This window comes from Myxococcales bacterium (genome assembly GCA_016712525.1).
Classification (GTDB): Bacteria; Myxococcota_A; Polyangia; order Polyangiales; family Polyangiaceae; genus JAAFHV01.
On sequence record JADJQX010000001.1, the window covers coordinates 1 to 230,686 of the forward strand.

192 protein-coding genes and 1 pseudogene are annotated in these 230,686 nt (G+C 69.6%); 106 read left to right on the forward strand and 87 right to left on the reverse strand.

Features of this window, described 5'->3' with window-relative positions; genetic code table 11:
* The 9 genes from IPK71_00005 to IPK71_00045 form a co-directional block, all read right to left on the reverse strand.
* Positions 1 to 678, reverse strand: a 678-nt coding sequence (locus IPK71_00005) for a tetratricopeptide repeat protein (GenBank protein MBK8212101.1), incomplete at its 3' end; no start/stop codon positions are given.
* A gap of 153 nt (positions 679 to 831) precedes the next feature.
* On the reverse strand, positions 832 to 1,659 hold the full coding sequence (locus IPK71_00010) for a 3'-5' exonuclease (GenBank protein ID MBK8212102.1): 828 nt from the start codon (positions 1,657 to 1,659) through the stop codon (positions 832 to 834).
* A 13-nt stretch (positions 1,660 to 1,672) separates the two neighbouring features.
* Positions 1,673 to 2,884, reverse strand: coding sequence for a thiolase family protein (locus tag IPK71_00015; GenBank protein MBK8212103.1), 1,212 nt, complete (start codon positions 2,882 to 2,884; stop codon positions 1,673 to 1,675).
* A gap of 121 nt (positions 2,885 to 3,005) precedes the next feature.
* On the reverse strand, positions 3,006 to 3,566 hold the full coding sequence (locus tag IPK71_00020) for a hypothetical protein (protein ID MBK8212104.1): 561 nt from the start codon (positions 3,564 to 3,566) through the stop codon (positions 3,006 to 3,008).
* 97 nt (positions 3,567 to 3,663) lie between these two features.
* Positions 3,664 to 4,329, reverse strand: coding sequence for a DsbA family protein (locus IPK71_00025; protein ID MBK8212105.1), 666 nt, complete (start codon positions 4,327 to 4,329; stop codon positions 3,664 to 3,666).
* Positions 4,326 to 5,243 carry a tRNA 2-thiocytidine(32) synthetase TtcA gene (gene ttcA, locus IPK71_00030; protein MBK8212106.1) on the reverse strand — a complete coding sequence of 306 codons (918 nt, stop codon included), beginning with the start codon at positions 5,241 to 5,243 and terminating at the stop codon, positions 4,326 to 4,328. Before ttcA ends, IPK71_00025 begins: the two co-directional genes overlap by 4 nt.
* A gap of 3 nt (positions 5,244 to 5,246) precedes the next feature.
* The gene (locus tag IPK71_00035) at positions 5,247 to 6,239 is read right to left on the reverse strand and encodes a hypothetical protein (GenBank protein ID MBK8212107.1); all 993 of its coding nucleotides are present in this window, start codon (positions 6,237 to 6,239) and stop codon (positions 5,247 to 5,249) included.
* Positions 6,236 to 7,864, reverse strand: a complete 1,629-nt coding sequence (locus IPK71_00040; GenBank protein ID MBK8212108.1) for a serine/threonine protein kinase — start codon at positions 7,862 to 7,864, stop codon at positions 6,236 to 6,238. Before IPK71_00040 ends, IPK71_00035 begins: the two co-directional genes overlap by 4 nt.
* Positions 7,861 to 8,811: a hypothetical protein gene (locus IPK71_00045; GenBank protein ID MBK8212109.1), complete on the reverse strand. Its 951-nt coding sequence runs from the start codon at positions 8,809 to 8,811 to the stop codon at positions 7,861 to 7,863. The genes IPK71_00040 and IPK71_00045 overlap by 4 nt, the downstream gene beginning before the upstream one ends.
* Positions 8,812 to 9,007: 196 nt before the next feature.
* On the opposite strand from IPK71_00045, the gene IPK71_00050 reads away from it, so the two are divergent.
* From IPK71_00050 to IPK71_00075, 6 genes are all read left to right on the forward strand, one after another.
* On the forward strand, positions 9,008 to 10,237 hold the full coding sequence (locus IPK71_00050; GenBank protein ID MBK8212110.1) for a hypothetical protein: 1,230 nt from the start codon (positions 9,008 to 9,010) through the stop codon (positions 10,235 to 10,237).
* 116 nt (positions 10,238 to 10,353) lie between these two features.
* Positions 10,354 to 11,109, forward strand: coding sequence for a hypothetical protein (locus IPK71_00055; protein MBK8212111.1), 756 nt, complete (start codon positions 10,354 to 10,356; stop codon positions 11,107 to 11,109).
* Positions 11,110 to 11,575: 466 nt separating this feature from the next.
* Positions 11,576 to 11,776 (forward strand): hypothetical protein, encoded by a 201-nt coding sequence (locus IPK71_00060; protein MBK8212112.1) that lies wholly within the window; start codon positions 11,576 to 11,578, stop codon positions 11,774 to 11,776.
* A 698-nt stretch (positions 11,777 to 12,474) separates the two neighbouring features.
* A complete protein-coding gene (locus IPK71_00065; GenBank protein ID MBK8212113.1) occupies positions 12,475 to 13,686 on the forward strand; it encodes a hypothetical protein in 1,212 nt (403 codons plus the stop codon).
* Between the two features lie 78 nt (positions 13,687 to 13,764).
* Complete coding sequence (locus IPK71_00070) at positions 13,765 to 14,295, forward strand: hypothetical protein (GenBank protein ID MBK8212114.1); 531 nt, start codon at positions 13,765 to 13,767, stop codon at positions 14,293 to 14,295.
* Positions 14,296 to 14,398: 103 nt separating this feature from the next.
* On the forward strand, positions 14,399 to 14,893 hold the full coding sequence (locus IPK71_00075) for a hypothetical protein (protein MBK8212115.1): 495 nt from the start codon (positions 14,399 to 14,401) through the stop codon (positions 14,891 to 14,893).
* 11 nt (positions 14,894 to 14,904) lie between these two features.
* Here IPK71_00075 and IPK71_00080 read toward each other — a convergent pair whose 3' ends face one another.
* Entirely contained in the window at positions 14,905 to 17,109 is a 2,205-nt protein-coding gene (locus tag IPK71_00080) for an ATP-grasp domain-containing protein (GenBank protein MBK8212116.1), read from the reverse strand.
* Positions 17,110 to 17,199: 90 nt separating this feature from the next.
* On the opposite strand from IPK71_00080, the gene larB reads away from it, so the two are divergent.
* From larB to IPK71_00095, 3 genes are read left to right on the forward strand one after another with little or no spacing between them, the layout of a single operon-like run.
* Positions 17,200 to 17,985, forward strand: coding sequence for a nickel pincer cofactor biosynthesis protein LarB (larB, locus tag IPK71_00085; protein MBK8212117.1), 786 nt, complete (start codon positions 17,200 to 17,202; stop codon positions 17,983 to 17,985).
* Positions 17,982 to 18,653, forward strand: a complete 672-nt coding sequence (bioD, locus tag IPK71_00090) for a dethiobiotin synthase (protein ID MBK8212118.1) — start codon at positions 17,982 to 17,984, stop codon at positions 18,651 to 18,653. The genes larB and bioD overlap by 4 nt, the downstream gene beginning before the upstream one ends.
* On the forward strand, positions 18,650 to 19,462 hold the full coding sequence (locus tag IPK71_00095) for a hypothetical protein (GenBank protein ID MBK8212119.1): 813 nt from the start codon (positions 18,650 to 18,652) through the stop codon (positions 19,460 to 19,462). Before bioD ends, IPK71_00095 begins: the two co-directional genes overlap by 4 nt.
* Positions 19,463 to 19,861: 399 nt before the next feature.
* Here the strand turns inward: IPK71_00095 and IPK71_00100 are convergent, their stop codons facing one another.
* The gene (locus IPK71_00100; GenBank protein MBK8212120.1) at positions 19,862 to 20,737 is read right to left on the reverse strand and encodes a hypothetical protein; all 876 of its coding nucleotides are present in this window, start codon (positions 20,735 to 20,737) and stop codon (positions 19,862 to 19,864) included.
* On the reverse strand, positions 20,734 to 22,143 hold the full coding sequence (locus IPK71_00105; GenBank protein ID MBK8212121.1) for an AAA family ATPase: 1,410 nt from the start codon (positions 22,141 to 22,143) through the stop codon (positions 20,734 to 20,736). Before IPK71_00105 ends, IPK71_00100 begins: the two co-directional genes overlap by 4 nt.
* A 354-nt stretch (positions 22,144 to 22,497) precedes the next feature.
* Between IPK71_00105 and IPK71_00110 the strand changes: the two genes are divergently transcribed.
* Positions 22,498 to 22,974, forward strand: coding sequence for a hypothetical protein (locus tag IPK71_00110; GenBank protein ID MBK8212122.1), 477 nt, complete (start codon positions 22,498 to 22,500; stop codon positions 22,972 to 22,974).
* A 736-nt stretch (positions 22,975 to 23,710) separates the two neighbouring features.
* On the opposite strand, the gene IPK71_00115 is transcribed toward IPK71_00110, so the two are convergent.
* A complete protein-coding gene (locus tag IPK71_00115; protein ID MBK8212123.1) occupies positions 23,711 to 29,188 on the reverse strand; it encodes a DEAD/DEAH box helicase family protein in 5,478 nt (1,825 codons plus the stop codon).
* A 337-nt stretch (positions 29,189 to 29,525) separates the two neighbouring features.
* On the opposite strand from IPK71_00115, the gene IPK71_00120 reads away from it, so the two are divergent.
* From IPK71_00120 to IPK71_00140, 5 genes are all read left to right on the forward strand, one after another.
* Positions 29,526 to 35,384: a hypothetical protein gene (locus IPK71_00120; protein MBK8212124.1), complete on the forward strand. Its 5,859-nt coding sequence runs from the start codon at positions 29,526 to 29,528 to the stop codon at positions 35,382 to 35,384.
* Positions 35,385 to 35,473: 89 nt separating this feature from the next.
* The gene (locus IPK71_00125; protein ID MBK8212125.1) at positions 35,474 to 35,833 is read left to right on the forward strand and encodes a DUF4265 domain-containing protein; all 360 of its coding nucleotides are present in this window, start codon (positions 35,474 to 35,476) and stop codon (positions 35,831 to 35,833) included.
* Between the two features lie 269 nt (positions 35,834 to 36,102).
* Positions 36,103 to 36,402, forward strand: a complete 300-nt coding sequence (locus tag IPK71_00130) for a transposase (GenBank protein MBK8212126.1) — start codon at positions 36,103 to 36,105, stop codon at positions 36,400 to 36,402.
* Positions 36,396 to 36,758, forward strand: a complete 363-nt coding sequence (gene tnpB / locus IPK71_00135) for an IS66 family insertion sequence element accessory protein TnpB (GenBank protein MBK8212127.1) — start codon at positions 36,396 to 36,398, stop codon at positions 36,756 to 36,758. The genes IPK71_00130 and tnpB overlap by 7 nt, the downstream gene beginning before the upstream one ends.
* Positions 36,759 to 36,803: 45 nt before the next feature.
* Positions 36,804 to 38,198, forward strand: coding sequence for an IS66 family transposase (locus IPK71_00140; protein MBK8212128.1), 1,395 nt, complete (start codon positions 36,804 to 36,806; stop codon positions 38,196 to 38,198).
* On the opposite strand, the gene IPK71_00145 is transcribed toward IPK71_00140, so the two are convergent.
* A complete protein-coding gene (locus tag IPK71_00145; protein MBK8212129.1) occupies positions 38,119 to 38,727 on the reverse strand; it encodes a hypothetical protein in 609 nt (202 codons plus the stop codon). The two genes, IPK71_00140 and IPK71_00145, sit on opposite strands and share 80 nt — an antisense overlap.
* An 822-nt stretch (positions 38,728 to 39,549) precedes the next feature.
* Between IPK71_00145 and IPK71_00150 the strand changes: the two genes are divergently transcribed.
* On the forward strand, positions 39,550 to 39,711 hold the full coding sequence (locus IPK71_00150) for a hypothetical protein (protein MBK8212130.1): 162 nt from the start codon (positions 39,550 to 39,552) through the stop codon (positions 39,709 to 39,711).
* A 6-nt stretch (positions 39,712 to 39,717) separates the two neighbouring features.
* On the opposite strand, the gene IPK71_00155 is transcribed toward IPK71_00150, so the two are convergent.
* Complete coding sequence (locus IPK71_00155; GenBank protein MBK8212131.1) at positions 39,718 to 40,449, reverse strand: hypothetical protein; 732 nt, start codon at positions 40,447 to 40,449, stop codon at positions 39,718 to 39,720.
* A gap of 249 nt (positions 40,450 to 40,698) precedes the next feature.
* Here IPK71_00155 and IPK71_00160 point away from each other — a divergent pair, with 249 nt between their 5' ends.
* Positions 40,699 to 41,433 carry a hypothetical protein gene (locus tag IPK71_00160; protein MBK8212132.1) on the forward strand — a complete coding sequence of 245 codons (735 nt, stop codon included), beginning with the start codon at positions 40,699 to 40,701 and terminating at the stop codon, positions 41,431 to 41,433.
* Positions 41,434 to 41,455: 22 nt separating this feature from the next.
* Here IPK71_00160 and IPK71_00165 read toward each other — a convergent pair whose 3' ends face one another.
* The 3 genes from IPK71_00165 to IPK71_00175 form a co-directional block, all read right to left on the reverse strand.
* The gene (locus tag IPK71_00165; protein MBK8212133.1) at positions 41,456 to 42,379 is read right to left on the reverse strand and encodes a polysaccharide deacetylase family protein; all 924 of its coding nucleotides are present in this window, start codon (positions 42,377 to 42,379) and stop codon (positions 41,456 to 41,458) included.
* A 38-nt stretch (positions 42,380 to 42,417) separates the two neighbouring features.
* A complete protein-coding gene (locus IPK71_00170) occupies positions 42,418 to 43,239 on the reverse strand; it encodes a Uma2 family endonuclease (protein MBK8212134.1) in 822 nt (273 codons plus the stop codon).
* Positions 43,240 to 43,311: 72 nt separating this feature from the next.
* On the reverse strand, positions 43,312 to 43,761 hold the full coding sequence (locus tag IPK71_00175; protein MBK8212135.1) for a DoxX family protein: 450 nt from the start codon (positions 43,759 to 43,761) through the stop codon (positions 43,312 to 43,314).
* Between the two features lie 78 nt (positions 43,762 to 43,839).
* On the opposite strand from IPK71_00175, the gene IPK71_00180 reads away from it, so the two are divergent.
* From IPK71_00180 to IPK71_00195, 4 genes are all read left to right on the forward strand, one after another.
* Positions 43,840 to 44,751 carry a LysR family transcriptional regulator gene (locus tag IPK71_00180; GenBank protein MBK8212136.1) on the forward strand — a complete coding sequence of 304 codons (912 nt, stop codon included), beginning with the start codon at positions 43,840 to 43,842 and terminating at the stop codon, positions 44,749 to 44,751.
* 340 nt (positions 44,752 to 45,091) lie between these two features.
* Positions 45,092 to 45,301, forward strand: a complete 210-nt coding sequence (locus IPK71_00185) for a hypothetical protein (GenBank protein ID MBK8212137.1) — start codon at positions 45,092 to 45,094, stop codon at positions 45,299 to 45,301.
* A 24-nt stretch (positions 45,302 to 45,325) separates the two neighbouring features.
* Positions 45,326 to 45,958 (forward strand): class I SAM-dependent methyltransferase, encoded by a 633-nt coding sequence (locus IPK71_00190; protein MBK8212138.1) that lies wholly within the window; start codon positions 45,326 to 45,328, stop codon positions 45,956 to 45,958.
* Positions 45,959 to 46,190: 232 nt separating this feature from the next.
* Entirely contained in the window at positions 46,191 to 48,716 is a 2,526-nt protein-coding gene (locus IPK71_00195) for a tetratricopeptide repeat protein (GenBank protein ID MBK8212139.1), read from the forward strand.
* A gap of 52 nt (positions 48,717 to 48,768) precedes the next feature.
* On the opposite strand, the gene IPK71_00200 is transcribed toward IPK71_00195, so the two are convergent.
* The 6 genes from IPK71_00200 to trxA all read right to left on the reverse strand — a co-directional run bounded on the left by IPK71_00200 (position 48,769) and on the right by trxA (position 55,848).
* Complete coding sequence (locus IPK71_00200) at positions 48,769 to 49,290, reverse strand: hypothetical protein (GenBank protein MBK8212140.1); 522 nt, start codon at positions 49,288 to 49,290, stop codon at positions 48,769 to 48,771.
* A gap of 122 nt (positions 49,291 to 49,412) precedes the next feature.
* Positions 49,413 to 50,105, reverse strand: a complete 693-nt coding sequence (locus IPK71_00205; protein MBK8212141.1) for a hypothetical protein — start codon at positions 50,103 to 50,105, stop codon at positions 49,413 to 49,415.
* A 71-nt stretch (positions 50,106 to 50,176) separates the two neighbouring features.
* On the reverse strand, positions 50,177 to 50,938 hold the full coding sequence (locus IPK71_00210) for a hypothetical protein (protein MBK8212142.1): 762 nt from the start codon (positions 50,936 to 50,938) through the stop codon (positions 50,177 to 50,179).
* 1,136 nt (positions 50,939 to 52,074) lie between these two features.
* Positions 52,075 to 53,235 (reverse strand): metallophosphoesterase, encoded by a 1,161-nt coding sequence (locus tag IPK71_00215; protein MBK8212143.1) that lies wholly within the window; start codon positions 53,233 to 53,235, stop codon positions 52,075 to 52,077.
* Entirely contained in the window at positions 53,232 to 55,415 is a 2,184-nt protein-coding gene (locus tag IPK71_00220) for a protein kinase (protein ID MBK8212144.1), read from the reverse strand. Before IPK71_00220 ends, IPK71_00215 begins: the two co-directional genes overlap by 4 nt.
* Positions 55,416 to 55,524: 109 nt before the next feature.
* A complete protein-coding gene (gene trxA, locus IPK71_00225) occupies positions 55,525 to 55,848 on the reverse strand; it encodes a thioredoxin (GenBank protein MBK8212145.1) in 324 nt (107 codons plus the stop codon).
* 248 nt (positions 55,849 to 56,096) lie between these two features.
* Here trxA and IPK71_00230 point away from each other — a divergent pair, with 248 nt between their 5' ends.
* Positions 56,097 to 56,765: a TetR/AcrR family transcriptional regulator gene (locus IPK71_00230; GenBank protein ID MBK8212146.1), complete on the forward strand. Its 669-nt coding sequence runs from the start codon at positions 56,097 to 56,099 to the stop codon at positions 56,763 to 56,765.
* A 291-nt stretch (positions 56,766 to 57,056) separates the two neighbouring features.
* On the opposite strand, the gene IPK71_00235 is transcribed toward IPK71_00230, so the two are convergent.
* A complete protein-coding gene (locus IPK71_00235; protein MBK8212147.1) occupies positions 57,057 to 58,532 on the reverse strand; it encodes a hypothetical protein in 1,476 nt (491 codons plus the stop codon).
* A 245-nt stretch (positions 58,533 to 58,777) separates the two neighbouring features.
* Here IPK71_00235 and IPK71_00240 point away from each other — a divergent pair, with 245 nt between their 5' ends.
* Positions 58,778 to 59,806: an aspartyl protease family protein gene (locus tag IPK71_00240; GenBank protein ID MBK8212148.1), complete on the forward strand. Its 1,029-nt coding sequence runs from the start codon at positions 58,778 to 58,780 to the stop codon at positions 59,804 to 59,806.
* Between the two features lie 13 nt (positions 59,807 to 59,819).
* On the opposite strand, the gene IPK71_00245 is transcribed toward IPK71_00240, so the two are convergent.
* Complete coding sequence (locus IPK71_00245) at positions 59,820 to 60,695, reverse strand: hypothetical protein (protein MBK8212149.1); 876 nt, start codon at positions 60,693 to 60,695, stop codon at positions 59,820 to 59,822.
* 163 nt (positions 60,696 to 60,858) lie between these two features.
* On the opposite strand from IPK71_00245, the gene IPK71_00250 reads away from it, so the two are divergent.
* Complete coding sequence (locus tag IPK71_00250) at positions 60,859 to 62,118, forward strand: hypothetical protein (GenBank protein ID MBK8212150.1); 1,260 nt, start codon at positions 60,859 to 60,861, stop codon at positions 62,116 to 62,118.
* Positions 62,119 to 62,133: 15 nt separating this feature from the next.
* Here the strand turns inward: IPK71_00250 and IPK71_00255 are convergent, their stop codons facing one another.
* The 4 genes from IPK71_00255 to IPK71_00270 all read right to left on the reverse strand — a co-directional run bounded on the left by IPK71_00255 (position 62,134) and on the right by IPK71_00270 (position 66,181).
* Complete coding sequence (locus IPK71_00255) at positions 62,134 to 62,475, reverse strand: DUF2325 domain-containing protein (GenBank protein MBK8212151.1); 342 nt, start codon at positions 62,473 to 62,475, stop codon at positions 62,134 to 62,136.
* Positions 62,476 to 62,726: 251 nt separating this feature from the next.
* Complete coding sequence (locus tag IPK71_00260; GenBank protein ID MBK8212152.1) at positions 62,727 to 63,704, reverse strand: hypothetical protein; 978 nt, start codon at positions 63,702 to 63,704, stop codon at positions 62,727 to 62,729.
* Positions 63,705 to 64,082: 378 nt separating this feature from the next.
* Positions 64,083 to 64,718 (reverse strand): hypothetical protein, encoded by a 636-nt coding sequence (locus IPK71_00265; protein ID MBK8212153.1) that lies wholly within the window; start codon positions 64,716 to 64,718, stop codon positions 64,083 to 64,085.
* Between the two features lie 104 nt (positions 64,719 to 64,822).
* The gene (locus IPK71_00270) at positions 64,823 to 66,181 is read right to left on the reverse strand and encodes a hypothetical protein (protein MBK8212154.1); all 1,359 of its coding nucleotides are present in this window, start codon (positions 66,179 to 66,181) and stop codon (positions 64,823 to 64,825) included.
* A gap of 75 nt (positions 66,182 to 66,256) precedes the next feature.
* On the opposite strand from IPK71_00270, the gene IPK71_00275 reads away from it, so the two are divergent.
* Together IPK71_00275 and IPK71_00280 are read left to right on the forward strand one after the other, a co-directional pair.
* A complete protein-coding gene (locus IPK71_00275; GenBank protein ID MBK8212155.1) occupies positions 66,257 to 67,174 on the forward strand; it encodes a hypothetical protein in 918 nt (305 codons plus the stop codon).
* Positions 67,175 to 67,522: 348 nt separating this feature from the next.
* The gene (locus IPK71_00280; GenBank protein MBK8212156.1) at positions 67,523 to 67,981 is read left to right on the forward strand and encodes an acyl-CoA thioesterase; all 459 of its coding nucleotides are present in this window, start codon (positions 67,523 to 67,525) and stop codon (positions 67,979 to 67,981) included.
* An 85-nt stretch (positions 67,982 to 68,066) separates the two neighbouring features.
* Here IPK71_00280 and IPK71_00285 read toward each other — a convergent pair whose 3' ends face one another.
* The 7 genes from IPK71_00285 to IPK71_00315 form a co-directional block, all read right to left on the reverse strand.
* Positions 68,067 to 69,425: a hypothetical protein gene (locus IPK71_00285; GenBank protein MBK8212157.1), complete on the reverse strand. Its 1,359-nt coding sequence runs from the start codon at positions 69,423 to 69,425 to the stop codon at positions 68,067 to 68,069.
* A 163-nt stretch (positions 69,426 to 69,588) separates the two neighbouring features.
* Positions 69,589 to 70,605: a hypothetical protein gene (locus tag IPK71_00290; protein ID MBK8212158.1), complete on the reverse strand. Its 1,017-nt coding sequence runs from the start codon at positions 70,603 to 70,605 to the stop codon at positions 69,589 to 69,591.
* Positions 70,606 to 70,610: 5 nt separating this feature from the next.
* A complete protein-coding gene (locus tag IPK71_00295; GenBank protein MBK8212159.1) occupies positions 70,611 to 71,318 on the reverse strand; it encodes a GNAT family N-acetyltransferase in 708 nt (235 codons plus the stop codon).
* A 70-nt stretch (positions 71,319 to 71,388) separates the two neighbouring features.
* Positions 71,389 to 72,366 (reverse strand): hypothetical protein, encoded by a 978-nt coding sequence (locus IPK71_00300; protein ID MBK8212160.1) that lies wholly within the window; start codon positions 72,364 to 72,366, stop codon positions 71,389 to 71,391.
* Positions 72,367 to 72,380: 14 nt separating this feature from the next.
* A complete protein-coding gene (locus IPK71_00305) occupies positions 72,381 to 75,074 on the reverse strand; it encodes a protein kinase (protein MBK8212161.1) in 2,694 nt (897 codons plus the stop codon).
* A gap of 206 nt (positions 75,075 to 75,280) precedes the next feature.
* Positions 75,281 to 76,432 carry a BamA/TamA family outer membrane protein gene (locus IPK71_00310; GenBank protein ID MBK8212162.1) on the reverse strand — a complete coding sequence of 384 codons (1,152 nt, stop codon included), beginning with the start codon at positions 76,430 to 76,432 and terminating at the stop codon, positions 75,281 to 75,283.
* Entirely contained in the window at positions 76,429 to 77,178 is a 750-nt protein-coding gene (locus tag IPK71_00315) for a hypothetical protein (GenBank protein MBK8212163.1), read from the reverse strand. The genes IPK71_00310 and IPK71_00315 overlap by 4 nt, the downstream gene beginning before the upstream one ends.
* A gap of 102 nt (positions 77,179 to 77,280) precedes the next feature.
* Here IPK71_00315 and IPK71_00320 point away from each other — a divergent pair, with 102 nt between their 5' ends.
* Together IPK71_00320 and IPK71_00325 are read left to right on the forward strand one after the other, a co-directional pair.
* The gene (locus IPK71_00320) at positions 77,281 to 78,675 is read left to right on the forward strand and encodes a dicarboxylate/amino acid:cation symporter (GenBank protein MBK8212164.1); all 1,395 of its coding nucleotides are present in this window, start codon (positions 77,281 to 77,283) and stop codon (positions 78,673 to 78,675) included.
* A gap of 153 nt (positions 78,676 to 78,828) precedes the next feature.
* On the forward strand, positions 78,829 to 79,617 hold the full coding sequence (locus IPK71_00325; protein ID MBK8212165.1) for a hypothetical protein: 789 nt from the start codon (positions 78,829 to 78,831) through the stop codon (positions 79,615 to 79,617).
* Positions 79,618 to 79,648: 31 nt separating this feature from the next.
* Here the strand turns inward: IPK71_00325 and IPK71_00330 are convergent, their stop codons facing one another.
* Both IPK71_00330 and IPK71_00335 read right to left on the reverse strand, forming a co-directional pair.
* The gene (locus IPK71_00330; protein ID MBK8212166.1) at positions 79,649 to 80,788 is read right to left on the reverse strand and encodes an MFS transporter; all 1,140 of its coding nucleotides are present in this window, start codon (positions 80,786 to 80,788) and stop codon (positions 79,649 to 79,651) included.
* Between the two features lie 444 nt (positions 80,789 to 81,232).
* Positions 81,233 to 82,153, reverse strand: a complete 921-nt coding sequence (locus IPK71_00335) for a hypothetical protein (protein ID MBK8212167.1) — start codon at positions 82,151 to 82,153, stop codon at positions 81,233 to 81,235.
* 175 nt (positions 82,154 to 82,328) lie between these two features.
* Here IPK71_00335 and IPK71_00340 point away from each other — a divergent pair, with 175 nt between their 5' ends.
* The 13 genes from IPK71_00340 to IPK71_00400 all read left to right on the forward strand — a co-directional run bounded on the left by IPK71_00340 (position 82,329) and on the right by IPK71_00400 (position 93,800).
* Positions 82,329 to 82,658 (forward strand): hypothetical protein, encoded by a 330-nt coding sequence (locus IPK71_00340; GenBank protein MBK8212168.1) that lies wholly within the window; start codon positions 82,329 to 82,331, stop codon positions 82,656 to 82,658.
* Positions 82,659 to 82,800: 142 nt separating this feature from the next.
* A complete protein-coding gene (locus tag IPK71_00345; protein ID MBK8212169.1) occupies positions 82,801 to 83,307 on the forward strand; it encodes a hypothetical protein in 507 nt (168 codons plus the stop codon).
* Positions 83,308 to 83,358: 51 nt separating this feature from the next.
* Positions 83,359 to 83,988, forward strand: a complete 630-nt coding sequence (locus tag IPK71_00350; protein MBK8212170.1) for a hypothetical protein — start codon at positions 83,359 to 83,361, stop codon at positions 83,986 to 83,988.
* 93 nt (positions 83,989 to 84,081) lie between these two features.
* Complete coding sequence (locus IPK71_00355; GenBank protein ID MBK8212171.1) at positions 84,082 to 84,378, forward strand: hypothetical protein; 297 nt, start codon at positions 84,082 to 84,084, stop codon at positions 84,376 to 84,378.
* 895 nt (positions 84,379 to 85,273) lie between these two features.
* A complete protein-coding gene (locus IPK71_00360) occupies positions 85,274 to 85,747 on the forward strand; it encodes a hypothetical protein (GenBank protein MBK8212172.1) in 474 nt (157 codons plus the stop codon).
* A 119-nt stretch (positions 85,748 to 85,866) separates the two neighbouring features.
* Positions 85,867 to 86,097 carry a hypothetical protein gene (locus tag IPK71_00365; GenBank protein MBK8212173.1) on the forward strand — a complete coding sequence of 77 codons (231 nt, stop codon included), beginning with the start codon at positions 85,867 to 85,869 and terminating at the stop codon, positions 86,095 to 86,097.
* Positions 86,098 to 86,173: 76 nt separating this feature from the next.
* Positions 86,174 to 86,782: a hypothetical protein gene (locus tag IPK71_00370; GenBank protein ID MBK8212174.1), complete on the forward strand. Its 609-nt coding sequence runs from the start codon at positions 86,174 to 86,176 to the stop codon at positions 86,780 to 86,782.
* Between the two features lie 141 nt (positions 86,783 to 86,923).
* The gene (locus IPK71_00375; protein MBK8212175.1) at positions 86,924 to 87,379 is read left to right on the forward strand and encodes a hypothetical protein; all 456 of its coding nucleotides are present in this window, start codon (positions 86,924 to 86,926) and stop codon (positions 87,377 to 87,379) included.
* 408 nt (positions 87,380 to 87,787) lie between these two features.
* A complete protein-coding gene (locus tag IPK71_00380; GenBank protein MBK8212176.1) occupies positions 87,788 to 88,315 on the forward strand; it encodes a hypothetical protein in 528 nt (175 codons plus the stop codon).
* Positions 88,316 to 89,369: 1,054 nt separating this feature from the next.
* Positions 89,370 to 89,861 (forward strand): HEAT repeat domain-containing protein, encoded by a 492-nt coding sequence (locus IPK71_00385; protein ID MBK8212177.1) that lies wholly within the window; start codon positions 89,370 to 89,372, stop codon positions 89,859 to 89,861.
* Between the two features lie 233 nt (positions 89,862 to 90,094).
* Positions 90,095 to 90,631, forward strand: coding sequence for a hypothetical protein (locus tag IPK71_00390; protein MBK8212178.1), 537 nt, complete (start codon positions 90,095 to 90,097; stop codon positions 90,629 to 90,631).
* A 112-nt stretch (positions 90,632 to 90,743) separates the two neighbouring features.
* Complete coding sequence (locus IPK71_00395) at positions 90,744 to 91,715, forward strand: hypothetical protein (GenBank protein MBK8212179.1); 972 nt, start codon at positions 90,744 to 90,746, stop codon at positions 91,713 to 91,715.
* Positions 91,716 to 92,114: 399 nt separating this feature from the next.
* Positions 92,115 to 93,800: a hypothetical protein gene (locus IPK71_00400; GenBank protein MBK8212180.1), complete on the forward strand. Its 1,686-nt coding sequence runs from the start codon at positions 92,115 to 92,117 to the stop codon at positions 93,798 to 93,800.
* 50 nt (positions 93,801 to 93,850) lie between these two features.
* Here IPK71_00400 and IPK71_00405 read toward each other — a convergent pair whose 3' ends face one another.
* Complete coding sequence (locus IPK71_00405; GenBank protein MBK8212181.1) at positions 93,851 to 94,789, reverse strand: hypothetical protein; 939 nt, start codon at positions 94,787 to 94,789, stop codon at positions 93,851 to 93,853.
* Positions 94,790 to 94,965: 176 nt separating this feature from the next.
* Here IPK71_00405 and IPK71_00410 point away from each other — a divergent pair, with 176 nt between their 5' ends.
* Positions 94,966 to 97,767 (forward strand): protein kinase, encoded by a 2,802-nt coding sequence (locus tag IPK71_00410; protein MBK8212182.1) that lies wholly within the window; start codon positions 94,966 to 94,968, stop codon positions 97,765 to 97,767.
* Between the two features lie 435 nt (positions 97,768 to 98,202).
* Positions 98,203 to 98,892 (forward strand): hypothetical protein, encoded by a 690-nt coding sequence (locus tag IPK71_00415; protein MBK8212183.1) that lies wholly within the window; start codon positions 98,203 to 98,205, stop codon positions 98,890 to 98,892.
* 236 nt (positions 98,893 to 99,128) lie between these two features.
* Here IPK71_00415 and IPK71_00420 read toward each other — a convergent pair whose 3' ends face one another.
* A complete protein-coding gene (locus IPK71_00420; GenBank protein MBK8212184.1) occupies positions 99,129 to 100,706 on the reverse strand; it encodes a cryptochrome/photolyase family protein in 1,578 nt (525 codons plus the stop codon).
* Positions 100,707 to 100,766: 60 nt separating this feature from the next.
* Positions 100,767 to 101,552, reverse strand: a complete 786-nt coding sequence (locus IPK71_00425; protein MBK8212185.1) for an Fpg/Nei family DNA glycosylase — start codon at positions 101,550 to 101,552, stop codon at positions 100,767 to 100,769.
* Positions 101,553 to 101,671: 119 nt separating this feature from the next.
* On the opposite strand from IPK71_00425, the gene IPK71_00430 reads away from it, so the two are divergent.
* A complete protein-coding gene (locus IPK71_00430; protein MBK8212186.1) occupies positions 101,672 to 102,817 on the forward strand; it encodes a penicillin-binding protein in 1,146 nt (381 codons plus the stop codon).
* A gap of 119 nt (positions 102,818 to 102,936) precedes the next feature.
* On the opposite strand, the gene IPK71_00435 is transcribed toward IPK71_00430, so the two are convergent.
* Both IPK71_00435 and IPK71_00440 read right to left on the reverse strand, forming a co-directional pair.
* Positions 102,937 to 103,812, reverse strand: coding sequence for a hypothetical protein (locus tag IPK71_00435; GenBank protein MBK8212187.1), 876 nt, complete (start codon positions 103,810 to 103,812; stop codon positions 102,937 to 102,939).
* Positions 103,813 to 104,203: 391 nt separating this feature from the next.
* Positions 104,204 to 104,692: a PaaI family thioesterase gene (locus IPK71_00440; protein MBK8212188.1), complete on the reverse strand. Its 489-nt coding sequence runs from the start codon at positions 104,690 to 104,692 to the stop codon at positions 104,204 to 104,206.
* A gap of 71 nt (positions 104,693 to 104,763) precedes the next feature.
* Between IPK71_00440 and IPK71_00445 the strand changes: the two genes are divergently transcribed.
* Together IPK71_00445 and IPK71_00450 are read left to right on the forward strand one after the other, a co-directional pair.
* Positions 104,764 to 106,242: an SUMF1/EgtB/PvdO family nonheme iron enzyme gene (locus IPK71_00445; protein ID MBK8212189.1), complete on the forward strand. Its 1,479-nt coding sequence runs from the start codon at positions 104,764 to 104,766 to the stop codon at positions 106,240 to 106,242.
* Positions 106,243 to 106,245: 3 nt separating this feature from the next.
* The gene (locus IPK71_00450; GenBank protein ID MBK8212190.1) at positions 106,246 to 108,855 is read left to right on the forward strand and encodes a glycosyltransferase family 4 protein; all 2,610 of its coding nucleotides are present in this window, start codon (positions 106,246 to 106,248) and stop codon (positions 108,853 to 108,855) included.
* A 141-nt stretch (positions 108,856 to 108,996) separates the two neighbouring features.
* Here the strand turns inward: IPK71_00450 and IPK71_00455 are convergent, their stop codons facing one another.
* Both IPK71_00455 and IPK71_00460 read right to left on the reverse strand, forming a co-directional pair.
* The gene (locus IPK71_00455; GenBank protein ID MBK8212191.1) at positions 108,997 to 109,329 is read right to left on the reverse strand and encodes a ribonuclease E inhibitor RraB; all 333 of its coding nucleotides are present in this window, start codon (positions 109,327 to 109,329) and stop codon (positions 108,997 to 108,999) included.
* A 149-nt stretch (positions 109,330 to 109,478) separates the two neighbouring features.
* Positions 109,479 to 110,246, reverse strand: coding sequence for a hypothetical protein (locus IPK71_00460; GenBank protein MBK8212192.1), 768 nt, complete (start codon positions 110,244 to 110,246; stop codon positions 109,479 to 109,481).
* Between the two features lie 599 nt (positions 110,247 to 110,845).
* On the opposite strand from IPK71_00460, the gene IPK71_00465 reads away from it, so the two are divergent.
* The 3 genes from IPK71_00465 (at position 110,846) to IPK71_00475 (ending at position 116,919) form a co-directional block, all read left to right on the forward strand.
* Positions 110,846 to 112,462: a hypothetical protein gene (locus IPK71_00465; protein MBK8212193.1), complete on the forward strand. Its 1,617-nt coding sequence runs from the start codon at positions 110,846 to 110,848 to the stop codon at positions 112,460 to 112,462.
* Between the two features lie 454 nt (positions 112,463 to 112,916).
* Positions 112,917 to 115,118: a M4 family metallopeptidase gene (locus IPK71_00470; GenBank protein ID MBK8212194.1), complete on the forward strand. Its 2,202-nt coding sequence runs from the start codon at positions 112,917 to 112,919 to the stop codon at positions 115,116 to 115,118.
* 130 nt (positions 115,119 to 115,248) lie between these two features.
* Positions 115,249 to 116,919 (forward strand): hypothetical protein, encoded by a 1,671-nt coding sequence (locus IPK71_00475; GenBank protein ID MBK8212195.1) that lies wholly within the window; start codon positions 115,249 to 115,251, stop codon positions 116,917 to 116,919.
* Between the two features lie 43 nt (positions 116,920 to 116,962).
* Here IPK71_00475 and IPK71_00480 read toward each other — a convergent pair whose 3' ends face one another.
* Entirely contained in the window at positions 116,963 to 118,606 is a 1,644-nt protein-coding gene (locus tag IPK71_00480) for a hypothetical protein (GenBank protein ID MBK8212196.1), read from the reverse strand.
* 326 nt (positions 118,607 to 118,932) lie between these two features.
* Between IPK71_00480 and IPK71_00485 the strand changes: the two genes are divergently transcribed.
* Positions 118,933 to 119,268, forward strand: coding sequence for a hypothetical protein (locus IPK71_00485; GenBank protein ID MBK8212197.1), 336 nt, complete (start codon positions 118,933 to 118,935; stop codon positions 119,266 to 119,268).
* A gap of 191 nt (positions 119,269 to 119,459) precedes the next feature.
* On the opposite strand, the gene IPK71_00490 is transcribed toward IPK71_00485, so the two are convergent.
* Both IPK71_00490 and IPK71_00495 read right to left on the reverse strand, forming a co-directional pair.
* Positions 119,460 to 120,782, reverse strand: a complete 1,323-nt coding sequence (locus tag IPK71_00490) for a HAMP domain-containing histidine kinase (GenBank protein ID MBK8212198.1) — start codon at positions 120,780 to 120,782, stop codon at positions 119,460 to 119,462.
* Entirely contained in the window at positions 120,779 to 121,450 is a 672-nt protein-coding gene (locus tag IPK71_00495; GenBank protein ID MBK8212199.1) for a response regulator transcription factor, read from the reverse strand. The genes IPK71_00490 and IPK71_00495 overlap by 4 nt, the downstream gene beginning before the upstream one ends.
* A gap of 112 nt (positions 121,451 to 121,562) precedes the next feature.
* Between IPK71_00495 and IPK71_00500 the strand changes: the two genes are divergently transcribed.
* Positions 121,563 to 122,684, forward strand: coding sequence for an efflux RND transporter periplasmic adaptor subunit (locus IPK71_00500; GenBank protein MBK8212200.1), 1,122 nt, complete (start codon positions 121,563 to 121,565; stop codon positions 122,682 to 122,684).
* Between the two features lie 2 nt (positions 122,685 to 122,686).
* Positions 122,687 to 125,818, forward strand: a complete 3,132-nt coding sequence (locus IPK71_00505) for an efflux RND transporter permease subunit (GenBank protein ID MBK8212201.1) — start codon at positions 122,687 to 122,689, stop codon at positions 125,816 to 125,818.
* Between the two features lie 485 nt (positions 125,819 to 126,303).
* Here the strand turns inward: IPK71_00505 and IPK71_00510 are convergent, their stop codons facing one another.
* Positions 126,304 to 127,023 carry a polyprenol monophosphomannose synthase gene (locus IPK71_00510; GenBank protein MBK8212202.1) on the reverse strand — a complete coding sequence of 240 codons (720 nt, stop codon included), beginning with the start codon at positions 127,021 to 127,023 and terminating at the stop codon, positions 126,304 to 126,306.
* Between the two features lie 408 nt (positions 127,024 to 127,431).
* On the opposite strand from IPK71_00510, the gene IPK71_00515 reads away from it, so the two are divergent.
* The 4 genes from IPK71_00515 to IPK71_00530 all read left to right on the forward strand — a co-directional run bounded on the left by IPK71_00515 (position 127,432) and on the right by IPK71_00530 (position 132,998).
* Positions 127,432 to 129,309, forward strand: coding sequence for a GAF domain-containing protein (locus tag IPK71_00515; protein ID MBK8212203.1), 1,878 nt, complete (start codon positions 127,432 to 127,434; stop codon positions 129,307 to 129,309).
* A complete protein-coding gene (locus IPK71_00520) occupies positions 129,306 to 130,595 on the forward strand; it encodes a L,D-transpeptidase (protein ID MBK8212204.1) in 1,290 nt (429 codons plus the stop codon). The genes IPK71_00515 and IPK71_00520 overlap by 4 nt, the downstream gene beginning before the upstream one ends.
* Positions 130,596 to 130,734: 139 nt before the next feature.
* The gene (locus tag IPK71_00525) at positions 130,735 to 131,295 is read left to right on the forward strand and encodes a hypothetical protein (protein MBK8212205.1); all 561 of its coding nucleotides are present in this window, start codon (positions 130,735 to 130,737) and stop codon (positions 131,293 to 131,295) included.
* The gene (locus IPK71_00530; protein ID MBK8212206.1) at positions 131,292 to 132,998 is read left to right on the forward strand and encodes a hypothetical protein; all 1,707 of its coding nucleotides are present in this window, start codon (positions 131,292 to 131,294) and stop codon (positions 132,996 to 132,998) included. Before IPK71_00525 ends, IPK71_00530 begins: the two co-directional genes overlap by 4 nt.
* Before the next feature lie 95 nt (positions 132,999 to 133,093).
* On the opposite strand, the gene IPK71_00535 is transcribed toward IPK71_00530, so the two are convergent.
* The 5 genes from IPK71_00535 to IPK71_00555 form a co-directional block, all read right to left on the reverse strand.
* Positions 133,094 to 133,516, reverse strand: coding sequence for a hypothetical protein (locus IPK71_00535; protein ID MBK8212207.1), 423 nt, complete (start codon positions 133,514 to 133,516; stop codon positions 133,094 to 133,096).
* 8 nt (positions 133,517 to 133,524) lie between these two features.
* Entirely contained in the window at positions 133,525 to 133,845 is a 321-nt protein-coding gene (locus IPK71_00540; GenBank protein ID MBK8212208.1) for a hypothetical protein, read from the reverse strand.
* A gap of 190 nt (positions 133,846 to 134,035) precedes the next feature.
* Positions 134,036 to 134,305, reverse strand: coding sequence for a hypothetical protein (locus tag IPK71_00545; GenBank protein MBK8212209.1), 270 nt, complete (start codon positions 134,303 to 134,305; stop codon positions 134,036 to 134,038).
* Positions 134,306 to 134,466: 161 nt separating this feature from the next.
* Positions 134,467 to 134,952, reverse strand: a complete 486-nt coding sequence (locus IPK71_00550) for a hypothetical protein (protein MBK8212210.1) — start codon at positions 134,950 to 134,952, stop codon at positions 134,467 to 134,469.
* The gene (locus tag IPK71_00555) at positions 134,946 to 135,731 is read right to left on the reverse strand and encodes a hypothetical protein (GenBank protein ID MBK8212211.1); all 786 of its coding nucleotides are present in this window, start codon (positions 135,729 to 135,731) and stop codon (positions 134,946 to 134,948) included. Before IPK71_00555 ends, IPK71_00550 begins: the two co-directional genes overlap by 7 nt.
* 783 nt (positions 135,732 to 136,514) lie before the next feature.
* Here IPK71_00555 and IPK71_00560 point away from each other — a divergent pair.
* Together IPK71_00560 and IPK71_00565 are read left to right on the forward strand one after the other, a co-directional pair.
* Positions 136,515 to 137,450 (forward strand): DUF4349 domain-containing protein, encoded by a 936-nt coding sequence (locus IPK71_00560; GenBank protein MBK8212212.1) that lies wholly within the window; start codon positions 136,515 to 136,517, stop codon positions 137,448 to 137,450.
* 17 nt (positions 137,451 to 137,467) lie between these two features.
* Positions 137,468 to 137,938: a hypothetical protein gene (locus tag IPK71_00565; protein ID MBK8212213.1), complete on the forward strand. Its 471-nt coding sequence runs from the start codon at positions 137,468 to 137,470 to the stop codon at positions 137,936 to 137,938.
* 4 nt (positions 137,939 to 137,942) lie between these two features.
* Here IPK71_00565 and IPK71_00570 read toward each other — a convergent pair whose 3' ends face one another.
* The 3 genes from IPK71_00570 to IPK71_00580 form a co-directional block, all read right to left on the reverse strand.
* A complete protein-coding gene (locus IPK71_00570; GenBank protein MBK8212214.1) occupies positions 137,943 to 140,939 on the reverse strand; it encodes a hypothetical protein in 2,997 nt (998 codons plus the stop codon).
* A gap of 123 nt (positions 140,940 to 141,062) precedes the next feature.
* Positions 141,063 to 144,287, reverse strand: a complete 3,225-nt coding sequence (locus IPK71_00575) for a hypothetical protein (protein MBK8212215.1) — start codon at positions 144,285 to 144,287, stop codon at positions 141,063 to 141,065.
* 33 nt (positions 144,288 to 144,320) lie between these two features.
* Positions 144,321 to 145,100, reverse strand: coding sequence for a hypothetical protein (locus IPK71_00580; GenBank protein ID MBK8212216.1), 780 nt, complete (start codon positions 145,098 to 145,100; stop codon positions 144,321 to 144,323).
* A gap of 136 nt (positions 145,101 to 145,236) precedes the next feature.
* Between IPK71_00580 and IPK71_00585 the strand changes: the two genes are divergently transcribed.
* The 9 genes and pseudogenes from IPK71_00585 to IPK71_00625 all read left to right on the forward strand — a co-directional run bounded on the left by IPK71_00585 (position 145,237) and on the right by IPK71_00625 (position 155,133).
* Positions 145,237 to 145,983, forward strand: a complete 747-nt coding sequence (locus tag IPK71_00585) for a hypothetical protein (GenBank protein ID MBK8212217.1) — start codon at positions 145,237 to 145,239, stop codon at positions 145,981 to 145,983.
* A gap of 156 nt (positions 145,984 to 146,139) precedes the next feature.
* A complete protein-coding gene (locus IPK71_00590) occupies positions 146,140 to 148,335 on the forward strand; it encodes a hypothetical protein (GenBank protein MBK8212218.1) in 2,196 nt (731 codons plus the stop codon).
* Positions 148,336 to 148,354: 19 nt separating this feature from the next.
* Entirely contained in the window at positions 148,355 to 149,473 is a 1,119-nt protein-coding gene (locus IPK71_00595; GenBank protein ID MBK8212219.1) for a formylglycine-generating enzyme family protein, read from the forward strand.
* On the forward strand, positions 149,470 to 150,603 hold the full coding sequence (locus IPK71_00600) for a formylglycine-generating enzyme family protein (protein MBK8212220.1): 1,134 nt from the start codon (positions 149,470 to 149,472) through the stop codon (positions 150,601 to 150,603). Before IPK71_00595 ends, IPK71_00600 begins: the two co-directional genes overlap by 4 nt.
* A gap of 166 nt (positions 150,604 to 150,769) precedes the next feature.
* Positions 150,770 to 151,270 carry a hypothetical protein gene (locus tag IPK71_00605; protein ID MBK8212221.1) on the forward strand — a complete coding sequence of 167 codons (501 nt, stop codon included), beginning with the start codon at positions 150,770 to 150,772 and terminating at the stop codon, positions 151,268 to 151,270.
* Positions 151,271 to 151,870: a hypothetical protein gene (locus IPK71_00610; protein ID MBK8212222.1), complete on the forward strand. Its 600-nt coding sequence runs from the start codon at positions 151,271 to 151,273 to the stop codon at positions 151,868 to 151,870.
* Positions 151,871 to 152,227: 357 nt separating this feature from the next.
* On the forward strand, positions 152,228 to 153,772 hold the full coding sequence (locus IPK71_00615; protein MBK8212223.1) for an IS21 family transposase: 1,545 nt from the start codon (positions 152,228 to 152,230) through the stop codon (positions 153,770 to 153,772).
* 18 nt (positions 153,773 to 153,790) lie between these two features.
* Positions 153,791 to 154,541, forward strand: a pseudogene (locus IPK71_00620) (ATP-binding protein).
* 286 nt (positions 154,542 to 154,827) lie between these two features.
* A complete protein-coding gene (locus tag IPK71_00625; protein ID MBK8212224.1) occupies positions 154,828 to 155,133 on the forward strand; it encodes a hypothetical protein in 306 nt (101 codons plus the stop codon).
* A gap of 130 nt (positions 155,134 to 155,263) precedes the next feature.
* Here IPK71_00625 and ligA read toward each other — a convergent pair whose 3' ends face one another.
* From ligA to IPK71_00640, 3 genes are all read right to left on the reverse strand, one after another.
* Positions 155,264 to 157,294 (reverse strand): NAD-dependent DNA ligase LigA, encoded by a 2,031-nt coding sequence (gene ligA / locus IPK71_00630; GenBank protein ID MBK8212225.1) that lies wholly within the window; start codon positions 157,292 to 157,294, stop codon positions 155,264 to 155,266.
* A 75-nt stretch (positions 157,295 to 157,369) separates the two neighbouring features.
* A complete protein-coding gene (locus IPK71_00635; protein ID MBK8212226.1) occupies positions 157,370 to 157,777 on the reverse strand; it encodes a hypothetical protein in 408 nt (135 codons plus the stop codon).
* 72 nt (positions 157,778 to 157,849) lie between these two features.
* Positions 157,850 to 158,686, reverse strand: a complete 837-nt coding sequence (locus tag IPK71_00640; GenBank protein MBK8212227.1) for a hypothetical protein — start codon at positions 158,684 to 158,686, stop codon at positions 157,850 to 157,852.
* A 145-nt stretch (positions 158,687 to 158,831) separates the two neighbouring features.
* Between IPK71_00640 and IPK71_00645 the strand changes: the two genes are divergently transcribed.
* Entirely contained in the window at positions 158,832 to 159,656 is an 825-nt protein-coding gene (locus tag IPK71_00645; GenBank protein ID MBK8212228.1) for a hypothetical protein, read from the forward strand.
* A 41-nt stretch (positions 159,657 to 159,697) separates the two neighbouring features.
* On the opposite strand, the gene IPK71_00650 is transcribed toward IPK71_00645, so the two are convergent.
* Both IPK71_00650 and IPK71_00655 read right to left on the reverse strand, forming a co-directional pair.
* Positions 159,698 to 161,179, reverse strand: coding sequence for a glycosyltransferase family 39 protein (locus IPK71_00650; protein MBK8212229.1), 1,482 nt, complete (start codon positions 161,177 to 161,179; stop codon positions 159,698 to 159,700).
* Positions 161,176 to 162,780 carry a helix-turn-helix domain-containing protein gene (locus tag IPK71_00655; GenBank protein ID MBK8212230.1) on the reverse strand — a complete coding sequence of 535 codons (1,605 nt, stop codon included), beginning with the start codon at positions 162,778 to 162,780 and terminating at the stop codon, positions 161,176 to 161,178. Before IPK71_00655 ends, IPK71_00650 begins: the two co-directional genes overlap by 4 nt.
* A 218-nt stretch (positions 162,781 to 162,998) precedes the next feature.
* Here IPK71_00655 and IPK71_00660 point away from each other — a divergent pair, with 218 nt between their 5' ends.
* The 3 genes from IPK71_00660 to IPK71_00670 all read left to right on the forward strand — a co-directional run bounded on the left by IPK71_00660 (position 162,999) and on the right by IPK71_00670 (position 166,147).
* Positions 162,999 to 163,775, forward strand: coding sequence for a MerR family transcriptional regulator (locus tag IPK71_00660; protein ID MBK8212231.1), 777 nt, complete (start codon positions 162,999 to 163,001; stop codon positions 163,773 to 163,775).
* Between the two features lie 168 nt (positions 163,776 to 163,943).
* On the forward strand, positions 163,944 to 165,029 hold the full coding sequence (locus IPK71_00665) for a ferredoxin reductase (protein ID MBK8212232.1): 1,086 nt from the start codon (positions 163,944 to 163,946) through the stop codon (positions 165,027 to 165,029).
* Positions 165,030 to 165,049: 20 nt separating this feature from the next.
* Positions 165,050 to 166,147: an acyl-CoA desaturase gene (locus IPK71_00670; protein MBK8212233.1), complete on the forward strand. Its 1,098-nt coding sequence runs from the start codon at positions 165,050 to 165,052 to the stop codon at positions 166,145 to 166,147.
* A gap of 16 nt (positions 166,148 to 166,163) precedes the next feature.
* On the opposite strand, the gene IPK71_00675 is transcribed toward IPK71_00670, so the two are convergent.
* The 3 genes from IPK71_00675 to IPK71_00685 all read right to left on the reverse strand — a co-directional run bounded on the left by IPK71_00675 (position 166,164) and on the right by IPK71_00685 (position 168,613).
* Complete coding sequence (locus IPK71_00675) at positions 166,164 to 167,069, reverse strand: hypothetical protein (GenBank protein ID MBK8212234.1); 906 nt, start codon at positions 167,067 to 167,069, stop codon at positions 166,164 to 166,166.
* A 136-nt stretch (positions 167,070 to 167,205) separates the two neighbouring features.
* Positions 167,206 to 167,877 carry a DUF2071 domain-containing protein gene (locus IPK71_00680; protein MBK8212235.1) on the reverse strand — a complete coding sequence of 224 codons (672 nt, stop codon included), beginning with the start codon at positions 167,875 to 167,877 and terminating at the stop codon, positions 167,206 to 167,208.
* Between the two features lie 13 nt (positions 167,878 to 167,890).
* Positions 167,891 to 168,613 (reverse strand): response regulator transcription factor, encoded by a 723-nt coding sequence (locus tag IPK71_00685; protein MBK8212236.1) that lies wholly within the window; start codon positions 168,611 to 168,613, stop codon positions 167,891 to 167,893.
* A gap of 223 nt (positions 168,614 to 168,836) precedes the next feature.
* On the opposite strand from IPK71_00685, the gene IPK71_00690 reads away from it, so the two are divergent.
* From IPK71_00690 to IPK71_00700, 3 genes are all read left to right on the forward strand, one after another.
* Positions 168,837 to 169,850 (forward strand): thioredoxin domain-containing protein, encoded by a 1,014-nt coding sequence (locus tag IPK71_00690; protein ID MBK8212237.1) that lies wholly within the window; start codon positions 168,837 to 168,839, stop codon positions 169,848 to 169,850.
* Entirely contained in the window at positions 169,847 to 170,587 is a 741-nt protein-coding gene (locus IPK71_00695; GenBank protein ID MBK8212238.1) for a 3'-5' exonuclease, read from the forward strand. The genes IPK71_00690 and IPK71_00695 overlap by 4 nt, the downstream gene beginning before the upstream one ends.
* Before the next feature lie 84 nt (positions 170,588 to 170,671).
* Positions 170,672 to 171,622: a hypothetical protein gene (locus tag IPK71_00700; protein ID MBK8212239.1), complete on the forward strand. Its 951-nt coding sequence runs from the start codon at positions 170,672 to 170,674 to the stop codon at positions 171,620 to 171,622.
* A 3-nt stretch (positions 171,623 to 171,625) separates the two neighbouring features.
* Here IPK71_00700 and IPK71_00705 read toward each other — a convergent pair whose 3' ends face one another.
* Both IPK71_00705 and IPK71_00710 read right to left on the reverse strand, forming a co-directional pair.
* Positions 171,626 to 172,063, reverse strand: a complete 438-nt coding sequence (locus IPK71_00705) for a hypothetical protein (protein ID MBK8212240.1) — start codon at positions 172,061 to 172,063, stop codon at positions 171,626 to 171,628.
* A gap of 53 nt (positions 172,064 to 172,116) precedes the next feature.
* Positions 172,117 to 173,433, reverse strand: coding sequence for a hypothetical protein (locus IPK71_00710; protein MBK8212241.1), 1,317 nt, complete (start codon positions 173,431 to 173,433; stop codon positions 172,117 to 172,119).
* A gap of 275 nt (positions 173,434 to 173,708) precedes the next feature.
* Between IPK71_00710 and IPK71_00715 the strand changes: the two genes are divergently transcribed.
* The 7 genes from IPK71_00715 (at position 173,709) to IPK71_00745 (ending at position 183,945) form a co-directional block, all read left to right on the forward strand.
* A complete protein-coding gene (locus tag IPK71_00715) occupies positions 173,709 to 175,178 on the forward strand; it encodes an OmpA family protein (protein MBK8212242.1) in 1,470 nt (489 codons plus the stop codon).
* A 162-nt stretch (positions 175,179 to 175,340) separates the two neighbouring features.
* Positions 175,341 to 177,023, forward strand: coding sequence for a protein kinase (locus IPK71_00720; GenBank protein MBK8212243.1), 1,683 nt, complete (start codon positions 175,341 to 175,343; stop codon positions 177,021 to 177,023).
* Between the two features lie 7 nt (positions 177,024 to 177,030).
* Entirely contained in the window at positions 177,031 to 178,023 is a 993-nt protein-coding gene (locus IPK71_00725) for a PEGA domain-containing protein (protein MBK8212244.1), read from the forward strand.
* On the forward strand, positions 178,020 to 178,421 hold the full coding sequence (locus tag IPK71_00730; protein MBK8212245.1) for a hypothetical protein: 402 nt from the start codon (positions 178,020 to 178,022) through the stop codon (positions 178,419 to 178,421). The genes IPK71_00725 and IPK71_00730 overlap by 4 nt, the downstream gene beginning before the upstream one ends.
* Positions 178,418 to 180,064 (forward strand): hypothetical protein, encoded by a 1,647-nt coding sequence (locus tag IPK71_00735; GenBank protein ID MBK8212246.1) that lies wholly within the window; start codon positions 178,418 to 178,420, stop codon positions 180,062 to 180,064. Before IPK71_00730 ends, IPK71_00735 begins: the two co-directional genes overlap by 4 nt.
* A 17-nt stretch (positions 180,065 to 180,081) precedes the next feature.
* Positions 180,082 to 181,254 carry an ABC transporter substrate-binding protein gene (locus IPK71_00740; protein ID MBK8212247.1) on the forward strand — a complete coding sequence of 391 codons (1,173 nt, stop codon included), beginning with the start codon at positions 180,082 to 180,084 and terminating at the stop codon, positions 181,252 to 181,254.
* A 723-nt stretch (positions 181,255 to 181,977) separates the two neighbouring features.
* Entirely contained in the window at positions 181,978 to 183,945 is a 1,968-nt protein-coding gene (locus IPK71_00745; protein ID MBK8212248.1) for a methyl-accepting chemotaxis protein, read from the forward strand.
* Positions 183,946 to 183,969: 24 nt separating this feature from the next.
* Here the strand turns inward: IPK71_00745 and IPK71_00750 are convergent, their stop codons facing one another.
* From IPK71_00750 to IPK71_00760, 3 genes are all read right to left on the reverse strand, one after another.
* Positions 183,970 to 184,404 carry a DUF4442 domain-containing protein gene (locus IPK71_00750; GenBank protein ID MBK8212249.1) on the reverse strand — a complete coding sequence of 145 codons (435 nt, stop codon included), beginning with the start codon at positions 184,402 to 184,404 and terminating at the stop codon, positions 183,970 to 183,972.
* An 88-nt stretch (positions 184,405 to 184,492) separates the two neighbouring features.
* Positions 184,493 to 185,590: a hypothetical protein gene (locus IPK71_00755; GenBank protein ID MBK8212250.1), complete on the reverse strand. Its 1,098-nt coding sequence runs from the start codon at positions 185,588 to 185,590 to the stop codon at positions 184,493 to 184,495.
* A gap of 48 nt (positions 185,591 to 185,638) precedes the next feature.
* Positions 185,639 to 186,130, reverse strand: a complete 492-nt coding sequence (locus tag IPK71_00760) for a hypothetical protein (GenBank protein MBK8212251.1) — start codon at positions 186,128 to 186,130, stop codon at positions 185,639 to 185,641.
* Between the two features lie 145 nt (positions 186,131 to 186,275).
* Between IPK71_00760 and IPK71_00765 the strand changes: the two genes are divergently transcribed.
* On the forward strand, positions 186,276 to 188,276 hold the full coding sequence (locus IPK71_00765; GenBank protein MBK8212252.1) for a sel1 repeat family protein: 2,001 nt from the start codon (positions 186,276 to 186,278) through the stop codon (positions 188,274 to 188,276).
* A gap of 6 nt (positions 188,277 to 188,282) precedes the next feature.
* Here IPK71_00765 and IPK71_00770 read toward each other — a convergent pair whose 3' ends face one another.
* Positions 188,283 to 188,696 carry an ester cyclase gene (locus tag IPK71_00770; GenBank protein MBK8212253.1) on the reverse strand — a complete coding sequence of 138 codons (414 nt, stop codon included), beginning with the start codon at positions 188,694 to 188,696 and terminating at the stop codon, positions 188,283 to 188,285.
* Between the two features lie 93 nt (positions 188,697 to 188,789).
* Between IPK71_00770 and IPK71_00775 the strand changes: the two genes are divergently transcribed.
* On the forward strand, positions 188,790 to 189,704 hold the full coding sequence (locus IPK71_00775) for a LysR family transcriptional regulator (GenBank protein ID MBK8212254.1): 915 nt from the start codon (positions 188,790 to 188,792) through the stop codon (positions 189,702 to 189,704).
* A gap of 117 nt (positions 189,705 to 189,821) precedes the next feature.
* On the opposite strand, the gene IPK71_00780 is transcribed toward IPK71_00775, so the two are convergent.
* Positions 189,822 to 191,048, reverse strand: coding sequence for a hypothetical protein (locus tag IPK71_00780; GenBank protein MBK8212255.1), 1,227 nt, complete (start codon positions 191,046 to 191,048; stop codon positions 189,822 to 189,824).
* A gap of 305 nt (positions 191,049 to 191,353) precedes the next feature.
* On the opposite strand from IPK71_00780, the gene IPK71_00785 reads away from it, so the two are divergent.
* The 5 genes from IPK71_00785 (at position 191,354) to IPK71_00805 (ending at position 194,796) form a co-directional block, all read left to right on the forward strand.
* Positions 191,354 to 191,755, forward strand: coding sequence for an AtpZ/AtpI family protein (locus tag IPK71_00785; GenBank protein ID MBK8212256.1), 402 nt, complete (start codon positions 191,354 to 191,356; stop codon positions 191,753 to 191,755).
* Positions 191,752 to 192,213, forward strand: coding sequence for a hypothetical protein (locus tag IPK71_00790; protein ID MBK8212257.1), 462 nt, complete (start codon positions 191,752 to 191,754; stop codon positions 192,211 to 192,213). Before IPK71_00785 ends, IPK71_00790 begins: the two co-directional genes overlap by 4 nt.
* Before the next feature lie 119 nt (positions 192,214 to 192,332).
* Positions 192,333 to 193,175, forward strand: coding sequence for a F0F1 ATP synthase subunit A (atpB, locus tag IPK71_00795; protein ID MBK8212258.1), 843 nt, complete (start codon positions 192,333 to 192,335; stop codon positions 193,173 to 193,175).
* A 154-nt stretch (positions 193,176 to 193,329) separates the two neighbouring features.
* Positions 193,330 to 193,677, forward strand: a complete 348-nt coding sequence (locus IPK71_00800; GenBank protein ID MBK8212259.1) for an ATP synthase F0 subunit C — start codon at positions 193,330 to 193,332, stop codon at positions 193,675 to 193,677.
* A gap of 180 nt (positions 193,678 to 193,857) precedes the next feature.
* Positions 193,858 to 194,796, forward strand: a complete 939-nt coding sequence (locus IPK71_00805) for a hypothetical protein (protein ID MBK8212260.1) — start codon at positions 193,858 to 193,860, stop codon at positions 194,794 to 194,796.
* Here the strand turns inward: IPK71_00805 and IPK71_00810 are convergent.
* From IPK71_00810 to IPK71_00820, 3 genes are read right to left on the reverse strand one after another with little or no spacing between them, the layout of a single operon-like run.
* Complete coding sequence (locus IPK71_00810) at positions 194,790 to 195,488, reverse strand: hypothetical protein (GenBank protein MBK8212261.1); 699 nt, start codon at positions 195,486 to 195,488, stop codon at positions 194,790 to 194,792. The genes IPK71_00805 and IPK71_00810 overlap by 7 nt on opposite strands.
* Entirely contained in the window at positions 195,485 to 196,252 is a 768-nt protein-coding gene (locus tag IPK71_00815; protein ID MBK8212262.1) for an FHA domain-containing protein, read from the reverse strand. Before IPK71_00815 ends, IPK71_00810 begins: the two co-directional genes overlap by 4 nt.
* Positions 196,253 to 196,305: 53 nt before the next feature.
* Positions 196,306 to 196,911 carry a threonylcarbamoyl-AMP synthase gene (locus IPK71_00820; GenBank protein MBK8212263.1) on the reverse strand — a complete coding sequence of 202 codons (606 nt, stop codon included), beginning with the start codon at positions 196,909 to 196,911 and terminating at the stop codon, positions 196,306 to 196,308.
* Between the two features lie 218 nt (positions 196,912 to 197,129).
* Here IPK71_00820 and IPK71_00825 point away from each other — a divergent pair, with 218 nt between their 5' ends.
* From IPK71_00825 to IPK71_00850, 6 genes are all read left to right on the forward strand, one after another.
* Complete coding sequence (locus IPK71_00825) at positions 197,130 to 198,131, forward strand: YqhA family protein (GenBank protein MBK8212264.1); 1,002 nt, start codon at positions 197,130 to 197,132, stop codon at positions 198,129 to 198,131.
* A gap of 330 nt (positions 198,132 to 198,461) precedes the next feature.
* Positions 198,462 to 198,935, forward strand: a complete 474-nt coding sequence (locus IPK71_00830; GenBank protein ID MBK8212265.1) for a hypothetical protein — start codon at positions 198,462 to 198,464, stop codon at positions 198,933 to 198,935.
* Positions 198,833 to 199,345, forward strand: coding sequence for a PepSY domain-containing protein (locus IPK71_00835; protein MBK8212266.1), 513 nt, complete (start codon positions 198,833 to 198,835; stop codon positions 199,343 to 199,345). The genes IPK71_00830 and IPK71_00835 overlap by 103 nt, the downstream gene beginning before the upstream one ends.
* Positions 199,342 to 199,998 carry a hypothetical protein gene (locus IPK71_00840; GenBank protein MBK8212267.1) on the forward strand — a complete coding sequence of 219 codons (657 nt, stop codon included), beginning with the start codon at positions 199,342 to 199,344 and terminating at the stop codon, positions 199,996 to 199,998. Before IPK71_00835 ends, IPK71_00840 begins: the two co-directional genes overlap by 4 nt.
* A complete protein-coding gene (locus IPK71_00845) occupies positions 199,995 to 201,542 on the forward strand; it encodes a hypothetical protein (protein MBK8212268.1) in 1,548 nt (515 codons plus the stop codon). The genes IPK71_00840 and IPK71_00845 overlap by 4 nt, the downstream gene beginning before the upstream one ends.
* Positions 201,543 to 203,037: 1,495 nt before the next feature.
* A complete protein-coding gene (locus tag IPK71_00850; protein ID MBK8212269.1) occupies positions 203,038 to 204,576 on the forward strand; it encodes a hypothetical protein in 1,539 nt (512 codons plus the stop codon).
* A gap of 60 nt (positions 204,577 to 204,636) precedes the next feature.
* Here the strand turns inward: IPK71_00850 and IPK71_00855 are convergent, their stop codons facing one another.
* Both IPK71_00855 and IPK71_00860 read right to left on the reverse strand, forming a co-directional pair.
* Complete coding sequence (locus tag IPK71_00855; GenBank protein ID MBK8212270.1) at positions 204,637 to 205,983, reverse strand: sigma-54-dependent Fis family transcriptional regulator; 1,347 nt, start codon at positions 205,981 to 205,983, stop codon at positions 204,637 to 204,639.
* Positions 205,980 to 207,392 carry a HAMP domain-containing histidine kinase gene (locus IPK71_00860; GenBank protein ID MBK8212271.1) on the reverse strand — a complete coding sequence of 471 codons (1,413 nt, stop codon included), beginning with the start codon at positions 207,390 to 207,392 and terminating at the stop codon, positions 205,980 to 205,982. The genes IPK71_00855 and IPK71_00860 overlap by 4 nt, the downstream gene beginning before the upstream one ends.
* 294 nt (positions 207,393 to 207,686) lie before the next feature.
* Here IPK71_00860 and IPK71_00865 point away from each other — a divergent pair, with 294 nt between their 5' ends.
* Complete coding sequence (locus IPK71_00865) at positions 207,687 to 208,673, forward strand: Spy/CpxP family protein refolding chaperone (protein ID MBK8212272.1); 987 nt, start codon at positions 207,687 to 207,689, stop codon at positions 208,671 to 208,673.
* A 146-nt stretch (positions 208,674 to 208,819) separates the two neighbouring features.
* Here the strand turns inward: IPK71_00865 and IPK71_00870 are convergent, their stop codons facing one another.
* Positions 208,820 to 209,218 carry a hypothetical protein gene (locus tag IPK71_00870; GenBank protein ID MBK8212273.1) on the reverse strand — a complete coding sequence of 133 codons (399 nt, stop codon included), beginning with the start codon at positions 209,216 to 209,218 and terminating at the stop codon, positions 208,820 to 208,822.
* A 124-nt stretch (positions 209,219 to 209,342) separates the two neighbouring features.
* The gene (locus IPK71_00875; protein MBK8212274.1) at positions 209,343 to 210,053 is read right to left on the reverse strand and encodes a TetR/AcrR family transcriptional regulator; all 711 of its coding nucleotides are present in this window, start codon (positions 210,051 to 210,053) and stop codon (positions 209,343 to 209,345) included.
* Positions 210,054 to 210,182: 129 nt separating this feature from the next.
* Here IPK71_00875 and IPK71_00880 point away from each other — a divergent pair, with 129 nt between their 5' ends.
* Positions 210,183 to 211,178 carry a hypothetical protein gene (locus IPK71_00880; GenBank protein MBK8212275.1) on the forward strand — a complete coding sequence of 332 codons (996 nt, stop codon included), beginning with the start codon at positions 210,183 to 210,185 and terminating at the stop codon, positions 211,176 to 211,178.
* Positions 211,179 to 211,235: 57 nt separating this feature from the next.
* Here IPK71_00880 and IPK71_00885 read toward each other — a convergent pair whose 3' ends face one another.
* The 6 genes from IPK71_00885 to IPK71_00910 all read right to left on the reverse strand — a co-directional run bounded on the left by IPK71_00885 (position 211,236) and on the right by IPK71_00910 (position 216,489).
* Complete coding sequence (locus IPK71_00885) at positions 211,236 to 212,099, reverse strand: methyltransferase domain-containing protein (protein ID MBK8212276.1); 864 nt, start codon at positions 212,097 to 212,099, stop codon at positions 211,236 to 211,238.
* Positions 212,100 to 212,139: 40 nt separating this feature from the next.
* Complete coding sequence (locus IPK71_00890) at positions 212,140 to 212,571, reverse strand: hypothetical protein (GenBank protein MBK8212277.1); 432 nt, start codon at positions 212,569 to 212,571, stop codon at positions 212,140 to 212,142.
* Positions 212,572 to 212,667: 96 nt separating this feature from the next.
* Entirely contained in the window at positions 212,668 to 213,324 is a 657-nt protein-coding gene (locus IPK71_00895) for a radical SAM protein (GenBank protein ID MBK8212278.1), read from the reverse strand.
* 60 nt (positions 213,325 to 213,384) lie between these two features.
* Complete coding sequence (locus tag IPK71_00900) at positions 213,385 to 213,612, reverse strand: hypothetical protein (GenBank protein ID MBK8212279.1); 228 nt, start codon at positions 213,610 to 213,612, stop codon at positions 213,385 to 213,387.
* An 11-nt stretch (positions 213,613 to 213,623) separates the two neighbouring features.
* Positions 213,624 to 214,574 (reverse strand): sigma-70 family RNA polymerase sigma factor, encoded by a 951-nt coding sequence (locus tag IPK71_00905; protein MBK8212280.1) that lies wholly within the window; start codon positions 214,572 to 214,574, stop codon positions 213,624 to 213,626.
* 91 nt (positions 214,575 to 214,665) lie between these two features.
* The gene (locus IPK71_00910) at positions 214,666 to 216,489 is read right to left on the reverse strand and encodes a sel1 repeat family protein (GenBank protein ID MBK8212281.1); all 1,824 of its coding nucleotides are present in this window, start codon (positions 216,487 to 216,489) and stop codon (positions 214,666 to 214,668) included.
* Between the two features lie 265 nt (positions 216,490 to 216,754).
* Between IPK71_00910 and IPK71_00915 the strand changes: the two genes are divergently transcribed.
* The 6 genes from IPK71_00915 to IPK71_00940 all read left to right on the forward strand — a co-directional run bounded on the left by IPK71_00915 (position 216,755) and on the right by IPK71_00940 (position 225,965).
* Positions 216,755 to 219,022: a DUF3160 domain-containing protein gene (locus tag IPK71_00915; protein ID MBK8212282.1), complete on the forward strand. Its 2,268-nt coding sequence runs from the start codon at positions 216,755 to 216,757 to the stop codon at positions 219,020 to 219,022.
* A gap of 248 nt (positions 219,023 to 219,270) precedes the next feature.
* Positions 219,271 to 219,669, forward strand: a complete 399-nt coding sequence (locus IPK71_00920; protein ID MBK8212283.1) for a hypothetical protein — start codon at positions 219,271 to 219,273, stop codon at positions 219,667 to 219,669.
* Between the two features lie 119 nt (positions 219,670 to 219,788).
* Positions 219,789 to 222,656, forward strand: a complete 2,868-nt coding sequence (locus tag IPK71_00925) for a TIGR03960 family B12-binding radical SAM protein (GenBank protein MBK8212284.1) — start codon at positions 219,789 to 219,791, stop codon at positions 222,654 to 222,656.
* Positions 222,653 to 223,417 carry a TSUP family transporter gene (locus IPK71_00930; protein ID MBK8212285.1) on the forward strand — a complete coding sequence of 255 codons (765 nt, stop codon included), beginning with the start codon at positions 222,653 to 222,655 and terminating at the stop codon, positions 223,415 to 223,417. Before IPK71_00925 ends, IPK71_00930 begins: the two co-directional genes overlap by 4 nt.
* A 165-nt stretch (positions 223,418 to 223,582) precedes the next feature.
* On the forward strand, positions 223,583 to 224,125 hold the full coding sequence (locus IPK71_00935; GenBank protein ID MBK8212286.1) for a chalcone isomerase family protein: 543 nt from the start codon (positions 223,583 to 223,585) through the stop codon (positions 224,123 to 224,125).
* A gap of 172 nt (positions 224,126 to 224,297) precedes the next feature.
* Entirely contained in the window at positions 224,298 to 225,965 is a 1,668-nt protein-coding gene (locus tag IPK71_00940) for a hypothetical protein (protein ID MBK8212287.1), read from the forward strand.
* Between the two features lie 3 nt (positions 225,966 to 225,968).
* Here IPK71_00940 and IPK71_00945 read toward each other — a convergent pair whose 3' ends face one another.
* Positions 225,969 to 227,210: a thioredoxin family protein gene (locus IPK71_00945; protein MBK8212288.1), complete on the reverse strand. Its 1,242-nt coding sequence runs from the start codon at positions 227,208 to 227,210 to the stop codon at positions 225,969 to 225,971.
* 101 nt (positions 227,211 to 227,311) lie between these two features.
* Here IPK71_00945 and IPK71_00950 point away from each other — a divergent pair, with 101 nt between their 5' ends.
* From IPK71_00950 to arsA, 4 genes are read left to right on the forward strand one after another with little or no spacing between them, the layout of a single operon-like run.
* Positions 227,312 to 227,626, forward strand: a complete 315-nt coding sequence (locus IPK71_00950; protein MBK8212289.1) for a helix-turn-helix transcriptional regulator — start codon at positions 227,312 to 227,314, stop codon at positions 227,624 to 227,626.
* 47 nt (positions 227,627 to 227,673) lie between these two features.
* Entirely contained in the window at positions 227,674 to 228,159 is a 486-nt protein-coding gene (locus tag IPK71_00955; GenBank protein MBK8212290.1) for a VOC family protein, read from the forward strand.
* A 40-nt stretch (positions 228,160 to 228,199) separates the two neighbouring features.
* Entirely contained in the window at positions 228,200 to 228,835 is a 636-nt protein-coding gene (gene arsD, locus IPK71_00960; protein MBK8212291.1) for an arsenite efflux transporter metallochaperone ArsD, read from the forward strand.
* 4 nt (positions 228,836 to 228,839) lie between these two features.
* On the forward strand, positions 228,840 to 230,612 hold the full coding sequence (gene arsA / locus IPK71_00965) for an arsenical pump-driving ATPase (protein MBK8212292.1): 1,773 nt from the start codon (positions 228,840 to 228,842) through the stop codon (positions 230,610 to 230,612).
* Positions 230,613 to 230,686: the final 74 nt, after the last annotated feature.

Genomic DNA, 230,686 nt, shown 5'->3' on the forward strand with positions numbered 1-230,686 from the left:
CGTGAACGCGGGGACGTCTTTCACCTCGACGTTCTGCCCGAAGCGCAGGTTCACCCACGCGGGCTCCTTGCGCGAGGCCGAGTCGACCACGAGCTCCCCCACCGCCGTGGACACCATGCCGAGCACCTGCTCCCCCTCGATCTCGAAGGGCACGATGAGCGCGGGGCCGGCCTGCGGCATGTCGACCGCGGCGAGCAGGCCACCTTCCATCGCGAACGGGTGCCGCCCGTGCCCGCGGCGCGCGAGCTTGGCGACGTCACGCGCCCACGGATCTTTGACCTGCGGGTCGCGGAGCATGGCCTCGAGCTCGTCGGCCGCCTGCTCCATGTCGCCGAGGTACCAGAGGGCGCGGCCCCGAACGGCGTGCGCGTCGGTCGCGTCGAGGCCTTCTGTGAGCTTCGCGGCCTTGGTGAAGTCGAGCTTGGCGAGCGCCACACGTGCCGCAAGTACCCGAATTTCAACGTCTTTCGGGGCGACCTGGATGCCGCTGTCGCACGCCTGGGCGGCGTCGTCGAAGTCTCCCGAGCGGTAGCTGGCCTTGGCGCGGAGCTGCCATTTCTCCGCGACGGGAGAGCGCGCGCCGGGCCCCTCGACCGTGGGGCCGCACGCCGTGCCGGAGAGGGCCGCCCCGGCGAGGGCGAGGGCGAGCGAGAGGGAGCGAAGGGGCAAAAGGCGCATGATTTCCGTGGGTGGCCCGCGGAGTCGCGCGCCTGGCTGGGCCGTCGGGGACGGCGGTCAGGGCGAGTGGGTAGGCCGAACGGCCGAATCTCGCAATCTTGAAGGGAGCGCGAGGCGATTCGGCACGCGACGAGGACGGTGGGGTGCGCCCGTTCAGGGCTCTTCGGCCGGCTCGGCCCGCACCACGCGGTCGAGCCGCAGGGTGACCCGCGCGCGCCCCGGGAGCGTGTACCCGAGAGCGCGGGGAGGATCGGCCTCGAGCTCCAGCGCGGTGACACGCACCACCATCTCGCGGATGGGACGGCCCGCCCCACGCGACGCGACCTTCACCGGCGCGCCCGACTCGGCCGCCGCTTGGAGCTGCGCGACGATGGCCGCGCGCGCTCTCTCGGAGTGGATGCGTGTCTCCCAGAGGTCTTTCGCGGACGTGGGCTTCAGCACCTCGCAGCAGCGCGCGAAGATGTCGCGGAGCGCGCGCACGTCGCCCGAGGCCCGGTGCGCCGCGTCGCACGGCAGGCCGAAATGCGCGCGGAGCGCGACGAGCGAGTGGTTCGGCAGGAGGAAGCTCCGCCGCGAGAGCGCGAGGGTGTCGACCCAGTGCTCGAGCTCCATCGGGTGCCCGGCGCGCTCGAGCTCCTGCCGCAGAAAACGTGCGTCCCACGGGGCCGCATGCGCGACCGGGACGGCTCCCTCGAGGATGCGCCGCACGTCGCCCGCGATCGTCTCGAAAGGCGGCGCGCCCGCGAGCACCTCCGCCGAGAGCCCGTGCACCTCCGAGGCGCCCCCGGCGCGATCGTCCCCGGGCCACACGAGGGACTCGACGCGGTCGACGCACACACCTCCGACCACACGCTCGATGCACACCTCGACGACCCGATCCCGAGCGAGCTCGAGCCCGGTCATCTCGAGATCGAGGAACGCGAGCGGGACCTCGTCGAGCGGCCTCTCCCAGAGCTCTCCTTGCGGTTCGTCCTTCCCCACCGCGAAAGCCCCCTTATGCGCGCTCGATGGTCATGGCTATACCTTGACCGACGCCGACACAAAGCGCAGCCATACCGCGCTTTTTTCCGGTCCTCGCGAGGGCATGGGCCAACGTGACGAGGATTCGGCAGCCGCTCGAGCCGATCGGGTGGCCGAGGGCGATGGCGCCTCCCTGCACGTTCACCTTCGCCGGGTCGAGCTCGAGCCCACGGACACACGCGATCGACTGGGCCGCGAAGGCCTCGTTGAGCTCGACGAGGTCGAGGTCCCCGACGGACCACCCGGCGCGCGAGAGGGCCTTTTTTCCGGCCTCGATGGGCCCCTCTCCCATGAGGCTCGGGGAGAGGGCCGTGGTCGCGTACGAGACGATGCGGGCGAGCGGCACGAGCGACTCGCGCGCGAGCGTGGCCTCGTCGACCACGCAGACGAGGCTCGCGCCGTCGTTGAGGGGAGAGCTGTTGCCCGCCGTCACCGTGCCTTCCTTCTTGAAGACGGGGCGCAGCTTGGCGAGGCCTTCGATCGTCACGTCGCCGCGCACGGACTCGTCGGTGGCGAACGACTCTTCTTGGCCCTTCCCCTTAGCCGACGGGACGGGCACCGGGCAGAGCTCGGCGGCGAAATGCCCCTCGGCCCACGCCGCGGCTGCTTTTTTCTGCGACGCGAGCGCGAACTCGTCTTGCTCCTCGCGCGAGATCTTCCACTTCTCGGCGACGTTCTCGGCCGTCTCGCCCATGCTCTCGAGCGGGAAGCGCGCGGCCATCTTCGGGTTCTCGAAGCGCCACCCGAGGCTCGTGTCGAACACCTTGGGGGCCGAGCGCGCGAAGGGCTCGTCGGCCTTGCCGAAGACGTACGGGGCGCGGGTCATGCTCTCGACGCCACCCGCGAGCACGGTGTCCGCGTCTCCCGTGGCGATGCGGCGGGTCGCGTCGCACACGGCCTCGAGGCCCGAGCCGCAGAGGCGGTTCACGGTGACCGCGGGCACCTCGTACGGGAGCCCCGCGAGCAGGGCGGCCATGCGCGCGACGTTGCGGTTGTCCTCGCCGGCCTGGTTCGTGGCGCCGAAGACGACGTGGTCCGTGCGCGACGCGAGGAACGGGTGGCGCGCGACCGCCTCACGAACGAGGAGCGCGGCCAAGTCGTCGGCGCGCACCGGGGAGAGAGAGCCGCGGTGACGACCGATCGGCGTGCGAATGGCGAGGGCGAGATAGGCAGAACGAAGCGACATCGCGCGGGAGGCTTTCATCCCTTTTCGTCCGCGAGAAGCGAAAAACGCGCGAGCCTGCGCGGACGGCGCGCGACGCCGATCGTTCGGAGGTCAAAAGGCCCATGACCTCCGGAGGTTGGCGTCAGCGCACCCGATCGATCGTGAGCGTCCCGTTGATGGTCGCGTCGAGGCTCGCGCGCTCGTTGGCCGTGCAGATGTCGATGCGCGAGGTCCACTTGCCCTTGAAGGCGCCGCCGGTGTCGACCACACGAAACTCGATCGTGCGGCCGTACTTTCGTTCGAGCTCGTGGATGCGGAGCTTCGTGCCGTACGGGAAGGCCTTGGCGTCCATGGCGACCGAGACGTAGTCCGCCTTGCCGGCGAGGTACTGCTGGAGCGTGCGCAGCGGCTTTCCACGGCGATCGACGAAGCCCCCCTCGAGCGGGCTCGCGTCAGGGTAGTAGCCCGTCCCCCGCGCGGTGAAGCGGGTCGCCGTGCTGAAGGCCTCCGCGCTCTCGCCGACGGCGTCGTCGTCGACGTCGACGTCCGATGCTTCGGCAGCACACCCCCGGAGCCGAGCGCGACGAGCAACGAACCTACGAGAGCGAGACGGAGAGCGGCCATGGGAGACTCCTCGGTGGGGGGCGTCACGACGACGCCGACGAGTCTCCCCTATCCACGCGCCGTGCCACACTCGAAACATGAGCCGTTACGGCATGTTACGCGCTTCGATACGGGCCCGAAGAGGCGCCCGGGATCCACGCCACGAGGACCGAGAGCGTCCCGCGCGGGTGCGATCGTCAGCAGGCCGAGCCACCCGGGAAGAGCCCTCGCACGAGCTCCTCGCAGGTGGCGTGGAGCACACCGAACGAGAAGTTTCCGTAGAGCATCGTGCGCCCACCGTCGAAGACGAACGTCGGTGAGCCCTGGATCTTGAGGCGGTCCTTCTCGTTCGCGTCTTCCCACACCATCGCGATGGCCGAGCCGTCGTCGAGGCGCGCTTCGATCGGCGCGCGGGGGATGCCGAGGCCTTCGGCGACCTCGAGCTGCACGTCGCGCCGCGCGATGTTCTTTTCGCGGACGAAGAACGCCTCACGGAGCGCGAGCTGGTACGACGGGCCGACGCGCGATCCCTCCCCTTCGGGCAGCGCGAAGACGGCCTTGATGGCGGCCGACGGCGCCCACGACGACGCGGGCATCACGCGCCAACACTCGCCCGACACGTCGGTGCGACCGGCCTGCTCGGCGATGCGGCGCGTGGCGGAGATGCGCCCCTCGACGCCATCTTTTGCCCATGGGCCTTGCTCGAACCGCCAAGGCACGCTGCCGAACACGGGCACGATGCGGTAGTCGACCTCGACGTGCGCGCCCATCTCGGAGAGCAGCCGCTCGAGCTTCGCCTGCGCGACGAGAGCCCACACACACAACGGATCCGTGAAGTAGCTCACGGCGAGCTTCTTCGTCATGGCACGCTCCTCTCGTTCTCCACCCCACCTTCGGCGATGGCGCCACCCTCGTCGTGGACGAGCGGCAGGCGACGCTTCGCCACCACCGGCTTCGCCTCGAAGTGCTTCTCCCGAGCTACCGGCGCGAGCGGCCTCACGTGGGCGGGCCTCGCGTTCCAGGCGTCGCGGACCTCGGGGTCGAGCAGGTGCGAGGGGCGCACGTTGCCGAGCGCGGCGTGCATCGTGGCCCGGAGCGTCGGGTTCTCGCGCTCGAGCGTCGTGAGCAGCTCGGCCACGCGCTCGCGCCGAAGCCCCTCTTGGGAGCCGCACAGGTTGCACGGCAAGATGGGGAACCCCTTCTCCGCGGCGAACGCGGCGATGTCGGCCTCGGCGCAGTCGACGAGGGGGCGAATCACCTCGAAGCGCCCGTCGTCGGTGCGGAACTTCGCGGGCATCGCCTGGAGCTTGCCCCCATAAAAGAGGTTCAAGAGGAACGTCTCGATGCCGTCGTCGCGGTGATGCCCGAGCGCGATCTTGGTGCACCCGAGGCGCTCGGCGGCCTCGTACAAAATGCCGCGGCGGAGGCGCGAGCAGAGCGAGCAGGTGGTGGCGCCCGGCGCGAGCTTCTCTTTCACGACCGAGTAGGTGTCCTCCGAGAGGATCTCGAAGTCGACCCCGCTCGCCTCGAGGTACGCGACGAGCGCGCGCCCGTCGTAGCCGGGCTGACGTTGATCGAGGTGCACGGCGACGAGCGACACCGGAAACCCCATGGCGTGCGCGTGCTGCCGCAAAAAATAGAGGAGCGCGTGGCTGTCTTTGCCCCCCGAGACGGCCACGAGCACGCGGTCCCCGGGCTCGAGCAACGCGTGCGTCCTGCACGTACCGAGGATCGTGCGCGCGAGGTGTCGCTCGAGGCGCTTCGCGTCGCTCGCCATGGCTCAGAACGCCACGCGCCCCGTGAGCCACACGGGGGCGGTCGCGGCCCTCTTGGCCTCGGCCTTGGGCGACGTCGTGAAGTAGAGCACCGTGGTGACGACGCCCGCGACGATCGCCACGCCCGCGACGATGTCGGTGGCGAGCGTGAGCGTCTTCACGTCGGACCGCGCGGACTCCATTTCCTGGGGAGTTACGCCGAATTGGCCCGCCTTGTCGTCGAGGGAGCCCTTCGCCCCGAGCGAGAGGCCGCCGAGCACACCGGCCCCCGCGGCGAGGGCCACGGTGCTCACGACGCCGATGTAGAAGGGCGTACGCGAGGGCTGCTCGACACGATCGGGAGCGGGCGCGAGCGGCGCGGGGGCACGAGCAGGCTCCGGAGGCGGCGCGACGACGACCGGGGCAGGTGGCGGGGCCACGGTCGGCTCGGCGAGCTCGAGGGTCACGTCGAGGTTGTCGCCGCTCGCCACGTCGACCACCTTGGTGGCCGGGAGGAGCGGAGAGAGCGTCGCGCTGAATTTGTGACGGCCGGCGCCCACGACGAGCGGCTCTTTGAGCGGGCTCTTGCCCACGACGACGTCGTCGACCGCGATCTCGGCGCCCTCTTTGTTCACGCCGACGCGCACGTGCGCGATGAGCGAGGCGAGGCGCGTGACCTCTTTCTCGACCTCTTTGCGGCGCGCCGCGGGCACGTCTTTGGCGCCTTCGGAGAGGTATTTCTGAAAGGCCGAGAGCGCACAGGAGTAGTCCTGGAGCTCGAGGCAGGTCTGCCCGATGTTGTATTGGACCTTGAAGCTCGGCGCGATCTCGTAGGCCTTCTTGAACTCGATGAGCGCGGCGCGAAAGTCCGTGTCTTTGAAGAGGGCGACGCCCCGCGTGAAGTGCGTGCGCCCCTCTTCTTGGGCCTTGGCCGTCGGGGGCTCGGCGTGCGCGGGGCGCGCGAGGGTGACCGTCGCGGAGAGGCAAGCGAGCGTGAGCGCGGCGTAAATGGGCTTCATTTGTAGGGGTCCGTGTCGTCGATGTCGCGCTTCGGTTTCTTGGGTCGGCCCGTCGGGAGCGCCGGGGCCTCGGCCTGACCTTGAGGCAACGCCTCGAGCGTCACGAGGATCTCCGGGCCATCGGACGCGGCGATCGTGCGCTCGGCCGTGCGGAAGCCCGAGGCTTGCACACGCACCTTGTGGGCGCCCGCGTCGAGCTCGCCTTCGAACGGGTTCGTAGCGGGCACTCCGTCGACGAAGACGAGCGCGCCCTTCGGCACCGTCGTGATCTTGGCGCGAAAGCCCTTCTCGGCCACGGGCGCGGCCGACGACGGAGGCGCGGCCGGCTCCTTGGTGACGAGCGAAGGGGAGGCCGAAGGTTTGGGCTCTTCGGTGGCTGGCGCCTTCGTGCCCGTCGCGCGGCCCGCGAGGACGGCGAGCACCGCGACGACGGTGACCACACCGACCGCCCCGCCGACGAGGGCCCAGGGTTTCTTCTTTTCGGCCTCGGGCGGCACCGTCCCCGCGAGCGGAGCGGCGGCCGACGTGGGGCCCGTGGGCTCGACGGACGTGGGACCGGGGCGAGAGCCCGAGCCCGAGCCCGCTCCCGCGCCCGAGCCCACGCCCGACGTGGAGGCCTGGCTCACACGAAGCGACGGGATCGAGCCCGACGTCTCCAGCGCGCGCATGCCCTCTTCGACCACACGGCGCACCTTCGAGCGGTCGTCCTTGAAGGGCGACTCGAGGCACGCGGCGACGGCGCGCGCGTCTCCCCCACCGACCTTGGCGAGGTACCCCTCGATGGCCTCTTGCATCGCGGCCGCGGTGGGGTAGCGATCGTCCGGCGCGAGGGCCATCGCGCGCTCGCAGATGGCGAGGAGCTCTTCGGGAGCGTCCTTCGCAACCTCTCGGATCTTCGGGTCTTTTCCGTGCATGCGGCGCGCGAGCACGGCCACCTCGTCGTCCGTCCGGGCGACGAGGCGCTTTTGCGCGAGCAGCTCCCAGAGCATCACGCCGACCGCGAACACGTCGGCGCGGCGATCGATCGCGCCGCCCGTGACCTGCTCGGGCGCCATGTAGCCGGCCTTGCCCTTGATGACGCCGCTCTTCGTCTCGCCGACGGAGAGCGTGCCTTTGGCGATCCCGAAGTCGAGGATCTTGGAGAAGCCGCCGTAGAGCACGAACACGTTCTGCGGGCTCACGTCACGGTGCACGAGGCCGAGGGGGCGGCCGTCGAAGTCGCAGAGCTCGTGGGCGTAGTGGAGGCCGGCGAGGGAGTCGGCGAGCACGCGGAGCCCCACGGCGAGCGACAGGGCGTCTCGCCCCACACGCGTCAGCACCGAAGAGAACGCCTGCCCCTCGAGGTACTCCATGGCGATGAAGATGCGCCCGTCCGGATCCTCGCCGACCTCGTACGTGTGCACGACGTTCGGGTGGTTGAGGCGCGCGGCGACGCGGGCCTCGTCGAGGAACATGCGACGAAACTCGGGGTCTTCGGCGATCTCGGTGCGGAGCGTCTTGATGACGAGGAGCTTCTGAAAACCGCCGGTGCGCTGGGAGATCGCGAGGAACACGCGCGCCATCCCGCCCGAGCCCAAGCTCGCGACGAGGCGGTAATCGCCGATGGTGCGCGGATCTTCGGTCACGGCGTGGGCACCATGTTCAAGATGGTGACCGAGCCCCTCTTCACGAGCACCGAGTACGAGCCCGTGCGCTTGTTGCCTTGCGCGGGGATGGTCGTCTCGATCGAGATGATGCCCGACGGGAGGTTCAAGAACCCCGCGTTGCCGGACGGGTCCGTCTCTTTGCGGGTGACGGTCGGGGTGTCGTTGCCCTCGTAATAGTACTGCACGGTCTTCGGGTCGTTCTGGACGGCCTTCACCGAGACGCCGCCCACGGGAGCGAACTTGCAGTCGGTCACGAGGCCGAAGATGTGGCCGAGGTTCGGGTCGGTCGACGTCTTCACCTGCGCGAGCAAGAAGTCGAGCTCCGCGATGCTGACGGCGATGGGCACCTTGGCGAGCTCGGGCTCCGTGACGAGGTCCGAGTCCTTATCGGGCGGAGGGTAGACCGCGTAGATCGTGGGGGCCATGTCTCGGAACGAGTCGGGCCCGGTCGGCATGTGCAGGTAGCCGCGGAAGTGTTTGGGCAAGTCGAGCACGACGTCGCCCTTCGCGTCGGTCTCGGCCTGCGCCACCGGCGAGTTGCACTCCGGATCGAGGGACGCGCACGCCTTCACCTTGAGCCCGACGATCGGCGTCGCGCTCACGAGCCGGCGGAACCGCTCGCGGAATTTCACCTTCTCGGTGCCGCTCTGGGGTGGCCACTGCACGTTGCCGAGGCAGCCCCACTTCGGGTCGACCGGGGTCGCGTCGACGCTCGCATCGACGCCTCCGTCGGTCGTGACGACGGTCGGCGCGGTGCACAGGTTCTCTTGGCAGCGTGTGCCCGCGAACGCGCCGCCGCGGGAGGTGCAGTCGGCGTCGGACGAGCACTGGACCACGTCCGACGACACGAGGGCTTGGCACGCCGCGACGAGCGAGACGAGAGCGGCAGCCGACAGGGCCGAACGGAGCACACGGCGAAGGGACATCGCCTCCACGGTACCACCGTCACTTGCCCGCGAAAAGGAAACGGGGCGCAGGAAAGCATCCGAAACCCCTCGAGAAGCCGCACCTTTTGCGGCCCGGTTGGCTCTTGCGCCCTCCCCGTTTCTCCGCCCTCACGCCGCGTCCCCGCGCGATACGATCCCGCTGGTCGAGCTTCCCTCGAGAGGGCACCCTTGGAGAGTGACGTCGCATCCTCTCGCTCGTGTCGCGCGGCGTGGTCGGCTCGGCCTCGTCGCGTCGGTGATCGCGGTCGCGGTCGCGGGTGCGCTCGGGTGCGAGGGCGAGACCGCGGCGATCGCGGAGCGCCCCGAGCGCCTCACGAGCGACGTCGGCACGGACGACGTGTCGTTCCTCTATCCCCTCGCCGTTCCGCACGCGCAGCGCGTCGAGCTCCTCGGCACGACCACCGCAGGCCCACGCGGCGCGCTCCTCCCGAGGGACCTCTACGACGGCCTCCCCGGCCTCGACGTGCTCACGCCGAACGGCGATCTCTACACGCTCTTTCGTGTCGTATCTGTCCGGATCGACCCATGTTTTCCGGGCCTAGGTGTGCCGGACGAGGCCGCCTGCAAGAACCAGGTGCGGCTCGTCATGCAGCCCGTCCTCCCGAAGCCGGGCTCGGGGCTCACCACGCAGGATCTCGCGCTCCACCTCTTCTATACGGTGACACGCGCCGAGCTCTCGAAGCTGCTCGCCGAGGTCGTGGCGCTCCGTGAGTCGAGCGGCGTCGGGGCCTACGCTGGCAACCCGCGTGTCCACCCCGTGCTCGCCGCGGGGCTCGGGGGCACGGGCGCGAAGGCGCTTCGTGAGTCGCTGCTCGCCGTCGCCGGGCGGTCGACGCTCACGCGGGTCACGTTCATGGGGCTCGAGCACGTCGGGCTCGCGTGGCGCTTCGGTGGCTTCGAGGTCGAGGGGAAGGGCCTCGTGCCCATCACGATCCCGAGCGCGAAGACCACGGTGCAGTCGTTCGTGAACCGCGACATCGAGGGCCGCACGTTCGAGGCGGCCGAGGCGTTCCCTTCGACCGACAGCATGGCCAAGCTCGCCCTCTTCTTCGACAAGAAGCGGCTCGAGGCGGCCTCCCCCGAGGAGCTCACGAGCTCCCTCGCCATGCTCTATCGGCTGGAGAGCCCGAAGGCCCACTCCCCCGACACGGTCGACTGCGTGAGCTGCCACGTGGCCCACGCGGCCGAGTCGTACGCGGCTTCGGTGAGGCCGCTCGTAGGCGCCGAGTCGGAGCGGTACGTCTCCCCTCGAGGCGGAGAGGTCACGCGCGATCGCCCATTCGCCACGAACGAGCTCCGCGCCTTCGGCTATTTCGGAGATCGCGCCTCGGTGAGCCCACGTGTGAGCCAAGAGACCGCCGAGGTGGTGGCCCACGTGAATCGTGTGGTGAAGAGCGCGCGGTAGAACGAGCGTGCCGCTCACTTCCCCCCCACCCCGTCACAAAACCCTCGCCATCGAAGGCGCCTGGCCGTAGCCCTACGCCACTCGTGGAGCACGGGTCCACGGGGGGAGCAAATTCTATGGCCAAAGGGTATTCCAAGCAGGTCTCCGACCGCGCGAAGGCCTCGCGTGCGCTCGCGCAGACCATCGAAACGAACGCGACTGCCATCGTCCAGGGCGTGAAAGCCGCACTCGACGCGAAGGGCGCCAAAGCCCCCGACGTGGGGCCGCTCCTCGCGGCGTTGGGCTCACTCGTCACGGTGCGCTCCGATGCGCTCTCTGCCGCCGACCAGGCGCACGAGCTCGAGATGGCAGACGACCAAGCCCCTCGCGAGGCACGCGACGCCGCCACCGAGAAGAGCCGCGAGACGTTGATCGATCTGCGCGCCGCCCTCGCGGGCACGTACGGCAACGCGTCGCTGTCGAAGGTCGGTCTCTCCGGGCCCGCTCCGCAAGATCCTCAGGCGCTCCTCGCGTACGGTCGCAAGGTGCAGGAGAGCCTCGCGCAGGTGAAGCTCGGCGCGCCGAAACGAAAGGGCGTGCAGGTCGACCTCAAGGTGTTCGGCAAGGAGCTCGACACACAGCTCGACGCGCTCGAATCGGCATTGAAAGACGTCGCCCGGGAGACTCGCGAAGGCCAAGCCACGCAAGCCGCCAAGGCCAAGGCCCTCGACGAAAACGACAGGGCCTTCCAGCGCTCGGGCGCCCTCGTCGAAGCCCTCGCCCGCCTCGCCGGGCTCGACGAAGTGGCCGACCGCGCCCGCCCCTCGGCCCGCAGCCCCGGCCTCCGCGAAGACGACGAGCCCGAGCCCACACCAGACCCCGAGCCGGCCTGAGCGGAACAAAAAGGCGAGGTTTTTCGAGCCCTTGGTCGAAAGGCCTCGCCGCACGACCCGAACTAGGACGCGGCGCGTTACACGGACTAAGATCGCGTCAATTTTTCGAAAACACCCGTCCTTAAGGGTTAGGAACGCCTCTTTTTCGCGCGAAGGGGCGATCTTAAGGGTTAGGAACGCCTGTTTTTGCCCGGAAGGGGCGTTCCTAAGGCTTAGGAGCGCCCCTTTTTCGCCGGGAGGGGCGATCTTAGGGGTTGCGGGCGCCACTTTCTCGCTGCGAGGGGCGATCGGCGCAGGATCGCGAGCGTGCACGCGGACCGCAACCGGAGAGCCTCCACGAAGGCGCGCGCGACGAGCCTTCGCAGCCCGCGCTCGTCCGCGGTTCCGACGCTTGCCGCACCCAGCAGCCTGACGTAGACAATTCTTTACGCCGGCGAGCTCCGGCGACGTTCCCACCGAGAGCCGCATGAACGTCCCTACCCCCCGCCGAGATGAACGCACGCTCGCCGGGCCGTGGGAGGCGCGACGCGGGAGCTGCGAGCAGGCCGACGTCATGGGGCTCAACCTCGCAACGCCTCTCGAGGAGCGCGAGGCGACGCAGCTCGAGCCGCGCCTCTCGCGGCGGGACGGGGCTTCGGGCGATGGGATGGCGCGGTGGACACCGTGAACCCAAGCGGGCGGCGTCGTGTCGGGTGGCGGAGGGTGTTGGGCCCGCTGGTGGCCGTCGCGCTTTGCGGGGTGGTGACGTCGGGGTGTACGGTGACCGATCTACCTGAGTGTGGGGAGAGCCTGGTCATCTTGTTTCCGGCACTCGACCTTGGCGCCGCGCCGAGCGCGAGCCTCTGGAGCAACGGCGTTCGCATCTGCAAAGAAGCGATCCCACTGGACTACACCGAATATTCAAAGAATCCGCGAGGGTACCCGTGTCGCCTCCGCCGTTCTGGCGAGCTCTTCATTCCGTTGGCCGACGGAACCGAGCTAACTATTACGGCTCGCCTCAACCTCTACGGAAAGCCCGGCCCCGAACGAGCTTTCGAGGTAGACTTTGGTGACGTGGAGCCGGATGCGAACGGGTGTCGCGTTCAGTATGTATCGTTCCAAAACATCTGAGCGGGCGCGGCGCACCGCGCAGACTCTTGCGGTCGGCTTGGCTCAGTCGCCGCGTGTCCTCCTCTCCTTTGCGGGGCTCTTCCAATGATCAGGAAATACCTACTCGCCGCCTTCGGTGGCACCTTCTTGTGCACGGGCATTGGAATCGCGGCCTGCTCGGGAACGACACCGCCGGAGGCGCCCGACACCGGCACGTCCGTTGACGCCTCTGGGGAGAAGGACGCACCGACGAGGGACGCGCGAGAAAACGACGCCATGGCCGACGCATCCCCGGACTCGGGCGAGCTCTTTCCAGGTGAGTGGCTCAAGGTGCCAGGGGTGCCGAGCGATTGTGAGCTCTACTACGCCAAGGACCCGGCCGTGGCGGCGCCACCTTTTCCGTGGAAGGCATGTGCGTCGGGTCGGCCAGACTGCAAACACTTCATCGGACCATGGACCTTCCCAACGGACAGGTACTTCACCCCGCACCCCCACCTCGCGATGTTCGAAGATGAACGAGGAGTGCATCTCTCCTACTTGCGCCACACGGTTCGGATCGGGGCCACGCGAGAGGCGCGGTCGATCTCCGTCGGCCAATTGGTCGATGGCGCGGGAGAGTTCGCCCTTCGTGGCCGAGTTTCGGTCCCTTCGTGCACCCCGACGCAGTTCCACGCGGGACCGAGCGGATATTCAGCTTCGGTATTCCAAGCCTTCGACCTCGACGCCAGCTCACCGACGGTACGAATGCTCGTCACGGCGGATCGAGCGGCGCCGCAGACGTTCAAGGTCTTCATGCTGGACGGAATCGTCGGTCCGGGAATCGTCCAAGGCGTCGTCGCCGCGAACGGCTACTCCATTCTGAACCAGTTCGCCGGGGCGGGCCCCTCGTCTCCCGTGCTTCGCCACGCCGACGGCGCCTACCTACCCAACGGGAACCCACCCGTCGGCGCAGCGAACCCGGCGCCCGTGCCGGGCGGGTACGTGGCAGTGCTCACTGATCCTCCCGCGCGGCTCGGTTTCGTCCCGGACGGCGGTTTTGCCAAAACGCTCGTGCGTGCCCCTGCCGGCTTCCACGTGAACTACGTCAGCGTAGACCGCAAGAACGGGTTTGCCCTCACCTGGTACGAGACCAACGACGACACGAACGAAGTCACCCTCTACACCTCGCCGTTCGCGACCGACGAAAGCGGGATCGTGAAACGGCCCGTCGCAAAGATCGCCGAACCCTACTTCGGCATCGCCAACGCGGGGTACTTCGCCTACCAGGTGCGCGACAAGGCCGTACGGGTCCTTCGCCTCTCGGATGGGCTCGGATGGGATATCGACGCCGAGCCCGGCGTGCCTCTCATGGCTCCGCTGTTCGTCAACGAAGACTACGTCTGGAGCATGGTCTCCGTTGGGCGGGAGGAGGAAACGGCGCGCCTACCGGGCGGCCTCATCCGCATGCGACGTCCCACCACGCCCCCCACCATTCCAAGCGGACTCTAACGAGCCCGCCCTCTCCCCCTTCCCCGCGCAAGGCCCCGCCCCGCCCCGCCGCGCCACCCATCCCTTCTTGAGGACGACATGCGTACTCTCTTCTCCGCAACTCTCGCCGCAGCCTGTGCCCTCGTTGTTGCGTCCACCGCCCATGCCGAGCGCCCTGGCGCCGACGGTTTCTACCAAACGGGCGTGACCGTCCGCAAGCAGGGCGACAAGCCGCTCTACACGGTCACGCACGAGATCAAAGAGCTGCCTCGCTCCCGTAGCGCGCGCGGCCTCGTCGACGCCGAGACCGAAAAACGCTTCCTTCTCACGCCGACGGGCGAGATGCCGTGCGCCTCGCTCCGTGCCGTGCTCCGCCCCCGCCTCATCGAGAACGGGCTCTCCGCGGCCACGGCCGATGGGTTTCTCCGCGCGTGCTCGAAGGAGAAGACCCGCGCTCGCGCCATCATCGCCATCCACTACGCCCCGGCCACGAAGACGACGACCCTGTTCGTCGAGGGCATGGGCACGACCACGCTCACGGGCTCGGCCGCCATGAAGGCCGTCTGGGGAGTGTGGCTCGACCGCCCCGAGCGCACCACCGAGAAGACCGAGCTCTCGGGGAAGCTGTAGACGGCCGTCCGGGGGTTTTCGATGGAGCATTCCCCATGCGGGTAGAGATGGACCCAAGCAGGAAGGAAGCGCTTGAGCGTACCGAGTTCGTGACGGGCGGTTCATGGCCGAGCGGAAGCTTGGTTGGCGCGGCCGGAGGTGCTACAGCGTGAAACCAGAGGGTCGAAGGCGGATGGGATCGCGAAGGGGCCTCGCCTCCCTGCTGCTCGTCGCGCTTTGCGGCGTCGCGGGCGTCGCGTCGTGGGGGTGCACGGTCGAAAACAGGATTCCTTGCGATGACGCCGTCGTGATCACCTTCCCCGCGCTCGATCTCACCACGAAACCCAGCGCTTCGGTTTGGGTCGACGGGTTTCGGTATTGCAGGAACGCCGTGCTGCTCGACGAGGTCGAGTACAAAAAGCAATACTCTCCAGGAGGATTTTGCGGGCTCGGCCGCTCTGGCGAGCTGTTCGTGATCCTTCACGGAGGTGAGCCGCATACCGTCATGGTTCGTCTCAACTACGACCAAACCCCCGGCCCCACACGAACGTTCGAGGTCGACTTCGACGACGCAGATCGCGATGCCGACGGGTGTCGACGGTTGGACCGTTCGTTCTGACGCTCGCCCCCCTACACCGTCGCGCGGAGCCTATCCACGACCCAGTTGACGTGCCGGCCCACGGCCGTGCCTTGCGCGTGGGCCTTCATCATGGGGCTCTCGAGCACGGTGACGTGGGCGGCGATGTTGGTCTCGAAGGGGCGGTCCTCGAGCACGTGGCCGTTGGGCATGAGCTGGCGCCCCACGATGCGCGTCGCCTCGAGCACGGCGATCGAGGCCCTCCGGAGGAGCTCGTAGCGCTCGGCCTCGTGCCCGGGCGCGGGCCGCACGGCGACGATGAGCTTGCCGAAGGTCGGGTCTTTGTTCACGAGCTTGTCGCCCGCCTCGAAGCCCACGTCGAAGCGAACCACGAGCTCGGCGATCCCCGTGAGACCGGCCGCCTCGAGACCCGCGAGCACGCTCGGCCCGTCGGGCACGAAGATCTCGTCGAAGACGCCGGCGTTCGGCAAAAAGAGGCCGCGTTTGCCGTCGCGCGTGTCTTTGAGCCCGGGCTTCCACGACTCGGCGTTGATGCGCATCTCGCGCGCCACGTGCGTCTCGACGATGTCGCCCTGCGCGAACGGGATGGGCTCGCCCGCGGCGATGGCGAGCTGGAGCCGAACGAGATCGAGCGGCACGAGGCCGTCGGCCGTGCGGATGCGGTGGGCCTCCTCCGTGACGGGGTGCTCGACCTGGATGCGCGTGTTCATCTCGAGGAGGTACACGTGGCCGTCTTTGTACATAAGCTCGACGGTGCACGCGCCGACGTACTCGACCGCGTCGGCGATCCCGGTCGCGATCGTGCAGCAGCGCTCCATGAGCTCCCGGTTGTCACGCAGCAGGGCGGGCGGCGCCTCTTCTTGGATCTTCTGGCTCGCGCGCTGCTCGGTGCAGTCGCGCATGCCGAAGTGCCGCACGTTGCCGTAGCGATCGCGGAGCACCTGCACCTCGAGGTGCACGGTCTCGGGCACGTTCTGCTCGAACATGACGCCGTGGTCCCAGCCGTTCTGGGAGATCTGGCCGAGCACGCTCGTGATCGCCGCGGTGAGCGCGTCGAGCTCGCGCACCACGACCTGCCCGCGACCACCTCCGCCGTTCGCGGCCTTGAGGCGCCCCGGGAAGGTGAACTTGCCGTCGCGGTGAGCTTCGCGCACGACCTTCTCGATGACGGCCGGATCGTTCGAGTCGATCACGACGCCGGGCGTGACCTTGTTCGGGTCGATCGCCTCGGCGAGGGCGCGGAACTTTCGTTTGTCTCCGGCGCGCTCGACCGAGTCTTGCGAGGGGCCCACGAACACGATCCCGGATCGCCGGAAGTGTTGGATCGCCATGGTGTTTTCGGCGAGCGGCCCGTACCCGGGGTAGAGCGCCGAGCGGGCGAGCTCGGTGGCCGCGGCCTCGCCGAAGCGCGCCGCGTAGGTCTCCGTGACACGCTCGGCGATGCGCTGAGGGCTCGCGTACGACTCGCGGAAGGTGCCCGCGAGCGGGATCGAGAAGCCGCCCGCGGCCTCGGCGATGCGGACCTGGAGGGCGCCGGTGTCGTCGGTCGCGTTGTAGAGCACGACGGGGACGGCGCCGTGGGCGAGGGCCTCACGCACGGCGCGCACGCCCATCTCGCCCTTGTCGGCCACGATCACGTAGCGCAGGTCGCCCTCGCTCACGGTGGTCGCGGGCAGGCTCGCGAGGTCGTACGTGGCGAGGTAGAGGAGGTCACGCGCGCGTGGATCCCCGGCAAAATCGGCCACCTCGGCGCGGAGCCGCTCGCGCACACGGCGGGCCCAGTCGGGCCTCACGAGGAGGCCCACCACGACGACCAGCCCCTCGGCTTCGTGCCGCGCGGCGCTGTCGACCCGGCGCGCGATTTCGCGGAGCCCGAGCCCCTCGAGCTCGGCTGCGCGGTCGACGGCCGCGGCCCTCGCCGCCTCCACGTTCGCGGCGAGCGCACGGACACGGGCGGGGGCCTCTTTGTCGTGCCGGGAGAGGGGCTCTTCCCACGCGAAGTGACCGAGCCACGCGGGCCCGTTCACCGCGAAATACCGCAGCGCGACGAGCGCGTGCCCCACCTCGCCGAGCGGCAGCGACGCGAGCTCCCCGAGCGATGCGCCCGGGCAACACGAGACGACGCGGAGCACCTCGTTGCACCCGACGTACGCCCCACGCGGCGTGACACACGCCGAAACGCGCGCCGTGACCTCTTCCGTGCGTGACTCTCGAAGCTGGCCGATGCTCGACGTCATCCGAATCTCCCTTTTTGTCCGGCGTTGACCTAGGACACTCGGGTCACGTATTCAACGGCGCCCTGTCGTTGGGGCGAAAGGAGCTCTACCGTGGACATTCCCTCCCTCCGTGCCCTGTTCGACGACGTGCGCGCCGGAAAGACGGACGTCGACGCGGCCGTCGAGCGCGTCCGTGACCTCCCCTTCGCGGATCTCGGCTACGCGACGGTCGACCACCACAGGGCGCTCCGCCAAGGCGTGCCCGAGGTCGTCTTCGGAGAAGGAAAAGCCGCGGCCCACGTGGTCGGCATCGCGAAGGAGCTCGTCCGCCGCGGCGAGAACGTGCTCGTCACGCGCCTCTCGGCCGAGAAGGCCGCGGCCATCCACGAGGAGCTCCCCGAGCTCGTGTACGCGCCGCTCGCGCGCGTCGGCACCATCGAGGTCACCCCGCCACCTCCCCGCACGTGCCTCCCCGTCGCGCTCGTCTGCGCCGGCACGGCCGACTTGCCCGTGGCCGAAGAGTGCGCCGAGACGCTCCGCGCCTTCGGCATCCCGTTCGAGCGTGTGTTCGACGTCGGCGTCGCGGGCCTCCACAGGCTCCTGTCGAAGCGCTCGATCTTCGATCGCTCCTCGCTCACCATCGTCGTGGCCGGCATGGAGGGCGCGCTCCCGAGCGTCGTCGGTGGGCTCGTGTCGATCCCGGTCGTCGCGGTGCCGACGTCCGTCGGGTACGGCGCGGGCGCGAGCGGCTTCGCGGCCCTCGCGGGCATGCTCACGAGCTGCGCGTCCGGGGTCACGGTCTGCAACATCGACAACGGCTTCGGCGCGGCCTTCGCGGCCCACCGCATGATCGCCGCCGCCGCGAAGCTCGCGGGCGAGGCCAAGGTCGCGGGATGAGCCACGTCGTCGTCGTCGTCGGCACCGACACCGGCGTGGGCAAGACGTGGGTCACCGCCGGCCTCGCCAAGGCCGCGGCCTCACGGGGCATGCGCGTCGTCGCCGTGAAGCCGATCGAGACGGGCTGCACCACCGCGACCCCCGCCGACGAAGAAGACGGGCCCACGCTCGCACGCGCCTCCGCGCAGAGCGCACCACGCGCGGCCCTCGTGCGCCTCCCCGCGCCGGTCGCTCCCCCCGAGGCCGCCGACAGGGCCGGGCTCACGCTCGATTTTCCGAAGGTTATCGCGGAGATCCAGGCGGCCATCGCGGGGTCCGAGGTGGCCTTCGTCGAGGGCGCCGGGGGCCTGCTCTCGCCGTTCACCTGGGAGACCACCATCGCGGACGTCGCGCGGGAGCTCGGCGCGCTCGTGCTGCTCGTGGCCTCCGATCGGCTCGGCACGGTGAGCCAAGCCCGGCTCGTCGTCGAAGCCCTCACGGCGAGGCACCTCCCCGTGCTCGGGGTCGTGCTCACCGCGCCCGCCGAGGCCGACGCGTCGACCGGCTCGAACGGAAAGGCGATCGCGCGCCTCACGAGCGTGCGTGTCGTCGAGGTCCCGCGGACGACCGACGAGGACGAGCGCGTCGAGGCCCTCCGGGACGTCGCCGACTGGGCGCTCACCCCGTGACGCTCGTCGCCCCGGGGGTGCGCGAGGTCCTCGTGCTCGGCGCGGGGTTCACCGGGGCCGCGGTCGCGAGGCGCGCGAGGGCCGCGGGGCTCGGTGTACGTTGCACGGTTCGGAGCGAGGCCCGTCGCGTAGCCCTCGAGGGCGAGGGCTTCCGTGTGCTCGCGCAGCCCGACCTCGACGCCGGCGTCGCCGCGTACGTGACTCCCGAGACGCACGTGGTCGTCGCCTACCCGCCCGACGGAACGACGTGCGCCCGCGTCGCGCCCGCATGCGCTCGCGCCCACTCCATCGCCTACGTCTCGACGGTCGGCGTCTACGGCGACCACCGCGGCCTCGTCGACGACACGACGCCTCTCCCTGCGGCCCCGCCCGAGCGCGCGCGCCGTGTGCTCGACGCCGAGGCCACCTGGCGAAGCGTGGGCGCGACCGTCCTGCGCGCCCCCGGGATCTACGGCGAGGGCCGCGGCCTCCACGTGCGGGTCACCTCGGGGGCCCATAAAATTCCGGGCGACGGCACGCGCTTCCTGTCGCGCATCCACGTGGAGGACCTCGCGGCCCTCGCGCTCGCCGCGAGCCGCGTCCGAGGCGAGACGTACGTGGTCGGCGATCTCGAGCCCGCGCCCCACGGAGAGGTCGTCCGGTTCATCGCCGAGGAGTACGGCGTCCCGATGCCTCCGTACGTGCCGCTCGACGAGGTGCACGAGACCTTGCGCGCCGATCGCCGCGTCGACCCGAGCCGCGCCCTCCGCGAGCTCGGGGTGTCCCTCGCCTTCCCGTCGTACCGCGTGGGGATGAAGAGGACGACGTAGGAGACGAGAGAGCAGAGAGAGCAGAGAGCAGAGAGCGAGCAGGGGGTGCCCCCACCCGCCCAGCGGCAAAAAAAGGCAGGTGCCCCCACCCGCCCGGCAGGAAAAGCCCGGGGACGTCACAGTCGTCCCGTTTTCCCTCGGCCTTCATGGCGATCGCGGTTTTGCTTTTCCCGACCGGTCGGCCTCCCCCAATATCCGTTCGCGGCTTTGCTTCTCCTCGGCTCGGCGCGAGCCGTCGCTTGCGCAAAGCCTGCGAGCGGATAGGGGGAGGCGCAGAGCTCGTGGTGCTCGGGGCTCGCTCGAGCGCTGCGCGCGCGTCGCGGGCTCTGGGTCTCCCCCTAAGCGAAGGCTGTCTCACGTGACGTTGGCACAGCGGGTCGATGCGTGCAGGCGCGCTCCCTACGGGCGCGTCAGTTGGGCGAGGCCGTAGTGTGTCCGGCTCGAACTGGGCATCCAGCGGTCCAGCGCGCACCACGTCGCCGCGCGGTACTGGGCCTTCGGGTCGTCAACCAGATCGTTGACGAGCGTCGCCCACTCCTGCTGCGCCGACGCGAGCCGGCCGGATGCGACATGCCCCTCCACGGTGTCCACCCGCGAGAGCACGTGGCAGTTGAGGTACCCGTCAACCTCGTCCGCGAGGTCCAGTAGCTGGAGGACGTCGATCGTCCGTTCTCCAAACGGCGTGCGGAACGTCGGCGCCCACTTCCACTGCTTTCGGGCGAGGTGAGGGAAGGTCGGCTCCCATACGATGTGGTCGAGCGGATCCACGATGGGGCTCGCTGGGTCGAGCAGGAGGGGCTGCTCGGACGAAGTGCTCCAGAGGCTCGCTGGGAGCGGAGCCGGCTTCGGCGGCAGCGGAGTCTTCGGTGGGAGAGACAACGGCGAGGTGCCTGACACCAACGGAAAGAAGTTCGCCTTGTGCCCCCGATCGTTGCAGCTCGCACACGACAAGAGCAGGTTCTCCCAACTCCACGTCAGCCACCAGTACCGCTCGGAATCGACCACTTTCGGTGTGCCGCGCTTGTGACGCCACGCGCCGTCCTTCGGTCGGTGGTGCTCGACGTGGCTGCTAGACTGCCGAATGTGCACCTCGCAGTACGCACACTTCTCATGCTGCGCCTGCCAGAGCGTGCGTCTGGTGGTTGGCGTTCCGTAGCCGTGGAGGTGCGCGCTCACCGACCCGCCAGCGACGTAGTCCGCATGGGCTTTGGCAAACCTGCGCTTGCGTGCAACCCGAAGACCGCGCGGCTCGGGACCCCGGACGACGCGGATCACGACGCGCCCGCGCGGTTCTTGCCCTTCCTTGCGACCGGAGGCAGGTCGGTCACACCGGCGGCGGCAAGTGCTTTGCCAGCCTGCTCCAGCTCCGCCTGCTCCTCCTTGCTGCGCTCCGGATCGTTAGCGAGCACGGTGTAGCGGCGAAGGTCGCTGCCAAACGGGTTTGGAGTCGACCGATCGAGCCCGAACCAGGTTCGGTAGAGCTCGTTGCCGGTCATCACGCGGGGATCGGGCTGGGCGGGCTCGCGTGCGATGGTCCCGACGAGCTCGCCGGTCTCCGGATCCCACGCTCCGCGCTGCACGTCGCCGGTCTCCGGATCCACCACCAGCCGCACGACCTCGTGGGGCGCGCACGACGCGAGGACGACCGGTGAGTGCGTGGTGACGACGAACTGTACGCGCGGGAAGATTCGCCGGAGAGCGGTGATGATCGTCGCCTGCCACTGAGGATGTAGGTAGAGGTCGATCTCGTCCAACAGCACCAGCCCCTCGATGTCGGCGGGGGCAAGCTCGGTCTTCGACTCCAGGAGCACGTGGCCGACGAGGTCGGCGATCCACGCGAACGTCGACTGGAACCCGTGGGAGAGCGCGACCCCGGCGACGGCCATCCTCCCGGTGCCCATCGCTTGGTAAAACCGATCGCTCTCCACGAGGTCAGGGGCGTTCTTTGCCCCTCCCCGCCCGCGCAGCTCGAAGTCCATGATCCCAGGCAGCAGGTCCGCACCACCGGCCTTGAGGACGTCCTTCAAGATTCGGGCATACATGCGCGAGGTGCCGCCGGCTTCTCGGCTCTCCTCGAGATCCTTTTTCGCAAAGTGGTTCGAAAACGACGTGCTCGCCAGCGGCGCGCGCGCGTCGAAGAGGGGCGATAGCCGATCGATTGACGGGAAGTCGAGCGTGGGCGTCGAGGCGGCATCGGGGAGCGCGCGCGCGATGCCGTAGCCCGCGACAAACCAGAGGTGTCGGTTCTCTCCGCGCGCCTGATCGAGCGGATCGTCGGTGGTCTTCACGGGCTTGTCGTCTTGGAGGTACGTCGCCGCTCCGCCCAGCGACAACGAGCTCGACGCGAGCGACAGTTCTGATCGCAGGCGCTTCGCGCCGGGCCGGAGGGGGTGTACGTGCTTCCCATGGGCGCGCGGACCGAACTCGAATTCGGCCTTGATCGTGAGTTTCTGGTCGGGGTGACGCCGGTCGCGCAGATGACGCGCGACCGGCTTGGCGAGCGTGTTCACCTGCCTCGAGCCGGCGGCGGCGAGCGCGATCGCCTGGAGGATCGACGTCTTCGCTGTGCCGTTTTCGCCCATGAGAACGGTCCACATGCGCGGCTTACCTTCGTGCGTGAAGTCAAGCTTGAATTCGCGCAAGCGCTTCAGGTTGCTCGTGTGGAGCTGTCGGAGGTACACGGCCCGGAGCGTATATCGTCAGGCGTCCAGCGTGAAGTCGGAGCAGGCGAATCAAGCGCCCCTCTCCCCTCGGCGGCTCGATGCCGTCCTCGCTCGAGAGCCGCGGGTCCTTCGGGGCCATGCCGCGGGGTGTGGGCTCCGCCGGGCCCTCGAAGGTCGAGAGATTCATGGCGCCAGAAAGCCTACGCCACCGGTCGACGATGCGCACGAGAGCCTGCATCCGGAGACCTCCATCCGGCGATCCGCGCTTCGTGCGAGGACCCATTCAGTCCTCCGGGCCACCTTCGACGCGTCCGACGCGGGCCCGTGCATTCTCTGCTGGCGCTTCCAAGCCAGTTGCCTACCATCCGGGGCATGGAACTAACACGTCGCAACCACAAGACCCTGAAACAGGCCGTAGATAAGGCAACCGCCAAGCTCGACGAGGTGAACGCCGTGCTCGAGCCGCTGCTCCCGCTCCTGACGGACGCGCAGCGCGCCAGCGTCCCCCGCGTTCGGGCCGACTTCCCCGACGCGGCTCGTTCGCTCGCCCACGCGAGCGCCGACCACGGCGACATCGTCGCGGCCACCGAGTACGAGGCCGAGGCCGTCCTCGAGGACCTCGACAACGTGCGCGTCCTCGACGAGCTCGCGGCCCGCCTCGCCATCGCCCAGCAGCGCATCGACGACGCGCGCCTCCTCTGGAACGCCGAGGCCTTCGTGCCCACCATGGAGCTTTACGGCGTCGCCAAGGTTCGCGCGAAGAAGGACGGCAAGCTCGCCAAGGCGATCGAGCCGCTCGCCGACGTGCTCTCCACGCCCCGCAAGAAAGCGAAGGGCGACACCAAGTAAGAGACACCCGAGCACTCGGGGGGGCTCCGGAGAGAGGCTCGAGCGGTCGCCAAAGCGGCCCGGGCTCGCCCTCGAAGGAGCCCGACGTTTCGTCGGTGAGCACGCCCGACACGTCGCGATCGTGGGAGCCGCACCGTGGGTGCGCCGTTGCCTCCATTTCGGCAGCCGGTCCGACGCTCAAGGTCGAAAAATCGTGCTCGAAGCGCGAAGAATCGACCTTCGAGCACGAAAAAGGGCGCTTCGATCGCGATTCGGGGGAGTCGAAGGTCGAAAAAGGGCGAGCGAAGGTCGAAAAAGGGCGCTTCGACCGCGACGATGCCGCGCTCGAAGGGCGACGCGGGGGCGTTCGAGTGCACACGGGCGCCGTGACGCCCCCCGGACGCACCCTACAACCCCCGTAAATCCACCGCACGCTCTTCAAGGTCGGGCACGGCGCCCCACGTGGCGCGCCGACCGAAAGCGACGTACATTTACCCCATGCCTCAGGTAGGGGCCTGGTACCCCGATGACCTGATGGCGTGGGCGCCAGCTGTTCCAGGCGGTTCGCGCCGTCACCCTCCTCGCCTCCGATCTACGATGGCCGGCACGTGGGTGTGGCCCGCCGTGAGCGCCGCAGCCAGGCGATGGTTCCCGTCGGAGGCGACGAACCCGCACTTCTCGTCGCGGAGGAGCCGAACCGGCGGCACTGCCTTGCCGGACGCGGCCGCCGCGCCGATGGCGGCAGCCTTACCCCGCGCTACCCGCCCAGCACCGTGACGACCTCCCCGATGACCGTGACCTCCTCGGCCTCGGCAGGCGAGATCACGATCGGCTCGAAGTCCGGGTTCTCCGGCTGGAGCACGATGCGCTTCCGACCGCCTGGGCCCTTCTCCTCGCGGTAGCGCTTCACGGTGTAGTGGCCGCCGGTCTCGGGGTCGGTCGTCCCCGCGTGGCGAACGAGCACCGGGCGGTCGGCCGAGGAGGGGAGCGAGGCTCGGCGGAACAGGCAATACGCGCCGTCCGGGAGCGTTGGCTCCATCGAACGGCCGCGGACCTGGGCCACGAACATGCCCTTCGTAAACCGGGGCGCACCGTCCCACGAGACCCACGCAACGCTCGGATCGTCGAGCTCGGGGACGCCCTCCTGAGCGTCGCCAAAAGCTCCCGCGGCGGCCTGGAGGGGCACGAGCGGCACGCAGGTCTTGAAGCGCTCTTCGGCCTTCGGGGTCACGTGGCGGAAGGGAACGACCTTCGGCGCGGCCGAGCCCGGCTCTTCCGCGTCGAGGATGTCGAGCGCGGGCAGGCCACGAACGATCTTCATCGTCTCGAGGCTGACGGTGATCACGCGCAGCAAGAGCGAGAGCGGGTAGCGCGCGTCGCCGACGGTCTCGGTGGCCCAGGCGTTGGCGTCCTTCACGATGCCGCTCGCCTTGTCCGTGGTGACGCTCTGACGCTCCATCACCCACTCGATCGCGGGCTTCCCGTTCACGACGTAGTCGTAGGCCTCGGCGGGGATCTCACGCACCGTGATGAGCTCGTTGTAGTGGACGGTGCTCTTGTCCTTCCCCTTGCCGAACCGCATCTTCTCGACGCGGTACTGCGCGCTCGTGGGGCTCGCGGGGCCTTCGACCTTGGCGGCGTACTCGGGCACACGCTCGTACCCGACGTGAAGCTCTCCGAGGGCGCGGCCGGCCTTGCTGAACGCCCAGAAGTCGGCCGCTGTCTTCACACGCGGGATGCGCGGGAGCTCCTTGCCGAGGTTGTCGGCGTAGCGCTCGCGGTAGTCCGGCGAGTGGAGGATGCCGTACACGTAGTAGAAGAGGTCTTCTTTGGTGATCGTCTCGCCGGGGTAGGCGGACTGGAAGTGCGCGAGGCCGGCGTCGGTGATGCCGTCGCGTCGGGTCGGCACGGTGCCCTGCGCCTTCTTCGGCTCCGCGAAAAGTGACGAGGCCTCGTTCTCGTCGGCATCGGCTTCGGAAGCCTCGCCATCGTAGAGGTAGAGCGGGAAGTACTGCGAGCCGACCATGTCGACCGCGTGCAGGCTCGGAACGACGTTCGCCATGAGAACCGAGTAGCCAGACCGGGACTCTCCGGCCGAAACGCCGATGACGCGATTCTCCACCCCCGGGGTCGGGAAGAGTCGCGGCGTCTGCAGCACCATCTCGTTAAGCTTCCTGTCGAAGTACAGCCACTGCTTCGAGAAGGGCCGGTAGAGGCTGGGAACGATCTGCCCGGGATTGAAGGCCAGCCGCGTTCCCTTCGCGAGCTCGTTCTTCAGGCCACGCGTCCACGCGATCTTCGTTGGATCGGTGTTGATGAAGTCGTCGATGCGCGCATCTCTCGCCTTTTTATCGAGGCCGACGTACTTCCCATCAAAGCGAGCCAGCTCTGCGTCGTAGAACGCGATCATGGCCTGCATTTGCTCTGACACCATGCGCGTCGACGGCGCATAGGCCCACGCGTCGCGGTTCGTGACCAGCCCCAGCGAGAACGTGCCGAAGAGCCGCCGTGACGAGCCGTCCTTCTTGTCCTTCACCCCAAGAGGCACATGAATGGTGAACGTCTCATCACGCTGCTTCAGCCAATCGCCGTGCTCATCTGGCGACACAACCAACCAACTGCCCGCCTCCGAGATCCCGGCCACGCTGCCGAAGCTCGCCACCGCCTCGAGCTTCTCCTCGCGTGTGAGATAGTCCCCGATGTCGCGGAGGTAGATCCGCCCGTGCTCGGTCGCTCGAGGGTTCTTCACCAGAAGGGACACCGCGACCGGCGCTCGACTCCCGCTACCGAAGACCTTGCCGCCCTCCCTCTTGGAGCGCTCGCCCGCGGTGCGCTGGTTGCCCCTCAGGTGGAACACGTAGAGACTGCTGAACTCGTCGGCGAGGCACTTGCGGAGCCCGTCGAAGGTGGGAGCCTCGACGAAGCCGGCGTTGGTGACGAACCCGACGATGCCGCTCTTGCCAACACGGTCACTGGCCCACCGGATCGCCCGCACGTAGCTGTCGTAGAGCCCCTTGGAGAGCGCAGCAGACGACCTGGCGGCGTAGGTGTCAGCGATACGCTTGTCGAGCGCGGGGTACGCGACGTTCTGGTTGTTGTCGTTCTGCGAATCCTGCCCCACCGAGTACGGTGGGTTCCCGATGATCACCCGAATGTCGAGCTTCTTCTGCCTCGTCCTCCGGGCGCTGTTGTCGACCAGCACGCGCGAGACGAGGTCGTCCTTCTCGTAGAGCTGGAACGTATCGGTGAGGCAGATCCCCTCGAAGGGCGTGTACGTGCCTTTGATGACGCCGTGGTAGGCGGCCTCGATGTTTATCGCCGCGATGTAGTACGCGAGCAGCACGATCTCGTTGGCGTGGATCTCCTTCGTGTACTTGCGCGGCAGCTCCTCCTTCGAGATGAGCCCGCTCTGCAAGAGCCGCGTGATGAACGTTCCCGTCCCCGTGAACGGGTCGAGGATGTGCACCCCCTCGCTCCCGAGCGTCTGCCCGAACTCGGTACGGAGAAGGTGGTCGACGCTCTTCAAGATGAAGTCGACGATCTCGACCGGCGTGTAGACGATGCCGAGGCGCTCCGACATCTTGGGGAAAGCGTTCCGAAAGAACTTGTCGTAGAGCTCGACGACGATCTTCTGCTTCCCCTCGGCGCTCTCGATGCCCGAGGCCCGCATCTTCACCGACTCGTAGAACCTCGTGAGCGTGTCCGTCTCCTTCTCGAGGTGGTGCTCGTGAAGCGCGTCGAGCACCCCCTGCATCGCGCGAGACATCGAGTTCTCCCGCGCGAAGCTCTGGCCCGCGAAGAGCGCGTCGAACACGGGCTTCGTCACGAGGTGCTGCGCGAGCATCTCGATGATCTCGTCCTTCGTGATGCTGTCGTTCAGGTCGTCGCGCAGCTCTTCGGCGAAGTGGTCGAAGGCCTCGCGCTCTTTCACGTTGGCCGCATTTTCGAGGATGCCAGTGATCCGGTCGATGTGCGTTCGGGCGATCTTGGCGATGTCTTTCGCCCAGTCTTCCCAGTGGTGGCGGTTGCCGACCTTCTGCACGAGCTTCGCGTAGATGGCCCGCTCGATCTCCCCGATCTCGAACTCGAGCTCACGCTGCTCGGGTGGGTCGGACGGAGATCCCCGCTTGCCGCGCTCGGGCGAGCCGATCCCGCGGCCCAGCATCGCGTCCCTCTTCGCCTCTTCCTTCTTCTTGTCGGCCTTCGTGGCCTTCTTGGTGCGCTTTCCGATCTTGTCGGTTATCGCGATGACCTCCATCTTGGAAGGGTCCTTCGCGTCGAGGTCGAGCTTGTTCACCATCGCGTCGAAGCGGTCGTCGTGCGACCGGAGCGCCTGGAGGACCTGCCACACCACCTTGTAGGTCTGGTTGTCGTTCAGCGCCTCGTGCGGCTCGACGCCGGCGGGGACCACGACCGGCAGCACGATATACCCGCGCTTCTTGCCCGGGGCATTTCGCATCACGCGGCCCACCGACTGGACGACGTCGACCTGCGAGCTTCGCGGCGTGAGGAAGAGCACGGCATCCAACGCGGGCACGTCGACGCCCTCGGAGAGGCACCGCACGTTGCTCAAGATGCGGCAAGTGTCGTCGGGCGTTTCGGCCTTGAGCCAGACGATCTTCGCCTCCTTCTGGGACGCGTTCATGCTCCCGTCGACGTGCTCGGCCTCGCACCGCAGGCGCGCGCGCGCCTTCTCTTCTTCGGGCTCGGTCTTTTGGTAGGCCTCGACCACCGCCTCGAACATGTCGGCAATTTGTTTCGAGCTGACCTTGTGGACCTTCGCCCCCTTCTGCCGCTCGATCACTTGGCAGAACGCAACGGCACGCCGCATGGGTGCGTCGTCGCCCACGAGCTCCTCGGCGAGCCCACGCTTCGAGAGCGCCTTCCAGCACCCGACGATCTTCGCCGCGTCGTCGACCCGCAGCTCGTTGTTCTCGTCCTTCAGCAAGCTCTGGATGCGCCGGCTCACGTGGGACTCTTCGACGGAGAGGACGATCACCTTGTAGTCGACGAGCAACCCGCGTTTTACAGCCTCGGAGAACGTCAAGACCTCCAGCTCGGGCCCGTACATCGCCGGGTCGTCCATCGAGCAGAGCGCGACGTTGTCCCGCTCGGCCGTGGCCTTCGCCATGTCGCCGAAGATGCGCGGCGTGGCGGTCATGTAGAGGCGCTTTCGGCCGCGAAGGTAGTCGGCGTCGTGCACGCGCACGAAGTGGCTCTCGTCCTCCCCCTCGAACTTCGCGCCGGTGGTTCGGTGGGCCTCGTCGCAGATGATGAGGTCGAGCTCGGGCAGCCCGTGCTCCTTCTGCGCGCGGTGGAGCACGTCGATCGACTGGTACGTCGCGTAGATCACGCTCATGTGCTTCGTGTCGTGACGCTTCTTCAGCTCGGCCGCGAGGCGGGCGGCGTGCGTCGTCGCCGGGTACGAAAGCTCGTGGACGAAGGTCTGCACGGTGTCATCGTCCTTGCTTCGCTTTTTGCCCACGTCGCTGTCCGAGCACACCGCGAAGCACTGGATGGGGATCTCGGTCTCCTGTGTCCACTCGGTGAGCGTCTGCGAGAGCAGCGCGAGGCTCGGCACGAGGAAGAGCACGCGCTTCCCGCGCCCGGTCATGCGCTCGGCGATCTTCAGGCTCGTGAACGTCTTCCCCGTGCCGCACGCCATGATGAGCTTGCCGCGATCGTGCGCCACCATCCCGGCGAGCACCTTCTCGACGGCGTTCTGCTGATGAGGCCGGGGCGCCTTCTTCGTGCGGAGCACGAGCGGCTTTTTGGGCGCGAAACGCGACCAGTCGATCACGCTGGCTTCGAGCGCCGTGAGGTCGATCTTGGTGACGGGCGTGTGTTGATCACGGAGCGCCTCTTCGGCGTGGTCGCTCCACAGGTCGGTCGTGCTGACGATGACGCGGTGGGTGAACGGCTTCTTGCCAGACGCGGTGAAGAAGCTGTCGATGTCCGTCTTCTGAAGGCGGTAGTCTGGTGCGTAGAGCTTACACTGGATCGCGTGCACCTCGCCCGTGAACGTCTCGGCGACGAGGTCGATCCCCGCGTCCCGTTTGTCGATCCCCTGGCGTTCCGCCCACGAGGCGTAGGGCAGCACCTTCCGATAGAGCTCGCGATACGCCGGTTCGTTCTTGAGGTAGCAGACGGTCAGCTCCTCGAAGTAGGTCCCCGCCTCACGGTGGGTGGCGGCAGCGTTCCGGTATCCTTCGAGGAGGGTCTGGAGGGCGGTCACGCACCTTCTTCGCACGCCCCGGGCGCGCCCGGCAAGCGGACACGGAGGGGGGACGCTGCCGCGTTTCGGCGGGCAAACCGAGACCGTGGCTCTTCTTCTCGACACGAGGTCGGCCGACGAATGTCGGTACCGGTGAAATTGGCATGCGCTTCTCTCTCGGTCGGGGCGAGGCGCCTCGTGGAGGGCGTGTGTACCTCGACATGCCGAGGTCAAGTCGCTCGGCGTCCGTTTTTTTCCTTGTGCCGCGGCTCGTCGAGCGGGCCGCGCGTGCCGCTGCCGCCCTTCCCTTGCCCCGAAGTCGGTTGACCGAAGCCCACCCTCGTGGCTCTCTTGGCGCATGCCTCCCGCCCCTCGGTGGCCCTTCGCCCTCCTCGTCGTGCTCTCCGTTGCCCTCTCCGCGTGCGGCGGCTGCAGCGACGAGCCCTTCCCCGGTAGCCCCACGGTAGACGGCGGCCCGAGCGAAGGAAACCCGGAAACGGGACCCATCGTCGACCCGTGCGCGCCGCCCGCGATCGACGGCACCGCCGCGGCCTCGTTCGCCGACGCGATCCGCTTTTTGTACGAAGGCGCGTGCCCTCGGCAAACCAAGGTCGACAAGAGCGTCTTCGACGATACGCGCGTCGCCGTGGTGCGCGGCCGCGTGCTCGACGAAGCGGGAAAACCGCTCCCCAACGTGCGCGTGCGCACCCCACGTGAGCCGCGCTACGGTGAAACGCTGACCGACAACGAAGGCCGCTTCGGTTACGTCGTGCTCGGCGGCAGCTCCACGCGCCTTCGGTTCGAGCTCGAGGGCAAGCTCCTCTCCCACCGCAGCGCCGAGCCCAAGCCCAACCGCTACGGCACACTGGAAGACGTCACGCTCGTCGCGCCCTCCGCCAAGAAGAACGCGATCACGTTCGGGCAGGCCGATTGGCAAGTCGCCTCCGGCGATCCGTCGAAAGACGAGAGCGACACACGCACCGCCGTGGTGCTCGTGCCTCCGGGCACACGCGCCGATACCGTAAAGGCCGACGGCACCAAGGCACCGCTCGCGAGCGGCACCTTGCGCATCACCGAGTTTTCGCGTGGAAAACCCGGCCCCTCCGCGATGCCGGGCGAGCTCCCGCCCGCGAGCGCCTACACCTACGCCTCGGGCTTCTCCCTCGACGAAGCTGGCCCCGACGTGCGCGTCGCGTTCGACACGCCCGTCGTCACCTACGTCGACAATTTCCTCCACATGAAGGTTGGCGCGCCCGTGCCCGCCGGCGCCTTGGAAGACTCCGACCTCGGCTGGAAAGCCGAAGCTTCGGGCCTCATCGTCAGCGTGTTGCCCGGCCCCGCGATCGACGCCAACGGCGACGGCACCGCCGACAGCGCCGACGAGTTGGCGAAGCTCGGCATCACCGCGGGCGAGCTCGGCGCGCTCGGAAAAGCCGGCCTCGCGCCCGGCAAGAGCTACCTCCGCGTGCCCATGGCCCACTTCTCGTCGTGGGACTTGAACTGGCCCTTCGGCCCTCCGCCCGACTCCGTGTTCCCTCCCGATGGCGACGGAAAGGGCGGCCCGGGACTGCCTTGTTTGGGCAATGGCGGCTCCTGGTACGAATGCGAAAAACGCACCCTCGCCGAGGACATTCCCCTCGTCGGCACCAGCGTTTATCTCCATTACCACTCTGACCGCGTGCCCGGCCGCAAGGACGCGCGCAGCATCGAGATCCCGCTCACCGGCGCGACCGTGCCTCCCTCGGCCAAGCGCGCCGAAATCACCGTGAGCGTGCTCGGCACGAGCGAGACCAAGGTCGTCTCGCCGCTTACGCCCAACCTCGTCCACACCTTCACCTGGAGCGGGAAAGACGCTTACGGCCGCGATTGGCCGGGGCAAACGGTGGCCGAGGTGCGCGTCGGCATCGTGTACGACGGCGTGTACCAAAACGTGCGCTCGTTCGGCGCCTTCGGCGACGGCGAGGCCGTGACCGGCGACAAGACCCGCCAAGAGATCGGGCTCAATCGCCGCTACGAGGTCGCGCTCGGCGCGCGTGATCAAACCGCGCTCGGCCTCGGCGGCTGGTCGCTCTCCGAGCACCACGTGTACGATCCCGCCGGGCGCGTCTTGTACATGGGCGACGGCACTACCCGCTACGCGGCTGACAGCGGCGCCACGTTGCGCATCATCGCCGGCACCGGCACCTTCGGTGGCGGGGGCGACGGAGGGCCGGCCACGAGCGCGGAGCTCGCGTCCCCCGAGGGCGTCGCGGTCGACGGGCGCGGCACGATTTACGTATCGGAGACCCTCGGCCACCGCGTTCGGAAGATCGAAAAGGGCATCATCACCACGTTCGCGGGCACCGGCACCCAAGGCCACACCGGCGACGGCGGCCAGGCCAAGTCCGCCAACATCGATACCCCACGAAGCGTGACGGTGCTGCGCGATGGACGGGTGTGCTTCGCCGAGCAATATTCCGACGCGGTACGATGCGTAGGCGCCGACGGCGTGATTCGCACCGTGCTCGGGGGCGGCACCAAGACGATCGGCGTCGATCCCCAGCCCGCGACCGACGTGGTGCTCTCGCGGCCCACCGCGCTCGCCGAAGGTCCCGACGGGAGCCTCTATGCGACGTCCGAGGGCACCGGCACCATCGTGCGCCTCGACCCCGGAGGCAAGGTGGAGACTTGTGTCGGCGGCGGGAGCGATAGTGGGGAGTCGGTGCCCGCGCGCCGCACGAATTTGCTGCTCCCACGCGGAATCACCGTCGGCCCCGATGGCACGATGTACATCGCTGAGCAGGGCCGAAACCGCGTTCGGCGCGTCGATCCCTCGGGCCTCGTCACCACCTTCGCGGGCTCGGGCGATCCGGGCGCGGGGGGCGATGGCGGACCTGCCGCGAGCGCCACGTTCCGCGGGCCCACCGCGGTCGCGCTCGACATCGAGGGCGCGCTCTATGTCGCCGACCAGGGCAACTTGCGGATCCGTCGCGTCGACCGCGGTCGTGTACAGGCCTACGCGGGAGGCGGCGATCGCACGGCGCTCGAGGGCTCTTCGGGCAGGCTCGCGAGCATCTCCACCCGCACCCTCGCGGTCGGCCCCGATGGCACCCTCTACGCGACCGAGGAGTCGCTCTACCGCGTCGTCAGCCTCCGCTCGCCGTTCCCAGGCACCGCATCGGGCGAAACGCTCTTGCCCAACGAAGCGGGCAGCGAAATCTTCGTGTTCGACTCGAAGGGCCGCCACCTACGCACCCTCGACGGCCTCACCTACAGCCCCGTTCTCACGTTCACGTACGACGCGCAGGGCCGCCTCTCCAAGCTCGAGGACAAGCACCAAAACGCGCTCACCATCGTGCGCGACGGCAGCGGCCGCGCCACGCAAATCACGGGTCCGTTCGGCCACGCTTCGAGCCTCGCCTACGACGGTGCGGGCTACTTGGCCGAGGTCACCGACGTGCTCGGACGCAAGGAGCGCTTCGAGTACGCCGCAGGTGGTTTGCTCACGAAGCGCACCGACCAGGGCGGCGGCGTTCACACCATGAGCTACGACGACGAAGGGCGCTTGCTCACCGACGCGAACGCCGAGAATCAGCGTGTATCCTTCACGCAAGAGCAGGTCACGGCGGGAACCAAGGTCGATCTTCTCACGGGCCTCGGCCGGCGCGAGTCGCACGTGTTCAAGGCCGGCCCAGGAGTCGACGAGGTACGCTCCCTCGTCGATCGCGACGGCACCACCCTCGCGTGGACGCAGAAGAAGTCGGGCGTCACCCAGGCCACGCTGCCTGATGGCACCACCCTCGACGTGGTGAGCGAAGCCGACCCTCGCCTCGGCATGCTCGCCCCGTACGCCGCGCGCCACACCGTGCGCACCCCGAGCGGCATCGCGCGCCCGGTGGACACCACGTGGGCCGCGGCCACGAGCCCCACCGGCGACATCGTGAGCCTCGATGGCGATCGCCGCACCCCCGACGGCCGCACCACGATGCGCTACGACGGCGCGTCGCGCACGTGGACCGTCACGTCGCCCATGGGTCGGGTGTCGCGCACCACCGTGGACGCCGAGGGCCGCGTCGTGCGGAGCGAGGCGCCCGGGTTTGCGCCCGTCGATCTCGTGTACGATGCACGCAGTCGTCTCGCGACCGCTTCGTGGGGCGCGCGCCGCACGAGCTTCACCTACGGAGCGAAGGGCTCGCTCGTCGGGGTCGAAGATCCGCTCGCGCGCAAAGTGGCAATCGACCGCGACGGCGCCGAGCGACCCACGAGCTTCGTGCACACCGACGCGGCACGCAGCGGCTACGCGTGGAGCGCGATGGACGACCTCGTCGGCCTCACACCGCCGGGCAAGGGCGCCCACGCGATGAGCTATGGGAAGGACGGCCTCGAGGCGACCTACACCGCGCCCGGAAGCAACGCGGTCACGTTGGCCTACGACGGCGATCGTGAGCTCTCGGCGATGGCCCACGAGGACGGCTCACGCACCGAGATCACGCGCGACGTCGCGGGCCGTCCGTCGCGCATGAGCTATGCGGGAGGCGCCGTGTCGATCGCGTACGACGCGGTCACCGGCCAGGCCACCACGCTCATCGGCCCCGGCGCGAACGGCCTCGGGTTTCGCTACGACGGCGTGCTCCTCCGCGAGGTCACCGCCACCGGCGACGCGCCGGGCACCCTCGTTTTCGCGCACGACACGATGTTCCGCCACACGAGCGAGAGTGTGGGCGGCAACGCCGTCACCTACGCGTTCGACACGGATGGGCTCCTCACCCGTGCGGGCAGCGTGTTCCTCACGCGCGAAGGCCCCACCGGACGGCTCTCGGCCTTGAGCGTAGGCCTGGCGGGAGAATCGTTCACCTACACGCCCTTCGGCGAGCTCGCGACGTACCAAGCGAGGAGCGCGCTTGGCAGCGTGCTCGACATGGCGCTCTCTTACGACAACCTTGGGCGCCTCACCGAGAAGCGTGAGAACGGGATCACCTACACGTATTCGTACGACGTGCGCGGTCGCCTAGCTCGCGTGCTCCGCGACGGCACGGAGATCGCGGCGTATGCCTACGACGCCAATGGCAACCGCTCCGACGCGGGCCGCACAGCCGACGCTCGCGACCGCATCACCGCGCGCTCCGGCGCGACCTACGCGTACGACGCCAAGGGCCAGCGCACCTCGAAGACCGAGGGCGCCACCGTCACGCGCTACGGCTACGATGGCCGCGGCCACCTCGCGTCCGCCGAAGTCGTCGGCACGGTGCGCGTGGACTACGATCTCGACGCCTACGGCCGCCGCGTCACCAAGCGCCGCAACGGCACGGTGGAGAATCGGTACCTCTACCGAAACCAACTGCAGCCCGCGGCCGAGGTGGACGCGGCGGGCAACGTGCTCTCGAGGTACGTGTACGCCCGCGGCGAGCTCGCCCCCGATCTCATGGAGCGCGCAGGGGCCTCCTACGCGCTGCTCAAGGACGAGCGCGGCAGCATCCGCGCCGTGGTGGACGTGTTCACCGGGGTGGTCGCGCAGGCCCTTGAGTACGACCCGTTCGGCAAGGTCACCGCCGATAGCAACCCGGGATTCCAACCGTTCGGGTTCGCGGGCGGGATGTACGACGCGGACACGGGCCTCACCCACTTCGGGGCGCGGGAGTACGACGCGGAGACCGGGAGCTTCACCAGAGCGGACCCGAGCGGCTTCGCGGGGGGAGAGAATCGGTACGTGTATGCCGGGGGAGACCCGGTCAACTTTGTCGACCCCGACGGGAATTTCATCGCCGCGGTGGTGGTGGGAGCCGCGGTCGGCGGGGCGGAGGGAGGGTACCTCGGGTACGTCGACGAGGCCGTCGGACAGGCGTTGGACCCGGATCGCGTCGGGTACGACTGCGCCGCGATTCGAGCTTCGGCTAGACGAGGCGCCGTCGCCGGAGCTATCACGGGTGGCGTTTCCGCGGGGGCGCGTGCGGCAGGGAGCAAGCCTCGCGTCGAGAAAACGCCCTCCGGCAAACGCAAGGGCGACTATACGCCTTCACAAAGAGCCAAAGCAAAAGAGAAGAACGCGACCGCGAACGGAGGCAAAATGGCGTGCACCGACTGCGGGCGCGGCCTGGAGAGTGTGGCAAGCCAAAAGGGCGTACCGACCCCTGCAAACCAGGCTCAAGTACATCATAACCCCCCAATTGTCGACGGCGGCGGACGAACTAGCACCCCTGAAGTATATTGCCCAGAATGCCATCGAAAACAGCACAAGTAGCGTCATCCAGCCGAACTCACATTGGATTCCCCCTCCCTTGCGAGGACGGCTGGCCCCCCGTTGGGCTCGAGTCAGTTCTGGTGCGGCAAGTGGACTCTGGATTCGAGGTACAAGTCCCCCCGCTCTTCGTGCGAGACATCTCCGTTGGCGATGTCTTGTCCGCCTCGTTCGACGAGAAGGGAGACGTCGCGTCCTTCCGTCACGTGTCCCGCTCTGGAGCGTCGACGATTTGGCTGCTTCGGCTAGAGCCCGGAGCAGACGTCATGAGCGTGATGGCAAAGCTCCGCGCAACTGGATGCCTAACCGTGGCCTTGGACGACCTCGGGTGCTACGCAGCATCCGTTCCGGAGTCAGTGGCCATGTCAAAGATCGACCCCATCCTCGACGTGCTCGACAGCAACGCAATCGCCGTCGCCTTCCCCTCCTTCCGTCATCCCGAGAGCGAGTAAACATCACTAGCGACAGGATTGCCCTCTCCTGGGCGCTGGTCCGTGCTTACCGCTGACGATTACGCTGCCTCCTTCAGGTTCTTCGGCGCCGCGTCATGGGGCACCGTGGGAGCCGGACGCGAGGGGAGATAGATGGTGCCGCCCTCGTGCTCGGCAACGTAGGACTCAAAGGCGTCCCACTGACCGTTGACCAGGATGCAGCGCAGATGAGTAACCGTCGAGGAATGGACGGCTGCCGGGTCGGGGCCGGGTAGGCGACGATCGCGCGTGTGAAGAGACGAACGCGCGAGGAGTGGACGAGGATCGTGGGCGAGGTCGAGCAGGGCGGGAAGCCTGCGGAGGTCGCTCGTCGCTATGGGGTGAATCCGAGCACGCTGCGCTGGTGGCGGACAGAGCTCCGGAGGAAGGCGTCGACAACAAGGCTTCTCCCGGTGATCGTCGCGTCCGAAGAGCGTCGGGCCTCGGCCAGCGTCGAGGTCGTCGTGGGAGCGTTCACGGTGATCGTGCGCGACACGTCCGACGTCGCGCTCGCGGTCGAGCTCGCCACGCGGCTTCGGGGCGCATGCTGAGCCTGCCCGCTTCCGTGCGGGTGTATTTGGCAATCGAGCCGGTCGACCTGCGGCGCGGTCACGATGGGCTGTGCGCGCTCGTCCGCGAGACGTACGCCCTCGACCCGCACGAGGGACATCTGTTCGCGTTCGTCGGCCGCCGCGGCGACCGCGTGAAGGTCCTCTACTGGGAACGGGGAGGCTTCGTCGTTTGGTACAAGCGCCTCGAGCGCGGACGGTTTCGCTTGCCGCACGTCGCTCCGGACGCGAAGAGCGTCGTCCTCGACGCCGCGTCGTTGGCCATGCTGACGGATGGCGTCGACCTCAGGACCGTGCGTCGTCTCGACGCCTGGGCACCCAAGAAGCGCACGGCCTGACGAAAACGATCGACACCCGATCTCGATCATGATCAAACCTCGGCGTTGACCCCGCCGAAGGACCACACCTGCGAATGGCGTGACGCCGCGTCGGCTCTCCAAGAGCGCGTCGCCAAGCTCGAGGCGACGATCGCCAAGCTCGAGAGCGCTCGCATGCGACCCCATCGCAGCGAGAAGCGCCCGAAGGTGAAGCTGCCTCCGCCCGTGCCGCCTGCTCCACCGGCCGCGGCCCCGAGGCCGAACGACGACATCCGCCACGCCGTGCTCGAGACGGCGGTCGAGAAGCTCGCCGTGCCGGAAGCGAAGCGCACCTGCCCCGAGTGCTCGAGCACGTCCTTGCGCGCCGTCGGTGCTGGCAAGACGTCGACCGTCTACGACTATGTTGGGCCTCACTTCCGGAGGCGTGTCTGTCAGCGCGAGACGCTCTCGTGCCGATGCGGCGAGTACATCGTCACGGCGGCGCCGCCCGAGCGGGTGGGCGAGAAGGTCCAGTTCAGCGCGAGCTTCGTCGCCCACCTCGTGACCACGAAGTGCGCCGACAATCGTGCACAGTACAACCTCGCGAAGGAGTACGAGCGCCTCGGCATTCCCATCTCGCGGAGCACGATCAACTCCCTCTTTCATCGGGCTGGCAAAGAGCTCGCTCCGCTCGTCGAGCGCCTCTTCGAACGCATTCGCGACAGCGTCGTCGTCCAGGCCGACGAGACCAGCATCAAGCTTCAGCGCGCCACGAAGCGAGCCTTCATCTGGGCCTTCCTCGGCGGCGGCCTCATCGGCTACCGCTTCGCGGAAGACCGAAGCGGAGAGACGCCACGAACAACTCTCTTGGCCTCGCCAGGCTACATCGTCGTCGACGCGTTCACCGGGTACAACAAGCTCCTCGCGCTCGGCGGGCGCGTGCGCGGCGGATGCCTCGCTCACGCCAGAAGGAAGATCTTCGAGGCCGACGAGAAGTCCATCGCGCTCGATCTCATCGGCGAGATCTACGCGCTCGAGCGCCGAGCGAAGACCTCGGGAATCACGGGCACGAGTGCCCACGCCGAGCTGCGGCGCATGGCGCGCCCTCACTTCGCCCGACTCTTGATTTGGGCACGCGAGGCGCGTCGCACGAACGGCCCGAAGTCTCTGATGGGGCGTGCGGCCGGCTACATCGTGAACAACTTCCGCGAGCTCGGGCTCTTCCTACGTACGCCCCTCGTCCCCATCGACAACAACGCGTCCGAGGCCGCTCTTCGCCGTATCGCGCTCGGTCGAAAGAACTATCTCTTCGTCGGCAACGTCGAGGCGGGCAAGAGGCTCGCAGGCCTCTACTCCCTCGTCGCGAGCTGCGAGGCCAACGGAAAGAACCCGGTCGCCTACCTCACCGACGTGCTTCTGCGAATCGGTCGTCCTGGCCAGAAAATCGACGAGCTGCTGCCGGACCGCTGGATCCCGTCGTAGCTCGCTGGCGCTCGGAAACGCCCTCGGTCGATCGATACGCTCGGTCGACCTGCATCTTGATCACGACCGCATCGTGCGTTCGCACGATGCGGCATCTCGCAACGCTTCGGAAGGCGGCCGAACCTGGCCGGTTACGCAGATGAAGTACCCGCTCCGCCCGCTCCTGGCTCCAGCGCATGCCTGGGCCATCGAGTCTCATGCGCACCACGTTGCGCACGGCGCCCTCCACGGCTCCGGTCGCGATGTCGAGGTCGCGAGCACGGAGGCTGGCGTAGAGCATGTGCGGCATGTGCCGGAGCAGGTGGCGGTAGGTCTTGGACAACAGCTTCCGCCTGCGCTTGGTTCCGGGCCCCGTCTTCGGCACGGCGGCCAGCGCCGCGCGCAGGTTCGCGATGACCGCGCCCGCGCCGCGGCGACGCTGGAGCTTCGTCTGCTTCGCGTACCAGGCGGTGACGGCCTCGCGACGGTTTGGGTGGATGGCTTCCCCGCACGCCCAGAGCTTCTCGACGATGTGAAACCGTCTCGACATCCGCTCGCGCCTCGTCCAAGTTGCTCGTCACGGGGTTCCTTCGGTTCGGGTTTCGTCGCTTTGCTACGCGATATCTGCCCGAAAAGAGCCCCGCTCTTCAATCCATCGCGCTCAAGTCCGCGATGTTGCTATGATCTCCTGCTGCAAGCCGGGACCTGCGCCCGCGTGCCTTCAGGAAGTTATGAATTACTTGGACGAGCGAGAGGACGAAGGCGACCTGGAGTATCAGGAAGCGATCATCCGTCTCTAAAGTTAAGGTCCCCGATCCGAGGTCCCGTGAGCACGAAAACACAATCGCAACCACGTATTATTCGATGATGCGGGAGGGATTGCGCCTGGAGCGGTGGGTGCTCGAGACCGCCTCGTCGCTGACCGACTCGAACAGCGACGACATCCACACCGACGAGCTCGGAATCGAGTCAGACAACGTCCTCGAAACGAGCCTCCGGGTGTTTGCTGAAATCGTCGAAGCCCGATGGCCGTGCCTTGACGGTATCGTCCTGATGCTGATGGTCCCGCTTCGCGACTCGCGCCCCCTCCGCTTCGCCCCGCACTGGCGGCACGTGCCGAAGCTGCTCTCACAAACGCCGCCAAGCTTCTACATTCTCCGACCGCGCTCCTACTTCCAACCCGACGACTCGACTCGACTCGTATCGCCAGTCGAAGGCATGCCGTCCCTGCCACAAGGCTCATTTGCCGAATTTCGATGTTGGAGGAAACGACTTTCGCCTTCAGAGCCATGGGCTCGGGATGTCCGCATCGTCAGCATCGATAGATAACGTGCGGCCAGCGACCGTGTTCCACACGGGCAGGAAGCGAACCATGCCTCTCCCAAACCCTCCTCTTCTCCCTCATCTCACCGAAAAGCGCGAGAGCGGGATCACCTACACCTATTCGTACGACGCGCGCGGCCGCCTCGCGCGTGTGCTCCGCAACGGCAACGATTGGGTCGCCACCCTCGCCCCGGATCGGGCGCCGGTGTGACCCGGCTCATCGCTCCACGAACTTGTAGATCGCGGAGCCCGCGCCGTAGGGGAGCCGGAGGTGGAGCTCCTTCTTCGCGCCGTTCGCCACGACCGAGTAGCTCGCCGAAGCCGGGGCTGGCTTCTGCGCACACGCCATGGGCCCGAGCGTGAGCTGGTTCCCGCTCGCGACGACCGTCGCGTCGTAACGTTGGTTCGACGGCGTCACGGGCGGCAGCGAGGGCCTGCGGTAGAGGTCGAAGAATCGAAAGGTCGCCGCCGTGGGCGAGGTGGCCGTCACCTCTAGCCCGCCGCGGTGCTCGTACGGGACGAACTCCGTCCCGCAGAACGCGGCGCTGCCGACCACGGTGACGCCCGCGAGCTCGTACGTCGTCGTCGTGAGCGCTCCGCCCACCATGCTGACGACGCGAGAGCTGCACGTGGAGCTCGAGTAGCCAGCCGGCGTCACGGTCACGCACGCCGGGCCCGCGTCGACGCCCGCGTCGGTGTCGACGCCCGCGTCCGGCTCGATCGGTAAAAGACCACCTCCCTCGAGCTCGTCGGACGCGTCGCGGGCCGCGGTCGACGCGTCGCTCCCGGGGGCCGGGTCGGGCACGGGGCGCGCGCTGTCCGTGGTCGAGGTCCCGTCCACGCGGGGAGCCGTCGACGGGGACACGTCACCCACGCACGCCACCATGAGCGCCGCCATCGCCACCGCGCTCGCACCTCCACACCACACCGCCGCAAGCTGCTTCTTCATGTTAGGGCTCCTTCCGTGGCGCCTTCGACGCCACGCTCCGAGCCTTTTGCAAGCGCATGGCCATCGACCGATCTCCATGAATTCGCTCTAGAATTCGATGGCGGCGCGGTCGCCCTCGCGCAAGGCCTTGCCGGATCGAGCAAGGGCTCGCCTACTTCGCGCCGAGCGTCGCCCCTCCTCCACCATCCCCGAAGAACTTGGCCCTTGGGTGCGCGCAGGTCCACCCTCGGGGGTCCGCCAGGAGATCCCATGAGCCACGATTCGAACGCGCTCGACCTCGAAACGCTCGCCTCGTCCCTCTGGGAGTGCGGCGCGACGGTGCCCATGGCGATCGCGTCGCGGCTCGTGCTCGGCGTGTGCGGGGCCGTCGAGGCTCACGGCACCTCCGCCGAGGTGACGCTCGAGCGCGTCCTCGTCCACGAAGATGGCGACGTGCACCTCACGCGCGCGAGCACCGTAGAGCCCGCGGTGTGCGAGCCGCTCGTGGACGTGGGCATCGTCGCGTGGGAGCTCTTCGTCGGCCGCAGGTTCACCCTCGCCGACGTTCATCCGAGCGGCGAGGTCGTGGGCCTCGTCACGACGTGTGCGCGCGAACGAGCCCTCGGAGCCCTCGAGCGGCGCACCCTCTCGGCGATCGATCCGCTCGTCGCCCGCGCCACGGCCCACGATCCTTCGCGGCGCTTCGCGAGCATCTCCGCGTTCGCGCGCGCGTTCGGCGAGGCGCTTCCTCCCGCGGGGCGCTTCTCGCTCGTCGCGTGGCTCTGCGCGGCCACGGGCCCTCTCCCGCGCGCGCCGTTCCTCACCCCGCGGCCCCCGAGCGTCGCGCCCGTGCCACGCTCCGTCCCGCGAGGCACCGCGCCCGATCGCATGCTCCGCGAGCTCGCCGATCTGATGCCAGCGATGACGCCGAAGAGGCCTACTCACGCGCCCGTCGTGGTCGTCGAGGATGCGCCGTGGTGGACCTCGTCGGCCCGCCCCGACTGAGGCCCACGGAGGCCACCGCGAATCACGGCGCGAGCACCTCGCTGACCTTCGCGAACGTGCGCCCCTCGGCGCGAAGGGTGCGCACGAGCTCACGTATCCCCTTGGGATCCCTACCGAATCCGTAGGGTGCGCCGAGGTGCGCGAGCACGACGATCACGTCGGCCTCCGGGCTCGCGCGGGCGAACCTCACGACCTTCTGCGTCTCGCGCTCGGCCGAGAGGCACTCGGTCGCGGCGGGGCACGCGGGCAGGCCGATCGAGTCTTGAAGGTCGACGTTCCACCCCACGTGCGTCGCGAAGCCGGCCGCGGCCGCCGCCGAGAGCGCACGAGCGTCGTACTCGCCGTACGGCGCGCGCCACAAGGGGAGCATCTGCGCCGCACGAGGAGCGCCTTCGGGGAACGCCGCGGCGACGGCCGAGCGCCACGAAGCTTCGAGCGATCCGAGCTCCGCGCCGTAGTCGACCGTGGGAGCGGCGTGGGGGTGCGTGCGCGTGTGGTTCCCCACCTCGTGCCCGTCCTCGACGATGCGCCGCACGAGGCGCGTGGTCGCCGGATTCACGACGCCCTTCGGCCCGATGACGAACGGCCCCGCGACGAAGAACGTCGCCGACACGTTCACCTCGCGGAGCGCGTCGAGCACGGCGAGCCCACGATCCTCGGGCACCCACGCGCAGTCGAACGTGAGCACGATCTCCTGGGAGTTTCCCCGGCGACGGAAGTAGGGGAGCTTTCCGGGAACGGGCGCCCGCGTGTGCGCGAAGTGCTCGTGCGTGTCGACGATCGCGCGTGTCGCGGCGTCGGTCGACTCCCCCGCCGTTTCCAGCGGTGCCCCCGAGGCCGACGGGACGGGCTCGGGACGAACGAGCGGCGCGGGCTCGTCGCGTGCGGGACTTTGCGTCGAGCACGCGACGAGGAGAGGGACGAGCACGGGAGCGAGACGGCGCACGTCGGAGGAGAACGACGCACGCTCGGCTTCGATTCCTCCTATCGAGGAGACGCGCCAGGCGGCGTCGCGAACACGGCATCGAGCGATGCCTCCGTGACCCCACGTCGGAGCCACGTGTCGAGCAGCGTGGCGTCGCGGCAGGCGAGCACGCGCGACCTCAGGTCCTCGGGTACCGTGAAGCCGCGGGCCTCGAGCACATCCAGGAGCGCAGCAGCGCGGCCTTCTTCACGGCCTTCTTCACGCCCCTCTTCGCGGCCCTCTTCGCGACCTTCTTCGCGGATGGCCTCGAGGCTCTCGTAGCCCGCACGTTGGAGCAGGTTGCGCAGCGTGCCCTCGTGCGCGGCCTTCCGGTCCCACAACGCTTCGGCTCGCACGGGGTTCTGGAGCACGCCGGGCGCGAGAAGCTCGTCCCCGACGCCACGCACGACGGGCTCTTTGCCCTGCTCGTAGACCTCCACCCGACGCGGGCCCACGAGGCGCACCACCCAGACCCAGCGTGTCCCCGCCTCGAGCAAATCGACGATCTTGGATTGCAGCGAGGCCTCGTCTTGCCCGGTGCCGGCGTACTCCAAAGCGAGCGGCGGCGCGCCCTTGATCCAGCCCGGTTGATCGGGAACCCCCACCGAGACGTCGGGCGAGCGCAGCGTGTCGTCCGAGGGGGCGAAGCCTGCGTCCACCCCCGCCGACTCGACCGCAGGATCCGAGTCCAAGAGCTCGAAACCATACCCCGTTCCGCGCGCGCCGGCCCCACCCGTCGGGCCGCAGTAGATGGCGTTCCCACGCGAGAGCTCGTGGCGATCGCCAGGCGCGATGTCGTGCGTGCGAAAGGGGCCTCGCTCGGGCTTCGGGTTGTGGGCCATGGGGGCGAGTGTAGCCCTCGCGCGCGACCGACGCACGCGCGCGAGACGACCACGCGCGCCTCTTCCACTCGCTCACTCGGCGGCCGTGTCGGCCGTGCGCAGCTCTGCTCCCTCGGACGCAGCGACGGTCGGACGCGCGTTCATGTCGAGCACGGAACGGAACGAGCCTCGGTACGCATACGCGAGATAGATCCCGAGCGCCGCGAGCACGATGGGCAAGCCGAGCCCCGCGGGCGCGAGGGCCGCGTGATACGCGACGATGTGGAGCACGACGGGCGCGAGCACCGTGAGCGCGAGCGGCACGAACCGCCCCGAGAGGAGCGCGAGCCCCGCGAAGAGCTCGGTGCCCTTGATGAGCGGGAACATGTACCCGGTCGCCGCGAGCGCCCCGAGGAACGCCCCGGCCTTCTCGGGCGGGGCCGGCATCGGGATGAACTGGAGAAACCCGTTCAAGCCGAAGACGACGAACGCAAGACCGAGAAAAACACGAGCAATAGCAACACCTTTGAAGGCAGCTTTCATGGTCACTTCCTTTCGAGAAGCAGCATGGCCCTCGAAAAGATGTTGCGCCATGGGCATCACGCGTAAATATTCGTTGCCGTGGAGAGAACGATTAACTTCGACGGGGTCACGGCGTTCTTGGCCGTGGTCGAGACCCAGAGCTTCACCAAGGCCGCCGATCGGCTCGGCATCGCCAAGTCGGCGGTGAGCCGTCGCGTGAGCGACCTCGAGGACGCGCTCGGGGTGCGCCTCATCCACCGGACGACACGAAAGCTCCACCTGACCGACGCGGGCAACGCCTACGCGGCCCACGTCGGCCGCGCCGTCACCGCCCTCACAGACGCGAACGAGGCCGTGCGCGACCTCGGGGACTCTGCGCGGGGCCGGGTGAAGATCACGGCGCCGGTCGACATCGGCGCGACGTTCCTCCCCGACGTGCTCCTCCGCTTCCGCGAGAAGCACCCCGAGGTCGCCGTCGACTGCGTGCTCGCGGGGCGGCAGGTCGATCTCGTGGCCGAGGGCGTGGATCTCGCGCTCCGCTTCGGCCCGCTCCAAGACTCGTCGCTCGTCGCACGCAAGCTCTCCACGGGCTCGTCGTTCTTGGTCGCGAGCCCCGCGTACGCGGAGAAGCACGGTCTCCCGAAGAAGCTCTCGGATCTCGCGTCGCACGAGCTCGTGATCTTCAAGGCGCAACACGGCAAGATGCGCCTCGAGCTCGAGGGGCCGAAGGGGCCCGAGTCGGTCGACGTCACGAGCAAGCTCACCGCCGACGATCTCAGCTTCCTGCGCCGCGCGGTGCTCGACGGAGCGGGCATCGCGCTCCTCCCGTGGTTCCTCGTGGCCACCTCGGTCGACGCCGGGGATCTCGTGCGGGTCCTGCCGAAGTACCGGAGAGCCGGGGTGCCCGGGCACCTCGTGTACCCGTCGGCGCGCCTACTCCCGCGGAGGGTCTCCCTGCTCATCGAGCACCTCCTCGACGAGCTCCGTGTACTGCGCATCGAGCCCTCATGACGGGTGGGCTCGGCCTGTCGGGCCCCTGAGAGCCTAGCAGCCTGTTGATTTTCGGACCGAGGCCGTTCGACGTCCGCGCCCGACCCGCCGAGGCGCGATCCGAGGAGCGCCCGGAGCCTACTTTTGTAGGTGAGGACGACCCTTGGAAGTCCCCGACGGGGGACGCACCGCAGGATCGCAACGAAGGCGATCGGGATGCGGTGGCGAGCGGCCGACGACCCTTGGAAGTCCCCGACGGGGGATGGGAGAAAATCAACGGGCTGCTAAGAATCGCGCTCGAAGGGCCCGAGCCCCTTGCCGCACGTGTCCTCGCGCACGAGCATCGCGCGAGGACACCACCATGAGCACCCCCCACGGCCCGAGCCACGAGGCGCTCCTCGTCGACCTCCCGCGAGCCCAGCGCGGCGACCTCTCGCGCGTGGTCGACCACGCCATGGACACGTTCCGACGCGAGCGACGGCGGCGTTCGCGCGGTGTGGCTCGCGTCGTATGCGCGATCGACGACCTCCTCCGCACCGACGCCCTCGAGCACGTCGACGACCCCACCTAACCAGCCGAGAAGAGGTCCGCGATCATGCGCGACCTCGACCGCGTGAACGTGGCCCTCTTCACCTACCCGAGGCTCGTCCGCGCCATCACCCCGACGATCTCGCGGGTGCACGCGATCGAGCGGAGGCCCGTGCGCATCCTCGAGGTCGCGAGCGGTACGGGAGACATGGCGACGGCCCTCTCCGAGCACGCCGCGGCGAGGCGCATCGCGATCGAGCTCGTGGGCTCCGACGTCTCCCCCGACTACGTCGCGATCGCCGAGCGTCGCGCCAAGGCTCGTGGCTCGAAGGTGCGCTTCGAGACGATCGACGCCTTCTCACTCGAGCACTTGCCCGCTCACGCGTTCGACGTCGTGCTCATGGCGCAGAGCCTCCACCACTTTCGCCCGGGCCAGCTCGCGAGGGTCATCGCCGGGGCGCGTCACGCGGCGCGGCATGCCTTCGTGGGGATCGACGTGCGTCGGAGCTTCGCGGCGTATCCCGTGGGGCTGGTCGCCGCCGCAGCCGTGTCTGCGCCCGGTTTTCTGCACGATACGGTGCTCACCCTGCGCAAGGTGTACTCCGAGGACGAGCGAGCATCCGTTGATTTTCGGACCGAGAGGCGCCGTCGTCCGCGCCCGACCCGCCAAGGCGCGATCCGAGGCGCCCGCGGAGCCTAGTTCTCTAGGTGAGCAGGCACCGCAGGATCGCAACGAAGGCGGTCGGGATGCGGCGGGGGCGACCCGAAGGGAGAAAATCAACGGTTGCTCCGTCTCGTGGGGGAGCTCTCCGCCCCCGGATGCGCCGTCACGGCACGCCCCCTCCACCCGGGGTTCAGCCTGCTCGAGATCGACCTCTCTTCGACGGCACGAGACCCTTCGCAGAAGGGAGCGCATCCTCTAACGTAACGGAATGACACAAGGGCCTGCCGTGGAGCTCGTCGGGCGAACGAGCGAGCTCGGCCAAGTCGTCGCCGCGGTGAAGCGGCACCCCGCGGTCGTTCAAATCGTCGGGCCTCCGGGCTCCGGTGTCTCCGCGCTCGCCACGGCCGCGGCCCACGCGCTCGGTGTTCCGAGGGTCCTCAGGTTCGACTACGCGCACACCCCCGAGGGCGTCGAGCGCGTGCTGAGCCGCGCCAAAATTGGCCATAGTTTCGAAGACTTGCTCAGTGCCAGCGCCGAGACCGTCTGGGTCCTCGACGGGGTCTTCGGGGTGCTCCCCCTCCTCCGCGAGGTGCTCTCGTCGATCACGGGCACCTCGGCGCCGACGCTGCTCGTCGCGGGCGGCGCGCGGCTCCCCTTCGGAGAAGTGGTGCACCTCGGCCCGCTCGCGCGCGACGCGGCGACGAGCCTGTACTTGGCCACGGCGCGAAGGGCGCGAGGGGAGTCCTCGCCGGACGACGCGCCGGCCGTGGTTCGCGCGGTCCTCGGCTACCTCGACGGGCTCCCTGGGGCCATCGTGGCCGCGGCCGAGCGCGCCGCGCTTCTCGGTGGAAAGCGCCTGGCCGAGCGCCTCTCGACCGACCCCTCGACCCTCGCCGGGACGAGCCTGCATGCGTCGTTCGAGCGCGTTTGCGCGGCTCTGCCCGTGAAGGAGAGCCGCGCGCTCCGAGCGCTCTCGGTGCTCGACGGTCGGTTCTCGGCCGACGTCGCCGAGGCGATCGTGGGCACGCCCAGCGCGCTCGCGGACGTGCAGGCGCTCCGAGAGCTCGGGCTCGTCGACGCGACGACCGCCCACGGCGAACGAAAGCTCGCGCTCCCCCGCCCGCTGCGCGACTACCTCCGCTACGCCTTCCACGACGACGGAGACGGCGCCCGCGCGCGCGCCGAAGAGCACCTCGCCCGTATCGCGCTCGATCACGCCGAGCCCCACGAAGGACCGCGTGGCCGCGTGGCACCGGCGGACGCCATCACGGCGCTCGGCGCGCTCGTGACGATGGGCAACCTCGAGGGGGCCGCACGCGTCGCTGCGAGGCTCGACGCCCAGTCGCCCGCCGCGCTCGCCACCGAGACCGGGGTGCGCGCGCTCGATCGGCTCGTCGAGGAGCTCGAGAACGAGGACCGGGCGGTCGCCACCAGCGTGACTCTGGTCGCTCGGGCGCGCGCCCACCAGACCCGAGGCCGCCTCGACCTCGCGACGGCCGATCTCACGCGCGCGAAGTCCCTCGCGAAGCGCGCGGGCGATCCCCACGCGCAGGGCCTCGCCGATCAACGCCTCGCCAGCATCCGAACCGACGGGGGTGATCCGCGGGCCGGCAAAAAGCTCGCCGAGAGGGCCTTCGAGCTCCTCGACGGGGTATCCCCGAGGGACGCCGCCGCCGCGCTCTCCACGCTCGGGACGGCCGAGATGGCCCTCGGTGAGAGCATGGACGCGCGAGAGCACTTCGTCCGCGCGCTCGCGCTCCGCGAACAGGCCCACGACGACGAAGGCGCCGCGCAGGAGCACGCAGGGATCGGCGCGACCCTCTACCAAGAAGGCAGGCTCGCCGAGTCCGTCCGCTCGTACGATCGCGCGAAGGAGCTCCTCCAGGCGAGCCCACGCGGGGATCTCTTCGGCTACGTGCTCGCCGCGCGGGCCCTCGCCCTCCAAGAGCTCGGGCACTTCCCCGAGGCCGAGGCCGATCTCGCGCGCGCCACCGAGGTGCTGCTCGAGCACGAGAGCCTCCGGTTTCGCAGGGTTTTTCTAGGCTATTTGGCCCAGCTCCGGCACGAGTCGAAGCGCGCGACCGAGGCCGAACGCACATACCGCGAGGCCATCTCCGAGCTCCGCGAGGCGCGTCACGTCGTCTACGCCGACCTCTTCCGGGCCTCGCTCGGGGCGCTGCTCGCCGAGCTCGGGCGAATCACCGAGGCCGAGGCCCTCTTCGACGACACTGCCGACGAAGGCGCCCCGGTGCCCACCACCCTCGCGCGACGCATCCACCGAGGGCACGTCGCCTTGCACTATGCACGCACCGCGCGCGCCGCGGGCACCCCCTTCGAGGCCCACGTGGAGCGGGCCAAAGCTGCGCTCGGGCTCGCGCGCGAGGCCTCCTCCGACGACGACGTACGCTTCGCCGAGCGCCTCTTGGCGCGCGCCATCTCCTCCTTCGACTCGGGCGGCTCGGCACAAGAGGTCCTCACGGTCGGCAAAGACGTGAGCTCGTTCCGGGTAGGCCCGAGGGCCCCCGTCGATTTGCGGCGCAAGCGCGCGACCCGCCTCATGCTCAAGGCGCTCGTCGAGGCGCGTGTGCAGCGCCCCGGAGAGCCGATCGTGGTCGACGCGCTCGTCAAAGCCACGTGGCCCGGGGAGCGTATCCTCCCGCAGGCAGCGCTGAGCCGCGTCTACGTCACGGTGCTCATGCTCCGAAACCTCGGGCTTCGCACCATCCTCGTCCAACGCGACGGCGGCTACCTGCTCGATCCGAACGTTCGGCTCGTCGACGAAGGCGCCGGCTGATCCGGCGGAAGAGGAGCTGCCCCCTCACGCCCGAACGCCCACGGCTCTGGCTTCATCGTTTGCCCGCGCAACCCGACTCCACGCATTGTGAGAAGGGCGCACACGCGCCTCCAGCGCCACACACCTTCTCCATGTCGGCGCGGCAGGCCCCGCTCTGCGACTGTCCGAGGCACGTCTGGCACTCGGCCGAAGGGTTCTGCGGGGTCGCGGCGCACAGCGTGGTGGCGCACTGGGTCTTGCAGACTCCCTCTTTGCAGCCACAGGCGAGGAGCGCGTTCTGGAACGCGCCGTACGCCGCTTGCTCCTCTTGCGCGCAGCACTGCTGGCAGGCCTGCATCGACGACTCGCCGGAGCACTTGTCGGCCGACGTGGGCGTCGACGGCTGGGCGTCTTTGCCGGAGGGGGTCGACGAGCCGTCCTTCGCCGCGGTGGCGCCGTCCTGCTCGGCGGAGCCGCCGTCGCTCGTGGTGCTCGAGTCGGGGTCGTCCGTCTGCGTGCGTGTCACGGTGGTCGTGCAGGCGAAGGCCGTGAAGGTCAGAGCGAGGGCGGCGACGGGCAAGAGGGACAGCTTCACGTAAGGCTCCTTTTCGAACGACGAGCGCGGCGAGCCGCGCGAGACGGGTGATGGCACGAAGGCCGCGGCGAGGCCGCTGAGACCGACCTAAGACTCTTCGTCTCGGGGGCTCGCGAGCGCGTTCAAGGCATTTGGCAAAAGGCCTTCATGGCCGTGACGAATCCCGTTTTGCCAGCCACGACACACGATTTTCCGCGGCTCTCGTACGCCGCGATGCACGCCGCCGAGGGGGCGAGCTTCGCGCACTCGGGCGCCTTTTCGGCGGCCTTGCGGCACGTTTCGCGGTCCGAGGCCTTGGGGCACGTGTCGCCGGAGCACGCGAAGGAGAGGCAATCGGAATAGGACACGATCGCGTCTCCACACCCGGCGACGCCGGTGGTCTTCTCGATGCAGCCCGCCTGATTGACCACGAAGCCGTGCATCGAGGCGTCGCCGAGCATGACCACGGGCCCCCAGGTCGGGTCCTTCTCTTTGCTGAGCATGCACTGGCCACAAGGCGTGGTGATCCCGGTGCACGCCGGGTCCTCGAAGCGGTCCGAGCTCTCGAGGCAAGCTCGCACGAGCGCGTCGATCTCGGCGTCGGTGCAGGCGGCCTTGCGGGCCGTCCCGGGCGGACCGACGAGCGGGTCGAAGCCTTGGAGATTCGGCGGGCAGACCAGCGGACCTGCGTCGACCTCGGGCTCGCTGCCACCCTCGGGGGTCGCTCCGGCTTCGGTGGTCGTCGGCTGAGGAGAGGGGCTATCCGAGGGAACGACCTCGGCCTTGCACGCCACCATCGCCACGACGCCGAGCACGAGCCACGCTGCTTTTTTCATGGCTCGCGGTGTAGCGCAGAGCGCCGCTCGGAGCCGCGTGCCGGGCGCCCTTCTTAGGACGTCTCAGCGACTCAGGGCACACAGGTGCCCGAAGACCCCGGGTTCTTCGCGCACTGCGGAGTACCGAACGAGCCCGTCATGCGGCCCCCCGGGAACGTGACGTCGAACGTGCCCACGGCCGACGGCTGGAACGACGTGAACGTGATCGTGCCCGACGTCGCCTTGTTCGCGGGCGACGCGAGCGTCTCGCCGCAGGAAGCGCTGCTCTTCCCGAGGAGCGCGTCGACGAAGACCCCACCACCTTGCCCGATCGTGAATGTCCCCGGAGTGAGCGCCTGGTTGCTGCTCGGGTTCACGTACACCTGGAGGCGGAGCCTCGACATGTTCGGCCGCTCCGTCCCTAGGCCGTAGTCGTTGCAGCCACCTGCGCGGTCTTGCAGGGCGACCGCGACCGACGTGACCCGCACGCCGTTCATGTTGATCACGATGGCGTGCGCCTCGGCCGGGGCGATGGAGACGCCGGACACGGTGCCGTTCACCACGTTGCCACCCGACGGAGGTGGCGGAGGCGGCGGCGGGTTCGTCGCGCCGTCGGGAGATGCCGCGGCGTCACGCTCGGGCGTGGACGCGTCGCTCTCTGGCGTGCCCGTGGGCTTCGGCGGAGGAGCCTGCGGCTTCGTGCCCGACGCGGTCGACGACGGCTCGGTCCGCGCTCCGACGATCTCCTCCTCGTCCTCGAGGGGCACCGAGGTCCCCGTCGCGCAGGCGATGGCAAGAACGGGCGCCACCATGGCGACGAACACACGCAGAGAGACGACGGCGCTGAGCTTCAAAGCACACCTCGACGGTAGAGTGCACACATCGCCCTACGCCTGCTCTTTGCGGGCGATCGAGCGCGATTTCTCACACGTAGCGATGGCTCACGGCCCGGCCTGCCTCAACTGAGAGCGGCCTAAGAAGGGCGCGCGCAGCTCTCGCATCTCGCCCGTGACCGAATCCGCGAAGCGACGCTCCGCACCGCATCTCTCCGCTCTGCTCTCCGCTCTCCGCTCTCCGCTCTCCGGTCGCCCGTGCCCGTGCCCGTGCCCGTGCCCGTGCCCGAAGCGGCAACGCTCCGCTTCTCTCCGCTCTCCGCTCTCGCCCGTACACGTGCCCGTGCCCGTGCCCGAATCAGCGAAGCGACGCTCCGCTTCTCTCCGCTCTCCGCTCTCGCCCGTACACCTGCCCGTGCCCGTGCCCGTGCCCGAATCAGCGAAGCGACGCTCCGCTTCTCTCCGCTCTCCTCTCGCCCGTACACGTGCCCGTGCCCGTGCCCGTGCCCGAAACTGCGAAGCGACGCTCCGCTTCTCCCTGCTCTCCTCCCCTCTCTCCGCTCACCCGTGCCCGTGCCCGTGCCCGTGCCCGAAACTGCGACGCGCCACGGCCGACCATCGATGCCGCCAAAATAGTGTATATTACACACCTTTGACTCCACGCCTCAGCCATCGTCCCGCAGACGCCGGGCACGGGCACGGGCACGGGCACGGGCACGGGCACGGGCGAGACCGCAGACGGCAGACGCGAGACGGCAGACGGCAGACGGCAGACGCCGGGCACGGGCACGGGCACGGGCACGGGCGAGACCGCAGACGGCAGACGCGAGACGGCAGACGGCAGACGGCAGACGCCGGGCACGGGCACGGGCACGGGCACGGGCGAGACCGCAGACGGCAGACGCGAGACGGCAGACGGCAGACGCCGGGCACGGGCACGGGCACGGGCACGGGCACGGGCGAGACCGCAGACGGGAGACGGGAGACGGCAGACGGCAGACGACAGACACCGGGCACGGGCACGGGCAGGGGCACGGGCGAGACGGCAGACGGCAGACGGCAGACACCGGGCACGGGCACGGGCACGGGCACGGGCACGGGCACGGGCACGGGCGAGACGGCAGACACCGGCACGAGCGAAGAAGTCGGGGGGCTCCCTACGCCGATCGGAGCGTGATGAGCGCGATCGCCGGGGCCGCGCCGAGGCGAATGGGCGGGCCCGTGGTGCCGAGACCGGGGTGCACGTAGAGCGTCGAGCGCCCCTCGGTGTAGACGTCGACGTTGAACCGGTGCGCGAGCGTGGCGAGCGACATACGCCGCGCCAAAAAGGGGATCGCGAGCTGGCCTCCGTGCGTGTGGCCCGAGAGCTGGAGGTCGACCCCGCGCTTCACGGCCTCGGGGAACACCTCCGGGTCGTGGGCGAGGAGCACACACGGCGCGCCCTCGGGTCGCGCGGCGAGCGCCGCGTCCATGTCGGCACGACGGGTCCAGGTGTCGTCGATCGCGGCGAGGTAGAGCGTGGCATCTCCGCGCGTGAGCGTTTGCCCCTCGTTGCGGAGCACACGCACACCGCGCTCCCGGAAATAGCCAATCATGGGCTCGCCGTCGCCGAAGTAGTCGTGATTCCCCATCGACACGAACACCCCGTCGGTCGCGCGGAGCGCTCCGACCACCTCGGCGATGTCGTCGTGGAAGGCCACGCCGCTCGTGACGAAATCTCCGGTGAGCACGGCCGCGTCGGGGCGAAGCGCGTTGGCGCGTTCGGCCCAGCGTTTTCCCCACGATTTTGGCGTGTACGAGCCGATGTGCAGGTCCGACAAGTGGGCAATCGTGTACCCGTCGAACGCGGCGGGGAGCCCCGAGACACGCACCTCGACGCGCCGAATCTCCGTCCACCTCCGGCGCACGTAAATGCCATACGCCCCCACGGCGAGCCCGAGCAGGTACACCCGCGAGAAGAACACGAGCGGCAAGAGCTCCCCGCCCGTCACGAGCCCGACGATCGGCCGCACCACGAGGAAGAGCGCGCTCGGCACGAGGGCGAAGATGCACGCGCACCAATGCACGAAGTACGGCACGTAAAACCAGGTGACGAGCCGCTCCTCGCCCTTGCGGTCCTCGAGGCCGTGCCACACCCTCGCGACGAAGCCCCCGACACCGAGGAGCACGAAGACGAGCGCCAGACCCACGCTCGCGAGCGCGCCGAGACCACGCTCCCTCGCTGCCCCGAAGACGCCGAGGGTGGGGCCGAGGTGGGCGACCACCGTGCCGTAGAAGAGCATCACGACCATGCGGCTCGGCCGCGGCGGCAGCTTCACGCGACGATGCGCCCTTCCAAGAGGGCGCCGTCGTCGAGCACGGCGCGCACCATCGACTCGTTCGCCGAGAGCGCGACGACGTTGGCCTGCGTCGGGAGCTCCCCGGTCATGCGCAGCCACGAGCCCGCGCTCCGCCGCACGAGCCTCGCCGAGGCGGAGCCGGCCCAAGCCGAGCCGTCAGGAGCGACCGAGAGGCAGACGAGATCCCGTGTAGTCTGCACGGCTTCGAGCTGCCCCGCGCGGCGCTCGTTCACGAGGAGCGCGTGCCCACCCGCCCCCACCGTGACGGCTTGGCCATCGGGGAGGGACGAGATCGCATAGAGATTTCCGTGGCAGAGGGTGCCGATGAGCTCGCCGCGATCGGCGTGGATGCGCACGAGCGCGCCGCGATCGCCGCACGCGAGCACCTCGTTCCCGACCACGGCGACCCCGAGGAGCCTCGACGCGTCGGGGCATTCGACGAACGGATCGAGACGACCTTGGGCGAGGCGCACGGCGACGCCGGCGGTCGCGCCGAGGGGGACGCTCCGCGTGAGGCTCCCGCGGTACGGCTCCTCGCCGACGAGCCACACGGAGCCGTCCGGCGCGCGGCCCGCCCCACAAAATTCGACGCCCGGGCGCGCCACCGGGACACGGGTCACCGTGCCTCGCGGAGACACGACGGCGACGAGCGAGCCGTGCCCGTAGAGCACGATGTCGCGCCCATCGGCCCAAAACGCGCCGCGGATCGCGCGAGGATCGATGTCCCGTGGCAACGCGATCGGCTGCCACAACCCACGGTCCCACACGAGCGCGCCCACGGCGCCGACCGCCGCGACCTCACCCGACGACGCGATCGCCGCCGCGCGCAGACCGAGCGGGCGCGGAGGCCGAGCGACGACGGCGAATTTCCACGACGAAGGCTGCGATGCCACGGTCTCCGAGAAGCGCAGAGGGCGCCCGTACGGGAGCGTGTCGAGGTTGTCGACTTTCTGGGAGAGGGGCGGCCCCGACGGAGACACGACGGGAACGAACGCGGGCGGCTCGTGCGAGGCCGCGGCGAACGAGCGCTGCTCCCCCGTGCCGGGGCCGAGCGACGCGAGCGAACGCTGCTCGCCGGTGCCCGCGCCGAGCGACGCGAGCGAACGCTGCTCGCCGGTGACGATGCCCGGATCGGTGGGCGCCGTGGCCTCGAACGGGGACACGAGGCTACGAGGCACGTTCTCGGCGTCTTCGATGGGGGCGAGGGCCGCGTCGAGCTCGTTCACGAACGTGCGCACCCCGTCGTACCTGTGGGCAGGATCGGCGGCGAGCCCCTTCGCGAGCACGGCGTCGATCGCGGCGAGCTTCTCGGGTCGACGCGCGAGCTCACGCGGGAGCGCCGTCTGGATCCGCACGAGCGAAGGCCGCGGCCCGTTCAACATGCGAGTGACCACGACGAGCGGATTTTCGCCGTCGCTGAAGGGAAAGGCGGGCCTGCCCGAGAGCATCTCGTACGCCACGGCCGCGAGGGAGAACACGTCCGTGCGGGGCGAAACCCGCTGATTTCCGCGCTCGTATTGCTCGGGCGGGGCGTACCCGATCGAGGCCCCGGCGAGCGAAGCCGTGCGCACGAGGTTCAGCTCGGCGAGCTTCACGAGGCCGAAGTCGGTGACCTTGGCCACCTCTTGGCCGCCCTCGGTCGAGAGCAAAATGTTCGAGGGCTTGAGATCGCGGTGCACGACCTTCTGTTGGTGCACGGTCTCGAGGCCTTGCCCCACGTGGCGGAGGATGCGCCTCACCCTCACGACCGCGAGCGCTCCCGAGGTCCGTAGCACCTGCTCGAGCGAAGGGCCGTTCACGAACTCGAGCACGGTGAACGGGAGCGCGATCGTCTGCCCGGCGAACGGCACCTGCGCGACGGCGTGATCGTAGAACCGGACGACGTGCGGGTTCGGCTGCATCGACAGCATGCGGAGCACGTCGGCTTCTTGTTGGAACCGGCGCAGCGCCTCGAGGCTCACGGTGTCGGGGCGCAGCACCTTCGCGAGCACCACCACGCCCTCGGGGTGGTTCCACCGCGCGCGAAAGGCCCACCCCTGGCCCCCTTCGCCCACACAATCGCGCAGGTGGTAGGTCACTCGCCCCGTGCCCACGAGCGCTTGCCCCGAGAGCGAGTCTCTCAGGGTCACGGAGGCCGGCGGTGCCCCTTTTTTGGCCATACCCCGCAGAATAGCCGCGGCGGGGAAATCCCACACCAAAAGCAAAGGCCACGTCTCCTGAGAAACGTGACCTTCGAAAAATGACCGCTCGAGGCGGCTCGGCAGGCGTTCAGCCCTCGAGCATCTTGATGAGGGTCTCTTTGTTGGTGACGCCGACGTGCTGGCCGGCCTTGGAGCCGCCCTTGAACACGAGCACGGTGGGCACGCTGCGCACGCCGAAGCGCTGGGTGACCTTGGGGGCGTCGTCGATGTCGAGCTTGGCGACCTTGTATTTGCCGACGTTCTCGTCGGCGATCTTCTCGACGATGGGCGCGAGCATCTTGCAGGGGCCACACCAGGTCGCCGTGAAGTCGACGAGCACGGGGATCGGCGAGCTTACCACCTCCGCGTCGAAGTTATCGTCGGTGAGCTCGATCACGTTCTTTCCGGCCATGAGGAAGACTCCTTGGGATGCGTGGGGCGTGGGCAGAAGCGCGCGCGGCGAACGCGCGACGACTTTTGCGATCGCGGGCACCTTGCCCGGCGACGACCGCTTCCCGAAGGTAAGCAAGGCCTCTCCGAAAATCCACCGGGTCGGCGTGCGAAATCGTGGGGCCGGGCAAACCTCTGCCCTTTCCGGTCCGGCACGACGAAAGGCCCGTGCGGCGCGGCGCGCTCGGCTACCCTCGGGCGGCCCGCCCCATGCCTCGTCGCCCGCCGACCCCGAAGCCCAAGGCTCGACCCGACTCCCCGCGCGCCGCGAAGGCCGCGGCCCCGAAGCGCCGCACGCAGGCCGAGCGCCGCGAGACCACGCGCCGCGAGCTCATCGAGGCCACCATCAAGTCGTTCTCCGACGTGGGCTTCACGAACACCACGGTGGCCACGATCGCCGAGCGCTGTTCCATGTCGCGGGGCGCGCTCTTCGGCCATTTTCCCACGCTCTTCGACCTGACCACCGCCGCCGTCGAGGAGATGTTCGCCCGCCTCCGGCACCACGTGATCGACTACGCGAGCCGCACCGAGAACCGCTCGCCGAGCGCCGCGTTGCCCGAGCTCTGGCGCATCTACAAGAGCCCCGAGATGCAGATCCTCCAGCAGGCGCTCGCCGAGGCCGCGGTGAGCCCCGAGCTCGCGGCGAGGCTCGTGCCCGCGCTCGAGGCCCACGAGAAGGCCACCCTCATGGCCGCCCGCGCGTGGTTCCCCGAGGCCGCGAAGAACCCGAGCTTCGACGCGCTCTGCACCGCGCTCCTCTGCTTCTTCCAAGGGGCGTCGCTCCTGCGGCTCGTCGACACCTCGGGCCGACGCGAGCGCGAGCTCTTCGAGCTCATGACCGGGCTCGCGGATCTCGGCGTCGCCCTAGCAGCCCGTTGATCTTCTCCCGTCGGCCGCTCGCCGCCGCATCCCGACCGCCATCGTTGCGATCCTGCGGTGCGTCCCCCGTCGGGGACTTCCAAGGGTCGTCCTCACCTACAAAAGTAGGCTCCGGGCGCTCCTCGGATCGCGCCTCGGCGGGTCGGGCGCGGACGTCGAACGGCCTCGGTCCGAAAATCAACGGGCTGCTGGCGCCGCCCCGAGGGAACGACGCGCGCTGACGGGCTATAAATGCCCGAAACTACGGATATTTCTGACCAATGACCCGCACGTCCCGAGCGGGAGAACGGGTCAGCGGCACACGATCGTGGAGCCTGGGCCGTTCGGCCCCGCGCACACCTTCGGGCTCGCGCACTGCTGGCCTCCGACGATGCTGCCGTTCTTGCAGGCGTACGCGCCGAACGCCGCGAGCTCGCTGCAGTAGAGGCCGTCGACCTTGCCGACGCAGGTGTCCTTCGCGTTGGGGGTGCAGGTGTTGGCGTTGCCGACGAAGTAGTGAGGGTCCGACTTGATGGGCCTCAGCGTGAGCAGATCCTTCGAGACCGAGGGGAAGCCGAGGCCCGGGACCTGGAGGCGACCGCCGGCATCGATGCGCAGGCCGTGCTGCTCCCAGAGCGCGAACCCTCCGCCCACGTCGCCTCCGTTGCCGACGGTGACGCACGCTTCGCCGGTGAGCTGCGCGTACGGACCGAGCTTGACCTCGAAGCCGGCCGCGTCGAACGCGAGCAAGCTCACCACGGCCTGCACGGTGCACTCGCCGGTCATTCCGGCCTTGGCGGTGACGCCGAGGAACTGGTGCTGCGCGCTCAAGGTGGGAGGCTCGTTCACGACCTGGATGTCGGTGCCGCCGTCGTAGACGAAGCCGGCGGCCGCGTGCCCACGGAGCTCGAGGCGGCTCGTGGCGGAGACCTCGCCGGTGACCGTGAGGGTGCACCGGAGCTCGGGCCGAAGGCGCACCGTCATGGGGATCGGGCCGGACACGGGGATCGCGACGCTCGGGCCTTCCCAGCGTTTGTCGAGCGCGCCGCCCTGCGACGAGGCCGCCGAAACCACCTTCACGCCGTAGCGGAAATCGGCCGCGACGAGCGGGTCGAAATCGACGCGGGCGCTCGCGCGTTTGACGCCATAGGGGATGCCCAGGGCCTTTCGGAGCTTGAGCTCGCCGGTGAATTTCGTGCCGAGCGAGATCTTCGCGTTCGACACGCCGACGACGGGGCGAAACTTCACCTTCGGGTCGGGGTCGGCCTCGTACTCGCCGCCGAACGTGGTCGAGCCGTTGGCGACGCCGCTCGGTGTGGGCGCCTTGGTCTGCACGCCAGGCGCGGGCTCGTCGCCGAAGATCGACGGGGTGCCACCTTCGCCCCACACGAGATCACCCTCGGACAAGAGCTGATCGAGGTACGCGGGCTCGGTCACGAGGACGGCCTCTTCGCCCACCGTCTTCACCTCGACGACCTTGCGCAAGAAGCCGTACGGGTTCTCGGTGTTGGCCGCGGAGGCCGAACGGTTCGACGCGAGGATCGTTCCCGGGACGACGCGCGCGAGCACCTCGGCCGAGGCGCCGCTGCGAGGGACACGGATCTCGTTCGCCGAGACCTTCGCCACGTCGGCGAACGTTTGAGGGGCGCGTACGGCCTCGGGGCGGAACGCGACGGGCACGGGCGCGGTGAAGTCGACCGAGTCGAGCGCGGGAGGATCTTCGACCCCACCGCACGCCGCGATCCCCAGCGACACGACCCCGAGCCCCGCGACGACGAACCTTCGCATGGGACCGAGCGTGCCACGAGGCCCCGAGGGCGGCAACGGCGAGCGACCGTTCGGTACGGGATTTTCAGACACCTCGAGGCCACGGGAGGGCATGGAAACGAGGCCCTCGGTGGGCCACGAGGGATCCTGGTCTCTCGACGTACCACGACATATGTACCCATCGGTCGACATCCATCGCTGGCCGCGCGCGCGCGAAATCGCCGAGCGCGACGGGACGACGGCCTCGGCTGCTAAGCTCGGAGAGAGTGCCCCGCCCGCCGAGCCCCACCCCACCGACGCCCTCGCTGCTCGCGGCCGTGATGGTGACGGCGCTCGGGCTCGCCTCTGGCGCGTGCACCCCCGAGGTCGTGCCCACGAAGACGCCGACGTGCCCCGCGGGCCCGTGCGAGCGCCCGAAGCCCACCCGGCCCGCTCGGCGCGCGCGCCTCGAGTACGAGGTCGAAGGGCGCCCTTTCCGCCTCCCCGTGGTGCGCGCCACGGTGGGTGGTGCACCGACGTTGCTCCTCGTGGACACGGGCGCAAGCTCCCACGTGCTCACACGGTGGCTCGCCAAGAAGGCCAAGCTCACGGTCGACGACCAAGGAGATCGCAGCCTCGATCACGCGGGGCGCGCGGTGGCGAGCCTTCGCACGTCGGCGCCGAAGATCGTGGTCGACGGATGGGGCCCGCTCGAGGATCGCCCGACCCTCGTCATCGACGTGCCCGAGGCGCTCGAGCGGCTCGGCATCGGGGGATTTCTGTCGCCGCAGAGCCTCGGGGGCACGGTGGTGCTCGATCTCCTGCGTGGCGAGCTCCGCGACACGACGAGCCCGGGCGAAGAGAAGGGCGCGCTCGCCGAGTGGGCCACGTTCTCGAGGCCCGAGCCCAAGTCGCTCCCCGAGCCGGTCGCGTGCGCCGATCCGGCGAGTCTCTTGCCGGCGCTCACGTTCGTCCTTCCCGCGCGCATCGGCGACGAAGCCGTCTCGCTGCTCGTGGACACGGGGGCGCAGCGCACGGACCTCTTCGCGACGTCGCCCGCGGGGAAGGCCCTCGCGCCTCGCGCCGAGCCGGGAGAGCCGCTCATCTTGGCCGCAGGCAAGGTCGAGTCGAAGGTGCTGCGCGGCACGTCGCTCGCCGTGGGCGACGTGAAGGCCGAGGTCGACGTGGGGATCCTGCCCGGCGCGAGCACCCCCTCGTGCCCACGCGACGGGGTGCTCGGCATGGACGCCCTCCGGAGGTGCGTGCTCGTGATCGGCCAAGGCACCTTCCACGGACGATGCCTCGGGCCTCCGTGAGGGCGCGAGCCCGTCAGTACCGGTAGAGCGCGACGATCTCGCGCGAGACGCCGCTCGTCACGTGGAGGCGCGCGCAGGTCGCGGCGGCGTGGAGCTCGGCGCGCTGCCCGAGCAGTCCCTGGAGGTCGTCGTAGCGGTTCGGTGCAGGGGCAAAATCCCAAACGTAAATGATGGGATACGTGTTCACCATCGGCGTCGCGCCGAACGAGAAGACGACCCCACGAGCGCTCGCGTTCGCGTCGTGTTGGTAGTCGGACGTGTGCCTCACCGAGAAGCGCGGCTGACCGCTCTGCGTGTAGAGTACAAGGTGCGTCGAGAACGCGAACGTCTTGTAGTCGGTGACGACGCCGCCCGAGTACGTGAGGAGCGCCTGCGTGTGAGGGACGGGCGCGCCCCACGGACCGCAGGTGGCCGGGTCGGCGCCCGTGCACGTACGATCGCGCCGCATGAGCGTGGCGTCGGCGAGCTTCAGTCGAGGCGCGCCGCCGAGCTTCGCGAGGGCCATCGCGGCGTCGATCGCGGGGCCGTCGCAGCTCCTCGGGTCGAACGGATCGGTGATCACCGGAGGCGCCGCGTCGACCACGTTCGCGTCCGCCACGCCCCCATCGCCGGGGCTCGCGTCGTCCGCGCTCGCGTCGTTCGCGCTCGCGTCGTCCGCGCTCGCGTCGACCGCGCTCCCATCACGAAGGCCCGCGTCGAACGCGCTCGCGTCGGAGCCCGGGCTCGCGTCGACCGCGCTCGTCGCGCCGTCGCTCGAGGTGCTCGCGTCGGAGCCCGTGCCCGCTCCGCCGTCGGCGCTCTCTTCGGACGAGCCCCCACCGCACGCGCCAGCGGCCGCCGCAACGACGAGGGACACGACGATGGGCCATCGAGAGAGGGGCAGGTTCACGGTCTCAGGGTATACGCGCCGCGGCCCACGAGCTTCCCCGAGGCCCCTGACATGGCGCGCCGGGGAGGTGCCGAGCTGTGCCACAGCGCCGCCCAAGGCATCTCGTAACCACCTGGAACCACTGACATTTGAGCACGGCACACGGCGTGCTTATCGCGCGGTCATGCCTTCGTCGAAGCTCGTGCTCGCAGGTCTCGTCCTCACCCTCCTCGGCGCCGGCGCGTGCACGTCGGAGACCCCGAACAACGCCGCCGCCGCGGCCGATCGTGCGTCGGCCACGCCGCTGCCTTCGGATCAGGCGAGCCTGCTCGGGAGCTTCGAGGCCCCGCTCCGCGTCGAGAGCTCGCCGTACGGCGCCACGCGCGGTCGCATGCGCGTCGACCTCGTCAACCAAGACGGGAAGCTCGCCGTGTTCCTCCACGGCGCGGCCTTCTACGACTCGACCCTGGTCCGGGCCCGGGTGGACAGCATCGACGCGGGCGACGTGAAGGGCGAGGTCGTGCTCCAACGTCAGCCCTACACGTTCACCCTCGCGCGCACGCCCGACGGCACGCCTGGCTCGATCGCCTTGACCGGCCCCGGAGTGCCTCCGACCACCTTCCAAGGGCCGCTCGAGGCCGACACGACCGAGCCCACGCTCGCCGGAAGAGAGAACGCGTCCGCGCCGTGGGAGCCCGGGATCGTGCGCTTCAGCGAGGGCGTCCTCCCCGAGGACGTGCGGGTCACGCCGAACGGAACGCTCGACGTCCGCGCGCTCGCCCCGGCCGCGGGCACCCCCTGGGCGTTCGGCCTCTCGTACCGCTTGGCGCTCTCGTCCGCGTGGGACACGCCATCGCAAGCGTCCTTCGAGGTCTCCGTGAAGGACCCGACGGGCAACTCTCTCGTCAACGGCACGGTCCAGGTCGGGAGCGCGCCCTTGCCCAAGGCTCGCAGCCGGTTCGATTTTGCCGTGGATACGCCGACTTACCCCGCGGTGGCGCCGCGCCTGCTCGGCGACTGCGAGGGCGCGGCGCAGTGCCTCCGGGTCTCGCAAGGCTCGAAATTCGGCCTCCGCGTGGCTCCCGGCGCGAGCAAGCTCCGCATCCGCTACGCGCTCCGCGCCGGCTCGTTCGAGGGCACGGCACCGAAGACCACCGTCAATCTGACCGCGTTCGTGGCCCCGGGCGACGCGACCGAGCCCGTCGAGACGAAGCCCCTCGAGGTCACGTGGAGCACCCTCCCCCAGGCCACCGAGACCCGCGCGTTCGCCACGGGCTGGGCCGACATGATCGTCACCTTGCCTCGCCCTGCCGCCGAGACCGGCGTCACCGTCCGCTTCGACGGAGAGCCTCGCGAGCCCGTCGCGGCCGATCCGAACAACCCGTTCGCGCCCGTCAAAGCGCGCCACATGGTGATGCTCGTCAAAGAGGCCGTCGCCGAGTGACGTCGCGCGCGTAGGTCACGCGGCGCGGTCGTGCGAGAGCTCGAGCGCCGCCGCGCGCACCGCGGATACGGAGCCCGTGCGCAGGTAGACGACCTTGGTGCCGTCGTCGGCGAGGTCTTTCACGCTGTCGCGGAGCGAGTGCGACACCATGCTCACGACGACGAAGATGGCGGCGACGCGGCCGAGCGAACGGCGCGCCCCCGGGGGGACACGCTTTTCGAAGTGGCGCACGCGGAGGCCGCGCTCTTCGAGGGCCTCGCGGTAGCGGTCGAAGAGACCTCCGTTGCCGCCGACGAGGACGACGGTGGACTCGGTCTCGGGAGAGGGGCTCGGGGTGCGGGGGGTGGGCTTGCTCATGCCCTCTCCTTTCGCAAGAGCGGCGCCAACCGTTTCGCCCTGCATTTTCCCAGGTTTTGCGTGCCCGCACGGGTATTCCCGAAACGGTGTCGCAAGATGGGGGCGTGGTCGTCGCCGATCGCGACAGGTTGTCAACGGCGGGCGCCGTTCGCGGCAGGGCGACGCGGGCGGCTCACGCGCGTGGCCGAGACGGTGCAGCGCGATCCCCTACGATTTCCAGCCGATTGTCAGCTTGGCAGCGTGCGCGTGGGTCAGTCGGCGCAGCCGAGGCCGACGTCGGTCACGTCGACGCCCGGGGTGAGCACGATGGGCGACATGCCCGTGCCGAAGACCGCGAGCTCGTGGTCGCCGCGCGAGTTTCGTGGGCCCGCGAGCCAGAGCGCCGCGTATCGACCGTCGGGGAGAGGGCACGGCGACACGGCGTTGTCCGAGGGCGCGGCGGGCACGGGAACGGTCGCGCCTTTGGGGAGGCGCCAGATGATCTCGGGAGCGACGGCGCGACCAGGGACCGGCCACGCGGCCTCGAAATAGAGCCCGTCGGTGCCCTCGTGGGGGTTCTGCACGTGGCTCTGGCGCGCGTTCGGGAGCATGGACGCGAAGGCGACGCGGCGGAAGCCGGTGCCGTCGATGCCGACCTCGCAGGCGTCGTTGTCGCCCGTCTCGGGGTACATGTTCTGGCCGCAGTCGAACGTGACCCGCGTTCCGTCGAGCGTGAGCGCGGGCATGTTGTTGTACGGGTACGACGACCCTCGCGAGAGCAGCACGGGCTCGCTCCAGCGCCCAGAGACCTTGCGGGTCGCGAACACGTCGACCTGGTGCGGGCCACCCGAGGCGGCGTACACGATGAGATCTCCCGTGACCGGGCGAATCGCGGCGACCCCCTGGGGGGTGAACGCGCGGCCGCCGGGGCGAACCACGTCGACCCAGGAGAGATCGCTCGGGGCGATCACGAGGCAGTCGTCCGAGCAGCCGCCGAAGCGGTCGGACGTAAAGAGCATCCAGCGCGAGTCGCGGCTGGCGGTGATGCGCGTGTCGGTGCCGGGACCGCCGAACTTGCCGAGCGCCCGCGAGACGTTCTCGGGGGGCGGCGCCGGCTCGGGCCGCGATGCGGTGCACCTCGCCGCCGAACGTGTAGTAAAGGTGACCTCCGGTGAGCGGCGCGGGGATCGCGCGCTCCACCACGGCGGCGTCGCTGGGCGCGCCACCGTCGGTCGCGGGGCCGGCGTCACGGCGCGGGGTCTCTCCCGCGGGGGGCGCCTGGGTCGGCGCGCCGGCGTCCTCCTCGAGGACGACCTCGACGGGCTCGTACGGCGCGGGCGGCGGGCCTTCGATGTAGTCTCCGCAGGCCGCGAGCCCGAGCGCCGAGACGGCAAGCGCGAGGCCCACGAGGGGGCCGATCGAACCGGGGGTCAGAGCAAGTTTGTCTCGACGCGTCATCTCGGCTCCGGTGTAGGACATGGTGGCCAAAAGGCAACCTCGCCTGACGAATTTCCGAGAATTTTAGGTCGAGCTCAGGGAGCTCAGCCTCGGGATCGGCAAGCGCACCTTGTCCTACGCTGCGCCGCGCCAGACCTTCCCTCGCGACGCGTGGTTCGCTCGAGGCCGGGTCAGCCCGCGCGGCGCGTCTCTGGCCGGGCCATGAGGGCGCGGGCCCAGTCGGGGGTCTGAAACCCTAAGGGCAACGTGCGCCGTTGGGCCTCTTCGCCGAAGAGGGCCTCGCGGAGCTCTGCGATGTCGAGCCAACGGACCGCGCGGCGCGGGTGGAGCGCTCGCTCGACCGCGCGCGCCACGTGCCAGGGGACGTCCGGGGCCGCGGCCACGAGACCTCCGGGCACGGGCACGAGCATGGCCCGGATCACCGAGGGGAGCGGCCCCTTCAGGGCGACCTTGGGCTCGTGGCCCGTGAGGAGCGTGAAGAGCAGGGCGCCGAGCTCGAACACGTCGGTCTGCTCGTTTGCCGTGCTCGCGGGCTCGGGGGCGCGCGCGTGGGCTCGTGAGGTCGGCTCGATCACGAGGCTGCCGTCCGGGAGGCGCACGATCGACGAGGCGTGGAGCCCCTTCACGCGCTCGCCGCGCTTGTGCGCCTGGGCCACGTGGAAGAGGAGCACGTCGGCCACACGGAGGACCTCGTCGAGCTCGAGGCGCCCGCCGTTCTCGGAGGCCAACGCGGCGAGCGACTTGCCCGGCCCGCTCGGCGATACGTTGCCCGCGAACGCGACCCTGTTCATTTCGACGAAGCGCATGGCCGTGACCTCCGAAGACGAGCCGAAGAGGCTCTGTCTCGTTCGTGCAGGTCGCGACGAAAACGGATCAGGGCCGCGCGCGATTTCTCGAGAGTGCCGTATTTTCAGCGCGCAGGGCCGCCGTCGCGCTTCGAGGGGACGACCTCGTCCGGGGCACGGGCGGGCAGCTTCGGGGCCTCCTCGGCGCCCTTGCGGCGGCCGTAATCGAGCGCGCTGGCGATGCCTCGCGAGAGGTCGTCGATGGGCGCGTGCGCGGAGATGCGCACACGGGCGCCGTCGGTCGAGACGGAGAGGGAGTCGAGGATGGGGCCGAACCCGAAGAGGCGGAGGCCGATCTCCTTGGAGAGCGCGAAGCGCTTGCGCTCGACGAGGCGCGCGAGCACGGCCGCGTGCGCAGGAGTGTCGGCGCGGAGCTCGGCGCGGACCGCGAGCTCTTCCCCCGCGCGCGCCACGAGCGCCGCCCCGGCGACCCCCACCGAGAGCACCGCGGCCATCACGTTCTCCGGCGAGTCTTCGCCCGAGGCGCCGCTCACCTCCCGCGACATCTCGGCGCGCAAGCGCTCGCGCACCGCGCTCGGCAGCACGACCGACACGATCGCCGTGGGCTTCTTCATGCCGTCCTCGGCCCGGAGCGACGCGAGCATCTCGCCGTGCGCGTCGCCCACGAGCGCGCGCGGGTGCTGCCCCTCGGCGGCCTTGAGCATCGCCGTGAGCCACTCCCCCGCCGCGACGACGAGCAGGCCGCCCTCACGGAAGCCGATGCCCGCCGCGAAGGCCCCGGCGCCGCTCGCCTCGAGCACGTGGAACGAGCCCACGACCTTCGGGGCCGTCTTCTGGGATCGGGCGAGCGCGATCCGCTCCGCGCACGTCGCGAGCTCGCTCTCCGTGACACGCACGTGCGCCGCGAGGCCGAACGTGCCGCGCTGCTCGCCCTCGGGGAGCGTGACCCACATGTCGTCCACGCGGGTGAGCGGATCGAACCCGCAGCCCCGCGAGAGCTCGTCGAGGCCGAGCGTCGCCGTCGTGCCCTCTTGGCCGACCACGGCGGTGTAGAGCGGCGACGCGCGCAGCTCGGGCACGTCGATCTTGGCGACGAGGAAGCTCTCTTTCGGCAGCGCCGACTCGGGGCCCTCGTCCGACGCGCGCGTTCCCCCGAGCTTCCACGTGAGGAGGATGAGCACGCCGAGCACGGCGGCGAAGAGCACCGCGAGCGCGAGCGGGTTGTCGATGACCGACGCATCTTCGGGGAAGCTCGGCTGCGGGAGGGGCTTCGGGAGAGGCTTCGGGCCGGCGCTCGTCTCCCGCGCGGCCTCGGGCTCGGACCGGGTGGAGCTTTTGGGCGGGTCGGCCTCGCGCTTCTTCGCCGGGCGTGGCTCGCCTTCGCGGCGGGCTCGGGCCTCTTCGGGGCCCTCTCGTCGTTTCTTCTTCTTGGAGCCCATGCGCCTCGGGCGGGAGAGTGCCATAGGAGGGAGGTCGCGGGGAACGGCGGCCCGTCGAACGTGACGAGAGCCACGCGCTCGGGCTAACGTCGAGCCCCGATGCCCGCCGACGCGCTCGTCCTCCTCCGCCCGAAAAACCCAACGCTTCTCGAGCCTTACCTCGACATCGACGACGACGAGGGCGACGACGACGACAGCGACGAGAGCGACCTCCCCTACGCCGAGCGGCTCGCCGACGGGGCGTTCCTCGTGCACACCTTCCAGCCGTTCGCCGTCTTCCAGGGCGATCCCGACGAGGGCCGCGTGTGGCTCGAGGCCTTCGCCGAGGTGCTCGACGGAGCGCACGACGATCCGCGAGGGGTCTTCTTCTTCCCCGACGAGCCTGCCATCGAGGCCGACACGTACGACGAGATCGTGGCCGAGGTCGAGGCCGCGCGGCGCGGGCTGTGGATCCCGAAGGCGCTGCTCACGGCCGCCGAGCGGGCCGCCCGCAACGCGACGCTCTCGCGGGACCTCGAAGAGGCGAAGCGCATGGTCGCCGCGCTCACGGGCACCGAGATGACCCACGAAGACGCCGAGCGCGCCGTCGCGATGGCCAAGAAGCTCTCCTCGGGGGCGCCCGCGCTCGCGACGCCGTTCGGTGCGGCCAAGCTCCTCGAGGACGTGCAAAAGCAGCTCATGGGCGCGATGGGCCTCGCGGCCGGCCCGAGCGAGGACACCGTGGTCGTGCTCGTGAAGCGCAAGACGGAGCTCGAGGTCGACGAGGACGAGGTGGTCGACGCGTACCTCTTGGAGGATGGGAGTGTTGCGCTCGAGACGTTCGTACCTTTGGCCTCGCGCGACGATCTCGCGGCGGAGCTCCGTGGGCCGCGCGCGGCGTGGATCGCGGAGCACGAGGATCCGCGTGGGGTGCCGACGTTCTCGTCGGCGCACCTCGAGAGCCTCGAGGACGTGGGGCAGTACGAGGCGGTGCTCGAGGCGCTGGGGGACGAGGTGACGTTCCTGCGGGTTCGGTAGGGGAGGCGGGGAGGTCGTGCCACGGCGGGGCGGGAGAGAAGAAGTGTTCGGGCACGGGCACGGGCACGGGCACGGGCACGGGCGTGCGGGGGGAGAGCTGAGACGAGAGAGAAGAAGTGTTCGGGCCGGGCCGGGCGAGGGCAGAAGGCACGGGCGTGCGGGGGAGAGGAGAGAGAGAGAGAAGTGTTCGGGCACGGGGGGCGGGACGAGAACCCCGGGCCCGGGCCGGGGGGGGGGGGGGGAGGAAGTGTTCGGGCACGGGCACGGGCACGGGCGTGAGTGCAGAAGGGCGCGGGCTCGGGGTGAGGACAGAAGACGCCCTCACCGACGCGGGGTATGCTGGCTCGCGTGTCGACCATCTCCGCGGGTGTCCGCTTCCACGAGAACGTGCACGGGATCTACTTCGACGATCTCGACGCGTTCCAGATTTTGCACAATGCACGTTATTTGCTGCTGATCGAGCGCACGATCGGGTCGTTCTGGCAGCGCATCGGGTGGGGGACCTGGCACAACCTGAAGGAGAACGTGGACGCGCAGCACCTCGTGCGCGAAAACCACGTCGAGTACCTTCGGCCCGTGGCGGGGACGGGGGAGGTGCGGGTGCGGATTTGGCTCGAGAAGCTCGGGCGCACGAGCCTCGTGTTCGGCTTCTGCGTGATGCCCATGGACGAGGACGTCGACTACGCGGTCGGCACGCGCGCGCTCGTGCGCATCGACATGGACACGAAGACCCCGACGCCATGGAGCGAAGGGTTTCGGCAGAAGGTGCTCCCCTACCTGCGCAAAGACCGCGACATGCCCACGTGACGTGCCGCCCGCGTCGCGCGCGAGGCTCCGCCAGGCTCGTTTGGACCTCACGCGCGCGGCGGTGAGGCGTCACGCGTGAGCTGGCTCACGGCGACGTGCGGCCGCGGAGGAGCTTCTGACCCGCGAGGTAGGCGCGGTACTCGTTCACGGTGGTGCGCGGGGCGGTGTTGGGGGTGCGGCAGGTGCCGGGCTTCGCGTCGGCGGCGCAGCCCTTCTTGACCCACGCGCACGTCTTCTTTTGGGGCACGCCGTTCACGCGCGTGCAGCGAAACTCGTGCTGGAGCCCGCAGCCGGCCTTGTCGCACTCGAGGGCGAACTCGCGCGCCGTGCGCTGCGAGGTGAAGGGGTTGTCCTCCGCGACGGCGGCCTCGAGGTCGGCCTTGCAGCGGTCGAACCACGTCGGGTCCGTGGACCGCGTGCAGAACCAGTCGGCGAGCACGGCCTTCATGTCGTCGTCCGACGAGGCCGCGTCGAGCGTGCGATCCGACATGAACGCGTGCAGGCTCCTCGCCATGCCCTTCTCACAGGTCTTCGAGGGGTCGTCGAAGTCGCAGAAGAATTTGTAGTACGAGAGCGTGTACTGAAAGCCGCTCTCCGGGTCGGCCCACACGCCGCGGTAGGGCGCGTCTTGCGGCTTCATGCGCACGCAGGCCCCGCGCCAGCACCCGGGCGCCGAGCGGTCACCGAAGCTCTTGTCGTTCTTGACGGCGCGCGTGAGGCCCGCCGGGAAGAAGCCGTCGTCGCCGATGTAGTACTTGCCGTCGCTCATGAGCTCTTGGAAGTTCGTGCCCGTGAGCGCGCCCGACACCGGCACGCGGAGCATCTTCGACATCTTCGAGGCGGCCTCGACGCCGCCGTTGCAGCCGTTCAACGTCACGTACGGATCACGCGAGCGATCGAAGTTGTCGGCGAGCACGCCCACGCTCGAAGGATCGAGCACACGGCCGTCGCCCGCGGTGGCCTCGAGCAGCGCGCCGAACGGCGACGAGTGCCCGAAGAAGTCGATGCTGGCGATCTTGCGGAACCGGTCCATCGCCGCGACGAGCTTGGGGCCCGAGAGGCGCGTGAGATCCGAGAGCGCCACGGTGCCGAAGGGCTCCTCGGTCACCGCCGTGGAGCCCGTGTTCGCCACGTCGACGGCCTTCGCGTCCTGCGTGATGAAGAGCACGATTTGATCGTTCGGGTAGAGCTGCGCGTACCTTCGCGCGCGCCCGGCGGCGGCGAACATCGGCAAGTTCCCGAGCTTGTCCGAGTCGCCCACGAGCAAGATGCGGCTCGGCTTCGTCAGGTCGATGGAGCCGCGTTTGTCGAACGTCGCGACGAGGTTGTCCTCGCTGTCGCCCGTCTCTTCGGTGGGATCCCCCGCCTCGGCCGAGCACCCGAGGGCCGAGAGACCGAGCGCGAAAGGGAGCACGACCGAAGCGAACCGTCGAAGGAGGGCCATGTAGGACAAGAGAGCACGACGTGTGCCAACTCAACGGGCCGAAATGCTTGGGTTTTGGAGCAGGCGGGCCCGAGGCTCGAGGGCCCGGAGCGTTCCATGATCCACCCCACCCGATCCAGGCGATCGCGCCGGCCGCCCGCGACGAGCGATGGCCCCGAGGGTGCTAGCGCTTCTTGCGGCGCTTGTTGTGGCTCGAGACGAGGTGCTCGTAGTCGGGGGGCTCGGAGAGCGCCTCGTTGCGGTAGGCCTCCGCGGCCTTCGGGGCGTGCTCGGGGAGCTTCTCGACCATGGCGACGAGCTCGGAGAGCGCCGCGATGTTGCGCGGCTTCGCCCACGTCTCGATCGACTCGGAGAGCTCGTCGATGCGAATGCCACGGAGGTGCCCACGTCGGCCGAGCTCGGCGTAGCTCCGCGCGAGGCCGTCGCCGTCGAACCTGTGCTGCACCACGAGCTCGACGGCCACGCGCAGCACGCTCTCGGCGGGGAGGCGCCCGTCCTCGAAGAGCACGAAGGCGGCCTGGAGGTAGTTGTAGAAGGGCACGACGTGCGGGCCGTACACGCGAAAATCCTCGGGCGGGGACTGGCCCTCGAGGTGGATGAGCACACGCTCGACCACGGTGCGCTTCGTGACCACGTCGGCGAGGTGCAAGATCTCTTCGCCCACGTCCTCGTAGACACGGCCACGCTCGCACACGCGCGCGAGCAGCTCACGCGACACGCGCCCCGCCACCACGTCGCCGTAGAGGGAGTACACGAACGCGTCGGCCTCGGCGTCGTCGCCGACGAGCGTCTCGAGGACACCGGCCTCGGCCACCTCGGGCGCGGCGCCTGCGCAGCTCGCGAGGAGCGCGGGGAGCTTGTACCCGAGCTGATCACGGAGCGCGCGGAACCGGAGGCGCAGCACGTTCTTGAGGTTCGGCTTGAGCGTGAAGCTTTGCCACTGGATGCCGTCGAGGCGGAGCTTGTCCTCGAGGCGCGAGCGCATCTGCTCGGGGCTGCCCGAGAGGATGTGCACGGCGACCCCGGCCTGCCCCATCTCGCGCAGGAGCGTGGACGCGCCGGGGTTCGTGCGCTTCTCGTCGGCGCGCTCGAGCGCGGTGCGAATGAGGTCGCGGACGGTGTCGAACTCGGTGCGGAGGTAGGTCTTGTCGAGGTCCCACCGGGCGATGTGGAAGGGCACCTGCGTCACGGCTTCACCTTGGTGGGGGCCTTCGCGGGCTTCGCCTTGGGGGCCTTCGCGGCGGTGGACTTCGTGGGCGCCGCGCGGCGCACGACCTTGCGCGGGGGCAAAATGTCCGACTCGGTGGCGATGCGCTTCGCGAGGAAGATGGCCGCGTCGAGCTTCTGGAAGGAGCGGGCGCGGTAAAACCGCAGGGCGTTCTCGTTGTTCTCGGCGACCTCGAGCACGAGGTGCGTGCAGCCGTTCACCTTCGCGATGTGCTCCATCTGCTCGAGCACGAAGCTGCCGATGCCGAGCCCCTGATGCCCGGGGTGGACCGCGATCTCTTCGACGAAGAGCGGCTTCATGTCGCGGTTCGTGAAATACCGGAGGTTCATCCAGTTGTCGGACCCGGAGATCTCGAACGCGCACTCGGCGTAGCCCACGATCTCGCTGGTCTTTCCGTGCCGGAGCTCGAAGAGGAGCTGAACGATGCCCTCTTCTTCGTAGACTTCCATGAAGCGCGTCTTCGAGCGCGGCCGCTGGTACTCGACGGTCTCTCGGTTGACGTCACGGAAGCAGAGCTTCAAGAACTCCCACGTCTTCGGCAGATCGCGCCGGTGGATGCGGCGAACATGGATCGTGCCCTCGTCGGCGCGCGGGGTCTTCCGGGGAGCTTTGCCCTTGGCCGGCTTGGGCTCGGGGGCGATGGGCTCGGGGGCAGGCGACTTCATGCCCGGGCAGTGTACCCGCTTTCGCCCGCGCCTTGCCAAGTCGCGCCGCGCGCGCGTGTGTTTCTCGCGCTCAGCGGTGCGGCGTGGCCTCGTGAGGCACCTTGCACGCGGGCACGGCGCCGCCCTCGCACGAGGCGCCGCCGATGTCTTTGCAGGCTACACGTACGCGGCGCCCGAACGCGCAGTACGAGAGCACGCCGGCGTCGCAGCGGGCGGGGTCGTCGGACGCGCAATCGGGCACGCCGCGGACGTAGCACCCCGCGGCCTTCCCCTCGCCCTCGCAGCGGAGGCCGAAGGAGCCGCAGTCGGACACCTCGACGGTGCCCTTGTCGTTCCCGCGGGGACCGGCGCACGTGATCAGTCGATCCCCCTCGCAGTACCGCGCCCCCGGAGCCGAGCAGCGCGGCGCTCCGTCGACCTCGCACGACGCACGCGACGAGCCGTCGGTCTCGTTTCGGACCCGGCAGGTCGTCCCCGCGGGGCACACGGTCCGATCGGCCGCGCCGTCTTGGCAGGTGAGCACGGCGCGCGCCCCGTCGCACCGCGACTCGGGCGCCGAAGCGGGGCACAACCTCTCGGAAACACACGCGTTCTCGGAGAGCCCACCGGGGTGCTGCACGAGCCGGCAGGTGCCGCCGAGGGTGCCGCAGTCGGTGCGCTCGGCCTCGTTCGCGTCGTCGCCGCACTCGACCCGCACGTTGCCGTCGCACCCCGTGGCCTGCCCCGGGTGCGCCGCGCAGAACGCACGCGCGGCCGGATCTCCCGCGGCCTCGCACGCGTGGATCGCGTCGCAAGTGGACGCGCGCGCCATGCACCCGAGCACGCGCGACGCACCCGCCGCGCGGCCTACGAGCGCCGCCGAGACGCAGCGGGCGGGATCCCGAGCGTCACCGCTCTCGTGACCGTGGGCGCAGCTCGCACGCAGCGCGCAGGCACGCACGGCGTCGCCGAGCCACGATGGATCGGCGACCGACGGCCGCGGCGGCTCGGGGGGCGTGCACGCGAAGGCCGCGGCCACGAGCGCGAGAGCAGGAGGGAGGCGCCGCATCGGAGGAGGAAACCTCACGGTCGCGCAGGAGCCGCGATCGACTTCTTCATCTCTTCGAGCGACAGGAGGAGGTCCTTGGCGCCCGAGGCGAACGCGAGCTCGAGGGCCTCGCCCAAGTAGCGCTGCGCCTCTTTCACGCGGTCGCGACCGAGCGCGACCTGGGCGAGCGCGCCGAGCACGCGGGCCCTCTCGGCGCCGCTCGGGCCGGCCATGTCGAGCGCCTCGCGGAGCACACCTTCGGCGTCCGTGAACTGACCGGACTGCGTGAGCGCTTGCCCGAGCTTACGCGCGAAGATGAGCACCGCGCGCATGGGATCCTCGAGCTCACCGCGGAAGAGCTCCCGGCGCGCGAGCTCGAGGCCGCGGCGGAGCGCCGTGATCGTGCCGGGGGTGTCTCCGCGGGCGGCCGCGCGCGAGCTCACGCGCTCGAGCAAGATGAGGGCCTCGAAGGTGTTCTGCGCGAAGAAGAGGTGCACCGCGCGCGCCTCGATGGGAGCGCCGATGTCCTCGCCGAGCTCGGCCGCCGCGCCATGCAGCTCGCGACGAACCGCCGCGGGGATGGTGGCGAGCACGACGTCGCGCAAGAGCGGGTGGCTCGTGCGGTAGGTGCCCTTGTGCTCGATGACCATGCCGGCCGACTCGAGGGCCGTGAGGGCCTCGTCGACGCGGGTGCCTCCGGAGACGAGGCGCACGAGCATCTCGCCGGTGCACTCGTCGCCGTAGACGCAGATCGCCTGGATGACCTTGCGCGCGTCGCCCGAGAGGCGCTCGACGCGGGCCGCGATGATGTCGCCGAGGCGGCTCGGGGGCTTTCCGCCTTGTTCGCGCGTGAACCGAAGGAGCTGATCGACGTAGAGCGGCGCGACCCCGCGCGTGACCTGCGCCATCGTCGGCTTGCTCACAGGGCCGCTCGCCGCGCCACCGAAGCGCGCCACCAGCGCGGGCGAGAGGCCATCGAGCACGCGCGCCGAGGCCGTGCTCGCGGGCCAACCCGGATCGTACCCGGGCGTGTAGCTGACGACGAGCAGCGCCGGCACGAGCGGCGGCTCTCCCACGGCGTCGGCGAGGGCCGAGCGGCTCGCGCCGTCGACGAGGTTGAGGTCGTCGACGCACAAGACGACCTTCTTGCCGCCCGCGCGCTCGCTCGCGCGCACGATCGCCCACCTCAGCGCCTCGGCGATGACGAAGCGACGCTCGATGTGGGACAGGCCCGGGAGGAGATCCCCCGTGGCGAACACGTCGGCGAGGCCGCGCTTGGCCTCGGGGCCGGCCGAGGCCCAGTCTTTGGCGGAGCCGCCGTCGCTAGGGAGGCCCGCGAGGCCGACGATCGCCTTGCGGATGGCGAAGTAGCCGACCTCGGCCCAGAACGGGTCGGGGCCCGTCTCGACCACGACGTGCCCTTCGGCCCGACCGCGCGCGAGGAACTCGCCGAGCAGGCGGCTCTTGCCGAGGCCCGGCTCTCCGACGACACGCGCGCCGACGAGGGACGATTTGGCGTCCGCGAGGCGATCGGCGAGCCAGGCGAGGTCTTCTTCGCGGCCCATGAAGGGCAGCGGGAACTTCACGACCTCTTCGCCGAGGGCCTTCACGCCCTCGGACGACGGACGCGCGACGGGGGGCGCCGGTGGCGGGGTGTCGAGCGCGACACGCGCTTGGAGCGAGGCGCCGCACTCGCCGCAGAACTTCTGCTTCTCGGCGTTCATGGCGCCGCACGTGCCGCACACGATGCCGCCCTGCGGGGCGCGCGTGTTGCGGTTCTCGAGCGACGCGAGGGCGCGGGCGAGGGCGTCCGAGAAGGCGTCGGCGTTCTCGTAGCGTTGGTCGGGCGACTTCGCGAGCGCGCGGAGGCAGACGTCGACGAGGGCGTCGGGGATCTTTCGCTCGGGCGCGACGTCCCGCGGGTCTTGCGGCTCCTGCGAGAGGTGCATGAGCACGACCTGCGTGGGCGACTCGGCCTCGAACGGGATCTTGCCGGTGAGGAGCTGGTAGAGGATGACGCCGACGCCGTAGAGGTCGCTCCTCGCGTCGAGCGCGTCGCCGCGGCCCTGCTCGGGGCTCATGTACTCGGGCGTGCCGCAGACGATGCCCGGGCTCGTGATGCCGGGCATGGAGTCGACGCGGATCTTGGCGAGCCCGAAGTCGACCACCTTGACGAAGTCGCCGCCGGAGCGCGTGGGCTCCAAGATGATGTTCTCGGGCTTGAGATCGCGGTGGATGATCTCGATGTGGTGCGCCTCGGAGAGCGCCGCGAGCACCTGGCGGAGGATGCTGACCACACGCCGGAACGGGAGCGGGCCCTCGTCGTACTGGACGCGGGCCAGGTCTTTCCCGCGCAAGAACTCCATGACGAGGTAGAGCTGGCCGTCCTCGGTCTTGCCGAAGTCGATGACGCCGACCGAGTTCGGGTGGTTCAGGCGGCTCGCCGCGCGCGCCTCGGTGATGAAGCGGGCGGCCGCGTTCTCTTCGCCGATGAGGTGCGGGTGGATGATCTTCACCGCGACGGTGCGGCTCAGCGCGACCTGCTCGGCGCGGTACACGCGCCCCATGCCACCGACGCCGATGAGCTCGAAGATCACGTAGCCACCCGGCAAGGTGCGCCCGATGAGCGGATCCTCGGGGCTCTTGACCGCGCCAAGGTTGCACCCGCACGTCGGGCAGAAGCGATGCGTCTCGTCGCACGGAGTGCTGCACTGGGGGCAGATACGCATGGCCCGACCTACGCTACCTTTTCGAGAACGTGAGGGAAAGGGTGCGTGGAGCCCCCTCGCCCGCCGCTCGCCCGCCGCGCCCTCGCCATACCCGACGAAGCCCTGCCCTCGGGTCCCGAAGCGCGAATCGTGCTCGCTTTCGGCGCGAACCCGCTGACACATCGAGCGTCACACTGTTCGGGCGTTGCCTGAACGGGGATGGCGTCTCAGAAGGCTTCGTTGATCTGGATGTAGAAGTTGGGCTCGCCCTCGTTCGACACGCCCACGTCGAAGCGGCCGTTCAAGCGCTCGTCGCGGTCGAACATGAAGCGGAGGCCTCCGCCGGCGGCGCCCTTGATGTCCTTCAGTTTGAAGTCGAGGAGGCTCGGGGCCACCATGCCGACGCTCCCGAACGCGACCCCGCCGAAGCGCCAGGCGATCGGGAAGCGGTACTCGGCCTGCGTGATGACCGCGTTGTTGTCGCGGAAGCGCCCCTCGAAGTAGCCGCGCATGCGGAACTGGCCGCCGAGGACCGGCAAGTGGCTGAAGGGCACGTCCCAGTAGGTCGACGCGCCGTAGGCTTGGATGGCGAGGGTGTGCCCGAACCAGAGCGGGAGGTACTTGCGCACGTCGACCGTGAAGAGCGAGTACGAGTGCGTGCCGCCGAGCGCCTCGGCGTAGAACATGCCCTGGACGGCCGCGTACGCGCCCTTTCGCGTGGAGAAGTAGTTGTCGCGCGAGTCGTACACGAAGCGGAAGCCGAGGCCGGTGACGAACGAGCCGCCACGCCCGAGCACGTTCGGGTTCCGCGCGAGCTGGCCGTCGGCCTTCTCGAGGTCGGTGATGGTGATCTCTTCGGCGTGCGCCTGAAGGCCGAAGTACGCGTACGGAGCGAGCTGGCGCGAGAGGCCGAGGCGGCCGCGCACGAGCGTGTAGTTGAAGGCCTCGTCGCCGTGCTTCAGCGTGTTCGGCCCGATGCCCCAGAACCTGTCGAAGAGCTTTTCGTAGCTGAACTCGGACTCGAGCAAGAAGCGCCCGTGGTCCATGTAGATCGTGGGCGTGACCTGGAAGAGGAGCTGCTTGTTGACGGTGTAGATGAAGTCGCCGTCGACGTTCGAGGGGCGATCTTCGAGCTTCTCCCCGGGGAGGCGGAAGAAGAGGAACCCGGCGATGCCCGCGGCGAGCTTGGTCTCGGGCGAGTAGTAGACGGCCGGGACCGCGAGGCCGCCGTAGCTCCGGCGCTCGTCTTTTTTCTGAGGTTTGGTGCGCGTCGAGCCGCCTTCGCTCACCGTCTTCGTGCCCTGCGCCGCCGCGCGCGACGGCAGCACGAGCGCCGCGGAGACGAGCGCGAGCGCGGCGAGGCCGAGGGAGCGGCTCAAAAAACGAACTCCGGCAGGTAGATTTGGAAGCCCAAGATGAGGCCGAAGTCGGACAGGTCGACGCGCGTGCGGCGGCCCTCGCTGTTCAAGAGGAGGCGCGCGAACGAGACGCGGCCGGCCACGTCGAACGCGATGCCCTTCGTGAGAAAGTACGTGATGCCGCCGCCCATGCCGATCGCGAGGCCGCGGCCCGTCGACTTGCTGTCGAGCCCGCCGCGCGCCTTCTCTTCGTCGACGTAGGTGCGGTAGCTCCAGTCGGCCTCGCCGAAGAGCGCCCAGCCGTTACCGACCGGAAAGTAGTAGCGAAACCAAGGACCTATCTCGAACGACTGCTCCGACCCTTCGGACACGACCTCGCTGCCGCCGGCCGCGGTGGGCAGGGTCATGCGGTGGAGAGACACGTCGTAGCTGGCACGGAGGCCGACGAGGAAGCGGTCGGCGAGGAAGTAGCCGTTGCGCGAGGTGATGCCGTACCTCGACGAGCGCGTGGTGGTGGCGCCCGGCTCGCGCCCCTCGAACGACGACGACTCGACGACCGCGCCGAAGCCGGCGGCCCAGGTGCCCTTGGGGAAGTACTCGCCCTGGGGGACGTAGTCGGGCTTGGGCTCGGGGCGCGTCTCTTCTTCGGCGGAGGCCACGCGCTCGGCCGCGGCGAGGGCGAGGGCGAGCGCGACCACGACCGCCGCGGCGACCGCGCGAGGCACGTTCGCGACGGCGCGCGCTCGAGGCTCCCGCGGGATCGGCATGGCCGCTTTCTGCCCGAAGAACCACAAAGGTTCAATCGCCAAGAGACCGCGCGGGGTACGCTGCCGAGGGCGAGCCCGGAACGCACGAGGAGCCGTGAACCCATGTCCACGTCGCCCGAGAGAACCCCCGACCACCCGCAGACCTCGGAGACCGCCCCGCCGAAGCCTCCGAAGGCGTCGCGCCTCTACCTCCAGGTGATCGTCGCCATCGCGCTCGGCACGGCCCTCGGCGCGCTCTACCCGCAGGCCGGCCAGGCCATGAAGCCGCTCGGTGACGCCTTCGTAAGGCTCATCAAGATGCTGATCGCGCCGATCGTGTTCTTCACGGTCTCCGCAGGAATTGCGGGAATGGGCGACCTGAAGAAGGTCGGCCGGGTGGGGGCGAAGGCGCTCCTCTACTTCGAGGTCATGACGACCGTCGCGCTCGGGCTGGGGATGGTCGTCGTGCATGCGGTGCGCCCCGGTAGCGGGGTTCATGCCAACGTCGCGAGCCTCGACACGAAGGCGCTCGACGCGACGCTGGCCACGGCTCAGGCAGGGAAGCCGACGGGCTTCGTCGCGCACCTGCTCGCGATCATCCCCGAGTCGTTCGTGGGGGCGTTCGCCAAGGGCGACGTGCTCGAGGTGCTCTTTTTGGGGGTGCTCACGGGGATGGCGCTCGCGTCGATGGGGCCGCGCGCCAAGCCGATGCTCGAGTGGTCGGAGCGCGCGACGGGGGTGCTCTTCACGCTCGTGGGCATGGTCATGCGGCTCGCGCCGGTCGGGGCGTTCGGGGCGATGGCCTTCACGATAGGGAAATTCGGCCTCGGGACGCTGCGGAGCCTGCTCACGCTGATGGGCACGTTCTACGTGACGGCGGCGGTGTTCGTGCTCGTGGTGCTCGGGGCGGTGATGCGCGTCGTGCTCGGGCTCTCGATCTTGAAGCTCCTCCGGTACCTGCGCGAGGAGCTCGTGATCGTGCTCGGGACGAGCTCGTCCGAGTCCGCTCTGCCGAAGCTCATGTCGCGCCTCGAGGCGCTCGGCGCGAGCCCCCAGGTGGTGCGCCTCGTGGTGCCGACGGGGTACTCGTTCAACCTCGACGGGACGTGCATCTACCTCACGCTGGCGTCGCTGTTCGTCGCGCAGGCCCTCGACGTGGACCTCACGCTGCGCGACGAGCTCTCGCTGCTCGCGGTGCTGCTCGTGACGTCGAAGGGGGCGGCGGGGGTCACGGGGAGCGGGTTCGTCACGCTCGCGGCGACCCTCGCGGCGACGGGGCACGTGCCGGTGGCCGGGCTCACGCTGCTGCTCGGGGTCGACCGGTTCATGAGCGAGGCGCGGTCGCTCACGAACTTCGTGGGGAACGCCGTGGCGACGCTCGTGGTGGCGCGCTGGGAGGGGGCCATCGACCTCGCGAAGGCGCGGCGCGTGCTCGACGTGCCGGCCCTGGCGAACCCCGAGCTCGGTGGGACGGAGACACCGAGCCCGGAGGCCGACACCGAGGCCCACCGGGACTGAGGTCCTTCCGCGTCCTCTTTCCCTCCTCGCCCGCGGCCGCGCAAAAAGGCAATACGTGGAGACTTGGCCCGGGCCCGGAGATGCGGCTAGCGTAGCGGCGTGACGCAAGGCGCACAAAAACCGCGGCTCGGTGAGCTGCTCGTGGGGGCGGGGCTGCTCGCGCAGTCCGACCTGGACGCCGTCTTGCGCGAGAAGGACCCGCGGCAGAAGATCGGGCGCGCGCTCGTGGAGCGTGGGCTCGTGAGCGAGCAGCAGCTCACGCAGGCGCTGAGCCAGCTCCTCAGCGTGCCGTGGGTGTCGCTCTACCATATCGAGTTCTCGCGGCAGCTCCTCGACCGCGTGCCCCGCGAGCTCGCCGAGCGCTTCGGGCTCGTGCCCATTTTCGTGCGCAACGTGCGTGGCCAGGGCGAGACGCTCTACGTCGCGACGGACGATCCGACGAACGAGGCGGCGCTCGCCGAGGTGAGCCGCGTCTCGGGCCTGCCCACGCGGCCGATGATCGCGTCCACGTCGGACATCCAGGCGATCGTTCAGGTGCACTACGCGCCGTCGACGCAGCGCACGGTGCCCGAGCCTTCGCAAGCGGTGACCCGGCCCGAGGGGCTGAAGAAGGCCTCGTCCAAGCCGGCGGCGCCGCCCGAGCCCAAGGTGCGGCCCGAGAAGAAGAAGGCGCAGACGACGAAGCGCAAGGGACCGGAGATGTCCCTCACGCTGCTCGACGGCACGAAGATCATCTTGCCGGCCGGGGCTCCGAAGGACGACGGGGTCACGGCGCGGGACATCGTCGCGGCCCTGCGCGCGCGCTCGCACGGCGCGGACGCGGCGGAGATCCTGGGGCCCGATCCGCGCTGGGAGGCTTATTTTTCGGCGCTCTTGGGGCTCTTGCTGCGCAAGGGTTTGTTGACGGATCGGGAGATCGTGGAAGAGCTGTCGAAGATCTGACGCTCTCGGACGGGCGGCTCCACCCAGCGGCCTACCTCACCGACGCGGGGGCCTTCCTCGCCGTCACGCCTCGCTCGACGACCCACAAGAAGAGCGGCATGAGCAGGCCCGTGACGATCGAGACCCACGCGACCCTCGGCATGCCCTCGAGCGATTTGTCGGCGCGCTCGGCGAGCAGCATCGACGAGCCGATCGCGCCGATCGCCGCCGCGAAGTGCTGCACCGCCGACTGGACGCTCATGAAGGCCGCGCGCTCGTGCGGCTCGGGGACGCGGCTCGTGAGCGTGTTGTACGAGAGGTTCCGGATCGCCATCGAGAACATGATGCCCACGAAGATGGCGGGCACCGGCACGAGCGGCGTGGGCAACGCGAAGCCAGCGTAGACCACCGCGGCGAAGAAGAGCGTGCCTACGCTGCCCACCTTCGCGGGGCCCATCTTGTCGACCATCGGGCCCACCACGCGCGACGTGGCGAACGAGACGACGCCGCCCACCATGTAGAGGATGCCCAGGCGGTTCTCGGGGAACGCGAGGTTCTTCATGGTGTACGCGGCCACGTTGGGCAAGAGCACGAAGCTCGCGCCCATGGCGACCGTGGTCATGCCGTACGAGAGCACGATGTCGCGCCGGAGGAGGCCTACGATGTCGGCGAGCGGGGACGTCTTGCGCGCCGTGAGGTGCCCGGAGAGCGTGGGCATGCGGGCGCTCGCGGCGAGGCCCACGACGAGCCCGAGCACCGCGGTGAGCACGAACGGGGCGCGCCACGAGATGCGCCGCGCGAGCTCGAGCCCGAACGGGACGCCGAGCACGGAGGCCGCGGCGAACGCGCCCATGATCTTGCCCATGGCGCGCCCACGCCGCTGCGCCGGCACCACGTCGGCCACGATGGAGAGCGCGACCGACGTGGCGGGCCCCCCGAACGCGCCGGCGACCACACGCGCGACGAGCAGGCTCGGGAGGCCCACGGCGAACGCGCCCGAGAGCGTTCCGAGCGAGAGCCCGAAGAGCGAGACGAGCAGGGCGCGCTTACGCTCGAACCGGTCGAGGAAGAACGCTCCCACGAGCCCCGAGAGCGAGGCCGCGGCGGTGTAGCTCCCCGTGACCCAGCCCGAGTGCGACTGCGGGAAGTCGAGCGCCGGCGCGAGGAACGGCCCCATCGGCCCGACCATCATGAAGTCGAGGATGTTGACGAACTGCACCGCTCCCACGAGCAGGATGACCGTCGCCTCGCGGGCATCGTCGTCGGCAACGGCCCGGGGAGAGCTCACGAGCGGAGCATAGGGCACACGCACCGCGGCGACGAGGGGCAATGCCGACGGGCGCGCGTGGGCCGCGAGGCGCGCATGGCGGGAAGGAGCGTGCGCTCTCGAGGGATCGCGCGGCGCGAGGGGCGCGCGTCGAACGCGGTGTTCTCGCGGTGCGAACAGTGACGTGGGTGGGTGGTGCGTGAGGTGGCGCGGCGACAGGGGTAGACAGGATGCCCCTCTGGGATCGCTCCCTGCCCCTCCGGGATCGCTCCGTGGCCCTCTGGGATCGCTCCGTGACCGTGTGCGAACGCGACGAGGCCCACCGGGGACGCCGATGGGCCTCGTGGGATCACCGCGGACCGGCCGGGATCACGCTTCGGGGGCGTCCGGCTTCTCTTTGGTGCGGCGGATGCCGAGGCCGCGGAGCAGGGAGGGCGACACGGTGAGGACGAGGTTCGTCGTACCGTCCTCGCGAGCTTCGCGGAGGTCGTGCCAGAGCGGGCGCATGGCGAAGAGGAGGCGGCCCTCGAGCTCGTTCACGGCGGGGCTGTCGTGCTGGGCTTGGCGGGCGGCCCTGCGATTCGCGATGGTGGCTTCGAGCTCCTTCGCGGCGTCGTTCAGGGACTTCACGGTGGAGGGGGTGATGTCGTTCGGCGCGAGGTTGAGGGTGCGGTCGTCGAGCCACTTCTTGGTGAGCGCGGCGAGGCTGCGGAACACGAGCGCGTGTTTGTCGTGGCCCTGGGACGCGCGGGCGGCGCGCAGGGCCTCTTTGTAGGGTGCGCGTGAGCCGGCGGCCTCACCGAGCTTGCGGGTCGTGCGTGTAAGGAGCTTGCTCGTGCGCGCGACGACGTCGGCGTAGGTGGCCTCGTCGGACGGGTTGGGGAGGGTGGTCTCGCCGGCGAGCGCGCTGCCGAGGGCGGTCGTGCAGTCGAAGAACCAGCGCACGCGGGCCGGGTGGAGCCCGGGGCTCCCCGACTTCTCGGCGAGGATGCGGGCCCAGCTCATGGCGGCGCGGAAGATGTCGGACGCCTTGGTGGACTCGGCGTTCTTGCGGCACGCGTCGGCCGGGTGCTGCGCGAGGAACGCGGCCGAAGCGGCGGCAGGCAGGGGCTCGAACGCGGCGCTCAGCGACGCGAGCTGCAGGAGCTCGCCGCGGTAGCCGATCGGCTCGCCCTCCAAGAGGAGGCCCGTGCCGTCCTCCCCTTTTTGCGCCTTCGTGCCGTTCGTGGTCTTCCCGCCCTTCGGTTTGGAGGCGGGCTTCTTCGTGGTGGTAGAAGCCTTCTTTGCCATGGGCGGAAGGCTACGGAGGGGGAGAGCCGCGCGGAAGGAAAATGTGGGGTACGCCGACGGGATCCGCCAAGTGCTTGAAATCAGTGGGGCGGGCGGACGGAAGCGGCCCTGAGCGGCGGGGCGAGCGGGCTCCGATTCCTGGGAGAGGTGGTCGGCGCCTTGGTGCCGCGCTACCGTGGATTACGCGCGCAGGAGCGTACGGCCCGTGAAGAGAAGCGCACCTCCAGGCACACTCCCTTCGAAGGACGATGACGGCCTCACCGGATTCGAGGATGTCATCTTGCTTCTTTGGAACGGCAAAGATCATGAGGCGCTGAGCATCGTGGAGCAGTGGCCCTGCTGGCCGACGAACGCCGACCTGGTGATCGTTCTCGAGGCCTACTATCGCTGCGAGCGCCCCGAGTGCATCCCGATTCTCCAAAGAATGTTGGCGCTCGGTCCCTTGCACGAACGCGACGAGGCGGACCTCGTCGAAAGGCTCGAGCGAGCCCGCACCTGGGGATGAGACGAAGCCGATGACCGCGGATGCGAGCCGGTACGACGAAGCGAAGAACGTCCTCGAGAAGAGCGAGGACGCGGTAGAGCGCTCGCGAGCGGTCGAAGCGCTCACGGATGCCCCGTTGCCGCTGCGCGACGACGTGTCGCTCATGGCCCTCGAGGACCCCGCGAGCATCGTCGTGGCGGACGCCCTCATGTGGGTGGTCGAATGCGCGGGGAGAGGCCTCTCGGAGGAGGCGGCCGACCAAATTCGAGCCCTATGCGCTTCGGACGATTCTCTCTCCCAGTACTATGCTGTCTGGGCCGCCGGGCGGATCGGGTTGCCCGACGTCGAGCCGATTTTCGCGGAGCTTTCGGCGGGTGCTTCCGCAGACGACGTCGCGCTCCACGTCGTCATCGCGGAGGCACGCTTCGCGCTCACGAGAGAAGCGAGGTATGCCGACGAGGTCTTCTCGTGGTTGGATGCCCCTGGGGTGTACCCTGACGACCTCTGTTTCATCGGGAACTCGGTGCTGGGCCTCGTGATCGCGGACCGGTCCCTCGCGGCGCGCGCTCGCGACGAGCTTCTCCGGAGGATGCCGACGGTGACGACCCCCTTCGTCGTCGAGGCGTGGTCGAATGTCCTGGAAGACATCGCGTACTGGAGCAAACCGTAGGATCCAGGCGGGCCCACCGGACGGGCTGGGCGCGAGCCGAGGACGTGTACGATGGTCGACGGTGCGGGACCGGGCTACGATGTGTACGGCGACGTGAGGCTCGTGGGTGGAGAAGGGACGATGCTGACGGCGTTGCGAAAGGCTGAGCGTTCGATGATCGAGCACGACGCGACCGCGCACGAACCGAATCGCATCGGCCGCGAGTCCCCTCTATCGGCCCGTGCCGCTCTTGCGCACTGTGCAAAAGGCGGGCTCCTAAGCGCATGGATCGCGTGGATGGCAGCGGCGATGGCCTTCTGCCTCGTCCCTCGTCCGCCCGGCGTGGATCGAGCGACGGCCTACGTCTCCGCATTCGATCTCTTCATGCTCCTCTTTCTCGTCGTGATCGCGCACCTCCCCGTGATTCTCCTGGGTGCCACTGTGCTCTACGGCGCCGTGGCCGCCGCCCGTGCACTGCGGCGCTCGTGCCCGCCGAAGGCGACGGTCGCCGTGAGCGTAGTCGTCGCCTCGATGGCCATCGCAGCGTCGCCGATGCTCAGTGATAGCGTGCACTTTTGGGTGAAGTACTTCTATATCGAGCGAAGCGGATCGAGCATCGCCGGGCTCGCGTTGTTCCTGAGCGTCACTTCGCCGTTGGTGTTCGCAAGCGAGCGGGCCCGAGCCGCAACGTGGGTGGGGTGAGCATGGCGCGGCACTGCAAGGACGACCGCGCCGGAGGCGAGATTGGGTCCAACTAGGCCGTTTGGCAAACTGGAAGCGCTCTCGATGCTTCCCATGACGGCGCTGTTCGTCGGCTGCTGCGCCATCGTGGATGCCGTCGCCGCACGCCTTGGGCTGAACCTCAATATCCAGCTCTGGGTCTTCATGGAGCGAGCGGAGCTGATAGTCTGTCCAACTCTTGCCCTTGTCGTGGCCCTGACGGCCGGGCGGCGTCTAAACGGTTCGCTCCGCCTCGCGGTAACCCGGTCTGCTTTGGTGGTATTCGCAACACTGAGCACGCTGACCTCGGCCTATTCATTGGTCTCGAACGTCATCTGGGTCTCGTACGCGAGGTACAATGGCTGGCTCTAAGCATTCGGGCTCGCCATCGGGCCGGACGAAAGGAAGCGTCCTCGCATGAAGGACCAGGCCCGCCTCCACCATGGCTGAGCACGATCTCCTCGACTCTCTCGAAGCCGCGACCGAGGATGAGGAGGTCGAGCGGCACCTCGTTCGTCTCGTACGCGAGTTTCCCCTCGCCGACGCCGGAATCTGGGCATATCGGCCGGTCTCTCCTGCGGCCGACGCGTCGATCGTCGAAGCGTGGCGGACGCACCTCCGGACGAACCCGAGCTTCGACGCGCTGGAGGCCGCGTGGACCTGGTGCCGGAACCGGAGCCCCGATGTGATCGAGCTGATCGCGGAGGGGCTTCATGCCCAATGGGACGAAATGGACGCTGACCGATGGTGGAGGCTCGTGGGGCGAATCGTCGCGGACCGGAGCCGGCTTCCGGCGACGCTCGTTCCGGACGTTCTCGTGCGTTCGACCCGGGCGAGCATGGCGTCACCGACCGCGCGATGGGCTGTCGTGCGGGCGGCCTTCATGTGCGGTGGCCATGCCAAGTCACTGCTCGAGCGCAAGATGAGGGGCGAGGAGGTCGCGTGGCACGAAGCTCCGGGTTCTGCTCTCCCGTGGGTGGCCCCCCGGCTCATGCGAGAGGACCCCAGCCTCCAGCTCGATCGCAGGTACTGGCCCTCCGCGAGCGCCACGCCACACGACGCCACTCCGAGGGAGCGAAGGCTCACCCGCCTCCTGAGCGACCTCAAGTCCCGTGAGCGATCGGTGTCGAGGCGAGCGTTCGTGACGTTGGTTCGTGAGCGGCCGGAGGTGAGCGTCTTTCCTGCCTTCTGGCAGTATCCCGGCTGGCGAATCGTCGAGAGAGCGTACTTTCGCGTCGTGACGCGGCGCTCCAGTAGCCCACGGTCCGTGAAGAACGCGCTTGGAATGCTCATCGCCTTCCCCGTATCGCGAGCGATACGGCTGATGAAGGTCGTGGACGTCATCCACGGGACTCGACCCACGGTCCCCGCGGCCTTGGCGGCTGTCGGGGCGACGGCGCTGAGGGCCTCTTTGGCGCACGACACCTTGGAACCGCGAGACCTGGCATCGCACCTCGTTGGCTGGGTCGCTCGAAGCAGCCTCGAACACGAGGCAGGAGCCGCAGAGCGCATGCGTGATGCGACGGGCGCGCTCGAGGTGGCGTGCGCCGCGCTATTCCATACCGACCCGCGGGTGGTCCTCGGCGTCGTGGACGGGCTCCATCAGGCGTGGGTTGGAAGAGACGACCGCGCGGTCCATCGTGTCGCGCTCGGGCTGCTCGACCTGACGGGCCAGGCTGCGGTGACCCGCTCACGACGTCCTCGATGGCGTCACTACCGGCGATGCTGGCTCGAAGGCTAGAGCTCGCTCACCATCTCCCGAAGGGAAGCTCCCGACACATGGCTATCGACCGAAGACCGGGCAAGGCACACCTTTCCCCCCAACTTGCGCAAAGGCTGCTGAGGCTCGGGGAAACCTTCATGGGCGAGGCCGGCCACATTTTGTCCGAGGCCGCCGACGAGCTCGACCCCGACGAATGGGAGCACATGCGCACGGTGTTCGCCGAGGTCCTGTGTACGATAGGCGACGACGTCTTGTACCCCGTACGCGACATGTACCCGGGCATGGCCAAACACCTGCGGCTGCCCGCGGCCAAGGGCAAGGTCCGCCGCTGGGGCCCGCGGCGTTCGAGCATCGCGAGGAAACCTTGAGCGCCTCGCTGCGCGTCCTAGTATCCTTGAACGACGGCCCGATGACTGCGCGCTGGCGACGCGCGAAAGCACGCGAATGAGCTCCCTCGCCCACCGCACCCTGCACGACCTCCGCGCACGGTACCTGGCCCTCGCTTCGTACGAAGACGTGGGCACCGTCGTTCACGAGGGCAAGGAGATCCTCTCGTTTCACACGGAGTTTCACCGGGCATCGCAGAGACTGACCTTCTCCGCGCGGGAGGGGGACCGAATGGTGTGCGACCTCGACTCGGCCGACCTGCGCGTCACGCGGCGACAGGTCGCCGACGCCTTGACCCGCTCCGTCCCCGACGACGGTGAGCTCGACATGGTCCTGGCGGCCTTGACCGGAGTGACCTGGGGGACGGCGCACACCGTCCCGAGGCTCTTGTTCGGGCGCGCGCTCGTGGGAAATTGCGTGGCCGACGCAAAGGCCCCCTCGCTCCTCGGACGTGGCCTCTTCGACGGCGAAGAGTGCCACGTCGTCGACCTCGGCCCCGACTGGCGGGGCAGCATCGTTGCCATGGGGGTCGAATCGTCCGCGCTGCGACGTATGGCCTGCATGACGGTCGAAACCGACACCTCGACGTCGCACACGGCGACGAGCCTCGACGACGCCTGGCTCGCTCGATCGGGCATGGTGATTCGATACTCGCCGAGGCCTTAGGGGGTCGCTAACCATGCTCTACGCCGCCATTCTTCACGGCATGCAGGACGGTCAACGCGGCCTTCCGGACGGGCCTGGATGACGAAGCGTTCTCTTCTTTGGGCGCCGTGGGTCGCCCTCAGGTGGCTCTTTTTTGGGCACTTGAGCCTCTGGCCGTTTGCCGCGCTGCTTGGGGTAGCAGGGCTCGCAAGCTTCCCCTTCGGCAGGCCGGCTCCGCTGTCTCTCGCCGTCGTCGGCTCTGTCGGGATCGCCGTGTTCGGTCCCATCCTCTTCGCCTACGCGCTCTCTCCGTTCACCTTGGCATTGGCCGCTTGGTTCACCTTCGGTGCGAAGGTCGTGGCTCGATGGGGAGTGAGGCGTGGATGCCTTCTCGTGGTCGCCGGTGTGGGCGTCCTCGGATTGCTCCTCGATCGGCGCGAGGTGTATGCAGTCTACTTTTCTCCCCTCGAGATGGGGACCTACGCGCGCGGGTTGGTTCCGTTCCACCTCGCGACGATGACACTGGGCCCCATGATGTTCGGGCAAGGTAGAGCGCTCGTGGCGGAGGCGAGCGCGCCGAACCGCGGTTCGGGCGAGAGCGGCGATTCGGCACTCTGAGTCAACGAAAAGGCCACGATGGGACCTGACCGGGAAGAATCCACCACACTCGTGCTCGAGGCCGTCGAAGCCGGAGACTTCACGACCGCCTTCCTGCACGTCCGAGGGGCGAGCCCGGCCCGTGCTCGGCGGGCCCTCCTAGCGGCGGCGCGGTCCATGGCGATCCCGCGCGGGGACCTCGCCCAAGCGCTTGCGGCTGTTGGGGGCGCGAACGTGAGGGGACTCTTGCGAGGGGTCGTTCTTCGTTGCCTCGAGGACCCGAGCGTCGTCGCCGAAGAGGACGCGGCCCTGCACGCGCTGTCGAACGCCGCGTCGCTGCTGCGGCTCACCTCGAGTAGGAACGCCGCGCGGCTCTTGGTGGCGTGCGTGCATTCTGATCACCGAACGGTGAGGGCAACGTCTGCTCGCTTGATCTCGGAGCTGTTGCTGCGCGAGCCGACGGTCGCCGTGCAGCGCACTCTCGAGACCGCGATCCCCTGCCTGATGGCCGGCGCCCCTCTGACCTTCGTGAACGCGCTCCCGATTCTCGTGCTGCGGAGACGTGCGGAGGTGACGAAGCGTTGGCGCGACGAGTGGCCCTCCTTCGACGTGGAAACGCGGCGGGTCGGGGCGTCGGTCGTGTCCAAGCTGCCGCTCGTGCTCGGGCTCCCGCTCGCGCTCATGGCCTTTCGTGCCGACGTCGACCTCGGCGTTCGGCTCGTGCTCGCGAACGGGCTCTTGGAGGCCCTGCCCATCCCCGACCTCACGCGTGTGATCGAGGAAGGGCTCGAAGCGGACCAGCGCGAGCTACGTCTCTCGGCCGCCGAGCTCTTGGTCCGCACGCCCGCGCTCGCCGCGACCTTCGGCAAACGATCGGACGCGGACCCCGAGGTCCACGCCGTACTCGAGCGGAGCCGCATCGCCAGACCTGAAGCGACGGGACCCCTAGGGTCGTGAACGCGCAGGAAGACACACGGTCCGAGCCGCCCGCGCACGCACGAAGCGCCGTGCTCGACGCCGCGACGCCCACCTACAGGTGGGAAAGTCCAGCCGGCGACGGTGGGAGCGAGGTCCAGCGCCATGAGCTGGAGAGGTGGTCGACCATGCGGAACCGCGCTATCGTGGTGGCGACCTCGTAGGAGAACGCCGCCTCGAGCGCGCGAGGCGATCGTCGAGGACGGGGAGTGCGTCCGACGTGACGATTCGGCTTTCGTCTCCGCGATGTCGAGAAAGGTCCCAAAGGCAACTTCCGTGCGAAAAAGACATGCGCTACTCGTGCCGGCGACCTTCGGCACGTACCTACTCTTGGGATGCGGAGGAGCCCAATCTCCAAGAACCGACACGGAATCGCTGGGCCCAAGCAAGGTAGTCTATCTTCGACCACCGTCGGGATGCCCCGCGGGGACGTCTGCCAAGGGAGAGAGGCTATGCGCGGTCTGCGACCTCTCGGAGGGAGACGCCGATTGCAGCCGAAAGTGCGACACGGGCGACGGTGACGCCTGCGCCAATCTCGCGTTCGCCTACGGCTTTGGCGCCCTTGGCCGCACACCGGACGCGACCGCCGCACGAAAGATCGCAGAACGGGGGTGTTCCCTCGGGTCGGCCGACGCCTGCGAGGCCGTCGCCGGGTGCTACAACTCCGGTATCGGCTGCGAGAAGGACCGGCAACGTGCCTTTCGAATGTGGTGGAGGCTCTGCGCGATGGGCAAGGGGTCCGCTTGCGCTTCCATCTCGAACATGTATTTCGCCGCAGGCGACACCACGAGGGGGTTTTCCTTCGCCGAGCGAGCGTGCCATCGGGAGGACCCGGCAGGCTGCGCACGCCTCTCGGAGCGATGCGCCGAGTATCGACCGGAGGACGGCGATTGTCGACGTCGGTCGCTCGCGGAGGCATGCCGTCTCGGCGATGACGACTCGTGCGACGCCCCCGCCGCAGATAGCGGGCGACACTGACACACGTGGGCACCACGAGGGTGCTCGAAGCACCGACGACGCGGAGCGATACCACCGCATGCAAGACCTTCGATCCCTTCTGTCGCAGACGGACCCGAGCAAACGTGTTCGAGCGCTGATGACGTTGCCCACGCGTCGCCGTCGACCTTCTCCCTCGGCCTACCGGCTCGTCGCCGCATTGGCGACCAGCGACCCCGACAGGGTCGTGCGTATCATGTGCTGCCACACGATGAAGTGGGCCCCGTCGGCCATCGCGCTCCCCGCGCTCTTGGGAGTATTGAGGAACCCAAGCGAGCTCGCCAGCGTACGGCAAGAGGCGATGGAGGCGCTCGCGTATCACCCGCGCGAGCGGGTGCCCGAAGCCGTCGTGGCGGCAGGGCTACGCGATCCTTCTCCGCAGGTGCGGTTCTTTGCCGCCTACACCGCAGGAGAGCTACGATTTTCGTCGACGAGGCCCGCGCTGAGGGCTCTCCTCGAGAACGATCGGGCGTCGACACCGTTCGGTCGAGTTCGCACGGCGGCTCGACGAGCCCTCGGCCAGCTCGGATGAGCGGCTCTAACAGGCACATGCGAAACCCAAGGAGAACGAAGTGGAATTGCCCATCATCGCGACGCGGTCGAGGCGCGGTTGCTTTCTGTGCTGAAGGCAGAGCTCGAAGAGATCTTCGCGGAGCGCCGGCGTGGAGACTCGACGGGGTAGAACCGCACCGGCGGCAGAGACGGCGGCTCCAGCCACCACGGCTCCCGACACGGTAGGCACGTGCTCAACCAGGACGAACCCCAATGCCACGAGCCCCCCTCCCCGAGCCATCGTGGGTCCCCATCGTCGACGAGCGTCGCTGCATCCCGTGCACCCGGGTGGCCTGGGGCGACGACGCGAGGCGCCGCGACTACCTGCTCCGCACGATCCCGGACATTCCCCTGTCGGTCGACACGCGAGCCTTGGTCCCGTCGAGCGGCTGCACGCACGAAGGCCGCGCGAGGCTCGTCGGGTACGCCCTCCCCGTGGACGAGCCCACCTCTCGGCTCGCCGAGGGCCGCCGCCTGCACGACCTCACCCCTCTCGAGGGAGTGACGTTCGTCGGTTACGACGTGGCGGCCCCGACCACGAGCGCCGTCTGCAATATCCGCTTCGGTGGGGCACAGGAGCGCACGGGGCTTCGGAAGCGCTGGGGCCCCTTGCTGAACGACCACCACCTCTTCGACGACGCGGACGACGCACGAGCCTTCGCGCAGCTCGTCGCTCGACGGGTGCCAGAGCATGCGCCATTCTTGGTCATCGCGGTCTCGGTGGCCCCGCTGTCTTGCCCCGAGGGATAGCGGGCGACGACGCCTCTTCATCGACCTCGACGACGTCGCCCCCGCCGACCGCGTGGGCCCCGCGGAGGCCGACTCTCCCTGCCCGCTCCGACGTGGGATACGCTGACCGATCATGCGAACGATCTCGACCTGCGGCCGCATCGTGCTCGCGCTCGGCGGCCTGGCCGTTTCGTGCGGGCCGGCGCCACACACACCCGCACCCTGCCCGGTCGGGCGAACGTGGCTCGACGGCGTCTGCGTGAGCGAAGCCGTGGCCGACTACGTGGCGTGCGTGCGCGCGCAAGGCGCCCAGCTCGACGCTCGCGCCGGGAAGCAGCTCTCGGCCGAGGTCGGCTACCTCGGCGTCAAGGCAAGCGCCGCCTCCGAGGTGAGTGAGAGCTTGCAGCGCAGGTACTCGGCCTCGGACACCGCCATGATGGCCATCATCGACCGCTGCGGCAGAGCCGTGGCCCACGGCGCGCCCTCCCCTGCGTCCTCCGCACCTCTCCCGCAGACGCCCTCCCCGCAGACGCCCTCTCCTCCCGCGAGGGGCGCGGCCAGGGGCGTGCTCGACACGTGGAAGCTCGAGGCCATGTTCGAGACGTCGACCAACCCGAGCACGACGTGGTCGCTCGGCTACCGGACGGAGCTCGTCGGCGCGCTGACGATCTTCCCCGTGCGCGAGGTGTCGGAGGGCAACCCGATCTGGTGGGACCCCCGAAACCGCGAGTGGGGTGTGCCCAGCATCTGGCGCAGAGCGACCGGCGAGCCGCGGTGGGGCATCTCCATGGGACAGGTCGCCATGCACCCGGGCTGCACCCACAGCGAGAACGTGGTGGCGCGCTTCACGGCCCCCGTGAGCGGCGTGTACGAGCTCGGCGTGCGCGTCGGCCCGGGCGACTTGGGCAAGGTCGACCTCGCCGTCGTGGTCGACACGCGCGTCGTGAAGCGCGACCAAGACGTGTCCGGCGCGTTCTCGCACGAGACGGGCCCGCTCGACCTGCGCGCCGGGAGCACGCTCGATTTCGTCGTCGGGGTCGGCTCCGACCGGTGCTTCAACGACAACGTGCCCGTCGACCTCGCCGTGAAGCGGCTCGGGCCGTAACAGCCCTCGAGCATGCTCGGTCGGGCGCCCGAGCATGCGGCCATGGAGTCGACCGAAAGAACGTTGGGCGAGGGCTCGACGCGACCGTCCATGTCGACCAGGCGGCAAGCTCACGAAAGCACGCACGATTTCGAGCACGAGGGGGGGCGTCGCCCTGCGCGCGCGTGGACCTCACGTGGCTCGGCCCGCGTTCGAGCGGGTCCCCGCGCCGCGAATCCTCCGCGCATCCCCTCGTGCTCGACACCGCGCGGGCGATGGAGGGGATGATCGGAATTGTGTGCAGATCGCACTCGATCCAGAAGCGCCGATCGCTCCCGATCCAGAACAGCCCCGGCGGCTCCGTAGCGCTGGAATTTTCCAACCAGACTGGCGCGGCACGTCTCGTGCTCCGGGGGGTGCATGCGCCCACTCCTCCACATCGCCTGCGTCGGTAGCCTCGTCAGTATCACCGCGCTCGGGTGCTCCTCCGAGCCCTCGAGCGGGGAGGCCGGTTGGCTCGGGCAGGGCTTCGGCGCGGGCCCCGGAGCGCAGCTCATCGCCGCGAACGACGTACCCAACTCGACCAGGCTCGAGGTCCACAACGTCGCAGACCTGCTCTCCGCGGGCTGCAACGTCGCGACGGACGCCGCGGGCGCTGCCTGCAGGACCGCGGGGGACTCCGTGTGCCGCTCCCGAGGATTCACCAGCGGGACCGGGCCGGTGGAGGTTGGCCCCGTCTTCACGACCATCGCGTGCCAGCCGATCCGGAACGTCGCCTCGGGGATCGTCTCGGGCCCGCTCGGCAAAGAGCGCCCGATGAAGCTCGGCCTCAACAAGCTGGGTGGGTACGTGGCGGGCTCGGATCAGGTCATCCCGCCCGATGTGTTCTACAACGGCGGGACGGAGCCCCTGCTGATGCGAAACGTCGCGTTCGGCAGCAACTATCCCGGCCAGTACGGATACTCCCGCGACGCCTGCCTCTACCTGAACGAAATCAATATTTGGCAGTCCGACACGAGCCTGAACGGGGAGATCTCGTGCACGTACTCCGACGTGGCGACCGACCCGACGCTGAGCTTCCGCGACGCGGGCATCGTCGTCATGCCCGGCGACCGAATCGCCTTTCAGGCCACCCCACGGTGGGGGCTGAACGCCGCGGGTCAGCCGCGCGGCTTGGGGTACTTCTCTTGGGCGAACATCGAAGTGAGCACCGTGGGGAGCAGCTTCCCCGTGAGCCGCATTCGGTTCCCGAAGTGGGACACGGCCTACGACGTCACGGGCTCGCTCACGATCGAAGCGGGGAACACGACGGCGTCCCCCGCGCCCGCGACCGTCCCCTCGACGAAGCCGAAGCGAAACTCCAACGAGTGGTACGTCTCACCGAAGGCGACCACCATACGAGGCATATCGCTCTTCATGAGCACTGGAGAGCCCGCTGGGGTGCAGAGCGGGAAGGCGTGCTTGCGTATCGTGCAGCAGGGCGGCGCGAACATCGTCCCGCCTCGCTGCGTCGAGATCTCGGCCGACAAATTCGGGCCGGCCACGTTCGCCGCGATGGCGGGCTCGACGCCCGAAGGCTCCGCGTTCCTGCGGTTCGATCAGGCCGTCCCAGCCGGGGCGCTGATCGGTGTCGACCTCAGCTTCGCGACGCAGTCGCGCGGCGGGCTCGATCTGGCCGCCTACGTATGGCTCGAAGGCGCCGCGAACGCCGCGCCCGCACCGGCCCCGGCTCCCACGCCCGCCACGCCCGCCCCGAGCGCGGGCTGTTCGAACAACAGCCTCGCCCCTGGCCAGCAGCTCACCCCCGGGCAACGACTATGCTCTGCCGACGGGAGGTTCAGCCTCGCGGTGCAAGCGGACGGCAACCTCGTGCTCAAACGGAGCTCGGACAACTACGTCAAGTGGCACACGAACCGCGTGGGAGCTTCTCCCCGGGCGGTCGTGCAGGGCGACGGGAACTTCGTCCTCTATCATGGCGCCAGCGCCGCCTGGTACACGGGCACCCAAGGCCGGGCCGTGCGGCAGCTCATCCTCCAGACCGATGGGAACCTGGTGCTCTATGGCACGGACGGACGAGCCCTCTGGCATACCAACACTCCGGAGTAGGCTGCCTCGTCGGCGCCCCGCCCTCCTTGCGGGAGCTCGGGCCTCTCGCCTCACCGCGCGGCGAGCGAGTACGCGTAGAGAAGCGCCTTCGCGATGTCCTTCGCCTTGCGCTCGCACAGGTGCCCGGCGCCCTCGTCGTCGATGCCTTGCCCTTTGCTGGCGCAGCCCGCCGTCGATCGCGTACCCGGGCAGATGCGCCAGACGCCACCTTGCTCGCAGCGCTTTCCACCCTCCATGCTCTCGAGGTCCTGAAGGTCGAAGATGACGTCGTCCTTGAAGGTGGCGAGCATGAACTCGCGGAGCTTCATCTTCGGCGGGTTCTCCGAGAACGTGTAGACGAGCGGCGGCGTGACGTGCACGAAGCGCGCGCCGGTGGCCTTCACCTCGGCCACGAGCTTCTGGTACTCGGCCTGGACCTTCGGCAGATCGGCGTCCCTCACGTCGGCGTACCCGAACGAGAACGACACGATGCGCGCTTGGTTCTTCGTGGCCTTGAGCACGCGCCGCACGACGTCCATCTTCTTGAAGGGCTCGCCGTTCGGCACGTTGCCCACGTCCGTGAAGACGCCGCCGTTCGGCCCGTTCGCGAGCGAGCGTGTGTCGTTGCCGACGTACTCGAACTTGAACCCGTTGGCCTCGCAGCCGTCCTCCAGGTCTTGCCCGACCGACTGGTGCAAGTACAGGATCGGCGCCGCGCGGATGCGATCACGATCGACCGCGGGGAGCGCGTTCCACGCCGCCACGCCTGCCATGCCCACCACCGCGCCACCTCGCGGAGGAGGGTGCGCGCCCTCGGGACGCGTGGGGGGCAAGACGCCCGGCTTCGGCGGGAGCTGGACCTTGTCGGTCCCGGGCGGCGCGGGCTCGGTCGCACCAGGTGACGCGACGGCCCCCGTCTCCGGGAGACCTGCGGGGGGCGACTTGCGGCACGCGACCGCGACGAGGCCAAGGAGCGCGACCGCCGCCGCGCGGGCGTAAATTCGTGCCATGGGAGCGTTATGCCAAGCGAACGCGGCCTTGGCGAGCCCGACCGTCGACCGGCCCGCGATGCACGTTCCACGCCCGTTGACCAGCGTGTTTCACCCCCGTGCGGGCGGAAAAGACGGGGCTCGCCTCCGTAGAATGCTTGGGTTTCGGGCCCCACTTGCACGATGATGGCAAGACCGTGAGTCGTGCCTCGCTCGCAGATGGGACCGTCGTATGCGACGGCTTCCGAGTCGACCGGCTGGTCCGCCAAGACTCGGGCACAGAGACGTACCGCGCCACGGGGCCGGCCGGGCAAGCGTGCATGCTGCACGTTCTGTTCCTGCGCGTGCGTGACCGCTCCCTCGTGCGGTGGAAGCACGAGATCACGGCCGTGAACCGCGTGAGCCACCCCGCGGTCCCGAAGACCTTGGGCGGCGGCGCGACCGAGGCGGGGCGCGCCGTGATCGTGACGCAGCCCGTGTCGGGCGAGTCGCTCGAGGAGCTCCGGCGCGCGTGGGGCGGCAGGATGCCGGGCGAGGCCGCCATCGCGCACATGTGCGAGGTGCTCGAGGCGCTCGAGGCGGCGCACTCCCGAGGCGTCGTGCACGGCGCGCTCCGACCGCGCAGCGTGTTCGTCGATCCCGAGCGCGTCGACACCCGCATCGTCATCGGCGACTTCGGCTACTCGAGGCTCTTCGAGGAGAGCCACCAGCGCGGGCGCTCGCTCTCCGACACGGGCCTCACGAGCGTGTTCCTCGCGCCCGAGCAGCGCGGCGGCACCTACGTGGCCGACGCCCGCACCGACATCTACGCGGTGGCCGCGGTCGCCATGTACCTCCTCGGCCAAGACGGCATCGTCCTCATGGCCACCGAGACCGAGGGCGAAAAATCGCGCACGATGCGCAAGAAGCTCATCGCCGACCGCGTCGCCGAGGCGAAGCTGCCCTCGGGCGTCGCCACGGCGCTCGAGAAGGCGATCTCGCCCTCGCGCACCGAGCGCCAGGCCGCGGCGCGTGTGCTGCTCGAAGACCTGCGGCAAGCCATGGGCGGCATCCCGTCGCTCGCCCCGCGCAACGTCGACACGCACGACGACCCGCCCACGATCGCCACGATCGCCGAGCTCCAGCAGATCCTCATCGAAGAGGCGCGCCTCAGCATGGGCGCGACCGACACCGGCGTGGATCCGCTCGCCGTGCCGCGCGTCGAGACGCCCTTCCAAGCCCCCACGGCGCAACCGTCGTCGCCCGCGGCGAGCGCTCCCGCGGCCCCGGCTTCGTCGCGCCCCGAGACCACGTCCGACGCCCCGGTGGCCGTCCCGCCACCTCCCGACGACGACGACCTCGACGAGCCCGCGACCTTGATCGCCGCGCGCGCCCCGGTGGCGATCGCGTCGGTGAGCTCGCCGGTCAGCGTGCCCGTCCCCTCGCCCATCTCGGTGCCCGTGCCCGTGCCGAGCGAGCCCGCCCGTGTGTCGGTCGGCTCCGGGAGGAGCGAGCGGCCCGCCGAGCCCTCGGAGGCCGAGCGGCAGCACCTCGGCAAGCTCCTCGCCGGCAGGTACGTGCTCGATCGCCCGCTCGCGTCGGGCGGCATGGCCACCGTGTACCTCGGCGCGCTCGTCGAGTCGGGCGGGGTCGCGCGGACCGTGGCCATCAAGCGCGTGCACCCGAGCCTCGCGGTCGACGCGAAGTGCACGGCCATGATGCTCGACGAGGCCCGCATGGCGTCGCGCATCTCGCACGCGAACGTCGTGCCCATCCTCGACGTGGTCCGCGAGGGCGCCGAGATCATGCTCGTGCTCGAGTACGTGCACGGCGTGACCGCCTCGCAGCTCGCGCGCGAAGGCTCGAACCAGACCTCGATCCCCGCCAACGTCGCGTCGGCCATCGTGTGCGGCGCGCTGCGCGGCCTCGACGCGGCCCACGCCGCGACCGACGTGCAAGGCCGGCCCATGGGGCTCGTTCACCGCGATATTTCCCCGCAGAACATCATGGTCGGCCTCGACGGCGCGGCGCGTGTCATCGACTTCGGCATCGCGCGCGCGCTCGGCCGCGCCGAGGTGACCACGGGCACCGAGCTCCGCGGCAAGGTCGCGTACATGGCCCCCGAGCGCCTCCGCGGCCAAAAGACCGACCTCCGCGTCGACCTGTGGTCGGCCGGCGTCGTGCTCTGGGAGCTCGTCATGGGGACGAAGCTCTTTCAGGCCGAGGATCCGATCGAGGCCGCCGTGAAGGTGTGCACGGGCTCGATCCCACAGACCGGCAACGACCCGCTCGACGGCGTGCTCGAGCGCGCCCTCGCCCGCGACCTCGACGATCGCTACCCCACCGCCGGAGACATGGCCAACGCGCTCGAGGCCGCCGTGCCGCCCGCGAGCCCGGCCGAGGTCTCGGCGTTCATGCGAAAGGGCTGCGCGCGCCTCCTCGACGCGCAGACAGCGGCCCTCGCGTCGCTCAAGAACCGCATCGAGAAGGGCAACGTCGAGCCCGTCTACCCTCGCCTGCGCACGCCGATGGGCTTCGGGGTCACGAAGCTCTCCGACATCACCGGCAACGAAGAGAAAGCCGTGGCGGAGCCCGAGCCCCAGGCCGCGAGCCACGTGTCGAGCGCTCCTCCGCCGGCCGCCGCCGCCCCCGCACCCGCACCCGCACCGGCACCCGCACCGGCACCCGCCGAGCCCGAAGCGCCCGCCCCCACCGCGGCGCTGGACGCACCCGAACCCCAGAAGTCCCCCGAGACGGGCGCGGCCGTCGCACCCGCCGCGCCCTCCCCCCAAGACGCCGAGCCGAAGCTCGAGCTCGACTACAAACCGAGCCCCGCGGCGCCCAAAGCCGCGGCTCCCACCGAGGCCGGGTTAGTCGAGCCGTCGGCCTCGGCGCGCCTGCCCGCGGTGGCCGAGCCCAAAGCCGCGAGCTCGGTCGGCCCGGTGCTCGCCGTGCTCGCGGTGCTGCTCGGCGTGGCAGCGCTCCTCGGCTTCTTCATGATGTGGCTCGCGCGCGGCTGAGCAACGCGACGCACCTCGCCGCTCGCCCGTGCCCGTGCCCGTGCCCGTGCCCGTGCCCGTGCCCGTGCCCGAATCAGCAACGCGACGCACCTCGCCGCTCCGCTCCCTTCTCGCCCGTGCCCGTGCCCGTGCCCGTGCCCGTGCCCGAATCAGCAACGCGACGCACCTCTCCGCCCCCTTCTCCCCTCTCGCCCGTGCCCGTGCCCGTGCCCGTGCCCGAATCAGCGACGCACCGCACCGCGCCGCTCCCTTCTCCCCTCTCGCCCGCGCCCGAAACGCCCCGCCCCCTCCGAACCGGCCCCGATCGCGTCGCGGTTGGCCGCTCGAGCGCCTCACCGACCGGGCAGGTGCGTCACCGACGACGCAGCCGACCACAAAACCATTGAGTTTTCTCCGGCACGCCGATCGCAACGAGAGAGGGCGGAGGCACCCTCGATGAAAACTTCGATTCCTTTCGCGCTCTCGTTCGTCGCCCTTCTCGCCGCCGCGTGCAGCGTCACCACCACCGAGTCGCCCGACGGAGGCTCGAGCACGACCTCACCCGACGGAGGCAGCGGAACGTCGCCCGACGGAGCCGCGCAGCCCGAGGTGCCGGCGGCGTCGACCAAGGAGGCGCCCGTCGAGATCGGCGCGGCGTGCCCCGCGTTCTCGGCGTGCGGGGGCTCCATCGGCGGGACGTACGACTATTCGAGCGGCTGCGTCGGTGACGTGCTCGCCGACGTGAAAAAAGCCTGCGCCACCGTCGACGGCTCGGGGCTCAAGGTGGTCGCGACGGGCTCGCCCCACTTCACGGGTGGCAAGGCGCTCACCCGCGACGCGACCTCGACGCTGAGCGGCACGATCAAGGTGCCCGCGACGTGCGCGCAGGGCCAGTGCAGCATCGTCGAGAAGACGCTGCGCGACGCGGGCTTCGCCACGGCCACGTGCACGGGCGCGGCGGGCTGCGACTGCACCGTCGCCAAGACCGAGTCGACCAAGAACGCGACCACCTACGCCGTGAGCGGCACCACGGTCACCACGGCCGACGGCGAGACGTACGCGTTCTGCGCCAAGGGCAACGCCCTCTCGTACACGGGCAAGAGCGCGGGCTCCGAGGACGGCGCCTGGGAGCTCACGAAGCGCTGAGCTTGCCTCGAACGTCCCTCTCCGTGCCGTCCCAGCATGGTCCGATCGGATCCTCTTGATCGGATGGGGGCTCGATGCAAAAAAGGGCGTGGGCGTCCCTCATCCCCCCCCAAGGGGCGCCCCCGGAAGGCCTGCGCTGAGCCCATTCGTGGGTGTGCCGGGCCTTCCACCTTTTGTGGCGTCACGAGGGAGCCGAGGAGCGGGCCAGCGCAAGGCAAAAGCTCGCGCTCCCGAGCTCACCGAGGAGAGAGCCGCACGCCCTCCGTGAGCTCGAGTGAGACACGCTCGAACGTCTCGGCGTCCGCCTCGCGCTCGGCGGCGCTCCGCTTGCGCACCGACACGAGCGGCATGGCCATGCGCGGGCCCGGCAGGCGCGCCTCGTGCCGCGCGAGGAACGCCCAATAGAGCCGCGTGACGGGGCACGTCGTCTTCGGGTCGAACGCGCAGCTCTGGCAATAATCGCTCATCTTCGCGAGGTACGCCGCGCCCGACACGTACGGCTTCGTCGTCATGAGGGGGCCCGCCGCGTACGTGCCCATGCCGAGCACGTTCGGCTCGACCACCCAGTCGAACGCGTCGACGTAGGCGACCCAGAACCAATCGGTGAGCTCACGCGGCGAGACGTCGAGCAGCGTCGCGATGTTCGAGAGCACCATGAGCCGCGTGATGTGGTGACCGTACGCCTCGTCCCACACGTCGCGCACCACCGTGTCGAGGCAGTGGAGCCCGCTCGGAGCGCCACCCCAGAAGACAGGGGGCAGCGGCCTGTCCGCGCCGAGCCAGGACGGCGACGCGGGCTCGAGAGGGCTCGGCTCGGGCAACCCGGGGATCTTGCGGAGCCCGTCGGTCGCGACGTGCACATGACGGACGTACTCGCGCCACCCGAGGATTTGCCGCACGAACCCCTCGCGTGTGGCGATGGGCAACCGCGACGTGGCCACGTCGCCCACGACGCGAGAAGGGAGCAGCCGGTGCAGGTTCAAGAGCGCCGAGATGCGCGTGTGGAAGAGCCCCGACGAGCGCGTGCTCATCGCGTCCTCGTAGGGGCCGAAGTGCGGAAGCGCGTGCTCCATGGCGAACGCCCAGGCCGCCTCGGCGTCGGCGCGGGTGGACGGGAGGTGGTCGGGATCGACGGTGCCCGGGTGCGACGCGAACCGCTCGGTGACGAGCGCGCACACCTCGTCTTTGATGGCGTCGCGAGGGAACGTGGGCGGGCGCGGGGCCGAGGGCGTCCCTTTCCAGGGCTTGCGGTTCTCTTTGTCGAACGAGAGCGAGCCCCCCTCGGGTTTGCCACGCGCGTCCATGAGGAGGCCCGTCTTCGTCCGCATGTGCTTGTAGAACACATCCATCCGGTACGGGGCCTTCGGGCACGCGCGCGCGAAGTCCTCGCGGGTGGAGAGCCACCCCTCGTGAGGCACGACGGTGAGCTTCTTTTGGGCCACGAGCGGCGCGAGCTCGACACGCAGCTCACGCTCGGCGGGCTCCATCATGGTGAGCGCACCGGTCCGAGGGAGCACACGCTCGAGGGCCTCGGCGTACCCCTCGTTCGACACGACATGGACCACGTGCACCCCGCGCGCCGCCTGCTCGAGGGCGAAGCTCCGCAGGTTCGCGAGCACCGTGGCGAGCTTCTGCTTGTGGTACGGGCGCCGCGCGGCCTTCGCGGGCGACTCGACGAGCACGATGCCCAGGTCGCTCGGGCTCTCGCGGGAGAGCGGGCCGATGTCGGACGAGAGCTGATCGTACGGCACGAAGACGTACTTCCGGCCCGAGGTCTTCCCCTTCGTGAGCGCGGCGAGCGCCTCCGTGAACATGCCCCTCCGATGCCGCGAGCGCACCCGAGGAGGCACCGGCACCCACCCCGCAAGTGTCCGCTACGCTTCGGGTTTCGGCTGACACACCGGGCAGACGTACGCCGGGCGGCCGCCCACCGTGGGCTTCTCGATCGAGCTCTCGCACCGGGTGCACACGCGGCGCTTGTACACGTAGAGCGTCTCGCGGCGCGTCGCTCGGACGCCCTTCGGCGGGGTGCGCGTCACGATGCGGTTCTTCGCCACACCGACGGCGAGCAGCTCCACGGCGAGCTGCCAGAGCCGACGGAGCGCCTCGAGCGAGACGTCGCGGCCCGGGGTCTCCGGGTGGACCCCGACGAGGAAGAGCAGCTCGGCCCGGTACACGTTGCCGATGCCCGACACGAGCGACTGATCGAGGAGCAGCGCGCCGATCGCCCGCGACGAGCGGCGCATGGCGCGGAACGCGGGCTCCGGATCGTCTCCCTCGACGAGCGGATCGGCCCCGATGCGCGCGAGCAGGGCCTCTTCGGCCTCGCGGTCGACCAGCGCACACGCCGTCGGCCCTCGGAGATCCCACGTGAGCTCCCCCGTGGAGAGCCTTAGGCGCACCGTGCTCGCGGGCCCCTCGGGAGGCGGTCCTTTGTGGCGCCGGAAGCGACCGAAGAGCCCGAGGTGCACGTGCACGACCGCGCCCGAGAAGCGCAAAAAGAGGTGCTTCCCGCGCGCCGAGACATGGACGAGCTCGGTGCCCGACAGCCCCTCGGCCTCGGCGAAGCGGCCCTGCGGGGACGACACGGCGAGCGTGTGCCCCACGAGATCGCGGCCGAGGTCCCGCGCGAGGCGATGGAGCGTGTGACCTTCGGGCACGGCCCTCCGATGCCTCTCACGTCGGGACGTCGCGCCCAAGGCGCCGCCGCTGGGACGCCGAAGTGGCATGTCTCGCCTGGATTTTGGCCCATCCGATCGTTCGAGGGTACGCGTTCGGTATGCTGCGCAAGGTCGTCCCGTGTCTCGTGCTCGGCGCTCTCGTCTCCGTCGCCGCGGAGGGCCACGCCGCGAAGAAGCCGACGGTGCACGCCCGCGTCATGCACGGCCCCCAAGCCCCGCACGCCGGAGCCCACGCGCCGAGCGAGCCCACCAAGGCGGCCGAGCCTCACACCCCGAAGGCATCGCAAGGGAGCCTCACCGGCAAGACGACCCTCGAGCCCGATTTCCAGGCCAAGGTGCTCAAGATCCTCGACGAGTCGCGCGCCCCCGGCGGGGCCATCGTCGTGTCCGACGTGCGCACCGGTCGTGTCTTGGCTTGGGCCACGCGCGGCCCCGGAGACTGGGTCAAAGAAGCGGCGACGCCGAGCGCGAGCGTCTTCAAGATCGCCACGACCGCGGCCCTCCTCGAGCGGCGCAAGGTCTCGCTCACGACGAAGCAGTGTTACTCCGACACCGAGCACGGCATCACCCCGGGAGATCTCGAGGACGGCCCGCGCGACATCGGGTGTGCCCACTTCGGCGAGGCGCTCGGCCTCAGCATCAACGGCGTGTTCGCGCGGCTCGCGCTGAAGCACCTCACGCCGGGCGAGCTCCGGAGCACCGCCCAGAACATCGGGTTCGGCGGCAAGGTGCCGGCCGACATCGACGCGCCCTTCGGAGACTTCTCGATCCCCGACGATCGCCTCGGTTTCGCGCGCTCCTCGGCGGGCTTCTGGAACGCGAAGCTCTCGCCGCTCGGGGCCCTCTTCGCGATGCAGACCATCGCGAACGACGGCGAGAAGGTGAAGCTCGTCACCCACGCCGGCGACGCCACCCCGCAGCGCATCTCGCTCGGCCGCGCGATGACCACCGAGACCGCCCGCGCGATGCGGCAGATGCTCGAGGTCACCACGAAGCGCGGCACGGCCGCGAAGGCCTTCCACGAGGACGGAAAGCCCGCCCTCGGCAACGTGCGCGTCGCAGGGAAAACAGGCACCCTCGTCGGAGGTCACCCCGTGCGTATGGTCTCGTGGTTCGCCGGGTTCGCGCCCGTCGACTCGCCCAAGATCGCGGTCGCCGTGCTGCTCTCGAACGACGTCTCGTGGTGGTCGAAGGGCAACCAAGTCGCCCGCCGCGTCTTCGAGGCCTACTTCGAAAAGCCCTGAGCAGAAGAAGAGAGAGCGCAGACAGGGGTGCCCCACCCCGCCGGCGCTCCGCGCCGTCGACCCTCCCCAAATCGCGAGCTCCGCTCGCTCAGGGGAGGGTGCACGTCACCCGCTCGGGCTCAGCGCGAGGCAGGCGTGCGGCCACGAGTGGCCGGCGTGGCGCGACCACCACGGCGAGGCGGCGCGGCCTCTCGCGAGCGGGCCGCGGGGTGCTCGGGTTGGTCTTCGATGGTGGCCCCGAAGAGACCGACCACTTTGCCGGAGCCCGAGAGCATCTCGGTGGGGAGACCGAACCACTCCTCGAAGCGCTCGGCCACCGACTGCGTGGCCCGGCCGCCCGCGAGGCGCGCCACGAGCTCGTCGCGCTGGCCTTGGCGCGAGGCGCCGATGGCCGCGGTCATGCGGAGCCAACGCATGAGCGCCGCGTACGAGAGGCCGATCTTGGCCATGTCGACCGCGAGGCGCTCGAGCGAGGTGCCGATGGAGCGGGCGAGCGTGCGGGGGCTCCAGTCGTCTCCGCTGCGGATGTTGACCTCGGCGGCCTCGATCATGAGGGCCGCGAGCTCGCTCGGCGAGCCGAGGCGGGCGGTGTTGTCGAGGGCGGTCGTCCAGCCGATGAGCGCCTTCTCGATGCTCTCGGGCGACTCGCGCGGGAAGGGTACGTCGCGCACGCGGGTCACGAGCTCCTGAGAGAGCCCCTCGCGCCCGAGGTTGCGAATCACCCGCGCGAAGTGGGTGCGCCAGTCGGCGTAGATGACGGCGACGGTGCTCCCGCGCGAGTCGACCATGTGGCGCGTGTGCGCCGGGAACGACGTGCAGCGCGTGACCGCCTGCGTGACGTGCATCTTGTAGGTGAAGGGGCCATCCTTCGCGATGACGAGCCTCGCCGTGTCGTACACGGCCTCGGGCATCAAGAAGCCCGGGCCCACGTACGCGCCGATGCCCGGCCCGAGGGCGAGCGTGCCGAGCGGCGTCGCCTCTGCGGGCGGCTCCACGCTGCGGCCCTCGGCCTTTTTGGTTGCTCCGCCCCTGACCCGTGAAACTGTTCGGCCCGCCATCGTTCTTCCCTTCTACATCGTAAGTCAGGCTGTCACCAAGGAACGTTCGACTGGCGATGGAGCAGCCGAGCGCCGGTTCGCTTCACCTCGGCCGGCCGCGGCTCGTCGGCGAGGGCCGCTCCGGTCACGGACGAGCGCCGGAGCTCCGCGCACGCCAACGTTGACGTGAATCGGGGACAGGCAATTCACTCGAGGTTACGGGCACTTGACGAGACCGTAACTTCGCCTCGGGCGGCCGGGCCCAGGCGCCGGCGAATGACGCAGCACACCGACACCCCGCCGCTCGGGCGGGCCGAGGCACACGGAGCGCCTCGAAAAAAAAGCGCGGCTAGTCCCTCGCGAAGCGAACCCAGGTCTCCGGGAGGGGCCCTCCGAGGAGCCGCTCGGCGCCCGCGCGGTCGAGCAGCGCGAACGTGAGCGTGCCTCGGAAGGTCTCGGTGCCCTCCTGCGAGAGGACCACCTTGAGCTTCAAGATGCGGGGCGTGTCGCTCTCGATCGTGCCGCGGCCGTGCACCGGCACGCCGATGCGCACGGGCTTCATGAGGCGCGCCTCGATGGCGGCGGTGAACCCGAAGCGCTCTTTGAGGCCGAGCACGACCCACGCGCCGAGCTCGTCGGCGAGCGTCATCACGAGGCCCCCGTGCATGAGGCCGGGCGGGCCTTGGTAGCGTTCGCCCGGCGTGAAGTCGACGCACACCGCGTCTCCCTCGCGGTACGGCTCGAGGTGAAAGCCGATGGGGTGGTGAGGGCCACAGCCGAAACACGGCTGGTCCGGCCCGAAGGTCGCGAGGGGATCGAGCGGCACGCGTTCCGTCATGCGCGCTGCGATACCAAGGCCGGGCGGCGAAGAGAAGCGTCGGCGCGCGCGGATCGCGTTAACCTCGCGCCATGTTCGCGCCCCATCGCTCCCTCTGGGCCGTGCCCGTCCTCGCGACCTCGTTCGTCCTCGCCCCGCGGCTCGCGCACGCCGCCGATCGTTCGGTCGACGTCGCGCCGGGCGTCACGCTCACGTTCGCCGAGGTGCCCGCGGGCGCGTTCCGGCAAGGCTCGCCGGCGAGCGAGGTGGGCCGCGAGCCCGACGAGGTCGAGCGCGACGTCACGCTCACGTCGGCCTACTTCATCGGCAAGACGCCCGTCACGGTGAAGGCGTTCCGCGCCTTCGTCACCGAGACGAAGTACCGCACCGAGGCCGAACAAGGCAGCTCCGGCGGCTTCGGGTGGGACGGGAAGGCCCTCGTCCAGAAGCCCGAGTTCTCGTGGAAAAGCCCTGGTTTCCCCCAGACCGACGACCACCCCGTCGTCATCGTCACGCTCGAGGACGCGAAGAGCTTCGCGCGGTGGGCTTCTCAGAAGACCGGCGAGTCCATTCGCCTGCCGAGCGAGGCCGAGTGGGAGCGCGCGGCGCGGGGCACCGAGACCACGTTCTCGACGTCGTGGGGTGAGGCGCACGGCTTCCCCAAGGGCGCGGGGGTGGGCACGCACAAGGTCGACGAGAAGCCCGCGAACGGCCTCGGGCTCTTCGCGATCGTGGGCAACGTGAACGAGTGGACGCTCGACTTCTACGCGCCGCGCACGAAGGACGACGCCATCGATCCCCGCGTCGAGACCGCGCAAGGCAGCCCGCCGCGCATGGTGCTGAAGGGCGGCTCGTGGAACCGCGACCCACGCCGCGCGCGCCCCGCGTCGCGGTACGCGTCGAGCCCGGGGAGCCGCATGGCCGACAACGGCTTTCGCCTCGTGCTCACCAAAGAGGCCCCCAAGCTGAAGCCCGGCGTGGGCCTCACGCCCGAGCCGCCGCTCACGCTGAAGGAGCCGAAGGGCCCCGCGACGGGCGAATCGCCGAGCGAAGCCACACCGAGCGACTCGGGAGGTGGCGCGGGCTGGCTCGCCATTTTGCTCGTCCCCGTGGGGCTCGGCGCCGGGCTCGCGGCGTACTTCGCGGCGACCAAGAAAGAAGGCGCGGCGGGCGCGGCGGGCTCCGTGCCGGGTGTGCCGGGCAACGTGTCGGTCGAGGCGCGCGCCGACGGCTTCGTGGTGCGGTCGTCCCTCGGCGCGGGCAGCCGCGTGCGCTACGAGGCGTTCGTGTCGGGCACCAAGGTGTCGGACGTGGTCGTCGTCGACGGGCCCGAGACGTTCGTCTTCACGGGCGGGCCGCCCACGGCCATTCGCATCCTCGAGGTCACCCCCGTGCAGGGTGGTTACCGCGACGTCCGCGCGGCTGGGGGCTCGGGCGGCTCGAGGGGCTCGGGTGGGTCCGGGGCGCGTGTCGTGCCCGTCGTGCATCACCATCACCACCACGAGAGCACGAGCCGACGCGACGACGACGATCCTCCGCGCCCGTTCCTCGGCTCGCCCAGCGCCTACTGACGCGTGCAGGTTCCCCGTATCGTGCTCTTCGGGGCGGGGCGCGCGCACCTCGTCCTCCGCACACGCCGCGCGCTCGCGAGGCTCGGGCTCTCGGCCACGCACGCCGCGCACGACGACGAGGCGCTCCTCGGAGACGGCCCCGTGTGGCTCCTCCGTGAGGGGGCCGTGCCCGGGTCCAGCGTGGCGCGTCTGCCCACGAGCGCCACGGGGCTCCCGGTGGTCGCGCTCGGGCGAGCCATGGCGCTCCCCGGGGCCGAGGAGCCCGCGTCGCTCGAGGGTGCGGCCTCCGTCGCGCGGCTCGACGAGGGCGCCGTGTGGAGCGTCTACGTCGAGCGCCCGGGTGCGCTCTTCACGGGCCGGGCAGATGGACCGGCGCGCGCCGTCGCCGAGGCCGTGCGCGACGGCCGCGTCCGGGCGTTCGTGCACCCTGCATGCAACGTGGGCGTCGATCCGAGGCTGCGTGTGCTCGAGCTCGTCACCACGCTCCATCGCGGGGGCGCCGAGCGCCTCGTGCTCGACCTGCACACACGCCTCCCGAGGCTCGGCGCGACGAGCCTGCTCGCGACCACGTCGCGCCCCGTGCGCACCGAGTTTCTCGCGCCCGAGGGCACACTGAGCCTCCACGGCGAGCGGCTCGACGAGGCCGCGGCGCGCCTCTCTCCCGACGTGGTGCACGCGCACCTCTTGGACGAAGGGCGCCTCGCCGCCTTGGCCCGCGCCTCCGTGCCGCTCGTGGTTCACCTGCATAATGCACGCGAAGGGTGGCCCCCGGGCACAGAGCTCTCGGGGGCGGCGCTCGCTCTTGCCTGCGCCGACGCGGTGGGCGCCGAGGCGCGTGCGCTCCCCTTCCCTTCGCGTGTGGTGTGGAACGGCATCGCGCCCGGAGCGGCACGAGAGGGAGCCCGCGAGGCGCTCCGGCGCGAACGAGGCGCCCAACCGGGAGACGTGGTGCTGCTCGCGCTCGCCAACGTGCGCCCGCAGAAAGACCTGCCCCACCTCGTCGCGGTGCTCGAGGCGCTCGTCGCCCGTGGCGCGCCCGCGTGGCTCTGGATGGTCGGCGAGCCCGTGTCGGCCAACGAGGCCTCGCAGGCCGAAGAGGCTCGCCTCGTGGCCCGCATTCACGAGAGCCCCGCGAAGGATCGTGTGCTCCGGCTCGGCGCATCGAAGCGCCCCGAGGACGAGCTCGCCGCGGCCGACGTGCTGGCGTCGGCGTCGCTCCACGAGGGCCTCTCGCTCGCGCACCTCGAGGCGCTCGCGGCGGGGCTCCCTTTGGTCGCGCGCGAGGTGTCGGGGCTCGCCGAGGTGGCGCGCGTGCACCCCGGACGCGTCACGTCCGTCGAACAGGGTGCACGGCCCGAGGCCTTCGCCGAGAGCGTCCACGCGGCCCTCGGAGCTCCCCGCGAGCCGAAGCTCGCCCCCGACTTCCACGCCGACACGGCGGCCCGGCGAACGCTCCCGTTGCTCGCGCGGGCGGCAGGGCTCGCGCCGCGGCCCGCGAAGGTGCGTGTGGTCTTCGTCACGAACAACCTGGTCACCGGAGGCGCGCAGTCGAGCCTGCGGAGGCTCGCCGCCCACCTGGCCGAGCGCGGCCTCGACGTGGGGTGCGTGCTCGTCGAAGAGCAGGCCGCGTACCCTTCACGCGGGGCCCGAGACCTCGCTACGCGCGGGGTATCCGTGCACCATGCACCATGTGCGCGTGAGGTCGACGTGGAGGAGAGCGCGCTCGGCGTCGTGCGCTACGCGACCGACACGGGGGCCTCGCACGTGGTCCTCTGGAATGTCATCCCGGAGATCAAGGTGCTTTCGGCGCACGCCCTCTTCGGCGCCAAGGTTCTCGACGTGTCGCCCGGGGAGATGTTCTTCGCGTCGCTCGATCGCTATTTCGGAAGGCCCCGGCCCGGCCTCCCCCCGCGGGACGCCCGCGCGTACGGCGCGCTGCTCGAGGGCGTGATCGTGAAGTTCGAGGCCGAGCGCGCCCGGGCCGAGAGCACCCTCGGCGCGCGCGTCCACGTGGTGCCGAACGGCGTGCCCCTACCGGCCGAGGTCCACGTGCCACGCGAGGCCCCGGCGCGCCTCGTGCTCGGGACGGCCGCGCGCATCTCTCCGCAGAAGCGCCTCGAGGAGCTCGTCGACGCGTTCCGTCTCGTGAACCAGGCCTACCCCGACGCGGAGCTCCGCATCGCCGGAGGGCCCGACGCGGGCTGCGAGGCCTACCGCGAGGAGCTCGCCGCCCGCTGCGAGGGGCTCCCCGTAACGTTCGTGGGAGAGCTCGCGGACGTGGGCCCGTTCCTCGCGGAGCTCGACGTGTTTGCGGCCGTCTCGGAGCCCGAGGGCTGCCCCAATGCGACGCTCGAAGCCATGGCCGCGGGGCTCCCCGTGGTGGCGACGCGCGCGGGGGCGGCGGGGGAGCAGATCGTGGACGGGGAGAGTGGGGTTTTGGTGCCACGCGCGGATCCCGGAGCGTTCGCCGAGGCCTTGCTCACGGTCGCGCGCGATAGGGCACTACGGGTGTCGCTCGGCCGCGGAGCCCGGAGGCGCATCGAGGAGCGGTTCTCGATGGAGGGGATGGCCGAGGGTTATCTGGCGGCGTGGGGGCTCGGGGGACGTGGGTGATCGAGCCATGGTGCGCGTGGAGCCCGCGGGGCGCCTTGAATGGCGCGCGTGCCGTCGGGATGCCTGGTAGCCTGGAGAGGCGATGATCACCCAGCTCAGGGCTCACAACTACCCCTTGCCGAGCCGCTCGTGGCGATCGCGTTACTGCATCACCCCCCATGATTCGCAGACGCCGCCAAACGGCCGCATGGCCGCACCAACCTGGCGCTGAGTCGATGTTACGCCCTCGTAGGTAACCGGGCCGACGATTTGAAACTGAACGTATCCGGTGCCGTGCTCATCCGGCGGATAGAGGTCGATGTGCCCGTAGCGGGAACGGAGCAACTCGAGCGCCGCGGCGGCGGGAGGCCACACTTCGAAATCCACGTTGTAGTCCACGGACCAGTCTCGAGAGAAGTCGAAGCCGGCATTTACCAATCGGCGAAAGACGTCGCCATCCGCATCATTCGGCCATAGTGCAGCGTTCTTTCCCATGACGTCTCCGTTGCGCGTTCAGCTGTGGCGGGCCGAATGGCCTCGAGACTCGTCCTCGCTCACGCTCCAGTCGGCCTCGTCCGGAGCCCTTCGGCGGGAGGCCGCGTCCGCGATCGACGCGCGCCGAGCGACACACACCGAGCGAGCTCTCATCGCACGTGCTCCTCGCGAAGCTCGTTCAGCAGCATGAAAACCAGCAGGTGATCGAAGGGCGCCCGGTACACCGCCTCTGCCCGAAGTAGATCCGCGGCGATTTGCGTGACCTCCCACCCGTCGACTTCTTCACCGTTCCAGTGGCCGCTCTCGAGCTTCTTGATCCCACGGACTTCACCAAAGACACGCAGAGGGGCAACGGCTGCACGCTCCGCGTCGCTGTAGCCGTCGTTCGCCCACGCCCACATCCACGAGCTCGTGCGCGTCGAGAACGAACCCGTGATGGTGACGTTGGCGACGACAGCCATCCCCGGCCGTTCGTCGAAGAAGCGGATCGTCCTGGCCTCGTCATCGTAGTGCCAGCGCTTGCTCGTGGCGAACTTCGGCCAAGCCTTTTTCGAAGCTTCCTGTCGGGCCTTGCACCGCTCGCACGCCGCGCAGGCGAGCTCGGCATAGGCGGCCTCGCCAACCTGCAGCTGTCCCGGCACGAGCGGCGCCGGCACGTAGCCGTTGCGGACGCGTGCGGTGTCGTAGCACCCGGCGCAGAGCAGGCTAATCTCCGGTTCGTTGGAGGCGTTCCACTCGCCGTACCGTTGGAAGGCGGCCTCGCATCGATCGCACCACGCGTCCGGCCATGGGTCTCCCGCGTCTTCCGCGGACGCATGAAACCCACAGCCGACGCCGAACCTCAGGTGACGGCAGACGAACGTCGCGGGCGTTTCGCCGTGCAGCGAACATTGGACTCGTTTCTCGGGGTCGCTCATCTTACCTCGATCGGCCCCGCCAAGACATTCCCTCGGACCGGCTCGTCCGAGGGTGAGCGCCGAGTTGCTTCGAGTGCGCCGACGGGCTGCGGAACCAGCACCGGAGGCCGGCACGGTGCTCCTACCCTCCCTTGCCTCCGTGATGCCTTCGTCATCGCACCCTCGCCGAAAACCGCGGCGCCCTCGCAGCACGTCCGCCGCCCTCAAAACGACACGACGCTTCTCGCGGTGTCAATACTTTGCGTCGCGCGCTCGAATTTCCCCGAGCCCCCGACGGGCGCCAGCGTCGGGGGGCGCGGGAGCCCATCGAGGTCCCCTCCACGTGGTCGCCTCGCGAGGTCATGATCACGCGCTTCTCCTCTTGAGTGGCACGCGAGGGCCGTGCCGCCGAATTCGTCCGACTTGATCGGATGCCGATTCGGCACTCCCGGACAGCGGAGATCAGCCGGGTTGAGCTCGCAGTGGGCGAACCATGCTCGAGCGTCGTCGGGGGTGATTCTTGTGAGTGGTCGTGCGCGCGCAAACTTCTCGCAGTCGCGGCCTTCCTCCCGCCTGGGCATCGGCTTGACTTCACGGAGCGCAGGGAGGAGCATCCCGGCGTGACTTTCATTCTTACGTGGGAGCGCGAGCGGTATGTCGAGCCCGAGGAGCTACTCGCCGCCTGCGAGGCGGCGTGGCGATCGCTGGGAATCCCGTTGGTGGCGATCACGGGCGAGGATGGCGTCGAGGAAGCGGACCTCGGCGAGGGCGATCCCCACCTCTCGCGTGTCGTTCTCCGGTCCGAAGAGGAAGGCGACGACTCCCTCGACATTCACGTCGTAGGGCCAGCTCCCATCGAGGCTTCGTTGTCCTTTTCGGGCTTCGGCCTCGGGCTGTACGAATCCACGGTCAGAACGGAATGGGTGCCCGCGTATCTTTTCGTCCTGCAAGTCGTCGTAAACCTCGGAATGACCCTAGAACACGACGACGACGACTCCGACTACCTGCCCGAATCTCAGTCGTGGTGGCTCGCGTGCCTCGAAGACCAGGTCGGAGAAGGTGCCATTGTCGAGATCTCGGGAGAGGCCGGTCTCGTGGGCCCACTGGAGATCGTCGCTCGACGGGACACCGAAGGCCCACGCGTCCAAGTGCGCGGCGCCGGCACGGACCTCTCCATGCGCCTGGCCGGGTCCGCAGCGAAGCTCGACGACGCTGACATTCTTCGGCTAGTCGAATCCGCCAACGACGAAACGTTCTCCTCGATCGTGGCCTGTGAGCGCGCCAGATGCCTTGCCAGGACGGCCCCCGCGCCCGCCCCACGATACGGTGGGTGTACCGTGTTCCGGGCGTGGGTCGACGGCGTCCCCGGCCCTGAACGGGTGGTCGCTTTGTCGGAGGCCATTGGGCCCATCGAAGCTTCGGCGGAAGCCAATCCCGAAGATGTCGTGTTCGACCTCGTGCACTACCTGCCAAACGGCCAGCCCATGCTGCGGCGCGCCGAGCTGGGCATGCCCGTGGATCGCCTCGTTGGGGAGTCGTGGCTGCTGCCGACGTGGTCCTGGAACCCGACGACCGACGAAGTCGCGCGTGCGTTCGCGGGGATGACGCGGAATGCGCTCGAGGGATGGTCGCGGAAGCTCCCCGATGCTCCCCGGGCAACGGACACGAACGGGCTCACCCTTTCGCGCTGGCTGGACGCCGTTGGACGTATCACGGGTCGCGGGGGCCTTACCGCGAGTGCTCTCATCGAGGCGGACCAAGCCGGCTCGGGGCTACTGCCCATGGCACTCGATCCGAGTACGCCCGTGGGCCTCGAGACCACGTCGGCGTTCTGGGCGGCCATCGAAGCGGCTGCGACCGGGGGGCATGGCCATTGGCCGAAATGGGAGGGGCTGCTCGCCAGCGGCGAGTGGGAAGACGACTCCACGGACATGTTCATCGACGAGCTGGTGGGGATGCTCGGCTTACCCGAGGCTCCCCGGCCGAGCTCACCAGCGCGAGGCGAGGCCTACGTCGCGACGCTAAACTCCGCCGCGGAAGCGCTCGGAAGGGAGGAGCGCCTCTACGCCGTGCCGAATGATACTGGGCTAGCGTTGGTCGTGAAGTTGCACCCGCGCGTCTTCGAGCAGCTCCGGGATTCGGGCTTGATCGATGCGCTCTTGCCTTCGGGGCCGGGTGTCGCTCCAGCCGGCGTGTGGGAGCGCCTCCGATCGCTGTGGCCAAACCAGCGTTCTTGACCGCATTCGGGGCTCCACCGCTGGTGCGGCCAGCCATCGCGGGTTCATCCCTTCTTCGCACGAAAGAAGGATGACACCGACGTCGCGCACCTACCACGAGTCCTTCCGCTCCGCATACCTAGCGGATGGCGTCGTCCGGCTCGTCGAAGCGCCCTTCAGCCTCGCGACAGTCGACGGTCGTGATGGGAGCGTCCCCATCCACCGGAACGCGGCGGCGTCGGCGATCTGAGCGCCGTGCACCACCACGGACCCCGAGGCAGTTCGTAGGGTCGACGTCGGCGACTCCTGTTGCCGGCGTCGCCACTGGGGGCCGATGCCCCCGACACGTTCACTTCGTACCACCTTCGACCCGGTTTTCGGCGTCTTCCGCGAAAACGCCGTCGCACCCGTCGATTTCACGCAACGTCCCGCCCGACCCCGCCGACTTCGACGGCGAAAGGCAGGTACGAAGGAAATGAAGAAGCGCACACGCTCTCTCGGTCTCGTGGGTGTTGGCCTCATGGTGGCTGCGTGCTCGGGAGGTGACGGGGAACCGGCACCGCTCCCGACGATGGCCGAGAACGGGGCGGATCTAGCAAGGAAGTTGGATTCGCTCACCGGAGCTACCTGGTGGATGGAGCCAGGCGTCGCAGGGAACGCGGCGCTCTACTATGCTCGTGGAGAGGGTAGGCCAGTGCTCCCAAACGCGCAGCGCTCCCCCACGGACATCATCGCCTTGCTCACGCCCTTCGCCAGCGACCTCGGCCTCGGCTCCGACCCGTCCCACGAGCTAGACGAGCCGGAGACGCTCCTCGACGCGAGCGACGAGGATGTCGGAACGTACCGCTTCAGGCAGCACCTCCCTGGCACGAGCATCCCGGTTTTCGACGCCGCACTGGTCGCTGCCGTCACGAAAGAAGGCTCGCTCGAATACCTGTCCACCGGTCACGCCCGCAACCTTGGGACGGTCGGGGCACATCCGACTCTAGACGGAGATGATGCCGCAAACCGCGCCCTCAAGACGCTCGGCTCCACGGCGCGCCAAGTCTCTGCGCCCACTCTCGGGGTCCTGGCGGTCGACCCCGCGAAACCTCGCCTCTCGTACCGATTCTCCGCTGAGGTTGACGATGCGCTCGTTCAGGTTACGTGCGACGCCCACACCGGGGACGTTCTTTCCGCGCGCCATCAGGGGGCAGCCGCAACGGCGTTCGCCGCGGCGCACTACTTCGACACCAATGACATTCGCCAAGACCGGTCCTCTATGCTGAGCGTGGACCTGACCCCCCAGGGCGAGCTCTCGACCACTGGAGCCACCGGCCCCATTCGAATCTACAACGAGGACGGGAAGCTGGCAGTCTGCTCTCGGCCCTCCGGGACCAGCGGACAGCCGGAAGCTCCGTACGAATGTGACGTCAATGTGCGTCAAGGAAGCGCCAAAGGCGTCGCCGCCGACGTGCAAGCTCACTTGCAGTTCGCGTCCGTTTACTTCGCGAACCAGCTCCAGGCGCGAAAATGGGCTGCCGGCGGCGCCGTCGAGGCCTTCGTCAACGCGAGGACCGTCGACGGCCGAAGGATGCAGGGAGACGGCCGATACGTCCCACCAAGCAACCCTCGCGACACCGGAAAGTTGTTCTTCGGTATCGGTCGAACCTTCGAAGACGCCGACCCCAAAGGCCACGCTGGGAACAAGACGTACGAAACCTATCCGACTGGAAGCAGCTTCGAGTTCGTCGCCCATGAATATGCGCACGGCGTCATCGACGCCGTTGGCCCCCTGAGCTATGTAGGCGAAGCGGGCGCGCTGAACGAAGGCCTAGCGGACATCTTCGCCGCGCATGCGACCGCGCTGTTGCGGAGCAACGACATCGGCCTCCACACCTTCGGAGAGGACGTGCGTTGGGACGGGAGGCCGTTGCGAGACTTCCGTCGACCCGGAAATGGCACCGACGTCGGAGGCACGATCGATTACGCCGCACGACGCCCGACCATCCCAAGCAACGCCAATCGACCCGAGTGCCAAGGTGCGCAGACACCGGAATCGTGCGCTACCACCTGCTCGTTCGACGCTGAGGGGAATACCCGTAGCAAGAACGACTGTGGCAACATACACTACAATTCGACCATCGTCACAAACGCCTGGTCACTGCTGGCCATCGGCGGCTTCAACCAAGCGACGAAGAAGGGGGTTCTCGCCGAGGTGGGGTTATCGAGAGCAACGCGCCTCTTCTACGCAGCCCTTCTCGGTGCACCAGTAAACGACACCATGAAGCTCTTCGCGAGCAGAATGATCTCGCATCAGGTCAAGACCACGCTTGCGAATCCCTTCAAGACCGATCTCGAACCACTATGGGTCAAGAAGGCCGTTGTCTGCGCCTGGAACGCTACGAACGTCATCCCGGACGGTGAGGTCATTCAGCACGCTGTTGGCCTGAGCTGTCCGAAGGCCGGAGAGCTTACTCGAACCTGCAAGGGCAAGGCCGACGGGTACTATTGCAACCCCGACGTCAACTACCCATACGACAGCTACCAGTGCAAAGGCGGCGCCATCGCGGGTGGCCACCAATGCGCAAGCGGGTCGTTCTGCCATCGACTTACGCTGAATCCCGAATCGTCGGCCGTCCTCGACGCTCAAAACAAGCCGCGATGCTTCATCGAGCCCATGGTCTCCGACTTCTGAGCTCCTCGAGCCCCTCATGCCCTCCCTCGCCTTTCTCGAACACGCCGGCCACCTCTTCTACGCCTCGATCGCGGTGGCGTTTCTGCTCGCCTTCGTCCGGCGGGTGCCCGCGAAACCGAGACATGGCGGGGTGGCTCGGCGCTTCGTCGGGCCGGTCGTGTACGTCGGCGCGGTGACGCTCGTCGGGTTCCTCGCGTCGCTCGCGCCGTCGTCATGGGGGCCGGCCATGGCGATGGCCCTCGTCTCGCCCCTTGGCCGTTCCAGGGCCAGCGCGAAGCTCGCCGCGAGGCTCCGTGAAGAAGAGAAGACGGAGGAGCGCGTGACGGCGTTGGTGGCCGCCGACCTCGCGAAGGGGGACTGCCGTGCCGCGGCGATCGATGCGTATCGGTACCGCGCTCGCGCGAGCTTCTCTCGCATCGACGACGTGTGCGGCCCGAGCCCCGAGATCGCTCGGTCGCTCTTCGAAGAGGGGCGAATGGAAGACGCAGCGCGAGCCTTCGAACGAGCCCGGCACGTTCACCCCGATACCCGATTGGAGATCGACGAGCTCACGGCCTATGTGCTCACGGGGCGCGGGGCGGTGGGTGCGGCCGCCCTCCGGAAGATGCGTCTCCGCCCGGAGGACACTATCGACGCGGGGTGCCTCGCTACCGCGATCGAGGCCCATGCAGGCTCGGAGGTCGAAGGGGCGTTGGCGGCCCTGGGCGACGGGTGCCCGGTCCTTCGGCTCGATCTCACGCCCGTGAAGAAGGCCCCCTCCGCGGTCTCGCCGAACCAGGAGGCCGCGCGGTGTGCACTTAGGCCGGTCCCGAAGTGTCAAGGGCCCGGCCCGTACGCACGCGACCACCTCGACCCGCTCCCGTTCGTTCCTCCGGGCGAGCAGGTGTCGTCGCGTGCAGACTGGCTCGCCCAGCGCGACGATACCGAAGGAGCTCTCGCGCTCGTAGAGCACGAGCTTCGTGGTTTGGGCTCCGCGACCCCCCTCTACGCTCCGGAGATCCGCGCCGCCCACGAGGCGCTCGTCGCGCGGCTGCGCGGGGAGTCTCCGAGCCATGTTCGGGTTCGTGCAGATTGCACGGAAGAGCTCCGCGTCCCCGTGGGTCATCCCCTCTTCGCTCAGGTGGAAGCCGACCGAAACGCCTACGACGTTGCGCGTGACGAGGCCGACCGCGAGAGGCTCTCGGCTCGCGACAGCGCCCTCGACTGGGGGTATAGGATCGCGGTGCTCGCGCTCGACGGCAAGCGAGCCGAGAGCTACTTCACCGCGAGCTCTCAGGCCAAGCGAGCTCCCGAGCCCGGGGTGTTTCGGACGATCCCCGACGTGACGCGCGCGACGCTCCTGCAGCGCTTCTCCCCCGAGGCCGCCGCGCGCGCCCTCGAGCGAGCCGATGCCCAGGTCCGCGAGGCCGCCGTTGCCGGTTCGGGCTCGCGCCTCGCTCGTAGGCTCCACGAGCTCGGGGAGTCCGGCTGGGGCACGCTCGATGTCGTCGGTGTGACCCTCCCGGAGGGGCGGTCGTCGTTGGTGACGTTCTCGAGGTACGAGGCGCGTCTCGATTGCCGCCGCCGGGTGGCCCGAGACTGGGATATGGCTCCCCACTGTACGGCGCTCGCGCTCGTCCGGGCGCTCGGGGCGCGCCATCGCGTGGCTCGCGCCGTAGGGGATGCCGACACCGTACGCGACTCCGGAGAAGCGCTGGACCGACTCCTCTCTCATGGCGGTGGCAAGTGGCTGACGAACCAGCCCCAGGCGATCGTGCTCGCGCACGCGGATCGTTTCCTCGCCGAGGCGCGGGAGCCCTAATTCACGCGACGCTCCGGCTCGCACCTCGCCGACACAGAAGCGCCTACCGCGCCGAGAACGCGAAGTGGGGCGCGTACACGTAGACCGCGCCATTCGCCCAGAGGGTCTCGGGGCAGCCGAGGGCGCGAACCGCGCTCGACCTCGGGTCGATGGTGAGCTTGACCTGCGTCTTCGCCGCGTTCACGTACTCTCCCGAGAGAAACTCGAGCCCTTTGCCCGCGGCGAGCGCACACTTCTTTCCGTCGCTCAGCGTCGACGAGTCGACGTTCTCGGCCTTGAGGACGGTGTTCGCCGAGGCCTTGGCCGTCCCCTCTCCGCGGACCGGGAACCCGTCGGTCACCGGGGCTCCGGAGGAGCTCGCGAAGTTGGGGGCGAGCGCGGGCACGATCTTGGCGAATGCCGACTGGGTGGCCGTGTTTGCCGCGCCGAGGCTCGGCGCGTGGGCGCTCGTGATGATGACGAACTCGCGACCTCCGTCGTAACCGGGGAGGCACGCGTAGGTCGCCATGACGATCTCGGCGACGCCCCGAGTCCGGCTCACGCCGGCGCCGAGCTTGTGGGCGACACGCCACTTGCCGCCCGTCACGCGGTCGAGGATCTCTTTCGCGGCGCGGTTTTGCTCGCCCCCGAACGCGTTGGGCCGACCGAGGCTCACTCCGGGGAGGAGCCCCTGGAGCAGATAGACGGACTCGCCAGCGATCATGCCGCCAATCTCGCCGTTGCGCGTCAAGTTGCCGTAGAGGAGCGCGCGGACGTCTTCGGCCTGGATGGTGCCGTTGAAGCCCGGGAGACGCGTCGTCGGGTCGGTCTCGAACTGCGTGAGGCGCTTCAGCCACTCGCCCTGCGCGAGGGCCGACATCGTCTTATCTCCCGTAATGCCGTTTTCGATGCGCCCCATTCGGGTCGTCGAGCGGCCGTCGGCCGAGGTCCAGTTGAGGCTACCCTCGTTGAACGAGAAGGCGCCGTAGCCACCGCGGAAGTTGCTGCGGTCGGACAGGCGGAGCCACCTGTCGTGCATGAGGTCGGTCAGGTAGTCGGCGCCGGCCACGCGAAAGAAGTAGTTCGACATGCCATTCGAGCCGTCGACTCCGCTCGAGCCGCCCCCGGGGGCGCTGCCCTTCGCCGCGTAGGTGTGCACGGCGGTGGTCATGTCGCCGAGGTTCACGTTGCCGACCGTGCCGTCGCCGCCGACCTTGCCGCCGCTCTCGGTGCGCGCGCGCGCCATGGCGCCCGAGATGGCCATGAACTTGCTGGAGCTCCACGGCTCGTACACCGTGTTCTGCTTGCCGTTGCTCAAGTAGAGATAGTGAGGCACGCCGCCGACACGGCGAATGTCGATGACGAGCGCCTCCATGTTGCGGGGGACGAGCGCGCTCAGCGCGGACCAGTCGGAGGCGATGCGGCCCTCCCACCCGTTCGAGCCGTAGCCCACCTCGGCGGCCGACTTGTACGTGTAGGTCTTGCCGTTGAAGGTGCCGGTCTTCGATTTGTCGGACACGGGGCACGTGAGGAAGCGGTCCTCGAGGTTGCCCGGCACGGGGCCGTACGCGTCGAGCCCGTGGTGCTCGTAGACCTCGTCCTCGCTCTCGCCGGCGAAGTCGCCCTCCTCGGCAGCGCAGCCCTGGACGACGAGGGCGGAGAGCAACACGAACGAGAGGGCGCCGAGCTTGTGGGTGCGGGGCATCATGCCCAGGGGTAGTGCACACCCTGTACCACATGGGAGCTAGGGCGATTCGCGGGGGTCTGGGGGGGGGTGGCGGGCCGCGCGCGGGTACGAAGTGATCCTCGCGTGGGGCAGCGGGGCACCGCTGAGGGCGCGGATCGGGCCCACGAGGTTTCGCGCACTTGGCGCCAACGTCGGTCGGATCGTCCACCTGGTTTCGCGCACTTGGCGCCAACGTCGGTCGGTTCTGCTCCCGTGTGGGGCCTCTTCGTGTGGGGTCCAACCGGACGACCGCAGCCTCGACTCCCGACCGATCTTGGCCGCTCGGAGCGCTCATGCGAGCCTGAGCTATGGCCCACTCCCCCGAAGAGCCGCGTGACGGCGATCCCGCCGACGAAGACCGCAACGCCATCCTGCGCCGGCGAGGCGCCTTCGTGAGCGCGGCGCTCGCGGCCGTCGCGGGCGGCGCGATGCTCTCGGTCGCGTGCAGCCCCGAGCCTTGTCTCCAGTGCCCGCTGAGCGGATGCTCGGACGACCGCCCGCTCGTCGACGCGAGCGTGGCCCCCGACGCCGACGCCACGGCTCCCGACGCGAGCGACGCCGCGGCTCCCGACGCGAGCGACGCCGCGGCTCCCGACGCGAGTGACGCTGCGGCTCCCGACGCGGGTGACGCGGGCGGCGACTGACACGCCGCTTCGGGGACCTCCCCCGCTTCGCTCGGAGGCTTCGCGCGAGGGGGTGGAGCGACGGGCCGCGGGGGCGCGGAGCCGAGAACGAAGTTTGGGGGAGGTCGCGGGCGCGGAGGCCGATAGGCCGAGCACCCGCGGGTGGGGGCACCCCTGCTTACCCCTGCTTACCCCTGCTTATCTCTCTTCTGCTACCCGCGCCCCAAGGTGACCACGAAGCGGCCGTGGCCGTCGGCCTCGGCGCGGACGTCGCCCCCGAAGCGCTGCGCGAGCCGCTGCGAGATCGCGAGGCCGAGCCCCGCGCCATCGCCGACGACTCCGCCCGGGCCACGCACGAACGGCTCGAAGATACGGCGCACGTCCTCGGGGGCGACTCCGGCTCCCTCGTCGTCGAAGTGGACCTCGACGGGCCCTTCGCCCTCGGCGCAGACACGCACCTTGACGGTCGCCCCGTTCGGTGAGTGCCGCACCGCGTTCTCGAGGACGTTCCGGAAGACCCGCGACACGTCTCCGAGCGAGCCGCGCACCTCGGCGGCGCGGCCGTCGAGGGCGATCGCCACCTCTTTCAGTGCGGCGATGGCGCGCACGTCGCGGATCGCGTCCTCGACGGCGTGGAGCACGTCGCAGGTCGTCGTCTCGGGCTCACGCGCGAGGGCGAGCAAGTCGTCGGAGAGACGAGCGAGCCTCTCGACCGAGCCGAGCGCCCCCGAGAGCGCGACCTCGTACTCCTCGACCGTGCGCGCCGTGCGCGCCGCGAGCTCGATCTCGAGGCGGAGCGCGGCGAGCGGGGTCCGGAGCTCGTGCGCCGCGTGGCTCACGAAAAGGTCGCGCGCCGCGACGAGCCCGACGAGGCGCTCGATCATGGCGTTGAGGTCGCCTCCGAGCTGGCGAAGGTCGTCGTCCTCCGCGTCGAACCGGACGCGCGCGGACGTGTCACCGCTCGCCACCGAACGCGCGACACGGACCACCTCGGCGTGCCGACGCGTGAGTCGAGAGGCGACCCCGAAGGCCACGCCCGCGGCCCACACGCACCCGACGAGCCACGCGAGCGCCATGCCCTGGGCCAAGATGCGACCGTCGTCCTCGAGATCGTCGCGCGTGGTCGCGAGGAGGAGCGTCCGCGCGGGGCCCGAAGCGGAGACCTCGAGGGTCACACCACGCATCGGGTGGCCGTCGTGCTCGAAGTCGAACGGGGCGCGCACCATGTGAGGCGAGAGCTTCGGTACCGAGCGGAAGTTCTCGGTCGTCGAGAGCACCTCTCCGGAATCCCCGTAGATCACACCGTATTTCGGCAGCGGGCCGACCGCGTTGGCGGATGGGCCGGGGGCGTCGGTGAGGCCGAGGGCGCCGTTTCTTGCCTCGGTCGCCTCACGCTCGGCCACCTCGAGCAGGGCCGCGTCGAGCTGGCGCCGCTGCGACGCTACGAAGGTGCTCCACACGAGGAAAAACGCGCCGCCCATGGTGCCTGCGGTGAGCGCGAGGACGGCGAGCGCGGTTCTCGTGCGGAACGTCACGGCGCGCTCGTCCGAAGGCGGTAGCCCTCGCCGCGCACCGTCTCGAGGAGACGAGCGTGCGGACCGAGCTTGTCGCGGAGGCGGGAGACGGCCACTTGCACGAGGTTGGACGGGCCGACCTCGCCATCCCACACGGCGCCGACGAGCTCTTCGCGCGTGACGATCGTATCGGGGCGACGCGCGAAATAGAGGAGCAAGCTGAGCTCTTTCGCCGTGAGCGGAGGCAACAGCACCCCCGAGACGAAGGCCGTACGCCGAACGACGTCGATCTGGAGATCCCCGGCCGACACCACCTCGGGCCTCCTTCCTCGTCGCCCGAGGGCCCGAACGCGCGCGAGCAGCTCGTCCATCGAGAACGGTTTCGTGAGGTAGTCGTCGGCGACCGTGTCGAGCGCGTGCACCCGCTCTCTCGTCTCGGAGCGCGCCGTGAGCACCAGAACCGGCGCATGAAACCCTCGCGAGCCGAGCACGGAGGCCACGGTGAGCCCGTCGCCGTCGGGCAGCATCCAGTCGATGACCGCGACCTCGACCTCGGACACGTCGACCCCGAGCGCCTCGGCCGCGCTCCTCGCGAGCACCACCGTGTGACCGTCGGTCTCGAGCGCGCGCTTCACGAGGGGCCCGAGGCGAGCGTCATCCTCGACCAGGAGCACCTGCACGAGAGTCACGTTACACGCCTCGGGGACCTCGTGAAGGGGCTAGGGCAAGGTTCGTTACCGGACGGTAACCTTTCGAGAAATAGGCCTCCCCGCCCCGCGCGACATGGCTACGAAGGTCGCCATGAGACTCCGAGTCTTGGGTGGTCTCGTCGTCGCGCTCGCGACGCTCCTCACCGCCTGCCAAACCCACAAAGACGCGCACGGGATCGAGCGCGACGTGCCACACGTCGAGGGTGAGCTCATCGTGTTCTCTCAGGCGTTCCGCGAGCGCGCGGGCCTCACGATGTCGCCCGTGACGCGCGCCGACCTTCGCCCGACGTTACGGCTCACGGGGACGGTGTCCCTCAACCCGAGCCACGTCGCCGTCGTCGGCACACGCGTGCGAGGCACCGTCCGCCGCACGTTCAAGGTCGAGGGCGACGAGGTCAAAGCCGGGGACGCGCTTGCCGAGATCGAGAGCGCCGAGCTCGGCGAGGCCCAGTCCGGGGTGCTCCAAGCCGAAGCCGCGCTCTACGCCGCCGACATCAACGCGAAGCGAGAGCGGGATCTGCTCGGTCGCAGCCTCACGACGGCCCGCGAGGCCGAGGTCGCCGAGACCGAGCTCGTGACCCGCAAAGCCGCGTTGACGGCGGCGAACCAGCGCGTGCGCGCGTACGGCGGGGGCGCCGGTGGCTTCGGGATCTTCGTCGTACGCTCTCCGATCGCCGGCCACGTGGTCACCGGGCACCTCTCTCCGGGGCAGTCCGTCGATGCGACCAACACGTCGTTCAAGGTGGCCGACATCCGCCACCTCTGGGTGGAGCTCTCGGTCTTCGAGAAGGACCTCCCGTCCCTCCGCGTGGGCGACGACGTCACGGTCTCGCCCGCCGCCGAGCCGGACGTGCGCATCGCCGGCAAGGTCGCCCATGTGGGCGAGGTGATCGACGCGACCACACGCAGCACCGATGTCCGCATCACGGTCGACGATCCGCCCTACCACCTCCGGCCCGGACAGTCGGTCGTGTCGCTCATCGCGACCCAGGCCACGGGCAAACCCGTGCTGCTCGTCCCCCAAGAAGCCGTGGTCTACGTCGACGGAAAATCCACGGTCTTCGTAACCGAGGGGGACACGAAAGTGCGGGTCGCGCCCGTGAAGGTCGGGAGGACCGACGGCACCCGCCTCGAGGTGCTCGAGGGGCTAACGGATGGCCAAGCGGTGGCGACCAAGGGCGTCTTCGCGCTGAAGAGCGAGCTCTACCGGTAGCCATGCTCGAAAAGCTCGTCGCCCTTTCCATCCGCTTTCGCAAGGTGATGGCCGCGCTCCTCGTCGTGGTGCTCGTCCTCGGAGTCGTGGCCGCGCGCAACCTGCCCATCGACGCCCTCCCGGACGTCTCGAGCGTGCAGGTCGACATTCTGACGAAATGTGGGGGGCTCTCCCCCGTCCAGGTCGAGCGCACCGTCACGGTCCCCATCGAGAAGGCGCTGAACGGCATCCCCAAGAGCGTCGAGATGCGCTCCGTGTCGCGCTTCGGGCTCTCGTCGGTCACCGTCATCTTCAAAGACGGGACCGATCTCTGGTGGGCGCGCCAGCTCGTGCTCGAGCGGCTCCGGCAGGTCGAAGGGGAGCTGCCCCCGCAAGCCTCCACGTCCGAGCTCGCGCCTCCGTCCACCGGGCTCGGCACCATCTTCAAGTTCGTGGTGCGCTCCGATCGCCACTCGGCGATGCAGCTCCGCACGCTGCTCGACTGGGAAATAGGCCCACGCCTGCGGAGCGTCGCCGGCGTCGTCGACGTGAACCCCTTCGGCGGCGAGCTCAAGCAATACCAGGTGGTGGTCGACCCCCAGAAGCTCCGGGCCCGCTCCCTCACGCTCACCGACGTGACCTCGGCGCTCTCGGCGGCGAGCGTGAGCGTGGGCGGTGGCTATGTCGAGCGCGCCGGCGAGTCCTACACGATCCGTGGCAGCGGTCTCGTCAAGAACGAGGCCGACATCGGCGACGTGGTCGTGCGCACCACAAGAGACGGGCCGGCCGTGCTGGTCAAACACCTGGGCGAGGTGCGCATCGGCTCGGCGCTCCGCTACGGCGTCGTCACCTTGGACGGCGAGCGCGAGGCCGTGTCCGGGCTCGTCATGATGCTCGCCGGCGGAAACAGCCGCGACGTCGTGATGGCGGTAAAAGAGAGGGTCGCCGAGATCGAGAACGACCTACCTCCCGGCGTGCGGATCGAGGTCATCTACGACCGCTCGGACCTCGTCGGGCGCACGCTCAAGACGGTGGGCACGAACCTCGTCGAGGGCCTGCTCATCGTCACGGTGGTCCTCGCCATCATGCTTGGCACGGTGCGGGGCGCCGTCGTCGTGGCCCTCGGGATCCCGGCGTCGATGGCGATCGCCCTCTTCGGGATGCACCTCTTCGGGGTCACCGGCGACCTCATGAGCCTCGGGGCGATCGACTTCGGCTTCTTGGTCGACGGCCCGATCGTCATCTTGGAAGGGATCATCGCCGCGACGGCCGGCAAAGAGCTCATGGGCCTCGCGAGGGCGCGAGCCTACGAGGACGTGAGCAAGCTCGTGGTAAAGCCCGTGGCGTTCGCGGTGGCGATCATCATGCTCGTGTACATCCCGCTTTTGACGCTCGAAGGCGTCGAGGGGAAGATGTTCCGCCCGATGGCCATCACGATGGCGTGCGCGCTTTTCGGGGCGCTCGTCTACTCGGTGGTCTTCTTCCCGGCGCTGGCGACGCTCTTCGTGCCGCCCGCGAAGGGGCACGGCCCCAAGTGGCTCGAGGCGATCGCGCACGCGTACGAGCGCATGGTCGTCGGCGCGATTCGGAAGCGCGTGGTCATTGGCGCCGTGACCTCCGCCGCGCTCGTGGTGGTCGGCTTCGTCTTCTCGCGTGCGGGCGCGGAGTTCGTGCCGCGCATCTTCGAGGGCGACTGCGTGCTCGCGCTCCAGCGCCCGCCGAGCATCTCGCTCGAGGAGGCGAAGCGCCTCGATCTCATGGTCGAGAAGATCGTGCTCTCCTACCCCGAGGCCAAGAAGGCACTCGGACAGAGCGGGCGCGCCGAGATGGCGCTCGACGCCGTCGGAAACAACAACACCGACATCCTCGTACCTCTCAAGCCGATGAAGGAGTGGCAGAACGCGTCGAGCCTCGAGGAGCTCAGCGGGCTCCTCAAGGACCACATCGAGACCGAGGTCCCGTCCACGTTCGTGTCCGTGTCGCAGCCCATCGAAGATCTCACGAACCAACTCATCGCGGGCTCACGCGCCGACGTCTCGATCAAGATCGTGGGCAAAGATCTCGACACGCTCGTCCCCCTCTCGAACCAGATCGGCGACATCGTGCGCGGAATCCATGGCACGGCCGACCTCAAGATCGAGCGAATCCTCGGCGGGCCCATGATCACGGCTACGGCCGATCGCGCGAAGATGGCCAGGTACGGCGTCAAGGTGGCCGACGCGTTCGCCGTGCTCGCGGCCTCGCGCGAGGGGCTCCGCGTGGGCGACGTGTACGAGAACGAGCGAAAGTTCGACCTTCGCGTCGTCGTGCCTCCGTCGCGCCCGAACGCCGAAGCGCTCTCGGAGCTCTTCGTCGAGACCGAGCGCGGCGAGGCCGTGCCCATGCGCGAGGTCGTCACGTTCGAAGAGGGCGACGGCCCGTCCGTGGTGAAGCGACTGAACCGCGAGCGCCTCATTCGCGTCGACGTGAACCTGCGCGGTCGCGACCTCGTCTCGTGGGTAGAAGAGGCGAAACGAAAAGTGGGAGAGAAAGCCAAGTTGCCCACGGGGTATCGCCTGGAGTGGGGTGGGCAGTTCGAGAACTTCGAGCGAGCGTCGAAGCGCCTCGCTTTGGTGGTGCCGGCCGTGGTCGCGGTCATCTTCGGAATGCTCTTCTTGATGTTCAAGAGCATCCGGCCGGCGACGGCGGTGTTCCTCCTCGTCCCGCTCGCGGCCACGGGAGGCATGTTGGGGCTGCTAGGCCGTGGGATGCCGTTCAGCCTCCCGGCGGCGGTCGGTTTCATCGCGCTCGGCGGCGTCTCGGTGTTGAACGGCGTGGTCATCGCGACGGCGATCGAACAAGAGCGCAAGAAGGGGCTCGCGCTCGAAGAGGCGGTCGCGCGCGGGGCCGCCCACTCGATCCGCGCCGTGCTCACGACGGCGGCGGTCGCGGGGCTCGGGTTCTTGCCGATGGCGCTGTCGACGAGCGCGGGGTCCGAGGTGCAGCGCCCGCTCGCCACGGTCGTCATCGTGGGCATCTTCCTGAGCACCGGGCTCACGCTGCTCGTGCTGCCGGGCCTCCTCTTCGTGGCCTACAAGGGCGAGCCGGTGGCCGAGCCAACCGACGGGCGCGACGAGACCGACACCGGGCACCAAACCCTCGAGGCCACGCCATGAGGGCACCTCCGAGGCGGGGGGCGGGCCCGTACCGAACGAGCGCCGTGCCGAGGCGGGCGGGCCGGCGAGAACCCCGACCGGTCCCCGCGGCGTTCGTGCTGGCGTGGTTCCTGGTCGTGGGCCAAGCCGTGCACCTCCTGGCGTCCCATGCTGAATCGGCAAGCCTTCCGCCGCTGGGGGTCGTGGTGCTCGGGCTCGGAGCCGTCACGTTGGCGGCAGAGCTCACCCGCCGCCGAACCTGACCCCGCACCAGGTTTCGCGCACTTGGCGCCAACGTCGGTCGGATCTCCCACATGGTTTCGCGCACTTAGCGCCCACCCTCGACGCCGCTTGGGGTCCCCCCCTGAGCGGGCGGAGCCCGCGATTTGGGGGGGCACCGCAGGCGCGCAGGCCGAAGGCCGAGCACCTGCGAGGGGGGGCACCTTCTCTCCTTCACGGCACCCGGTCCATCGCCGAGCACCTGCAGAGGGGGGGCACCTTCTCCCCTACAGCCGCCCCAGCATGGCCTCGGCGCGGAGCTTCCACACCATGCCGACGGCCTCGACGAACACCTTGCGGCTCATCTTGGAGTGGCCCACCTTGCGGTCCACGAAGACGATGGGCACCTCGCGGACGCGCATGCCCTTCAAGATCGCGCGGTAGGTGAGCTCGATCTGGAACGAGTAGCCGTTCGAGCGCACCGCGGAGAGGTCGATGGCCTCGAGGGCGCGCCGCGAGAAGGCCTTGTAGCCGCTCGTGAGGTCTTTCACGGTGAGGCCCAAGATGGTGCGCGAGTAGAGCGAGCCGCCCTTCGAGAGAAAGTGCCGGCCGAGGCCCCACCCTTCGACGCCGCCGCCCGGCACGTTGCGTGAGCCGATGACCACGTCGGCGCCGCGATCGAGCTCGGCGACGAACGCCGCGAGGTAGCGTGGGTCGTGGGAGAGATCGGCGTCCATCTCGAAGAAGCGCTCGAACCCCTCGGAGAGGCCCTTTTTGAAGGCCTCGACGTAGGCCGTGCCGAGGCCGAGCTTGCCCTTGCGGTGGATGACCCGCACGTTCGGATCGCGCTCGGCGATGGCGTCGGCGATGGCGCCGGTGCCGTCCGGAGATGCGTCGTCGACGACGAGGACGTGAGCCTCGGGCAGCGCGGACCGCACCTGCGTGACGAAGCGCTCGAGGTTGTCGCGTTCGTTGTAAGTGGGCGTGACGACGAGCGTTCGGGCCATCGGGCGCCCCTCGGTCTTAGCAAACTCGGGGCCCCGCGTGGGCGAATCCCTCGCGAGAGGTGCCCCGGGGCGCTTTTTTCGCTCGACGGGGCCCCGTTCGCGGCTCGTCTCCTCGACAAGCGAGGCCCAAATCTGGGGGTTAGCAGCCCGTTGATTTTCTCCCGTCCCCCGTCGGGGACTTCCAAGGGTCGTCGGCCGCTCGCCGCCGCATCCCGACCGCCTTCGTTGCGATCCTGCGGTGCGTCCCCCGTCGGGGACTTCCAAGGGTCGTGCTCACCTACAAGAGTAGGCTCCGCGCGCTCCTCGGATCGCTCCTCGGCGGGTCGGGCGCGGACGTCGAACGGCCTCGGTCCGAAAAATCAACGGGCTGCTAGGCCAGGGGTTTTGCCTGTACGATGGGCTGTGGGCTTGAAGTCGACACGGCCGCCTCCTCCGCCTCCTGCGAGCTCCTCGCGGGACGTGAGCGCGCCTGCGAGCCCACGCCGCCGAAAAGACGACCGCACCTCGAGCGGCGAGTTCGACATCGCCTCGATCGCGAAGGACCTCGAGCGGAGCCGTAGGGTCGCGACCGCGTTCGTCGACGTGGGCCAGGCCCTCGGTCAGAGCCACGACCTCGACGTGCTCTTGGACGTGGTGCTCTCGCGCGCCATGTCCACCCTCGAGGCCGACCGGGCCACGCTCTACGTGCTCGATCGGCGGAAAAACCAGCTCGTGAGCCGCGTCATGCAGGGCGGGTCGGTGCGCCAGATCCACCTCGCCGTGGGCGAGGGCATCGCGGGCGAGGTCGCGCGCACGGGCGAGCCCATCGTCGTGACCGACGCCTACGAGGACCCTCGCTTCAACCCCGGGTGGGACCTCACCTCCGGCTACCGCACGCGCACCATCTTGGCCGTGCCCATGCGGGACACCGAGGGCAAGACCAACGGCGTCGTGCAGGTCCTCAACAAGCGCACCGGCGTGTTCACCAAGGAGGACGCCGAGCTCTTGTCGGCGCTCGCCACGTCGGCCGGCATCGCCATCGAGAACGCGATGCTGCTCCGCTCGCTCGCGGCCAAAAACGCCGAGCTTTTGCACGCGAAAGAGCAGCTCGAGAACCGCGTGCGGGATCTTCGCATCCTGTTCGATCTCGAGCGCGCGATGGGGCAGGTCTCCTCGCTCGAGGAGCTCTTCGCGTCGGTGCTCAAAGAGGCCGTGAAGACCGCCAAGGCCCGAGCCGGCGCCATCGCGCTCCGTCACGGCCCGACCGACGAGATGCAGCTCTACCTCTTGCCCGCGAACGCCCGAAAGACGCGCCACGTGCCGTGGACCCGGGGCGACGGCTTCTTGTCCGACGTGGTCAAGACCGGCGAGATCGTGCTCACGAACGACGCGCGCTCCGACGTGCGCTTCGACTCGGGCACGCTCGAGCTCGTGGGCGACGGAGAGCCCTGCGTGCTCGCGGTCCCCATCGAGGGCGAGACCGAAGAGCCCCTCGGCGCCCTCGCGCTCTTCGGCAAGGACGGCGCAGGCTTCACCGAGGAGGACCGAACGCTGCTCCTCCTCTTCGCGGCCAACGCGTCCACGTCGATTCGGCTCCAGATGCACCGCGAGGGCAAGGAGCGCGAGGAGCGCCTCACGACGATCGGCCGCCTTTTGTCGGGTGTCATGCACGACCTCAAGACGCCGCTCGGCGTGCTCTCGGGCTACCTCCAGCTCATGGTCCAAGCCGACGATCGCCCCCAACGCGAAGAGCTCGGGGAGCTCGCCCACAAGCAGTTCGGGCTCATCGCGGCCATGCAGCGCGAGGTGCTCGAGTTCGCGCGCGGCGAGCGGAGCATGTTCGTGCGAAAGGTGTACGTTCAACCTTTCTTCGAGGACCTCTGCCGCCAGGTCGAGGGCACCCTCGCGCGCGCCGGGGTCGAGCTGCGGCTCGAGCTCGCCTACAAGGGCACGGCCCGCTTCGACGAGGGCAAGGTCACGCGCGTGGTGCACAATTTGGCGCGAAACGCGGCCGAGGCGATGGCCGCCCAGGGTGGAGGCACGTTCGTCATCCGCGTCGAGCGCGAGGGCCAGGGCCCGCTCGTGATGACCTTCTCCGACACGGGCCCCGGCATCCCCAAGGAGATCCGGCACCGGCTCTTCCAGTCGTTCGTCACGAGCGGAAAGAAGGGCGGCACCGGCCTCGGCCTCGCCATCACCAAGAAGATCGCCGAAGAGCACGGGGGCACGATCGAGGTCGTCGCGAGCCCGAGCGGCACCGGGGCGACGTTCCGCTTCACGCTTCCGCAGGGCGAGGGCGCCCCGTGAGGCTCGGCGCACGTTCGTTCGTGGGGGTGCTCGGGCTCGCAGGAGCCCTCACCTGCGTCGCGGCCACGTCGCGAGCCGACGAAGGCGCGCCTCCCTGGACCGACGAGGGCGAGGTCCCGCTGGCCGAGGGCATGCGCTCGGTCATCCCGCGCAAGAACGAGAGCGCGCTCTACGCCGTCCCGGGCAAGCTCGACGCGCGGCGTGGCAGCGTCATGGGCCACGCGCGCCTGCCCTTCTTCGGCACGAAGCGCGGCCCGGGCTGCTCGGGGCGGTGGCTCTCGGTGGGCCCGCTCGCGTGGATTTGCTCCGACGTCGCCGAGCTGTCCGACGAGCCTCCCCTTCGGCCGGCACCCCCCAAGAACGCCACGGGCCTGCCCTTTCGCTATTTTTTCGCGGGACGCGACGGTGCCCGCGGGTACACGTCGCTCGCCCGCGCCGAAGAAGAGTCGGCCGACACCGACCTCGAACAAGGCTTCGGCGTCGCGGTGGTGGGCGAGCGCGAGGGCCGGAACGGAGAGCGCTTCGGGCTTACGCGGTCGGGCTTCCTCATCCCCTTGAAAGACCTGGTCGCCGCGCGCACGTCGGGCTTCCACGGCGAGGCGCTCGCGCCCGGGGCCCCCATGGATCTCGGCTGGGTCCTGCCCGACAAGGCGAGCACGTTCGCGGCGCCGAAGGCCGGCCAAAAGCCGAGCGGCGCGCGCGTCCGGTTCGAGGTCGTGCACGTGAGCAAGGTCGCGGGAGCCTTCGCCCGCACGAGCGCCGAGGGCGCCTCCCCCGAAGAGTGGATGCGGCTCGCCGATCTCGCCCGGCCGACGCTCGCCCCACCGCCGGCCGAAGTGGGCGGCGAAGGGGCCCAAGAGCGCTGGATCGACGTCGAGCTCGCCACGCAGACGCTCGTCGCCTACGAGGGAAAAACCCCTATTTTTGCGACGCTCGTGAGCACCGGCAAGGGGCCACCCAAGTCCGAGCTCGGCACCCACCTCGGGGTGCACCGCATCTGGGTGAAGCTCCTCGCGAGCAAGATGGACAACCTCGAACGGGACGACGTCGAGCACCACTACTCCCTCGAGGACGTGCCCTGGGTGCAGTTCTTCGACAAGGGCATCGCCCTCCACGCGGCCTTCTGGCACCAGCGGTTCGGGTACGTGCACAGCCACGGGTGCGTGAACCTGTCCCCCCTCGACGCCGAGCGCCTCTTCGCCTTCACGGGTCCACACCTGCCCCGGGGCTGGTCGGCTGTTTTTCCGACCGCGATCGAGCGTGGCACGGCCGTACGGGTGCGCTGACGCATAGCGTAACCTAACGAGGCCTTTACGTTTTCTACGAACGTTGTCTCCCGCGAAAATTCGGACTATGAAGCCGCGCACTCGGGGTGCGTCGCCCCGAGCTGCCATCGCGCGGTAGCGATGGGCGAAGGAGTCCGAGATGCGCGTGTCGAAGCTTGGTAACTTGGTCGTAGCCGCCGTCGTCGGCCTTCCGCTCACGCTCGTCGTGGCCTGCTCCGACGACCCGACCCCGGCCCCCGCCCCCACCCCGGTCCAGGCGTGCCCCAACACGCTCTCGATCGCCCCCGGCGCGAGCTGCTTCGACTCGACCGTCTCGTGCGACTACCCCCTCCAGTGCCCGGGTGGCTTCGACCAGCAGGTCCGCTGCTTCTGCGACGGCAAGTCGTTCGCCTGCAAGTACGGCGAGGACACGGTCAACAAGGGCACGACGCCCGAGTGCAAGCCCTTCATCAACCCGAACCCGCCCGCGTGCCTCGCCTCCGTCGCCGCGAGCGAGGGCAAGGCCTGCGCGGCCACGGGTCAGATCTGCAAGTTCCTCGGCCCGAAGTGCGCCGACGGCACGCAGAAGATCGACGAGTGCATCTGCGGCGCCAACGCCGACGGCGGCTCGTTCATCTACCAGTGCATCAAGAAGCTCTGCCCGGGCGACGGCGGCGTGATCCCCACGTCCGACGCGGGTGATGCGGGCGGCGGCGGTTGATCTCCGTCGTCTCCGCGGTCCGCGATCTCGCGAGACTCCGTGAAATTTCCACGGTACTCGTCCGACACGGATTCGGAGAAATCGTCGCTCGCGCCGGGTTCGGCCGGGCACGAAAGCCAAAGGCCGAGGGTGAGTCGGTCGAGCCCCCCAGCGAGCTCGATATCGCCGACGACGCCCTCGCCCAAGGCGAAGCAGAGAAGAAGCGCGCAGCCACGGCCGAGCGCCTGCGACTCGTGTTGCAGGATCTCGGCCCTTGTTTCATCAAGCTCGGGCAGATCGCGTCGACGCGCACCGACGTCCTCCCGCCCGACATCATCCTTGAGCTGAAGAAGCTCCAAGACGACGTCCCCCCGGTCCCGTTCGACGAGATCAAGAAAGTCGTCGAGACGTCGTTCGGCAAGCCCCTCGACAAGATCTACAAGCGGTTCGACGAGAAGCCGCTCGCCACGGCCTCCATCGGCCAGGTGCATAGGGCCTGCCTCGCCACGGCCGACGGCGACGTCGAGGTCGTGGTGAAGGTGCAGCGGCCGAACGTGGGCAACCTCGTCCTCCGTGACGTCGAGTTGCTCCACATCATGGCGGCCACCGTCGAGGCGACGATCCCCGAGTCGAAGCTCTACTCGCCCGTGGGCCTCGTGCAGCAGTTCGACCGGTCGATCACGGCCGAGCTCAACTACCTCATCGAGGCCGAGAACTGCGACCGGTTCGCCCAGAACTTCGCCGGCGACCCGAACATCCGCTTCCCCAAGGCCTACCGCGAGGCCACGTCGAAGCAGGTGCTCACCCTCGAGTTCTTCGACGGCAAGAAGCTGAACCAAGCCATCAAAGAGGGGTACGACGGCAAGCTCATCGCCAAGAAGTCCGTCGGCATCATTATCCGGCAGGCGTTCGATCACGGCTTTTTCCACGCCGATCCGCACCCTGGCAACATCATCATCCTCGGCACCAAAGAGGACCCGGTCGTCGGCCTGATCGACGTGGGCATGGTGGGCAGGCTCTCGCCCGAGCTCCGCGACCGCACGGTCGATCTCCTCATGGCGGCCGTCCGGAACGACGCCTACGGCGTGGCCGACGCGCTCTACGCCATCGGCAGGCCTACCCGCAAAGTCGACATGCGCGAGTACCGCGCCGAGGTGGCCATCCTCGCCGAGAAGTACCTCGGAAAGCCCCTCAAAGAGATCGACCTCGGCGCCATGCTGCGCGACCTCGTGCAGGGCGCCATGAAGTACGGCATCGAGATCCCGCCCGATTTCATGATGATCGGGAAGACGCTGATGACCCTCGACGGCATCGGCAAAGAGCTCGACCCGGACCTCGACATCTTCGGCGAGGCCACGCCCTTCTTCACCGAGCTCTTGATGAAGCGCTACTCGCCCCAGCGCATCGGCAACGACCTCATGCGGGGCGTCGAGCAGCTCTCGCGCGCGGGCTACGACATGCCCCTGCAGCTCCGCGAGGTGCTCGACGACCTCCGCCTGGGTCGCCTCGCCGTCCGCGCGCCCGACCCGCCCCTCGCCCTCGCCACCGAGCGCCTCGGACGCCGCGTGTTCTCGGGGCTCTACGTGGCCGCGCTCACGTTCGGCGGGGCCTACCTCCTGCGCGGCGAAGAGAAGCTCCTCGGCGCGCTCTTCCTCGTCGTGGGCGTCCTCGTCTGGGGGGGCCACGCCTTCCTCGACTGGCGCCGCGGCGCGACGCGCCTCTAACCTTCGCGGGTCGGAAGAGGTCCCACGGGCCGGGCCCGAAGCACCACCGGAGGTGCTTCGAGGCACCGCCGGCAGTGCTTCCGAAAAGCGCTCCCCTACGGCTTCCGCAGCGGAACCAAGATGCGGTTCGCTTCCCGTGGCTTGAGGCTCACCGCGATCTCCCCTTGAGGGTCTGTCGGCCGAGGCACACACGCCTCCGTCGACGACTCCGGCCCGAAGCACTTCGGAGAGTACTCCGTCTCCCCGACGGCGATCCACGCCCGCACACGCGTCACCTCCCAGAAGGGGAAGTCGAAGCAGGCATCCACGTGGTACGGCGCCCCGTCGTCGAGCACGGCCCGATCTCCGATCGCGCGGTACACGTTGCGACCGTCGCGGGCGTAAAAGAGCACGTACACGAGCCCCCGCTCTTCTCCCGCGTACGAGATTCCGGGCACGTAACATGTCCGACCGATCGGCGAGTCGTCCCCTCCGCAGGCCCCGAGCACGGCGCCCAAAAAGACCACGAGCGCCCACACCCCGCGCCTTACTCCGACTCTCCCATCTTCATGGTCACCACGAGGTCACTTCCCTCCTCGATATCCACGTACGTCTCCGCCACGATGTCCCCAGGTGCGGGCATGCACCGGTTCGACGACACGTTGGCGCTGCCCGAGCACTCCGGCCAAGGCTCCGTCACCCCAGGCCGATAGAATGCGATGAGCTTCTTCGTCCCGGTCGAAGACACCGAGAAGCACTCGCGGGTAAGAAAAACCAACCCACGAGACGGGTTCTTGTTGAACGTAGCGGCCGACCCCAACCCTCCCGAGATCACCACGCCGGTCGGCGGGTCAATCAACTTCGCCACAGTGATTTCGTCAAAAACGTCCGCTCCGGCATAGTCGATACGAATGGTGAGGCAGACATGCTCCGCCGGCCCACCCGAGCGGTAGCTCGAGCAGGCCGTGAGAACGAGCGAGAGGGCCGCGAGCGAGAAGGTGCGCGCTCGAAACCACCTCTTGGCCCATATGCGCCCTCCGGGACAGGTCTCCACCACCTTAGGGCTTTCGCAGCGGAACCAAGATGCGGTTCGCTTCCCGTGGTTTGAGGCTCACGGAGATCTCCCCTTGGGGGTCCGTCGGCCGAGGCACACACGCCTCCGCCGACGACTCCGGCCCGAAGCACTTCGGCGAGTACTCCGTCTCTCCCACCGTGATCCACGCCCGCACGCGCGTGACCTCCCAGAACGGGAAATCGAAACACGCGTCGATCGTCGCCGTGGAGCGCGCGTCGACCAGGTACCGCTCGGCATAAAGCCGATACACCATACGACCTCCTCGGTTGTAGAAGGTCATCATCACGAGCCCAGGCTCCGACCCCGGATACGCTATGCCAGGCACGAAGCACGTGCGATCGATGGGGGCATCGTCCCCCCCGCACGCTCCGACCACTACGGCCAAAGAGAGCACCAGCCCCAGCAACCCGCGCTTCACTCCGACTCTCCCATCTTCATGGTCACGAACAGGTCGGCCCCGTCTTCGATGTCGACCAAGGTCTCGGCGACGATGTCCCCCGGACCCGGCATGCAGCGGTTCGAGTACAGATCACCGACGCCTTCGCACTCGGGCCGAACCTCCGTCATGCCCGGCCGGTAAAACGCGATGAGCTTCTTCGTCCCGGTCGAGGCCATCGGGAGGCAGGCGCGAAAATCCTGGTAGATCCCGCGCGCGCCATCGTGGTCGTAGGAGAGCGCCACGGCTTGGCTCGCGTAGAGCACCTGCCCGGTCGCAAGGTCGATCATCTTCGCCACAGTCATGTCGTCGAACACGTCCGCGCCGCCATAGTCGATCCGAATCGTGAGGCACACCCACGCCGCCGGCCCACCCGAGCGGTAGCTCGAGCAGGCCGTGAGCACGAAGGTGAGGAGCCCGCCAAAAACGAGCAGCCCCACCGCTTTTGGACGAGACTTTACCATTCTGGATGCAAACACAGCTTAGCTGCCGAACGCCCAAAAACCGCTGGGAACGAAATCGTATCGAACTTCTCGCGCATACCTTCGATCCCATGACGCCCGCAAGAACCAACGACCTGACCAAAGTGCTCGTAGGTCCCCACGAGGGTGTTCAGCCGGGTTTCATATGCAGGCCAGGCCGGTGAAGAGCCTTCGATGGCAGATCTTTCGCCCTTTGCGCGAGCCATGAGGGAAAGGCGCGGCGCCGTCACGACCGAAGAAGATACCGCTGGCACCTCCACGACGGTTGGCATGCACACACCTCCCCCTGGCGCCCCAGCGCAACCTGCAACGACTCGCGTATTGGGAGGCGCTGGCGGAGGGGTCACCGACGTAACCGATTGTGCGCCGAAGATCATCGAGAACCCCGGAACGGGGAGCACCTGCGGCATGAACCCGCTGCACTGCCGGAACGGAAGTGTCATCTCCTGGTGAAGCTCTCCGAGCACGCAATTCGCGCCGTAGCTGAACTGCACCGGGATGGGCGGCCGATCTTGGAGGTGAATGACCCCCTCTTTGCCCCCGAGCAAGGCAAGGACGGGATTCGATACCTTCACGAAGTCCATCGATTCGAGCGTCACGTTCTTGGCGTAGCCCACCTCGCCCACCGTGACGATCGTGAGCGCGAAGCCCACTCGCCCGTCGGCCTCTTCCACCTTGCGGGCGTTGAAGTGCTCCACCAGATAGGCCACGATATCGTCGGAATTTCCGAAGCTCGCGCCCGTGTCGGCGACGTCGAGCAAGGGGTGGCCTTCGGTCCCGTCGAACACGATGACACCGGGCTCGGGCCTCTCGACCTTCGCTCAGGGAGAGCCCGACGAATCGCCCTCCTTGCGCAAGAGATGAACCTGCTCGGAGAAGGGAATCTCCACGCTGATCCCGGGATCGATCGTCGGTTCCGACGATTCGAGCCCCTGCTCCGAGAGCCCAGAGCGCTCGGGCTCCGAGAAACTGGAGCACGCAGACGAAGAAAAAACCACGAACATGAGCCCCGTCAGGGCCACGAGAGAACCACGCATCGAGGGTGTATGCTTTCCCACCTCACGCGAGAGACCGTGTTTGCCGCACGGCGACCCCTCACGCGACTCTTTCTGCCACGACGAACCCGTTCAAGCAAGAAGAATGTACGACAGTCGCTCATTGGGGCCGCCATGGCAAACCCGACCAGGCCGAGGTGAAGAGCCGATAGGGCTGGGGCCCGAACGGCGCCTGTCGCACGGGAGATGGGTCGGCGGGCTCTTGGCGTTCGTTGCGCGATTTCTTCACGGCGTGTCGATTTCTCGCGGCCCTCGAGGAGTGGCCCGTGGGCACTGGCCCCGCGGGCGGGCTCGAGCGACGGGCGTGCTCGGAGGGGCGCGCTTCTGGCGGCGACGAGCCTCTGCGCCCATGCTCGCGTCTCTCGCTCGCGCCGCCTTTCGCCCCGTCCGACACGTCCTTCCAGGCATCGCAAGGGATGCTTTTCTAGACCCTCGGAAGAAAGCTCACGGGCCCCTGTAAGGCCCGGGTGGCCGGCGCGTTCTTCGGGCATGACACGCCGACGAACCTACGGTCGCTCTTCTCCGCTCCTCTCGGCGCTCCTCGTCGCCCTCGCCGCGAGCTCGGTCGCGTGTGGCGCGTCGGCGCGAGAGCCCATGATGCCGTCCGCCGCGATGGCCTCCCCGGCCTCCCCGCCCGCCCCTGCCTCTCCCTCGGTCGAGGCTGCTCCGGGAGGCGCTATGGCTCCCTCCGCCCCGATGGCGGGCCAGCCCGCTCCCGCCCAGGCCCCTTCGCCCCACGCGCCAGGCGCCACCAAGGCGAACGCCGCCGCCCCCGCGCCCGATGCGTCTTCCAAGAAGGGCAAAGAGGCTCCCCAGGCAGACGGTCGCGCGGCCTCCCTCGTCGTCTACACCGGCCAGCTCGCGATGCTCACCGAGAACGGCAAAATGCCCGAGAGCATCGACGCCATCATCGACGTCGCCGAGTCGCTCGGCGGTGGGCTCATGGGGCGCCGCGACGACGGCGTCGACATCCGTGTACCTTCTGCCCAATTCCGCGCGGCGCTCAAGGGCATCGAGAAGGTCGCCCCCGTGACCGCGCGCTCCGTGAAGGCCGACGACGTCACCGAGCAGGTGCACGATCTCGAGGTGCGCCTCTCGAACCTGAAAGCGACGCAGAAGCGCCTCCAAGACTTCCTCTCCCGCGCGCAGAACGTCAACGAGGCCCTCACCGTGGGCCGTGAGCTCGAGCGCGTCGCCCAAGAGATCGACGTCATCGAGGGGCGCGTAGGCTTCCTCCGAAACCGCGCGAGTTTTTCCCAAATCTCGGTCGCCCTCCGCGAAAAGCCAAAAGAGCAGCCGCTCGTCGTGGTCACTCCGCCTCCTCCGCCACCCAAGGTCATCCCCCCGTCCGAGGTGCCGAACCTGCCCGTCCCGTGGCTCGAGCGCCTCGGCGTCGACCCCGTGCTCTCGATCCCCAAGCCCTGAACGCCTCGGAGCTCGCCATGAAAAACTCCCTCTTTGCCCTCGCCGTCACCGTCACCGCCGCGCTCTCGGCCCTCCAAGGCTGCGCGAGCGTCGCCAAGCTCGACACCCCGTCGGGCTTCGCCACCGTCCCCCACGATGACACGTTCGCCTACCGCTCCCTCTCCGCCAAAGGCGTCGTGCTCGCCACCCGCACCGAGAAGAACGACCTCCGCGGGAACACCGACTTCTGGAGCGAGAGCATCGACCTCAAGCTGACGCGTGCAGGATACACCAAACAGGCCGACAAAGAGGTGACGACCGCCCGCGGCCTCAAGGGGCGCCAGCTCCGCTACGCGGTCGAGCGGCGTGGGCGCGAGCACCGCTACTGGGTCACGGTGTTCCTCAAGGACGACCGCGTGGTGCTCGTCGAGGCCGCGGGCGACAGTGAGCACTTCGGCGCTGCCGAGGCTACCGTCGAGCGCTCGATCGCCACGCTCCGCGTCGACTGAGCGCTCACTCGGGCACTTCGACCTCGGAGGGGCGCATGGTGCGGAAGTTCTGGTCGACGTAGTCGATGACCTCGTCGAACCACGAATCGAACTGGGGGCCGCCCTCGCGCTGCGCGTCGACGTAGAACGAGCCCTGGATGCACTCGGGTTTGCCCGTGGTCGGGTTCGAGCGGCAGCGTCCGTCGACGTACACCACGATGAACTTCGGGAGCCTGTTCTCCGACGCGCGTGTGCCGTCGTTCATGAAGTTGTTCGTCACGAGGGCCACGGCCTCGAGATCGCGGGGATCTTGGCCATACCCGTGGAGCACGTAGACGACCGGATAGCGCACGTCGCGCGCGCGGTTGTCGGCGTTGGCGTACCCGGGCGGGAGGGTGATGGCGAGCGGGCCCGTGCGTTTCGTCTTGGGGCCGGTGAAGAACGTCTGGCAGCGGCCGAGCACGAGGCAATCCACGGGGAAGGAGCTCCCGCCGGCGTCTGTCATGGGGTTCGCCGTGGTCACCTCGCTGCGTGTGCGGTCGGCGTCGGGCCAGGCGTGCGCCACGTAGTAGAAGCCGAAGAGCAGGCGGTTCAAGAGCTGCGCGGGCGTGCCCACGTGCATCCCGTCGCCGAGCTTGATGGCGTCGGGCGTGGCGTCCACCGTGCCGTACCTCACGTTGGGCACGTCGGCCATGTCGGCCCAGAGCAGGTCGGACGGGGCGAAGTCCTTCGGGCGGGAAGGGTCCTGCCCGGGGAGCATCTCGTAGCCGCTGTAGAATGCAACGGACTTGAGCGGTTTGCCCGTGGCGTCGCGGCGGGACGACACCGCCCCCGCGAAGTGGTTCGCGACCGACGCGAAGTTGAAGAGGTCACGCACTCCGCCGTCCGTCACCACGTCGAGGCGCCGGAGGGCGTCGTCCGTGAGGGGGCCGCCAGGCACGTTGGTGGCCCAGCGCGAGACGATGGAGTGGGCGTCGAACGAGCGCATGTACGACAGGCCCGACGCTTCGGAGTACACGCCATCGCCCTCGCCCGGATCGCCGGCGATATGGCGCGATTTCGTGTTGGGTACGCCGTCGAGGCCGTCGTCCCGGAATTTCTCGCCGAGCTCGTAGTGGTGATTGCCCTCGGTGCCGTCGGGGGAGAGCGTGTAGTCGTAGTCGTCCTGGTTCGGGTCGGGGTTCGTGAGCGGGTCGTAGCCGGGCTCGTCCTTGTCGCAGAGGCCGTCTTGCCCGCAGTCGTCCCAGGGCTCGTGGCCCGAGCGGATGATGGGCTCGTTCTCGTCGCGGATGCCGTTGTCGTTCAAGTCGACCGCGACGGCGAAATTGACGGGCTGTTTGCGATCCTCGGGGGCGTCGGTGAAGGTGTTTTTGTACGGGCTCTGGCCGCGCTGCCCACCATCGCAGAAGGTGATGACGGGCTTCGAGCCGTCCGGGTTGTACTCGTCGTCGAAGTACCCGGTCTTGGCCTTCCACTGGTTCTTCGGATCGCAGCGGAAGGCTTGGCAGGCCTGCTCGATCTTGCGTTGGCGCTCCACGTCGGTCGCGTCGCTCACGCTCGACACGGTGAACGAACAATCGAGGCCGGGCGGCAGATTGGGGATCTCGGAGAGATTGCCTTTGACCCAGGGGTCGTCTTTCTTGGGCCCGGCGACGAGATGAAGGAGGGATTTGTCCTGGTTTTCGCTCGCGAGGCTGCCGAAAGCGAGCGAGAGATCGTTGAAGATCTTCACGTACGAATCTCGCGGGAACGAGCCGCCGTTGCCGCTGCCCTCTTCGTACCAAAAGTGGTTGTAGTCCATCGTGTGCGCGAAGGGCTCGGCGATGGGGTAGAGGTTCGGCGGCACCTTGGCGCAGCCGGGGTTCGACGCAGGGCAGAAGCCGCCGCTCACGTACGTCTCGACGAACCAGGTGAGCCACGTGTAGTCGGACACGCCCCCCAAAGGGGCTATCGCGTCGAGCTTGTCGTGGTGGCGCATCCCGAAGCTCGCCGCGCCGCCTCCGCCCATCGAGAAGCCGAGCACGGCCCTGTGCGTGAGCTTGCGGCGCCGCACGCCCTCTCCCGCGCCCTTTCGAACGACGGCTTGGTACGAGCCGAGCCACGGCGTCGAGAAGGCGAGCAGATAGCCCCCTTGGCCGTCGGGCACGATGCGCGGGCTCGCCACCGGGACCACACGCGGCTTCTTCGCGCGCGGGCCGGAATAGAGCACCTCGACGTGGCGAAGGCGCGCGAGCCTTGGCATGGCCGCGGGGTTCACGGGCAAGGTGACGTCGATCTCGCGGCGGAGCGGGCCGAGGGAGGTGTACGGGGCGCTACCCTCGAAGGAGACGGCCGGCCCGAGCGCCACGAAGCCGGAATTCGCAGCGAAATCACCGTTCTGCGCGCAGGTGACCGAGGCCCCGAACGGCTTCAGGCCGAGCTCGTCGGTGCGAACGAAGGCCTCTTTGGTGGTCGCGACGGAGGCCGTGGCGAGCGGCCCCGTGCCGGTGACGCGCACGGCCTCGCCCGACAAGGTGGCCTGTCCACGCCCCTCGCCCGCCGAGCACGTGGGCACCGCCGCGTCGCGCACGTCGATCGGGAGCGTCGCCTCGGCCACCTCGGTTCGCTCGGGGTCGTTCGGATCTTTGCGCACGATGCGCGCCGTGATCGTCGTCTTGCCGAGGCTCTTCGCCGAGACCTCGAACGTCGCGCTCGGGTGGCGGAGATCGACCTTCACCTCGCTCGTGGCCGACACGGCGGAGGACGCGGCGACGAGAGAGATCGCGTGCGGCTCGCACAGGTCCGGATCGACGACCACCCGCACGGGGCGAGAGGCACCCGGGGAGACGACGAGCGTCGGAGGATCGAACCGGATGCGTAGCGCGGCCGAGTTGTCGGGCTCGCAGATCTCGCCTTTCGGGAGCTCGGTCTTCGGGAAGATCGGCGCGACCACCGCGGGGTCGTCGCCGCACGCGGCCGAGGCGACGACGAGACCACAGAGCAGAGACCGAGGGACGGCGAGGCGGTGGGAGCGAGAGGTCACCCGTGAACGGTACCGTCAAGCGCGCCCACGCGCACGTGGGATGCGTCGAGATCTCCTCGGGATTTCGGCCACGTCAGGCGATCGGGACACGAAAAAGACGGCCCCCGGGAGGGCGCGTGCCGCCTACTTGGCTTCCACGCAGTCGAGCGGGTAGCGCATCCCCGAGACGAGCGCGCTGACCCGAAGGTGCGAGCGGACCGGACCGCCCTTCGGCGACGTGACGAGCGGGTCGTCGGTGCCGACGTTGAGCATGCCCGAGGCCGCCTCGACACACGCGTGCGACGCGGAGAGGCGCACACGCGCGAGCACTCCGGTGAACGACAGCGTGCCCTTCGGCCCACGCACGCGGAGAGCGCCGGCGGGGAGCGGCGCGTCGAGCACGTACCCTTGTTCGTCCCCCGCGCACACGGCGAGTCCCGTGTCGCGGTAGTCGGGAGAGCCGAGCGACACGGGCTCGGAGACGACGCCGGTCTCGAGATCGACGGGCAAGACCCAGCGCTCCGAGCGCCCGCGCGAGCCTGCGCCCGCACTGTCGACCACGTAGCCTACGCCGCGCCCATCGCTTCGACGCGCGAGCTTCCCTTGGGCTCGCGCCCCGTCGATCGGAGCCGCGCGGGGGATGCGCGCGAGCAGGCGCGCGGTGCCTCCGTCGATCACGAAGAGGAGCGTGGCCGCGCCGCCCAGACCGACCATGCTCTGGCTCTCGGGCGTGGCGACGACCCATTTGCCTTCGACCCTCACGGCCGACTCGATCTCGGTGAGCTCTTCGCCGTCGACGCGTCGCACGGGCACGGGGCCGCGATCGGCTTCGAGCTCCCAGAGGGCGAGGCCAGGGCGTGCGCCATTTCCGCGCGCGGCGAGCAGCGTGTGCGCGCCATCGTCGCCCACGCCGACCTGCCACGACGAGGTGTAGACACCCGGATAGTACGAGCCGTACATGCCCCCCACGCCCGCGCGCATGCCCTCGAGCAACGTGGGCGGGAGCGCCGAGGGGGCGGTGGAGTGCACCTCACCGTAACCGTCGTAGGGGGAGAGCCAGCGCACGAGGAAACGGCTCTGCGGATCCGGGTCTTGGCCTTTGGGACCGAACGCGTAGATCTTGGCGAGAGGCGCGCCTCGCACCGCCCTGTCGAACGGATCGTAGGCGTCGGCGTTCAGGAGCGGGCGCTCGCCAGCACGGAGCTTCGGGGCCGCGCTCGCGAAGAACGACGTGAGCTCCTGCGGGAACCGGTTCGCGCCGAACCCACTGCCCATGTAGAGGCCACCGAAGGAGGGGCGGATCACGGGTGGCGGTGGCTTCGCCGAAGGCACGGGAGGCTTCGCGACGGCGACCTTCACCTCGGGCTCGCGCTCCGGCGGCGGCACCTTCGGCGGTTTGGCGCGCCCCTCGCACGCGAGCACCACGGGAGGCGCGGGCTGCGACGTAGGCCGCGGCGCTTCGTTCGGCTTCGCGCGTGTCGCCTCCTTCTTGCCGTCTCGTTCTCCCCACCCCACGCGGAGCCAACCTGCCGCGAGCCCACCGATCGGGCCCACCGCGCGCGAGCTCACCTTGGGGAGGGCGACGAGCGGCTCGGGGGCCTCGCGCGAGGTCCACGTCATGCCTCCGTCGAGGGTCTCGTAGAGGCGGCGCGCGTTGGTGAACCCAAGGCCGTATCTGCCCGAAACTACTGGCAAACCTGCCTCGCGCACGTACTGCCCGACGGTCACGGTCCCATCGACCGCGATCTCGAGGCCGAGCACCGAGCCGCCGGCGTCGACCCACGCGCCGAGCACTCCGGGGCGGCGCTCCTCGACCCCTTCGAGCCACACGCCGTGGCGGAGCACGCGGGCCACGTCGGCCGTGATGCGGGGGAACGTGAGCGGCACGGTGCGCGCCGCGCCCTTCGTGTCGAGGAGCGTGAGGCGCGCGGTGGTGACCTCGCCCTGCGGCGGCGAGAGGATGGCGATGCGGCGATCGGCGAGCACGACGAGGCGCTCGGAGCCGACGTCTCCCTTCACACGAACTTCGCGGAAGCGGTTTTCGTAGTCGAGGATGCAGTAGGTGTGCTGCCCGTCGACCTCGGTTGGAGCGGCGGCCGAGCACGCGCCCTTCACCGCGAGCGAGCCCTGCCCCGACGAGAGCACCACGCGCGGCGAGTCGAAGCGGCGGAGGAGCACGAGCTTCCCGCCCATGGGATCGTAGGCGTAGATGTCGGTCTTTCCGCGAGGCTCGCCGCACACGAACCCGAACGCGCCCTTCGCGTCGGGCCGATGGAGCGAGACACCGTGGCAGCGCGACGGAAAGAGCGAGTACGCGCGCGGCACGGCCTCGAGCAGCGCGCCGTCGTCGAGACGAATACGGGCGAGGGCGCCGTCGCGCGCGACGATGGCGACCCCGTCGGTGAGGGGCCACCCGTCTTCGATGGCGGCAACGAGCGGCCGCGGACCGAAGGCACGCACCTCGGGGGGCTTCGCGTCCGCGCCGTCGTCGTCGTCGTCCGGCTCGGCCTGCTGCACCTTCGGCGACTTGGCTCCGCGGGGAGGAGGGCGTGTGGAGGTGGCCGAGAGGCGCACGGCCTGGCCCCCTTCGCGCAGCTCGTAGAGCACGTTCGTGCGCCCCTGCTCGATGCCCGAGACCACGAGGGAGCCCGCGGCGTTCACGGTGACCGTCTTCGGGTCGATGCCGAGCTCGAGCTTCTTCCAGGTGGCGCCAGCGTCCTCCGTGGTGACGAGCCCCACCAGGTCGGCGATGGCCGCCGCGCGCCAGCCGTCGCGTGCGCCGTACGCGACGACCTGCGGACCGGGCGGGAAGGGGCCGATGTCCTTCGGGGCGCCGGTGCGAGGGTCGATCGCGACGTGCCCCGTGGGTGTGCGCACGTACACGCGATCGAGACCCACGAACACACGGGAGATGGTGCCTTGCGCGGCGAACACCGGTACGGCCTCGGAGAGCCAGGTGTCGGAGCGGAGCAGCGAGCTGCCCACCACGTACAGGTAGCCGCCACCGAGACGTGAGGGCACTTCGAGCGTGGCCTGAGGCGCCTGCGCGAGGCGCTCGTCGGACACGTGGACCGCGCCATCGGGCCGCGCGAGCACACGGTACCCCGCGAGCACGCCACGACGTGAGCCGTCACCGTCGGCCGTGAACGAGGCCGTGTCGACCTTCTCGGGGACCATGCGCGCGCCGTGAACGGTCGCGTCCTCGAACGCGCCGACGCCCGTATGCTTCAAGCGAGACGTCGGATCGGCCGACGGGTCGGGCGTGCGCGCGCCCTCTCCGCCGCACCCTGCGAGCCCGGCGAGCACGAGGGTGGAGACCGGCACCACCTCGAGGGAGAACCGGCGCGATCGACGAATAGTTTTCAGCATTTGCGGTATTCGTTCCGGTCTCGCGATTTGGCCCTAGAGGACGGCGTCGAGGATGGCGATGACCACACCGAGGAAGCCGAGGCCCCCGCCGATGGCCGCCATGATGATGCCTCCGAGGAGGCCCCACTTGAGGTTCGCGACGAGCTGCTCTTCGGTCTTGTTGGTGAGAATGAGCTCGTGCACCTCGCCGGGGCCCGGGTAGAGCACGAGCTGGCTCGAAGGGGCCATGCGGTAGCCGTCGTGGACGGGAGGGCCCGCGTCGCGGCGGGAGGGCCCGAGCGCGTAGAGAGGATCGCCGGGGGCGAGCACCTCCTCTTGGTAGCGCATCGACTTGTTGAACCCGAGGAACGACGTGGTCGAGTGACCGCGCGACGCGAGGAACGCTTGGAGGTGCGGGGGCGCGTCGTTGAAGGTGCCCGAGCTCGCGATCTGTTGTTGATCGAGGATGACCTCGGCCCCCGCGGGGATGATCTTCGCCATCTGACCAGACCCGTCGTCGACGAAGAACTCGCGCTGATCGACCTCGCGCAAGATGGTGACCCAGTGCCCGCTGCGGCCCGACGATCGGTACTCGAGCACCGAGACCCGGCACCACACGGCGTGGCGACCGGAGAACGGCGTCTGGAGGACACCCTGCTCGCCCGGCACGATGCGCCCCTTGATCTCCACGGGCGCGTTGCCCGGGGCCTGCGCGATCGCCGACGTGGGCGTCGCCAGGATGCGCTGCCTGCGCCGGTAGTTCTTGAGCCCGGTGAGCGCGACGATCACGCCGACGATGAAGAGGATGCCGCCGAAGACGAGGAACCCGACCATCGCCCCAGCGTAGCTTTCCCCGAGCGAGGGAGGAAGCGCCTCGCCATCGGGTGAAATCCGCCGTCTTTACGTCGCTGGAGAAAAAGTACGCAACGAACGGGAGCTGGCCGCCGACCCACGCGCACGGAGGTTCCACGTGGACGCGACGACGACGGGCTCGGCCCCCGACACACGAAGCACGGAGAGCGAGGCACGCAGGGTGACGGGATCGCGGGCGGTGCCCGTCGAGGTCCTCGTCGAAGAGGCGCGGCGAGCCGCCGACGTCCTCGAGAGACACGCCTTCCCTCGCCCTGCGACGGACGAGGGCCCGGCACACGAAGGGCTCGCCTCGGCCGATCCTTCCCTGACCCCCGCGCTCGCCGACGAGATTCGTGTACTCTGCACGCGGGTCGAAGGCTCGACGCGGAGGGTGCTCACGCCGTTCTCTCCTGGCATCGTCGCGGAGGGCCGCCAGTGTCTCATCGAGGCCCTCGCGGTCATGCGGGCCCGAGCGCGCCACTGCCCTTCCCTCGGCAAGGCGCTCGAGACACACCGCCGAGTGCACGTACGACCTCGCGCGGCCACCACGGTGCGAGACGCGCTGACCTCGCTCGTCGCGATCCTCACGACCCACCCGGACGCCGGCCCCGGGCTACTCCCCGTGATCACCGCTCGAAGGGACGCGCTCGCAGGGGAGATCGCGGCGCGCGCCACGCTCCGCGACCAGCACGAGAAATTCCCGAGCGCACGCATGCTGGCGATGGGCCGCATCGCCACGCTCCTCGCGAAGATACGGGCGGCCGCGCGCCGCGTGCTCGCCCAACACCCGAGCCTCCGCCTCGAGGTCACGAGCGAGTACCAGAGGAGGGTCAAACGCGAGCGGCGCGCCCGAGGAGCGAGATGAGCGCCTCTCCGCGGGGCGGCGACGTCACTTCGACTGACCTCGATTGTCCTGGAGGACGATTGGCTGTCCTGGAGGAGGATTGTCCGAGACCCCGCCAAGAGGCCACTCCATAGTCTGGCTGCGCCCGGGAGCACTACGGGCGCAGAAGGGATACTCATGATTCGTCATTCGGCATTTCACGTCTCGTGCGCAGTCGCATTGAGCACGATCCTCGGGTGCAGCTCGGCCGATACACCGAGCCACTCGACCGAGACCTCGACCCTCGCCACGTCCAGCCTCGAGCCCTATCAAACGGCCCCCGAGTCCGGGAACCGTCCCAGCGCTTGGATCACCCCCAGGCTCGACGGATTCCAGGCCATGCAGGCGGGGGCACTCCTCGATCTCGTGGTCGAGTCGCCCGAAGGAGACCTCCTCGGACAGACGATCGACGTCTACGTCTCGGAGCTCGGCTTCGACGGTTGGTCGGTGCGCCGGCACGTCGGGTCGTGGGTGGTCGACGGCCCCGAGACCACCCTTCGGATCGACCCGATGTCCCTCCCCCTCCGCCCCGTGGGCTCGGTCGCCGAGGTCCGCTTCGAGGCGCAGTACACGCCCGTCCGCGACGAGGGGGACCCGGAGGAGCCGAAGGTGGTCCGTATCCCGTCGGCCGCCATCAGCGTCGCGTACGCCCCGGACGAGACGGAGGTCTACGTCGCGCCGGCCTCCCGCGTTCTCACGGTCGAAGTGGCGGCCCAGATCGCCGCTACGAACGGCCACGCCGCCCCGGGGGACGTGACCGACCTCGTGACGGCTGCCGTCGCGGCGCCCGGTAACGCCCGAAAGAAGGCGCTCTCGCTCGTCGAACGCTCCCTCGGCGACCTGAGGGGCACCATCATGGCGGAGGACGGGAAGAGCTACCCCATCGAGGCGGCTCCTCGAGAGGGCATTCCCGGCTCTCCCGAGTCCCGAGGGGAGATCGGCGCGGGCTCTCCGCTCGCGACCGTGCCAGGCTCGTGGATCACGCCGAAGACCGTCTACCCGGCAGAGCCACCGCGCCCGGGTGTTCCTACGAAGCTCGCGTTCTTCTCGTGGTCGACCATGAGCTTCCGCGACTCCGACCTCGGCGAGACGACGCTGCCAGGGCCGAACTCGAGCGCCATTTTCCCGAGCCGCGGGCGCGCTCCCATGTCGTACGCGGAGGTCACGGGTTTCGCCCTCCGAAGCGACGGGCGGACCGACTTCGCGAACGGTTACACCTACCACCTCAACTCGGCAGGGTTCTTCGTCGAAGAGGTGCGTCCCTCGAGAATGGTGCTGTCGTTCCGTCATCGGGATATCTACGACGCGACACGGAGGGTGACCATCGTAGGCCTCGACGCAGGGGGCCCCGCCAGCGGCGACGACGCGCTCGTCGACCTCCAGCGCATCGACCTCGGTGACACGCGCCCCGTCCACGTGACGATGGTTCGTGAGTCCGTCGCCACGCGCGCCGCGGCGGTGACGAGCTCGTTGCTCGTGACGCAGGGCCTGCAGGTCCCGGCGACCTTTACGATCCGTGCGGGGGAGGGCTGCGGTGGGCCAGGCCTCGAGGCGATTGATCCCGCGACGGGACAGGCCGTTCCAGCCGAGGCGTGTGTCGGTCAAGGCACGGTATTCCTCGGTCGCAACGTCACCCGAGACGCCAACGGACGACGCATCCTCGGCCCGGGCGACACGAGCGAGGAAAAGTTCGTCGTCGCGCACGAGCTCGGACACGCCCTCGAATACCAGACGCTCGGGAGCACCCCGGGCGGCGTCTCCTACGACGCTGCGCTATGGGATGGCGACCTCTGCGCCTGCAACCACGTGAAGGACGCGAACAGCTACCACTGCCTCCAGAGCAAGATGTCCATGGCGGGCGGATACCAGGAGGGGTTCGCGCACTTCGTGGCCACGGCCATCATGAACACGAACAACCACAAGGCGGCGACGTTCGCGTACTATAAAGAGGTCTTGAAGCCTCACTGGAACCCGATGGTCAGCACGCCCCCCAAGAAGGTCCAACCGCCGTTCCGCGTCGACGCGGGCAAGCCCGTCGCGTGGCAACGCAACCATTGCGACTCGGGCGTCCAAGCGAATCGCTCCACCGAGTACGACTGGATGACGTTCCTCTGGGGCATTCATCAGCGCGAGACCGCGGGCAGCATCGACTACGCGACCTGGATGGGCATCGCGAGGGACGGCTGGTGCGGCGGCGGCACCTGTTCGGGCCGAGGCACGCTGACGTGGGAGGCCGTGCGCGCGAACGCCTTGAGCAAGTTCGGAAACAACTTCAATGACCCGCGAATGGTTCGCATGAACGACCTTGGACGCGACAGCGCGGTGACCAACTGACATGCGGACCGCGGCCTTCATGGCGGCGGGCCTTGTCGGGCTGGGCCTTCTCCTCGAGTGCTGCACTTCGGGAGAGGGCCCTCGCCCTGGCGCCGCGCCCACCCTCGACGCAGCCTCCAGCGACGGCGCAAGCCCTCCCCGTGACGCTGCGGATCCCGACGCGGCCCCCTTCGTCCTCCCTCCTCCCGCGCCCTACGACAGCCCCACCTGCCATCACGGCGCCATGCCCGCACGCTGCGACGACCGCTGGTGCACCCTCCCCAAAGGCTGTTTCCTCATGGGCGCTCCTGAGTCCGAGAAGCGTCGCTCACGCTACGGCGAAGAGCAACGCGAGGTGTCGTTCACCCACGATCTCCTCATCTCCAAACACGAGACCACCCAGGCCGAGTGGGTCGCTACCGGCCTCCCCAACCCCAGCAAGGCCAACCAACGCCCCGACCTGGTCAGCGACTGCCTCGAGCCGCGCTGCCCCGTCGGCGACATCACCTGGTGGGACGCCTGGGTCTTCGCCAACCTCGAGAACGACCGCGCCGGCCTCCCTCACTGCGCCGAGCCACGCGACTGCAAGGGCACACCCGGGAATGGCCTCGTCTGCCAGCGCATCGAGCAGCTCGTCCCCTCCCTTTACGACTGCGAAGGCTTCCGCCTCCCCACGCGCTCCGAGTTCGAATATGCCGCCCGCGGCGGCACCCTCACCGAGTTCTACTCCGGCAAGATGACGGGCGACGGCGAGGGGCCCGAGCCCCACCTCCGCGAGATCGCCTGGTTTACCCAAAACTCGGGCCACACCACCCATCCTGTCGAGCAGAAGCTCCCCAACCAATGGGGCCTCTTCGACACGCTCGGAAACGCGGTCGAGTGGGTCACCGAAGAAGAGATCAGCTCGGCCAACCCCCCGGGGCCCCTCGTCGACTTTCGAGGTGTCCTCCACCCCACGGACGACTCCGCTCTCGTCCGCGGCGGTGCTGCCAATGCGCCCCCCTGGAGCCTTCGCGTCGGGAGCCGGGCCCTTGGCGCAGTCCGGTGGGCCCACGGTCCGGGGGGCAGCGTGCGCCTCGTCCGCTCCCTCCCTCATCCCACCGACGCCGGCGCCCCGGACGCGGCTCCCGCAGACGCCTCGCCGGACGCGGGACGATGAACCCTCGGCGCGTCACGGCGGGCCTCGTCGGGCTGGGCCTTCTCCTCGAGTGCTGCACTTCGGAAGAGGGCCCTCGCCCCGGCGGCGCGCTCACCCTCGACGCAGCCTCCAGCGACGGCGCAAGCCCTCCCCGTGACGCTGCGGCTCCCGACGCTGCCCCCTTCGTCCTCCCTCCGCCCGCGCCCTACGACAGCCCCACCTGCCACCACGGCGCCATGCCGGCACGCTGTGACGACCGCTGGTGCACCCTCCCCAAGGGCTGTTTCCTCATGGGCGCCCCTGAGTCCGAGAAGCGTCGCTCACGCTACGGCGAAGAGCAACGCGAGGTGTCGTTCACCCACGATCTCCTCATCTCCAAACACGAGACCACCCAGGCCGAGTGGGTCGCCACCGGCCTCCCCAACCCCAGCAAGGCCAACCAACGCCCCGACCTCATCAGCGACTGCCTCGAGCCGCGCTGCCCCGTCGGCGACATCACCTGGTGGGACGCCTGGGTCTTCGCCAACCTCGAGAACGACCGCGCCGGCCTCCCTCACTGCGCCGAGCCACGCGACTGCAAGGGCACACCCGGGAATGGCCTCGTCTGCCAGCGCATCGAGCAGCTCGTCCCCTCCCTTTACGACTGCGAAGGCTTCCGCCTCCCCACCCGCTCCGAGTTCGAATATGCCGCCCGCGGCGGCACCCTCACCGAGTTCTACTCCGGCAAGATGACGGGCGACGGCGAGGGGCCCGAGCCTCACCTCCGCGAGATCGCCTGGTTTACCCAAAACTCGGGCCACACCACCCATCCTGTCGAGCAGAAGCTCCCCAACCACTGGGGCCTCTTCGACATGCTCGGAAACGCCGGCGAGTGGGTCACCGAAGAAGAGATCAGCTCCGCCAACCCACCGGGGCCCCTCGTCGACTTTCGAGGTGTCCTCCACCCCACGGACGACTCCGCCCTCGTCCGTGGCGGTTTCGCCAATGCCGCACCATGGAGTCTTCGCGTCGGGAGCCGGGCCCTTGGCGCGGTCCGGTGGGCCCACGGTCCGGGAGGCAGCGTGCGCCTCGTCCGCTCCCTCCCTCATCCCACCGACGCCGGCGCCCAGGACGCGGCTCCCGCAGACGCCTCGCCGGACGCGGGACGATGAACCCTCGGCGCGTCACGGCGGGCCTCGTCGGGCTGGGCCTTCTCCTCGAATGCTGCACTTCGGGAGAGGGCCCTCGCCCCGGCGGCGCGCTCACCCTCGACGCGTGCAGAATACCGCAAAACCCCTTGCCACGAGGCACGGACGGGGGAAGATCCGAGAGGCGCCGATGTCTCAGCCTCTCACCCAGTACGCGACGCACGCGAACGTCATCGCCGACACGGTGCGCGCGGCGTTCGCGGCCGCGCGTGTCGGCGGGTGCGCCGTGGAGCTGACGGCGCCCGAAGGCTCGACCCTCGGCGGCAAGCTCGCGCTCCAACACGTCACGTTGAAGGGGGAGCATCCCTCTCCCCTCGTCGTCGGCTCGGTCGACGCCGGACGCAAGGTGGCCAAGGTGCGCTCGTACCGCGAGGTCGCGCGCATGCACGAGGAGCGCTTCAAGGCCCCAGCCCCTTTCGACGAGACAACGTACCTCTCCTTCACGAAAGACCTCGAGGGCGTGCTCTCCGCCTTCGGCATCTCCATGGCCCTCGAGGTATCGCCCCCCGAGGTGGCCACGGCCGAGCCCATGCCGGAGCAGCCTCCCCCTTGGCGGCGACCTCCCGTGCTCGCCGGCGTGGTGGCCTTGGTCGTCGTCCTGGGCATCGCCCTCATGGCAGGGCTTCGCTGAGTGGCGCGCCATCGGGGGGGAATCGCCGTCGCCGGCCTCGTGATCGTGATGGCGGTCGCGGGCTGCAAATCGTGCTCGCGGCGCGAGTGCGAGCCCGAGACGCTCCCCGCCCACTGCGAGGGCCAGACGCTCGTCTTCTGTGCCGTCGAGGGCCACGCCTATGGGCACGATCTCGGCACACGGCGCACGCGCGTCGACTGCCTCGCCACGGACACCTGCATCGACGACCACCAAGGCCACGCGGCGTGTGTGCACGCGCCCGCCACGCGCTGCACGCCAGAGAGCTTTCGCGGCGCGTGCGAGGGCAACACACCGCTCGTGTGCATGCCTCCCTCGGCGTCGGTCGAGGAGAGCTACGTCGTCGCCGGGAGCGTATGCGTCGGAGACCTCGTCTGCCGCACGACCCCCGAGGGCGCGCTATGCGTCCGTGACGGCACGCCGTGCCCGCTCCCCGAGGGGCGCATCTCCGCCTGCGTGGGCGGCGAGCTCGTGGCGTGCGGACCCGGAAAAACGGGCCGCGTCGAGGTCCTCCGAGCACGATGCGCCTGCCGCGAGATCGCGGGCCCCGACGGCGGCGCGACCGCCGTGTGCGACCGCTGATCGCAGCCGACCTCGACGCTCCGCTCTCTCCACCACGAGTCGATCCCTGCCTCGGAGCCGATATCGCGGGCAACGGAGCGCGCTCCGACTTCGACACGAGCGTCAGCGAAAAAGAAATCGTGACGGCAAAAAAAAGGACGCAACGGCCGCGTCCACCCTGCCGAAAGGAGGGGCGAAAGGCAGGTACGTCATGAAGATTCTCTCGGATTGCGTATTTCGGACCATCGCGATCGGACAAAACGGCGCATCGCGATCACCCAAAACGGGGGATGCCGATCACCCAAAACGGGCATCGCGATCGCGGCATGAGGTGACGGTCTCCTGGGGGCTCCAGCCCATGGCGTCTACGACGGCGGCATGGCGACCGAGAGACTTCCGATGCACCGTCTACGAGAGATTTTAAGGCAAAAGCTGGCCCTCGGCCTCAGCCACCGGGAGGTCGCGCGCTCGGTCGGCGTGAGCCCGAGCACCGTGGCGGCGGTCTTCGCCGACGCGAGGTCGCACGGGCTGACGGCGGCGAGCGTGGAAGCGCTCTCCGACGCGGAGCTCGAGACGTACCTCTATCCCCCAGCTCCACCGTCGTGCATGCGTCCTGAGCCCGACTGCGCGGCGTTGCACGTCGAGCTGCGGCGACCGGGGGTGACGCTCGCGCTCCTGCACATGGAGTACCTGGCGGCCCAGCCGGACGGGCTACGGTACACCGCGTTCTGCGATCGCTACCGGGCGTGGCAGAAGCGACGCTCACCCGTGATGCGGCAGACGCACGTCGCGGGCGACAAGATGTTCGTCGACTACGCCGGGATGCGTCCGCGATTCGTGGAGCCCGAGACGGGAGAGGTCGTCGAGGTCGAGCTGTTCGTCGCCGTTCTCGGGGCGAGCAACTACACGTACGCCGAGGCGACGCGGACGCAGCAGGTGCCCGACTTCGTCGCGAGCGTTGCGCGGGCGCTCACGTTCTTCGGCGGTGTGCCGCGCGCGATCGTGCCCGATCAACTCAAGAGCGCCGTGGTGAAGGCGTGCCGCTACGACCCTGGCGTGCAACGCACCACCGCCGAGCTCGCGCGCCACTACGGCACCACGATTTTGCCGGCGCGGCCGAAGTCGCCGCGCGACAAGGCGAAGGTGGAGGTCGGCGTCCAGGTTGCCGAGCGGTGGTTGCTCGCGCGCATCCGGGACGAGAGGTTCTCGAGCCTTGGCGAGCTCAACGCGCGCCTGCGTGAGCTCGTTTCGGACCTCAACACGCGGACGATGAAGACGTACAAGGCGAGCCGCCGCGAGCTCTTCGAGCGCCTCGACAAGCCTGCCCTCGGGCCGCTCCCCAGCAGGGAGTTCGAGACGCAGACGTGGAAGAAGGTTGGCCTCAACGTCGACTACCACGTCGCGTTCGACGGCCACTTTTACTCGGTCCCGCACGGCCTGCGTCATGACGACGTCGAGCTCTGGCTTCGGGCGACGCCAAGCGCGATCGAAGTCTTCCACGGGCGCGAGCGCGTTGCCGCGCACGTGCGGAGCTACAGCCGCGGAGGCTTCACGACCACGACCGAGCACATGCCGAGCAGCCACCGTGCTCAGGCCGAGTGGACCCCCTCGCGCATCCTCGACTGGGCCGAGCAGATCGGCCCTCACACACGCAGCCTCTGCGAAGCCATCCTCGGAGGGCGTCATCACCCGGAGCTGGGCTACCGCTCGTGCCTCGGACTGTTTCGGCTCGCGAAAAAGTGCGGGAACGAGCGACTCGACGCGGCCTGCCGTCGAGCGCTCTACGTGGGCGCGCGCAGCTACCGCTCCGTGCTGACGATCCTGAAACACAACCTCGACACGCAGCCGCTGCCCCAGCCCGAAGCCCCCGCCGCGACCGGTCCAGTCCACGAAAACGTCCGCGGCGCCGACTACTACCACTGAGAGAAACAAGGAGAAGACATGCTGAGAGAACCGACTCTAGAGAAACTTCACGCCATGCGGTTGGGCGTGCTCGCCTCCGCCTGGCTCGAGCAGGACAAGTCTCCCGACACCCTCGCGATGGCCTTCGACGATCGCTTCGCACTCCTCGTCGAAGCCGAGATGCTCGCTCGCGAAAATGCTCGGCTCGCGAAAAAATCTCCGCGACGCGAAGCTCCGGATCACCGACGCGTGCATCGAGGGAATCTCCTTCGCCCGTGAGCGTCAGCTCGACAAGCCCATGGTGCGCCGGCTCGCGACATGTCGTTGGGTCACCGAGCACCAGACGGTGATCGTCACGGGAGCCACCGGGACGGGCAAGAGCTACCTCGCATGCGCCCTCGCCCATGAAGCGTGCCGCAAAGGCTTCCGCGTCGTCTATCGACGCGTGGCGCGGCTCTTCGACGAGCTCCGCATCGCGCGCGCGGACGGCAGCTACCACCGCGTCCTGTCTCGGATCGCGAAGGCGGACGTCCTCGTGCTCGACGACTTCGCGCTCGCTCCCCTTACCGAGGAGGCGCGCCGAGATCTGCTCGAGATCCTCGAAGACCGCTACGGCCTTCGCGCGACCGTCTTCACGAGCCAGATCGGACCCGACCGATGGCACGCGTACCTGGCCGACCCCACCGTCGCGGACGCCATCTGCGATCGTGTGCTCCACGGCGCTCACAAGATCGCGCTCACCGGGCCCTCGCGGCGCAAGACGCAGGAAGAATCGAAGTCAGAAACTTGAGCTCAGCAAGGCGGGCCGCTTACCCTGCTCGCGAGCCTGGAACCGATCATCCAGAGCCTCAGGGAGACGTCGCTTCGCTCCGATCGCGATGACCCGATTTCCGTGATCGCGATGCGCCGAAACGGCCGATCGCGATGGGCGAAATGCGCACTCGGATAGTGCACGTGTTTCGTCGTCGGTCGTCGTTCGCCCGCGTGGTGCTCGAATCGCACGCGCTCTCTCCCTTGTCGCGGCGCTCGGGTTCGCCACGATCACCCTCGCGTGCTCGAGCGACCCCCTCCCGTTCATGGGGAGCTGCGCCCACATCACCGTGAAGACGGGCAAGATCCGGAGCTGCTACGAGTTCTACGGGGAGGACTACCGAGACGACGCTCAGGCGCAGTGCGAGTACTTCGACAAGCCCCAGTACGGGACCACCACGAAGGTTCTCAGCGAAAAGTGCCCGGAACAGGGAAAAACCGGCCACGAAGTTCATGACTTCGAGGACGAGGCCGACGTGCGGATGGAGGCGTGGTTTTACGACGATGGTACGAAGCGCAACGAGGACTATGTGCCCTTCGGAGATTTGAACGGCGACGCTGGCCCCAAGTAAGAGGCAGCGAGACCCGAGGCGCCGAATCGCACGTCGAGAGGCGCCTCTCGGTATCTCCACTGCCTGGAGTCGGTGCCTGGAGTTGGCGCTCCAGGCGCCTGGAGTTGGCGCTCCCCGAGCACGCTCGCGCTCAGATCTCGCCGCGGAGGAGCGCCTCGAGGCGGGGCTCGTCGATGACCTCGGTGCCGTATTTTTTGGCCTGATCGCGCTTCGACTGGCCGGTCTTGTCGCCCGCGACGAGGTACGTGGTGGTCTTCTTCACGCCGTCGTGGACCTCGCCTCCGGCCGCGAGGATGCTCGCGTGGACGTCCTCGCGTTTGCGCGAGAGCACGCCCGTCACACAGAACGACTTGCCCGAGAGCGGCCCTCCTTCGACGACCTTCGGCACCTCGGCCTCACGCCCCACGCCCTTCGCGACGAGCTTCTCGTAGAGGGCGCGCTCCACCGGGTCGGTGAACGCGGCCACCACGCTCTCGACCATCTTGGGGCCGAAACCCGCGATGTGCCCGACCCGCTCCCCGAGCTCCGCCGGTGACATGGCGAGCATGGCCTCGAGCGTACGTGTCTCGGCGGCGAGCTGCTTCGCCGCCACCTGACCGATGTGCGGGATCCCGAGGCCGCAGAGGAGCCTGTCGAGCGGGCGTTCGCGCGAGGCCGCGATGCCGTCGACCACGTTCTTCGCGCTCTTTTTCCCCATGCGTTCGAGCGACGCGAGGCCATCGACCGTGAGGTCGTAGAGGTCGGCCACGTCCTTCACCATGCCGAGCTCGACGAGCTTCTGGACGAGCATCTCGCCGAGGTTCTCGATGTCCATCGCGAACCTGCGCGAGTAGTGGATGATCCGGCCCGACACCTGACCTGGGCACGCGCGGTTCCCGCAGCGCACCGCCGCCTCCTGCCCGAGCTCGGGTCGATCCTCTTCGCGAAGGCGCGCGACGACCTTCGCGCCGCACACCGGGCAGACCTCGGGGAAGGCGTAGGGCGAGGTGCCCTCGGGGCGCTCCTCGGGCAGCACCGCGAGCACCTGCGGGATGATCTCGCCGGCCTTCTCGATCTCGACGAGGTCACCGATGCGGACGTCGAGCTTCGCGAGGTGCTCGGGGTTGTGGAGCGACGCGCGCGACACGGTGGTGCCCGCGAGCTCGACGGGGGCGAGGTCGGCCACGGGCGTGAGCGCGCCGGTGCGCCCCACCTGCACGGTGATGCCGAGCACGCGGGTGCGCGCGCGTTCGGCCTGGAATTTGTAGGCGATCGCCCACTTGGGGAACTTGCTCGTCGCCCCGAGCATGTCCTGGTGGCGGTAGGCGTCGACCTTGACGACCGCGCCGTCGGTCTCGAAGGGGTAGCTCGCGCGGGCGGCGTCGATGTCCTTGATGGCAGGCACGATGCCGTCGGCCGAGACCTCGACGTGACGCATGTGCGTCGGGAGCTTCAGCTCGGCGAGCCACACGAGCGTGGCCGAGTGAGTCGGGGCGCGCTCGGGGCCCTCGACGGCCTGGTAGAACACGGCGCGAAGTGGGCGCTTCGCGACCTCCTTCGGATCGAGCATGCGCACGGCGCCAGCGGCGGCGTTCCTCGGGTTGGCGAACGGCTCGAGCCCCTCGGCCTCGCGCTCGCGGTTCATCTTCTCGAGGTCCTTGCGGTAGATGACGACCTCGCCGCGCAGCGTGAGCGTGCCCTCGTACGCGATCGTCGGAGGGACGCCGCGGAGCGTGCGCGCGTTCTCGGTGATGTCCTCGCCGACCTCGCCGTCTCCGCGCGTCGTGGCGAGCGTGAGCTTGCCGCCCTCGTAGACGACCTCGATGCTCGCGCCATCGAGCTTGGGCTCCACGGTGAACGAGGGCGTCTCGCCGTCCGGGAGGCCCTCGCGCACGCGCCGTAGGAACTCGCCGAGATCCGCCTCGGAGTAGGCGTTATCGAGCGAGAACATTCGGGTTTTCCGCTTCACCTTGACGGCGTTCGGGCGCGCCACGCCGCCGACACGCTGGGTGGGCGATGCCTTCGTGACGAGCTCGGGGTGCGCGGCCTCGAGGGCGCGGAGCTCCTTCACGAGGGCGTCGAACGCCGCGTCCGACACGGCCGGATCGTCGAGCACGTAGTAGCGGTACTCGTGCGCGAGGATCTCGTCGACCAGGGCGGTATGTCGGGCTCTCGGGTCCATGCGGGGGCGCGAGGCTAGCTCAAACGGCGGTCGGGGTCTTCGGTTGCCCGCGCCGCCCCCGCATCGGAGCTTCCCTCATCGGCACGAGCACGTGGTGCGCCGCAGATCTCCCCCCTCGCACGCACACGTGGTCACGTCGGGGTCGACCGAGCCGCCCGCGCACGGCCTTCCTTCCGGTGGCGTCCCCTTCGAGCAACCCGAGTCGGAGAGCGCTCGCTCGCAGTCGGATGGCACGGTGTGCGACGACACGACGACCGGCAAAGCACACGTGTAGCGCGGTCCGTCGGGCGTCGCGTCCACGAACGCGCCTCCCTCCGCGTCGGAGCCGAGGCTCCCTTCGGGCGGACCGTCGCTCCCCCCGTCGACGATCGCGCCTCCCTCGAAGGCCCCGCTATCCGGGCCGGGAGAAGGCTCGACTCCGAACGACGTGCATCCGACGAGCCACGGCAGCACGAACCACGACGACCGAACACGACCGACCATGACCACGAGACGATGCGCCCTCGACGCATCGCCGGCCATTGCTCCTTTCGGCCAACCCGCGATCCGGATTGCTCATTTCGGCCACGCCGCGAGGGCCCGCGCGCGACGCTCACGCGCGACGCGTGGAGGCGGCAGCTCGGCCTTCGCGATGGCGTGGCAGAGCGACGTGGCCGAAGCGAGCCCCACGGCGCGGGCGCACCGCTCCACGGACACGTCGGGCCGGGCGAGGTAGAGCATGGCCGTCGTGAGAGTGAACGACAGGCGCATCTCGCGGAACGTCTCGAAGGGCATACGAAACGAGCGAAAGAACGAGGTGATGCAACGGCGCGACTGGCGCGACGAGACGCCCATACCGAGGTCGAGCATCGAGGGGAGCCCCGTCGGCCCCGAGAGCACCCGAGACAGGGCCTCGGCCACCCGAGCGTCCTCCTCGACGTTCGAGGCTTCGACCAGCGGCTCGAGGCCGAGCGCGCGCGCGAGGTCCGTGGCCTCGGCGTGCGCCAAGGGATCTTCGTCGCGGATCGTCGTGTACGCCTTCGCGATCGTGTCGACCGAGCACGAGGCCCGGCGGGGGACGACCTCGGCGCCGTCGAGGCGGAGGGCGACGGCCCGATGAGGCTCGCCGAGCGCGACGGCCCCAGCGCGGTGCATCGCCGCGAAGCTCGGATAGATGGCCGCTTCCCCCGGACCGAAGACACCATCGTCCGTGGCGAGCACACCCGAGAGCACGACGTGGGCGTACGCGCGGCCGTCGTCGCGAGGCGCGGGCACGGTGGTCGCGTCCCACACGAGGCCCCGGATCGTGATCGCGGACGCGCGAAGGGTCGCCTCGAGGAGGGACGTGCTCGTGTAGAGGACGCGGTCGGCGGCAGCGGGCTCGGGGGCGAATCGACGGCGGAGAAAGGGCATGGGCGAGCCTCGACGAGAAGGATCCGGTCGTCGAATGTTCACCCATTCCCGCGCGAAGGGAAGCTCGGCCGACGTGCCGCCACCGCGAAGTCACACGCTTTCTTCAGGTTTCCCGCCCCGCGGCGTACACTGACGATGCCGCACGATGTCACGCCAGGGCCCCTCCCAGCCACCGCCGCCGTACCTGCTCGACGGGCGGTACCTCGCGCTCGAGCACCTCGCTCGCGGAGAGACGGCGAACGTGTTCTCGGGGAGCGACACGTGGACCGGCGAGCACGTGGCCATCCGCTTCTTGCGCTCGGATCGAAAGACCGAGGACCGCAGGTTCCGCGCCATGGCCGAGCGCCTCTTCGGCCTCACCTCCGCGCGCGTGATCCGCGCGATCCACACGGGCGACGATCGCACGGGTCGGCCGTTCCTCGTGACCGAGCTGCTCATCGGTCGCGGCATCCACACGCTCGGCAAGGTGCGCTGGGAGGTCGCGTGCGAGCTCTCGCGCCACGCCGCGCTCGCGCTCCGAGACATGCACCTCCAGGGCCTCTCGCATGGCAGCGTCGGGGCGCGGAGCTTCTTCGTCGCGTCGTCGGCCGAGGCCGGAGCGCGCGTGAAGCTCCTCGATCTGGGCGTGGGCACACGAGGAGCTTCGCCGCGGCGCGATTTGGTCGCACTGGCCGGTGTGCTCCACCACCTGCTCACGGGCGAGGCGCCGCACCACCTCGGCGTCATCCCGCGCATCCCGGGCGCACCTCCGGAGCTGCACGAGGCGCTCGAGGGCTGGCTCATGGCCGAGGACCGTGCGACCGAGATCACCGCGGTCGACATGGCGCGCGCGCTCCGAGCGCTCATCGACCCCCACGTCGAAGACCGACCGCGGGACGCGATGCCCTCCACCACCGGAGAGATCGTGCTCCCCAAGCTCTCCCGCGTGGTCTTCGGCGGCGAAGAGCCCAAGATGCCCGAAGACGACTGACCGCCCCGAAAGGCCGCTCCCGGCGCGCGGCCACACCGAAGCTAACCCGACGATACTTCGAGCTTTTTCGGGGGCCGCCGCACGCGCACCGAGCGCCCCGCCGGCTCTCGGCGCGAAGGCCTGAAGAGGGCGCACGCCAGCACGATCATCGCGGGGGTCGCGACCACGTGGTACCGATCTTCGCCGAAGAAGATCGCGTGGGCGAGAGCCGTGGTGCCGAGCAAGGAGGCCACCATGGCGAGCCCTGGACGGAGCTCGGGGCGGCCCGGGATAGGCAAGAACGGCAGGAGGCAGGCGAGCACGGCGAAGGGCCAGAACGTAGGCTCCTTGGCCGACACGCTCACGTACACAAAGAGCGCGAGCGCCGCCCCGAGCGCCACCTGGGCCCGCCTCCGAGGCGCGAACGCCACGGCGCCGAACGCCGCGATGACGAGCAGAACGCGGTGCACGTTCGAGAGCAAATCGCGCCCCTTCGCGCGCTTCTCGTCGGGCCACGCGGCGGGCTTGGCCTCGTGCAGGTACTCGACCTGGAACGACTCGTGGTCGAACGTGTACCCGAGCTTCTTCGGGACGAGCCCGAGGAACCGAAGGGGGTCCTTCCGGATGTGGAGGAGCCCGTACTCGAGCCAACACCGGTCTTGCTGCACTTGGCCCGTGACCTCGCGGCAGCCGTCGGCCGAGCGCAGCGTCTCGAAGCGCCCGGTGGCGCGGGGGAACGCGCCGATCGCCAAATTCCAGCCTGCGTTCGTGCTCACGAGCGCGCACCCGTCCATGACGCGGCAGTTTCGCGCGGTCCACGGGAGCACGGGCGCGAGCGTCGCCGCGAGGACCACCACGCACGCGAGGAGCCACGTGCGCACCCGAGGGACGAACGACGCGATGTCCCGGAGCGGCGCGTGTGCCCCGGGGACGATGGCTCCGAACGCGAGGAACGGCGCGCAGAGGAGCGCCGTGGGCCGCACGAGCACCGAGAGCCCGAGCACGAGCCCCCCGAGCACGAGGCCCACGTAGGGCCGCCGTGACGATCGCGCCGCGAGCGTGAACGCGAGGAGCGTGAGGGTGGCCGCGAGCGGCTCGCTCATGGCGAGCGCCGAGTAGAGGACGAGCCCCGGGTGAAACGCGGCCACGAGCCCCGCGAGGCGAGCCCGCGCGCTCGAGAGGCAGGTGCGCGCGGCGAGCCACGTGGCGACCGGCAAGCACGCTCCGGTGACGGCGTTGACCGCGTTGGCGACGGCGAGCTTCTGGCCGAAGACCCAGTAAAAGAAGCCCAGGAACGCGCTGTAGCCCACCGGGTAGTGGCACCAGGGATGCCACACCGGGTGCCCGGCGACCATCACGTCGTCCGAGTAGCCGAGGCCCGCGGCGATGCGTCGCGCGCCGAACTCGTAGTAGTGCCCGTCCCACACGGGCTCACCGGCGTACGCGTGCACCGCCCACACACGAGGGGCGAGCGCGGCGACGAAGAGCACGAGCCCGAAGACGACGTCGGGCACGGCGACGCCGCGGAGAGCGCGTCTCGTCACGGGCCCTCACGCATGCGACGGAGGTACGTCTTCTGGACCTGCATCGGGTCGAGCTTCAAGAACTTGGCGAGCTCGGTGACGAAACCGCGCACGTAGACCATCGCCGGCAGATCGGCGAAGCGCTCCTCTTCGATCGCCTCGAGGTGCGCGCGCGTGATCTTCGTCTTGGCGCTGATCTCGAGCACCTCGATCCCTTGCGACTCGCGCACCTTGCGGAGGAGCGCGCCCGAGAACTCGCTGTCGGGGCCGATCTCGCGCAAAAGCTCGTTTTTGAGCAGGATCTGCTCCATCGCCAGGGCCGGGCGAGGCTCGGCGTCGGCGGGCTTCGCCTCGGGCTCGGGGAACGCCGAGAGGTCGTACGCACGGCGGCGGATCGGATCGAGCAGGGTGTCGTAGGCCTCTTCGAGCAGCGTCTGCTCGCGCTGCATCTCGGACTCGTCGAGCATCGACGAGGTGGCGAGGCCTCCGGTCGCGTAGATCTCGCGTTTGCGCTTGTAGGCGCGCCGGATCTCCTCGTCGCTCGACGAACGCGAGAGCCCGAGCGCCGCGTAGAGCGACTCTTCGGTCTCGGGCATCGGGGGCGGAGCCATGACCGACTCTTTTCGAGTGGCCGTGAGGGCGACCACGCGGCGCGCGATGCGCTCGATGTTGCGCGCGGCCTTCGACGTGGGGACGTCCGTCAGGAGCGGGCGCCGGCGCCGCACCGAGACCCACACGGTGTCGTCGTTCTCGACGTTGCCGAGCTCCTCGAGCGTGACGCCGTAGTGCCGCTTCGTGAGCTCGCTCATCCAGGTGCCGAGCTCCGCGTCGGTGCGGACACGCGTCTGGTTCACGACCAGGTAAAACTTGAGCCGATTCGCCTCGATCCACGCGAGCTCCGCGAGGCCGCGGTCCATCTTGACGAGGGCCCGCACGAGCTCGAGCGGCTTCGGGAGGACGGCCAGCTCGACGAGCGCACGCTCCATCATGGAGAGGCGGAAGCGATCCTGCGAGAGCGCGCGGCGGAGGGCGCGCCTGTAGGCCGCACGAACGAACCTGTAGGTGGTCTCGATGGCCGGCGGCTCGGGAACGGTGACGCAGATGGGGACGTCGGCGGCGAGCATCATGTCGACCGCGAACGGCGTGACACCGGGCCCGACGTCGACGACGAGCACGTCCGCCGGAATGCTCCTCAAACGAGAGAGCCAGCGGATCTTGCGCCCACCGCGGAGGGCCGGGGCCGGGGTCACGGCGTCGACCGCCGCCGGGAGGAGCTGGAGCCCCGGGACGAGCGTGGTGACGAGCGCCTTCTTGAGCGCCGAGTCACCGCCGTCTTCGATGTCGTGGGGCTCGCGAGCGGCAGGGAGCCCGAAGTGCGCGTGGAGGTTCGGGCCGGTAGGGTCGGCGTCGACGAGCACGACCGACTTGCCGAGCTGCGCGAAGTACACCGCCAGGTTCTCGGCGACGAGGCTCTTGCCGACCCCCCCGCGCCCACCGCCCACGACGAAGAGGCGACGCGCGCCTCGCACGGCCTCGGGGGCCTCGAAGCGCCCCGACGGCGAGTCGACGTCCGGATCGAAGTCCGACGTGTCGACCGGAAAAGAGGGCTCGTCCGGTGCCATGAGGCGCGCGGTCTTAGCACACCTTGTGGAGCGCCCGTGCCGGCGCGCACGTCCCGTGGGCGGACGTTCAGGCCAAAGGCTTGCGGGTTTGCCGAGGCGAAGGCGCGGAAAAAAGCGCAGACCAAACCTTGACAGTAGGCGCTGTCACAATCACAACTGTCACCGTGATGACTGGCGCAGCTTCCCTCCTCTTCGGCGCTATCCTCCCGTCTCCCGAGATGGCACGCGACCGAGAGCAAGAGCCCCACCCCGACGCCGCGGACCCTGCGGCCGAGCGCGAGCTCACGATCGACGAGCTCGCCGAGCAGACCCGCGTACCGAGCCGCACGATCCGGTTCTACCAATCGGAAGGCGCGCTCCCGAAGCCCACGATCCGCGGGCGCGTCGCGTACTACGGCCAAGCCCACGTCGAGCGGCTCGCTCAGATCACGGAGCTCCAAGATCGCGGCCTCCGCATCCGCGCCATCCGCGACGTGCTCGCGCGCACGGCGAAGGGCGAGTTCTCGCTCAACGAGTGGATAGGCTCGCACGACCAGCTCTCGTCGCCGTGGGCCTCGGATCGCCCCAAGGTCATGACCGAGGCCGAGCTCGCCGCGGAGCTCGAGGGGCGTCGCCCGGGCCTCCTCGGGGAGCTCGTGAGGGTGGGCGCGGTCGAGCGGCGCGGCGACGCGTACCTCGTCGAGAGCCCGGCGAGGCTCGGCCTGCTCCTCCGCCTCGACGCGGTCGGCATGCCGCTCCACACGGCCGAGGGCGCCTTCGCCATCATGCAGAAGCAGCTCGGCCGCCTCGCCGAAGACCTCACCTCCTACTTCGTGAAGAACGCCGACGCGCTCGGCGACGACGTCGACGCCACCTACGCCGAGCTCCGCCCGGTGAGCCTCGAGGCCGTACGCCTCGTGTTCGCTCGGGAAATGGAGCGCTCCCAACGCCGCGCCACCGAGAGCGGCGCGGCCGCCGTGCTCACCAAGCAAAAGCGCCGAAGAACCCGGCGCTAGCCCGCGTCGGCGTACCTCATCGAAGCTTCTCTCGCGGGCCTCGTAGCTCCGCGAGCCATGTCTCCTTTTGCCCGGCGCGCCCCTCGCGTCAGGGCCCGACGTTCCACCACCGCCGCCTCGCGCGGCACGGAGCCTCGCGCCGATCGCGCGAGGTCGAAAGGCACCCTCATGCTCGATCCCCTCTCGTGGGGCGCGCGCCTCGCGTCCGCGCTCGTCTACCCTCGCACCCTCGACGACTTCGTCGGCCTCGTCGCGCCGCTTCGTTCGCGCAGGGCCCACCACGCCGAGGTCGTCCTCGTGCGGCGCGAGACCTACGACACGGTCACCCTCGTGCTGCGCCCCGGTCCGCATTTTCCAGCCCACAGAGCCGGCCAGCACACGGCCCTCACCCTGGAGATCGACGGGGTTCGACGCACCCGGGTCTTCTCGATCGCGAGCGCCGAGCCGCGCGCCGGCGAGCGACACCGCACGATCGAGCTCACGATCCGCGCGCGGCCCTCCGGCCTCGTGACCCCCCGGCTCACCGGGCGCGATGCGCGCGCCCTCCGCGAGGGAGACATCGTCGAGCTCGGCGCACCTCGAGGGGACTTCGTGCTCGGCACGCCCGTCCCGGACCGCCTCCTCCTCGTGAGCGGCGGGAGCGGGATCACCCCCGTGATGGCGATGTTGCGGACGCTCGTCGCGCGGCGGCACCGCGGCGAGGTGGTGTTCCTCACGTGGGCGAAATCGCCCCGCGATACGCTCTTTCGAGCCGAGCTCGACGCGATCGCCAAGGCCGCGCCCCTCACCTGCCCGGGCCTGCGCATCGCCGTCGTGCACGGCCCCATGAGCGAAGGAGACCTCGCCGCGCGGGTGCCCGACCTCGCGTCATGGGAGGTCTTCGCGTGCGGCCCCTCGGGCATGCTCGACGTCGTGCGCGCCGACCTCCGGAAGCACGGTGACCTCACGAAGCTCCACACCGAGCAGTTCTCGGCCCCGACGCGGCCGCCCGCTCCCGAGGGCGAAGGCGGGGAGGTCACGTTCGCGCGCTCGGGCAAGACGGCCGAGGGCCGCGGCCCCATCCTCCCCATGGCCGAGGGCGCGGGCCTTCGCCCGAAACACGGCTGCCGCATCGGTATTTGCCATACGTGCGTGTGCCGAAAGGTCTCGGGGACGACCCGCGACACGGCCACGGGCGCCCTCTCCACCGACGGCGACGTCGATATCCGCATTTGCACGAGCGAGCCCGTGGGGCCCGTCGTCGTCGATCTCTGAACCACCGTACGAGGAACACCATGACCCACACCACACTCTCCCCCTCCGAGCTCGAGTCCTTCGGGGCCGAGATCGACGCCCTGCTCACCCGCACCAAAGCCGATCTCGGCGAACGCGACACGCGCTACATCCGGCGCGTCGTCCGGGTGCAACGCGGCCTCGAGGCCGCCGGCCGCGCGCTCCTCTTCGCGAGCGGGTTTTCGCCCCTGTTCCCCGTGGTGTGGGCGCTCGGCACGGGCGCGCTCGCGGCCTCCAAGATCCTCGAGAACATGGAGATTGGCCACAACGTGCTGCACGGCCAATACGACTTTACCAACGATCCCACGCTCTCTTCGCAGACCTACGAGTGGGACATCGTGTGCCCGTCGGAGCAGTGGCGGCACTCCCACAACGTGCTCCATCACACCTACACGAACGTGCGCGGCGTCGACCACGACCTCGGGTACCGCATGCTCCGCGTCGACCCGTCCCAGCCGTGGACGCCCCTCGCCCTGCTCCAGCCACTGTCCACCCTCGTGCTGGGTCTCCTCTTTCAGTGGGGAGTCGCCGCGCACGACATCGACATGCCCAAGTACCTGTTTCGCCCGAGCGAGCGCACCGAGGAGCAGCGCGAGAAGGTGCGCGAGCTCTTCGCGAAGGCAAAAAAGCAGCTCCGGAAGGACTACGTGCTCTTCCCGCTCCTCGCGGGGCCCTTCGCCCTCCACGTGCTCGCCGGCAACCTGGTCGCCAACGTGGTGAGGAACGTGTGGTCGTTCTTGGTCATCTTCTGCGGGCACTTCCCCGAGGGCACCGAGACGTTCCCCCCCGAGGCCCTCGACGGCGAGACCCGCGGCGGGTTCTACCTGCGCCAGCTCCGCGGCTCGGCCAACTTCGAGGGCTCGTGGCTGCTCCACGTGGCGAGCGGGCACTTGAGCCACCAAATCGAGCACCACATGTTCCCCGACGTGCCCGCGCACAGGTACCCGGAGATGGCCCGCGAGGTCCGCGCGATCTGCGGCAAATACGGCGTCGCCTACAACTCGAGCTCCCTCTCCTCGCAGGTGTGGAGCGTCGCGAAGAAGATCGTCCGCCTCGCGTTTCCCTCCGCGGGCGGCGACGCCACCCCGACGGCCGCCTGACCTCGCAGCGCCTCCGTCACGGGCGAGCCGGCCCCGAGTGGCCCGCTCCGACCGGCACGTGCACCGGAAATGGCAACTTCGTGTGGGGCGTAGGTGGCATAGGCCCCACCGGCTCGCCGCGCCGAATCCAGAGCCCGAGGAGCCCCGGGCTCGCGCGGAAGGTCACGTGGCCTTTGGGCAATCCCGGGGGCTCCGCGTGCGACGTGTACGTGCCTATCAACGTGCCGAAATCGTCGATTTCGCACGCATAGCCGAGGCGCCAGCCGAGGTCGGTCCCGCGGCGAGAGTGCCGATCTTTGTAGAGGACCTCGCACACCACGTCGCGCTCTCGCCCCGCGGCGCCGATGCCGTTCACCGCGTCGAGGAGGGCATACACCGTGAGCGCGCACGGCGCCGTGGCGAAGGCGGCCAAGAAGACCACGACCTTGAAGCCCCCCGGCTCTCCGAAGGCGTCGATCGCGCGCGACAGCACGAACCCCGCCCCCAGGCCGAGCACGAGCCCCGCGACGAGGCACGGAAAGAAGAGCCCCGAGCTCTCTTGGCCACCGAGGCGCTCGCTCCCCGAGGCCACCATGAGCCCCCGCCCACCTCCGAGCACGAGCAGCAGCGCGAGACCCGCGGCGAGGCCCTTGCCCCGAAAATCGTCGGCCTCGGGCACGTCGAAGCGCATGGGCTCGACCGGCTTCGCTTCCCGGGCCGAGCCACGGTACGGCACGGCTCCCTCTCCGCGAGGCTCGTCGGCGCAGAACGGGCACGTGTCGAAGGTGGTCGAGTAGAGCCGCGTGCACGTGGGGCAGCGCTGCGCCTTTTCGCCTCGCGCGCTCGCGGCGACCTTCGGCTGCTCGGCCCCGCAGAACGGGCATTCCAAGAACGCCACCGACATCGGGCGCGCGCACGCCACACACGGCTTCACCTTGCTCACCCGCCGCCTCCCTCGCCGAGTCGAACGTAGCGCCGATCGCGCCGAAGTGCGCCTCGCGCGACGTCCCGTGCCGAAGTAGGTGAAGGTGCGAGGGCGCGGATCCCGGAGGGCGCCGACACGGCGAACGGCGCGGAGCTCACGCGCCCGCAGCACCCCGACGCCTCGCCGCGCCGCAACGGTGGCCGCGGCCGTGGTGGACGAGCGCGCGCGGCTCGAACGTGACCGAGCCGCCGAACACCGCGTCGGTGGATGCGCCGTCGATCGCCACGACATCGGCGTGGTGACGCCGGGGAGCGGGGCGCTCGCCCCAGGGGATCTCGAAGAGCGTCGGGCCGTCGACCACGAACGTGCGACGCGGTGGGCTCGCCTCGGGCGCGTCTTGCCCCTCGACGAGGGCGAGTGTCATGGAGAGGTGATCCCGATCCGTGTGGGCAAGGAGGGTGATCGTTCGGTCCGCGTGTTCGTCGATCGTGAGCGTCGCCGAGCAGACCGGATACCGGATGATCGCGCGCGCGAACGACCGGACGAGCGGGCGGTCGATGTCGCACCGTAGGGCGAGCCACGCCGGCGCTCCGTCGACGGCGACACCGAGCCGGTAGAGCACCTCTTTGTAGTCGAAGCGTGGTGGGAGCCGACCGAGCCCGAGCCCGCTCATCTCGAGGGCGAGCACCGAGGCACTCGCCCTCCCCGCTCCATCCCGCTCGAGCACGAGGGGCGCGGGGACGCGGAGCGCCATCGCGTCCGTCGCCGCGAGGTCGAGACGCGCGGAGAGCTCGACGCTCACCGACTCGGTGCCCACGAGCTCCACGGTCCGCCTCGATTCAGCGGTAGGCGTCGAGCGAGCGGCGGAGGAGGCCGAGCACACGTGCGCCGAGCTCGGCGCCGCGGAACGGGCGCGCGAGGTAGTCGTCGCAGCCCGAGGCGTAGGCCTCGACCACCTCACGGGAGCAGCGCTGACCCGAGACGAAGAGCACGGGCAAGCCCGAGGGGCGCTTCTCGCGGATCTTGCGGGCGAACGACTTGGCGGCCCCCTCCGGGAGCCCGTAGCTCACCACCGCCGCGTGGAGCGGACCAGGCTCGGCCAACGCCTCGGCGCACGTCGCGAAGGCCACCACGTCGAGGCCTTGGGCGCGGAGCGTCGATCGGAGCTCGTCGCGTGTGGCGGCGTCGTCGTCGACCACGGCCACACGCACGCCCGGGGTGCGCAGGCTGCTCGGAGGTGCGTCTTCGTCGGCCGCGAGCTCCGCGGACGCCACGGCCACGCGCGAGACGCTCCCCGGTCGCGAGCTCGACGGCGCCGTGAGACCCCCGATGCGCTCCCAATCGAGCGCGCCGAACGCCACCACGGGCCCACGCTCCGACCTGCGCCCCACCGCCGCGGCGGCCGAAGACCGTTTCCCCTCGGCGACCTCGACCACGGCGACCACCCACTCCCCGTCGCCCACGTAGGCGCCCTCGGGGACCGGGAGGGTCGCGTCGGGCGAGCCGTGCATCACCTCACTCAGCGCGAACGAGCTTTTGTAGGGCAAGACGAGGCTTCGCATGGAAAACCCGGGGTCTTTAGCGCGCTTTCGACCCCGCGCAACTCCGTTCTGAGGAACGCATTTTCCGTACCCGTTCCGTGCCCGGCGCGCGTCTTTTCCGCGCCTCGGAGCCCGCGCTGGCCCGAGAGGCCGAGGTGGCGCCCCTTTTTGGCCCGTCACGCGACGCCCACGCGGGCCCTGTAGCCTCCTCCGACCCTGTGGTAAGGGAGCAAGGGCCATGGCCATGAACGCAAAAAGTGTGAGCCTCGTCGTCGCCTTCGTCGCGTCGCTCTCGGGAACGTCTGCCACGTGCCAGAACTCGTCCGCCCCGGGCGACGCACAAAAAGACAAACCCGAGGTCGCCGACGTGAAGGTCGAGGGCATCGACACGAGCTCCCTCACCACGCGCGAAAAGAAGGAGTTTTCGCAGTACGTGAGCGAGTTTCTCTCGCCCTGCCAGAGCGTGCCCGTGCCCATCGCCCAGTGCGTGAACGAGAAGCGCGCCTGCACGAAGTGCCTCCCCGCGGCCAAGTACGTCCTGAAGGGCGTCCGCGACGGCATGAGCCGCGAGCAAATCGAGAAGGCCTACAAGAACCGCTTCGACCCCGAGAAGGTGAAGAACGTCGCGCTCGACGGCTCGCCCGCCAAGGGCCCCGACGCGGCCCCCATCGTCATGGTCGAGTTCGCCGACTTCGAATGCCCCCACTGCGGGCTCATGGCGCCGATCATCGAGAAGGCGTGGGAAGAGCACAAGGCGAACGTCAAGTTCGTTTACAAGTTCATGCCCCTCGGCGGCCACCCCCACGCCGAGCCCGCGGCCCGCGCGGCCATCGCGGCCATGAACCAGGGCAAATTCTGGGAGATGCACGCCAAGCTCTATGCGAACCAGCAGCACCTCGAGCAGGGCGACCTCGACCTTTACGCGAAGGACCTCGGGCTCGACATCGGCAAGTTCAAGGCCGACATGGTGGCGCCCGCCACGAAAGACCGCCTCGATCGCGACCGCAAGCAGGCCGACGCCCTCGAGGTGAAGGGCACGCCCACGCTCTACATCAACGGGCGCGAGTACGACATGAAGACCGACTTCGCCGAGTGGTTCTCGCAAGAGCTCGCGGCGACGGGCGGCGGCACGGCGGTGGTGGCGAGCGCGCTCGTGGCCCCGGGCGACGCAGGCGCTCCCAAAGGTGACGCAGGCGCGCTCAAGGGCGACGCCGGCCCCAAGGTCGACCTCCTGAAAGACGCAGGCGCGAAGCGGTGAAATCCACGTCGGACGGCTGCGGCTGCTTCCCGACGGGGCGCCACTACCCGGGCATCGCGCACCTGCTGCGCGTCTCGGTGAAGGGCCTCGCCGAAGAGCACGCCGCCGACGTCCCGTGGGACGACGTGCCCATCGCCATGCTCGACGTCGAGACCACCGGCCGCGACGCCGGCCAAGACCGCGTCATCGAGCTCGGCATCGTGGTCGGGCAGCGCGGCGAGATCGTGGCCAAGTACAACTGGATGGTGAACCCGGGGCGGCCGATCGCGGCCGAGGCGCAGGCGGTGCACGGCATCTCCGACGCCGACGTGGCGAACGCCCCCTCGTTCGAGACGATCGCCCACGAGGTCAAAAAGGCCCTCGAGGGGTGCGTGCCCGCGGCCTACAACGCCGCGTTCGACAAGGCCTTCCTCCAGGCCGAGATGTCCCGCGCGAAGGTCACCGCCCAAGACGTGCCCGCCATGCGCCGTGAGGTCGAGTGGGTCGACCCGCTCGTGTGGGCCCGCGAGCTCCAGAGCGACGAACGCTCCCGCGCCCTCGGCGACGTGGCCGCGCGCCTCGGCGTGAAGCTCGAGAACGCCCACCGCGCGAGCGACGACGCCGAGGCCGCATTGCATGTACTTTACAAGCTCGGGAAGGACGCCCGCGTCCCCCGCGCGTACGGCGCGTTCGTGCAGGAGCAGCGCAGGCTCGCCATGCTCCAGGCGGACGAGCGCCGCATGTGGCGAAACAGCTGACATCGGCGACCCGGGCGGTCGGACCGGAGCCCTCTCGGCGCGACGAGCGGCACGGAGCCGGGTGATGCGCTACGCTAGGCCCCGATGAAGACGCGCTTCTCTTGGATCCTCGGATGTGCGGCGGCTCTCGGCACGGCGGGAGCCATCGTGCTCGCGTGCGTGGGAGACGACCCGGTCCCCGCGCAAGACGCAGCCGCGCCCACCTCCACGCCGACGACGACGTCGACCGCGCCCCCGCCCGACGGATCCCTCCCCGACACGAGCGTGCCCGACGCCGCCACCGCCGACGCGGCCGAAGCCGGGCCCGAGACCTTCTGCACCAAGCTCTCGCCTCCCGGAGCGAACCAAGACCTCTTCTGCGCCGATTTCGACGGCCCGTCGCGGATGTCGGCGAACTGGACCATCGTCTCGCCGGTCCCGAACGGCGACCTCGGCATGGGCCCCCAGTTCGACGCGGGCGGCGGCCTCTCGACGGCCCAGTTCGCTTCGCCCCCCCGCTCGCTCACGTCGCAGGCGCCCTCTGCCGCGCAATTCCAGACGGCCGGCTCGCCGTACACGATGCGCGTCACCGGGCCGAACCAGATCCGCAACGTCACGCTCGAGATGAAGGTGAACCCGTTCCCCTCGGGAGGCGTGCGCCCTCCCTTCAATGGGCGCCAGGTGCTCGCGCAGATCAAGTTCTCCACGCTGAGGTACGAGCTCGCGTACTACTTCGGCGGCAAACCCAACGGCACCGATACGTACACCGGGTACGGGCTCGAGCAGGTGCAGTCGGGCGGAGGTGTCGCGCGGCTGTGGGTCCCGGTCACGGGCACGCCCCTCGCCGACCGCTGGACCACGGTCACGATGCGCATCCCCATCGCCCCGCAGAACAACGCCGACGTCGTCTTCTACGACGGGACGTCCGTGTCGAAGATCACCACCGTGAACACCACCGCTACGGACGTCGAAGTGTCCGTCGGCCTCCGCAACACGGACGCCCCCGCGAGCTCGATTCGCCTCGACGACGTGGTCATCCGCGTCGAGAGGAACTGACGCTCACGAGCGTTTGACGTCGACCACGAGGGGCGCCACGGCGAGGCCCGCCGCGCGCGCCGCCTTCTCGACCTCGGCGTACGTGCCGGCGGAGTGAAAGCCCAGCTCCCACTCTTGTTCGTCGGCCGCGTACGCCGCGAGGAGGGACTCGGCGTCGTTGCGCGGGCTCGCCCACACCTCGAACACCCCATCCATGGCGTCGTCGTCGACGAAGTCCTCGATCGCGTCGAGGAGCGCCGCCGCGTCGACGTCGTCGTCGAGGTCGGACTCGGCCTCGGGCAGGGCCGCGAAGAGATCGAAGCCCGTGGCCGCGTCGTACACGAAGACCGCGCGATCGCCGAAGCGGGCGACCGCGGTATCGGGGATGTCGTGCCCGGGGAGCGCGCGCGCAAAATCACGCACGGTGGCCAAAAACACGACCTTCGGAGCGGCGTTCGTCATGAGCCCGCGTGTAGCACGCTTCCGACGAACGCCGCACCAACCTCACGCGGCGCTCACTTCGGAGGGACGGCCACGCCGCGGAACTGGGTGTTCGCCGCCGCGGTCGCGAGGGTGACGGCCGCCGGGTTCGCGCCGCCGTCGTCGACGAAACGAACGAGCTTCGCGGGGTTGTCGAGCGTCGTCGCGACCACGTGCGTCGCGCTCCCCACCTTGGCCGCGGCGACCTGGATCGGCGCGCCGGTGAGCCCCGTCTTGAACGTGGTCGCGAGCGTCCACGTGGCGCCGTCGAACGTCCATTTTTGCACGCCGCCCTGCGCCGCGAGCGAGCGGGTGTCGGCGACGTACATCGTGTCGATCCCCGCGACCGCCGCGTTCAGGTCGAGCGCGACGAACCCGTTCGGCGAGGTGTTCATGCTCGTGATGCCGGGCAAGTTCGTCCCGGTCTGGCCCGCCGCGGTGGGCAGGCCCATGCCGATCGTGAAGAGCCGGAGCATGTTCCCGGCGGCACCCGATTGGGTATCTCCGTAGAGCTGACCGCCGAAGATGCCGAGGCCGCGCATGTTCTGGGGCGCGGCGAGGATTTGAGTGCCGCCCTGGGTGCCATTGGCGATGTAGTAGACGCCACCGCTCGTGTTGGCCCCGTTTTCGCCGGTCACCCAATACGAGGTCCCGTCGTTCGTGACCGCGGCGCGTACGCTCACCATGGAGAAGGCGGCGTCGAGGCGGGTGCTCGTGTCGATCGCGGCGTTTTTGTCGATGCGCGCGACGACGCGGTTCGTCGCCGCCGAGTCGGTCCCGTTGACGGCGGCCGTGTCGGGGATGGCCCCGTATCCGGCGAGCGTCACGTATTGGCCATTCGCCGACGTGAGCAGCATTCCCTCCGTCGACGAGTTGCCGGCCAGCGTGAACGGCTGATTCGCCCCCGCGGCGGCCACCGGGAGCGGGATCGTGCGCACCACCGCTCCGTCGCTCGACTGACGCTCCTCGACGAACACCGGCGCGGCCGCGGCGCTCAGCACCGCGGCTCCCCCCGTGCCGATGCGCACCACCATGAACGTCGCCCCCGCCCCCGCGTCGACACCGCCCCCGTCGCTCGCGTCGGTCCCCCCTCCGTCGCTCGCGTCGGCCCCTCCTCCGTCGCTCGCGTCCGGGGTCGAGGAATCGGGCCGAGACGAATCGGGGCGAGACGAGTCCGGCACGGACGTGTCACGGCCCGCATCTCTCGAGGCCGCGTCGACACGCTGGATGGTCGCGTCGCTCTCGGTGCTGGCGTCATCCTCGCCACCGCTCGAGTCGCCACAGGCGACGAAGAGGGCCGAGGGGAAGAGGAGCGCCGAGGCGGCGATGGAAAGACGAAGCAGGGTGCGCATGAGAGACCTCCGAGGGAGCGAACGAGGGGACTGGGAAAGGTACCTTGTCGCTTCCGTTCGGTGCGTCACCTTCCTGTGACATTTCGCGGGGGTAGGAGACCTTGCCACGTCTCGTCACGTCTCGCCACACGCCCCGCGCGACGGGCACCGCGATCCGCGAACGACGTGCCGCCGAGGCATCTTCGGGGAGCGCGACCGTGGCCGGGTGCGAACTTTTCCCACGGTGTGGTGCTTCGGCGGGCCCGCCCGGGCGGCGAGTGTGCTTGAGTCGCGCCATGCACCTTAGGCGCTCCCTCTCCGCACTCGCGCTCGTTCTCGTATCGGCACCGACGCTCGCCCTCGCCGAGGGCCCCGAGGGGGCCAAGCCGGCGGCACCCGAGCCTTCGACCGAATACGAGGGGCGCGTCTCGTTCGTGTTCCGCCCTTCGTTCCCCGTGTCGAACGGCAACGTGTTCGCCAACTCGGTGGCCGGCGGCGGCCTCGAGTGGCAAAAGGGCGGGGGCCTCTTGCGCTACCACGCCGCGGCGATGATCGTCGGCACCATCGACATGCTCGGCGCCCGCGTGGAGCCGCTCAGCTTCGGCCTCGGTTTCCCCATTTACGACAAGGGCGGGGCCCGCGTGGAGCTCGAGCCCGTGCTCCACCTCCTGAACCCGCAGCTCGTGGCCCCCACCGACCGCCGCGGAACGCTCGTGCCGAACCGCGGAGACACCGCCACCTTCCAGCTCTCGACCGGGGCCGACGTGCGGGTCAACTTCTCGAAAGACAAGTTCACCTTCGGCATCTCGCCCATCGGGTTCGACGTTCGCTGGCTCAACGCCGGCCTCGCCACGGGCGCCAAACAAGAGCTCCTCGCCGGGGTCGACTACCAAATGCGCCTCACCCTCGGGTACCAGTACGGCGGCGTCGAGAAGGCCGAGCGCGACTGCCCCGACGGAACGAAAGTGGCACTCGACAAGGAGTGCCCCAAGGCCGTCGCCAAAGACTCGGACAAGGACGGGATCCCCGACGACGAGGACGCCTGCCGCGACGTGGCCGGCCCGAAGACCGACGATCCGAAGACCAACGGCTGCCCGCCCGACGCCGACGGCGACGGCATCGCCGACAAGGACGACGCCTGCCCCGAGAAGCGCGGTCCCCGCACGACCGACCCGAAGACGAACGGCTGCCCCCTCGCGACCGACGCCGACGGCGACGGCGTGACCGACAAAGAAGACGCGTGCCCCTCCGTCGCCGGCATCGCCTCGAGCGACCCGAAGACCAACGGCTGCCCCGACCCGGATCCCGACAAGGACGGCATCCTCGGCGACAAGGACGCGTGCCCCAACGAGGCCGGCAAACCCGACCCGGATCCCACGAAAAACGGCTGCCCGAAGGCCTTCGTGCAGGGCGGGCTCATCAAGATCCTGGACCAGGTCAAATTCCAGACGGGCTCGGCCGCCATCGCCGCCGGGAAAGACAACGACGACACGCTCCAGGCGGTCGTCAACGTGCTCCAGAAGCACCCCGAGATCAAAATGCTGAGCGTCGAGGGCCACACCGACAACAAGGGCTACGCCGACCAGAACAAGAAGCTCAGCGCGGCCCGCGCGGCTTCGGTCGTCGACGCGCTCGTCAAGAAGGGCATCGCCAAGGAGCGCCTCTCGAGCGTCGGCTTCGGCCAAGAGAAGCCCATCGCCTCGAACGACACCGAGGCGGGCCGCAAAGACAACCGCCGCGTCGAGTTCCACATCGTGAACAAGTAAGGCCAAGTTGAGGCCCGCCGACCTCGAATCGAGGTCGCGCTCCCTCAACTCCTCGTTAGCCGAACCATGCCGCGTCGCGCTCGCTGCCGACGCGGCATTCGTTTGCCATTGCGCCAAGGTTGGTTCGGTCGGAATATCCTCCCTCCGGGGTGGGAGCTTCCCATGAGCGACCCGCATCGAATAGGCAAATACGACGTCGTGGCCCGGTTGGCCCAAGGCGGAATGGGCAACGTGTACCTCGCGCGCACCCAAGGGGTCGCGGGGTTCGAGAAGCTCGTCGTCGTGAAGACGCTTCGCGCCGACTTCGCCGACGACCCGAAGTTTTGCGAGATGTTCCTCGACGAGGCCAGGCTCGCGGCGAAGCTCAATCACCGAAATATCGTGCAGACCAACGACGCCGGCGTCGATGGCGGCACCTACTACATGGTGATGGACTTCCTCGATGGGCGGAGCCTCTGGCGGATCCAACGCCACTTCGCCAAAGAGGGCGCCCACCTCCCGCTCTCCACGAGCGTCCGGATCATCGCCGACATGCTCGCCGGGCTCCACCACGCGCACGAGCTCACCGACGCCGAAGGCAAGAACGTCGGCGTGGTGCACCGCGACGTCTGCCCCGCGAACGTGTTCGTGACGGTCGACGGGCAGGTCAAGGTGGTCGACTTCGGCGTCGCGAAGGCGAAGACGCACGCCCACGAGACGCAGGCCGGCACCATCAAGGGGCGCGTGGCGTACATGTCGCCCGAGCACGTGCAAGCGGGCCCCATCGATCGGCGCGCGGACGTGTTCTCCGCGGGCATCCTGCTGTGGGAGGCCATCACCCGAAATCGGTTCTGGGAGGGGCTGAACGAGACCCAAATCTTGGGCCGCCTCGTCCGTGGGCAGCTCCCGACGCTCGATCACGAGGGCGCCGATCCCAAGCTCCAGGCCGCGTGTGTGCGCGCCCTCTCGCCGAGCCCGGACGACCGCTTCCCCACGGCCCACGCCATGCGGCTCGCCCTCGAGGAGTGGCTCGAGCGCAACGAGCCGCGGAACGGGCTCGCCGACCTCGGGGCCACCCTCCTCGAGCTCACGGCCGAGGAGAGGGCGAAGATCGCGCGCCTGCTCGAGGCCGCGCCCGACGCCGATCGCACCGCCCCCTTGCCCGCGCTCGATCCGACCCGGATCGCGGGGACGAGCGACTCGGGCGCGAGCGCGCCTAGGGGCACCTCGGAGCGCAGCGCGACGGCCCCGCTCACCCCGCTCGCCACGACCACCCCCATCGCGAGCCTCCCCCCGCCGAGCGCGCCGTCGAGGCCTCTCCCCCGTGTGCTCGCCGGCGCCGTCCTCGTGGCCCTCGTGGCCGCGGCGGCGACGTTCTTCGCCACCCGTCCGCGCGCGCCGATCGAGCCCCCGAGGGCGAACGCGAGCGAGGCCCCGCCACCTCCCAAGGGCCCCGTGGTCGAGGTCGCGCCACCGACCGCCACGCCGACCGACACGAACGTGACGCTCGACGTCGCGATAAGCCCGCTCTCGGCCAAGGTGTACTTGGACGACCGCCCCCTCGGCGCGAACCCGTTTCACGGGCAGCTCGCGCGGGACGGCAGGTCGCACGTCCTACGGGCCGAGGCCGCCGGGTACAAACCGAGGGCGTTCACGTTCGTGCTCGATCGTGATCGCGCGGTCGACTTCGCGCTCGAGGCCTACCCGCAAGGAGGGCACGCCCCACCGCCCACGGCCACGCCCTCCCCCTCGCCGGAGGGGCCGTCCGCCGCGGCCAACGCCGACCCGAAGGGGATCCGCGAGCTCCCCGTGAAACCCACCGACGCCCCCAAGCCTGCGCTCGACACCGATGTCTTCAAAAAGTAATCCCCTTATGGCCCGTCCAAGGCGACTCCCCTCTCCCCGCTTCGTCTTGGCCATCGCGCTCGCCGGCGTCGTCGGCGCCGGATATCCCTCCGTGGCCTCGGCCGAAGACACGAAAGAGGCCGTCGAGCGCTTCGAGAAGGGTGTCGGCCTCTACCAGGCCGGGGCGTTCGAGGGCGCGCTCATCGAGTTCGACGTCGCGTACAAGTCGAGTGGCAACTACCGAATCCTCTTCAATATCGCCCTCTGCAAAATGGAGAGCCGGGACCCGGTCGGCGCGTTGGCGGCGTTCCGGCGCTACCTCGCCGAGGGCGGTGACCGAATCGACGCCGCGCGGCGCGCCACCGTCGAGGCCTTCGTGAAGAAGCTCGAGCCCGCCGTGGTGTCCCTCGTCGTCCGCACGGACGCCCCACCGGGCGCCGAGGTCACGGTCGACGACGAGCGCGTGGCCACCACGCCGGTGTCGGGCCCCGTCGCCATCAAGGCAGGCCGCCACCGCGTGTCGATCCGGTTCGGCGAGCGCCGCGTCGAGAAGACGATCGAGGCCCCCTCGGGCGAGTCGGCCACGGTCGATCTCCCGCTCCCGCCCGCGGCCACGCGTGGGGCGAGCTCCGCGTCCACGGCGGCGCCCCCGACGACCACGAAGGGCAACGAAGACGGCGCGAGCCTCTTGTGGGTCCCTTGGGCCGTGGCGGGCGGACTCGGGATCGCGTCGATCGCGACGGGCATCATCGCCGTGGATTCCAGGAACGACGCCGAGACCGCGCGCGCCACGTACGGCGCCACGCGCGCCGACATCGACACTCCGGCCGACAAGGCGCGCGCGCTGGGCCTCGCGACCGACGTCCTCCTCGCGTCGACGGTCGTGGCCGCGGGAGTCGCGACCTACTTCACCATCAAGGCGGTGACGCGCCCCACGGACGACGGCCACGGGGCGAAGCCGACGGCGCGCGTCGGGCTCGGGCCCTTCGGGCTCGGGCTCGCCGTCCGAGGTGAGCTGTGAGGGCCGCGCGCGCCGCAGGGGTCCTCGTCGTGCTCGCGACGGGGCTCTCTGCCTGCGTCGACGACTCGCCCATCGTGACCACGGGGCGTGACGCCGGCGCTGCCCCGTCCGCGCCGCCGCCCATCCCGGGCGATCTCCCCCCGAGCGACCCGGCCACCTGTCTCACCTGCGGCGACACGATCACGCGGGGGGTACGCCCTGGGGCCTGCCGAAGCGACGGGAACCCGGGCTCGGCGGCGCTCCTCGGCGCCTACGTCGACTGCGTGTGCCGGACGTCCTGCACCGAAGAGTGCTCGCTCCACTGCGGAGGTGTGCCCGCCGACGCGACGTGCGCGAAATGCGTGACCGAGAAATGCGGGGCCGCGGAGCGCTCGTGCCGCGCAGGGAGCAGCCGATGAGACACGGCGTCACGAAGGCGTTCCTCCTCGGGCTCTTCACGCTCGGCCTCGCCTCCCCCGCGTGCAGTCTGCACGTGTCCGGCGAGGCCGACCAGTGCACGACCGACGACGACTGCCGCGGGCGAGGCCCCGACTTCGCCGGCACCGGGTGCGCCAAGGCCGGCCCACGCGCGGGCTTCTGCGTCGACTCGGCCGAGCCGCTCGCCGAGGGGGAGTGCGCGGCGAACGCCGACTGCGTCGATCTCGTCGGCCCCGGGGCGATCTGCGCCTCCACGTCCGCCGAGCGCCGCCGCTGCGTGCAGGTCCTCACCCCCGAGTGCCCGATCGTGCTCGGGAACCCCTTCGTGGAGGGGACGCACATCCTCGGTGTCATCGGCGAGGTCGCCCCCGACGACCCCGCGTACGCGAGGGACTACGCGCACCTGGCCGGCGCCAAGGTCGCCCTCGACGAGCTCCAATCCGAGCGAGGCGTGACGCTGCCGGGCAAGCGCCGCTTCGCGATCGTCGGGTGCACGAGCTCCCGGCCGCGCGCCGCCGGGGCCAGGCTCGCCGCGCTCGGAGCGAAGGCGATCGTAGGGCCGACGACCGAAGAGGCCCTCCAGAAGGTCGTCGAGCAGACGGCCCCAGCGGAGATCCCCGTCCTCGCCGGCGCCCTCGGAGACAACACCGCCTCGGGCGTCAAGGGCGCCGAGTCGACCGTCTTCCTCTTCGGGCCCGGGCGCGACGCGATCGTCTCCGCGCTCGGCGCGGCCTTGCTGGACGTCTCTCCCGAGGCACGCACGCCCCAGGGAAAGGTGCGGCTCGCCGTCGTGCTCGGCCGTGGGCGCGAGCTGCTCGGCCAGACGCTCACCGAGAAGCTCGTCTTCAACGAGAAGACCGCGGTCGTCAACCAGAGCGACCCGACCTGCGGCGCCGGCGGCTGCTACCGAGCCTTCGACGCGGCCAAGCTCACGCCCGCGCAGCTCGCCGACGAGCTCACCACCTTCGCCCCCACGGTCGTCGTCCCCCTCACCGACGCGACCTGGGGCTCCACGATCCTCCCCCTCGTCGAGCAGCGCTTCGCGGCCGCGACCACGAAGCCCATCTACCTCCACGTCGTCCTCGACGAAGAGGACATGGGGTACCGGGTGCAGCCGAACGATCCCGCGTTCAGGAGGCGCGTATTCGGCATTTGGCCCGCGCGCGACGAGGGCACGTTCGCGAGCTTCCGAGATCGCTTCCGCAAGGCGACCTCGGCCGGCGCGGGCTCGCCGGGACCTACCCCGAGCCTCACGGCGGCGCGCGCGTACGACCTCACCGCCCTCGCCTTCTATGCCGCGTACCTCGCGTCGTTCCGCGGCGCGGGAGGGGCGTTCGGAGGGGCCGACGTCACCCGGGCGCTCTCCGACGTGATGGCGGCCGGCGCGCGACGTGTGGGCCCGGGCCCCGTCGACGTCCCGAGCGCCATCGCCGAGCTCTCCAAAGGGGCGGCCGGGAGGATCGACTTCGACGGCGTAGTCACGGCGCTCGACCCGATGAACGGCCGAGTCGCCCCCCCACGCTGGCAGACCTTCTGCGTCGACGCGCAGGGGGCGTACGTCGGCGGGGCCCGCACCTACAAAGACGGAAGGGGCGAGGGCGGAACGCCCGGCCTCTGCCGATGAGACACGGAGAACCGCCGATGCCCATTCGCTCCGATGCGACGCGCCCCGCTCGACGACAGGCCACGATCTCGCGACGCACAGCGTTCGTCGGGCTCGGCAGTGTGGCGCTCGCGCTCGCCCTGCCCGGGTGCTCCAGCACCGAAGGAGGTCCGGCCCTGCCCAAGCTCCGCGTCGGCACCGTGCCCTGGGCCGGCTGGAGCCCGCTCGACGTGGCCAAGGCCAAGGGCTTCTTCGAGGCCGAGGGGCTCGACGTCGAGGTGGTCAACTTCGAAGCCGGCGGAGATACGAAGCTCACCGACGCGATCGCCGACGGCTCGGTCGACTGCGGCTTTTACATGCAGGGCACTCTCCTCACGTATGCCATGCAGCGCAAGTCGCCCATCGTGTTCTTGGGTGAGGTCGACTGGTCCTACGGCGGAGACCAAATCATCGTCCGCCCGCCCGTCGAGGCGGCGATCGAGGCCATCCGCGCCAAAAAGAAGAAGGTCGGAACGTACTCGTCCGCGGCGAGCAACATGCTGCTCCTCGACTACTACTTCCGTGACACCTCTCTTCACGCCGGGTGGTCTTTGGACGTGACCACGACCGACGTGGTCGAGCGCTCGGCGACCGAGCTCGTCGACACCTACCTCTCCGGCGAGGACGCCGTCTCCCTCAACGCCGATCCCGACTCGAAGCCGCAGATCGAGGCGGGCGGCGAGGTCGTGGCGACGAGCGCGACCTACCCCGGCATCTTGGCCGAGGGGCTCATGGCCAACCGCGAGAGGTACGTCACCGTCGGCCCCGACGCGTACAAGAAGCTCTTTTCGGGGTGGATCCAGGCCGTCCGCTACATGTACGGCGCCGACCACAAACGCAACACCCTCGACCTCGCGCACCGCGACGAGGTGCTCGACCTCGTGAGCCAGGGGACCTTCCTCGGGAACGTGACGACCGACGAGGCCTCCGGCTACTTGGGGAACGTCCGCATCCACTCGCTCTCCAAGCTCGAGACCGTGAACCTCGACAAGCGCGAGGACGTGCTCCTCGCCGAGTACGGCACGAAGGGCCTCCAGCCGCTCCGTAGCCACATCCGGGAGGTCGCGGCCTTCGTCAAGCGCACCGACCCGAAGGCCGACGACTTCGACCTCGCGAAGGGCATCGACACGGGTCCGCTCGAGGCCGCCATCTCCGAGCTCAAGGCGCGGTGACGGCGGGCGCGGGAGCGCGCACGACGGAGGCACCACCTGTAGGCACGCGCCCGACTCCCGCGCATACCCCACGACACCACCGTATCGACCCCCGTTCCATCCCCCCGACGCCGCCGAGGGCCCGAAATCACCCCCGCTCCCATCCCCACCATGGGTCAGGGGGCATTCGAATCACCCCCGCTCCCATCCCCACCATGGGTCAGGGGGGCATTCCAATACCCCCTCTCCCATCCCCACCATGGGTCAGGGGGGCATTCGAATACCCCCCTCTCCCATCCCATAGATGGGAAAGATCGGGATTTTTGTGGTCTCCCGCCCACTCGCGCGAGCCCGGTCGGAGACTCGTTTCACCCCGAAACACCCCTTTCTGCCGCACCTCCCCCACCTAGGTGAGGCACATAGCGCCGAGGTAGGCAGGGCAAAAAACCCGACAAATTCGCCCTTTTCGCTTGGCACGGGAGCCGCCGGAGGGGGCTCGAGGTGCCGTGTGCTCCGATCGGGTGACATCCCGCTCGGAAACAACGTCGCGATGCGCGTCCCGGCTCGTGTCGGCGGCGCACACGGCACGAAGCGCGCGGACTCTCGCCGCTGGAGCTCGCGCCATTTCACGCGCGAGCTCGGCCGTGGTCCGCGCCGAAGGAGGCCGTGGTAACGTGAAAGATCGCCGGGGGGGGCGGGGCGCGCACATGGCGCACGTCCACGCCCGTCGGTGCAGGAGCCGTCGTGGAGCATAGGGGTGTCGTTCGTCGGTCGATCACGGTCATTCTCGGCCTCGGGCTCGTGTTCGGCGCCATGGTGCCGGTCGCGTTCTCGGCGAGCTTCGGGGGTGCGCCGGGGCTCGTGTTCGTGATCCAAGCCGTCATGCTGGTGGCCCGGCTCCTCGCGACCGGCGTTCACCTCGCGGCGCGGCTCGCCCCGGTCGACAGGTGGGCCCACACCTCGCCCGCGCACCGCACGGACGCCATGGTCCGCGACGCCGCGGTGGCCCTCCAGCACGTGCCCCGCCGCCACGCCCTGTTCGACTCGGTCGTCTACGCGTCGAGCGGCCTCGTCACGGCGATCGTGCTCGTGTCGGTCCTCCACGATCCGTCGGTGAGCTCTCGCTATTTCCTCCCGGCCCTCGGGGGCTCGCTGTCGCTCCTCCTCGGGTCGGCCGTCATCGCCCTCCCGCTCGCCGTGGCGCTCACCGCCGACGCACGCGCCGCCGTCATCGGCGAGGCGGTGACGCGCGGCATCGACCTCCCCCGCGAGCGCTCCTCGGTGGGCCGCCGCATCGCCGTGCTGGCGCTCGGGGTCGCCCTCGCCCCCCTCCCGGGCATGGCCGGCATGGGCCTCCGCGCCGTCAACGACGACGCCCGGGACGTCGCGCTGCTCGAAGCCCGCCTCCGCGCCTCCGAGGCCGCGCGCGTGGCCCAAGGTCCCGAAGAGGCCAGGAGCGACGTCGCGATCGTGCCCTTCGACGATCCCCACCCGTGCGTCGCGCGCGCGAAGGGCGCCGCCGCGGGCGAGCGCGCGTTCACCTTCCTCGACGTGCCGGCCGAGACCGCCCACGCCTGCACGAGGCTCGACGACGGCCGCTTCGTCGTCGCCAAGGTGCCCGTCGAGGTCGGGCGCACCACGGCGTTCCTGGGGGCGTCCGGGGCCTTCCTCGTCATCGTCGCCTTCTGGGCGCCGCTCGTGGCGTTCGTCTTCGGCCGGTGGATGGCGCTCCCGATCGCGCGCATCGCGGCGGCGACGAAGCGCATCGCCGAGGTCGGCGATCTCGGCGCCATGGGCGCCATTCCGGTCTCCGAGGACGACGAGCTCGGCGAGCTCACCCGGACCTTCAACGCCCTAGTCACGGATCTGCGAGGCCTCGCCGAGGGCGCGTCGGCCGTGGCTGCGGGCGATCTCACCGTGAAGGTCTCGGGCCGCGGAGACCTCGCCGACGCGTTCCGCGGCATGCTCGAACGCCTCCGGGATCTCGTGCGTCCGCTCCGCGAGACGTCGATGCAGATCGCGAGCGCCGCCACCGAGATCTACTCCGCCTCTCAAGAGCAAGAGGCCGCGGCCTCGCAACAAGCCGAGGGCATGCGCGAGGTGACGACCACGATGGAGTCGCTCTCCGGGTCGGCCGCACACATCGCCGAGGCCGTGAAGAAGGTGCTGAGCGACGCCGAGCGAAACCGGCAGAACACGGATCAGACCGCCGCCCGCATCGCCGATCTCAACGGGCACGCCGCCCGCATCGGCGAGCTGCTCGAGGTCATCCGCGACGTGGCCGACCGCAGCGATCTCTTGGCCCTGAACGGCTCCCTCGAGGCCACCCACGCCGGCGAAGCGGGCAAGGGCTTCACCATCGTCGCGAGCGAGATGCGCCGCCTCGCCGAGCGCGTCACGGCCACGGTCGACTCCGTGCGCACGCTCCTCACCGACATCCGCGCCTCGGGCAGCGCCGCCGTCATGGCGACCGACGAGAGCCGCAAGGTGGCCGCGAGCACCGAGGAGACGGCCCGCCGCATCACGCTCGTCGTCCAGCAGCAGCGGAGCGCCACGGACGCCGTAGGGGCCACGGTGAAGGACCGCGCGAGCGTCGTGGCGCAGTCGGCGATCGCGGCGACGCAGACCCGGGTGTCGACCGAGGACCTCAAGGTGCAGGCCGACAGGCTCGAGGCGCTCCTCCGGCGCTTCGTGCTCGAAGCCCACGCCTGAGCCGCGGCGCTCTCGAGAGAACCGCTACGCCCTCGTGCGACGGTGCTCGCCGTACTTCACCCACACCACCTTCTCGACCTCCGCGACGATCTCTCCGCCCTCCCCGGTCACGACGGTCTCGAGCACCGGCTCGGCCTTGCCCTCGCGGATGGCCTCTTCGCGGATGGCCGCGATCCGGTCGGCGTCGATGCGGAACTCGGCGCGCACCTTGCCGCGCCCGGGGCGCTTGAAGCGGATCGAGGCGGCCTTGTCCCACACCGTGAAGCCCTCACCGAGGGCCTGGATGAGGATGAAGGCGAAGAACGGATCGCACATGGCGTAGAGCGAGCCGCCGAAGTGCGTGCCCATGAAGTTCTGGTTCTGGGGCCCGAGCTTCATGGTGCTCTCGACGGCGAACGGCGTGCCCGGCAAGACGCGCACACGAACCCCCGCGCCCACGTAGGGCGGATAGAGATTCATGAGTGGCAAGAAGCGCTCGACCGGCAAGCGCTTGGCGATTCTCTGGTAAATACTCACCGATAGGACCTCGACCCCCTCGAGCTACGTGTCAGTCGCCGAGGAGGTCGAAGTGGAACCCGCACCCGATCATGAGGGCCACGTACGGCCGAGGGAACTCGACGCTCTCGCGGCCCGCGATCGAGTACCTGGGCCTCGCCGGCCCCACCGCGCCGAACGCGTCGGCCTGGTTGAAGTTGTACTCGACCGAGCCGTTCGCGTCCCACATGGCGCCCGCCGAGATCGAGGCGAGCGGCGAGATCACGAAGCGCGTGTGCAGGCGGATTTCGGCGCCGAGGCCAAGGCGCACCCACTCGAACGTGCTGAGCGTGAGCTTCTCTTGGCCACGCGACACGCTCACCGAGCGCATGCCGACCGAGAGATCCTGGAGGAACGCGACGCTGTCCGGATCTCCCGAGACGTGCCGTAGACCGCCGCCGTAGAACGTGGTCGAGGCGTGGGCGTCCGTGCCCTCGAAGTACCCACCTTTGGCCAAGAGGCCGTGCTCCAAGAACAAATACGGAATCCACGATTTGGCGAGGCGCGCGCCCACGTCGAGCTGGAACGACGCGCCGTTGCCGACGAGGCGCCCGGTCGTCTCCGAGTTGCCCGTGTTCAGGTCTTGGAAGAAGGCGTTGCCGAAGCCCATGTACGAGAGGCGCCCGCCCACGTAGAGCGAGAACCTCGGCGCGTGGGTGGGCACATCCGGCTCGGGCGGCGCCTGCGGCGGGGGCGCTTGCGGTGGCGGCGCTTGCGGCGGCGGATAGCCTCGTTGCGGAGGGTACCCTCCCTGAGGGGGATACCCCTGCGGCGGCGGGTAGTACTGGGGCGGATACCCCTGCGGCGGCGGATACCCTTGCGGCGGCGGATACCCCTGCGGCGGCGGATACCCTTGCGGTGGCGGGTACCCTTGCGGCGGCGGGTACCCTTGCGGTGGCGGGTACCCTTGCGGCGGCGGGTACCCTTGCGGCGGCGGATACCCTTGCGGCGGCGGATACCCCTGCGGCGGCGGATACCCCTGCGGCGGCGGATACCCCTGCGGCGGGGGCTGCTGCGGAGGGTAGGGCTGCGCGGCGGCCAAGACCGAGAGGCCCATCACCGCCGAGCACGTCGCCACGGACACGAACCTTCGAGCGCGAGAGCCAGCCATCCCGACGAGCCTACCGTGCCTCGCCCCTGGCAAGAAGGCGTACGTGTGTCACCAGAGCGCGACGCCCACGACCGCGCCGAACGCCGAGAGCGCCGCGAGGCTCACGCCCCACCACGAAGGAGCTCGCCCGTCCGCCTCGCGCGGGTATCCCGTCACGAGGAGCCAGAGCCCTGCCATGACGGCCACGCCGCCGAGCACCGCGCCGCGCCCGCCCGTGTGCCTGTGCCCTTCGGCGCGATCGAGCAGCGTGGGGGCGAGCGCGAGGGCCCCGACCACGACCGCGAACGCGCCCGTCCACCGCGGGTGGCGCGCGGTGAACGTCTGGTTCTCCCAGTACTGGCGCTCGGCGCCTCCGGGGCCCAGCAGGTCCGACGGGCGCAACCCAACACCCGGATTTCGCTCGCTTTTCGGAGCTTCTGGCCGGGTCACGATCACGGGCTTCGGCGCGTCTACGGGCGCTTCGGGCGACACGCGCGGAGAGGCCTCGCGGTACGCCGAGCCGCGGGGGCGCGGAGGGGGGAAGCGTGGCTCGTCGGCCATGCCGAGGGTCTAGCGCAAACTGGGCCGAGCGCGAGCGTCTCGGTGCGTGGACGGAGCGCCCGGGCCGACCCGCGCCCGCGGTTGAGCCGCGTGCATTTTCGTGCGACAGACCGGCGAAGCTCCCGTCTCCGCTCCCGAGGCTCCCATGAAGACCCACGCTCCCAAGGCCGTCGCCGCCCTCCTCGCTGCCCTCCTCGCCACGTCGCTCTCGGCCTGCGGAGGCACCTCGAACGTCGGGGCTGCCGTCCAGCCCAAGGCGACCACGGCGAACGAGGCCCTCGGCGAGGACACACCGGCCAAGTGCCGCGCGGTGTCCGCGCAGGCGACGCCGCTCGTGGTCGACTGGAAATCGTCGGAGCGCGTCGACCTCGAGGCCGCCATGAAGGACGGCGTCGTCGTGATGAAGTACGACTGCCAGAAGCTCGCCATCGTAAAGGGCTGCAAGCGCCGCGGCGCGTACGCCTTCGCGCCCGTGCAGCGCAAAGAGGAGACCTTGCAGCTCGCCTCGTCCGACGAGGTGCAGGCGAACGTGCCGCTCGGGCTCGCCACCTTCGGCGCCGCCATGAAGCGCGGCTCCACGATCGACATCGGCCTCGTGCTCGTGGGCAAGAAGAGCGCCGCGATCGGCGAGGTCGTCCGCGCCGATCTCGAGGGCTCGTGCGAGGGGGCGACGCACGTGGTCCGCGGCGCGAGCGTCGGCGCGTTCTCGGTCGGCACGGGGCAGCGCGGCGCCGTGCGCGCCGTGGCCGATCTCTTCGGCAAGTCGGTCCAGGGCGCGAGCGACGCGTCGCGGGCCTCGTTGAACCGCGACGGAGACATCGAGGCCTGCCGCACGTCGAAGTCGGACGCCGCGAGCCCGCCCGATCAGTGCCAGTCGCCGGTGCGGCTCGAGCTCGAGGCCATCACCGAGAAGGCGCCGGCGAAGGCCGAGGCCACGCCGTCCAGCACCGGCAACGGGCCCGCCCCCGCCGCGCGCGCGTCCGACCCGTGCCCCGAGGGCGCCTCGTTCCAAGGCGGAAAATGCGCCACGTCGACGGCCAAAGGGTACGTGTGCAAGCGCGACGACGTGGCCGAGTGCAAGGCCCAGTGCGAGGCCGGCAACGCCGTGAGCTGCTACCGCGAGGCGCTCGCGATCGACTTCAACGCGCGCTCCAAGGACGGCAAGCTCGAGAAGGGCGATCCCGTCCGGGCCGAGGCGCTCTACACGAAGGCCTGCGCGCAAGACTACTTGCCTGCATGTTACATGAAGGGCCGCACCGGGCTCATCTTCAAGACCGACGGGGCCGGCAAGATCGTGCCCCCCGGCGTGCCGCGCGATCCTTCCATGACGGTAGCGACGTGGACGAGCACCTGCGAGCGCGGGGACGGCCAGTCGTGCGCGGCGCTCGCGAACCTCTACGCGCGCGGCACCTTCGTCGAGGCCTCCGAGCCCCGCGCCACCGAGCTCTACACCCGCGCCTGCGAGCTCGGCGAGCCGGCCGCGTGCGGGGGCGCGAGCTACCGCCTCTTCAAGAAGGCCGACCCGGCGTCGGTCAAGAAGGGCATGACGCTGCTCGAGGCGTCGTGCGCGGCGGGCGACGATTACAACTGCCGGGACCTCGCCATGCATCACCTGAAGGGCGACGTGAGCCCTCGCGACGAGGCCCGCGGGCTCGAGCTGTTCGAGCTGCGGTGCAAGCGGCGCGGCCCCGCGTGCGCCGAGCTCGCCGACGCGTACGCCAAGGGCGAGCTCGGGCTCAAGAAGGACACCGCGAAGGCGCTCAAGCTCTACGTACGCGCGTGTGAGCCGAGCGACGGCTCCCGGGAGACGGCCTGCGAGCGCGCGGCCGACGCCCTCGAGGACCCGAAGCTCGGCACGCCCGACCTCGCCAAGGCCACCACGTTCCGAAAGGCCGCGTGCATCGCGGGCGACAACGCGTGCGCCAAGTACGCCGAGGCCCTCGCCGCCGGACGCGGGACGAAGAAGGACGTCCAAGAGGGCCTCGCCGTCGCCGAGCGGGCCTGCAAGGTGAACGCCGCGTACGCCTGCGCGACCTACGCGACGCTCCTCGCCAAACACGACCCGAAGAAGGCGCGCCCCTACCTCGAGGCGCGCTGCAAAGACGGGCTCATCCAAGACTGCGACGTCCTCAAGAAGCTGCGCTGAGCGGAGTCAGCGGGGCGCGAGCTGCTTCAGCGCCGTGGCCCAGTCCTCGAGGTGGTAGACGCGGGCGATCTTCCCGTCTCGCACCTCGTGGATGTCGATGGTGTCGATGCAGAACGACCGCGAGCCGTCGAGGGAGAGGCCCATGAACGGACCCGAGGGCGAGCCCGTCGCGACGCTCCGGACGACCACCTTGGTGCCGTCGACCAAGACGTCCTTCGGCTCCCAGCGGAGGTCCGGGATGATCTTCCAGAACGCCTCGAGCTGCTTCGCGAGCACGGCCTTCGACTTCGTCTCCTGTCCGTTCTTCGACTCGAAGTCGTCGGCGAGGAGACGGTCGAGCACCGTAGCGGGGCTCCCTCCGTCACGGACGGTGAGGGCCTCGGAGTAGAACGGGAGCACTGTGGATTTCGGGTCGGTCATGGGGATCTCCTTGTGTCGACCTCACCTTGGGCCGGCGGGCGACGTTCGGGTAGGGCGTGGAGATCGCCTTCACTGTTCGATAGGATCGAACACGTGCTGGAACACTTGCGCGCCATGGTCGTCTTCGTCCGCGTGACCGAGCACGGGTCCGTGCGGGGGGCCGCGCGCGCGCTGGGCCTGTCGCCGTCCGTCGTGAGCCACCACCTCGCCTCGCTCGAGACCCACGTCGGAGCTCCGCTCCTCTATCGGACGACGCGCCGGCTATCCCTCACCGCGGCGGGGGAGACGCTCGTGCCTCACGCCCGGGAGGTGGCACGCTCGGCCGTGGCGGGGCTCGACGCCGTGCTCGCGACGAGCCGCGCACCGACGGGGCACCTCACGGTCACCGCACCCGCGTTCTTGGTGGGGGCGGGCCTGGGCGCCGAGATCGCCGCGTTCGTCGAGTCTCACCCCAAGGTCCGCCTCACGCTCGGCTTCGGGGACTCTCCCCGCGATCTGCTCGAGGGCGGCTTCGACGTGGCGCTGCGGGCGGGCGCGCTGAAGGACAGCAGCCTCGTGACGCGGGGGCTCGCCCAGATGCGGCGCGCGCTGGTCGCCTCTCCGCGCTACCTGCGCGGCCGGCGGGAGCTACGCGAGCCGGACGAGCTCGCCGAGGTCGACTACGTGCGGCTCGCGTCCCGCCCCGCCGAGATCGCCCTCCTCGATCCCCGCTCCGATCGCAGGGTGTCCGTGCGGCCGCGCTCGCGACTCGCGGTGGACGACGCCGGGGCCATTCGCGCGCTCGCGCTCGCCGGGGTCGGCGTCGCGACGCTCCCGTACGCGCTCGTGCGCGCGGACCTCACCGAGGGCTCGCTCGTGCGCCTCTTGCCTCGCTGGGAGCTCCCTCAGGTCCCGGTGTTCGCGTTGTGGCCGCGGACGACCCAGCGTTCGGCCCTCACGGCGCGCTTCGTCGAGTTCATCGCCCCGCGCGTGGCGCGCGTCCTCGGGGAGGGCGGCGGCCCCGCGTGAGCGCACCTCGAGCCTCGTCCTCCTGAGCCGCCGTGCATCCGACCTCCGGCGCGGGGCTCGAGGGACGAACGAGCGACTCGCGCGATCGCGCGCCACTCCCGCTGGGGTGCCGCACTGTCAGTGAGGCACGGCCGGCACGACCTCGGGCTTCGCGGGGACCGTACCCGCCGGATCCTCGCACGTCTCGGGCTGGGACCACACTCGCGCGCCCTCGACGGTGAGATCCCCGGCGTACGACACGTGCTTCGCCACGAGCCCGCCCTGGATCCGAGCCTCGCCAGCGAACGAGAGGTCTGCCTCGGGCGCGTAGACGAGGCCGTGGAACCCGGCCCTCCCGGCGAACGTGATGGCCGCGTTCTTCCCGCCGACGTAGAGGCGGAAGGCCTCGGGCCGCGAGGGGTCGCCGAACGAGGCTTCGCCGACCGTGGTGAGCTTGCCGTCGACGAAGAGATCGAGCGTCGCGCCCGGGGCGAGCTTCACTTGGCCCTCGCCGACCGCGCCGATGTCGCCCTCGAGATAGAGCTGCACCGCACCCTCGACGTTCAGCGTCAGCTTGCCCACGGCCTGCGCGTTCGAGAGGTAGTACCGCCCCGACTTCAGCGTCACGGACGTCGTGCCCACGAGCGCGCTCGCGTCGAGCGGGAGGCCCGCGCGGACGTTGTCGTTCTGCATCTTCGCGGCCGCCACGGCCGAGGCGACGTCGTACCGCGAGGCGGCGTCGCACCCGCACGGGGCCGCACCAGGATCGACGAACGCGCCCCGCTGGCCCACGCGCTGGTCGCCCGCAAAAGAGACGTCGCCCGCGCGGAGCTGCCCGCCCACCGTGAGCGAGCCCGCGCCCGACAGACCGCGACGCGCGCCGAGGTCTCCGCCGACCGAGAAGTCTCCCGCGCCCGAGACGTCGCCTGCGGAATACAAGTGATCCGCGACGCGCAGGTCGCCCGCGAACGACATGTCCCCTCCGACGCGCAGGCTCCCGTCGATGCGCGTCCCCGAGGCCGCCGAGAAGTCGCCGAGCACGGCCACGTCGGCCGCGTCACCACCGAGGCCACGGGTCACGAGCCGGCCGGCATGCGACATGTCGCCGCAGACACACACGGCGGCCTTCGCGAAGAGCGCGGGCGCCGGCGTGCAGTGGGACGTGGGCTCGGGCACCTTGGGCTGCTCCGGGGGGAAGTACCCGAGCGCCTGGCCGCTCGAGCGCACCATGCCGTTGCCCGAGCCCGCCCCGTCGGCCGTGCCGTCTCCGTCCACGCGGAGCGAGCAGCCCGAGACGAGCGCCGCGGCGGCGAACGCGAACGCGAACGAGGGGGCGACGAGACCGAGCGAGGAGAGCTTCTTCATGATGGGACGTCCTTGGCGAGGGGTGGGCGGCGGCGGTGTGTGACCTCCCCTTTCGCACGCCCCGTGCCACGGAGGCTTCGCGCAAAGATCAACGGTATCGGCATGTTGCGAGGATCCACGTGCGTCGCGGGTGTCGCACCTCGGCCCGCGTCGCCCCTCGCCGCGGAGGGCCGTGCGTCGCCCGTGACGCCCCCGAGCCGCCCGCGCCAGCGCGTTGACCCTCGCGAGCCCCGATGCTACCGCGCCCCTCGCACCGTCGACGTGACGGGGCATGCCGCGGCCACGGCCGCGTGAGGAGCGCGCGCGTGAAGCTCAAGGCCTACGGCAAGTACGGATCGATCGGCTTCGAGCTCGTCGTGTCGATGGCCGTCGGCTACCTCATCGGAAAGTGGCTCGACCCGAGCTTCGGCGGCAAGGGCTACGTGACCGCGCTCTTCAGCGTCGCGGGCGTCTACGCGGGGTTCCGGTCGCTCTTCAAGGCCGCGAAGACCATGCAGGCCGACATCGAGAAAGAAGAGAAGCTCGATCGAGGTGAGGCGCCCTGGAAGGTCCCCATGCCCGACGTCGACTACGACGCCTTCGACGACGCCCACGACGCCGAAGAGAAGGCGAAAGAGCTCGCGAAAGAGCGTGAGGACGAGGCCGCCACGAAGGACGCGGCCGAAGCCAAGGGCGGCGAGCCCGAGACCTCGAAGGAAGACCCATGAAGAAGAAAGACGAAGGTCCCGCGGCGGGGATCCGGCCGGCGCTCGGGTTCGTGGCGGCGGTGGGCGCGGTGTTCACGCTGGGCGCGCTCGCGTTCTTCCCCGTCAAGACGGGCCTCTCGGTCTTCGCGGGCGCGCTCGTCGCCGCGTCGAACCTCTGGGTCCTCTCCAAGATCGTCGAGGCCATCCTGGTGCCCCCGGACGACGAGGACGACCACGGCGCGGAAGGCAAAGACGAACCGAAGCCCGCCCCCAAAGAGCCCAAGAAGACCTTCTCCGGGGCGTGGGGCGCGCTCGCGCTCGTGAAGATCCTGGTGCTCTTCGGCGGCGCCTGGATCCTCATGACACGCGGCCTGGTCGACCCTATCGGCTTGGTCGTCGGGTACGGCTCGCTCCCGGTGGGCGTCGCCCTCTCCGGCGTCTTCTCGGGGCTCAAGCCCTCGAAACGCCCCCGCACCTGAACCGAAGAACCCCTAAATTCCCGTGGGATTCTCCCAAATTGACGCAAAATTTTCGTTCGGTGCGGCGCGCAATCGAATGATCCTTTTCTCGAAAAACCTGTGATAGGAAGCGCCCGCGCATGCCCGAGCACACGTCGTTCTTGAGCTACCTGGTCGCCATGTTCCCCGCCCTCGGGAAGAACATGGAGAACTTCGGCAAGACGTTCGTCGGCCAGCACCCCGTCGGGGAGCACCAGGCCGAGCCGATCTTCGCCGTGGCGCTCGTCCTCCTTTTGCTCGTCGGCATCGCGTTCGCGGCCCGCAAGCAGATCGCCGACTACGACAAGTCGGTCGTCCCGGACGAGAGCCTCTCCCTCCGCACCATCCTCGAGGTGGTCGTCTCGTACTTCTACGGGATGATGCGCGACATGATGGGCCCCGAGCGCGCCAAGCGGTACTTCCCCGTGATCGGCACCTCGGCGCTCTTCATCCTCATGTCGAACTTCCTCGGCATGGTGCCCGGCTTCCTCCCGCCCACGTCGAACCTGAACGTGACGGCCGCGTGCGGCATCATCGTCGCGGTCTCGTTCAACTACTACGGCGTGAAGGAGAACGGCCTCGGCTACTTCAAGCACATGATGGGGCCGATCCTCCCGCTCGCGATCCTCATCTTCCCGCTCGAGCTCCTGACCATGTTCGTCATCCGCCCGGTGACGTTGGCCATGCGTCTCATGCTCAACATCGCGGTCGACCACCTCCTCACGTCGATCCTGGTGGGCATCTTCTGCCTCTTCCTTCCGATCCCCATCATGGTGCTCGGAACGCTGGTCGCCCTCGTCCAGCCGCTCGTCTTCTGCCTTCTCTCGTCGATCTACATCACGCTCGCCACCGAGCACGAAGATCACGGCGACGGCCACGAGGCGCACGGCCACGACGATCACCATGGAAAGAAGGAGGTCGGAGCGAAGAAGGCTCACGCCTGATTCGCCCTCGCCTCGCACGAATACCGCCCCCAACTTCGGGGGTAGTCAATCCCCTCGAAACCGACTAAGAGCGCGCACGGTCGCGAAAGCCCCGAACAAGGCGCGCTCCCAACAAACCACGAAGCCCCCATTCGGATTCTCTAAGGAGCCTTTCATGTCGACCTCGAAGAAGCTCGGTCTCATGGCCTTCAGCGCCGCCGCCACCCTCCTCGTTCCGTTCGCTGCGTTCGCCGAGGAAGCGGCCTCGCACGCGGGCGCGAACGGCAACGACGTGAAGATGTGGGCCGCTGCCGGCGCCGGCTTCGCGATCGGTCTCGGCGTTCTCGGTGGTACGGCCGCTCAGGGCCGCGCTGCTGCCGCCGCCCTCGAGGGTATCTCGCGCAACCCGGGCGCCGCCGCCCGCATCCAGACCCCGATGATCCTCGGCCTCGCCCTCATCGAGTCGCTCGTCCTCCTCAGCTTCGTCATCGCGTTCTTCCTCACGGGCGTCGCGCAGAAGTAGTCGGAGCGGCCTCTCCGAGGCCCACGCGTCGAGGCGCTCCCCGCGAGGGTGGGCGCCTCGCGTCATTTCGGGGGGCGCGAAGGAACACGGGGCCTCACGTCGACGTACGACCTCGAGCCCGACCGAGCCGACTTCGACCGAGCCTTTGACGCTCGCCGCCACGTGAGGCATTCTGAAACTATGCGGAAGTACGCGCTTTTCCTCCTTGTTTGCGCAGCCCCCTTCGCCGTGCATTGCGGCGGCGACGAGCCCGCGGGCGACCCCACCGCCGACGGCGCGGCGCCCACCGGCACGGCCACGGCCACCGGCACGGGAGAGCCCGGTCAAGACGGCGAAGCCCCTGCCCTGACGCCTCTCTCTCTGCCGAAGACGAGCGCGGGCTGCGGCAAGGCGGCCACGCCCTCCGGCGCGAAGGGCGAGCGGCGTACGGTGACCTCGGGCGGCAAGGAGCGGAGCTTCGTGCTCTTCGTGCCCCAAGGGTACGACCCGAGCCGCGCGTACCCTCTCGTCTCGGTGTTTCACGGCATCGGCGCCACGGGCGCGCAGATGGCCGAGTTCATCAAGATGCAGGAGTACTCGGCGGGCAACGCGATCGTCGTCTTCCCCGACGCCTCCGGCGGCCGCTGGGACATGACGGGAGAGACCGACCTCGCCTTCTTCGACACGATGCGCGAGAGCCTCGAGGGCTCGCTGTGCGTGAACCGTCAGCGCGTGTTCGCCGTGGGCTTCTCGAACGGCGGGTACTTCACGAACCACCTCGGCTGCAGCCGCGCGGCCACCGTGCGCGCGATCGTCCCCGCCGACGGGGGCTTCCCCGGCTCGGCCTCCAAGTGTGGCAAGACGGCGGCGCTCGTCTACCACCGCGCCGAGGACGACGTGGTCTCCGTCTCCAACGGCCAGAAGACCCGCGACGCCTGGGTGGGCATCAACACCTGCCAGAAGACGTCGAAGCCCTTCGGCGAGCACGGCTTCGACGGCAAGGGCTGCGTCGCGTACGACGGGTGCCCCGGGACGACGCCGGTCGTCTACTGCGAGGACGCCGCGAAGAGCCCATACAAACACGACCTCCGCGACGTCTACCGCGTGCCGATCTGGAAGTGGCTCGACGCCTTTCAGTGACGTGTCGCAGGGAGCTTTCGTGACGGCTCGGGCCCCTCGCAGCGCGGGCACCGCACCGTCGCGCACGTGCGCAAGCTCGGCTCGGCGCGCAGGCCTCCTTGCACCTGGAAGTTGTCCCAGCAGCCGGTCCTCGCGGCCTCGTTCCCGGTCATCTTGCGCAAGCAGGCCATGAGCGAGGCGCGCGCCGCTTTGCACGCGGGGTCGTCGTCGCACGCGCCGATCTCGCTCTCGCAGTCCTCGGCGAGGCACGGTGCGCAGGGTGGGTCCGCGTCTCGAACCCGCGGACCGTCGCACACGCCGCGCTCGCACGTGACGAACCTCCGGTGCTCGCTCATCATCCCGAGCTGACCGTCGCTCGGGCAGTCGCTCAGGGTCTCGCACGCGATCGCCACGGCGGCGCCCGGGCAGCTGTCGGCGCAGAACCGCTCGCCGCCGAGCGAGACGCAGCAGAGCCCGCCGTGGCACTCCGCCCGCCCGAGGCACGTGTGCCCTCCGTCACCTTCGTGACCTGCGTCGGGTGGCGAGGCGTCGCTCACGCCCTGTGCAGGATACACACGAACCGGAGGGGCCGACGACGGCGGCGGCGGCACGAGCGCCTTGGGGGGCACACGCTCCTCGCATGCCCCGAGCGCCACCGAGGCCACGACGACCACACGCACGAACGCCCGCCATTTTCGGTCTCGTTCGCTCATTCGGCCTCGAACGGGTTCCGGTCGAACACGAGCGGCTCGATGCCGACGGCGGCCCCCGAGCCCACCGGCACCGCCGCGGACGACGCACCGGACGGAGCCCCCGACGGGGCCTGGGCGACGCCCCCCGCGACGACCTTCGTCCACACGAGGAACCCGGCGACGGCGAGCCCACCGAGCACGAGGACGAGGACGAGCAGCACCCCCACGACGCTCCCCTTTCGGCGCCGTGGCGCGTGACCGGGCGGCCCAGGAGGGACATACGCGGGCGCCGACGGAGAGGGCCCACGAGCCCCGGGCGCGACGTAGGGAGGCTGCGCGGGAGGCGCGACCGCGGGAGGCGGGCCGAGCCTCGCCCCGACGAGCGTGGGAGCGACGTGCGACACGACCTCGTCGCGGAGGTCGAACGTGATCGTGGTCGCGCCGATCCGGAGCACGTGCCCAGGCGTGACGAGCCCTCGACGAAACGGTGCGCCGTCGAGCGTGACGCCGTTGGCGCTCCCGAGGTCGGACGCCTCGACGCCGTACGGCGTCCGCTGCACGACGAGGTGCCTGTGCGAGACCCCCGGGTCCTCGAGCACCACGTCGCAGTGGGGATCACGCCCGAACACGAGCGGGCGGTCGGCGAGGACGACGTTCGCGCGATCGTGAGGTCCCGTGACGCGGAGGTGCACACGAAGGCATACGCACGCCCCGTGCCCACGAGCGACGCGCGCGCGGGCGGCCTCACGGGGCGCCGGGCCGGCAACCCATGCGCCCCGCTGCAGCTCTTGCGGGGCGCCACGACGGCCCCCTGCAAACCTAGGGAACTACTCGAGAATCACTCGAACTGAGCCACGTCCCCCGCGCCCGCGCGCACCACCGTGGGAGGGTTCGTGGTGAGGTCGACGACCGACGTGGGCACGAGCCCGCCCGCGCCGCCGTCGATCACGAGGCCGAGCCCCTTGAACGCGTCGTCGATCTCGTTCGCGTCGACGAACGGATCCTCGCCCGCTCGCTGCGCCGTGGTCGAGATGACCGGGCGCCCGAGCTCCTTGGCGATGGCCTGGATGATGGCGTTGTTCGGCACCCGGATGCCCACGGTCTTCTTCTTCATCTGCACGAGCTTCGGCACCTCGCGCGTGGCCTCGAGGATGAAGCAGTAGGGCCCCGGCAAGAGGTGCTTGAGCACGCGGTACTGGTGGTTCTCGACGATGGCGTACCGCGCGATGTCCGACAGGTCGGAGCAGACGAACGCGAGGTTGTGCTCCCGATCCATCCCCTTGATCGCGTAGAGGCGATCGATCGCCTTTTTGTTCATGAGATCGCAGCCGAGGCCGTACACGGTGTCGGTCGGGTACGCGATCACCTCGCCGGCCTCGAGCGCCTCGACGGCGCGGCGAATTTTCCGAGGCTCGGGGTGGTCCGGGTAGATCTCGAGCAGCATTTCGCTCGGCGGAGTAGCCGAGAGGGGGCGGAGTGCGCAACGGCAAGTTGAGAGGAATCCTCGCGATTTCGCCGATGGTCCGCCGGCCTTGGGGGCGCACGCGCGGGCTCGCTCCGCCGCTCGATGCCCTCTTTGACGGAGAATTCACCCGCATCGGCCAGCCGCGGTGCTCCTTTTGCGGTCCGCGAGCACCCCGCGCGCGCCCCTTACGACCGAGCATGAAAACGCTGCAACGCTGGATCGAGACCGCCTTCGAGACGTTCCTCTTCAACGCGCGCCTCATCGTGATCTTGGCGGTGCTCGGCTCGCTCACGGGCAGCTTCCTCATGTTCGTGAAGGGCGCCATCGCGATCTTTCACACGGCCGTCGAGTTCGTGAAGCACCCCATGGCCCACTCGGGCCACGGCGACGGGGGCGAGGACCTCTCGGTGTCGCTCATCTCGTCGGTCGACGCCTTCCTCTTCGCCACGGTGCTGCTCATCTTCGCGATGGGCATCTACGAGCTCTTCATCAGCAAGATCGATCCGGCGAGCCGCACCTCCGAGTCGCGCCCGAACTGGCTCCAGATCCACTCGCTCGACGACCTGAAGGGCGCGGTCGGCAAGGTCATCCTGATGATCCTCATCGTCCGGCTCTTCGAGTCGGCGGTGAAGATGAAGTACGAGCAGCCCGCTCCACCTGCTCTACCTCGGTCTCTCGGTGCTCTTCGTCGCAGCCGCGCTCTACCTCCAGCACCTCGGCCACAAACACGACCCGAAGGGCCACGGCGACGAGTCCCACGACGGCGACACGAAACACGATCACGGCGACACGAAGCCCGACGAGAAGCCCCTCACCTTGGTGCCCGAGCCGCACCACGCGCACGCCCACGCGCACGCTCCGAAGCCCGCGCACGCCCACGCACAGGCCCACGCCCACGCGGTCGCTCACGCGCCCATGGGGTACGCGCACGCGCAACATGGACACCCGGGCCACAGCCCGTCGATCCCACCCGGCATGGCCCCTCAAGGGTACGATCCGTACGCCGCGCAGCGCGCCGCCCAAGCTCAAGCCCAGGGCTACACGCCGGCCCCTCCCCAAGCGCAACAAGCGCAACAAGCGCAGGCGCCCCAGGGGTATGGCCAATTGCCCCCGCAGCAGCGGCGGTAGCGGCGCGGGCCGAGAGAGGGAGAGCGGGAGAGCGGGGTGCCCCCACCCGCCCGGCGGGAAAAAGCCCGTGAGCGTCACGGTCGTCCGGTTTTCCCTCGGGCTTCGTGACCATCGCTATTTTGCTTTTTACCGCCGGTCGGCCTCCCCCAATATCCGTTCTCGGCTTTGCTTCTCCTCGGCTCGGCGCGACATCCCACGTGCGCAAAGCCTGCGAGCGGATAGGGGGAGGCAAAGAGCTCGTGGCCCCTCGTAGAGGGCGTCCCCGTGCGAACGACCCGAGCCGGCGGATGCCCGGAGCCCCGCACGAATCGCCGGGCTCCGGCAAAATTCGACCACCCTCGGGCGATTTCGCGAAACGAACGGGAACGACGCGCCGACCCCGCCCTCGAAAGGTGGTCGCCATGAAGAAGTTCTCGTTCGTCCTCGGTCTCGTCGGGCTCTCGGTGCTCGGTCTCGCGTGCTCGGGAGGCGACGATCCCGGCGCCCTCCCCGTGGGCGCCGCAAACGACCCGCTCGCCGCGCGCATCGCGGAGCTCACCGGCGCCGAGGTCCTCGGTCGAGCCGACGAAGGGGCGAAAGAAGCGCAAATGTACGTGGCGACCACCGGCGGGAGCCCCGTGCTCGGGAAGCTCGCGCCGAGCGAGGCGCTCGCTTTCCTCGGAAACGTAGGCGGGCGCGTGCCTTCCGCGGGCGAGCTCGCGACGCCGACCGAGTGGCGCTCCCCTGCGGTGCCGCCACGCTCCGCTTTCCGCGCATCGTCCCCGGAACGGACGTGCCGGTCTTCGACGCGGCGGTGGTGCTCTCGGGGCACGACGACGGCTCGTTCGCGTTCCTCGGGCTCGACCCGCTCCCCGACCTCCACGGCTTCGACGTGACCCCGTCCATCTCGAAGGAGCGGGCACGCGCCGCCGCGCTCGCAGCCCTCGGCCTCGAGGACGCGGCGGACCTCCCGGTCACGGTGAGCCTCGGCGTCCAGCGCGAGGGCGCCCCGCGGCTCGCCTACCGCGTCGAGGTCTCCACCGAAGAAGAGCCCCTCCGCGTCCACGTCGACGCCAAGACCGAAGAGGTCCTCGAGCAAGGCGCCATCGGTCTGAACCTCACCGTGCAAGCCAGCTCCGCCGCGAGCTACTACTTCGCCGGTCGTCCCGCTGCGAACGCAACGACCCCAGCGATTCCGAGGGATCCGTACTACGCGGAAGGTAAAACACTCCCCTTCACGCTCGATGCTTCCGGACGTCCGTGGGTCACGACCCTCCGCGCCCAGCCCCGTTTCGAGACCTCATGAACCCCGAAAACCCCGACGCGCTTCTTCCGATCGCGAACCACGTCAACGCCAAGTTCCAAGGCTACATCTCCGCGCCGGGAGAATCGAAGGAGCGGGCTTTCGCGAACACCCTCGACAACGAAGCCTACTTCCGCTCGGGGCTCGTCTCCCACACGTGGGCCCTCCTTGCTGCGGGCGGAGCGAACCGCCGGTCCAGCATCGTCATCGACAAACCCATCGGAGTGGAATGGGCAACCGCCATCTTCGGCCTCGGAGCGCTCTCGTTCCGGCCCGGCCAGTCCCCCCTGCGAGCGTTCGCCGACGCGACCGTCGCCGCCAACCTGCTCCCCGAGCCCCGCCGGCAGGTCGCGTGCGCGTGGGCCGCCGTTGGCGTCTATTCGAGCGCCGACCTTTCGACCTACCGGGTCACCTGCACCCACACCACCACCAGCGCTGCGCCGACGCCGAGCTTTGCCTGCGGAGGCAAGAAGGATGGCTACTACTGCGACCCCGAGCAGCCCTTTGCGGCCGTTCGGTGTGTCGCGGGCTCCATCGGTGGTGGGCTTCAATGCGCGAGCGGCCTCGTGTGCCAGCCGAGCGGGGCATCACCTGACAGCCAGGCCATCGTCGAGAACGGCGCCCTCCGCTGCGCGACGCCGAAGGGGACTCCGTGAGGCCACGGCAAACGCTCGCGCTCCTCCTCACCGCGTGGGGCGCGCTCACCCTCTCCCGGCCGGCGCACGCGGCCATCCTCTCGGTCGTTCAGCCGGAGATCGCCAGCATCGTCGCCGTGACGGCCGGCGAAGATACGTGGGTGTCGGTCACGGCGGCCGACCCTCGGGTGAATAATGTCGTTCGAGTCGTGCCCCTTCCCGAGGGCGCGACCGACGTTCGCCTCGCCCCCCAGAGCGTCGTGTGGCTCGTGCCCAAGTACTTTCGTGTCGAGCAACCCCCGCTCTGCGATCCCCACTGGTCATGCGAGGCGCCGCGCGCCTCCATCGAGCCACCCGACCGCCCCCAACCGAAGTGGACACCTCCCAAACAGCCACCGAAGGCGTCCTCGAAGGAGGAGCCCATACCGAACACTGGCTGCTTATGTGCTGGCAGGCCCTGCGGCGACCTCCCACCGCCCCCTCCCACGCCACCCCGACCGCCGCGCCTCCTCCGCGTCGTCGCGCGGAGCGCCATCGAATCGACGGTCAGGGAGCTCACGGCGACTATCGATCCCCACTACTACGAGGGTCCCGACGGCGGAGCCGACATCGCGGCGCGTGCACCAAACGTCTCCCGCTTCGCCGTCGTGGTCGGCGACGCCAATGTCGCGTTCCGCGTCCGCGGCCCGTTCGTGTGGCCCATCCTACCCCGTGACCGCGGCGGCCCGAGCGAGACCATCATGATCGTTATGGCCGCTTCCACTCCGACCACCCCATTTCCGCGCACTTTGCTCCGAGCCGAGCCCCCAAGGCTCTACCTTGCGCCGCTCGACGCGAACGGCCATCGCAACACCGACGTCGACACGCTCGCCACCATCCTGGCCGGGCAGCTCGCCGCCGAGGGCAAAACGGCGCACCTCGAGCGTGCCATGCCCATCGACCCGAAAGCAGCAGGGTACACCGACATGGGGGCGAGGCTCGGGTTTCCGGAGGTCTCCCTCCCCAAGCTCGCGGGCGCGTTCAGGCTCTTTCGCTATCGCTTCCGCGACACGCCGGACCTCGGATTTTCACCGACCACCCAAGCCGAGCTCCCTCACCCCCGCGAGATCGCCACAGCCTTCGTCGCTGTCGACTCCCACCGCGCCGAACCGGGAGATCCCCGCTGCCCTGGCAAGTTCGGCGCCTGTTACAAACCTCTTGTCCACGCCAATGGCTGGCTCGTCGAATCCGGGTTCGGCCCCACGCGCGCCACAGTCGACCCCTCGAAACCCGCGCCACGCATCGTCGAGGCGCCCTATAGCCTCGCCACCCCGGTGATGCGCGATCCCTCACCATTCCCCGCTCTCCCCGCGTCGCCCGCGTCCTCCGCGCCCGCTCCACCCGCCCCCCTCCAACCCACTCCGCCCAAGGCACCGGCCCCCGGCACGATGCAGCCCGGGCCACGCGGCTGCGCGTGCGACACCGCGGCCCCGCCCACGACCGACGCGGGGGCCGCGCTCGTAGGTATCGCGTTTGCTTTGATAGGGGCCGCCCGGCGCAGGCACTCCGAACGAGAACTGCGATGAGGTTCCACCATGCGCTCGCGCTCCTCGCGGCCTCCATCGCTACGAGCCATCCGGCGCTCGCGGCCCTCGTTGCGCCTCGAGCCTCGGACAGCGGGCTCGTGACCGTCGGCCTCCTTGCCGCAGGCGGCTCGACTGTCGTCAGCGTCCGCATCCCTCGCGACGCCGTATGGGTCGTGCCGCTCCCTGCGCATGCCCGGAACGTGCGGATCGTCGACGCCGCCCAGCTCACCGCCCTCGAGGCACGCACGGCGCCTCGGTACTTTCACCTGACGAGGCCGCCCGCGTGCGACCGCTCGTTCTCCTGCGCCACTCCGCGCTCTCCCATCGAGCCCGCCGAGCCCGAGGAGCCTCGAGCGCCCCAGGTGGCCGCGCTACCTGCTTTCTCTAGGACGCCAGCGCCACATCCGCTCTGGGTACCGATCGCGCCCTCTCCAAACGGCGCCGTACCGGGCGAGTCCGAGCGCACACAAGCCCACCTGCAACACGATTTCCCGGTGCCAGCGCTTCCCCCGGCCATCTTGATGACCGTTCCGAACGCGCAGGTCGTCGCGTCGCTCGTCGCACGAGGCGTGAAGCTCGCTCCCGGCCGTTTCGAAGGGCTCCCAAACAGAGGCGAGTCCGTGATCGTCGGGTACTATCCGACAGATGTGACTCTGCGTTTCGAGGTCGACAGTACCTTCTCGTGGCCTATCGTGCCCTCGGATTCGGGAGGGCCACGAGAGCTCGTCATCGTGCTCGCTGCCACGATGGACACCGGAGGCACTTTCCTCCCGAAATGGATCGAACGAGCCGAGCCGCCGCGCCTGTACGAGGTTCCGCGTGGCGTCGAACACCCGGAGCGTAGCCCTGCGCACCTCGCGCACGCGCTCGCGGCGCGAGGCCTGAGGGTACACCTCGAACGCAACACGGCTCTCTCCGTGGGACACGAGACCACGGACCCCCGCGCCGCCGCGACGGGCGTCCTCGAGCTCCCCATAGCGAAACGTCCACGCGGGCTCGCCCTCCTCCGATTTCGGGCGTCGCGGCTGACCGACATCGGCCTCGACGCCGCGCCACTGTCGGGGCTTCCTCGCTCGAGGGAGACCGCGACCGCGTTCGTTCGGGAGACGAACGGCGCTGCGTCCGCGGAGTGTTCCGGCGAGTGGGGTGCGTGCTACCGAGCACCTGAAGGCCCGTGGACGGCGACGCTCTGGCCCACCCTCCCGGCGCTCGCGGGGCCACCGCTCTCCGAGGCTCCCTTCTCGACGGCAACGGGTCACCCCCGCGATCCTTCTCCTGACACACCGGCCCCCGCGTCCTCGGCGTCCGCCTCTCCGGCGCCCGGTCCCCCCGCGCCGAACAAAGCCCCCGTCCCCAGCCCGATGCAACCCGGCCCACGCGGCTGCGCATGCGACACTGCGGCCCCACCAACGACCGACGCGGCGACCGCGCTCGTAGGTATCGCGTTCGCCGTGATGGGGGGCGCCCGACGCAGGCACTCCAAAGGGCGACTGCGATGAGGTTCCGCCATGCGCTCCTCGCGCTCCTCCTCACCGCGTGGGGCGCGCTCACCCTCGCCCGGCCAGCGCACGCGGCCATTCTCTCGGTCGTCCAGCCGGAGGTCGCGGAAGTGATCGCGGTGACTGCAGGCGATCAAACATGGATCGTCGCCGGAACCTCAGCCTACCGGGCCGCTGACACCGTCCGTGTCGTGCCGCTTCCCGAGGGCGCGGAGGACGTTCACCTGGTGCCCACGCGTTTCCCGGAGCTCGGGCCGAAGCTCTTTCAAGTCGAGCAGCCCCCGCTGTGTGACCCTCAATGGTCGTGCGAAGTCTCGCGCCCACCCGTGGAGCCGCCGGACCGTTCCCCGGCGAAGGTGCGCCCAGCCCCCAGCCCCTCGACGACCGCTCCACCGGCGTCGCCCCCCGGTCTCTGGGACGGTATCCCCAGCGTGCCGCTTCCGCCCCGACCGCCGAACGTCCTTCGTGTGGTCGAGCGGAGCGCCATCGAGTCGACGGTGAAGGAGCTCACCGCACGCATCGATTCCCACTACTACCGTGGCCCTGACGGAGGCGCGGACATCGCCGCCCGCGCACCAAGCGTCTCGCGCTTCGCGGTCGTGCTCGGCAGCGACACGGTAGCCTTCCGCATACGTGGGCCGTTCGTCTGGCCCATCACGACACACGCCCAAGGTGGCCCGAAGGAGGTTGTCGTGACGCTACTCACGCCTTCTCGTGGCACCACTCTCTTTCCGCGGGCGCTTCTTCGGGCGGAACCGCCGAGGCTCTATCTCGAGCCTGCCGCAAGGGAGGGTAGTCGCTACCTCAGCGCAACCGACCTCGCGGAGGTGCTCGCAGACCAGCTCGCGGCCGAAGGGAAGCCCGTTCACCTCGAGCGCGCCATGCCCATCGACGCGGACGAGCGGGAGGACCCGAACGCTACCTTGGTCACCGACTTCGGCCTCCGCGAGCTCCCACTCCGAGGAAACCCGCGTCACTTCAAGCTCTTTCGCTATCGTTTCCGTGGCATATCCGACATCGGATTTTCGTCTACCGCGGAGGCCGACCTCCCTCATCCTCGTGAGATCGCGTCGGCCTTCGTCTCCGTCGACGCTCACCTCGCCGAGCCTGGCGACCCACGTTGCCCGCGCAAGTTCGGCGCCTGTTACAGGCCACTTCGCCAGGCCACAGGCTGGCGCGTCAAGTACGGCGGCACCGTCACCTTCCCGAATCCTGACCCCACGAAGCCTCCGCCACGCATCGTCGAGGCGCCCTATAGCCTCGCCACCCCGGTGATGCGCGATCCCTCGCCGTTCCCCCCGCTCCCCACACCGGCCCCCGTCTCGTCCGCGCCTTCCGCGTCCGCCTCTCCGGCGCCCGGTCCCGCCGCGCCGAACAAAGCACCCGCCCCCGGCCCGATGCAGCCCGGCCCACGCGGCTGCGCGTGCGACACCGCGGCTCTGCCTACGACCGACGCCGCGACCGCGCTCGTAGGTATCGCGTTCGCTTTGATAGGGGCCGCCCGGCGCAGGCACTCCAAAGGGGAACTGCGATGAACGCCCGTGCCCTCCGCTACGCGCTCGGTCCACTCGGCCGATAGGGCCCCGCGCCCGCCGTCACGTCACGCCGTACTTCTTGAGCTTGTCGTACAAGGTACGAAGGCCTATCCCCAGCTTGGCGGCAGCCGCGCGGCGATTCCCTCCCACCTCGGCGAGCGTCGCCTCGATCGTGCGCCGCTCGACGTCCGCGAGAGACTCGCCCGCACCCACGTCTGGCCTCTTCGCCTCGGGAGAGGTGGCGCTCGGCTCCACGTAGAGGTGCGCCTCGCGGAGCACGTCACCGTCGGAGAGGATCATCGCGCGCTCGAGGGCATTTCGGAGCTCGCGCACGTTGCCGGGCCAAGGCAAGGCCACGAGCCTCGCGCGGAGGTCGGCGTCGAGCTTCGGCGTCGGCCGGCCCGCCGCACGCGCGAGGTCGGCCACCAACGACTCGGCGAGCGGCACGATGTCCTCGCGGCGCTCGCGGAGCGGAGGGAGGCGAACGGGGAACACGGCGAGCCTATGGTAGAGGTCCTCGCGGAACCCTCCGTCGCGCACCATCGCCCGCAAATCGCGGTGCGTCGCCGCGATCCAGCGCACGTCGACCTCGATGACCTGCGAGCCGCCGAGGCGCTCGAACTTGCGCTCCTCGAGCACCCGCAAGAGCTTCGCCTGGAGGGAGGGGTGGAGCTCCCCGACCTCGTCGAGGAAGAAGGTGCCCCCGTCGGCGAGCTCGATGCGGCCACGGCGCTGCGCGTGGGCGCCCGTGAACGAGCCCTTCTCGTGGCCGAAGAGCTCGCTCTCCAAGAGGTGCTCGGTGAGCACGGCGCAGTTGATCGCCATGAACGGCTTTCCCTTGCGCGGGCTCCACTCGTGCACGAGCCGCGCCGCCACCTCTTTGCCGGTGCCGCTCTCGCCCTGGAGGAGCACCGTGGCGTTGCTCTTGGCGACGCGCTCGAGCGCCGCGGTGACCTGCACCATGGCGGGCGCGCCGAAGGTGAGCACGGAGCGCTTCGTGTCACGCGTCGAGGGCACGGCGAGGCCCTCGCGGCGGTCGAGGGCGCGCATCACGAGGTCGCGCACGGCGCGCGGGCTCTGCAGGGGTTTTTGCAGGTAGTCGAGCACGCCGAGCTTCATCGCCTCGACGGCCGTGGCCACCTCGCCGAACGCCGTCAGCACCACGAGCTCGACGTCGGGTTGCTCGGTGCGCAGCGTGCGCACGACCGTCATGCCGTCGACCTCGGGCATACGCAGATCCGTGATGACCACGTCGAACGGCTCTTCGCGTGCGGCGGCGAGCGCGGCCTTCCCGTCGGCCGCGGTGACCACGTCGTGCCCGTCGCGCTCGAGCGACTCGGCCACGAACGAGCGAATGCCCTCTTCGTCGTCCACCACGAGCACCCGCCCGGTACGTTTTGCGCTCATGCCGTCTCCATGGTGCCTGCGAGCCGCATCACGAACTCGGCTCCACCGTCGGGGTGATTGTGCCCCGTGAGCGAGCCGCCGTGTTGCTCGGCGATGCGGCGCGCGACGGGCAGCCCGAGCCCCACCCCCCGCACCCGCGTGGTGATGAACGGCTCGAAGATTTGCGCCTCCGAGCCCGGCGCGAGCCCCTCGCCACGGTCACGCACGCGCACGACGAGATCGCCCGCCTCGGCCGCGAGCGTGAGCTCGACGCGGGCCGGCGCTTCGCTCGCTTGTAGGGCGTTTTGCACCAGGTTGTGCAGCGCGCGGGCCACGCGTGTCGCGTCGAGCCGAACGGTCTCGGGCGCGCGCGCGAGGTCGACCTCGAGCCGCTCACGGGGCAAATCCCGGAGGGCTCGCTCGACGAGCTCGGTCGGCGCGATCGCCTCCACGTCGACGGGCCCGTCGCGGACGAAGTCGAGCAGGCTCGTCGTAAGCTCTTCGATTCGCTCGGCCTCCGACACCACGCGCTCGGCCTTGGCCCGCTGCTTCGTGTCGTCGAGGTCCTCCGCCAGGAGCTGCGCATGGCCCTTGAGCGACGCGAGCGGGTTGCGGAGCTCGTGCGCCATGACCGACGACATCGTGCCGAGCGCGACGAGGCGCTGCTCACGCGACGCCTGCGCCTCGACCTCGGCGAGCCGACGCGCGCTCCTCGAGAACGCGAGCGCAAACGCGACGAGCACGGCCCCGGCGACGCTGGCCGTCACGGCGATGCGCGTGAGCCCGCTCCGGAGACGCGCGAGCACCGGCGGCTCGATCTCGATCGCGAGCAGCGTGGGGAAGAACGGCGGCCGCTCGAGCCCGGGCGGCCTCGCGCCCTCGGGGTGAGCCGGATCGAAGGGCACCCGCGTGCCGTCCGGAAGGACGCGTGTACCGTCTGGAAGCATGCGAGATCCATCGGGAAATTGACGGGACCCGTCGGGCAGGTGGCGCACGCCGCGGGGCCTATGGCGCGGCATCATGGGCACGACGACGCGCGCGCGCTCGTCCGACAGAATGGGGGCGCCCGGGGTGCTCGGCCTCCCCGCGAGCCGAGCCTCTCCGACCTCGACGAGGGGCTTTCCGTCCCGCTCGAGGATCGCCACGTAGCGGAGCCCCTTCGCGGCGTGCTCGGACAGCTCGTGCCCGAGCTCGTTCGCCGTGGGTGGAGCCTGCGATTCGGCGAGATCGGCCAAGACGAGGCCCACGAGCGAGTCGGCCTCGCCGCGCACGACCACGTCCGAGGCCTCGGTGAGGGTGCGGTGCGCGACGAACACCGTCGCCACGAGCGCGAGCGCCGCGAGGAGCGCCATCGGCAAGCTGCCGCGCGCCGTCCACGAGGCCGGCTGCGAAGCTCCACGCATCTTGGCGACCGGTTTCGACGGGCTCATGCGGCGCCTCGCATCGCAAGACGCGTACCACGCCTTTGGCCTACGGAGCCCGCGCAACATCGAAGGGCCGACCCCCTCGGCCCGCACGACGACTGCAGAATCCGCACTCGTGCGGTGCGGACCTCGCACCCCACGCCGCACAGCGGGCCGAAATTCCCGGGAGATCCGCGTGGCACGGCCGCTGCATAAAGCTCATTCGGCTCGGCGCGGTACACCGGCGAGCCCTTGGCCCCGACACACCGGGCCCACTTCCTCCGCTTCGAATGCGTCGCGAATCCCAAGGAGCCCCTCGAAATGAAATCGTTCCGTATCTCGACCTCCCTCTCGATCTTCGGCCTCCTCGTGACCATGGCGGGTTGCAGCGCCAACACGGCCCCCGCCTCGGGTGAGCCCGCCACGGCGAGCCAGGCGCAGGCCGCGAACGCCGACAAGGCGCGACCGATGCACCACGGGTTCTTCGGCCCCGAGCACCTGCTCGTCGTCGCGCTCCACGAGGACATCGGCCTCTCCGACGCGCAGAAGACCACCATCCGCACCGCGCTCGACGGCGCTCGCCCCGCGCCTCCTTCGGGCATGGAAGAGAAGATGAAGGCCCACTCGGCCAAGCTCGCCGCCGCGGTCCGCGCGGGCAAGATCGACGTCGCCACGCTCGCGGCCGACGGCCCCGGGCAGCCCGATCAAGCGGCCATGACCGCGCACCTCGAGGCCGCCAAGAAGGCCCTCACCACGCTCCACGCCACGCTCACCCCCGAGCAGCGTCAGAAGCTCGTCGCCGCGGTCGAGAGCCACAAGGGCCCCGGCGGGCACGGCGGACCGTTCGGCCATCACGGCGGTCACCACGGCGGCCCGCCCCCCGAGGGCCGCGACGGCGAAGGCCACGGACCTCGCCCCGAGGGCATGCACGGCGCCTTCGGCCTGCTCCAAGATCTCGATCTGACGGACGCTCAGAAGGAGCAGATCCGCACGAAGCTCCAGGCGAACCGGCCCGCGCCGCCCTCCGAGACCGACCGTGAGGCGATGAAGACCAAGTTCGAGGCGATGCGCGCCGAGCACAAGGCCCGCCTCGAGTCGTTCACCAAGGACACCTTCGACGCCAACGCCTTCCTCGCGAAGCCCGCGAACGCGCCCGAGCCCGGCAAGGGCATGAAGGGCATGCACGAGCACATGCTGAACGAGCTCGCGGCCATCACCGAGGTGCTCACCCCCGCGCAGCGCGAGAAGCTCGCCGCGAGGATCGAGAAGGGGCCCGAGCACAAAGGTCCGCCCCCCGGCGCGCGCTGAGCGCGAGCGGCTGCCGCGAGCGCCTTGGGTAGGAAAGAGGTCGACGACCGTCGTCGGCCTCCGAAGGGGCCGAGACACACACGACGAGGCAGAAGCTCGGGCTCCTGCCTCGTCTTCTTTTGTCGGTCAATCCGGCGTGGCGAGCCTCACGCGACGGCGGTCATTCGGCCGATCGCCGCGCGGAGGGCCGGCAGATCGCCCTGCATCTCGGAGCGGAGGTTCGCGACCCGTGTCTCGACGGGAGACCCTCGGGACAGATCTTGGAGGACCACCGCGTAGAGGTCCTCGTCGGCGTCGAGGGCGGCGACGAGGAGCGCGCGTCGCATGTCGTGCGCCACGAAGGGGCGAGCTCGCTCGGGCTCGGCCGAGGCCAAGAGCTTCGTGCCCGCGTCGAGGAGCGCGAGCTCTTTCTCGGTGATAGGGAGCCGCGCGGCCCAGAAAGGGTCCCCCGTGGGCCCGAAGAGAAACATTTGCCGGTAGGCGAACCGCGAGAGCACACGCTGCAAAATCGCGTCGACGATGGCGCGCGGGTCGGAGTCGTTCATCGTCGGAGCCTAGCCCTTGCCGAGCCATCGCCCCGTCACACTTCACCCCGAGCCGCCGATTGTCCCGAAGGGCCCCTATTCCTCGAGGTTCTTCGGGGTCTGCGCGTGTGGCCGGTGAGCGGCGTCAGCGCCTCTGGCGACTTATCGCCTTCGAAAGCATGTCGGTGACCTCGCGCGCCATGGCGACGAGCCCCTCTTCCGTGCCTCCTGCCATCGAGCGCACGGGCCCCTCGCCCTCGAGCCACAGGAGCGCGAGCCCGTGCACGGACGTCCACGCGACGAGGACCGCGCGGCGCACCTCGTCCTCGGTCGCGCCGGGCCCGACGGCGGCCGTCGCCAAGTCGACGAGGGTCGTGTACGCCCGCAGGGACTCGGCGAGGCACTCGTCGCTCGGTGTCTCGGAGGGCGCCTTTCCGAACATGACCCGCACGTGCGCGGGGTGGGTCACGGCGAACCGCACGTACGCCATGCCGGAGGCGGCGAGCCGCTCGGTGGGGCTCGCGTCGAGCGCCTTCGCCGCGAGCATCGCGTCCGCGAGGCCACGGAACCCCTCGGCCGCGATGGCGTCGAGGAGCGCTCCCTTATCGGCGAAGTGATGCGAGGGAGCCCCGTGCGAGACCCCGAGCCGACGCGCAAGGTCTCGGAGCGAGAAGTCGGCGCGGCCGTCGACCGTGAGCATCGCGACGGCCTGATCGAGCAGCGCACGGCGGAGATCGCCGTGATGGTACTCGTCCCGCTTCTTGGCGCGCGGCGCCCCGCGCGAGGCCGTACGGGGAGGCCTCGAGGAGACCCTCTTCGTCGAGCTCGTGGGGCGCGCGCCTTTGGTCGATGCCACGACCTCATGCTTATCGCGCCCCGATTCCTGCGGCAACGACGTGCCCATCTAGACAATGACAAAATTGATCTAGACACTGACCAATATGGAGCTACACGTCCATCTAGACACTGACCAACGAGAGGTTCCATGCCCCCCAAGTCGCTCCGCATCGCGCAGGTTCGCCTCGCACCCGTCCTCGCCGTCCTCGCCGCCGCCGCCGCGGCCTTCACTCAGGGAGGGTGCGCGAGCATCGCCGTGGCCGTAGCCCCTGAGAAGAAGGCCGAGGTCGACGATACCCCCGAGTTTCACGCCGCCGAGTCGGCGTTCTGGGGCGCGCTCCACGGAGGCGACTACTCCCGAATCGGAGACACCCTCGAGCTCTACCAACGGGCCTACCTGAAGAACCCGAACGCGCCCATGACGGCCGCGCGCATCGGCTGGCTCCACACCTGGCGCATCGCCGAGCGCAGCCGCAACCCCGCGGCCCCCGCGACCATCACCGACGACATCGTGCTCGCGCGAAAGTACTTCGGCGAGGCCTCCCACCTCGCGCCGAACGAGTCGCGGTTCAAGGGCTTCTTCGCGAGCGTCACCATGGCCGAGGGAGCCATTCACAAGGACGAGGCCACCATTCGGCGCGGGTATTTCATGATGAACGACGCGGTCGACGCGTGGCCCGAGTTCAACTACTTCACCGCGGGCATCAGCGTGGCGAACCTCCCGGCGAGCGACCCGCTCTTCGACGAGGGCCTCGAGCGCCAGTGGAAGAACCTCGACGTGTGCGTCGACGGCTCCATGGACCGCGGGGGCTCGTTCGCGAAGTTCATGCCGCTCGAGACCCGCGAGGGGAAAAACCGCGCCTGCTGGGACTCGTGGGCCGCCCCGCACAACCTGTCGGGCTTCTTCCTCCACATGGGCGACATGCTCGTCAAAAAGGGCGACGTAGCCAAAGCCAAGATCGTCTACGCGAACGCGAAGCTCCCGAAGAGCTACGACGCGTGGAAGTACAAAGACGTGCTCGACGACCGCATCGCGCACGCGGCCGAGTACGTCGAGCCCTTCCGCAGGGCCGAGGGAAAACCCGGCGAAAAGGCCCCGTTCTGGCGGTCCGACTTCGCCTGCACCGGTTGCCACGCGCAGTAAGAGGAGCCCCGGAGCGACGAGCCACGCCGCTGCTCCGATGGCGAGCGAGGGGCGCGTTTACGCCTTCGTGGCGACGAGGGCGTGGCACGAGGCGTCGAGGACGAACGGGCGACCCAGGCCACCCGCTCGTGTCTCGAAGCTCGCGACGACCGAGTCGCGCACGGAGGAGAGCTCGCTCGGCGTGCACGCCGCGAGGAGCGCGCCCATCACCGGGTTGTCGAGCATGGCCTCCCACGTCGCGACGGGGCTCGGGAGCACGATGCTCGCGCGGAGCACGTGCACCTCGACGTCGACGAAATCTCCCGACGCCGACACCTCGCGAACGAGCGCCTCGGGCTCGGCGATGTCGATCCAGCTCCGCGCGGGCTGAGCGCGGAGGCGCTCCGGGAGCGCGGCCATGACCGGGGCCATCTGCGCGGAAAGCATGGGGTTTTCGACAGGCCCACGCCACACGGTGGTGCCGAGCACGCCCCCCTTCCGAAGCACACGAGCCGCCTCACGCCAGCCGGCCACCCGGTCGGCGAAGAGGAAGATGCCGAACGACGAGAACACCGCGTCGAACGAGCCATCGGGGAACCCGAGCGCTTGGCCGTCGTGCACCTCCGCGTGGAAGAGCGCGGTATCCCCCGATGCGGCCGCCGCCCGGCGCGCAGCCTCGACCATGCCTTGAGAGAAGTCGGTCGCGACGACACGACCTCGCCTGCCTTCGGCTCCCGCAGCGAGAGCCTCTGCGCGCGCACGACGGAGCGCGTGGACGGCTACGGCGCCCGGGCCACACGCGACGTCGAGCACGTGGGAAAACGGGCGGATCCGAGGCTCGGCGATCCGAACCATCGCCTCGCCGAGGAACCCGGTGAGCGGCGCGAAGAGGCGCGAGTACGTGTCGACGTGGTGATCCCAGCGCGCGGCGGCGTCATCCATGGTCGGCGAGCCTACCTTGGCGCTGCCTCCAGGCGAAGGCTCAGTCGCGGCCGGCGTCTTTCGGGCAGGGGGCGCCGCCGGTGTCGTTGCCGGGGTCGACCGGGAAGGGCTCGGTGCGCGTCTGGCGTTCGACGCCGTCGCAGCCGCAGATGGGCGGGAACGCGAGCCCGGAGTCGGGGCAGCGGGCCCACGGGAGGCATTTTCCCTTCGGATCGGCGCAGCCGGCCGCGTAGATGCAGTCGAGCTCGGCGGGGCACGGGGCCTTCGGGCTGCACTCGTGGTTCAACGACGGAGACGCCATCGCGCACATGCAGCGATCGCCCCAGCACGAGCCCGTCGGCCTCGGCCGGCGAGGCGTCCCCGGCGGATCACCACCCGCGTCATCGCCCCCATCAGCGGCGTCGTTCGCCGTGGTGCAGCCATCGAGCGCGGCCGCGCCCACCACGGAGGAGAGAGGAACCGCGAGCATCACCAGCCAAGAAGAAAAGGATAGTCTCATGACTTACAGATACCACCGAGCTCTGCGCAGTCGACGTCGAAAAAAAAACTCTAACGCGCGACGCGAGGCTCAGACGCCTTGGGTCTCGGGGCTCCAGATGTACTTGTGCATCTGGAGCTGCACCCGCACGGGGAGCGCGTCTTCCATGACCCACGCGACGAGCGCGCGCGCGGCGAGCTTGCCGAACACGGTGCTCGCGAGCACGTTCTTCGTCCGCGAGAGGACGCCCCGATCGCGCAGCACCACGCGCATGAACTCGTAGTCCTCGCGGCTCGCGAGCACGAACTTCACCTCGTCGCCCGGGCCGAGGTGCTCGAGGTTCGACCAGCGGTTCCGGTGCGACTCGCCCGAGCCCGGGGCCTTGATGTCCATGATTTTGTGCACCCGCGGGTCGAGCCCGGAGATGTCGGCCTCGCCGCTCGTCTCGATGAGCACCGTGCGATCGGCGTCGCAGAGCTCGCGGAGGAGCAGACGCACCCCGGGCTGCAGCAGCGGCTCACCGCCCGTGAGCTCGACGAGCTTCGTGCCCGTGGCGAGGGCCTTCGCGAGTACCTCGGCGCGAGGCATGCGTGTGCCGCCGTAGAACGCGTGAGGCGTGTCGCACCAGGTGCAGCGCAGGTTGCAGCCCGTCGTGCGCACGAAGGTGCACGGAAGGCCGGCGAACGTCGATTCGCCCTGGATGCTCGCGTAAATCTCGTGGATGACGAGGGTGTCTTCTTTGGCCACGGCGCTTGGGCGTTTAGCACTTCTGCGCCGAAAGCCCACACACGCCGCGCAGAGCTCGCCCTACTCGACCTCGATCGGGATCTCGCTCGGCGCGGGCGCGGGAGCCCTCGGGGCGAGCATCGAGGGCCGCGGCACGGTGTAGTAGCGCCACACCCCGTAGGCCGACGCGAGCACGCCGATCGCCGCGAGCAGGTAGGTCCGCACGAGCGGGAACGAGAAGCTGCTCGGCACCGTCGAGGCGCGCTTCTTCTCCCTCGGGGTCGTGACGCTGGGCTTCTTCTTCTTCACGGCTCACTCGGTCATTCGACGGGGAGCTCGAGGGGCAAGCCGAAGCGCGGGAACAAGGTCTCGACGTCGAGGAAGGTGGTCCACGAGGCGATGGCGCCCTCGCGGACGTCGAGCACGATCGCTCCCCACGCGACGTGTCCCCCTTCGGGTTTGGCCCGGTACTGCGCGAACCCCGGCGCGCCCGCCACGTCGATCGGGAGGAGCCGCGAGCCACGGCAGCCCGCGCCGCGCCCGAGCAGCCACGCGCGCACGTGCTCACGCGACGAGAGCCAGAGCGCGATCGGCGGCATGTTGAAGGTCACGTCCTCCCGCACGAGCGACACGAGCGCCTCGACGTCGTACGCGTGAAAGGCCGTGACATACCGCTCGAGCAGCGCGGTTTTTCCCGCGTCGAGGCGCTCGGGCTCGGGCACGGGCGGCGTGGAGAGCGTGGCGCGCGCGCGCTGGAGGGCGCTCGTGACCGACGCGACGCTCGTCTCGAGGCACGACGCGGCCTCGTCGGCCGAGAGCCCGACCACGTCGGTCAAGAGGAGCGCGGCCCGCGGCTTCGGCGGGAGGCTTTGAAGCGCCGACACGAACGCGAGCCGCACGCTCTCGCGCTGAACGAGGGCTTCGGCGGGCGTCGCGCCGTCGACGAGGATGGCCGAGGTGGGGACCGGCTCGAGCCAGTGCTCCCGTGGGCGGTCTTCGATGGCGTCCTCGGGGGTGCCGGGCGAGGCCTCGTCCATCGGGCGAAAGCGCCGCTTCTTCGCGCCGAGCGCGTCGATGCACACGTTCGTGGCGATGCGGTGGAGCCACGTCTTCGGAGACGAGCGCCCGTCGAAGCCCTCGAGCCCCTTCCACGCGCGCACCATGGTCTCTTGCACGGCGTCGTCGGCGTCGACCACGGAGCCGAGCATGCGGTAGCAGTGGCCGTAGATCGCCTTGCGGTGGGTCTCGAGCTCTTCGAGGCGGGGCGCCATGCGCGCACTCTACAACGCCACACGCGCGACGCCCACGCGGGCGGGCAGGCGGAAGGACCTCCGCCCACCTCACCCGGAAACACCCGTATCTTTACGGCTTTTTGTTCTTGATGGCGCAGGCGAGCGGGTCTTGTTGCATGCACGCGCGCTCGATCTGGCTCTTGGCCATGGGGTTGTTCGTGGCCGTGCCGACGAGGCCCGCGAGCCCGCAGTCGCGCGCCGAGCCCGAGTTGCACTTGGTCGTGAGGTCCATCGTGTCGGGCGTGGGGAACACGGGGCGCGTGCCGCCGTAGAGCACCTTCATGGCCGAGCACGAGAGCGTGTCGTTCCGCATGCAGCCCATGTCGAACGCGCGCTTCGCCATGTCGGCGTTGCCACCTTGGCCGAGCTCGGCGCGCCCCTGCGCGAAACACGCCTTCTCGTTCCCGCGGAAGCAGCCGCGCTGGAAGAGCAGCTTGGCGAGGATCGGGTTCTTCGGCACGTCTTTGCCGGTCTCGATGAGGAGGCCGAGATCGACGCAGGCCTGTCCTTGGCTGCCGTCGCACGCGCGCTTCAAGAAGTCGGCGCCCTTCGTCACGTCCTTGGCCGCGCCCGCGCCGTCGACCAGCATTTTTCCGGCCGTCGCGCAGGCGAGGTCGTGCCCACCTTCGCAAGCCTTCGAGAGGAGCTGCGCGGCCTTCGCTTCGTCCTTCGAGACGCCCTCGCCCGTCTTCGTGAGCATGCCGAGCGTGCCGCACGCGAGCGCGTCGGCGTCGGCGCAGCCCTTCTCGAGCTTCTTCGCCGCGCCCGCCGCGTCCTTCGCGCCGCCGCGGCCTTGCGCGAGCATCACGCCGAGGTTCGAGCAGCTCTTCGTGTCGCCGCCGTCGCACCCTTTGCCGAGCAGCTCGCGGGCCTTCGCGTCGTCCCTCGTGGCGCCGCCGGTGCCCGAAGCGACGAGCGCGCCCGCCGCGCCGCAGCTCGCCGTGCTGCCTTTTTTGCACTGCTCTTGGCACTCGGCCACGTCCTTGCCGCTGCACGTGTAGGCCGCGGCGCTCTTCGGATCGGCGCACTTGCCCTCGGTCATCACGAGGCCCTTCGGGCACCCGGTCTCGACCGCGGCGACCTCGGGGGCCTTGGGCGCCTCGGGCTTGGCCTCGGTGGGCTTGGCCTCGGTCGCCTTGGGCGCGATGGCCTTGAGCTCGAGGCGAATGAACGCCTGGCACTGCCCGGGGGCCTTCTTGTCGTCGGGGGAGGCCTTGGAGCAATCGGCGACGTCGCCGTCCTTGTTTTTGACGTTCTTCTCGCTCGACGACTGGCCGCTCGCGCCGGCGCCGAACATCTGCGCGGCGGTCTTCACCTCGCCCTTGGTGCCCGTCTCCATCACGAACGCGCCCACCATGGCGCCCTTCACGAAGTGCGTCGCGCCGGCGCAATCGCCCTGGAGCTCGTCGGCCGAGATCTTGGCCCACGTGGTCTTCACCTTGCCGACCATCACCATGGCGACGTCGAGCGTGGAGCCGCCCGCGAGGCTCCCGGCGATGCTGGCCCCACCGAGCGGGAGGTTCGCCTTCACCTCGTCGGCGCTCGTGAGGCGCACGACCTGCTCCTTCTTGCTCATGCCGAGGAAGCCGTATTTGCCGTCGACCTTGCACTCTTTGAGGAGCTTGATGCCCTTGCAGCTATACGCGACGACGGCCACGTTCTCTTTCATCACGAGCTCGAGATCGCCGCGCTGCTCGGGCTTCCAGTCGACGACGAGCGGCTCGCCGGAGCTGTCGGCCTCGCGGCACGCGCCCTCGCCCAAGCCCTCGGCCGCCGTGGTCTCTTTCGGGCGAACGGCGTTGCCGGCCGCGCCGGTGCCACACCCCACGAGGGCCGAGGCGACGAGTGAGGTGACGAGCGCACGCGCGAGCACGATCTTCGAGAGCGACTTCATAGCGATGGGATCCCCGTTCGTAAGGTCTCGCCGACCCCCTCGGCCGGCGGCCCGAGGGTAATCGAAAGAGCCCGACCGTACGCACGGCCCGAGGTGACGATTCCGCAACTCCGGTGCGATAGTGTGGGCAAGCATGCCGGAGGCACGCGGGCCTTGCGCCGCCCTTCGCGCCGAGCGCGGGGATTTCGCCCTCCGCGGGCAGAACGACGGCGAAAACTCGGCCACCCGAACGGGGGCAGCTACCCTGGAGGGGCCCGAGTAGGCCATGCGACGCCCGAACCCCTTCACCTTCGCGCTCGTGCCGCTCTGCACGGCCCTCTCCGTGGGCTGCGCCGAGGATCCGATCGCGCCGCAGACACCTCGCCCGCCGCTCGTGGTGCGGCAAAAACCGGCGCCCGGGCCTGCGCCGGCCGAGTGGTCGTACTGGGAGCGCATCGAGCCCGCGCTCCGCGACGACACCCAAAAAGTGACCGCGCTCCCGCTGCTGGGGCCGCAGGTGACTCACCCTCTCGGCGCCGAAAAACGCTGGGCGAAGCTCTCGGCCGCGCAGCGCGAGGCCTTCTTGAAGGACGGCTTCGTGGCGCTCGAGAGCAAGTCCGTGGTCGACGACGAGGGCGACTCCCCATCGCTCGCCGAGGCCTACGAACAAGCCGAACGCGACAAGATGCCGGCGGTCGTCACGGTCGATACGCTGCTCTTCGTCGCGCAAGCCGCGGTCGATCGCGCGGTCGCCGACCTCGAGGTCGCGGCGTTCCGTCCGGCGCTCCTCCGCCTCCTCGCGAGCCTCTCGTCGGCGCTCACCGTCGAAGAACGCAGCGTGCCCCTCGACCTCGCCGACGGCCTCCGCCTCGCGCGTGGGTTCGTCGCCGTGGCGCAGCGGCTCGTCTCGCCCGACGCGGCCATCGCGCCCGATATTTCCCCGGGTGTCGGCGAAGAGCTCCGCCGCATCGAGGCCCACACGGGCATCGAGCGGAGCCCCCTCTTCGGCGTCATGGTCGACTACGGGGCCTTCGCGCCGACGTTCGCCCTCCGCCCGAACGACGACGCCGCGAAGCCTCGCCTCCGCTTGGCCCAGGCCATGACGTGGCTCGCGCAGGCCCCCTTCATGCTCGCCTCCAGAGGAGACACGGCGGGCGCGACGCTCTCCGTGCAAACTGCACGTGTTCACGCGCGCGCCGCGCTCTTGCTCGGCAGGCTCCTCACGCCGGCGTCCTCCGCCGAGCGCGCGGCCGACTACACGACGCTCCGGCGTGGGCTCACGTTCCTCTCGGGCGCGGCCGACGATCCCTCTCCCGTCGACGCCGCGCAGACCGCCGCGAGCGTGGGGGTCGCCCTCGACACACCGCAAGCGATCGCGAACGTGGCGAAGCTCGATCACGTGCGCCGCGCGATGCTCCAGCGTTTTCAACCGGGCACGTACGACGGCGTGGCCGAGGTGAAGATCCCCGAGGCCTCGAGCGGACCACAGGCCGGCGGCGTAGGGCGCGCCGCGCACGGGGTGAGGTTCCTCGGGCCCGCCGCGCCCGCCGACGCCCTCGCGCTCCAGAGCCTCACCTTTCCGTACGTGGGGCGCGCCACCGGCGAGGCCCACGGCCTCACGGCCCAAGCGGGGCACCGCGCGTTCGCGACGGCCATCGACGTGGCCGCGTGGCTCGGCTCGGCCGAGGCCGACAAAATCAGGCACGAGAGCGGTGACGACGCCTACGAGGGCTTCCGCGAGGCCAAGGAGCGCGCGCAGAAGAACCGCCCCGCGGAGCTCGCGCCGGAGCGTCATGCGTCGCTTCATATGAGCTCGCTCGACGTGCTCGTCACCTACCTCGCGCCTTCACGTGGGGAGGTGGCGGTGCCCGCGAGCTTCTCGGCGTCGTATGCGCGCCGCAAGGTCGAGGTGGCCACGGTCGCGTGGGCGCACGAGCGCCACGACGCGCGCACCTTCGGGGGCCCTCCGCCGTACGCGCCGCTCCAACCGAAGCCGCGCCCGAAGCTCGAGGTGCACGAGGCGCCGGTGTTCGTCGAGCCCCACCCCGAGGCCCTCGGGCGCCTGCTCTCGTACATGAAGCAGGCTAAAAATGGCCTCACGGCGCTCGGATTGCCCAAGGGGTCGCGTGGCGAGCTCGCGCTCGTCGAGGTGACCGCGCTCGTCACGGCCGCGTACGACACCGCCACCCGCGCGACGAACGGCGAGCCTGCCCGCACCGACGACGCCGCGCGCCTCTCGACCCTCGCCGACACGCTCGAGTGGCTCGACCACGAGACCGGCATGCGCATCGGCGGCGTCATGGCCGCGCACGTCCACCAGGACGCCGTGTCGGGCCGCGTGTCCGTCGCCGGCGTGAGCGGCCTCACCGAGATCCACATGGCCGTCCGCGATCCGCGCACGGGCGATCTCGTGCACGCGGTCGGCGCGCGCCTCGTCGGCCTCGACGGCGTGTGGCCAAGGAGCCGCCCCACGCACGACGGCGCGCTCAAAGAAGACTTCGGCAAGAGCCCCCAGCCCCCCCCCACCTGGACGCGCAGCTACACCGTGCGGTGAGCCTCTCGGCGAGGTCGCGTCGTACAGGGCGCGCCGGACGCGTGGGCGAGCTTCTCGCGCCAAGAGATGGCCGCAGCCCCAACGCTTGCCGCGTCTTTCGACATGGCGTAAATTTTCACGACATCGATGACGTCGGCAACGGTCCCAGCGAGGCCCCACGAGCGTTTTCTCCCGCCGAGACGATCGCGCGCTGTTCGGCGGATACCGTGAACCCGAACGGACAACGTCGTGTCGCGTGGCGAAGGGTCTTGGCCTCCTTCGTGGCCGTCGCGCTCTGTGGAGTGGCGCTCGTGGGGTGCACCATCACCGAGCTCCTGCCCACCTGTGAGCAGGCCGTCGTCGTGTCCTTTCGAGGGCTCGACCTGAGCAGGTCCCCGAGCGCCAGCGTGTGGCTCAACGAGTCGCGTCACTGCAAAGAGGCTGTCCCCCTCGACAACGCCGAGTATGCGCGAGACCCGCGCGGCAGCCCGTGCCGACTCCTTGGCACGGGAGAGCTGGTCATCCCGATCCCCGTCGAAGGACCCGTGACCGTCACGGTGCGCCTGAACTACGACGAGACGCCCGGACCCAGTCGCACCTTCGACGTCGATTTCGACGATGTCGACCCCGACGCGAACGGGTGTCAAAGGGCGTCCGTGCTCTTCTGACACGGGTGTCGCCCACGCCGGGCGCCCGGCGCCCCCGAGCCCAGCCGTAGGGTTCCCACGTCGAAAAACGCGCCGACTTCGCGTGATTTCTGCCGTTTCCGGGCTAGAACGCGGCCACCATGTCGCTCCATCCCTACGCCCACATCGTCCACCGCGTGCAGAAGCCGGCGCGCTACCTCGGCGGCGAGTACGGCGCGAAGAAGAAAGCGTGGGACGCCGAAGGCCTCGAGGCCCGCGTGTGCCTCGCCTTCCCCGACATCTACGACATCGGGATGAGCCACCTCGGCTTCAAGATCCTCTACAAAATCCTGAACGACGACCCGCGCACCCTGGCCGAGCGCTGCTTCACGCCGTGGGTCGACATGCAGGATCTCTTGCGCGCCGAGGGCCTGCCGCTCGTGTCGCTCGAGTCGGCCCGCGAGCTCCGCGCGTTCGACGTGGTCGGCTTCTCCCTCCAGTTCGAGCTCACCTACACGAACATCCTCACGATGCTCGATTTGGGCAAAATTCCCCTCAAATCGGCCGATCGTACGGAGGGCTGCCCCCTCGTGATCGCGGGCGGCCCCTCGGCCACGCACCCCGAGCCCATCGCGCCCTTCGTCGACGCGATCGTCATCGGCGACGGCGAAGAGCGCACGACCGAGCTCGCCCTCACGTGGGCGCGCCTGAAGCGCGAGGGGGTGCCGCGTGCCGAGCGCCTCCGCGCCCTCGCGAAGCTCCGCGGCGTGTACGTGCCCTCCCTCTACGAGACGGCCGCGTGCCCCGACACGGGGCATTTCTACGTGAAAAAGCCCGCCGAAGGCGACCTCCCCTTCCCCGTCGTGCGCTCGCTCGTCGACGATCTCAACCGCTTCCCCTTCCCGGACGACGGCCCGGTCGGCGGCCCCGAGGCCATCTTCGATCGCATGTCGATCGAGATCGCGCGCGGCTGCACCGAGGGGTGCCGCTTCTGCCAGGCGGGCATGATTTACCGGCCCGTGCGCGAGCGTGATCCCGAGCAAATCGTCGAGACGATCGTGTCGGCGGTGAAAAAGTCGGGCTACGACGAGGCGAGCCTCACCTCGCTCTCCACGGCCGACTACTCCTGCATCGCGCCCCTCATCAAGAAGGTGGCCGACCGGCTCGCGCCCGAGAAGGTGAGCCTCGGGGTGTCGTCGCTGCGCGCGTACGGCCTCGAAGAAGACGTGCTCGACGACATCACCCGCGTGCGCGCCCAGGGCGTCACCTTCGCGCCCGAGGCGGGCAGCCAGCGCATGCGCGACGTGGTGAACAAGAACGTCACCGAAGAGCAGCTCATGACCACGGCCGAGCGCATCTTCGCGAGGAACTACGCGAGCATGAAGCTCTACTTCATGATCGGCCTCCCGACCGAAGAAGAGAGCGACGTCCGCGAGATCGTGCGTGTCGGCGTGCGCGCGCTCCAGGCCGGCAAGCGCATCTGGCGCGAGCGCGGCAAGCCCGGCGCGCCCAAGGTGACCGTGAGCGTGTCGACGCACGTGCCGAAGCCGCACACGCCCTTCCAGTGGTGCGCCATGGACGCCCCCACCAGCGTGCGCGAGAAACAAGCCTGGCTGAAGGACGAGGTCCGCACGACGAACGTCGACCTCCGCATGCACGACAGCGAGACCTCGTGGCTCGAGGGCGTGTTCGCGCGCGGCGATCGCAGGCTCGGCGCGGTGCTCGAGCGCGCGTACAAGAAGGGCGCGCGGTTCGACTCGTGGGAGGAGCACATGCGCCTCGACCTCTGGGAAGAGGCGTTCCGCGAAGAGGGCGTCGAACCGGGCATGTTCCTCGGCACGATCCCCATCTCGGCCAAGCTCCCGTGGGATCACATCGACGTGGGCCTCGAAGAGGGCTTCCTCGCCAGCGAGTACCGAAAGGCCGTGAAGAGCCGCCTCTCGCCGCCGTGTGGCAAGGCCGCGGGCGCCTTCATCCACCACACGAACCTGGAAGATGCACGCAACGACCCCCGCAAGCTCGTCTGCTACGACTGCGGCGTCGGCTGCGATCTGTCGGCCATGCGCAAGGAGCGCCTCGTGTTCCTCTCGCGCCTCGGCGCCGAGAAGAAGCGCGTGCGCACCGAAGAAGAGATCGCCCTCGTGCGCGCCAAGGTGCCGAAGGGCCGCGCCGCCCCGCCGCGCGTGGTGCAGGGCGAGCCGCGCAGGTTCCGCTTCGCGTACGAGAAGCTCGGGCCGAGCGCGTTCCTCTCGCACCTCGATTTGATCCGCGCCATCCCGCGCGCCTTCCGCCGCATCGACGTGCCCATGTTCCACTCGTCGGGCTTTCACCCGAAGCCCGACATGGTGTTCGGACCGGCCCTCTCGCTCGGCATCTACAGCCTCGACGAGTACATCGACCTCAAGCTCACCTGCGACGTCGACGATCCGAACGAGCTCGCGAAGAGCCTCACGGCGCACTCGGCCGAGGGGCTCGTCTTCACCGCCGGCGTCGCGCTCGGGGCGAACGATCCGGGCGTGAACAAAATCATCGACTCGGCCCGCTACGTGCTCTCCTTCCCGAAGAGCGCGCTCCCCGGCGGCCGCGCCTTCCTCGACGAGCGCGCGGCGTTCTTCGAGGCCCAGACCGAGCTCAAGACGCTCCGCAAGATCGAGGGCATCGGCAAGTGGGTCGACGTGAAGGCGTTCGTGCGCACGCTCACGGTGGGCGACGCGCGCTGCGAGCCCATCGTCGCGAGGGCCGGCATCGACGGCGACATGGTGCACGTCCTGGTCGACGTGGCCATCACGCCGAACGGCGCGGTGAAGGCCCACGAGGTCGGCGCCGTGCTGCTGGGAGAGGCCCACGCGCACGTGCCCTACGTGGTGGTGCGCGCGCGCATGGGCGCCTACGAGGCCGGCGAGATCCACACCCCGCTCGACACGCCGAGGTTCCGCAAGGTGAAGACCGAGCGCCTCGTCGAGCCGGAGCACGACCTCGCCCCGATCGCCGAGGAGCGCGCCGAGCCCGAGATCACCCTCGCCCCGTGACGTCGCCCACGCTCACGCCGAGCCTGCTCGCGACGCTCGTCGCGGCGGCGTTCTCGGCCGGGCTCGTCGACGCCATCGGGGGTGGCGGTGGCCTCGTCACGGTGCCCGCGCTGCTCGCGCTCGGGCTCGATCCGCGCATCGCGCTCGCGACGAACAAAGGCCAGGCCGTGTTCGGCGCGGTCGCGTCGGCCGCGTCGTACAAGCGGCGCGGAGAGATCACGCAAGACCGCGTACCTGTTGCGTTTTTCGCCGGACTTCTGGGCTCTCTGTGCGGCGCGCTCTTGCTCACGGCGCTGCGCCCCGAGCCGCTCCGGCCCGTCATCGTGGTGCTGCTGCTCGCGGCCCTCGGCGTGGCGCTCGTGCCGAGAGACAAGCTCCCGAAGCTGTCACCCTCGCGGCCGAAGCTCGCGCTCTTCGCCGTGGCCTTCGGGCTCGGGGCGTACGACGGGTTCTTCGGGCCAGGCGTCGGGAGCATGCTGCTGCTCACGAACGTGATGCTCTTCGGGGACTCGCTCGTGCGGGCCTCGGGGAACGCCAAGGTCGTGAACCTCGCCTCGAACCTCGCGGCGTTCGGCCTCTTCGCCGCCAAGGGCACCATCGTGTTCGCGATCGCGCTCCCCATGGCGGCCGCGAACGCCACCGGCGCCTACGTGGGCGCGAAGCTCGCGATCAAGGGCGGCGACCGCGTGGTGCGCCCGGTCGTGGTGCTCGTGGTGCTCGCCGTGGTGGCGAAGCTCCTGCGCGATCTGCTGCACCGGTGAGCAGGAGCACGCGCAGAACCTGCGTCTTACGAAAACGTCGCCTGAGAAACCGGGAAGAGCACCGCGTCATGGTGAATGTCGCGTGCAGCTCGTCCGTCGCGTTGTATTCGAACGAGGCGTCTTCACTCGGACCGGGTGGGGCCACAACCGCGGAGCGCGAGCCCAATGTCGATCACCAAGAAGTTCTCTCTTTTCCTCGCCACGATCGTGGCCATGGTCGCGCTGACCTCGTCGGCGCTCGCCGACGACTGGACGACCACGGGCTGGGGCGTCCGTGTGAAGACGATCGCCTTCATCGACGTGAAGGTCTACTCGATCAGCCACCAGATGAAGGGCACGCTGCCCGCCAAGAACAAGCAGGCCGTCATCGACGCCGACCAGGACAAGCGCTTCCTCTGGCAGTTCCTCCGGGACGTGCCCTGCGAGAAGATCCAGAAGGCCATGCGCGACGGCTTCGCCCTCAACGGCTTCGGCGACCAGGGCAAGATCAACCAGTTCGTCGGCGCCTGCAACGGCGGCGAGGTCAAAGAGAAGTCGAGCGTCTCGATCTCGTACAACGCCGCCAACAAGACGACCACCGTGTGGATTCAGGGCATGGGCTCGGCCACCATCGGCGGCGTCGACTTCATGAAGGCCGTGTGGAGCCTCTGGTTCGGCAAGATCGATCAGCCCCGCCTCGGCGACGACCTCATGTCGAAGATGCACTGAACCGGGCATTTTAGCCCTGGCGCTCTCCCGAGGGCTCACGCTCACCGCGTGGGCCCTTCGTGTTTCTGAGCGCCGATTCGGCAAAAAACGGATCGAACGGTGTGCCGACTTCCGGCACCCTAGGGGAGTGCAGAAGGTCCGCCGAGCCCCGTCTCCAAGAGCATCGCCGGCGATGCCTCGAAGCATCGCCGGCGATGCTTTTGGCAAGGGTGTGCTCGGGCGCCGTCTCGCCTGGGGAGCCATGCTCGCGGCGACGGCGTCCTGCTCCGGCATGAGCGACGATCCCCCTTCGGCGAACGACCCCTCCTCCAGCGCGAGCCATGGCGGCGCGACGCCGACCGTGGGCCAAGGAGACGCCGGCACACCCCCGGGCGACACCCCGTCGGGCACGTTCGTCCTCGAGACCCTCGGCGCGTGGGCGCGGGGGAGCGTCCACCCCGTCCGATGGGACCCTCCGAAGGACCTCCCCTCGGCGAACGAGTCGGTCGTGCTCGAGACGAGCCGCGACGGGGGCGCGAGCTACGCCCGCGTAGGCACGGCCATCGCCCAAGAAGGGTACGCGCGGTTCACCGCCCCCGAAGACGGCCCGAGCACGCTCCGTGTGCGTGTCACGTTCCGCACGTTCGACGGCCGCGGCAACGAGATCCCCTTGCGCCGCCTCGTCTCGAACGACATCACGCTCACCGCGTCCGCGAAGCGCGCGTACACCTGGCAGAAGGTGACGAGCGCGGCGCCCTTCGGACCACGCGACGGCGCCGGTGGCGTCGTGCACGCGGGCAAGATGTGGCTCATCGGCGGGTGGAACGGCGAGCGCTTCCCGCTCCAGACCGCGAACGACGTGTGGAGCAGCACCGACGGCGCGACGTGGACGCGCGAACGGGACAACACCTACCTCTCACGCCCCACGTTCGACTACACGAACGACTGGGAGGGCCGCCACTTCGCCGGGTACCTCTCGTTCGGCGGCAAGATGTGGATCGTGGGGGGAGACCCCAACCAAGGCCACTACCAGACCGACGTGTGGAGCAGCATCGACGGCCGCGTGTGGACCCGCACCGACGCCTTCGCGCCACGCCAACCCTACACCACGCTCGACACCGACCCCGCCAGCCCGACGTTCGGCACCTTCGTGTGGAACCCGCGCGCTCGCGCGTCCGAAGAGTCGCAGTTCGGCATGCGCGCGCTCCACGTCGCAGGCGTGCTCGGCGATCGCATGTTCGTCCTCGGGGGTCAGCGGATCGCGCAATACGTGAACCCCGACTGGCCTGGGAGACCTGCCAAAATCCTCGACGACGTGTGGACCACCCGCGACGGCGTCACGTTCTCCGAGGCGGCGCGGGTCGGCCCTCGCTGGGCGCCACGCGGGCTCGTCTCGGAGGCCGTGGAGCACGACGGGCGCCTCTGGCTCGTGGGCGGCGGCGCGCTCGACGACCCCGGAGTGGGCGCGACGAAGCGCGAGTACCGCAACGACGTGTGGTCGACCCGCGACGGCTCGGCGTGGGAGCGAAGCCCTGGCGAGGCCCCATTTTCGCCGCGAATTTGGCACAACGTGAAGGTGTTCGACGGCCGCCTATGGGTGCTCTGCGGCTACGACGGCTCCGAGCCCGGCGCGGGCCGCATGGCCGACAACCTCGCCGACGCGTGGTACTCGGCCGACGGCACGAACTGGTACGAGGCCTCGCCGCCCGCGGGGTTCGTCGCGCGTCACGCGGCCACGGCGTGGGCCTACGCGGGCTCGCTCTTCGTGGGCTCGGGCAACGCGATCGGGCCCGACCCTGCGGCGCCGAGCGGCCCGGGCGTGTGGTACGCCGACGTGTGGAAGCTCTCGCCTGCGCCGTGACCTTCACCCCGCGAGCAGCTCGGGCGCCACGAGGAAGAGCGCGCCGAACACGACGAGAAGCGTGCCGCTCACGCCCTTCAGCACCCGCGCCGCCTTCTCGGTCATGGTGACGCGCTTTCGCAGCGCGACGAACCCCACGACCACCACGACGAGCGGCACCACGTAGGCGACGTTGTAGAACGCGATGTACCCGAGGCGCGCCCCGCGCGAGAGCCCTCGCAGCGACAAGATTCGCGTGTAGACCGCAGGCAACCCGAGCGTGCAGCCGAGCTCGACGAGGTTCACGACGAACGCGAGCGCCACGATGCCGGCCATCGCGGCGGGTGTCGACCCCGCGCCGGCGATCGCGCGCATCCTGCGAAAAAGACCGGGCTTTTGGCTCTCGGGGATGACGAGGGACACGCCCTTCTTGAACCACACCACGTCCTTCAGGTTCACGAGCCCCATGCCGAGGAGGCCTACACCGAGCACCGTGGTCGCGACGCGCGAGAAGCCGAGCAGCTCGAAGAGCGTCGACCACGCCACCATGAACACGAAGTACACGAGGCCGCTCATGACGACGAACGTGCCCGCGTAGAGCACCATGCGCTTCGTCTCGCGCACGTGCATGAGGATGCCGAGCAGCACGACGAGCACCCACATCGCGCAGGGGTTCACGCCGTCGGCGAGGCCCACGACCAGGGTGAGCCAGGGGAGCGAGACGCTCTTCGGATCCACCTCGCCCAAGAGCGGGAGACGAACGTGCGTGTCGCCCGCGTCCGCCGCACGATCGCCCTCGAGCTCGCGGCGGCGTGTCTCGACGAGGGAGCGCACCTGGGCCTCGGTCTCGCCCTTCACGAACCCGGTCACGTAGCGCTCGCCCACGACGAACGTGGGCACACCGACCGCGCTCGCGCCGAGGCCGTTCATGGTGTCGACGAAGCGCCTGCGGCCCTCCGGGTCTTTGCGGGACTCGACGCGCACCACACGGAGATCGGGGCGCTCACGCTCCAGCGTGTCGACGAACGGCTTCGCCTCTTCGCAGTGCGGGCACCCGACGCCCCAGAAGAACACGAGCTCGAAGACGGCGCTCGGCGCACGCACCCCCGCATCCGAGGGGATCGCCACGGGGCCAGGCTCGTCCGCGCAGAGACCGGCCGCGGCGTCGGCGCACGACGTCTCCTCCGCGCGCGCGCTCCGCTCCCCCACGAGCAGACCGAAGGCGACGATGAACGACGCGACGAGGAGCGCGACGAACCGCGGCACACGGAGACCCTACCACCGGTCACACGAAGCGTCACGCGTGTTACTTCTGGAATTCTCGAAGAAGCCCTTGACCCCTACTTCGAGAAGATTAGAACTAGGGCGTGGCATCCCCCCTCGACGAACGCGCCGAGCAGCTCGCGGCGCTCGGGCACCCCGTACGTCTCCGCGCGCTCCGGTTCGTGGTGAAAGCGGGGGCCGACGGCGCCTCCGCGGGAGACATCCAGGCCCACCTCGACATGCCCGCGTCGTCGCTCAGCCACCACCTGAAGCGCCTCGTCGACGCGGGCCTCTTCACGAGCCGCAGCGAGGGCACGTTCCACTTCTACACCGCGCGCTACGAGGCGCTCCGCGCCCTCACCGACTACCTCTGGGAAGACTGCTGCAAGAACGGCCGCACGTCGGCCAAATGCTGCTGATTTCCTCGCGCACGAAGCTTCGATTCTTTTCGAAATAGGAGAGCCCCATGAACGTGCTGAAGCCCCACGTCTCGCTGAACGTCTCGAACATCGACGCCTCGGTCGCCTTCTACGAGAAGGCCTTCGGCACGAAGCCCACGAAGCGCCGCCCTGGCTACGCCAAGTTCGATCTCGTGTCGCCCGCGCTGAACCTCACCATGCAAGAGGCCGAGCGCACCGGCGTGAACGCGAGCCACTTCGGCATCCAGGTCGCCACGTCGGACGACGTGGCCGAGGCGTGGGCGTCGTTCAACAAGGCCGGCCTCGTCACCAAGACCGAGACCGACACGACCTGCTGCTACGCCGTGCAAGACAAGGTCTGGGTCACCGATCCCGACGGGAACGCGTGGGAGGTCTTCTTCGTGAAGGCCGACGCCGACACGATGGGGCGCGGGCCCGACCTCGGCGCCGAGGCGAGCACGTGCTGCGCGCCCAAGGTCTCCGAAGCACCCGCGATCGCCGAAGCGCCTGCGAAGCGCGGCTGCTGCGGCTGATCTCGCGCGCCTTCAACCGTCTCCGAACCGAGGAAGAACCATGACCCACGTGACCGTCTTCGATCCTGCGATGTGCTGCTCCACCGGTGTGTGCGGGCCTTCGGTCGACCCGAAGCTCGTCACGTTCGCCGCCGACCTCGACTGGCTCGCGAGCCAAGGTGTCACCGTCGTGCGGCACAACCTCGCGCAAGCCCCCGCGGCCTTCCTCGCCGACCCGGACGCGAAGGCGACGATCGAGACGAAGGGCGAAGAGGGCCTCCCGCTCGTGAAGATCGACGGCGTCGTGAGGTCGAGCGGCGCCTTCCCTGCGAGGGCCGAGCTCGCCGCGTGGGCTGGCCTCGGAGCGGCGACGGAGAGCATCTACTCCGCCGCGGTCGCCGAGCTCGTGGCCCTCGGCGCGGCCGTCGCCGCCAACTGCGACACGTGTTTCAAGTTCCACTACGCCGCCGCGCGAAAGCTCGGGGTCTCCCGCGCCGACATGGCGCTCGCGGTCCGCACGGCCGAGGGCGTGAAGGCCGCGAAGGCGAAGGCCATGAGCGAGCTCGCCGCGCGCCACGTCTCCCCCGAGGCGGCGAAGGACGAAGCCCCGAGCGAAGCGCCCGCAACGCCCAAGTCGGACTCGAGCGCGGCGCCCGCGAAGGCCTCGTGTTGCGGCCCCAAGAAGTCGTGCGGCTGAGCGAATGATCGACCTCACCCAAGGGCTCACCCCCACCGTCTTCTTCACCGGGAAGGGCGGCGTCGGGAAGACCTCGATCGCGTGCGCCACGGCCATCGCGCTCCGCGACGCGGGCCATCGCGTGCTCCTCGTCAGCACCGATCCGGCCTCGAACCTCGACGAAGCGCTCGGCCAGAAGCTCGGCGGCGAGCCGGCCGAAATCTCAGCACTTCCAGGCCTTTACGCGATGAACATCGACCCCGAGGAGGCCGCGCGGGCGTACCGTGAGCGGATCGTCGGGCCGTACCGGGCGCTCTTGCCCAAGGCCGCCGTGACCAGCATGGAGGAGCAGCTCTCCGGGGCGTGCACCGTCGAGATCGCCGCCTTCGACGAGCTCGCGCGCCTCCTCGGTGGGTCGGGCGCGTCGTTCGATCACGTGCTCTTCGACACCGCGCCCACGGGGCACACGCTCCGCCTGCTCGCGCTGCCTTCGGCGTGGACGACGTTCATCGACGAGAACGTCGGGGGCACGTCCTGCCTCGGGCCGCTCTCGGGTCTCTCCGCCCAACGCGACCTCTACGCCGAAGCGAGCCGCGCCCTCCGCGATCCGGCGCGAACGACGATCGTGCTCGTGACCCGGCCCGACGCGCCCGCCGTGCGTGAGGCCGAGCGCACCCGGGTGGAGCTCGCCGCGCTCGACGTCACGAACCTCAGGCTGGTCGTGAATGGAGTGTTCGAGGCGACTCGCGCCGACGATCCCGTCGCCGTCCACCTCACCCTCCGTGGCAAGAGGGCTATCGAAGCGCTCCCGGCGGGCCTCGCCTCCCTCCCCCGTGTGCTCGTGCCCCTCCGCCCCTTCGGCCTCGTGGGCGTCGAGGCCCTGCGCGCGATGACGCGAGACGGAGCGCCCGCGGCCCATGCGCCGACCGCCGCGAGCACGTCGCCGTACGAGAGCCTCCGAGACCTCGTCGACACGCTCGCGCAGCGCGGGCACGGCGTGATCATGACCATGGGGAAGGGCGGTGTCGGAAAGACGACCATCGCCGCCCGCATCGCCGCGGCCCTCTCCGCGCGCGGCCTCCCCGTGACCCTCAGCACGACCGATCCGGCGGCCCACGTGGCCGAGGCCGCGCGCGATCTCGGCGTCGCCCCGGGCACCTTCGAAATCACGCGCATCGACCCCGAGCTCGAGACACGCCGCTACGCCGAAGACGTGATGCGCACGGCCGGCGCCGGGCTCGACGCGCGCGGCAAGGCCCTCCTCGAAGAAGACCTCCGGAGCCCGTGCACGCAGGAAATCGCGGTCTTTCGCGCGTTCGCCGACACGGTGGCGCGGGGCGAGGGGCGCTTCGTGGTGCTCGACACCGCACCTACCGGGCACACGCTCCTCCTCCTCGACGCGGCCGAGGCCTACCACCGCGAGGTCGCGAAGAAGCCGAGCGGGAGCCCCGAGGCCGTGAAGCAGCTCCTCCCGAGGCTCCGCGATCCCGAGGCCACCTTCGTCCTCCTCGTGACGCTCCCCGAGGCGACCCCGATCCACGAAGCGAAGCACCTCGGAGAAGACCTCGCGCGCGCCGGAATTCGCCCCTTCGCGTGGGTCGTGAACGAGAGCCTCACGCCACTCGACGTCAAAGACCCGATCCTCGTCGCGCGCCGCACGAACGAGGCCCTCCACCTCGACGAGGTGCGAGCGACCGGTGCACGCGTTTACCTCGAGCCGTGGCGCCACGATCTCTCCCACGAGCCTGGCCCCCACCACGTCGCGCCCTCCCCTGCGCCGCTCGCGTCGCCCGCCTGATCCTCTCTTCACGAAGGACCGCGTTTGTCTACCCTTCCCCACACCGAAGCCACGACGTCTCCCGAGCCGTCGAT

What these genes read in the sequence shown, in the direction of transcription:
- IPK71_00015 (MBK8212103.1), bottom strand. Translation starts at nt 2,884, where the DNA reads ATGTCGCTTCGTTCTGCCTATCTCGCCCTCGCCATTCGCACGCCGATC.
- IPK71_00020 (MBK8212104.1), bottom strand. Translation starts at nt 3,566, where the DNA reads ATGTTTCGAGTGTGGCACGGCGCGTGGATAGGGGAGACTCGTCGGCGT.
- IPK71_00025 (MBK8212105.1), bottom strand. Translation starts at nt 4,329, where the DNA reads ATGACGAAGAAGCTCGCCGTGAGCTACTTCACGGATCCGTTGTGTGTG.
- ttcA (MBK8212106.1), bottom strand. Translation starts at nt 5,243, where the DNA reads ATGGCGAGCGACGCGAAGCGCCTCGAGCGACACCTCGCGCGCACGATC.
- IPK71_00035 (MBK8212107.1), bottom strand. Translation starts at nt 6,239, where the DNA reads ATGAAGCCCATTTACGCCGCGCTCACGCTCGCTTGCCTCTCCGCGACG.
- IPK71_00045 (MBK8212109.1), bottom strand. Translation starts at nt 8,811, where the DNA reads ATGTCCCTTCGCCGTGTGCTCCGTTCGGCCCTGTCGGCTGCCGCTCTC.
- IPK71_00055 (MBK8212111.1), top strand. Translation starts at nt 10,354, where the DNA reads ATGGCCAAAGGGTATTCCAAGCAGGTCTCCGACCGCGCGAAGGCCTCG.
- IPK71_00060 (MBK8212112.1), top strand. Translation starts at nt 11,576, where the DNA reads ATGAACGTCCCTACCCCCCGCCGAGATGAACGCACGCTCGCCGGGCCG.
- IPK71_00065 (MBK8212113.1), top strand. Translation starts at nt 12,475, where the DNA reads ATGGCCGACGCATCCCCGGACTCGGGCGAGCTCTTTCCAGGTGAGTGG.
- IPK71_00070 (MBK8212114.1), top strand. Translation starts at nt 13,765, where the DNA reads ATGCGTACTCTCTTCTCCGCAACTCTCGCCGCAGCCTGTGCCCTCGTT.
- IPK71_00075 (MBK8212115.1), top strand. Translation starts at nt 14,399, where the DNA reads ATGGCCGAGCGGAAGCTTGGTTGGCGCGGCCGGAGGTGCTACAGCGTG.
- IPK71_00080 (MBK8212116.1), bottom strand. Translation starts at nt 17,109, where the DNA reads ATGACGTCGAGCATCGGCCAGCTTCGAGAGTCACGCACGGAAGAGGTC.
- bioD (MBK8212118.1), top strand. Translation starts at nt 17,982, where the DNA reads ATGAGCCACGTCGTCGTCGTCGTCGGCACCGACACCGGCGTGGGCAAG.
- IPK71_00110 (MBK8212122.1), top strand. Translation starts at nt 22,498, where the DNA reads ATGGAACTAACACGTCGCAACCACAAGACCCTGAAACAGGCCGTAGAT.
- IPK71_00120 (MBK8212124.1), top strand. Translation starts at nt 29,526, where the DNA reads ATGCCTCCCGCCCCTCGGTGGCCCTTCGCCCTCCTCGTCGTGCTCTCC.
- tnpB (MBK8212127.1), top strand. Translation starts at nt 36,396, where the DNA reads ATGCTGAGCCTGCCCGCTTCCGTGCGGGTGTATTTGGCAATCGAGCCG.
- IPK71_00145 (MBK8212129.1), bottom strand. Translation starts at nt 38,727, where the DNA reads ATGTCGAGACGGTTTCACATCGTCGAGAAGCTCTGGGCGTGCGGGGAA.
- IPK71_00150 (MBK8212130.1), top strand. Translation starts at nt 39,550, where the DNA reads ATGCCTCTCCCAAACCCTCCTCTTCTCCCTCATCTCACCGAAAAGCGC.
- IPK71_00155 (MBK8212131.1), bottom strand. Translation starts at nt 40,449, where the DNA reads ATGAAGAAGCAGCTTGCGGCGGTGTGGTGTGGAGGTGCGAGCGCGGTG.
- IPK71_00160 (MBK8212132.1), top strand. Translation starts at nt 40,699, where the DNA reads ATGAGCCACGATTCGAACGCGCTCGACCTCGAAACGCTCGCCTCGTCC.
- IPK71_00170 (MBK8212134.1), bottom strand. Translation starts at nt 43,239, where the DNA reads ATGGCCCACAACCCGAAGCCCGAGCGAGGCCCCTTTCGCACGCACGAC.
- IPK71_00175 (MBK8212135.1), bottom strand. Translation starts at nt 43,761, where the DNA reads ATGAAAGCTGCCTTCAAAGGTGTTGCTATTGCTCGTGTTTTTCTCGGT.
- IPK71_00185 (MBK8212137.1), top strand. Translation starts at nt 45,092, where the DNA reads ATGAGCACCCCCCACGGCCCGAGCCACGAGGCGCTCCTCGTCGACCTC.
- IPK71_00190 (MBK8212138.1), top strand. Translation starts at nt 45,326, where the DNA reads ATGCGCGACCTCGACCGCGTGAACGTGGCCCTCTTCACCTACCCGAGG.
- IPK71_00195 (MBK8212139.1), top strand. Translation starts at nt 46,191, where the DNA reads ATGACACAAGGGCCTGCCGTGGAGCTCGTCGGGCGAACGAGCGAGCTC.
- IPK71_00205 (MBK8212141.1), bottom strand. Translation starts at nt 50,105, where the DNA reads ATGAAAAAAGCAGCGTGGCTCGTGCTCGGCGTCGTGGCGATGGTGGCG.
- IPK71_00220 (MBK8212144.1), bottom strand. Translation starts at nt 55,415, where the DNA reads ATGGCCAAAAAAGGGGCACCGCCGGCCTCCGTGACCCTGAGAGACTCG.
- trxA (MBK8212145.1), bottom strand. Translation starts at nt 55,848, where the DNA reads ATGGCCGGAAAGAACGTGATCGAGCTCACCGACGATAACTTCGACGCG.
- IPK71_00230 (MBK8212146.1), top strand. Translation starts at nt 56,097, where the DNA reads ATGCCTCGTCGCCCGCCGACCCCGAAGCCCAAGGCTCGACCCGACTCC.
- IPK71_00235 (MBK8212147.1), bottom strand. Translation starts at nt 58,532, where the DNA reads ATGCGAAGGTTCGTCGTCGCGGGGCTCGGGGTCGTGTCGCTGGGGATC.
- IPK71_00250 (MBK8212150.1), top strand. Translation starts at nt 60,859, where the DNA reads ATGCCTTCGTCGAAGCTCGTGCTCGCAGGTCTCGTCCTCACCCTCCTC.
- IPK71_00255 (MBK8212151.1), bottom strand. Translation starts at nt 62,475, where the DNA reads ATGAGCAAGCCCACCCCCCGCACCCCGAGCCCCTCTCCCGAGACCGAG.
- IPK71_00265 (MBK8212153.1), bottom strand. Translation starts at nt 64,718, where the DNA reads ATGCGCTTCGTCGAAATGAACAGGGTCGCGTTCGCGGGCAACGTATCG.
- IPK71_00270 (MBK8212154.1), bottom strand. Translation starts at nt 66,181, where the DNA reads ATGGCACTCTCCCGCCCGAGGCGCATGGGCTCCAAGAAGAAGAAACGA.
- IPK71_00275 (MBK8212155.1), top strand. Translation starts at nt 66,257, where the DNA reads ATGCCCGCCGACGCGCTCGTCCTCCTCCGCCCGAAAAACCCAACGCTT.
- IPK71_00285 (MBK8212157.1), bottom strand. Translation starts at nt 69,425, where the DNA reads ATGGCCCTCCTTCGACGGTTCGCTTCGGTCGTGCTCCCTTTCGCGCTC.
- IPK71_00295 (MBK8212159.1), bottom strand. Translation starts at nt 71,318, where the DNA reads ATGAAGTCGCCTGCCCCCGAGCCCATCGCCCCCGAGCCCAAGCCGGCC.
- IPK71_00300 (MBK8212160.1), bottom strand. Translation starts at nt 72,366, where the DNA reads ATGCGGCGCCTCCCTCCTGCTCTCGCGCTCGTGGCCGCGGCCTTCGCG.
- IPK71_00305 (MBK8212161.1), bottom strand. Translation starts at nt 75,074, where the DNA reads ATGCGTATCTGCCCCCAGTGCAGCACTCCGTGCGACGAGACGCATCGC.
- IPK71_00315 (MBK8212163.1), bottom strand. Translation starts at nt 77,178, where the DNA reads ATGCCGATCCCGCGGGAGCCTCGAGCGCGCGCCGTCGCGAACGTGCCT.
- IPK71_00320 (MBK8212164.1), top strand. Translation starts at nt 77,281, where the DNA reads ATGTCCACGTCGCCCGAGAGAACCCCCGACCACCCGCAGACCTCGGAG.
- IPK71_00330 (MBK8212166.1), bottom strand. Translation starts at nt 80,788, where the DNA reads ATGATGGTCGGGCCGATGGGGCCGTTCCTCGCGCCGGCGCTCGACTTC.
- IPK71_00335 (MBK8212167.1), bottom strand. Translation starts at nt 82,153, where the DNA reads ATGGCAAAGAAGGCTTCTACCACCACGAAGAAGCCCGCCTCCAAACCG.
- IPK71_00345 (MBK8212169.1), top strand. Translation starts at nt 82,801, where the DNA reads ATGGCCCTCGAGGACCCCGCGAGCATCGTCGTGGCGGACGCCCTCATG.
- IPK71_00350 (MBK8212170.1), top strand. Translation starts at nt 83,359, where the DNA reads ATGGTCGACGGTGCGGGACCGGGCTACGATGTGTACGGCGACGTGAGG.
- IPK71_00355 (MBK8212171.1), top strand. Translation starts at nt 84,082, where the DNA reads ATGACGGCGCTGTTCGTCGGCTGCTGCGCCATCGTGGATGCCGTCGCC.
- IPK71_00365 (MBK8212173.1), top strand. Translation starts at nt 85,867, where the DNA reads ATGGGCGAGGCCGGCCACATTTTGTCCGAGGCCGCCGACGAGCTCGAC.
- IPK71_00370 (MBK8212174.1), top strand. Translation starts at nt 86,174, where the DNA reads ATGAGCTCCCTCGCCCACCGCACCCTGCACGACCTCCGCGCACGGTAC.
- IPK71_00385 (MBK8212177.1), top strand. Translation starts at nt 89,370, where the DNA reads ATGCAAGACCTTCGATCCCTTCTGTCGCAGACGGACCCGAGCAAACGT.
- IPK71_00390 (MBK8212178.1), top strand. Translation starts at nt 90,095, where the DNA reads ATGCCACGAGCCCCCCTCCCCGAGCCATCGTGGGTCCCCATCGTCGAC.
- IPK71_00395 (MBK8212179.1), top strand. Translation starts at nt 90,744, where the DNA reads ATGCGAACGATCTCGACCTGCGGCCGCATCGTGCTCGCGCTCGGCGGC.
- IPK71_00400 (MBK8212180.1), top strand. Translation starts at nt 92,115, where the DNA reads ATGCGCCCACTCCTCCACATCGCCTGCGTCGGTAGCCTCGTCAGTATC.
- IPK71_00405 (MBK8212181.1), bottom strand. Translation starts at nt 94,789, where the DNA reads ATGGCACGAATTTACGCCCGCGCGGCGGCGGTCGCGCTCCTTGGCCTC.
- IPK71_00415 (MBK8212183.1), top strand. Translation starts at nt 98,203, where the DNA reads ATGAAAACTTCGATTCCTTTCGCGCTCTCGTTCGTCGCCCTTCTCGCC.
- IPK71_00420 (MBK8212184.1), bottom strand. Translation starts at nt 100,706, where the DNA reads ATGTTCACGGAGGCGCTCGCCGCGCTCACGAAGGGGAAGACCTCGGGC.
- IPK71_00430 (MBK8212186.1), top strand. Translation starts at nt 101,672, where the DNA reads ATGCTGCGCAAGGTCGTCCCGTGTCTCGTGCTCGGCGCTCTCGTCTCC.
- IPK71_00440 (MBK8212188.1), bottom strand. Translation starts at nt 104,692, where the DNA reads ATGACGGAACGCGTGCCGCTCGATCCCCTCGCGACCTTCGGGCCGGAC.
- IPK71_00445 (MBK8212189.1), top strand. Translation starts at nt 104,764, where the DNA reads ATGTTCGCGCCCCATCGCTCCCTCTGGGCCGTGCCCGTCCTCGCGACC.
- IPK71_00455 (MBK8212191.1), bottom strand. Translation starts at nt 109,329, where the DNA reads ATGGGAAAGAACGCTGCACTATGGCCGAATGATGCGGATGGCGACGTC.
- IPK71_00460 (MBK8212192.1), bottom strand. Translation starts at nt 110,246, where the DNA reads ATGAGCGACCCCGAGAAACGAGTCCAATGTTCGCTGCACGGCGAAACG.
- IPK71_00470 (MBK8212194.1), top strand. Translation starts at nt 112,917, where the DNA reads ATGAAGAAGCGCACACGCTCTCTCGGTCTCGTGGGTGTTGGCCTCATG.
- IPK71_00480 (MBK8212196.1), bottom strand. Translation starts at nt 118,606, where the DNA reads ATGATGCCCCGCACCCACAAGCTCGGCGCCCTCTCGTTCGTGTTGCTC.
- IPK71_00485 (MBK8212197.1), top strand. Translation starts at nt 118,933, where the DNA reads ATGGCCCACTCCCCCGAAGAGCCGCGTGACGGCGATCCCGCCGACGAA.
- IPK71_00500 (MBK8212200.1), top strand. Translation starts at nt 121,563, where the DNA reads ATGAGACTCCGAGTCTTGGGTGGTCTCGTCGTCGCGCTCGCGACGCTC.
- IPK71_00505 (MBK8212201.1), top strand. Translation starts at nt 122,687, where the DNA reads ATGCTCGAAAAGCTCGTCGCCCTTTCCATCCGCTTTCGCAAGGTGATG.
- IPK71_00510 (MBK8212202.1), bottom strand. Translation starts at nt 127,023, where the DNA reads ATGGCCCGAACGCTCGTCGTCACGCCCACTTACAACGAACGCGACAAC.
- IPK71_00525 (MBK8212205.1), top strand. Translation starts at nt 130,735, where the DNA reads ATGCGCGTGTCGAAGCTTGGTAACTTGGTCGTAGCCGCCGTCGTCGGC.
- IPK71_00545 (MBK8212209.1), bottom strand. Translation starts at nt 134,305, where the DNA reads ATGGTGTATCGGCTTTATGCCGAGCGGTACCTGGTCGACGCGCGCTCC.
- IPK71_00550 (MBK8212210.1), bottom strand. Translation starts at nt 134,952, where the DNA reads ATGGTAAAGTCTCGTCCAAAAGCGGTGGGGCTGCTCGTTTTTGGCGGG.
- IPK71_00560 (MBK8212212.1), top strand. Translation starts at nt 136,515, where the DNA reads ATGACACGCCGACGAACCTACGGTCGCTCTTCTCCGCTCCTCTCGGCG.
- IPK71_00565 (MBK8212213.1), top strand. Translation starts at nt 137,468, where the DNA reads ATGAAAAACTCCCTCTTTGCCCTCGCCGTCACCGTCACCGCCGCGCTC.
- IPK71_00575 (MBK8212215.1), bottom strand. Translation starts at nt 144,287, where the DNA reads ATGCTGAAAACTATTCGTCGATCGCGCCGGTTCTCCCTCGAGGTGGTG.
- IPK71_00580 (MBK8212216.1), bottom strand. Translation starts at nt 145,100, where the DNA reads ATGGTCGGGTTCCTCGTCTTCGGCGGCATCCTCTTCATCGTCGGCGTG.
- IPK71_00590 (MBK8212218.1), top strand. Translation starts at nt 146,140, where the DNA reads ATGATTCGTCATTCGGCATTTCACGTCTCGTGCGCAGTCGCATTGAGC.
- IPK71_00595 (MBK8212219.1), top strand. Translation starts at nt 148,355, where the DNA reads ATGGCGGCGGGCCTTGTCGGGCTGGGCCTTCTCCTCGAGTGCTGCACT.
- IPK71_00600 (MBK8212220.1), top strand. Translation starts at nt 149,470, where the DNA reads ATGAACCCTCGGCGCGTCACGGCGGGCCTCGTCGGGCTGGGCCTTCTC.
- IPK71_00605 (MBK8212221.1), top strand. Translation starts at nt 150,770, where the DNA reads ATGTCTCAGCCTCTCACCCAGTACGCGACGCACGCGAACGTCATCGCC.
- IPK71_00615 (MBK8212223.1), top strand. Translation starts at nt 152,228, where the DNA reads ATGGCGACCGAGAGACTTCCGATGCACCGTCTACGAGAGATTTTAAGG.
- IPK71_00625 (MBK8212224.1), top strand. Translation starts at nt 154,828, where the DNA reads ATGGGGAGCTGCGCCCACATCACCGTGAAGACGGGCAAGATCCGGAGC.
- ligA (MBK8212225.1), bottom strand. Translation starts at nt 157,294, where the DNA reads ATGGACCCGAGAGCCCGACATACCGCCCTGGTCGACGAGATCCTCGCG.
- IPK71_00635 (MBK8212226.1), bottom strand. Translation starts at nt 157,777, where the DNA reads ATGGTCGGTCGTGTTCGGTCGTCGTGGTTCGTGCTGCCGTGGCTCGTC.
- IPK71_00640 (MBK8212227.1), bottom strand. Translation starts at nt 158,686, where the DNA reads ATGCCCTTTCTCCGCCGTCGATTCGCCCCCGAGCCCGCTGCCGCCGAC.
- IPK71_00645 (MBK8212228.1), top strand. Translation starts at nt 158,832, where the DNA reads ATGTCACGCCAGGGCCCCTCCCAGCCACCGCCGCCGTACCTGCTCGAC.
- IPK71_00655 (MBK8212230.1), bottom strand. Translation starts at nt 162,780, where the DNA reads ATGGCACCGGACGAGCCCTCTTTTCCGGTCGACACGTCGGACTTCGAT.
- IPK71_00660 (MBK8212231.1), top strand. Translation starts at nt 162,999, where the DNA reads ATGGCACGCGACCGAGAGCAAGAGCCCCACCCCGACGCCGCGGACCCT.
- IPK71_00665 (MBK8212232.1), top strand. Translation starts at nt 163,944, where the DNA reads ATGCTCGATCCCCTCTCGTGGGGCGCGCGCCTCGCGTCCGCGCTCGTC.
- IPK71_00670 (MBK8212233.1), top strand. Translation starts at nt 165,050, where the DNA reads ATGACCCACACCACACTCTCCCCCTCCGAGCTCGAGTCCTTCGGGGCC.
- IPK71_00685 (MBK8212236.1), bottom strand. Translation starts at nt 168,613, where the DNA reads ATGCGAAGCCTCGTCTTGCCCTACAAAAGCTCGTTCGCGCTGAGTGAG.
- IPK71_00690 (MBK8212237.1), top strand. Translation starts at nt 168,837, where the DNA reads ATGAACGCAAAAAGTGTGAGCCTCGTCGTCGCCTTCGTCGCGTCGCTC.
- IPK71_00700 (MBK8212239.1), top strand. Translation starts at nt 170,672, where the DNA reads ATGAAGACGCGCTTCTCTTGGATCCTCGGATGTGCGGCGGCTCTCGGC.
- IPK71_00705 (MBK8212240.1), bottom strand. Translation starts at nt 172,063, where the DNA reads ATGACGAACGCCGCTCCGAAGGTCGTGTTTTTGGCCACCGTGCGTGAT.
- IPK71_00710 (MBK8212241.1), bottom strand. Translation starts at nt 173,433, where the DNA reads ATGCGCACCCTGCTTCGTCTTTCCATCGCCGCCTCGGCGCTCCTCTTC.
- IPK71_00715 (MBK8212242.1), top strand. Translation starts at nt 173,709, where the DNA reads ATGCACCTTAGGCGCTCCCTCTCCGCACTCGCGCTCGTTCTCGTATCG.
- IPK71_00720 (MBK8212243.1), top strand. Translation starts at nt 175,341, where the DNA reads ATGAGCGACCCGCATCGAATAGGCAAATACGACGTCGTGGCCCGGTTG.
- IPK71_00725 (MBK8212244.1), top strand. Translation starts at nt 177,031, where the DNA reads ATGGCCCGTCCAAGGCGACTCCCCTCTCCCCGCTTCGTCTTGGCCATC.
- IPK71_00735 (MBK8212246.1), top strand. Translation starts at nt 178,418, where the DNA reads ATGAGACACGGCGTCACGAAGGCGTTCCTCCTCGGGCTCTTCACGCTC.
- IPK71_00740 (MBK8212247.1), top strand. Translation starts at nt 180,082, where the DNA reads ATGCCCATTCGCTCCGATGCGACGCGCCCCGCTCGACGACAGGCCACG.
- IPK71_00750 (MBK8212249.1), bottom strand. Translation starts at nt 184,404, where the DNA reads ATGAATCTCTATCCGCCCTACGTGGGCGCGGGGGTTCGTGTGCGCGTC.
- IPK71_00755 (MBK8212250.1), bottom strand. Translation starts at nt 185,590, where the DNA reads ATGGCTGGCTCTCGCGCTCGAAGGTTCGTGTCCGTGGCGACGTGCTCG.
- IPK71_00760 (MBK8212251.1), bottom strand. Translation starts at nt 186,130, where the DNA reads ATGGCCGACGAGCCACGCTTCCCCCCTCCGCGCCCCCGCGGCTCGGCG.
- IPK71_00765 (MBK8212252.1), top strand. Translation starts at nt 186,276, where the DNA reads ATGAAGACCCACGCTCCCAAGGCCGTCGCCGCCCTCCTCGCTGCCCTC.
- IPK71_00770 (MBK8212253.1), bottom strand. Translation starts at nt 188,696, where the DNA reads ATGACCGACCCGAAATCCACAGTGCTCCCGTTCTACTCCGAGGCCCTC.
- IPK71_00780 (MBK8212255.1), bottom strand. Translation starts at nt 191,048, where the DNA reads ATGAAGAAGCTCTCCTCGCTCGGTCTCGTCGCCCCCTCGTTCGCGTTC.
- IPK71_00790 (MBK8212257.1), top strand. Translation starts at nt 191,752, where the DNA reads ATGAAGAAGAAAGACGAAGGTCCCGCGGCGGGGATCCGGCCGGCGCTC.
- atpB (MBK8212258.1), top strand. Translation starts at nt 192,333, where the DNA reads ATGCCCGAGCACACGTCGTTCTTGAGCTACCTGGTCGCCATGTTCCCC.
- IPK71_00800 (MBK8212259.1), top strand. Translation starts at nt 193,330, where the DNA reads ATGTCGACCTCGAAGAAGCTCGGTCTCATGGCCTTCAGCGCCGCCGCC.
- IPK71_00805 (MBK8212260.1), top strand. Translation starts at nt 193,858, where the DNA reads ATGCGGAAGTACGCGCTTTTCCTCCTTGTTTGCGCAGCCCCCTTCGCC.
- IPK71_00810 (MBK8212261.1), bottom strand. Translation starts at nt 195,488, where the DNA reads ATGAGCGAACGAGACCGAAAATGGCGGGCGTTCGTGCGTGTGGTCGTC.
- IPK71_00820 (MBK8212263.1), bottom strand. Translation starts at nt 196,911, where the DNA reads ATGCTGCTCGAGATCTACCCGGACCACCCCGAGCCTCGGAAAATTCGC.
- IPK71_00825 (MBK8212264.1), top strand. Translation starts at nt 197,130, where the DNA reads ATGAAAACGCTGCAACGCTGGATCGAGACCGCCTTCGAGACGTTCCTC.
- IPK71_00830 (MBK8212265.1), top strand. Translation starts at nt 198,462, where the DNA reads ATGAAGAAGTTCTCGTTCGTCCTCGGTCTCGTCGGGCTCTCGGTGCTC.
- IPK71_00840 (MBK8212267.1), top strand. Translation starts at nt 199,342, where the DNA reads ATGAACCCCGAAAACCCCGACGCGCTTCTTCCGATCGCGAACCACGTC.
- IPK71_00850 (MBK8212269.1), top strand. Translation starts at nt 203,038, where the DNA reads ATGAGGTTCCGCCATGCGCTCCTCGCGCTCCTCCTCACCGCGTGGGGC.
- IPK71_00855 (MBK8212270.1), bottom strand. Translation starts at nt 205,983, where the DNA reads ATGAGCGCAAAACGTACCGGGCGGGTGCTCGTGGTGGACGACGAAGAG.
- IPK71_00860 (MBK8212271.1), bottom strand. Translation starts at nt 207,392, where the DNA reads ATGAGCCCGTCGAAACCGGTCGCCAAGATGCGTGGAGCTTCGCAGCCG.
- IPK71_00865 (MBK8212272.1), top strand. Translation starts at nt 207,687, where the DNA reads ATGAAATCGTTCCGTATCTCGACCTCCCTCTCGATCTTCGGCCTCCTC.
- IPK71_00870 (MBK8212273.1), bottom strand. Translation starts at nt 209,218, where the DNA reads ATGAACGACTCCGACCCGCGCGCCATCGTCGACGCGATTTTGCAGCGT.
- IPK71_00880 (MBK8212275.1), top strand. Translation starts at nt 210,183, where the DNA reads ATGCCCCCCAAGTCGCTCCGCATCGCGCAGGTTCGCCTCGCACCCGTC.
- IPK71_00885 (MBK8212276.1), bottom strand. Translation starts at nt 212,099, where the DNA reads ATGGATGACGCCGCCGCGCGCTGGGATCACCACGTCGACACGTACTCG.
- IPK71_00905 (MBK8212280.1), bottom strand. Translation starts at nt 214,574, where the DNA reads ATGGCGCCCCGCCTCGAAGAGCTCGAGACCCACCGCAAGGCGATCTAC.
- IPK71_00910 (MBK8212281.1), bottom strand. Translation starts at nt 216,489, where the DNA reads ATGAAGTCGCTCTCGAAGATCGTGCTCGCGCGTGCGCTCGTCACCTCA.
- IPK71_00915 (MBK8212282.1), top strand. Translation starts at nt 216,755, where the DNA reads ATGCGACGCCCGAACCCCTTCACCTTCGCGCTCGTGCCGCTCTGCACG.
- IPK71_00925 (MBK8212284.1), top strand. Translation starts at nt 219,789, where the DNA reads ATGTCGCTCCATCCCTACGCCCACATCGTCCACCGCGTGCAGAAGCCG.
- IPK71_00935 (MBK8212286.1), top strand. Translation starts at nt 223,583, where the DNA reads ATGTCGATCACCAAGAAGTTCTCTCTTTTCCTCGCCACGATCGTGGCC.
- IPK71_00940 (MBK8212287.1), top strand. Translation starts at nt 224,298, where the DNA reads ATGCCTCGAAGCATCGCCGGCGATGCTTTTGGCAAGGGTGTGCTCGGG.
- IPK71_00955 (MBK8212290.1), top strand. Translation starts at nt 227,674, where the DNA reads ATGAACGTGCTGAAGCCCCACGTCTCGCTGAACGTCTCGAACATCGAC.
- arsD (MBK8212291.1), top strand. Translation starts at nt 228,200, where the DNA reads ATGACCCACGTGACCGTCTTCGATCCTGCGATGTGCTGCTCCACCGGT.
- arsA (MBK8212292.1), top strand. Translation starts at nt 228,840, where the DNA reads ATGATCGACCTCACCCAAGGGCTCACCCCCACCGTCTTCTTCACCGGG.